Source organism: Pseudoalteromonas sp. DL2-H2.2 (assembly GCF_021532535.1).
Classification (GTDB): domain Bacteria; phylum Pseudomonadota; class Gammaproteobacteria; order Enterobacterales; family Alteromonadaceae; genus Pseudoalteromonas; species Pseudoalteromonas rubra_A.
Genome location: NZ_JAKGBD010000006.1, coordinates 1 through 230,686, shown reverse-complemented (window position 1 = coordinate 230,686; position 230,686 = coordinate 1). Strand labels below are relative to the sequence as shown.

Annotated in this window: 192 protein-coding genes and 2 tRNA genes (1 of these 194 cut by a window edge); 88 read left to right on the top strand and 106 right to left on the bottom strand. The window is 48.3% G+C overall.

Features of this window, described 5'->3' with window-relative positions; all coding sequences use genetic code 11:
- The 10 genes from L1285_RS12640 to nhaR all read right to left on the bottom strand — a co-directional run.
- Window positions 1-1,456: the beginning of a complex I subunit 5 family protein gene (locus L1285_RS12640; protein WP_235412611.1), read on the bottom strand. Its footprint begins 1,769 nt before the window's first position; only the first 1,456 of its 3,225 coding nucleotides appear in the window; it begins with the start codon at window positions 1,454-1,456; its stop codon lies beyond the left edge, outside the window.
- Complete coding sequence (locus L1285_RS12635; protein WP_235412610.1) at window positions 1,453-2,967, bottom strand: complex I subunit 5 family protein; 1,515 nt, start codon at window positions 2,965-2,967, stop codon at window positions 1,453-1,455. The genes L1285_RS12640 and L1285_RS12635 overlap by 4 nt, the downstream gene beginning before the upstream one ends.
- Window positions 2,967-3,254, bottom strand: a complete 288-nt coding sequence (locus tag L1285_RS12630) for an NADH-quinone oxidoreductase subunit K (protein ID WP_235412609.1) — start codon at window positions 3,252-3,254, stop codon at window positions 2,967-2,969. The genes L1285_RS12635 and L1285_RS12630 overlap by 1 nt, the downstream gene beginning before the upstream one ends.
- Complete coding sequence (locus L1285_RS12625; protein WP_235412608.1) at window positions 3,251-4,012, bottom strand: Na(+)/H(+) antiporter subunit B; 762 nt, start codon at window positions 4,010-4,012, stop codon at window positions 3,251-3,253. The genes L1285_RS12630 and L1285_RS12625 overlap by 4 nt, the downstream gene beginning before the upstream one ends.
- Window positions 4,013-4,045: 33 nt before the next feature.
- Complete coding sequence (locus L1285_RS12620) at window positions 4,046-4,288, bottom strand: DUF4040 domain-containing protein (RefSeq protein WP_235412607.1); 243 nt, start codon at window positions 4,286-4,288, stop codon at window positions 4,046-4,048.
- Entirely contained in the window at window positions 4,275-4,616 is a 342-nt protein-coding gene (locus L1285_RS12615) for a cation:proton antiporter (RefSeq protein WP_235412606.1), read from the bottom strand. The genes L1285_RS12620 and L1285_RS12615 overlap by 14 nt, the downstream gene beginning before the upstream one ends.
- Window positions 4,613-4,870 (bottom strand): monovalent cation/H+ antiporter complex subunit F, encoded by a 258-nt coding sequence (locus L1285_RS12610; protein ID WP_235412605.1) that lies wholly within the window; start codon window positions 4,868-4,870, stop codon window positions 4,613-4,615. Before L1285_RS12610 ends, L1285_RS12615 begins: the two co-directional genes overlap by 4 nt.
- Window positions 4,867-5,436 carry a Na+/H+ antiporter subunit E gene (locus L1285_RS12605; RefSeq protein ID WP_235412604.1) on the bottom strand — a complete coding sequence of 190 codons (570 nt, stop codon included), beginning with the start codon at window positions 5,434-5,436 and terminating at the stop codon, window positions 4,867-4,869. The genes L1285_RS12610 and L1285_RS12605 overlap by 4 nt, the downstream gene beginning before the upstream one ends.
- Complete coding sequence (locus L1285_RS12600; RefSeq protein ID WP_235412603.1) at window positions 5,433-8,195, bottom strand: cation-transporting P-type ATPase; 2,763 nt, start codon at window positions 8,193-8,195, stop codon at window positions 5,433-5,435. Before L1285_RS12600 ends, L1285_RS12605 begins: the two co-directional genes overlap by 4 nt.
- Window positions 8,196-8,341: 146 nt before the next feature.
- Complete coding sequence (gene nhaR / locus L1285_RS12595; RefSeq protein ID WP_235412602.1) at window positions 8,342-9,244, bottom strand: transcriptional activator NhaR; 903 nt, start codon at window positions 9,242-9,244, stop codon at window positions 8,342-8,344.
- Window positions 9,245-9,422: 178 nt separating this feature from the next.
- Here nhaR and L1285_RS12590 point away from each other — a divergent pair, with 178 nt between their 5' ends.
- Window positions 9,423-9,728 carry an HPF/RaiA family ribosome-associated protein gene (locus tag L1285_RS12590; protein ID WP_235412601.1) on the top strand — a complete coding sequence of 102 codons (306 nt, stop codon included), beginning with the start codon at window positions 9,423-9,425 and terminating at the stop codon, window positions 9,726-9,728.
- Between the two features lie 58 nt (window positions 9,729-9,786).
- On the opposite strand, the gene L1285_RS12585 is transcribed toward L1285_RS12590, so the two are convergent.
- Window positions 9,787-9,877: transfer RNA gene (locus tag L1285_RS12585), tRNA-Ser, on the bottom strand.
- 59 nt (window positions 9,878-9,936) lie between these two features.
- Window positions 9,937-10,027: transfer RNA gene (locus L1285_RS12580), tRNA-Ser, on the bottom strand.
- Window positions 10,028-10,288: 261 nt separating this feature from the next.
- On the opposite strand from L1285_RS12580, the gene L1285_RS12575 reads away from it, so the two are divergent.
- Genes L1285_RS12575 through L1285_RS12555 form a run of 5 tightly spaced genes read left to right on the top strand, consistent with a single transcriptional unit; the run spans window position 10,289 to window position 12,322 of the window.
- Window positions 10,289-10,954 carry a Bax inhibitor-1/YccA family protein gene (locus L1285_RS12575; protein ID WP_125721418.1) on the top strand — a complete coding sequence of 222 codons (666 nt, stop codon included), beginning with the start codon at window positions 10,289-10,291 and terminating at the stop codon, window positions 10,952-10,954.
- A 54-nt stretch (window positions 10,955-11,008) separates the two neighbouring features.
- Window positions 11,009-11,362, top strand: coding sequence for a DsrE family protein (locus L1285_RS12570; protein ID WP_235412600.1), 354 nt, complete (start codon window positions 11,009-11,011; stop codon window positions 11,360-11,362).
- On the top strand, window positions 11,359-11,718 hold the full coding sequence (gene tusC / locus L1285_RS12565) for a sulfurtransferase complex subunit TusC (protein WP_235412599.1): 360 nt from the start codon (window positions 11,359-11,361) through the stop codon (window positions 11,716-11,718). Before L1285_RS12570 ends, tusC begins: the two co-directional genes overlap by 4 nt.
- Window positions 11,715-11,990, top strand: coding sequence for a hypothetical protein (locus tag L1285_RS12560; RefSeq protein ID WP_235412598.1), 276 nt, complete (start codon window positions 11,715-11,717; stop codon window positions 11,988-11,990). The genes tusC and L1285_RS12560 overlap by 4 nt, the downstream gene beginning before the upstream one ends.
- 2 nt (window positions 11,991-11,992) lie before the next feature.
- Window positions 11,993-12,322, top strand: a complete 330-nt coding sequence (locus L1285_RS12555; protein ID WP_125721426.1) for a TusE/DsrC/DsvC family sulfur relay protein — start codon at window positions 11,993-11,995, stop codon at window positions 12,320-12,322.
- Between the two features lie 6 nt (window positions 12,323-12,328).
- Here the strand turns inward: L1285_RS12555 and L1285_RS12550 are convergent, their stop codons facing one another.
- The 8 genes from L1285_RS12550 to L1285_RS12515 all read right to left on the bottom strand — a co-directional run bounded on the left by L1285_RS12550 (window position 12,329) and on the right by L1285_RS12515 (window position 25,756).
- A complete protein-coding gene (locus L1285_RS12550) occupies window positions 12,329-14,236 on the bottom strand; it encodes a propionyl-CoA synthetase (protein WP_235412597.1) in 1,908 nt (635 codons plus the stop codon).
- Window positions 14,237-14,448: 212 nt separating this feature from the next.
- Window positions 14,449-16,176: a hypothetical protein gene (locus L1285_RS12545; protein ID WP_235412596.1), complete on the bottom strand. Its 1,728-nt coding sequence runs from the start codon at window positions 16,174-16,176 to the stop codon at window positions 14,449-14,451.
- Window positions 16,177-16,489: 313 nt separating this feature from the next.
- Entirely contained in the window at window positions 16,490-16,642 is a 153-nt protein-coding gene (locus tag L1285_RS12540) for a hypothetical protein (protein WP_235412595.1), read from the bottom strand.
- Between the two features lie 21 nt (window positions 16,643-16,663).
- Window positions 16,664-19,345, bottom strand: coding sequence for an ATP-binding protein (locus L1285_RS12535; RefSeq protein WP_235412594.1), 2,682 nt, complete (start codon window positions 19,343-19,345; stop codon window positions 16,664-16,666).
- Between the two features lie 39 nt (window positions 19,346-19,384).
- Complete coding sequence (locus L1285_RS12530; RefSeq protein WP_235412593.1) at window positions 19,385-21,535, bottom strand: TonB-dependent receptor; 2,151 nt, start codon at window positions 21,533-21,535, stop codon at window positions 19,385-19,387.
- 234 nt (window positions 21,536-21,769) lie between these two features.
- Complete coding sequence (locus L1285_RS12525; protein WP_235412592.1) at window positions 21,770-24,007, bottom strand: NAD(P)-binding protein; 2,238 nt, start codon at window positions 24,005-24,007, stop codon at window positions 21,770-21,772.
- Window positions 24,008-24,015: 8 nt separating this feature from the next.
- A complete protein-coding gene (locus L1285_RS12520; protein WP_235412591.1) occupies window positions 24,016-24,978 on the bottom strand; it encodes an acetoacetate decarboxylase family protein in 963 nt (320 codons plus the stop codon).
- A gap of 163 nt (window positions 24,979-25,141) precedes the next feature.
- Window positions 25,142-25,756, bottom strand: a complete 615-nt coding sequence (locus L1285_RS12515) for a hypothetical protein (protein ID WP_235412590.1) — start codon at window positions 25,754-25,756, stop codon at window positions 25,142-25,144.
- A 659-nt stretch (window positions 25,757-26,415) separates the two neighbouring features.
- Between L1285_RS12515 and L1285_RS12510 the strand changes: the two genes are divergently transcribed.
- On the top strand, window positions 26,416-26,940 hold the full coding sequence (locus L1285_RS12510) for a transporter substrate-binding domain-containing protein (protein ID WP_235412589.1): 525 nt from the start codon (window positions 26,416-26,418) through the stop codon (window positions 26,938-26,940).
- Window positions 26,941-26,947: 7 nt separating this feature from the next.
- Here the strand turns inward: L1285_RS12510 and ccoG are convergent, their stop codons facing one another.
- The 5 genes from ccoG to L1285_RS12485 all read right to left on the bottom strand — a co-directional run bounded on the left by ccoG (window position 26,948) and on the right by L1285_RS12485 (window position 34,393).
- On the bottom strand, window positions 26,948-28,333 hold the full coding sequence (ccoG, locus tag L1285_RS12505) for a cytochrome c oxidase accessory protein CcoG (protein ID WP_125780251.1): 1,386 nt from the start codon (window positions 28,331-28,333) through the stop codon (window positions 26,948-26,950).
- A 137-nt stretch (window positions 28,334-28,470) separates the two neighbouring features.
- The gene (locus tag L1285_RS12500) at window positions 28,471-29,907 is read right to left on the bottom strand and encodes a sigma-54 interaction domain-containing protein (RefSeq protein ID WP_235412588.1); all 1,437 of its coding nucleotides are present in this window, start codon (window positions 29,905-29,907) and stop codon (window positions 28,471-28,473) included.
- A gap of 63 nt (window positions 29,908-29,970) precedes the next feature.
- A complete protein-coding gene (locus L1285_RS12495) occupies window positions 29,971-31,314 on the bottom strand; it encodes a DUF1501 domain-containing protein (RefSeq protein ID WP_235412692.1) in 1,344 nt (447 codons plus the stop codon).
- A 12-nt stretch (window positions 31,315-31,326) separates the two neighbouring features.
- A complete protein-coding gene (locus tag L1285_RS12490) occupies window positions 31,327-33,372 on the bottom strand; it encodes a DUF1800 domain-containing protein (protein WP_235412587.1) in 2,046 nt (681 codons plus the stop codon).
- Window positions 33,373-33,445: 73 nt separating this feature from the next.
- A complete protein-coding gene (locus tag L1285_RS12485; protein WP_235412586.1) occupies window positions 33,446-34,393 on the bottom strand; it encodes a GlxA family transcriptional regulator in 948 nt (315 codons plus the stop codon).
- A 97-nt stretch (window positions 34,394-34,490) separates the two neighbouring features.
- On the opposite strand from L1285_RS12485, the gene L1285_RS12480 reads away from it, so the two are divergent.
- Both L1285_RS12480 and L1285_RS12475 read left to right on the top strand, forming a co-directional pair.
- Window positions 34,491-34,898, top strand: coding sequence for an MAPEG family protein (locus L1285_RS12480; protein WP_235412585.1), 408 nt, complete (start codon window positions 34,491-34,493; stop codon window positions 34,896-34,898).
- Window positions 34,899-35,015: 117 nt separating this feature from the next.
- On the top strand, window positions 35,016-35,729 hold the full coding sequence (locus tag L1285_RS12475) for a metal-dependent hydrolase (protein ID WP_235412584.1): 714 nt from the start codon (window positions 35,016-35,018) through the stop codon (window positions 35,727-35,729).
- A gap of 55 nt (window positions 35,730-35,784) precedes the next feature.
- On the opposite strand, the gene L1285_RS12470 is transcribed toward L1285_RS12475, so the two are convergent.
- Entirely contained in the window at window positions 35,785-37,197 is a 1,413-nt protein-coding gene (locus L1285_RS12470) for a glycosyl hydrolase family 18 protein (protein WP_235412583.1), read from the bottom strand.
- Between the two features lie 458 nt (window positions 37,198-37,655).
- Here L1285_RS12470 and sbcB point away from each other — a divergent pair, with 458 nt between their 5' ends.
- The gene (gene sbcB / locus L1285_RS12465; RefSeq protein WP_235412582.1) at window positions 37,656-39,107 is read left to right on the top strand and encodes an exodeoxyribonuclease I; all 1,452 of its coding nucleotides are present in this window, start codon (window positions 37,656-37,658) and stop codon (window positions 39,105-39,107) included.
- A gap of 40 nt (window positions 39,108-39,147) precedes the next feature.
- Here sbcB and L1285_RS12460 read toward each other — a convergent pair whose 3' ends face one another.
- The 8 genes from L1285_RS12460 to L1285_RS12425 all read right to left on the bottom strand — a co-directional run bounded on the left by L1285_RS12460 (window position 39,148) and on the right by L1285_RS12425 (window position 48,212).
- On the bottom strand, window positions 39,148-40,317 hold the full coding sequence (locus tag L1285_RS12460) for a cystathionine beta-lyase (protein ID WP_125719550.1): 1,170 nt from the start codon (window positions 40,315-40,317) through the stop codon (window positions 39,148-39,150).
- A 27-nt stretch (window positions 40,318-40,344) separates the two neighbouring features.
- Window positions 40,345-41,289 carry an NAD(+) diphosphatase gene (gene nudC / locus L1285_RS12455; RefSeq protein WP_235412581.1) on the bottom strand — a complete coding sequence of 315 codons (945 nt, stop codon included), beginning with the start codon at window positions 41,287-41,289 and terminating at the stop codon, window positions 40,345-40,347.
- A 116-nt stretch (window positions 41,290-41,405) separates the two neighbouring features.
- On the bottom strand, window positions 41,406-42,200 hold the full coding sequence (gene nagB, locus L1285_RS12450; RefSeq protein ID WP_046003161.1) for a glucosamine-6-phosphate deaminase: 795 nt from the start codon (window positions 42,198-42,200) through the stop codon (window positions 41,406-41,408).
- A 272-nt stretch (window positions 42,201-42,472) separates the two neighbouring features.
- On the bottom strand, window positions 42,473-43,594 hold the full coding sequence (nagX, locus tag L1285_RS12445) for a transmembrane glucosamine N-acetyltransferase NagX (protein WP_235412580.1): 1,122 nt from the start codon (window positions 43,592-43,594) through the stop codon (window positions 42,473-42,475).
- Between the two features lie 65 nt (window positions 43,595-43,659).
- Entirely contained in the window at window positions 43,660-44,778 is a 1,119-nt protein-coding gene (gene nagA / locus L1285_RS12440) for an N-acetylglucosamine-6-phosphate deacetylase (RefSeq protein WP_235412579.1), read from the bottom strand.
- Window positions 44,779-44,781: 3 nt separating this feature from the next.
- Window positions 44,782-45,693: an N-acetylglucosamine kinase gene (nagK, locus tag L1285_RS12435; protein WP_235412578.1), complete on the bottom strand. Its 912-nt coding sequence runs from the start codon at window positions 45,691-45,693 to the stop codon at window positions 44,782-44,784.
- Window positions 45,694-46,077: 384 nt separating this feature from the next.
- Entirely contained in the window at window positions 46,078-46,920 is an 843-nt protein-coding gene (locus L1285_RS12430; RefSeq protein ID WP_046003165.1) for an isopenicillin N synthase family dioxygenase, read from the bottom strand.
- Between the two features lie 179 nt (window positions 46,921-47,099).
- Window positions 47,100-48,212 carry a response regulator gene (locus L1285_RS12425; RefSeq protein ID WP_235412577.1) on the bottom strand — a complete coding sequence of 371 codons (1,113 nt, stop codon included), beginning with the start codon at window positions 48,210-48,212 and terminating at the stop codon, window positions 47,100-47,102.
- A 108-nt stretch (window positions 48,213-48,320) separates the two neighbouring features.
- Here L1285_RS12425 and L1285_RS12420 point away from each other — a divergent pair, with 108 nt between their 5' ends.
- Entirely contained in the window at window positions 48,321-52,181 is a 3,861-nt protein-coding gene (locus L1285_RS12420) for a response regulator (protein WP_235412576.1), read from the top strand.
- 66 nt (window positions 52,182-52,247) lie between these two features.
- On the opposite strand, the gene L1285_RS12415 is transcribed toward L1285_RS12420, so the two are convergent.
- The gene (locus L1285_RS12415) at window positions 52,248-52,934 is read right to left on the bottom strand and encodes a DUF3334 family protein (protein ID WP_235412575.1); all 687 of its coding nucleotides are present in this window, start codon (window positions 52,932-52,934) and stop codon (window positions 52,248-52,250) included.
- A 125-nt stretch (window positions 52,935-53,059) separates the two neighbouring features.
- Here L1285_RS12415 and cmoA point away from each other — a divergent pair, with 125 nt between their 5' ends.
- Entirely contained in the window at window positions 53,060-53,785 is a 726-nt protein-coding gene (gene cmoA, locus L1285_RS12410) for a carboxy-S-adenosyl-L-methionine synthase CmoA (RefSeq protein ID WP_235412574.1), read from the top strand.
- 10 nt (window positions 53,786-53,795) lie between these two features.
- Entirely contained in the window at window positions 53,796-54,764 is a 969-nt protein-coding gene (gene cmoB, locus L1285_RS12405) for a tRNA 5-methoxyuridine(34)/uridine 5-oxyacetic acid(34) synthase CmoB (RefSeq protein WP_235412573.1), read from the top strand.
- A gap of 60 nt (window positions 54,765-54,824) precedes the next feature.
- On the opposite strand, the gene adk is transcribed toward cmoB, so the two are convergent.
- Window positions 54,825-55,469 (bottom strand): adenylate kinase, encoded by a 645-nt coding sequence (adk, locus tag L1285_RS12400; protein WP_010385354.1) that lies wholly within the window; start codon window positions 55,467-55,469, stop codon window positions 54,825-54,827.
- Between the two features lie 362 nt (window positions 55,470-55,831).
- Window positions 55,832-56,731, bottom strand: a complete 900-nt coding sequence (locus L1285_RS12395) for an EamA family transporter (protein ID WP_235412572.1) — start codon at window positions 56,729-56,731, stop codon at window positions 55,832-55,834.
- 491 nt (window positions 56,732-57,222) lie between these two features.
- Here L1285_RS12395 and L1285_RS12390 point away from each other — a divergent pair, with 491 nt between their 5' ends.
- Window positions 57,223-59,439: a TonB-dependent receptor gene (locus tag L1285_RS12390; protein WP_235412571.1), complete on the top strand. Its 2,217-nt coding sequence runs from the start codon at window positions 57,223-57,225 to the stop codon at window positions 59,437-59,439.
- A 103-nt stretch (window positions 59,440-59,542) separates the two neighbouring features.
- On the opposite strand, the gene L1285_RS12385 is transcribed toward L1285_RS12390, so the two are convergent.
- From L1285_RS12385 to glk, 7 genes are all read right to left on the bottom strand, one after another.
- Window positions 59,543-61,417: a S8 family serine peptidase gene (locus tag L1285_RS12385; RefSeq protein ID WP_235412570.1), complete on the bottom strand. Its 1,875-nt coding sequence runs from the start codon at window positions 61,415-61,417 to the stop codon at window positions 59,543-59,545.
- A gap of 444 nt (window positions 61,418-61,861) precedes the next feature.
- Complete coding sequence (locus L1285_RS12380) at window positions 61,862-63,289, bottom strand: YfcC family protein (RefSeq protein ID WP_235412569.1); 1,428 nt, start codon at window positions 63,287-63,289, stop codon at window positions 61,862-61,864.
- A gap of 196 nt (window positions 63,290-63,485) precedes the next feature.
- Window positions 63,486-64,490 carry a type I glyceraldehyde-3-phosphate dehydrogenase gene (gene gap, locus L1285_RS12375; RefSeq protein WP_046003174.1) on the bottom strand — a complete coding sequence of 335 codons (1,005 nt, stop codon included), beginning with the start codon at window positions 64,488-64,490 and terminating at the stop codon, window positions 63,486-63,488.
- Between the two features lie 17 nt (window positions 64,491-64,507).
- The gene (locus tag L1285_RS12370; protein ID WP_235412568.1) at window positions 64,508-65,128 is read right to left on the bottom strand and encodes a bifunctional 4-hydroxy-2-oxoglutarate aldolase/2-dehydro-3-deoxy-phosphogluconate aldolase; all 621 of its coding nucleotides are present in this window, start codon (window positions 65,126-65,128) and stop codon (window positions 64,508-64,510) included.
- Window positions 65,129-65,151: 23 nt separating this feature from the next.
- Window positions 65,152-67,005 carry a phosphogluconate dehydratase gene (edd, locus tag L1285_RS12365; RefSeq protein ID WP_235412567.1) on the bottom strand — a complete coding sequence of 618 codons (1,854 nt, stop codon included), beginning with the start codon at window positions 67,003-67,005 and terminating at the stop codon, window positions 65,152-65,154.
- A gap of 261 nt (window positions 67,006-67,266) precedes the next feature.
- Window positions 67,267-68,280: a LacI family DNA-binding transcriptional regulator gene (locus tag L1285_RS12360; protein ID WP_235412566.1), complete on the bottom strand. Its 1,014-nt coding sequence runs from the start codon at window positions 68,278-68,280 to the stop codon at window positions 67,267-67,269.
- Window positions 68,281-68,294: 14 nt separating this feature from the next.
- A complete protein-coding gene (glk, locus tag L1285_RS12355) occupies window positions 68,295-69,311 on the bottom strand; it encodes a glucokinase (RefSeq protein ID WP_046003178.1) in 1,017 nt (338 codons plus the stop codon).
- A 388-nt stretch (window positions 69,312-69,699) separates the two neighbouring features.
- Between glk and L1285_RS12350 the strand changes: the two genes are divergently transcribed.
- A complete protein-coding gene (locus L1285_RS12350; protein ID WP_235412565.1) occupies window positions 69,700-70,722 on the top strand; it encodes a LacI family DNA-binding transcriptional regulator in 1,023 nt (340 codons plus the stop codon).
- Between the two features lie 9 nt (window positions 70,723-70,731).
- Here the strand turns inward: L1285_RS12350 and L1285_RS23870 are convergent, their stop codons facing one another.
- The 16 genes from L1285_RS23870 to L1285_RS12270 form a co-directional block, all read right to left on the bottom strand.
- On the bottom strand, window positions 70,732-73,035 hold the full coding sequence (locus L1285_RS23870; protein ID WP_235412564.1) for a methyl-accepting chemotaxis protein: 2,304 nt from the start codon (window positions 73,033-73,035) through the stop codon (window positions 70,732-70,734).
- A 95-nt stretch (window positions 73,036-73,130) separates the two neighbouring features.
- Entirely contained in the window at window positions 73,131-74,057 is a 927-nt protein-coding gene (locus L1285_RS12340; protein ID WP_235412563.1) for an ABC transporter substrate-binding protein, read from the bottom strand.
- Between the two features lie 111 nt (window positions 74,058-74,168).
- Window positions 74,169-75,200: a 2-oxoacid:ferredoxin oxidoreductase subunit beta gene (locus L1285_RS12335; protein ID WP_235412562.1), complete on the bottom strand. Its 1,032-nt coding sequence runs from the start codon at window positions 75,198-75,200 to the stop codon at window positions 74,169-74,171.
- Window positions 75,201-75,210: 10 nt separating this feature from the next.
- Window positions 75,211-77,073 (bottom strand): 2-oxoacid:acceptor oxidoreductase subunit alpha, encoded by a 1,863-nt coding sequence (locus tag L1285_RS12330; RefSeq protein ID WP_235412561.1) that lies wholly within the window; start codon window positions 77,071-77,073, stop codon window positions 75,211-75,213.
- The gene (locus L1285_RS12325) at window positions 77,073-80,147 is read right to left on the bottom strand and encodes an efflux RND transporter permease subunit (RefSeq protein ID WP_235412560.1); all 3,075 of its coding nucleotides are present in this window, start codon (window positions 80,145-80,147) and stop codon (window positions 77,073-77,075) included. Before L1285_RS12325 ends, L1285_RS12330 begins: the two co-directional genes overlap by 1 nt.
- Window positions 80,148-80,158: 11 nt before the next feature.
- Window positions 80,159-81,175 (bottom strand): efflux RND transporter periplasmic adaptor subunit, encoded by a 1,017-nt coding sequence (locus L1285_RS12320; protein ID WP_046003185.1) that lies wholly within the window; start codon window positions 81,173-81,175, stop codon window positions 80,159-80,161.
- Between the two features lie 2 nt (window positions 81,176-81,177).
- The gene (locus tag L1285_RS12315; RefSeq protein ID WP_235412559.1) at window positions 81,178-82,827 is read right to left on the bottom strand and encodes a phytoene desaturase family protein; all 1,650 of its coding nucleotides are present in this window, start codon (window positions 82,825-82,827) and stop codon (window positions 81,178-81,180) included.
- A 38-nt stretch (window positions 82,828-82,865) separates the two neighbouring features.
- On the bottom strand, window positions 82,866-83,189 hold the full coding sequence (fdxA, locus tag L1285_RS12310; protein ID WP_046003187.1) for a ferredoxin FdxA: 324 nt from the start codon (window positions 83,187-83,189) through the stop codon (window positions 82,866-82,868).
- 107 nt (window positions 83,190-83,296) lie between these two features.
- Window positions 83,297-84,835: a phytoene desaturase family protein gene (locus L1285_RS12305; protein WP_235412558.1), complete on the bottom strand. Its 1,539-nt coding sequence runs from the start codon at window positions 84,833-84,835 to the stop codon at window positions 83,297-83,299.
- Between the two features lie 3 nt (window positions 84,836-84,838).
- Window positions 84,839-85,594 carry a 3-oxoacyl-ACP reductase FabG gene (gene fabG, locus L1285_RS12300; protein ID WP_235412557.1) on the bottom strand — a complete coding sequence of 252 codons (756 nt, stop codon included), beginning with the start codon at window positions 85,592-85,594 and terminating at the stop codon, window positions 84,839-84,841.
- Window positions 85,595-85,602: 8 nt separating this feature from the next.
- On the bottom strand, window positions 85,603-86,439 hold the full coding sequence (locus L1285_RS12295; RefSeq protein ID WP_046003190.1) for an alpha/beta hydrolase: 837 nt from the start codon (window positions 86,437-86,439) through the stop codon (window positions 85,603-85,605).
- Window positions 86,429-88,003, bottom strand: a complete 1,575-nt coding sequence (locus L1285_RS12290) for a phytoene desaturase family protein (protein WP_268836047.1) — start codon at window positions 88,001-88,003, stop codon at window positions 86,429-86,431. The genes L1285_RS12295 and L1285_RS12290 overlap by 11 nt, the downstream gene beginning before the upstream one ends.
- Window positions 88,003-88,899: a diiron oxygenase gene (locus L1285_RS12285; protein WP_046003192.1), complete on the bottom strand. Its 897-nt coding sequence runs from the start codon at window positions 88,897-88,899 to the stop codon at window positions 88,003-88,005. Before L1285_RS12285 ends, L1285_RS12290 begins: the two co-directional genes overlap by 1 nt.
- 169 nt (window positions 88,900-89,068) lie before the next feature.
- Window positions 89,069-89,329, bottom strand: a complete 261-nt coding sequence (locus L1285_RS12280; protein WP_046003193.1) for an acyl carrier protein — start codon at window positions 89,327-89,329, stop codon at window positions 89,069-89,071.
- 44 nt (window positions 89,330-89,373) lie between these two features.
- Window positions 89,374-90,165: a MaoC/PaaZ C-terminal domain-containing protein gene (locus tag L1285_RS12275; protein ID WP_235412691.1), complete on the bottom strand. Its 792-nt coding sequence runs from the start codon at window positions 90,163-90,165 to the stop codon at window positions 89,374-89,376.
- Window positions 90,166-90,167: 2 nt separating this feature from the next.
- Window positions 90,168-91,439, bottom strand: a complete 1,272-nt coding sequence (locus L1285_RS12270) for a beta-ketoacyl-[acyl-carrier-protein] synthase family protein (protein WP_235412555.1) — start codon at window positions 91,437-91,439, stop codon at window positions 90,168-90,170.
- Between the two features lie 1,343 nt (window positions 91,440-92,782).
- Between L1285_RS12270 and L1285_RS12265 the strand changes: the two genes are divergently transcribed.
- Window positions 92,783-93,337 carry a TetR/AcrR family transcriptional regulator gene (locus tag L1285_RS12265; protein WP_235412554.1) on the top strand — a complete coding sequence of 185 codons (555 nt, stop codon included), beginning with the start codon at window positions 92,783-92,785 and terminating at the stop codon, window positions 93,335-93,337.
- Window positions 93,338-93,924: 587 nt separating this feature from the next.
- The gene (locus tag L1285_RS12260) at window positions 93,925-94,119 is read left to right on the top strand and encodes a hypothetical protein (RefSeq protein ID WP_235412553.1); all 195 of its coding nucleotides are present in this window, start codon (window positions 93,925-93,927) and stop codon (window positions 94,117-94,119) included.
- A 35-nt stretch (window positions 94,120-94,154) separates the two neighbouring features.
- Here L1285_RS12260 and msrA read toward each other — a convergent pair whose 3' ends face one another.
- Window positions 94,155-95,447 (bottom strand): peptide-methionine (S)-S-oxide reductase MsrA, encoded by a 1,293-nt coding sequence (gene msrA / locus L1285_RS12255; RefSeq protein ID WP_235412552.1) that lies wholly within the window; start codon window positions 95,445-95,447, stop codon window positions 94,155-94,157.
- A 191-nt stretch (window positions 95,448-95,638) separates the two neighbouring features.
- On the opposite strand from msrA, the gene L1285_RS12250 reads away from it, so the two are divergent.
- From L1285_RS12250 to asnB, 7 genes are all read left to right on the top strand, one after another.
- Window positions 95,639-97,153, top strand: coding sequence for a leucyl aminopeptidase (locus L1285_RS12250; RefSeq protein ID WP_046003197.1), 1,515 nt, complete (start codon window positions 95,639-95,641; stop codon window positions 97,151-97,153).
- A 207-nt stretch (window positions 97,154-97,360) separates the two neighbouring features.
- Window positions 97,361-98,017, top strand: a complete 657-nt coding sequence (gene pxpB, locus L1285_RS12245; protein WP_235412551.1) for a 5-oxoprolinase subunit PxpB — start codon at window positions 97,361-97,363, stop codon at window positions 98,015-98,017.
- Window positions 98,011-98,946 carry a biotin-dependent carboxyltransferase family protein gene (locus L1285_RS12240; protein ID WP_235412550.1) on the top strand — a complete coding sequence of 312 codons (936 nt, stop codon included), beginning with the start codon at window positions 98,011-98,013 and terminating at the stop codon, window positions 98,944-98,946. Before pxpB ends, L1285_RS12240 begins: the two co-directional genes overlap by 7 nt.
- Window positions 98,943-99,680: a DUF969 domain-containing protein gene (locus L1285_RS12235; RefSeq protein ID WP_235412549.1), complete on the top strand. Its 738-nt coding sequence runs from the start codon at window positions 98,943-98,945 to the stop codon at window positions 99,678-99,680. The genes L1285_RS12240 and L1285_RS12235 overlap by 4 nt, the downstream gene beginning before the upstream one ends.
- Complete coding sequence (locus L1285_RS12230; protein WP_235412548.1) at window positions 99,677-100,696, top strand: DUF979 domain-containing protein; 1,020 nt, start codon at window positions 99,677-99,679, stop codon at window positions 100,694-100,696. The genes L1285_RS12235 and L1285_RS12230 overlap by 4 nt, the downstream gene beginning before the upstream one ends.
- Window positions 100,689-101,351, top strand: coding sequence for a pyroglutamyl-peptidase I (gene pcp / locus L1285_RS12225; protein ID WP_235412547.1), 663 nt, complete (start codon window positions 100,689-100,691; stop codon window positions 101,349-101,351). The genes L1285_RS12230 and pcp overlap by 8 nt, the downstream gene beginning before the upstream one ends.
- A gap of 168 nt (window positions 101,352-101,519) precedes the next feature.
- Window positions 101,520-103,193 (top strand): asparagine synthase B, encoded by a 1,674-nt coding sequence (gene asnB / locus L1285_RS12220; RefSeq protein WP_235412546.1) that lies wholly within the window; start codon window positions 101,520-101,522, stop codon window positions 103,191-103,193.
- A gap of 51 nt (window positions 103,194-103,244) precedes the next feature.
- On the opposite strand, the gene pssA is transcribed toward asnB, so the two are convergent.
- Window positions 103,245-104,570 (bottom strand): CDP-diacylglycerol--serine O-phosphatidyltransferase, encoded by a 1,326-nt coding sequence (pssA, locus tag L1285_RS12215; RefSeq protein WP_235412545.1) that lies wholly within the window; start codon window positions 104,568-104,570, stop codon window positions 103,245-103,247.
- 258 nt (window positions 104,571-104,828) lie between these two features.
- On the opposite strand from pssA, the gene trxB reads away from it, so the two are divergent.
- The 4 genes from trxB to infA all read left to right on the top strand — a co-directional run bounded on the left by trxB (window position 104,829) and on the right by infA (window position 107,630).
- Complete coding sequence (trxB, locus tag L1285_RS12210; protein ID WP_235412544.1) at window positions 104,829-105,782, top strand: thioredoxin-disulfide reductase; 954 nt, start codon at window positions 104,829-104,831, stop codon at window positions 105,780-105,782.
- Between the two features lie 123 nt (window positions 105,783-105,905).
- A complete protein-coding gene (aat, locus tag L1285_RS12205) occupies window positions 105,906-106,622 on the top strand; it encodes a leucyl/phenylalanyl-tRNA--protein transferase (RefSeq protein WP_235412543.1) in 717 nt (238 codons plus the stop codon).
- Entirely contained in the window at window positions 106,615-107,319 is a 705-nt protein-coding gene (locus L1285_RS12200; RefSeq protein ID WP_235412542.1) for an arginyltransferase, read from the top strand. Before aat ends, L1285_RS12200 begins: the two co-directional genes overlap by 8 nt.
- A 92-nt stretch (window positions 107,320-107,411) precedes the next feature.
- Complete coding sequence (infA, locus tag L1285_RS12195; RefSeq protein WP_002962494.1) at window positions 107,412-107,630, top strand: translation initiation factor IF-1; 219 nt, start codon at window positions 107,412-107,414, stop codon at window positions 107,628-107,630.
- 104 nt (window positions 107,631-107,734) lie between these two features.
- Here the strand turns inward: infA and clpA are convergent, their stop codons facing one another.
- Both clpA and clpS read right to left on the bottom strand, forming a co-directional pair.
- Window positions 107,735-110,002: an ATP-dependent Clp protease ATP-binding subunit ClpA gene (gene clpA, locus L1285_RS12190; RefSeq protein WP_235412541.1), complete on the bottom strand. Its 2,268-nt coding sequence runs from the start codon at window positions 110,000-110,002 to the stop codon at window positions 107,735-107,737.
- Between the two features lie 28 nt (window positions 110,003-110,030).
- Window positions 110,031-110,348 carry an ATP-dependent Clp protease adapter ClpS gene (gene clpS / locus L1285_RS12185; RefSeq protein ID WP_235412540.1) on the bottom strand — a complete coding sequence of 106 codons (318 nt, stop codon included), beginning with the start codon at window positions 110,346-110,348 and terminating at the stop codon, window positions 110,031-110,033.
- Between the two features lie 203 nt (window positions 110,349-110,551).
- Here clpS and cspD point away from each other — a divergent pair, with 203 nt between their 5' ends.
- The 8 genes from cspD (at window position 110,552) to L1285_RS12145 (ending at window position 119,196) form a co-directional block, all read left to right on the top strand.
- Window positions 110,552-110,770: a cold shock domain-containing protein CspD gene (gene cspD / locus L1285_RS12180; protein ID WP_046003210.1), complete on the top strand. Its 219-nt coding sequence runs from the start codon at window positions 110,552-110,554 to the stop codon at window positions 110,768-110,770.
- Between the two features lie 409 nt (window positions 110,771-111,179).
- Window positions 111,180-113,402: an NADP-dependent isocitrate dehydrogenase gene (locus L1285_RS12175; protein ID WP_235412539.1), complete on the top strand. Its 2,223-nt coding sequence runs from the start codon at window positions 111,180-111,182 to the stop codon at window positions 113,400-113,402.
- A gap of 102 nt (window positions 113,403-113,504) precedes the next feature.
- Window positions 113,505-114,164 (top strand): rRNA large subunit pseudouridine synthase E, encoded by a 660-nt coding sequence (locus L1285_RS12170; RefSeq protein ID WP_235412538.1) that lies wholly within the window; start codon window positions 113,505-113,507, stop codon window positions 114,162-114,164.
- Between the two features lie 107 nt (window positions 114,165-114,271).
- A complete protein-coding gene (mnmA, locus tag L1285_RS12165) occupies window positions 114,272-115,372 on the top strand; it encodes a tRNA 2-thiouridine(34) synthase MnmA (protein ID WP_046003213.1) in 1,101 nt (366 codons plus the stop codon).
- The gene (gene hflD, locus L1285_RS12160) at window positions 115,372-115,974 is read left to right on the top strand and encodes a high frequency lysogenization protein HflD (protein WP_235412537.1); all 603 of its coding nucleotides are present in this window, start codon (window positions 115,372-115,374) and stop codon (window positions 115,972-115,974) included. The genes mnmA and hflD overlap by 1 nt, the downstream gene beginning before the upstream one ends.
- Window positions 115,975-116,009: 35 nt before the next feature.
- Window positions 116,010-117,380 (top strand): adenylosuccinate lyase, encoded by a 1,371-nt coding sequence (gene purB, locus L1285_RS12155; RefSeq protein WP_235412536.1) that lies wholly within the window; start codon window positions 116,010-116,012, stop codon window positions 117,378-117,380.
- An 80-nt stretch (window positions 117,381-117,460) separates the two neighbouring features.
- Window positions 117,461-118,615 carry a cupin domain-containing protein gene (locus L1285_RS12150; protein ID WP_235412535.1) on the top strand — a complete coding sequence of 385 codons (1,155 nt, stop codon included), beginning with the start codon at window positions 117,461-117,463 and terminating at the stop codon, window positions 118,613-118,615.
- A 122-nt stretch (window positions 118,616-118,737) separates the two neighbouring features.
- Window positions 118,738-119,196, top strand: a complete 459-nt coding sequence (locus L1285_RS12145; RefSeq protein ID WP_235412534.1) for a GNAT family N-acetyltransferase — start codon at window positions 118,738-118,740, stop codon at window positions 119,194-119,196.
- Here L1285_RS12145 and L1285_RS12140 read toward each other — a convergent pair.
- Window positions 119,180-119,614, bottom strand: coding sequence for a DUF4826 family protein (locus L1285_RS12140; protein ID WP_235412533.1), 435 nt, complete (start codon window positions 119,612-119,614; stop codon window positions 119,180-119,182). The two genes, L1285_RS12145 and L1285_RS12140, sit on opposite strands and share 17 nt — an antisense overlap.
- 180 nt (window positions 119,615-119,794) lie before the next feature.
- Between L1285_RS12140 and L1285_RS12135 the strand changes: the two genes are divergently transcribed.
- Window positions 119,795-120,862, top strand: coding sequence for a methyl-accepting chemotaxis protein (locus L1285_RS12135; protein ID WP_235412532.1), 1,068 nt, complete (start codon window positions 119,795-119,797; stop codon window positions 120,860-120,862).
- Between the two features lie 75 nt (window positions 120,863-120,937).
- Here the strand turns inward: L1285_RS12135 and L1285_RS12130 are convergent, their stop codons facing one another.
- From L1285_RS12130 to L1285_RS12120, 3 genes are read right to left on the bottom strand one after another with little or no spacing between them, the layout of a single operon-like run.
- Window positions 120,938-122,164, bottom strand: coding sequence for a lipoprotein-releasing ABC transporter permease subunit (locus L1285_RS12130; protein WP_235412531.1), 1,227 nt, complete (start codon window positions 122,162-122,164; stop codon window positions 120,938-120,940).
- Between the two features lie 4 nt (window positions 122,165-122,168).
- On the bottom strand, window positions 122,169-122,867 hold the full coding sequence (lolD, locus tag L1285_RS12125) for a lipoprotein-releasing ABC transporter ATP-binding protein LolD (RefSeq protein WP_235412530.1): 699 nt from the start codon (window positions 122,865-122,867) through the stop codon (window positions 122,169-122,171).
- On the bottom strand, window positions 122,860-124,071 hold the full coding sequence (locus tag L1285_RS12120; RefSeq protein ID WP_235412529.1) for a lipoprotein-releasing ABC transporter permease subunit: 1,212 nt from the start codon (window positions 124,069-124,071) through the stop codon (window positions 122,860-122,862). The genes lolD and L1285_RS12120 overlap by 8 nt, the downstream gene beginning before the upstream one ends.
- Window positions 124,072-124,238: 167 nt before the next feature.
- On the opposite strand from L1285_RS12120, the gene L1285_RS12115 reads away from it, so the two are divergent.
- Window positions 124,239-125,906: a SulP family inorganic anion transporter gene (locus L1285_RS12115; RefSeq protein WP_235412528.1), complete on the top strand. Its 1,668-nt coding sequence runs from the start codon at window positions 124,239-124,241 to the stop codon at window positions 125,904-125,906.
- Here L1285_RS12115 and L1285_RS12110 read toward each other — a convergent pair.
- Window positions 125,903-126,769, bottom strand: a complete 867-nt coding sequence (locus tag L1285_RS12110; protein ID WP_235412527.1) for a LysR family transcriptional regulator — start codon at window positions 126,767-126,769, stop codon at window positions 125,903-125,905. The two genes, L1285_RS12115 and L1285_RS12110, sit on opposite strands and share 4 nt — an antisense overlap.
- 94 nt (window positions 126,770-126,863) lie before the next feature.
- Between L1285_RS12110 and L1285_RS12105 the strand changes: the two genes are divergently transcribed.
- Window positions 126,864-127,988, top strand: coding sequence for an S-(hydroxymethyl)glutathione dehydrogenase/class III alcohol dehydrogenase (locus L1285_RS12105; RefSeq protein WP_275041922.1), 1,125 nt, complete (start codon window positions 126,864-126,866; stop codon window positions 127,986-127,988).
- Window positions 127,989-127,997: 9 nt separating this feature from the next.
- A complete protein-coding gene (gene fghA, locus L1285_RS12100) occupies window positions 127,998-128,840 on the top strand; it encodes an S-formylglutathione hydrolase (RefSeq protein ID WP_235412526.1) in 843 nt (280 codons plus the stop codon).
- Between the two features lie 48 nt (window positions 128,841-128,888).
- Here fghA and L1285_RS12095 read toward each other — a convergent pair whose 3' ends face one another.
- A complete protein-coding gene (locus tag L1285_RS12095) occupies window positions 128,889-130,790 on the bottom strand; it encodes a beta-ketoacyl synthase (protein ID WP_235412525.1) in 1,902 nt (633 codons plus the stop codon).
- A 117-nt stretch (window positions 130,791-130,907) separates the two neighbouring features.
- Between L1285_RS12095 and L1285_RS12090 the strand changes: the two genes are divergently transcribed.
- Window positions 130,908-131,903 (top strand): GlxA family transcriptional regulator, encoded by a 996-nt coding sequence (locus tag L1285_RS12090; protein WP_046003235.1) that lies wholly within the window; start codon window positions 130,908-130,910, stop codon window positions 131,901-131,903.
- Here L1285_RS12090 and L1285_RS12085 read toward each other — a convergent pair whose 3' ends face one another.
- The 5 genes from L1285_RS12085 to L1285_RS12065 all read right to left on the bottom strand — a co-directional run bounded on the left by L1285_RS12085 (window position 131,904) and on the right by L1285_RS12065 (window position 140,444).
- Window positions 131,904-132,380, bottom strand: coding sequence for a GreA/GreB family elongation factor (locus L1285_RS12085; RefSeq protein WP_046003236.1), 477 nt, complete (start codon window positions 132,378-132,380; stop codon window positions 131,904-131,906). It lies immediately after the preceding gene.
- Window positions 132,381-132,458: 78 nt separating this feature from the next.
- Window positions 132,459-134,369, bottom strand: a complete 1,911-nt coding sequence (locus L1285_RS12080) for a hypothetical protein (protein ID WP_235412524.1) — start codon at window positions 134,367-134,369, stop codon at window positions 132,459-132,461.
- Window positions 134,370-134,379: 10 nt separating this feature from the next.
- Window positions 134,380-135,474 carry a hypothetical protein gene (locus tag L1285_RS12075; RefSeq protein ID WP_235412523.1) on the bottom strand — a complete coding sequence of 365 codons (1,095 nt, stop codon included), beginning with the start codon at window positions 135,472-135,474 and terminating at the stop codon, window positions 134,380-134,382.
- Window positions 135,475-135,538: 64 nt separating this feature from the next.
- Complete coding sequence (locus tag L1285_RS12070) at window positions 135,539-139,537, bottom strand: hypothetical protein (RefSeq protein ID WP_235412522.1); 3,999 nt, start codon at window positions 139,535-139,537, stop codon at window positions 135,539-135,541.
- Window positions 139,538-139,733: 196 nt separating this feature from the next.
- Window positions 139,734-140,444 (bottom strand): hypothetical protein, encoded by a 711-nt coding sequence (locus L1285_RS12065; protein WP_235412521.1) that lies wholly within the window; start codon window positions 140,442-140,444, stop codon window positions 139,734-139,736.
- Between the two features lie 97 nt (window positions 140,445-140,541).
- Here L1285_RS12065 and ccoN point away from each other — a divergent pair, with 97 nt between their 5' ends.
- From ccoN to L1285_RS12005, 12 genes are all read left to right on the top strand, one after another.
- Window positions 140,542-141,975 (top strand): cytochrome-c oxidase, cbb3-type subunit I, encoded by a 1,434-nt coding sequence (gene ccoN, locus L1285_RS12060; protein WP_235412520.1) that lies wholly within the window; start codon window positions 140,542-140,544, stop codon window positions 141,973-141,975.
- 12 nt (window positions 141,976-141,987) lie between these two features.
- Entirely contained in the window at window positions 141,988-142,608 is a 621-nt protein-coding gene (gene ccoO, locus L1285_RS12055; RefSeq protein WP_046003241.1) for a cytochrome-c oxidase, cbb3-type subunit II, read from the top strand.
- Between the two features lie 6 nt (window positions 142,609-142,614).
- Window positions 142,615-142,800 (top strand): cbb3-type cytochrome oxidase subunit 3, encoded by a 186-nt coding sequence (locus L1285_RS12050; RefSeq protein ID WP_010373992.1) that lies wholly within the window; start codon window positions 142,615-142,617, stop codon window positions 142,798-142,800.
- Complete coding sequence (gene ccoP, locus L1285_RS12045; protein ID WP_046003242.1) at window positions 142,797-143,762, top strand: cytochrome-c oxidase, cbb3-type subunit III; 966 nt, start codon at window positions 142,797-142,799, stop codon at window positions 143,760-143,762. Before L1285_RS12050 ends, ccoP begins: the two co-directional genes overlap by 4 nt.
- A 118-nt stretch (window positions 143,763-143,880) precedes the next feature.
- On the top strand, window positions 143,881-144,372 hold the full coding sequence (locus L1285_RS12040) for a FixH family protein (protein WP_046003243.1): 492 nt from the start codon (window positions 143,881-143,883) through the stop codon (window positions 144,370-144,372).
- Window positions 144,373-144,377: 5 nt separating this feature from the next.
- The gene (locus tag L1285_RS12035) at window positions 144,378-146,753 is read left to right on the top strand and encodes a heavy metal translocating P-type ATPase (protein ID WP_235412519.1); all 2,376 of its coding nucleotides are present in this window, start codon (window positions 144,378-144,380) and stop codon (window positions 146,751-146,753) included.
- Window positions 146,750-146,932 (top strand): cbb3-type cytochrome oxidase assembly protein CcoS, encoded by a 183-nt coding sequence (gene ccoS / locus L1285_RS12030; protein ID WP_054013844.1) that lies wholly within the window; start codon window positions 146,750-146,752, stop codon window positions 146,930-146,932. The genes L1285_RS12035 and ccoS overlap by 4 nt, the downstream gene beginning before the upstream one ends.
- Entirely contained in the window at window positions 146,910-147,581 is a 672-nt protein-coding gene (locus tag L1285_RS12025; protein ID WP_235412518.1) for a sulfite exporter TauE/SafE family protein, read from the top strand. The genes ccoS and L1285_RS12025 overlap by 23 nt, the downstream gene beginning before the upstream one ends.
- Window positions 147,582-147,808: 227 nt before the next feature.
- Window positions 147,809-148,537 (top strand): FNR family transcription factor, encoded by a 729-nt coding sequence (locus L1285_RS12020; protein ID WP_235412517.1) that lies wholly within the window; start codon window positions 147,809-147,811, stop codon window positions 148,535-148,537.
- Between the two features lie 100 nt (window positions 148,538-148,637).
- On the top strand, window positions 148,638-149,561 hold the full coding sequence (gene uspE, locus L1285_RS12015) for a universal stress protein UspE (RefSeq protein WP_235412516.1): 924 nt from the start codon (window positions 148,638-148,640) through the stop codon (window positions 149,559-149,561).
- 148 nt (window positions 149,562-149,709) lie between these two features.
- Window positions 149,710-150,627 carry a tRNA 2-thiocytidine(32) synthetase TtcA gene (gene ttcA, locus L1285_RS12010; protein WP_235412515.1) on the top strand — a complete coding sequence of 306 codons (918 nt, stop codon included), beginning with the start codon at window positions 149,710-149,712 and terminating at the stop codon, window positions 150,625-150,627.
- A 229-nt stretch (window positions 150,628-150,856) separates the two neighbouring features.
- The gene (locus tag L1285_RS12005) at window positions 150,857-152,836 is read left to right on the top strand and encodes a methyl-accepting chemotaxis protein (RefSeq protein ID WP_235412514.1); all 1,980 of its coding nucleotides are present in this window, start codon (window positions 150,857-150,859) and stop codon (window positions 152,834-152,836) included.
- 59 nt (window positions 152,837-152,895) lie between these two features.
- Here the strand turns inward: L1285_RS12005 and arsJ are convergent, their stop codons facing one another.
- Together arsJ and L1285_RS11995 are read right to left on the bottom strand one after the other, a co-directional pair.
- Window positions 152,896-154,095: an organoarsenical effux MFS transporter ArsJ gene (gene arsJ / locus L1285_RS12000; RefSeq protein ID WP_235412513.1), complete on the bottom strand. Its 1,200-nt coding sequence runs from the start codon at window positions 154,093-154,095 to the stop codon at window positions 152,896-152,898.
- 3 nt (window positions 154,096-154,098) lie between these two features.
- A complete protein-coding gene (locus L1285_RS11995) occupies window positions 154,099-155,112 on the bottom strand; it encodes an ArsJ-associated glyceraldehyde-3-phosphate dehydrogenase (RefSeq protein WP_235412512.1) in 1,014 nt (337 codons plus the stop codon).
- Window positions 155,113-155,343: 231 nt separating this feature from the next.
- Between L1285_RS11995 and rsmF the strand changes: the two genes are divergently transcribed.
- The 3 genes from rsmF to map all read left to right on the top strand — a co-directional run bounded on the left by rsmF (window position 155,344) and on the right by map (window position 158,374).
- Complete coding sequence (gene rsmF / locus L1285_RS11990; RefSeq protein WP_235412690.1) at window positions 155,344-156,783, top strand: 16S rRNA (cytosine(1407)-C(5))-methyltransferase RsmF; 1,440 nt, start codon at window positions 155,344-155,346, stop codon at window positions 156,781-156,783.
- 631 nt (window positions 156,784-157,414) lie between these two features.
- Window positions 157,415-157,486 carry a TA system antitoxin ParD family protein gene (locus tag L1285_RS23965; protein WP_442960498.1) on the top strand — a complete coding sequence of 24 codons (72 nt, stop codon included), beginning with the start codon at window positions 157,415-157,417 and terminating at the stop codon, window positions 157,484-157,486.
- A 63-nt stretch (window positions 157,487-157,549) separates the two neighbouring features.
- A complete protein-coding gene (map, locus tag L1285_RS11980) occupies window positions 157,550-158,374 on the top strand; it encodes a type I methionyl aminopeptidase (RefSeq protein ID WP_235412511.1) in 825 nt (274 codons plus the stop codon).
- On the opposite strand, the gene L1285_RS11975 is transcribed toward map, so the two are convergent.
- Complete coding sequence (locus L1285_RS11975; protein WP_442960494.1) at window positions 158,349-158,597, bottom strand: YkgJ family cysteine cluster protein; 249 nt, start codon at window positions 158,595-158,597, stop codon at window positions 158,349-158,351. The two genes, map and L1285_RS11975, sit on opposite strands and share 26 nt — an antisense overlap.
- A gap of 223 nt (window positions 158,598-158,820) precedes the next feature.
- On the opposite strand from L1285_RS11975, the gene L1285_RS11970 reads away from it, so the two are divergent.
- The 4 genes from L1285_RS11970 to L1285_RS11955 all read left to right on the top strand — a co-directional run bounded on the left by L1285_RS11970 (window position 158,821) and on the right by L1285_RS11955 (window position 166,294).
- On the top strand, window positions 158,821-159,996 hold the full coding sequence (locus L1285_RS11970; protein ID WP_235412509.1) for an efflux RND transporter periplasmic adaptor subunit: 1,176 nt from the start codon (window positions 158,821-158,823) through the stop codon (window positions 159,994-159,996).
- Window positions 159,997-159,999: 3 nt separating this feature from the next.
- On the top strand, window positions 160,000-163,143 hold the full coding sequence (locus L1285_RS11965; protein ID WP_235412508.1) for an efflux RND transporter permease subunit: 3,144 nt from the start codon (window positions 160,000-160,002) through the stop codon (window positions 163,141-163,143).
- Window positions 163,144-163,342: 199 nt separating this feature from the next.
- A complete protein-coding gene (locus tag L1285_RS11960) occupies window positions 163,343-165,694 on the top strand; it encodes a hypothetical protein (RefSeq protein WP_235412507.1) in 2,352 nt (783 codons plus the stop codon).
- A gap of 162 nt (window positions 165,695-165,856) precedes the next feature.
- On the top strand, window positions 165,857-166,294 hold the full coding sequence (locus tag L1285_RS11955; protein WP_046003258.1) for a hypothetical protein: 438 nt from the start codon (window positions 165,857-165,859) through the stop codon (window positions 166,292-166,294).
- 121 nt (window positions 166,295-166,415) lie between these two features.
- On the opposite strand, the gene L1285_RS11950 is transcribed toward L1285_RS11955, so the two are convergent.
- On the bottom strand, window positions 166,416-168,680 hold the full coding sequence (locus tag L1285_RS11950; RefSeq protein ID WP_235412506.1) for an acyl-CoA dehydrogenase: 2,265 nt from the start codon (window positions 168,678-168,680) through the stop codon (window positions 166,416-166,418).
- A gap of 148 nt (window positions 168,681-168,828) precedes the next feature.
- Between L1285_RS11950 and L1285_RS11945 the strand changes: the two genes are divergently transcribed.
- The 4 genes from L1285_RS11945 to L1285_RS11930 all read left to right on the top strand — a co-directional run bounded on the left by L1285_RS11945 (window position 168,829) and on the right by L1285_RS11930 (window position 173,015).
- Window positions 168,829-170,640: a M2 family metallopeptidase gene (locus tag L1285_RS11945; protein ID WP_235412505.1), complete on the top strand. Its 1,812-nt coding sequence runs from the start codon at window positions 168,829-168,831 to the stop codon at window positions 170,638-170,640.
- 117 nt (window positions 170,641-170,757) lie between these two features.
- On the top strand, window positions 170,758-171,567 hold the full coding sequence (locus L1285_RS11940) for an ABC transporter permease subunit (RefSeq protein ID WP_235412504.1): 810 nt from the start codon (window positions 170,758-170,760) through the stop codon (window positions 171,565-171,567).
- Window positions 171,564-172,481, top strand: a complete 918-nt coding sequence (locus tag L1285_RS11935; protein WP_235412503.1) for an ABC transporter ATP-binding protein — start codon at window positions 171,564-171,566, stop codon at window positions 172,479-172,481. Before L1285_RS11940 ends, L1285_RS11935 begins: the two co-directional genes overlap by 4 nt.
- 39 nt (window positions 172,482-172,520) lie before the next feature.
- Window positions 172,521-173,015, top strand: a complete 495-nt coding sequence (locus L1285_RS11930; RefSeq protein WP_235412502.1) for a SixA phosphatase family protein — start codon at window positions 172,521-172,523, stop codon at window positions 173,013-173,015.
- 193 nt (window positions 173,016-173,208) lie between these two features.
- On the opposite strand, the gene sohB is transcribed toward L1285_RS11930, so the two are convergent.
- Both sohB and L1285_RS11920 read right to left on the bottom strand, forming a co-directional pair.
- Window positions 173,209-174,222, bottom strand: coding sequence for a protease SohB (gene sohB / locus L1285_RS11925; RefSeq protein ID WP_235412501.1), 1,014 nt, complete (start codon window positions 174,220-174,222; stop codon window positions 173,209-173,211).
- 72 nt (window positions 174,223-174,294) lie between these two features.
- Entirely contained in the window at window positions 174,295-176,712 is a 2,418-nt protein-coding gene (locus tag L1285_RS11920; protein WP_235412500.1) for a VolA/Pla-1 family phospholipase, read from the bottom strand.
- Window positions 176,713-176,981: 269 nt separating this feature from the next.
- Here L1285_RS11920 and L1285_RS11915 point away from each other — a divergent pair, with 269 nt between their 5' ends.
- Window positions 176,982-177,725 carry a YciK family oxidoreductase gene (locus tag L1285_RS11915; RefSeq protein WP_235412499.1) on the top strand — a complete coding sequence of 248 codons (744 nt, stop codon included), beginning with the start codon at window positions 176,982-176,984 and terminating at the stop codon, window positions 177,723-177,725.
- A gap of 42 nt (window positions 177,726-177,767) precedes the next feature.
- On the opposite strand, the gene rluB is transcribed toward L1285_RS11915, so the two are convergent.
- The 5 genes from rluB to rnm are packed head-to-tail and all read right to left on the bottom strand — an operon-like array spanning window position 177,768 to window position 181,551.
- On the bottom strand, window positions 177,768-178,628 hold the full coding sequence (gene rluB / locus L1285_RS11910) for a 23S rRNA pseudouridine(2605) synthase RluB (protein ID WP_235412498.1): 861 nt from the start codon (window positions 178,626-178,628) through the stop codon (window positions 177,768-177,770).
- Entirely contained in the window at window positions 178,625-179,212 is a 588-nt protein-coding gene (gene scpB / locus L1285_RS11905; protein ID WP_235412497.1) for an SMC-Scp complex subunit ScpB, read from the bottom strand. Before scpB ends, rluB begins: the two co-directional genes overlap by 4 nt.
- A gap of 50 nt (window positions 179,213-179,262) precedes the next feature.
- Window positions 179,263-180,078, bottom strand: a complete 816-nt coding sequence (locus tag L1285_RS11900) for a segregation and condensation protein A (protein WP_235412496.1) — start codon at window positions 180,076-180,078, stop codon at window positions 179,263-179,265.
- 2 nt (window positions 180,079-180,080) lie between these two features.
- Window positions 180,081-180,701, bottom strand: coding sequence for an L-threonylcarbamoyladenylate synthase (locus L1285_RS11895; RefSeq protein WP_235412495.1), 621 nt, complete (start codon window positions 180,699-180,701; stop codon window positions 180,081-180,083).
- A gap of 4 nt (window positions 180,702-180,705) precedes the next feature.
- Window positions 180,706-181,551 (bottom strand): RNase RNM, encoded by an 846-nt coding sequence (rnm, locus tag L1285_RS11890; RefSeq protein ID WP_235412494.1) that lies wholly within the window; start codon window positions 181,549-181,551, stop codon window positions 180,706-180,708.
- A 518-nt stretch (window positions 181,552-182,069) separates the two neighbouring features.
- Here rnm and L1285_RS11885 point away from each other — a divergent pair.
- From L1285_RS11885 to trpA, 6 genes are read left to right on the top strand one after another with little or no spacing between them, the layout of a single operon-like run.
- Window positions 182,070-183,644: an anthranilate synthase component 1 gene (locus L1285_RS11885; protein WP_235412493.1), complete on the top strand. Its 1,575-nt coding sequence runs from the start codon at window positions 182,070-182,072 to the stop codon at window positions 183,642-183,644.
- Complete coding sequence (locus L1285_RS11880) at window positions 183,641-184,231, top strand: aminodeoxychorismate/anthranilate synthase component II (protein WP_209051597.1); 591 nt, start codon at window positions 183,641-183,643, stop codon at window positions 184,229-184,231. The genes L1285_RS11885 and L1285_RS11880 overlap by 4 nt, the downstream gene beginning before the upstream one ends.
- A 2-nt stretch (window positions 184,232-184,233) precedes the next feature.
- A complete protein-coding gene (trpD, locus tag L1285_RS11875; protein WP_235412492.1) occupies window positions 184,234-185,238 on the top strand; it encodes an anthranilate phosphoribosyltransferase in 1,005 nt (334 codons plus the stop codon).
- Window positions 185,231-186,595 carry a bifunctional indole-3-glycerol-phosphate synthase TrpC/phosphoribosylanthranilate isomerase TrpF gene (trpCF, locus tag L1285_RS11870; RefSeq protein WP_235412491.1) on the top strand — a complete coding sequence of 455 codons (1,365 nt, stop codon included), beginning with the start codon at window positions 185,231-185,233 and terminating at the stop codon, window positions 186,593-186,595. The genes trpD and trpCF overlap by 8 nt, the downstream gene beginning before the upstream one ends.
- 10 nt (window positions 186,596-186,605) lie before the next feature.
- Window positions 186,606-187,787 carry a tryptophan synthase subunit beta gene (trpB, locus tag L1285_RS11865; protein ID WP_125719354.1) on the top strand — a complete coding sequence of 394 codons (1,182 nt, stop codon included), beginning with the start codon at window positions 186,606-186,608 and terminating at the stop codon, window positions 187,785-187,787.
- Window positions 187,784-188,590 carry a tryptophan synthase subunit alpha gene (trpA, locus tag L1285_RS11860; protein ID WP_235412490.1) on the top strand — a complete coding sequence of 269 codons (807 nt, stop codon included), beginning with the start codon at window positions 187,784-187,786 and terminating at the stop codon, window positions 188,588-188,590. The genes trpB and trpA overlap by 4 nt, the downstream gene beginning before the upstream one ends.
- 16 nt (window positions 188,591-188,606) lie before the next feature.
- Here the strand turns inward: trpA and L1285_RS11855 are convergent, their stop codons facing one another.
- Complete coding sequence (locus tag L1285_RS11855) at window positions 188,607-188,882, bottom strand: HU family DNA-binding protein (RefSeq protein WP_046003342.1); 276 nt, start codon at window positions 188,880-188,882, stop codon at window positions 188,607-188,609.
- A 151-nt stretch (window positions 188,883-189,033) separates the two neighbouring features.
- Here L1285_RS11855 and L1285_RS11850 point away from each other — a divergent pair, with 151 nt between their 5' ends.
- Window positions 189,034-189,675, top strand: coding sequence for a CPBP family intramembrane glutamic endopeptidase (locus L1285_RS11850; protein ID WP_046003278.1), 642 nt, complete (start codon window positions 189,034-189,036; stop codon window positions 189,673-189,675).
- A 50-nt stretch (window positions 189,676-189,725) separates the two neighbouring features.
- Here L1285_RS11850 and L1285_RS11845 read toward each other — a convergent pair whose 3' ends face one another.
- Window positions 189,726-191,150, bottom strand: coding sequence for a sodium-dependent transporter (locus L1285_RS11845; RefSeq protein WP_209051593.1), 1,425 nt, complete (start codon window positions 191,148-191,150; stop codon window positions 189,726-189,728).
- Between the two features lie 260 nt (window positions 191,151-191,410).
- Between L1285_RS11845 and L1285_RS11840 the strand changes: the two genes are divergently transcribed.
- From L1285_RS11840 to L1285_RS11820, 5 genes are all read left to right on the top strand, one after another.
- Window positions 191,411-191,710 (top strand): YciI family protein, encoded by a 300-nt coding sequence (locus tag L1285_RS11840; RefSeq protein ID WP_046003280.1) that lies wholly within the window; start codon window positions 191,411-191,413, stop codon window positions 191,708-191,710.
- 79 nt (window positions 191,711-191,789) lie between these two features.
- Window positions 191,790-192,041, top strand: a complete 252-nt coding sequence (locus L1285_RS11835; RefSeq protein ID WP_235412489.1) for a PepSY domain-containing protein — start codon at window positions 191,790-191,792, stop codon at window positions 192,039-192,041.
- 3 nt (window positions 192,042-192,044) lie between these two features.
- On the top strand, window positions 192,045-192,719 hold the full coding sequence (locus L1285_RS11830; RefSeq protein WP_046003282.1) for a response regulator transcription factor: 675 nt from the start codon (window positions 192,045-192,047) through the stop codon (window positions 192,717-192,719).
- The gene (locus L1285_RS11825; protein WP_235412488.1) at window positions 192,713-194,050 is read left to right on the top strand and encodes an ATP-binding protein; all 1,338 of its coding nucleotides are present in this window, start codon (window positions 192,713-192,715) and stop codon (window positions 194,048-194,050) included. The genes L1285_RS11830 and L1285_RS11825 overlap by 7 nt, the downstream gene beginning before the upstream one ends.
- Entirely contained in the window at window positions 194,034-194,459 is a 426-nt protein-coding gene (locus L1285_RS11820; protein WP_046003284.1) for a hypothetical protein, read from the top strand. Before L1285_RS11825 ends, L1285_RS11820 begins: the two co-directional genes overlap by 17 nt.
- Window positions 194,460-194,499: 40 nt before the next feature.
- On the opposite strand, the gene L1285_RS11815 is transcribed toward L1285_RS11820, so the two are convergent.
- Window positions 194,500-195,534, bottom strand: a complete 1,035-nt coding sequence (locus L1285_RS11815) for an AI-2E family transporter (protein ID WP_046003285.1) — start codon at window positions 195,532-195,534, stop codon at window positions 194,500-194,502.
- A 189-nt stretch (window positions 195,535-195,723) separates the two neighbouring features.
- On the opposite strand from L1285_RS11815, the gene L1285_RS11810 reads away from it, so the two are divergent.
- Complete coding sequence (locus L1285_RS11810; RefSeq protein WP_235412487.1) at window positions 195,724-196,620, top strand: TIGR01777 family oxidoreductase; 897 nt, start codon at window positions 195,724-195,726, stop codon at window positions 196,618-196,620.
- Window positions 196,621-196,668: 48 nt separating this feature from the next.
- Here the strand turns inward: L1285_RS11810 and L1285_RS11805 are convergent, their stop codons facing one another.
- The 6 genes from L1285_RS11805 to L1285_RS11780 form a co-directional block, all read right to left on the bottom strand.
- Complete coding sequence (locus L1285_RS11805) at window positions 196,669-199,353, bottom strand: DUF349 domain-containing protein (RefSeq protein WP_235412486.1); 2,685 nt, start codon at window positions 199,351-199,353, stop codon at window positions 196,669-196,671.
- Window positions 199,343-199,624 carry a YeaC family protein gene (locus L1285_RS11800; protein ID WP_235412485.1) on the bottom strand — a complete coding sequence of 94 codons (282 nt, stop codon included), beginning with the start codon at window positions 199,622-199,624 and terminating at the stop codon, window positions 199,343-199,345. Before L1285_RS11800 ends, L1285_RS11805 begins: the two co-directional genes overlap by 11 nt.
- Before the next feature lie 2 nt (window positions 199,625-199,626).
- Window positions 199,627-199,953 (bottom strand): DUF2116 family Zn-ribbon domain-containing protein, encoded by a 327-nt coding sequence (locus tag L1285_RS11795; RefSeq protein WP_235412484.1) that lies wholly within the window; start codon window positions 199,951-199,953, stop codon window positions 199,627-199,629.
- 202 nt (window positions 199,954-200,155) lie between these two features.
- A complete protein-coding gene (locus tag L1285_RS11790; RefSeq protein ID WP_235412483.1) occupies window positions 200,156-201,886 on the bottom strand; it encodes an alanine/glycine:cation symporter family protein in 1,731 nt (576 codons plus the stop codon).
- A gap of 66 nt (window positions 201,887-201,952) precedes the next feature.
- Window positions 201,953-203,080 (bottom strand): M14 family metallopeptidase, encoded by a 1,128-nt coding sequence (locus L1285_RS11785; protein WP_046003291.1) that lies wholly within the window; start codon window positions 203,078-203,080, stop codon window positions 201,953-201,955.
- A gap of 212 nt (window positions 203,081-203,292) precedes the next feature.
- Window positions 203,293-204,738: a glyceraldehyde-3-phosphate dehydrogenase gene (locus L1285_RS11780; RefSeq protein ID WP_046003292.1), complete on the bottom strand. Its 1,446-nt coding sequence runs from the start codon at window positions 204,736-204,738 to the stop codon at window positions 203,293-203,295.
- A gap of 332 nt (window positions 204,739-205,070) precedes the next feature.
- Here L1285_RS11780 and L1285_RS11775 point away from each other — a divergent pair, with 332 nt between their 5' ends.
- Window positions 205,071-205,877 (top strand): DUF2989 domain-containing protein, encoded by an 807-nt coding sequence (locus L1285_RS11775; RefSeq protein WP_235412482.1) that lies wholly within the window; start codon window positions 205,071-205,073, stop codon window positions 205,875-205,877.
- Between the two features lie 39 nt (window positions 205,878-205,916).
- Here the strand turns inward: L1285_RS11775 and L1285_RS11770 are convergent, their stop codons facing one another.
- Both L1285_RS11770 and L1285_RS11765 read right to left on the bottom strand, forming a co-directional pair.
- Window positions 205,917-206,504 (bottom strand): MlaC/ttg2D family ABC transporter substrate-binding protein, encoded by a 588-nt coding sequence (locus L1285_RS11770; protein WP_235412481.1) that lies wholly within the window; start codon window positions 206,502-206,504, stop codon window positions 205,917-205,919.
- A 376-nt stretch (window positions 206,505-206,880) separates the two neighbouring features.
- Window positions 206,881-208,551, bottom strand: coding sequence for a putative bifunctional diguanylate cyclase/phosphodiesterase (locus L1285_RS11765; protein ID WP_235412480.1), 1,671 nt, complete (start codon window positions 208,549-208,551; stop codon window positions 206,881-206,883).
- Between the two features lie 158 nt (window positions 208,552-208,709).
- On the opposite strand from L1285_RS11765, the gene purM reads away from it, so the two are divergent.
- The 3 genes from purM to L1285_RS11750 are packed head-to-tail and all read left to right on the top strand — an operon-like array spanning window position 208,710 to window position 211,136.
- A complete protein-coding gene (gene purM, locus L1285_RS11760) occupies window positions 208,710-209,762 on the top strand; it encodes a phosphoribosylformylglycinamidine cyclo-ligase (protein ID WP_125780450.1) in 1,053 nt (350 codons plus the stop codon).
- Window positions 209,762-210,424 carry a phosphoribosylglycinamide formyltransferase gene (gene purN, locus L1285_RS11755; protein WP_046003297.1) on the top strand — a complete coding sequence of 221 codons (663 nt, stop codon included), beginning with the start codon at window positions 209,762-209,764 and terminating at the stop codon, window positions 210,422-210,424. The genes purM and purN overlap by 1 nt, the downstream gene beginning before the upstream one ends.
- Window positions 210,375-211,136, top strand: a complete 762-nt coding sequence (locus L1285_RS11750; RefSeq protein WP_442960497.1) for a DUF3108 domain-containing protein — start codon at window positions 210,375-210,377, stop codon at window positions 211,134-211,136. Before purN ends, L1285_RS11750 begins: the two co-directional genes overlap by 50 nt.
- A 64-nt stretch (window positions 211,137-211,200) precedes the next feature.
- Here L1285_RS11750 and L1285_RS11745 read toward each other — a convergent pair whose 3' ends face one another.
- The 3 genes from L1285_RS11745 to L1285_RS11735 all read right to left on the bottom strand — a co-directional run bounded on the left by L1285_RS11745 (window position 211,201) and on the right by L1285_RS11735 (window position 213,495).
- Window positions 211,201-211,965, bottom strand: coding sequence for a class II glutamine amidotransferase (locus tag L1285_RS11745; RefSeq protein ID WP_235412478.1), 765 nt, complete (start codon window positions 211,963-211,965; stop codon window positions 211,201-211,203).
- Between the two features lie 261 nt (window positions 211,966-212,226).
- Complete coding sequence (locus L1285_RS11740; RefSeq protein WP_235412477.1) at window positions 212,227-212,742, bottom strand: hypothetical protein; 516 nt, start codon at window positions 212,740-212,742, stop codon at window positions 212,227-212,229.
- A 246-nt stretch (window positions 212,743-212,988) separates the two neighbouring features.
- Window positions 212,989-213,495, bottom strand: coding sequence for a hypothetical protein (locus L1285_RS11735; RefSeq protein ID WP_235412476.1), 507 nt, complete (start codon window positions 213,493-213,495; stop codon window positions 212,989-212,991).
- A 783-nt stretch (window positions 213,496-214,278) separates the two neighbouring features.
- Here L1285_RS11735 and L1285_RS11730 point away from each other — a divergent pair.
- Together L1285_RS11730 and L1285_RS11725 are read left to right on the top strand one after the other, a co-directional pair.
- Window positions 214,279-216,690 carry a TonB-dependent receptor gene (locus L1285_RS11730; protein ID WP_235412475.1) on the top strand — a complete coding sequence of 804 codons (2,412 nt, stop codon included), beginning with the start codon at window positions 214,279-214,281 and terminating at the stop codon, window positions 216,688-216,690.
- Between the two features lie 234 nt (window positions 216,691-216,924).
- Window positions 216,925-218,493: a tetratricopeptide repeat-containing sulfotransferase family protein gene (locus L1285_RS11725; RefSeq protein ID WP_235412474.1), complete on the top strand. Its 1,569-nt coding sequence runs from the start codon at window positions 216,925-216,927 to the stop codon at window positions 218,491-218,493.
- A 75-nt stretch (window positions 218,494-218,568) separates the two neighbouring features.
- On the opposite strand, the gene L1285_RS11720 is transcribed toward L1285_RS11725, so the two are convergent.
- The 5 genes from L1285_RS11720 to L1285_RS11700 all read right to left on the bottom strand — a co-directional run bounded on the left by L1285_RS11720 (window position 218,569) and on the right by L1285_RS11700 (window position 223,807).
- Complete coding sequence (locus L1285_RS11720) at window positions 218,569-219,246, bottom strand: hypothetical protein (RefSeq protein ID WP_235412473.1); 678 nt, start codon at window positions 219,244-219,246, stop codon at window positions 218,569-218,571.
- A 240-nt stretch (window positions 219,247-219,486) separates the two neighbouring features.
- Window positions 219,487-220,155, bottom strand: coding sequence for a GntR family transcriptional regulator (locus tag L1285_RS11715; protein ID WP_235412472.1), 669 nt, complete (start codon window positions 220,153-220,155; stop codon window positions 219,487-219,489).
- Between the two features lie 186 nt (window positions 220,156-220,341).
- A complete protein-coding gene (locus tag L1285_RS11710) occupies window positions 220,342-221,835 on the bottom strand; it encodes an aldehyde dehydrogenase (NADP(+)) (protein WP_235412471.1) in 1,494 nt (497 codons plus the stop codon).
- Between the two features lie 51 nt (window positions 221,836-221,886).
- A complete protein-coding gene (locus L1285_RS11705) occupies window positions 221,887-222,888 on the bottom strand; it encodes a 4-hydroxyproline epimerase (RefSeq protein WP_235412470.1) in 1,002 nt (333 codons plus the stop codon).
- Between the two features lie 4 nt (window positions 222,889-222,892).
- Entirely contained in the window at window positions 222,893-223,807 is a 915-nt protein-coding gene (locus tag L1285_RS11700) for a dihydrodipicolinate synthase family protein (protein ID WP_235412469.1), read from the bottom strand.
- Window positions 223,808-224,010: 203 nt separating this feature from the next.
- On the opposite strand from L1285_RS11700, the gene L1285_RS11695 reads away from it, so the two are divergent.
- The 3 genes from L1285_RS11695 to L1285_RS11685 all read left to right on the top strand — a co-directional run bounded on the left by L1285_RS11695 (window position 224,011) and on the right by L1285_RS11685 (window position 227,048).
- On the top strand, window positions 224,011-225,276 hold the full coding sequence (locus L1285_RS11695) for an NAD(P)/FAD-dependent oxidoreductase (RefSeq protein ID WP_235412468.1): 1,266 nt from the start codon (window positions 224,011-224,013) through the stop codon (window positions 225,274-225,276).
- 22 nt (window positions 225,277-225,298) lie between these two features.
- Window positions 225,299-226,513 (top strand): M24 family metallopeptidase, encoded by a 1,215-nt coding sequence (locus L1285_RS11690; RefSeq protein ID WP_328285034.1) that lies wholly within the window; start codon window positions 225,299-225,301, stop codon window positions 226,511-226,513.
- 331 nt (window positions 226,514-226,844) lie between these two features.
- Window positions 226,845-227,048, top strand: coding sequence for a hypothetical protein (locus L1285_RS11685; RefSeq protein ID WP_235412467.1), 204 nt, complete (start codon window positions 226,845-226,847; stop codon window positions 227,046-227,048).
- Between the two features lie 60 nt (window positions 227,049-227,108).
- On the opposite strand, the gene L1285_RS11680 is transcribed toward L1285_RS11685, so the two are convergent.
- Complete coding sequence (locus L1285_RS11680) at window positions 227,109-228,350, bottom strand: carbohydrate porin (protein WP_235412466.1); 1,242 nt, start codon at window positions 228,348-228,350, stop codon at window positions 227,109-227,111.
- A 446-nt stretch (window positions 228,351-228,796) separates the two neighbouring features.
- Here L1285_RS11680 and L1285_RS11675 point away from each other — a divergent pair, with 446 nt between their 5' ends.
- On the top strand, window positions 228,797-229,933 hold the full coding sequence (locus L1285_RS11675; protein WP_235412465.1) for a PQQ-dependent sugar dehydrogenase: 1,137 nt from the start codon (window positions 228,797-228,799) through the stop codon (window positions 229,931-229,933).
- Window positions 229,934-230,686 lie beyond the last annotated feature (753 nt).

The window sequence follows — 230,686 nt, the reverse complement described above, 5'->3', positions numbered from 1 at the left end:
TGAGTGGGCTAAACTGAGCGTCTGCAAATAAGCCAGCACTCAATGCCAGTAACGCCGTTACAATTGGCGGCAACATCAGCATCCAGTGTGTTTCAAAGCGCCCGCGCGGTTGCTCTTTGGGCCAGGGTCCCTGCTGTGGCTTAAACCAGGCGGCATACAGGATGGGCAGAAAGTAGATAGCATTAAGCAGGCTACTAATAATCAGCACCCCAAGCACCCAATACAACCCCGCCTCCAATGCACCGGTACCCAAATACCATTTGGAAATAAAGCCCGCAGCGGGCGGGATCCCTATCATCCCCAGCACCGCCAGACTGAACGCCAGCATAGTAAGCGGCATGCGCTTACCAGCACCATTCATTTGACTCACCTTAGTGACGCCAAGTGTTTCTGCAATACTACCGGCACAAAAAAACATAGTGATTTTCATCAACCCCTGGTGGACCAGGTGTGCAATCCCGCCGATTGTCGCAATCGGTCCGGCAATGGCTGTGCCCAGCGCAATATAGGACACCTGGCTGACCGTCGAATAAGCCAGCCTGCGCTTCAAATCATCCTGAAACACCGCTCGGGTCGAGCCATACACAATGGTAATAGAGGCCATAACAGCCAGTATGATGGTCAACCCCAGCTCTTGCGCAAACTCAACACCGTAAACATCATATACTACTCGCACTATGCCAAATGCGCCCGCTTTTACAACAGCAACGGCATGCAACAAGGCACTGACCGGCGCAGGTGCCGCCATGGCAGACGGTAGCCAGCCGTGCAACGGTACCAACGCCGCTTTGACACCCAGGCCTATGATGATCAAAGCAAAAATCACTTTCAGATGAAGCGGGTCCAGGTGCGGCATAGAGGCCAAAATTCCGGTTGCGGTAAAATCCAGTGAGCCCGCCAGGGCTTTAAGCCAGACAACACCGGCCAGTAGGCTGGCTCCCCCCAGCATGGTGTAAATCAGATACTTACGGCCGGCCGCCAGCGATGCTTTGTTCCCTTTATGCACAACCAGCGGATAGGTTGTCAGCGTCAGCAACTCATAGAAAATCAAAAAGGTGATCAGGTTGCCCGCAAGCGCAACACCTATGGTCGCAAATACACACAGGCTAAAGAACCCGAAAAAACGACTGCGGTTGGGGGATTGCTCCAGATAGCCGATGGCATAAATTGTGGTCAGCAACCACAGTAAACCGGATAAGGCGACAAACAGCAATGACAGCGCATCCGCATGCAGCACCAGATCCATATTAGGCAGTAAAGGTAGACGCGTTTCAAACACCTGCCCCTGATACACGCCCGAGATCATCACTAAGATCAGGGCTACACAGCTGCCAGCCCCCAAAAAGTTCAAGGTTTTTCTGAGTATGGGCTTGTCGTCACTGACAAAGAATATCGCAATGCCCGATGCCAGCGCGCTTATTAAAATCAATAAAGGCAGAGTACTTTGCCACATCATTCGCCGCCTCCTATCGTTATGAGATCAATGATCAGATCCGCGTTAAAGCCCAGCGCCATTGTACAGAGCGCAAGTGCCAAACCACTGAGCGGCATGGCAACGGGCACCTTCTGCCAGTTATCGGGGGCAACCTGCTCAGACGCCTGCTCTGGTTTAATAAATGCCAGGTCCAGGACTCTGAATATGGCCAGTGCCGCTAATAGTCCGCCGCTGAGAATGATCACGACCCACCACCACTGCCCAGTATCTATGGCAACATTAAGCAATAACCATTTAGCGATAAACCCGGCACTGGGTGGCAATCCAATTAAACTGCCACCGGCTATCGCAAACGTAAACAAGCTCAGCGGCATATACTTGGCCATGCCCTGCAACTTGGCGATATCGTCGTGCCCCAATGAATGGATGATATTGCCAGCAGCAATAAACATTGCCGCTTTGGCACAGGCATGCGCAACAATAAAGTAGCACACCGCTGCAAGTGCACTTTGATGCTGCGCAGCCAGCTGTGATGCTGATGTCCCTTCCGCGCTCATCAATAGCGGGAACAGTAGAAACAAATACCCAATCTGCGCGACAGTCGAATAGGCTACCATCAGTTTTAAGCGTGTCGCTCTGAGTGCCTGAATGCACCCCCACAGAATCGCCAGGCCCCCAAGAATACCCAGCAGCATCAATGCATCATTGGTAACGGCCGGTGCCAAAATCTCCATCCAAAATCTCACCAGCAGATAAAACGAGGCTTTGACAACCAGTGCAGACAAAATAGCGCTGACCGGTGCCGGAGCACTGCCGTGCGCATGGGGCAACCAAAAATGTAGTGGAACCAGCGCCGTTTTTAACACAAGACCTACAGTAATAAGCGCCAATGCAGCCCAGCTTAACGGGTTCGACTCAGCCTTCGAAGCAAGCTGAGCAAAGTCCAGTGTGCCGTAAAGGTGATACAACAAAGCCACAGCCATTAAATAGCAAAGCGACCCAAGCAAGCCCACCAACAGATACCGCAGCGCCGCTGTCAGGCCAGCCTTGTTACCACTCAGTGCAACCAGCGCAACCGCAGCCAGCCCGATGATCTCGAGTGTTACATACACATTGAAGATATCAGCCGATAAAAATAGCGCGTTAATCCCAGCCACCAGCAACCACCAAAGCGGCCAAAAGCGCACACGAGCAGGCGAAGCCGAAAAATAATAAACTGAATAAAAGGTCAATACAGTGACCAAGAAAGTCGTCAACGTCAGCAGCAATGCTGAAAATCCGTCCAGACTCAGTGCAATACCTAACGGCGCCTGCCAGCCAGCAAGAGGGTATCTGAATGCCGCTGTGCTCTGTAGCCCCTCAGAAGGTAGGCCTAGTAAGATTGCACAGATCACCAGCGCCAAACTCAATGCCGCAAGCAGCCCTGTCAGCACCTGCCCATGTTTGGAATTTATCAATACAGAAAAGATGGCGCCTGTCAGGGGAATAGCGACCAGCAGAGGAAGTAAAGAGGATACGTCAGATATCGGCATTAAGCGTCTTCCTCTTGCTGTTCAAGTGCGTTAATTCTTACCACCAAAGATAAAGCCATCGCAGTACCTGCAACGGCCACCACAATGCCAGTCAGCACCATCGCATGTGGCACAAAATCAGCGGCAACGCCAGATGACGCATTGGCGAGAAACACCATAAATACGCCAACGCCACAAATGTTTATTGCGAGGATCTTTTTCATCACGTGAGCAATCGCCAGCACGCCAAACAGCCCAACGCCAAATAAAACAATGCCAAAAACAGCATATAACATCGCTTGCGTCATGAGTGCTCCTCCTTTGTTAGACCCTCGTACTTTGCACGTGGTGGTTCAACCTGCAACGCACAAAACAGCGACACTAAAATCGCCGCTATGGTTAGTGTTGCCGCGACTTCTATGACCAGAATTAACATTCCAGCCCAAGCTGGCGGGTAAGCTAATGCGATGCCGCTTGACAGGATCACAGCTGCGCCCACCAATAAAAAGACAGCCAAACCTACGACTAACAATAATCGCGCGGCTGGCGCATTAAAATTAAAACTATGATGACCGGCCAGCAGTAGTAGAATACCGGCTCCCGCCAGTAAGGCACCTGCCTGAAACGCCCCGCCAGGCAAGGCCGCACCGGTCCATAAAAGATACCCTGAGGTCACCACAATCGCGGGTAGTAACCAACGCAGAAATGCCTCCAACACAAAGCTGCGCTTGGTCGGTACCGACACACTAATAAACCGCAACTTGCTTTGCTCTGTGCTTGCAGGTACCACCGCCAGTGCCACAATCAAAAGCACTGCAACCTCAAGCAAAGTGTCGTAGCTGCGAAAGTTGAGCAACACCGCTGTAACCGGATTGTCGACGCCACTTTGTGCAAGGTTGGATGCGACGAGCGCCACAAGAGGCTGCTCAGCAGGTCCAAAGTCGATAAGCGCTTTAATCAAAAAAAGACAAGCTACGGCGATTGCCAGGACAAGCATAATCAAGACGCCGACCGGCAAACCTGCCTGTTGTTGCGTATTACGACCCAACGTCAAGTCATTAAACATAGATTACCCCTGTGGTGAATGTTCAGATCAGCGTTATTGATTAAGCTGCCTGCGAGTGGCGATGAGCAGCGCGCCCGTTAAACCGGCACCAATGGCCGCTTCCGCGATGGCAACATCCCAGGCACCGAGCCTGACCCAGGCAAGTGTGACCAGCAAGCCCATACTGATAAACAACAGAATTGCCTGAAATAAATCTTTGGCTGTCAGGCACAATAAGGCCGTCACGACGGCACCGCAGCCCAACAGCAGGTCGATAACTAACTCACCGTTTATCATACGTCTGCTCCTTACATTCGCGCCCCGGCTCATTGCCGCTTTGCTCGCTACTTGCTGGCCCTGTTTGACTGGCCAACAAATAGCAGGAAACTGCACCGGCCAGCATAACTGCAACCCAGATCACCAACAGCTGGATAGCATCTGCCACTTCACCAACTTGGGGGATCACGCCTAAAACAATAAACCCCAATCCCAAGTTATCGGCCTTGGTCAGGGCATGCAGTTTTGATAGTTCATCGGGAAAGCGCCATAAGCCAACGCAGCCTGCAACAAAAAAGAACACACCCAGTGTCACCATCACCAGACTATACCAGTCGAAAAGCGTCATGATTTAGTCTCTCCCATCTTCACCAGAATAACCGTTGCAGTTGGGGCCAGCAGAGCCAACACCAGTGCCACATTAAACAACGCGCTTTGCTGGTACACCACAGCAAGCAGTGCCAGAATGGCCACACCTATGGTGCCAAACAGCTGCAAAGAAAGTATCCGGTTAAGTTTGGAAGGACCCAACCAAAGGCGCCATAATCCACCTAGCAAGACCAGAGTTAAAAGTAAAATCGCTAGATTCAAATAGTCACTCATAATTGCTCCTTCAATGCTGGCACCGATTGTTTATCTATTTTTAAATCAAACAAATAGGCTATCTTTTGTTCACAGTCAATGACATCCCGGTAATTGCTTTCAGTCACCTCAAGCATATGGATCTGTAGTCGCTTTCCTTGCAGATGGGCACTCAAAGTACCCGGCAACAAACTGATCAGGTGTACAAACCACAACTGTGTATGCCCTAATGGTAGTTGTACCGAGTAAAAGACAGTGCCCGGACGCATTTCAATGCGCGGCGAAAACGCCAGGCGTGCGGTTTGTATTCCCCCTTTTAACGAGTTCAGCAGAAAATACGGCAACAGGCGCAACAAGCGACCATAATGCAGCTGGCCTGTTACAGGATTGCCATTATTCTCTGCTTTACTCGGTGTACTGTTAAAAAGACACATGCTCATCCAGACAGACACAGGCACAACGACAATGCCTACCACCCATGAGGACCACGCCCCTTTCGTGAGTAGCAACCAAAGTGCACTGAAGATCAATGCTCGGATAAGCAAGGTCCGTTTGTCTGAAGTGTGAGAATGTGTCTTTGAGTTCATACTGATTCGCTCACTCTGTTAGTGTTTGTATCTGACGTGGCCTGAGACGTTTTATTTCTGCCGCGCAGGTGCTTCTCAACCCCAACAATCAGGGAGATCAACCAACCACAGGCAATAACACGCAGCCAGGCTTCTAGCGAGATAGGCGCACTTTGGAACCAGTCATTCATCAGAGGCTGATAGGTAAACAAGAGCTGCAGCGCCATCATCCATGCGATACCAATCCAGATCCAGCGGTTTGAGAACATCCCGACTGAAAACACGGAGCGGTCCAGCGAGCGACAGTTAAACAGGTAGAATGCTTCGCCGACGACAAACATGGCAACCGCCACGGTTCTGGCTTGTGCTTCTGTTGCACCCCACATCAGCTCCAGCTCATACAGGCCAAAGGCTGTGATACACAATAACGACGACACCAACAAAATACGCCACATTAAGATCCTGTCTATGATGGGGGCGTCCGGGTCGTATGGAGGACGTTCCATAATGCCCTTTTCTCTGGGCTCAAACGCCAGCATCAGGCCGAGTAATATCGCGGTGGTCATGTTAACCCATAGAATATGTACGGGTAACAATGGTAAAGAGACACCCAAGAGTACGGCCAGCAAGATAACCAGGCCTTCCCCGCCGTTAGTCGGCAATGTCCAGACAATGAACTTTTTGAGATTATCGAAGACACCCCGGCCTTCCTCAACCGCGGCGCGCACAGTGGCAAAATTATCATCGGTCAGCATCATATCCGATGCATCTCTGGCCACTTCGGTTCCGTTGAGCGCCATGGCCACACCAATATCAGCTCGTCTGAGCGCTGGTGCATCATTTACCCCATCCCCCGTCATGGCCACTACATGGCCTTCAGCCTGGAGCGATTTTACCAGCTGTAACTTGTTCTCAGGGCTAACCCGTGCAAACACGTCATTGTTACTGGCAATGTCACTGAACTCATGCTCCGACAAATCCCCCAACTGATAGCCAGTGATGGTTTTACCCGCGCTTTGCGGCTGAATAATGCCAAGCTGTTTGGCGATACTGGTAGCGGTCAGGGCGTGGTCGCCGGTGATCATCTTGACCCGGATCCCTGCGCGGTGACAGGCTGCAACGGCCTCAATGGCTTCCGGACGAGGCGGATCTATCATTGCCTGCAAGCCGAGGAACACCAGCTCACCGGCCACATCTTCATGGCTCAGCGTGGTTTGCTCCTGGGAAGTCGCTTTGCAGGCAAAAGCAAGTACCCGCAGGCCTTTAGCGGCAAGGCGCTCCACTTGTTGTTCAACGGTTTCCTGATCAAGCGCAACACAAGCGCCCTGCTCATTGAGCATAAACTGACACTTGGGCAAAATACTCTCGATGGAGCCTTTCATATGGATTATGCGCGCGTCGTCAACGTCATCCAAAGTAGCCATATACTGATATTCAGATTGGAACGGGATGCAATCGACCCGTTTGGCGTTCAGGCTGCCTGAGGCCATATTGGCTTTATGTGCCGACACCAGTAATGCCGCCTCGGTCGGGTCGCCGCTAATGCGCCACTGTGCGTTTTGCGTATCCGGTGCCATAAGCTGAGCGTCATTACACAAAGCACCCGCTCTGAGCGTTGCATAGAGACCCGGCTGAGTGCTGGGGTCAACGGCCGCGCTCTGTAGCTCGGACTGTGGCATCTGAGCCTGGATTTCACCCTCTGGATCATACCCATTGCCAGATACCGCATAGAGCTGTCCGCCACTGTAGATTTGCTCTACCGTCATCTCGTTTTTGGTCAAGGTGCCCGTTTTATCAGAGCAGATAATAGTGGTGCTTCCCAGTGTTTCAACCGCAGGCAAGTTACGGATCACCGCTTTACGTTTCGCCATCCGCGAGACACCGATGGCCAGCATAATTGTAACCGCCGCAGGTAAGCCTTCGGGGATCGCGCCCACCGCTAAGGCAACTGCCGCCATAAAGGAATCAAGCAAAGGCTGACCATGCAAATATCCGATCAATAAGGTGATGGCTGCCAGGCCCACAATCGCGTACAGCAATACATGGCTGAATTGCTTGATGCGCTTGGTTAATGGAGTATCCAGTGTTGGCGTGGTTGCTATTAGCTCGGAGATTTTACCAATTTCGGTATTGTCGCCGGTCTCGGTGACAACCCCAACGCCGGTACCATAAACTACCAGTGTCGACGAAAACGCCATATTCTGGCGATCGCCCAGCAAGGCTTCTTTGGCGAGCACCTCAAGGTTTTTCTCGACAGGGACCGACTCGCCGGTCAATGCCGACTCATCAACCTGTAAGTCTCTGACCTTTACCAGGCGCATGTCCGCCGTCACTTTATCGCCTGCCTGCAGCAACACGATATCGCCGGGCACGAGTTGTTGGGAAGGAATGGTGGATTTTACCCCGTCGCGGATCACGGTTGCGGTTGATTTAATACTGCCCGACAAGGCATTGATGGCATTGATCGCTTTAGACTCTTGTACAAAGCCAATGATGGCGTTGAGTAGCACCACAGCGAAAATGACGATTGAGTCGACCCACTCCTGAAGAGCCAGCGTAACGACGACCGCAGAGAGTAGAATATAGACCAGGGGCTGATGGAACTGCAGGGCAAATCGCTTGAGTGGCCCATCGCCATCGTGTTTGGTAATGGCGTTCGGCCCAAACTGAGCTTGTTGCCTGTCGACCTGTTGCGGTGATAAGCCCCGCTCCGGGTTGGCCTCGAACTGCTTGAGTACTGCTTCTGAGTGTTGACTGTGCCAGTCTTTCAGATCTTGCATAAAACACCTCGGGAACTAGTTGTACTAAAACTATACTAGGGTGCTGCAACAATATGTAAAACTCGAATTATTAAACTTAAAAAGTCGAAAAATACGAACAATAAGTTTGGCATAGAGTTGATCTTTTGCCACTTTGGCGTCGTATTTCACTTAAATAAAGACGCCTTGGCTGCGTTAAAAATAGCCGCAATGGCCGGGTGTCGGATCTTACGCTCTGCCGAAATCGCATAAAACTTTTGTTTGACGTGCGGCAGCTCCCCAACCGGGCGCACGTGGAATGCGTCACACACATCTTTGGCAATCGTGCTGGGCATAAAAAATAGCCCCAGGCCAGACTGGCCAAACGATTTCATCAATGCGCTGTCGTCAAACTGGGCGACAATATTGGGATGAATATTATGATCGCTCAACCAAAAATCAAACTCTTTGCGAATTTCATGCTGCTGTGTCGGCAACAGCAAAGGCGCGTTATTCAATGACATAGGAAAGTTTTTGGCATACTGACGGGCCAGCGCCGGCGCGGCCAAAAAGGTGATACCACTTTCTCCGAGCAGGTGATTATAAGCCTTTACACTGAAAGCCCCCGTCACAGGCACATCACTTAAAACCAGGTCAACTTTATGTATCGCCAGGTCCGCCAGCATACTCTCAACAGGGCCTTCCAGGCTGGTCAACCGAATGTCCTGCTCAATGTGCATGGCCGGCTCAATGATCTTATGGACTATGGTTTTGGGCAAGACACTCGACGCCCCCACGATAAACTCCGCTGGCCCTACCGCACTGTTGCCTTTTAATACATCACTCAGCTCATTGCCCAGTTCAAAGATTTCGTCGGCATAACGCAATACGACTCTGCCGGTATCGGTTAAGCGCAACCCGCGCCCCTCTTTTTGCAGTAACTCGTTACCGACCCGCTCTTCGAGCAAAGACAACTGGCCACTGATGGTTTGCGGGGTAATATTAAGTTTGGCACTGGCTTTGGCGATACTGCCCTCATGGGCCACCGCCCAAAAATATTTTAAGTGTTTGTAGTTAATGACATCCTGCATGAGGCTTCCTCACCGTCAAAGACACTTCGAATAATCCGAACTGTAGTATATAGAACAAACGATTTCACTTAATTCTTTTCGATTGATAGGCTTGATCAGGTAGCACTTCATACTAAAGGCAACGTTTGAGTATGCCTAAAAGACAGGCGAGTGATAAAGCAATCAACGAGAGTAAAATATGTGGGTAGATGTGTTTTCATCCTATAGTGACACAACAGAAGCCGAGGATAATCATGTTGAGGCGCAAATAAGGCTAATGCTTGGCCGCTATGCGGGGCAAATAGACAAAGTCGAAGTTTACCTTTTAACCCATGAGGATATGGTACAAGCCAGTCCCCAATATCATTGCACCATACGGGTTGGACTGAAGGGCTTCCAGGCCATAGAAGTCAAAGAGGTGGCGGGTAAGGCGTCTGATGCGATAGATGCCTGCGCGCATCGTGCCAAGCGCTACGTAAAAAGAGCATTGCGGTTTGCGGGCTAAGCACAGTCAAATGATGGAAAAGAAAAAGGCCGCGAGTCTGAGACTTGCGGCCTTAATGTGGCGGAGAGATAGGGATTTGAACCCTAGATACGCTATTAACGTATGCCGGTTTTCAAGACCGGTGCTTTCAACCACTCAGCCATCTCTCCAAATCTAATTATCACTGCTCGCCGGTGAACTATCATGGGCAAGCCTGCGTAAAATAAAGTGGCGGAGAGATAGGGATTTGAACCCTAGATACGCTATTAACGTATGCCGGTTTTCAAGACCGGTGCTTTCAACCACTCAGCCATCTCTCCGCAGCGGGGCGAATATTAGAGAATCCCGGCCCCCTTGTGAAGCTTTTTTTTCGCTTTTTTGTTTAATTGGTTAAAATTCACTTGATTTGTACAAACATCGGACACATTGAAAGATTTTAGAGGCTAATTTCAGTAGTTAAAGAACTTTTACGGTGGTTTTAAGGTCTACTTACTCAGAAAGGTTTGCCGAGTGATTTAACTCTTGGTAATCTTGGCCTAGAATAATTTTCGGAACATTGTGTTTCTAATAAGGAGCTGAAAATGGCGTTCAATCATTCGTACACTGGCCAAAAAGTGGCTATGTCGACGGTCGAAACTAACAAGGTGCTTAAAAACACCTACTTCCTACTGGCAATGACACTGGCATTTAGTGCGATTACTGCTGCCATCTCTATGACTATGGCACTACCGCGCTTTACCGGTCTTGTCTGTTCATTAATTGCTTTTGGTCTTTTATTTGTTATCCAGAAAAAAGCGAATTCCAGCTCAGCGATTGGCTTGGTTTTCCTGTTCACAGGTTTACTTGGCTTTGGCTTAGGCCCACTGCTTAGTCATTATGCGGCGATGCCAAATGGTAGCCTACTGATTGCACAAGCGCTTGGCTCAACGGCGTTGGTGTTCTTTGGTTTGTCTGCTTACGCTTTAACAACTAAAAAAGACTTCTCTTTCATGGGCGGTTTCCTGGTTGTTGGTATGCTGGTCGTGATTGTATCGAGCCTGGTTAACTTGTTCATCGGCAGCTCAGTTGCTTTTATCGCGATTAACGCGGCGGTTGTATTGCTTATGTCTGGTTTTATCCTGTACGACACAAGCCGTATCGTTAACGGCGGTGAAACAAACTACATCCTGGCAACGGTCAGCCTGTACCTGAGCATCTATAACTTGTTCACAGCCATTCTTTCACTACTTGGCTCAAGTGATGACTAATCTGCTCAGTTTGCTAAAATAAGCCCCATTCGGGGCTTTTTTTATGAGTAACTTTTGAGCCAGTACGTACTTTCCCTGCACAGCGATGTCAGTAACCACGATGCGTTACAGCAGTTGCTGCGCTTTACCCAAGCTTTACAGGCACAAGAGCATCAAGTCGCTTGTATCTTCCTTTATCAGCAAGCCGTTTTGTTTGCCAGTCAGCATTTTAGTTTGGCCAGCGATGAACTTCAGCCAACACAGCTGTGGCAATCCCTGCATGACGCAGGTATTGCGCTAAAACTGTGCGTTACCGCGGCAGAAAAACATGGCCTGGACACCACCCAGTGTGGCCCTTTTGAGGTTGCCGGGTTGGCAGAGTTTGCCATGCTGGCAACGAAAGCGGATAAATGGGTGCAATTCAAATGAGTGAAAACATTCTGGTGATCAACCACACTGCTCCATTCGACGGCGCCCATATCCGTGAAGGATTAGACATGGCATTGATTTTTGCTGCGCTGGATCAGAATGTCTCCTGGCTTTTTAAGGGTCCTGCCGTGCTGGCCCTAAAACAAGGTAACGATGCATCCCAGTTAGGTATCAAGAACTACTTTAAACAGCTTAAAACGCTGGAGATCTATGATGTTGAGCAAGTTTATGTCTGCGCCCAAGCCATGCAGCGTTTCGCGCTCACTCCTGAAGCACTGAATATTGACGCCCAGGTCCTGACTTTGGAGGCGCAACAGGCATTACTCGCACAGCAAAGTAAGGTGGTCAGTTTATGAGCCTTCCTACATTACATATTTTTTCTAAGCCACTGAGCTACTATCATGATGTATTCAGTGCAAGCTTGCTCGCTGAGCAGGATGTGCTGCTGCTCACACGGGACGCCTGTTATGATCAGGCGGCGTGGCGCAAGCTTAGCGCCAACCGTACCTGTATGCTCAGTGTCTGTGCTCAGGCACGCGGGATCAGCGCGCAAGATAATATCGAACCGCTCAGCGACCAGCAGTGGGTCTTGCTGGTTGAGCAATGTCATAAAACTATTACGTGGTAACTATGCTCGTTTTTCAAGATAAACAGATCGAAACAGATAAAGAAGGCTACCTGCTCAATCATCAGGACTGGCATAAAGAGCTGGCGCCATTGCTGGCTCAGCAAGAGAATATAACGCTGACAGACGCCCACTGGGAAGTGGTCAACTTTGTGCGCGACTTTTACGAAGAATACAATACCAGCCCGGCCATTCGCATGCTGGTTAAGGCCATCGGGCAGAAGCTGGGTGAAGATAAAGGTAAAAGCATTTACCTCTATAAACTGTTTCCGAAAGGTCCGGCAAAACAGGCCACTAAAATAGCCGGCCTGCCAAAACCGGCTAAGTGTATCTAGGCTACCTTAGGCTTGTTGCTGTGTGGCATGCCACAGCACACTGATTTCATCAAGCGTGGCAGGGTCGTCAATGGTCGACGGGACTGTCATCGCTTCACCATCCACCAGCTGGCGTAGGTTTTTGCGTAATATCTTTCCCGAGCGTGTTTTTGGCAAACGCTCTACAACCAGAATTTGCTTCAGACAAGCAATTGCGCCTATTTTGCCCCGTACAGACTGAACAAGTGCTGCGCGCAGCTGCTCCTGGGTAAGATCCACACCATCTTTAAGCACCACCATAGCCACGGGCACCTGGCCTTTTAGCTCATCTTTCGCTGCAAATACGGCACACTCAGCCACGGCCTCATGCGCTGCAACCACCTCTTCCATCTCTCCGGTTGATAGGCGATGACCAGCTACGTTTATGACATCATCCGTGCGCCCCATAATGAACACATAGCCTTCTTCATCAAGGTAACCGCCGTCTCCGGACAGGTAATAGCCCGGAAATTCTGATAGGTACCCTTGTTTAAAGCGACGACTATTTTGCCAAATGTTGCTCAGGCATCCGGGCGGCAATGGAGTTTTAAGTGCAATAAGGCCTTGTTCGTTGGCGCAGCAGGGTTCACCGTCCGCATTCAGAACACTCAGCTGATACCCTGGTGTTGGCACAGATGCACTGCCCGCTTTGGTGGGCAATGGCGATAATCCCATTGGGTTTGCCGCTATAGGCCAGCCAGTCTCGGTTTGCCACCAGTGATCAATCACCGGCAGGCGCGTGACAGATTGTAGCCAGTCATAGGTTGCCGGGTCCAGACGCTCACCTGCGAGGAACAAGGTTTGCAATGAGCGAGTGTCATACTGAGCAAACAGTTTTCCGTCTGGGTCTTCTTTTTTAATGGCACGAAATGCAGTCGGTGCGCTGAACAGCGCATTCACCTGATATTCTTCGACCACCCGCCAAAATGCGCCTGCATCTGGCGTTCTGACAGGCTTACCTTCGTATAACAAAGTGGTACAGCCGAACAAGAGTGGCGCATAAACAATATAAGAGTGCCCCACGACCCAGCCTATATCTGACGCGGCCCAAAATACCTGCCCCGGTTTCATGCCGTACACGGTTTCCATACTGTAGTGCAATGCGACAGCATGGCCACCATGTTCACGTACAACACCTTTTGGGGTGCCAGTCGTACCTGAGGTATACAAAATATAAAGGGGGTGCGTTGCACTCAATGGCACAGCATCAACCTGTGGGGCCGCTGCAACCTGTTCGCACCAGTCAAGATCGCGCGGCGCAGACATGTGCGCGCGATATTGAGGGCGTTGCCAGACAATCGCATGCTCTATTTGATGCTCCGCCAGCTCTAACGCTTCGTCCAGCATGGGCTTGTATTCAATCACCCGGCCTATCTCAACGCCACAGGATGCGCTCAGCACCAGTTTAGGTTTCGCATCATCGATGCGTACGGCGAGTTCTTTGGGTGCAAAGCCGCCAAATACCACAGAATGGATCGCCCCGATCCGTGCACAGGCCAGCATGGCGATGACGGCTTGCGGGATCATGGGCATATAAATCACCACCCGATCGCCGGCTACCACGCCAAGATTGCTCATCGCGCCTGCAAATTGACTCACTTCCTGCAATAGTTGTGCATAGGTGTAGCTGTGTTTTTGCTCGGTCACGGGTGAGTCATAGATCAAAGCAATTTGATCCGCTCTGCCCTCATTGACCTGATGGTCAAGCGCCAAATAGCAGGTATTGAGTTTGCCATCTGCAAACCAATGGCTCAGTGATTCTTCATCAATGCTGACGCCTGTTTTAGGTGTGGTATGCCAGTTAAGGCGCCCAGCCTGGTTTAGCCAGAATGCCTCCGGGCTTTGCTCAAATTGTTCGTATGCCTGTTGATAGGCCTGATATGCGGTTGTTGTCATAATGATTTCCTGTTGGGCCGGGCTGCGCAGGTATGAAACCCTGCCAGCTGGTAAATACCCGGTAAACGGCCAGTACCCTATTAAACATAGAATTACTGAAATAAAGACAACACTAGACATTGGTCGATGACGCGAAGGAATTTGATCTGTCGCAAGTTTTCAATATGCGTAAAGTTAAATAGGCCCTCTGATGAGGGCCTATTTAACTTTATTTACTCATCAACTGGCCAGGTATAGGGGACTGTTGGCACAGACAAGCCGCGGTCGGTAATAGATTCTGCTACTGTCTTGCTTGGATCGGTGGGTGCCCACAGGTCCTGACTGAACGCAAGCGTAGCATCTTCAAGTGTAATATCGCCCAGCACGCCACTGGCATCAATGTCGAACACAAAACTGCCCGTGCCATCATAGCTGCACGAAGCGGTGGGCGCATATTCAATGTTTGCTTTACTGCCGCTGCCGTCATAGGTTGCCGTTGCAGCGTCGTACTGGAAGAACTGACGCTGTGAGAATGCCTGCATACTGTGGTCATTGCCCGGTCCTGCCCAGTTACAAATAAAACCCTGGATCAGGCCGTCTGTATCCTCTATTTTTGTACCGTAACCAAAGTGCGCTTCCCCGTTGTCCAGGCTGGGAGAGTTAAATCCGATATTAAAAATTCGGCTGTTACTGTCGTTCACCCCGGCCTGCCAGACATAGGCATATTGCCCTGCCAGCGTCGTCAGATCAAAGTTGGCACCAAATATCGAAAAGTTCTCGCTCCAGCCATCCGGATTATCGACACTGTGGTACTTGTTGTTCACGTCGACCTGATTGTCGCTGTTGAACATGCCGCTGTTGCCGTGACCACACAGCGTCGCAACCCGGGCTTGCAAAGACATGTTGTCACCAGCGCGCTCATAGGCCAATGAGCCCGCCCGGGTACGCTCATTTTGCGCGCAATTCCCGCCGGGAAATTCAATGCCACTTACGCCCTGCTCGCCTTCAACCAGATAGGTCAGATGGCCAGAGTAATTCAACAGATCGGCGCCGGGAGTATGCGCCATAGATAACGAAATATCGTAATCGGAGCCACTCACAGTATACGTGAGCGAAACGGTATATTGCCATTCACTACCCGCACGAGTGATGGCGGCAGTGCTAAATGTTACGCCAGACACGCCTTTGGCATTCATTTCACCAGTGACATCAATACTGCTGCCATCCGCGGGCAGACTCACTCCCGAGTCGAGCGCTGCTGAGACCATACTGGCTAAGGTCATCAGGCTCATGCGCGACTGATCTCTGAGTCCGCTCAATAACGCATTGGTCTGCGCCACTGCACAGGCATTACCATCACTGTCACTTTCCAGCCACAGCCCTAAATCACCACCTGGTAACGTGCCAGACGCCGAGGCAGAATCGGTTGCATCCGGATGTCCTGTATAGGCTACCTGAGGCCCAAAACAACTGGCATTTGTGCTGTTGCGATAGAATGACTGAACTCGAAACACATCCAGCAAAGGCACAGTACCGTTAAGGATCCGGCCAATTCTTTGCGTCGACCACAAATAAGTAGGAACAGCAGGACCATACTCTACGGCAGGCCTTGCTCCAAAGCCGCGTTCAACCTCATTACTGCTGTCACTAAAAGGTGACGAAGCCATGACCTCTCGGGGGAAGTAAGCGCCACGTGAATCATCTGGTTCATTCTGGTCGCCGCTGTCATTCGAGCCATTATCACCAGAATCGGAATTGTCATCGCCAGAATCCGTATTGTCGCTGCTATTGTCTGTGCTATCACCTGACGGTGCGTCACCTGATGGTGTATCACTGGACGAATCGTCATCTGAAGGTGATTGCTGCTGGTCCTGTGTATTAGTGTTGCCGGGCTCATCATTGTCCGATGACGAGCACCCCGCTAGTAATGCCAGTAAAAGATAAGGAATATATGTTTTCATAGTTGCATACCTTGCTGTCTAACCCGCTTTAAAGGTAAGCCAAAAAGACCAGCAGCTCAAAAAACAGCCACCCTGAAGTGTGAAAATATGTTTTACCTTTTGCAGCTAACCCTTTGATGTTTCTGCTTTTACACAAAACTATTAAAAGCATGTATTCTCATTTAGATTTAACAAAATTGACTAGTGTAGTGATTAGATTACAGTTTATTGACTTTTCCAGAATAAAAAACTGTCATCGCCAAAGAACAAATATCGAACAACTTATTACAATTAAGCCCAGCAGACTGTATCCGAACACGCTATCTTTCTCCGTTCAGATAGCCTGATTACACTCAGACTGCTGAATTGCAATGTGTATTAACTCAAATAGCTCAGCCATTGGCTCTTCAACTTTGTTATAGTCTTTTTCTTTCAGCAGCGTATCGATTTTTGTCACCGTCTGATAAATATCATGACAATCAAACATCGCTGATGTGCCTTTCACCGTTCAGATAGCCTGATTACATTCAGACTGCTGAATTGCAATGTGTATTAGCTCAAATAGCTCAGCCATTGGCTCTTCAACTTTGTCATAGTCTTTTTCTTTCAGCAGCGTATCGATTTTTGTGACTGTTTGATAAATATCATGACAATCAAACATCGCTGATGTGCCTTTAAGCGCGTGTATTGAGCGTGCCAGTCCGTCAAAATCGTGGTACTTAAGCTGATTTTGTAATTGCACCAGTTGTTCATGGAGTCCGGCGATATACTGGGATTTCAGCATGGAGAACTCTTCATCCGGTAAAGCCAGGTCGTCCTCAACGGTGATATTCAGATAGTGGCTGACTTTTTTGGCAAACTCAGCTCTGTCAATCGGTTTAGCAAGGTGGTCGGTAAAACCAAGCTTGAGATAGCGCTCAACTTCATGGCTCATGGTATTTGCCGTTAACGCGATGACTGGTGCCGTACAACCTGTTGCCTGGATAAAATTAAACGCCTGCTCTCCATCCATCACCGGCATCTGAATGTCCATCAGGATCAGATCAAATTCATCATCTAGTACCGCTTGTACGGCAAGCTGGCCGTTTTCTACTGCCGTTACACTGAGCCCCATTCGCTCCAGAATACGCGTGATCAGTCGACAGTTATCCACATGATCTTCGGCCAGCAGCACCTCGCCTTTTAATGATTCGGACTCAAAACTCTCAGCCTCTTTACCGGGCTCCTCAGTTTGGTGAATTTCCGAGAAGGTGTTCAGCCATTTAGTGCGTTGCGTGGTGTATAGACCCACAGACAAAGTAAACGCTGTACCTGAACCTACTTCACTTTCTACCGTAATATCGCCATCAAGCTTCTGCGCTAAGCTTTTCGAGATGTTTAGACCTAAACCCGTGCCGCCATATTTTCGGGTAGTGGACGAATCGGCCTGATGAAACGCATTAAACAGCTCTTTTTGCTCCGCAGACGTCATGCCAATCCCGGTATCCTGAACCCGGACCGACAGCGTTTCCTGCGTACAACTAACATCGATGGATATTTTACCCACAGAGGTAAACTTAAGCGCATTTGATGTCAGGTTGAGCAGTATTTGCCGCAGCCGGGTTGGGTCAATCACAATATAATCTGGCAGCGGAAAATGATAATTCAGTTCAAACTCCAGGCCTTTGTCTTTGATCTGCTTGCCCAGCAATGATTCAACATGAGTAATAGATTGAAACAGGTTCGCCTCGATGAGCTCTACTTCCAGGCGATTTGCCTCGATCTTAGACATATCAAGAATGTCATTAATCAAACCAAGGACGTGGCGAGAGTTTTGTAAAATCACTGAAATTGCATGATTGCGTTCGTGAGGTTTGATATCACCCAGCATAATGCCATCTGCATAACCAATGATGGACGTCATTGGGGTGCGGATCTCATGGCTCATATTTGCCAGAAAACGGCTTTTCGCTTCACTGGCGTCGCGTAATTCCGACGCCAATTGCTCTAACTCATAAGTCCGCTTAAGTACCTTAGCTTCGAGGTTTTTATTCAGCTCTATGTTTTCTTCATTCGTAAGCCGGTATTTATCGGCCACCGCGAATGCCAGTAATAGAGCATCCAGAGCCGTACCTATCAGCCCAATTAAGTAAAGGTTGACCGCGATAGGCGGGAGTAAACCAAGATTAGTGAAATTTCCAACCATGTTAGGAATTGCCATACAGACATAGGCCAAAACAAAATAGCGTGCCGGTTTAAAGCCTTCCATCAGGCGCAGCACGCCAACGTAAAGGCCCATACATAACGCAGATCCTGTAGCTAATGTTGCCCATAAAAAGCCAAATCCGGGAAACAAAATACAAAACGGTGTACCAAGTGCGCCGATTGCACCAACCCAAAGCGACGCCGTGGACAATGCAGGATGCGTCTCTTTGAGCTTAAGCAGTTGGTTATAAAACAGCACATTGGTTATCGGCGTCAGCGCAAAGCCCAACCAGTGCAAATGGGCTGAATAAAAGCCAAAGAGTTGATCCGAAATATGGAAGAAGTGGCTCCAGGCGAACACCCAGGTTGCGGCAAACATGGCATAATACAGGTGTGTCATTTCTTTAGAGCCGATATAAATCAGTAAGTTGTACAAACCAAGTACGATACCAACGCTAAAACACAGCGACATAAGCAGGTTATCAAAGGTAACCTGCCGCTCAAACTCTTTGACCGGGACCAGTTCCAGCTTAATGGGCGTATAAAAGTAATCGCTTTCAAACAAAGTTACGATGAAGTAGCGCTGTTTGGGTAACAAATGGATTTTATTGCCATAGTGGAAGGGGTACTCATTTGCATGCATCCCCCCGGTAAAGAATCTTTCTACCCCCGTTTGTGAGTAAATCCGGGTTTCAACATTAGATAGCACCGTATTATACGGGTAGAGCACCAGGTCCTGATACCTGGAGTGGTTTTCAATTTCTGTCACCAGCCAATATCGGCCAGAAAACAGTGCGCGTTTGGTCTGCTCCGGATGGGTATTTGCCCATTGTTCAACCTGGGCAAAATTATCCGGAAAACGCGCATTATTTTGAGCCGACAGCACCAATCCGACGTCATGCAGATTCTGCCCACGCTCTGAGCCATCAAACACGTACACACTGGCGCTCGCAAAAAAAGTACACAGGCACAGCAGCACGGCACTTAATAGTCTTACACTACCCATTTGAGACCTTAATTGTGACAGCCCAGGGCAAGTGCCTGGCTAAAATCGATACGAAACATCCACCCCAAGGCGTCTCCCCTCTCCTTTAAAGTCTTCCAGCATGCCCAGAAAAGCACTCAAATCAAATTTTAAATGACTGTACTCTTTATCAAACAGGTTCTTTCCCCATACGCCAATACGCCAGTCTCCTTGTTCATAGTGCACGCTACCGCGCCACAAGGTATACCCGGACTGCATCGCATAGGCATTTTGGTTTTGGTCGAAGTAATACTCCGACTGATAATCAAATCCGATCGTTGAAACCAGCTCTGCGCGCCCAACAGGTAAAGAGTAAGTGATATCGCTATTGATGTTCCACTTCGGTGTGAAAGGCAAACGATTGTCTGTAAGTACATTGCCCACAGGGTCAATAAACTCGTCGAAGTCGGCTTCTGGTATGTACCCCGCCGCACCTCTGAACTTAACTGACTCACTGAGCTTGTATTGCATCGCCAGCTCTGCGCCGTAGATTGTTGAACTGCCTACATTTTCCAGCAATTGCAGCGGTGGAGCACCAGGAGTAGTTGACGCCTGGTTCATAAATACCTGTTGCTTGCTGTAATCATAGAAGAATACGGCACCATTTAACGACAAGTTATCGGCGTTATTGTACTTCGCGCCAATCTCATGCGCATAGAGCTCTTCGGGGTCGTAGTCGGCCATTCTGGCTTGTTCACCCGTGGCCAAAAGCCCCCCGTTATATCCACCACTTTTGGTACCATTGGCCAGGCTATAATACAGCATCAGAGACTTTGAATGCTGATAATTCCAGGCAACACGACCTGACAGGCCATCATCTTTCACTTCACCCATTACCTGGTAGTAAGGTATGGTGACTCCCTCTAGCTGGTTAATATCTAACACGGTATTCAATCGAGAAATTGAGTCGTATTCAACCGTTTCATCACTGTAACGCAGCCCCACGGTAATGCGATGAGCATCGTTAAGCTGCCACTCGTATTGCGCAAACGCCGCCACAGACTTAACGATAATTTCGTTATCATAGAAAAAAGTGTTGGTCAGTGTGGTGTCCAACAGGCCACGCATGTCGCGTAAAATGTCATTAAAATTATCCTGGTAGATACGCTCTTCAATATGGAACAAGCCCAGCGTTAAATGGTCGCTATTAAGGGCGCTACTATACCTCAATTCGTTGGAGAGTATTTCATTTTTAAGGCCGAGCTCCCCTTCGCATAATCGAGCAGGACTGCCATCACAGTTAAAGGCATGGCGTCTGTCCAGACGGTTAAAACCATTGATGTAAGTTAATTGCTGGCTGTCTGATATTTGCCAGTCTCCCTGCACTGTCCAGCCTTTATAAATTGACAAATGTGGCGAATCATTGTTGACGCTGACGGCCCAATAATCCGAACTACCATCATTGAAACCAAACGCGTCATAACAGCCTGGGCCCCCAGCCTCAGCAGGCGTACAACGCACTCCGTTGACCGGATCTTTAAAAATACCGATACTGCCCACAGGCTGAACAATCCCATCCCAGTGACCGTATTCAAGCTTGGCATACAGTGAAAAAGCGTCCCACTCAGCTAAATAACTGAGTCGAGCGTCTTGCTGCTTAAGGCCGGCTTCCGGTGAGGGTTCAAATACGTTATAGCTGGTGTATTCATAATCGGTATGGTTAAAAGAAAAGCGCAGTGCACTTTGCTCATTCACCCGCGCATTATAGGCTCCCTGTACCCGACGCCACTCATCGGTGCCAACACCCGCTTTAATAAAACCATAATTGCCGTCATCCGGGCGCTTGGTTCTGACAAGTAAAGCACCACCTGTGCTGTTACGGCCAAACAAAGTGCCTTGCGGCCCTTTGAGTACTTCAATTTGTTCGACATCAAACAAATTCGCAATCTGGTTATTTGCCGAACCAACAGGTCTGCCGTCAATATACATCGCAATGGGCGAGGTGTTAGCGGTGTTGTAGTCAATTAAGCCCACACCTCGAATGTTCAACGCAGGCGGTGTACCTTCGGCTGCATTTTGACTAATTTTAAAGTTGGCGACATAGCCACTCACTTCACTGACGTCCTTAATGCCCTGACGGGTAATATTGTCGCCATTGAGTGTGGCAATTGAGATACTCACTTCCTCTAAGGTTTGTTTACGTTTTTGCGCATACACTTCGATGACTTCCATACCTTCATCATTTGCAAAAACACTTACGGGAGAGAAAAAAAATGTAATTAATGAAATTGATATCGCTGAGAGTTTAAACATATCCATGCTCTTATTCTGCTTCACGCTTGTGCTTGTTTGAGTATAGTCGAAATGCAAAGACCTCCAATAAAATTGAAGGTCTTTTATCTATTATATCAATAGTTAGCTGACTGAGTTGGCCGAACGGCGAACGCCCCAATAACGCACTTTGGGTTAATCCGGTTTAAAGCCGTCCTCACCACTGATATTTTCCGGCAATCCACAAATTGCCCGGGAGGTCTGCATACCGGCCATCACTGCCGCTTCAACACACCCGGCGTTAACCCCTGTACTGATCCAGTCGCCGGTCAGATACAGGTTTTTAAACACCGTGCCATCAGTCGGCAACCGATATTGGCTACTGTCAACGACAGACAACACGTACCGTTCACTCGGATCCACATTGACACGCCAGTATTGACTGTCAAATCGCGCTTCTCCCTGCGCAGTGCTGTCGTCATAAAGCGTGTTCCAGTTATACTGATCCGCGGCATTGTAGGCGTTTGGCCATAACGGTTTCATTTCCGTTGCCAGCTTATTGATGGCATTGTCTTTCACCTTGGCTTTTTGCTCTGCCGGAAAACCATGTTCGCTGCTGGGTGGATATTCTGCGCACCCAAATGCACTACAAAAATAGGCGATATTTTTTGGCCCATTTGCAGGCCAATCTTCATGTGGTAGCAAGTTAGACATGGCGGCCCAGGTATCAAAAGGCTGCGAAAACCCACTCAAGATAGGCCGCTCTTCACTCGGTGGCGTGTAATTGAAGCCGAGCTGCTCATCTGTCTGGTTAAGCCATACCTGAAATGCCTGCGTAGCAACGGTTTTAACTTCGCTGCTTTGTAAACGAAGCGCGCTGTCCAATGCTAATAACTGTGGACATAAGTGTTCCAGCCCACCGACAGAGATACCGAAAATCACTTTATCGAAATCTCGCCCTCGTTTAAGCGACAATTTTGGCAATGGTGTGCCAAACTCAGCCTCATAAAGTGCAGGCCAGTTACTCCAGAAAGATTCCAGGTTCACATTATGTTGTTGTAACAGCGCAGCCTGCGCGTCATCAATTTGCTCATAGTTGGGCCTGTCTGGCCAACAGGGTAAGCCTTTGACATCAACAAACGGGTCGTAATTGCCATTTTTCAGCTTCACTTGTTGCGTCATGGCAATTTCATCAACGACGTATTGCCCCGAGACTGACGCTGGTATGAGCTCATCGACCTGATGGAAGTACTCAAACTTTACGCCGCGCTTTGCCAACAGCTCATAGATAGGAGAGAAAATAATATCACCCATACCGGCCTGCATTTTCCACATCACGCCGCCACGGTAACATAACATCAACCGCAACATCGCCAGCGAGGCTACCCCTGCTTCAACGTTGCCGTCGTCAAAATCACCATCCACATAGCCAAAAACCAGATCGTAAAAACCGCGTACCGGGGCCGACTCCACTACATACTTTTCATCCGCACCGTTGCGCTTCAACCAGGCTTTAAAATCATATTGATTGATTGCCTCAAAACCATCGGAGTGGACATGATCGCGCAGCAAACCAATGAGCATCGCAATGGCCAGATCAGCACAAATGTATAAGCGGCGGATGGCTGGGTGTTCATCCAGTAAATCCCGCGCTTCGGCTCTGAGCCAGCGTTTAAGTTTGCGCACGATATACCAGGTCACCAGTCGGTCACGACTGTTAGACAAGTTTTTGTCTGCCGCGCGCAGGTTCAGCAACTCATGCAGTTGGGTTATCAACAGTCTGGGTGTCGACCAAATTTCTCTGGCCTCATCTTGTGCACTGTCAAAAAAGTCCGAGACCTTGTCTTCCAGACTATCAAACGCTGAAGTGATTTCGCTGGCAAGGTGCTGTAGCAGACCACGGTCACGCCGTTTTCGGGTTTGCAGTTTGATTTCCCGGTGTGCCGCCGCCACTTCGTCTTCCAGTCCGTCAATCCACTTATGCAGCCAAGCTATGGTCATTTGGATCAGCTGCCAGAAGTGCAGATCCAGTGTACCGTCAGCCGGATTGCCAGGGATCAAAGGAAAATCCACTGGCCAGGTTTCCCATTCGTTGTCGATAAATTCCTGCAACACCACAAAACTGTGTGGCTTCAATGCCTGTTGCCAGGTCGCAATGGGCACTGAACTGGGCCGGTCAAGATTATTGTAGACGGTCTCAATGGCCCGAAACGAGTTAACATAAGCACCAAACCAAACGTGCAAGCCATGCTCTTCAATACGCTCATGGACATCCGGGTTGCGCCCGCTGGCGCCCTTGCCACCGAGGCGCCAGCCAAGCTGATAAACCGTAATATCGTACTCTTGCTGCCAGTTTTCTTTTTCTGTGAGGTAAACAGCGGCCGTCATGGCAGATACGCCACCACCCAGAATCGCAATTTTTTCTTTACTCATAATGGCCCCTACCCCAAGTCCGCTCTGACGATTTCATGTGCCCCGTCCTGATCAAAGTCCATGCACAAATAGTAAGGCAGTTTTGCAAACTGCTCTCCCACTGCAATCCCAAACATGTCCTCTAGCGGAAATGCAGCAACCTGATTAATGGTGACTTTATATTCGTCTTTCAAAAAGCCCAGTTTGTGCAGTTTCTTCACTTCTGAAGGCGAGTGAACAACCGCACTGTATACACTGTTGGTGGCAAAGCCATCTGGGAATTGCTTAAAGAAAATCTGGTCCAGCATGGGATTGGTAAAGCCGGTCAGTAATTGCTTAATAAACTCACTGCTGATGTCAATTTCACTGGCACTTTCATGGAGTAGCTCAGCCACTTCTTTGCTGATTTCGACCGCCTCCTCAAACCAGGTATCGTCATCAGCCACCCGATCAATTGACAGTAACTCATACCAGGCCATTTTTTTATTGGGGTCATAAGGCTGAAATGTCTCAAGGCTCAGTGAAAAATGATCCGCATGACGGCGATCCGCAGGCATCTCATAACGACACAGGTATTTGTTATAACCCCAGGTTTCACGCCCGTTTATCAAGGCATTGATATTATTAACGGTGATAAATGCAGGATACCAGTAAAGATGAGTCATACGATTGGTGTTCTTGCACACCTCTGCAACCGGCACCCAAATAATGATATCCGTTTCTTGCATGTAACCGTAATTACTAAAGGGAGGCACCTTAGAAGCGATATTCTCGATGTCGGTGAATGTCAGCAGGCAATGGGAAGAAATCGCCTTGTAGCTATTGGTTTCATTGGGAACGGAGTTTAATGTAGCATCAAAAAACGCCTGTATTGTCTCTATTTTCCCTTTTAAAAAGAATCCATACATCATTGCATTGAGCATTCTGCAGGGCGGTTTGGCGATGGGGTTACCCAAAAAATGGCGATAAGGGATGGTCAGATTTTCAGACATAGAAAACTCCTTCTATAAAGCGGTGGTAATATGCGGCGACAGAAACACAGCAGCACCAAGAAAAACTTGTTACCACTGCCCTTGCGCTATCAGCAACCACCACCTCACAACCTAACGTTGTACTTCCATGACCGATAACCGGGGTGTTAAATACCCGCAATGATTAAGATGACACTAAGTTTAGTTCATCTTTGATACGTCGATAGTTAAATTTGATCTTAGCCAGCTGCTCAACTTCTCCCTGGCACCTTGCCAGATAGTGCTCGTGGGCGTCGTTGTCGTAATGCTCGGACAAACGATTCATAAAGCCATGTTCATACCGTGTGCGGAAGCATTCAACATTAGGCTGCTGCTGCAGTATTTCCATCACAGGTACAATGTCAAAGTGGCTTTCCTGATAAGGAAAAAATACATCTACCCGGCAGCCCGGGTTCAGATGCAAGAAGTTGCGGAGCTGGCCGGGGTAAAATGCGATGAGCTTTACGGAACTCTTTAGCGCAATGGCAGACAAAGCACGCCAGGCAGCCACAGCGCCTGCACTGAACGCAATGATCAGCTCCGGCTGATACGCCAGGATGTCATCCAGTACCTTTCGCATATAGGCGTCATGGCCAACTTCATCAACAAAGGCCTGATAGACCTGCGCTTCAGGCAGGTGTGTTTTAGCCTGGAATTCGCCATAAGGCGAGCTGACTTTGCAATCGCTGTCCAGACTTTGTGCAAAGTCTTCCAGGTAGTCGCTATGACCGAATATATCACTGACGATAAGCGTAACCATGATTGTCTTCTCTTATTTCCACAATATTTATTGTATTAATCGTTACGCCAACCTCCTATCTTAACCGAAAAGTGCACCGGTTGCAGCGTAACTCAGTTTGTCTTTCCATGCTTTTTAATGGTGCACACTGAGAAGGGGTTCCCTAAAATGTAGCAAACCATTACCATTTGTAAAAATAATTTAAAAGTAAAAATCGCACTGCATCTTTTCCCTTAAATACTAAGCCAAAGAGCCCATATACTCGGCTTTCTTGCCACCTTTGCTAAACTCACTAGTTAACAGGTGTTGGCGGAGAAGTACGTGAGACTTATTTTGCTGTTGTTAACGTATTTGAGTTCATTGAGTTATGCTCACAACAGTGCGCCTGTCATATCGTGGATCACGTTAGATTTTCCACCCTATTATATCTATGCAGACAGAGATGAAGGCGAAGGTCAGAATGAACAATTAATTTCGTTGCTTCATGCCCAACTGCCCCACCTGGCTTTTCAGCGTCAGGGATTTCCCGCCAGTCGCGCAATCCACGAATTAAGTCACAGCGACACCGCATACTGTATGGTTTCTCTTTATAAAACCGCCCAAAGAAAAAACATATAACCTATACAAAGCGTTATACCACCGTTGGTCTCTCGCCTGGTCTGGCACTTCGTAAAGAGACAGTGCAAAAGCTGGGGCTGGATATTCATCAAGCCGTGTCACTTGTCGAGCTCATGTTAAAACACCAGCTCACACTGGGCGTTGCACAAAGCCGTTCCTACGGCGAAAAACTAGACCAGCTCATCGCGCGCTTACCACCCGATCAGGTGGTTGTGCGCCCCGGATGGGATACACTGCAAAGCCTGACCAACATGCTCATCAAAAAACGCGTTGATTTGGTCCTGGGCTACCCGAGTGAGCACTATTATCTGAGCAAACGTATTGGTTCAGACAATTTGCTCCAAGTCTCTCTGGCCGGTGTGCCACTGGTTGCCAAAGGCTACATTGGCTGCACCAAAAACGCTCAAGGTACACAGGCAGTCACGGTTTTCGATGATGCTTTACCCAGGATGGTGGCAACGGCTGAATACCGGCGTATTATGTTAAAATGGCTGCCAGATCACTTACGGCGAAAGCTTAACAGGCACCTCACTACTGACATCAGGTTACTCAGCAATGAGGTGCCCACCACAACAGAGCAAAAATAGCTCTCTGTTAACGGTTTTTATAGAAATAGCTTTCTTTTTCTATCGTGATACTGGCGTCTTCCTCAGCCGTTACCACAAAGTTGAGCGGCGTTGCCGTGCGACTTAAATCGTAACCGTCTGCAGTAACAGTAACCGGCACCAGCAGCATTTGTCCGCCCTCAATCTTAATTGAATCCGGCGCAGATAAGCTGGCGTGTTCTATGCCACTGATCCCGATGCGATAATGAAGCGTTTGCTGGGTTTTGTTGATAATGCTCAGGGTATACGGGTTTTCTACCAGCCCCTCGTAGTTGACACGATAGAGTGCATTTCTGTCGCGAATAACGGAAGCTTCGATGGGCGTGCGATTCATAGCCCAGACAACCATAGTCACCACAATCATGGCAAATAAGGCGGCATAACCGACCAGCTTTAACCTGAACGGATTGGTCTTTTTACCCGACAGCGTATTTTCACTGGTATATTTAATCAGCCCGGTATCATAGCCAAACTTGTTCATAGTCTCATCACAGGCATCAATACACAGGCCGCAGTTAATGCATTCGTATTGCAGGCCATTTCTGATATCAATTCCCGCCGGACACACCTCAACGCATAAATTACAGTCAACACAATCGCCTAACCCCATGGCTTTATGATCTGCTTTACGTTTTCGTGGGCCACGGTTTTCACCGCGTGCAGCATCGTAAGAAACAACTAAGGTATCTTTATCAAACATCACCGACTGAAAACGTGAATAGGGGCAGGCCACGTTACACATTTTCTCACGTAAAAAGCCGGCATTCCCGTAGGTACAAAATGCAAATAAAAACACCCAAAAGCTCACCAGGCCAGACCATTGCAGTGTAAACATCTCGGTATATAACGTTTTGGCCGGTACAAAATAGGCCATAAAAGACGTCGCGGTAAACACAGAGATCAGCAACCACACTGCGTGCTTAGCCAATTTTTTGGAGACTTTTTTACCATCCCAGTTGCTTTTATCCAGTTTAATCCTTTGGTTTCGAGTCCCTTCGATCCGATGTTCAACCCAAGTGAACATCAGCATCCAAATCGTTTGTGGGCAAGTGTAGCCACACCACACCCTGCCTAACCAGTTAGTCACAAAAAACAAGCCAAATGCGCCAGCCATAAATACCCAGGCCAGGATCATGAAATCATGCGGTAATAAAGTAACACCAAAAATACGAAACTGCTGAGAAGCCACATCCAGCAATACGGCCTGCTGGCCCTTGTAGGGGATCCAGGGAATAGCAATAAAAACCAGCATCAGGAACCAACCCAGATAGCGACGGATCTGCTGGAATGGTCCCTTTTGCTCACGGATATAGATCGGCCCATCCTGCTTATAGGGCTTGATGATCATATCTTCTTCTTTAATATCGAACTTCATAATACTTGCTTATTGTCAGTGAAACACACTCATTAATTTGCAAGTTTCAGACCAAACTGAAAGTTTTTAACTACATGTTTTTATTGGATTTATAAAATCACCCAAAACACCAATTCGTGATAAATCGCGAACACTCGCTAAATATCGCGTTCTCTTTGAATATTTAGCTTCTTCATCTTTGAGCGCAAAGTGCTTTCAGGCATTCCCAGCAATGCCGCTGCACCCTGCTCCCCGGCAACCCGCCACTGACAGATCTCGAGCACTGATATAATGTGTTCCCGTTGGGCATGGGCAAGCGACAGATCCTGAGACACTGCCGCCTCGCCCATATTGGCAGCCAGCGCCTGCGTCAGCCTTAGTGTTCTGCCACTGGCTAAAATGGCTTCACGTTCGAGAATATTTTGCAGCTCCCGGATATTGCCGGGCCAGTCATAGGCCTGGAGTTTCGCCAGCGATGACTTGGCAATACCGCGTAATTGCTTACCCAGCCGGGCATTGAGCCGGGACAGCATGTTGGCACATAACAAGGGGATATCTTCCAGCCGCTCTCTGAGCGCCGGCACTTTGATTGGAAAGACATTAAGCCGATAGTACAGATCCATCCTGAAATCGCCCTTTTCAACCATCTGCCACAGATCCCGGTTGGTTGCAGCAATGACGCGGATATCCACCGATATTGTTTTGCTGCCACCAACACGTTCAAACTCCTGCTCCTGTAACACTCTCAGCAGCTTGCTTTGCGCCTCCAAAGGTAACTCGCCTATTTCATCTAAGAACAAGGTGCCCTGATGGGCCAGCTCAAAGCGCCCTTTGCGCCTTTCATTGGCGCCCGTAAACGCGCCTTTTTCATGGCCGAATAATTCGGATTCTAATAAACTCGGTGAAAAAGCCGCACAGTTAACCCGCACAAACGGCTGGGTACTGCGTAAACTCAGACGATGCAGGTTGCGCGCAACCAGCTCTTTACCCGTACCGTTTTCACCCAGGATCAGCACGGTACTGTCGGTCTGGCTGACCAGCTTAATTTGCTCCAGCATGGTCTGAAAAATATGACTCTGACCAACCAGACCGGAATCTTGCCAGTCTTCGTTAATTTCTGCCAGCAGGTAGCTATTTTCCTCTTTTAACTGCTCGGAGAGCGTCTGAACCTGCTCAAGCGCATCCCGCAGTGCCCGCTCGGCCTCCACTTGCTTTGAGATATCGCGAAATATCGCGACCGCACCGACAATCTGATCCTCTTTGAACACCGGTGTCGAGGTATACTCCACCGCAAAGCAGCTACCATCTTTGCGCCAGAATACTTCATCAGTGACATGACGGGTTTGCCCGTCAAACATAGTACGATAGATCTGGCAATGATCGGCGGGGTAAGGTGTGCCGTCTGCGTAACTATGGTGGTGATACTGGTGGATTTTCTTGCCGAGCAAATCATCAGCAGACCAGCCGGTCATTTTTTCAGCCGCCGGGTTGATAAAAACAGCATTGCCGGACAAATCAAAGCCATAAATGCCCTCGCCAACGGCGTTGAGCAGTAAGCGGGGATCATTTAAAAATTGTGCAATTACAGAAGACATAGATTACCTCGTGACATTTCACGAGGTAATCTAACATGACTGGGACGCAAGACAAACCAAAGGCTAAGCCTTAAATAAAGAAAGCGCCTGTGCATCGAAGTTGCTGAGGTTCGGGAATAAATCCGTTAGCTCACTCTCTCCAAGACCAAACCAGCGTGCAAGCGGGGCAAAGTATTGCTCGTTACTGTAGGCCGGGATCAGTCGTCCACCGCCGACATCATCAGGGCCATCCAGCCGCTGCGCCATCATTGCACCATGCAAATCCCCCCCTTTAACGGCGCCACCCAGCACCAGCTGGTTACCTGCCCAGCCATGGTCGGTGCCATCGCCGTTTGAGGTCAGAGTGCGGCCAAAGTCAGACATAGTAAATGTACTGACCTGATCGGCCACTCCCAGCTCGGTTAGCGCATTTTGGAACTCTCCCAGGCTGTTTGCCAACGCCCCCAGCAACGCAGGGTGCGTCGATTCCTGGTTGTCATGGGTATCAAAACCACCCATAGACACAAAGAAAATTTGCCGCTGTGCGCCAAGCTGCGACTGAATACTGATGGTTTTTGCCACCGCAGCTAACTGGGCTGAGAGGCTTGATTCACCAAACTCCGTGGTTAAGGTTGGCGCCTGCTCAAGCAAGGTGTTCATGTACAAGGTATGCTCAATAGACCCGCTTAAGCGGCTGGCATAAGCCGATGCCAAAGGGTGTGAAGCCTGGCTAAACAAGGTTTGCATAACGCGCCGCACATGTTCCACCCTTGGCTCATAGCCACTCAGCGCGTTAATTTTACTGACTCCACTCTTGCTCAGGGCAAATGCACTGCTGTTCGTGCCGGTTTGCCAGGGGTTTGCCCCATCTATGGTGATGTTACTGCCAAATACGCTGCCCTGCTCCAGGCGCTCCAATAACCTTGCTCCCCAGCCGGTATTCAGCGTTTGCTTTTCCTGACCATGCATCCAGGTTGCCTGCTGATCATTGTGCGAAAACAAGTGCTGCGGTAGCGGGACACTTTTGGCCTGGTACTCCGTTAATGACGTGGGCGCAATGAGAGTACCTACCCCACCCACAAATGCCAGATTTTGCTGATCAAAGTAAGATTGTAAAGGTGCCATAGCCGGATGCAGACCAACCCCGCCTTCAAATTCACTGGCGGTAGAGAGCGAAATTGCCTCTTGCACCGCCAGATTCTGCCGACTCGCTTCGTACCAGCTGCGCTGCTCGCCCGACAGCGGGACCAGCATATTCATGGAGTCGTTTCCGCCGTACAGATACACGCATACCAGGGCTTTATAGTCCGAAAAACTGCGCTGCTCAACACTGCCCGACAGTGCCTGGAGCTGCAAGCTGGTCAACGCTGCCGCCGACATGCCGCCCTTCAGGCATAATGATAAGAACTCTCTTCTGCTTTTATTCATCATGTCTGGCTCCTAATACTGCACGTTAAATTCGGGTGACAATGACACCATAAACAAAAGCTGTCCGACTCTGTCTGCTGCACTTTTATTGGCAAAGTACTCGTCCAGCTCAATGAACGCATCCCTACTTGCCTGTGACATGTTGCCCGCAAAATACAACAGATTGTATCTGTCGAGTAGCGCACTGAGACCACTGGTTTCGAGCAAACTGATGTCACTTTGGCCGTACAGGTAGATTGCCGAAGGATTTAAGGTGTCGTGACGCTCAGCCATACGCCAGATAAGGTCGCCATATTGCTGGTTCAAAGTGCCTATCATCGCAGCATCGTTAGCTATCTGAAGTTCCGGAGCAAACAGGCCCTGTGCGCTGAGCTCCGCCGGTTGGTGATCTGGCCTGAAGAAATTGAATACCGAAGGCGATAGCATCGGGCCCTGACCATATCGGTCATCCAGGTTCCAGGTAAAATAGTTACCCGCTTCGCTGTGTGCATTCAATGTGCGCCATAGCTGCACTCCTTTTAGTAAAGGCTCTTTAATTTTGCCCTGATATGCCAGCACTGAACCATAACGGCGCGCCTCGTCATCAAGGTAGATGGCGCGGATCACAGCACTTAAATCGCCTCGCACACCGCTGCCATTGTCATTGAATACGGTTGCTACCCGCTCTACGTACTGTGGCGTTGGGTTGGAGGTAATTAAACGCTGAATAAGCTGTTTCCCGATAAACGGGCCCACATTGGTGTGGTTAAACAAGTTGTCCAGTGCGAGCTGCATGGAATCTTCTGGCCCCACTCCGGCCGGGATGACTTCACCATTGAGCAACGTCTTTTCAAGTTCAGAGTGGTATTCGGGAAAGGCCTGCATGGGCAAACTATAATTGCGGCTAGGGCGGTCCCAGCGCGCCGAATAAGCAAACGTCCAGCCGGTAAAAACGCGTGCAAACCCGGTTATCTCCTGCTGAGAATAGGTTGCGATTGGCTGACCGTTATCGCCTTGCATAATACTGCCATCCTGATCCAGCATATCCAACCCAATGGTGAACAACTGCATAACCTCTCGTGCATAATTCTCATCGGGCCGTATGTTACGTTCAGGATCCGCTTTTTCATTGCCAAGATGGCTGAGGTAGGTGCCCATCACCGGCGACAAGGTGACAGCCTCTAACAGCGCCCGGTAATTACCAAATGCATGTTCCAGTAAGAGATCATAATATGCCAGCATGCCCTCAGGCTCGCCTTTGAGCGCATTGTTTGCATCCGAGACCACAAGTATCTCACTTAAGGCAAAAGCCACCCGCTGCCTTAATTGGTCATTTGCATTCAGGGTTGCTTTCCACCAGGCATCTATCCGGTTTATCTGATAAGGCGTATCTCTGTCTGGGTAATTCTCCAGTAACGGTAAGTGATAGGTCGCTGGTAGCGCCATTTGCGCATCCAGCCACTGCGTTTCACTGATCCCCGTGGCTGCATTCACCTCTTCAAGTGTTGGCCCCATTGTGCCCTGGTGCAAAAGCATCGCGGCCTGGTTGGGTGACATCGCATTACTGGCTTCTACGTCAATCATTGTGGTTGTGTCAGCGCCCTGAGGATCTGTCACTGTGACTGAAAACTGATAACTATCCGCCGCAGCCTGGTAGGTGTCAGGCAAAGTCACTGTCAGGGTTGGCCCCGTAACATCGCCCAGCGCAACTTCGGGTCCGCTTACTTGCCGCCAGAGGTAGCTAAAAGTCGTATCTTCGGAGTCCGCCACATTAGCAGACAAGGTCAATGGCGCGCCTTTTACCACCTCAGGTTGAGTGATATCGACGACTACCTCAGGCGGGGTGTTTTGCGACTCAGGCGCTTCGCCCTCTCCCCCATCCCCGGCTTGTGGATCTGTGCTACCTCCTTGCTCCGATGAAGGCTCAGCGGCACTGCCGCCAGATTGCGAAGAAGTCTGTGAGTCTGTCGTTGTATTTGATGTGGTGTCACTCGCGGTTGGGCTGCTTTCCGACGAGCCGCCGCCACAGGCAACCAAAGTGGTCAAACAAAAAGCCGCCAGGGTCAGGTGCGTATTCATAATTGCATTACTCACAATAGCATTTAATACTTTTATAACAGAGTAATCACCATAAACATATACTAAATTACTATTATTCTCGAAATGCTTTCATACTTACCTGAAAGTGTTTTTTGAACTGCCTCGCCAGCGCCTGAGGGTCCTGGTAGCCAACCTGATAGGCAATCTGCGCCTGTGACAAGTTAGAGCTGGCAAGCAGGTGTTTGGATTTTTCCAGCCGGACCAGTCGTACGTAATCCATGGGTGTCATGCCCACATGTTGCTTAAAGCGTCGGATCAAGGTGCGCTCAGACATATACGCCGACTCCGCCAGACGCTTTAAGCTCAATGTTTCTGTCAGGCAATCATCTATCAGAGACTGCACAGCTCTGATCTGCTCATCGCTGTGTTCCTGTAAAACACTCAGCCGGATAAACTGGTTTTGATTCGATGATTTCTGTGGAATTGCCAGCCATGAAGCGACGTTCTCTGCGACCTCTTTTCCTACCATATCGCTGATAAACGTCAGGATCAGGTGTAAATAGCTGTGCGCAGCGCCTGCGGTATACACCTCATTGCTGCGAAAAACAATCTCGTCTGCTTTAAAGTCAATATGTGGAAAATACTTAGCAAAAAATGGTGCCAGCCACCAACTTGCAGTGATCCTGTGTTGATCAAGCAAGCCTGTCGCCCCCAAGTAGGCTACACCACAGCAGCCAGCCAGATGATAACGGCATGATTTGGCCGTACTGGTTGTCACTGCTTGACTGACCTCTTTACACTGTTGCCACAAAGCGGCATGGCCATTGTACTGAGCACCGATCCAGACTAATGCGTCATAGTCACTAAGCTCCTCTAATGTGCTATCACATTGAATCGTCAGCCCCTGGCTACTAGCAACCTGTAACTCGCGATTTAACGCTGCAATCTTCCAACTAAAAAATGACTTGCCCATGACCTGATTAGCCACATTGAAGATGTCGATTACGCCAGTCAGTACACTGGCGAACACTTTTGGAGGACAAATAAGTACGACCCGCATGTCAATTTCAACCCCAAATTAGTCATTATTGACACATTAACTTAGCCATGTCCTTAGATAAAGTAAAGCCCGTCTTATTTATAAAAGGAACAATCCAATGTGGATCCATATCCCTATCTTCTTTTTGGTCTTGCTCTATACCTTTTTATGGCTGACCACTGCCGGACTGCGTATTCGCGCGGTTTATCAGCGCAAAATATCTCTGGCAGATATTCGATTTGTAAGTAAAGAGAGCTTTCCTGAACGGATCAGACTGTTAACCAACAGCTATGACAACCAGTTCCAGTTACCTCTATTATTTATTTGCCTGTTGTTGCTATTACATATTCAGGCAGCTGAGAGCCAGCTCTGGTATATGTTCAGTACCGTGTTCGTTACCGCCCGTTACTGGCATTGCTATGAGCACATTCTCGGTAACAACCTCAAAATGCGCACGCTGGCTTTTGCCCTTAGCAGCCTTACCCTGTATGCTGCTTGGTTTACGCTGCTGTGGCAGTCGTTTTAACTAAGCGTTCTTTATGGCTAGGCAAGCGCTTAAAATGCCATTATGATCAGGATGATAGAGCAGCCGCAGATGAAAAATGTGGCTGATGTAGTCTCCATTCATTCAAAAAGGTATGTAGTGGCCAATTTTGCAACTCATTTTAAAGCATCCGTCATAGTCAGTGCCGGCGCATCATCTGTGATATTGGCAACCAATCTTGCCGGTATGGGCGATATGTTAGTGTTATTTATCCTCGGCGCGCTGGCCGGGTTGCTTCCGGATCTCGATGCCGATAAGTCTCGCTCACTCAACAGCTTGTTTTCTATATTTGCATTATGCAGCGCGATCGGCCTGCCTCTGGCGGTTGAGTTTAATTCTCTGACCACTATCTGGCTGTCTGGCCTTGGCGTATATCTGTTATTTATGTATGCCCTGAAACCGCTCTTTGAAAGCTACACCATTCACCGCGGCGCAAGCCACTCGCTGTTGTCTGTGGTCATGTTTGCCGTCATCGCGGTTAATATTGCCTTATACGTGGGCAAAGCGCTGCCTTTTGCCCTACTGTGTGGCGTAATGGTTATTTTCGGCATGCTGACCCACCTCATTCTGGATGAGTGTTACGCGGTAGACATAAACAACAATGAGCTGAAAGCCTCATTTGGCAGCGCACTCAAGCCGGTTGCAACCAGTGCGCCGTTAGCCTCACTGCTGCAGTTAGGCGTGGTGGTACTGGGCGGTTACTTGCTGCTCCCGCATTACGAAGAGATACCTCAGGTTATCCTGCACTGGCAAAACCGGCTGGCTCACTTGCCTTTACTGCCAGATATGGACGTACTGAAGCAATTTTACTAAGTGAAAATCAGTTCAGCAGCCGGTTTAGCTGCTGAACTGTGTGATTATAAAGGCACTACTGGCAGGTATAGCTTGGTGCTAACCCGTTTGCGACTTCCCACTTCGCGGTTAACAATGAAGCCGGGCCTTTAGTGTCATGAGACAGCTCCCAGTTCATTACCCCACCGGCATTGAGTTTCGCATATTCGATTTTAGCACGGATGGTTGGAATACCGTTGTAGTAACTGCTGCCATCACTATCCCGACAAGCATTCGCCGGATTTTCCTGCACCAGGGTCCGATATCTCTTCCAGGTTGGACGTGCATAAAAAGGCACGCCCAGCACCGTTTTCTCTTTGCTCAGTCCACGGCTTTGCCAGTATGCAATAGAGTCTTTGGCATACTGCATAGATGCATGCTCAGCATTGTTGGCGTCGTATGCCATCAGGTTCAGAAAGTCGATATCCTGGAAAACCGACTCCAGTACACCACCGCCTGTATAACCCAGCGCCACCACAGCCGCAGTCAGAAATTTACCACGAGCACGCAGCTCAACGCTTAGCTCCTTCATCAACAGCGCGTAGTTATTGGCTGAGGTGCCGGGATCAGGATATTCCCAGTCCATATCTACCCCGTCCAGGTTGTGCAGCTCTACAAAGGCCATTACTTCACGCACAAATGTCGAGCGACCTTGTGCCGACGCCGCAAAGGTTTCAAATGCGCTGTCATCCCCACCATTCCAGCCACCAATGGCAATGCCAACCTTAACATTGTTGGCGTGGGCAGAATTTACCATCGCTGTCATTTTGCTTAAATTTTCGAGCGGCTGAAGCGTGCCATCCGCGTTGGGCAGTAAGAATGAATAATTAATATGGGTGAGTTTATCAAACTGGATATCACTGACCGCCCCCTGCCAGCTTGGGAAGTAGCCAACAATTTTAAAGTTCGGATCACCCGGCGGGAAGTCATCGGCAGCGACAGTAAAGTTCACTGCGCTGGACTCTCCCCTGCCACCTGCTGCATCGACTGCAAACACCTGTAACTGATGACTGCCTAACCCCTGGGCCTGCCAGGGCACAGAATATGGCGCGGTATTGTCGGTTGCGATCAGCGTACCATCAATAAAAAACTCCGCCCGTTCAATGGCAATATTTTGCGGATGAGAAACGGATGCAGCCAAATCGATGGGCGTTCCGATAATAATGCTCGTGTTGTTGCTCGGAGAGGTCACCGTCACTTGTGGCACCGGCTCACTTGCGTCACAGTTGCCATCCTTATTCCACACAGCATAAGTGGTAGAGTTGTTCGCTGGGTTTTGATTCTGAGTCCACCATTTGGCGGTATAACTTACCGACTGATAAGTAACCGAATCCCCTTTGGTGTACACGCTCTGAGCCTGCCAGTCAGTTAAGTTACTACAGTCCACCGCAAGCGCGACTTCCATTGCACCAAGCAACGGCAGCGCCATTAATAAATTTCTATATTTCATTACCTTTTCCATGTTGTATTGGTCGGCAAACACAGGCCGCGCCGACATTTAACGAGTTGATGACCTGCCCTCTCAGAGTAACAGGGAGAACAAAAATCATACAGGCAACATACTCTACGACCTTAGTCTAATACTGAGATATCAATGTCAGTTATGCCCTCTGTTTTCATAAAACTGTTTATCGGCAGACGCTGATAGCTTTAAACTCGCCTATCTCTTCGTTAAAACAATTATTATCTAAGTATTAAAACCCACTTCCACCCACTTCCGTTTACTCCCAACCCATCACTATGAGACAATAACGTAACGACTTAGATTTCCAGACTTTTGAGTTTGTACAAGCCCTGGCTGAAAACGCATTCGTATACACACTTGGGCTTAAAAACAGCAAACTCTGAACAGCAGCCTGCTGCACTGAATAAGAATAACAGGTTGATTGAAATAGGATTTATAGCCTGATGGCGACACAAGAATTAACTGATAATATCCCGACAATTTACTGGCACGATTATGAGACATGGGGGGCCAGCCCGCAGAAGGACCGGCCGAGTCAGTTTGCCGGGATCCGTACCGACCTGGACCTGAATATCATAGGTGAGCCGCTGATTGAATATTGTCGTCCGGCGGCGGATTATTTGCCTCAGCCGGAGGCTTGCCTGGTGACTGGGATCACGCCGCAGCATGCGCTGAAACATGGATTGCCGGAAAGTGAGTTTATGGCCAAGATCCATCGCGAATTCAGTAAACCCAATACCTGTGTTGCCGGTTATAACAGCATTCGTTTTGATGACGAAGTGACCCGTTACAGCCTGTATCGCAACTTTTATGACCCTTATGAGCGCGAGTGGCAAAATGGCAATAGCCGCTGGGACATTATTGATTTAGTGCGTGCCTGTTATGCGCTGCGCCCTGAAGGTATTGTGTGGCCAGAAAAAGAAGATGGCACGCCAAGCTTTCGCCTGGAAGATTTAACCAAGGCCAATGGCATTGAGCATGCCGATGCTCACGATGCACTGAGCGACGTGACGGCAACCATTGCACTGGCAAAGCTTATCAAAGAAAAACAACCGAAACTGTATCAGTTTTTCTTCTCACTGCGCGGTAAAAAAGCACTGGCTGAGCTGGTTGATGTGTTTAACATGCAGCCGCTGGTGCATACTTCTTCGCGTATTCCGGCCACTCAGGGATGCACCAGCTGGATTGCACCGATGAGTTTCCATCCGGTGAACAAAAATGCCGTGGTGTGTTTTAACCTGACCAACGATCCGCAGGTTTTGCTGGACCTGTCGGTGGAAGAACTGCGCGCGCGCTTATACACTAAACACAGCGATTTGGGTGAAGATGAATTGCCGGTTGGTCTGAAACTGGTTCACCTGAACAAATGTCCGATATTAGCACCGGCGAAAACTCTGCTGCCCGAAAACGCAGCCCGCCTGGGCATTGATCGTGAACAGTGCTTGGCACATCTTAAAATTTTGAAATCGCACCCGGAGCTGCGTGACAAAGTCGCGGAGGTGTTTAACGATCAGGGCGATTTCAGTGACACCACTAACCCGGACTATCAGCTTTATAATGGCTTTATCAGTAAAGCCGACAAAGCCAAGCTAGCCATTGTCCGCGAAGCGCCGCCGCACGAACTGGGCTCGCTAAACCTGGAGTTTGAAGACCCTAAGTTTCACACCCTGCTGTTTCGCTATCGTGCCCGAAACTGGCCCGAGAGCCTCTCTGCCAATGAACTGGAACAGTGGCGTAAATACTGTCAGAACAAACTGATGCATGGCGAAGACAACCCGTCGATTAATGCGCAGGACTTTATGATCACGCTGGAAAATCTGGTGTATGAACATGAAGGGAATGAAAAAAATCTGGCGGTACTCAAAGCGTTATATCATTACGCCCAGAGCCTATAGCGGGTATAAAAAAGGCGGTGACTGCTCACCGCCTTTGCTGTTACAAACTTTCCTGATACACCTTGAGCGCCTGCTCCAGGTCGGCAATCAAATCTTCCACATCTTCCAGACCTATGTGTAAACGGATCACCGGGCCGTACTGCCAGCCGGTGGTGCTGCGCAGCGGCGCCATACTGGCATTCGCCGTTACCAGGCTTTCAAAGCCGCCCCAGGAAAAGCCCATTTTAAAGTGGTGCAGGCTGTCGAGGAAACGGTTAATGGCTTTGCGGTGACCTTCTTTCATTACCACAGAAAACAAACCATTACTGCCGCTAAAGTCGCGCTTAAAGAACTCATGTCCGGGGCAGCTTTTGAGCGCCGGATGGCGCACATGGTCGACCAGTGGGTGGCCCGCCAGCCAGTTGGCCACTTGCAGCGCCGATTTCTCGTGCTGTTGCAGGCGCACCGGCATGGTCCGCAAACCACGCAGTGCCAGATAAGCATCATCCGCCGAGGTGCACTGGCCAAGCAGGTAAGAGTTTTCTCGCAGCGTCGGCCACAAAGTTTCGTTCGCAACGGCCACGCCCATCATCACATCGGAGTGACCCACTATGTATTTAGTGGCAGCCTGAATGCTGATGTCTACCCCATGCTCCAGCGGACGATAATGCCAGCCGTTGCCATAGGTGTTATCCAGCATAGTGATCACCCCTTTGGCTTTGGCCACTTTGACCAGGCTGGGTACGTCCTGCACTTCCATCGTGATAGAGCCCGGTGATTCCAGGAACAACACTTTGGTGTTGTCCTGAATGAGCGATTCGATATCAGCGCCAATTAGTGGATCATAATAGGTTGTGGTGATCCCCAGCCCTGCCAGGATTTTGTCACAGAAATCTCGTGTTGGCTCATACGCAGTATCCACCATGAGCAGGTGGTCGCCGGTTTTCAAAAAAGACAACAACGCCTGCGAAATGGCGGCAGCTCCGCACGGATACAGCGCACAACCGGCGCCATTTTCAAGCTCCATAATGGCGTCTTGCAGTGCAAAATGCGTATTGGTGCCGCGACGGCCATAAAATAAAGTGCGTTTGCCGCGCTCGGAAATGGCTTCCTGCATATCGGCGACAGAATCAAAAACAACGGTCGATGCACGTTGCACCACCGGATTAACAACGCCCTTGGTGTACTGGGTTTTGCGGCCAGCGGCCACCAGTTTAGTATTCTTCTTCATAGTGTGCTCAATTTTGGACTAAGTGCATCATTGCTGACGCCAGTATTCAACCAGGTATCGGGAGATAGAATCTGGACGGGTGAGCTTGTAGCCAGGTACATCGTCTCCCCACTCGGCAAACCCGTCGAGGTCTTCACGGGAAAACCACTGGGCCTGCTCCAGTTCGTCCTGCTCAACAAAAATGTCGGTGCTTTTTGCAGTTGCTATAAAGCCTAGCATAATAGACGATGGAAAGGGCCAGGGTTGCGAGGCCAGGTAGCGTACCTGGTCAACCTCAACACCGGCTTCTTCTTTAACTTCGCGGATCACGGCCCGCTCCAGGGTTTCACCCGGGTCTACAAACCCCGCCAGCGTCGAAAAAACGCCTTCGGGCCACTGCGCCTGACGACCCAGCAGACAGCGCTCAATGCCATCGGGGAAGGTGTGCGTGACCAGCATGATCACGGCAGGATCGGTGCGTGGAAAAGTCATGTGTCGACATGCTTTATCGTTACACAAACGCGCATGCCCGGCTTCCACAGGGCGGTTTGCACTACCACAACGACCACAAAAACGGTGCGTTTTATGCCAGTAACATAGCCCGCGCGCCAGCACGCCTACCGACGCCAGCTCGGCGTCCAGCTTTGGCCCTATGGTACGCATGTCTTCGAAATGGAAAGTCTGATTAAAGGTATGCTCGTCAAAGCTGACATCAATACAACCCTGAAGCAGCTCTTGCTCAACTTCGCTGACGTCGAGTGCAAAGTAGCTATGTGTGTCGTCAATGCCTAAAAACACGGCTTCGGCGCGGTCAAGCGTATCAACCTGTGACTGAGACAACAAAGCCAGCTGACGCTCGTTGCTTGCAATCAAATTTTTGTTATTCCATACCAGTAACCAGCGGCTTTTTTCACCGTACTGGCCAAGCAACCAGTTGGGGTCTTTGCGTTCAGCCGAGGCCCTGTTGAGGTTCATTTGCGTGTAATGCAGCAAGACATTTATCCTTTTCTTGTTCTTTGACGACACGCTAACATAGCTGGCCCGAATGCCAATAGCTTTGCGGCAAAAAAAAAAGCCCTTACGGGCTTGAACTACAGTGTGATAACACACTACAGAGAGGCAAGATATTCCTGAAGCTTTTGGTTCTCAGCTTCAATATGCTTGTAAAATTCAATGTCTTTGAGTTTGCTGGCGGCGCCCTCATCAAGCACAATCACAGCATGACGATGCATTTGCAATGCGGATGCCGGGCAAGCGGCGGTCAGTGGGCCTTCAATCATGGCGTGTACCGCGTCGGCTTTATTTTCACCGGTTGCCAGTAAGACCACTTTGCGGGCGTCTAAAATCGTGCCGATCCCCATAGTGATTGACAAATGTGGCTGGTATTCATCCGCTGCGAAAAACCGCGCGTTATCGTCGATGGTCGCTTTAGTCAGGGTTTTTACCCGAGTACGCGATGTCAGACCGGACGAAGGCTCGTTGAAGCCAATGTGGCCATTACGACCAATGCCCAGCAGCTGAACATCGATACCATCGGCGGCGCTAATCCGGGCTTCATATTCTTTGCAGGCTTCAATTGGGTTCTTAGCATCACCCGGCGGAACATGGGTGTTTTCTTTGTTGATATCTATGTGGTTGAACAGCTGCTCGTTCATGAAATAACGATAACTTTGCGGGTGTTCGCCATTCAGGCCCAGGTATTCATCCAGATTAAACGTTTTGGCTTTGCTGAAGCTCACCGTGCCCGCCTGGTTGCGACGGATCAGCTCCTGATACAAAGCAACTGGCGTTGATCCTGTCGCCAGTCCTAGTACAGAGCCTGGGTTACGTGCTAACTGCTGAGTGAAAATATCGGCACCATATGCTGCAACTTCAGCTGCGTTTTTTAGAATGACTATTTGCATAATGTAAGGCTCAAGGTTGTGAACAAACAGGAAAAATGGGATCTGAGCCTTGCTCTGCGTGCAATCAAAACAAGGTCAGATCAAAACCTAACTGGGATACACTGTTTAGGTTATTACCATTATGACAACGCTGTCATTATTAGAGAAAAAAACGCGCTTGTAAAGTAAAAGTGATAAAAAAATGTACTTTTTTATGGTCAAAATAAAAATGACCTGCTGAGCAGGCCATTTTTAAAAGTCTGACAAGGCGCAAGCCTCTAAATACCTATGCGCTATACACTCACAATAATCTTACGTTTGTACATCCAGTGTAATACCAGCAGCTGGACCGCCAGTAAGGCACAAACACTGATCAAAGCCTGCCAGTGCTCTGGCACCGCATTGATGATGCCACCAAACACACTGCGGCTGATAAAGGCCCAGTCCACCAGGCTTGATGCCAGATAAATGATAATGGAGTTGGCACCGATGATCACAAACGGATAAGCCAGCTTCTGTCCGTTGAGTATATCGACCAGCGTAAAGAAAACGGCAAGGAAAATGGCGCTCCAGCCGACAGTCACCAGTACAAAGGAGCTGGTCCACAATTCTTTGTTTACCGGGAACTGAAGGTCCCACAACCAGCCCAAAGCCAGACTAATGATACCAGCCACGAACAAACGCCCTGCCACCTGCCACTGACCGAGTTTATCTGTCTGAGCAATCAATTGACCGGCAAATACACCAGCAATGGCGTTCACAATCGCCGGGAAGCTAGACAAAATCCCTTCCGGGTCAACCGGGCGGTTTTGATAAGTAATACCGGGCAGCAACGCCTGGTCTACCCAGGCATTCCAGCTGCCTGCCGGCGTAAGCTCCCCTGCACTGCCACCAGGTACAGGGATAAAGCACAGCAACACCCAGTACGCGAGTAATATTCCAACACCCGTGAGCGCCGTCGTTTTCAGGCTGCAATGCCACACCAGCATGGCGCAAAAGAACCAGGCGATGGCGATACGACCAAGTACACTGGCATAGCGGATCTCGCCTAAATCAGCTGGTATACCTGTGCCCCAGCCATGATTATACAAAACCCCAAACAGGCACAGTAAACCCAGACGCTTAATCGCTTTGATGTAAATGGGCTTACGCTCTTCCAGTGACAAGTGATCAATGCGCTTGGGCCTGAGCCCCATTGCCACACCAGATAAAAAGATGAATAAGGGGAAAATTAAGTCATAAAAGGTAAAGCCGTGCCAGGCGCTGTGCAGTGTCTGCGCTTCGAATATTTTCCAACCCTGCCAGCCGGTTAATACAAACATTGCGGCAAATATGGACTGACCACCAAGGATCCAGAACATATCCATGCCACGCAAGGCATCGAGCGATGCCAGCCTTTTCTTATTATTTGACATAGTTACTACCTACACAAACAAAAAATCCCCGCTAAACTGCAGCGGGGTTTTTTACCCAGGGAAAATTATACGCGTTGCCCGTTAATAAAGGTCTGCAACACATCAAGCTTGTCGTCGAGCACAATAAAGTCGGCATCCGCGCCATCAATCAGGCGCCCTTTGTTAGTCAGGCCCAAATACTGAGCCGGATATAAAGAGGCCATACGCAATGCTTCTGATAAGGTTACATCCAGCGTATTGACGCTATTACGCACCGCGCTGGCCATATCCAGTACGCTGCCCGCCAGCTCGCCTGTGGTTGAATTGAGCCTGTCACCGGTGCGGATCACCTTGCGACCATCAAAGAAATCGAACTCCTGATCATCCGTACCAACTGGCGGCATTGCATCGGTTACCAGCATGACTTTGCCACGTTGTTTGCTGCGAATAGCCAGTTTGGCCGACGCCGGGTGAACATGGTGGCCATCGACAATCAAACCGCACCATGCGTTATCGTCCCACAGTGCAGCGCCCACCACACCCGGCTCTCGGGAGGTATACGCCGACATGGCATTAAACAGATGCGTAAAGCCATCGGCCCCCACTTCCAGTGCGGCCATGGTGGTTTCAAAATCGGCATTTGAATGGCCAATGGATACTTTCACGCCCAGCTCGACCAGGCGTTTTATATCGCTCAGCGGTACGGTTTCAGGTGCCAGCGTTACCATTTTTATGCCTAAATCTTCACGGCCGTAAATGGCAAATTCGCGCTCTGAGATTGGGCGAATAAACTGCTCGCTATGTGTGCCTTTTTTAGGATGAGACAGGTGCGGGCCTTCAAAGTGGATCCCCGCCACACCAGGTTCTTTACCTGCAATCGCCTGAGCAACTGCATCTGCCGCCTGCTCCATAACTGCAATCTGATCCGTAATGAGCGTTGGCATCAAGGCGGTTGAGCCAAACTTTGCATGAGCTGCAACAATTGTTGTCAGGCAAGATAGTGATGGATCGGCATTTAAAAAGCCGCCGCCGCCACCATTTACCTGGACATCTATAAAACCAGGTGCGGTTATGCCCTCAAGGCGAGTGATGTCACTACCCGACGGGTGTGATTCAAAACGAAGCAGGCCATTGTCGACAACAAACTCTACGTCGTTTTTAAACTGGGTGCCGTCAAACAAACGGCTGGCTATAAATCTGTTCATGTATTACACCAAATGTTCTGATTGACGTCGAATACTCTGCATGGCGAAGTAGATAGCGCCCATTTCAGGTGGTTGTTTTGGCAGTTCAACTTGTTTTGCCACTTGTGGGTCTAACCACTCGCTTAGCGGCTCCGACAAGCCACCAATCATAGATAGTCTGGGCGGGTTTTGCTGCAGTAACTTGCGCGCGAGCCGGCTGATGTAGTCAGCGCCGGTTTTAACAATCTCCAGTGCAATTACATCACCGGCTCTTGCTGAATCCAGCACATAACGCGCCAGTTTGGCGTAGCTGCTTGAAGGCTGCCCCGCCATTTGTTCGGCAATGCCCATGGCCGTACTCGTATTAAAGTGCTTGAGCAAAACCGCTGACAACGCTGTACTTGGTCCAAGCTCATCTAAGTCTAACAATACCGCTTTCACCGCTTCCAGGCCCATCCAGGAGCCACTGCCAATGTCGCCCTGTGCAAAGCCATGACCACCATAGTTGGCACTTTTACCTTCCACCAGCACAAACCCGCAGGAGCCAGTTCCGGTGATGATCACTGCGCCATCTTCGCCTTCGTGAGCACCAATACATGCCGTGTGCAAATCAGTGGTCAGAAACATCTGTTTAAACGGGTGATCCCAGCGCATGATTTTGTCATATAAGCTTGGCAGGTTAACGCCTGCAAGGCCTAAGCCTGCATTAAGCTCGTGAACCTGCTCAACCCTAAGCCCTGCGTCCTGCAACGCGAGCTGAGTTGAGACCATGATAGACTCTAAGGTTCTTTCAAACCCGTGCAGCGGGTTCGCAGGACCGCCAAGACCAGTGCCTAGTACGCCATGTATTGCAGAGTATATGGTGGCACGACATTTCGTCCCCCCACCATCTATACCTATATATAACTGGTCATGTTCAACCTGTTTAGCCATCATGTAGCGACCCCTAAAAGTTGTGATTGGTGCCTCCTCATTCAAAGGCAACCGGTGTTCAGTCATGTTGATTTGATGTTACACAACAAATGACAGCGTTGTCATTAAGTTTTTTATTATTTTTTCTCAGTGTGAAAAATTTTAATATTGCACACTTTTGCTTAATTGTCAGAAAAATTTTTGCAAGGACCTGAATATTGTCCTTTTTTTATCGCTAACCCTGGAATTGTCCAGTACGAGAAATAAACGAGAAGTAAGCCTCTTTTAGCAACAAAAAACGGCGCTTTCGCACCGTTTCTTTATAACGTCTTCATTGTTGCAAAGGCCATTTCTCGGCCAATTTATACGGCTAATTGGTCATGCCCCAATGCAACAAACAAGCTGTGTTTATTTTACACCCAGCTCTTTGAGACGTTCTTGCAGGTAGCTGTCTGCAGTGTAACGCTCAGACAGAACCACATCCGGGCGTGGGTGCAGGAACAATGGCAATGAGATGCGAGACTTGTCACTGGCCTTACCGGTTGGGTTAATCACGCGGTGGATAGTGGATGGGAAATAACCACCAGACGCTTCTTGCAGCATGTCACCGATGTTGATGATCAGGTTACCGAAATCACAAGGCACGTCTAACCAGCTGCCGTCTTGTCTTTGTACTTGCAGACCTGGCTCATTCGCCGCTGGCAGAACTGTCAGCAGGTTAATGTCGCCATGTGCTGCTGCACGGATAGCACCCGGCTCCTCGTCGCCAGTCATAGGTGGGTAGTGTAAAACGCGTAGTAGTGTTTGTTCAGAGTCTTTGATCATGTCTTTCAGATCAATTGAGAACTTGGCACGCACATCTTCTGGTGCTTCGGCCTGAACCCAGCTTAACAATTGCGCTGCAAACTCATTGGCCAGACGGTAGTACTCACGAATTTCTGCATCCAGTTGTGCAGGCACACGCCCTTTTGGATAAACGTGGAAGTACTCTTTAATGTCTTTAATTGTGAAGCCTTTCGCAACTTCAGATACATCGGGCGGAAAGTAACCGTCTTGCGTTTCTTTGTTAAATAAAAACGCGTGCTTTTCTTCTGAGTTAAAGAATTCTTGCCAGTTTTTATAAATAGACTCAACCAGTTCCTGAGGAATTGGGTGATTTTTTAGTACACCAAAGCCCGTTGAGCGCAGAGATTCTACAAATAGTTTCGCCGCGTCAGGCGCTTGATAGTCAACTGTAGGTAGCTGTTGCATAATGGTTCCACCGATATATTTACGTGACTTAAATTCAAGAAATTAACTGCAACTCGAACATTGAAAATTAACTTTTTGAATTAAGATAAAATCTTGCTCGCGAGCTTAGAGAAATCCACCGCCACAGATAAGGACTTATGTCCGCCCACCTCATCAATTATCCTGTGGTTTGACTCAGATCAAACAGGCTCGACCGGTAAAGTTATCTGCCAAAGGAGGCCATCCTCATTGTTTTGTACACTGTAATTTCCCTCCAGTGCATTAACAATTAAATTGGCTGCCACCGAAGCACTCAGCCCGACATGACCGGTGTTGCCCCTTTTCGTTGTAACAAAGGGCTTCAGCATGTCTTCTTCTGAGATCCCGTCAAGTCCGAGCCCGTTATCCTGATAGCGCACGGAGAGTTTCCCTTCTTTTATATCCAGGGTGATAGTCACCTGCAATGTTTCTTGCTGGCGGCCATGTGCCAGGGAATTTGCTATCAGCGTGTCCAGCACAGATGCTAACAGCCCACCATCAAACACAGCCACCAGATCTTTGGGTACGACGAGGTGCAACTCAACGGGTTTGTCCGACCAGGCACATTGCACTTTTTCAGCAAACTCTAGCAGGCTCACTCGGGTAGGCGACACAGGGCATTCAACCCGAGCAATTTGCTTCACCATAGAGACAAAATTGGCCACTTTGTTTAAATTTCTCTGGCTGAGTGCCAGACTGGTATCGCATTCTCTCAACTTGTCGGTAAACAAAGTGGTGTCTGCCCTGCCCGCTTCAAGTGCTGCAACCAGCTTATTCACCGTATCACCGCAATGACTGACAGCCGTGATGGCAGTGCCCAGCGGCGTGTTTATTTCGTGTGCAACACCAATGACCATTTCGTTCATCACCTGAGAGAGCTGCTGCTTTACCGCACTTTTTTGCGCATCCAGTAGTTTGATCTGAGTATCCACTCTGGCGAGGATCTCGGCTGGAATAAAGGGCTTGGTAATGTAGTCATTGCCGCCGGCATGCAGCGCTTCGACTATCCAGTCGGTGTCGCTATGGGCACTGACAAAAATTACCGGTATATGGCTGGTATGCTTCTCTGCCTTTAGTAACTTGCACAGTTCAATACCAGATGTGCCGGGCATTTTAATGTCGGTGATCACAAGCTCAGGCGGATTACGCTGGATTATGCTCAGCGCAATCTCGGCATTAATGGCGGCAAGCACCGTGTGACCTTGCTGGCGCAGGATCAATTGCAGCATGTGCAGGTTTTCAGCCACATCGTCAACCACCAAAATATCTGCCATTCCTTTGTCCTCTTCGTCGCTTTATTTACTTTCACTAAGCATAGCTTGAGAAATGATGGCACGCGACTATGGTTACTATGTTAGTAAACTCAACAGTGTGGCGTGTATATGGGTCTAAAATTTAGAGTAAATGTAGTCTTTTCAGTGATACTGTCGGGTTTATTTATTGCAGCCTTATTACTCTTTCTCAGTTTCACCAGGCTCGAGCCCATTAATAAAAAGCTCGACAACCTTGAAACCCTGACCACACTCTCTGTCAGCCTTAGGGAACATGCTCAAGACCACACTATTCAACTTGCTTTATACCTTAACGACCCGCAGCCACAGCAACTCGAAAAGTTAGCCAGGTTCAGCCAGTCACCTTTGACGGTAACGGTAAAAGCACACACCTCAGAGCCTGCAGCAATGCGCCCTTTAATCGCCGCGCTGCCCATTGAGCCCTCGGCAACTCAGCTGGCTGTGATACACAGTGAACTGAAGCAGCTTTTTGTCCAGACCTACACCGAGCTGACTCAGTTTCAGTCGGGCATTCCTCTGACATCACGCTTTAACCTGACAGGCTATCACAGCGCGCTGCAACAAATTAGCAGTGAACTTGCGCAACTGGATAGCATGTTCACTGAGCAAAGTCGCCAACTTGTGGCAACTAAAGACACTCATTTTACAGATTTGAGTAAGCAAATTATGTGGGCCCTGCTGCTCCTTGGCATCAACGCCTTAGTGGCTCTTTGGTGGTGCAATTTACGGCTTTTTGAGCCGCTTAAACGCCTGCAAAACGCATTACATGAAGCCAACCAAACGGGCAACTCTCAGTTGCAACTGCCCGACCAGCTGGGCGCCGAGCTCAGCGGACTGGCCAATGTTGTTGGTCAAATATACGACAAACTCCACAACCGGGTCGAAATCGCTAAGTTACGGGAAATGTTTAACCAGGGGATCCGACATAGCCGCGATCCGGACGAGCTGCGGCGCTTCGCTTTGGAGTTTTTCGCCACCTATTATGCCGCTCCCAGTGTGGCCATTTGCTGCACCGATAATGAGGCACTCACGCCAATACAAACAATTGGTTGCCCGCCCTGTCTGGATAAGCTGAGTATTCAATACACACAATTGCGACGAACCCTGACGCGCCAGTGTTTGGCGTCTAAAGACGCAACCTTTGAGTTAAAAGCCGGCGCAGTCACCATTGCCATAAAAAGCGCCGCGCTGTATCCATTGATTGTTAATAACCAGCTCAAAGGCGCACTGTATATCGCCAGTGTCGATCGCTTCGACAGTGAGCAACAAACCAGTATCCAGCAGCTATGTGAAGATCTCGCTATCCAGATCCAGCTGTGTGAAAACGCCCAGCAGCAGCTTGCTGCAGAAGCTGCGCTCTCACAGCATCTGGAGATGACACTACATATACTCAATGCCATTCCTAACCCCACTTATTATCGGGATACTCAGGGCACCTTCTTAGGTGTTAACCGGGCTTTTCTTGATTTTCTGGACTTGTTTGAAGCTGAAGTTACCGGCATGCGCATTCAGGATGTGTTCGATGTCTACACCACCAGCTATCTGGAGCAAAAATCTAATTATACGATTGAACAGCAGGCACAACACCAGTTCGAACTGACCCTGAAAAACGGCCAGCAGGAGTCCCGTGAGTTGATTGTGCATGAGGCCCCGTTCTTTGACGGTTTTAAGGAGGTTGGCGGTGTTGTCGGCACCTTTTTAGACATCACAGAGCGCAATGAGCTGGAACGAGACATGCTGGCGGCCAAAGAGCTTGCCGACAAAAATGCCAAAGTAAAAAGTGAGTTTCTTGCCAATATGAGCCACGAAATACGCTCACCGATGAACGCCATCATTGGCATGGCTCATCTGGCGCTGAATACGCAGTTGACTACCAAACAGCGCAATTACGTTGAAAAAATAGACAACGCCGCCAAGCAGCTGCTCAAACTACTTAACGACATTCTGGATTTTTCAAAAATTGAAGCCGGTAAAGTCGAAATAGAATCCACCCATTTTCGCCTGGATAAGATCCTGGATAATGTCGCCACAATCGTCGGGCTTAAGGCAGAAGAAAAGCAACTGGAGCTTATCTTCGACGTTCACCCGGATGTGGCCAATGACTATATTGGCGACCCCCTGCGTATCAGTCAGGTGTTGATCAACCTCGCGGGCAATGCCGTTAAATTCACTGAGCAGGGCCATGTGACTATCAATATTTGCTACCAAAGTGAGGATGAGCAAAGTGCCCGGTTACTCTTTAGTGTGATTGATTCCGGAATAGGATTAAGCAGCGAGCAACAAACAAAACTGTTTCAGTCTTTTTCTCAGGCGGATACCTCTATTACACGTAAATATGGCGGCACCGGGCTGGGCTTAACCATATCTCAGCATCTCGTGAAGCTTATGGGCGGTGAGATCTTTGTTGAGAGTGAGTTGGGTAAAGGGTCTACATTCTATTTCTCGCTGCCCTTGCCCTTTGCCACAACCACCCGCCTTGTCAGCCAGCCGGCAGAGCATTTTAAAGACAAGCTCGCCCTGATTGTGGATGACAATGCACTGGCCCGTGAAGTCATGGCCGCCATGCTGAAGAAATTTGGTATTGCCTCTAAGCTGTTTTCTTCCGGCGATGCCTGCATAGAATACGTCAGCAATCAGCAACCCCACTTTGATATTGCCTTTGTTGACTGGCACATGCCACAAAAAGACGGCATAGACACCATCATGGAGCTGCATACCCACTCTCCTGCAAGCCAGTATGCATTGGTGACGGCATATGGACGCGAGTTGGGACTTAAAGACGAGCAAAAACATATCATCTCAAGTGTGTTATTAAAGCCCATCAACCCCTCAAGCGTATTCGATTGCCTGCAAGCCTGCCTGGCACCGCACCCACAGCAACTCAACAGTGCTGAAATGGCTCGCGATAGCAGGCTGTCTGGATTGACGATATTGGTGGCCGAAGACCAACCCGTCAATCAGGAAATCGCTGTTGAAATACTGTCTTTTCATGGGGCAGCGGTGGCGGTTGCAAACAATGGCCAGGAAGCGCTTGAAGCCGTGCAGGCCACCGCCTTTGATATTGTCTTAATGGATATGCAAATGCCGGTGATGGATGGAATAAAAGCAACGCGAGCTATTCGTAAACTCACCGAGATAGCACAGCCGCCCATCCTGGCCATGACCGCCAATGCTATGCAAACCGACATCCAAACTTGTCTGAATGCCGGTATGGTTGGCCATATTGCTAAGCCTATTGATGTAGAAAACATGATTGAGACCATTTTGCTCCATACTCAGCAACATGAGGCCGAGAGTGAAAAGACGGCACCGCCAATACCCGAGCATCAAAGCTCAGCTGAGCCCGACGTTGAACATGAGGAATTTGCTTTTGAGGGCATTGATATTGATGCTGGTATTAATCGGGCAGCCGGCAACCGCGACGTATACTTTTCGCTGCTTGAAAAATTCGTAAAACAGCAAATAGAAGAGCTTATTAACCTGAAACAAGCCATTACCATAGGAAACACTGAGCTGGCCGAACACCTGTTACATGCCCTGAAAGGTGCCAGTGCAAACCTGTCTATGACTTATCTGAGCGACCAATGTACTGCACTGGAATCTCAAATAAAAGAAGACCGTATTGACCTGGTGAAGATAGACGAATTACTGGACTACATCAGAGCGTGTCATGAGCAAATTAGCCGCTATCTGAATACCAGTGCTTCACAGCCCCAACAAAAGGCAGATGCCAGGCCCCAGTCGGAGCACTACGGGGAAAGCCTGATAACACTTGCCAGGGCATTGCAAGATTATGATGCCCGCGCTACTGAGCTGGTCGCCTCTCTAAAGGTGGACGCTCCCTTGCCTGAAGCAATATTGAATGAGCTTAACGAGCTGGTTATTCAGTTCGAATTCGAAAAAGCACATACGCTGTTGGCGCGTTACATACCTGAGCACGCAGAACCATAAGCAGAGGTGATAGGAATTGTGCAGCCCTTTGCAACCCGGGCTACACAGATATAGGTGAAGGCTTGATTACAGGCCGAGATCCGCCATAAAGTCGTCGTCTGCGACATCTTCTGCTGATGCCTGTTCTTTTTTAGCCACCTCCGCTTTTTTGGTTCTCTGGCTGGCAATAATGTCGTCCGGATCAACGGCTTCAGTGATGTCGTAATCGTGCAACTTAATGAACTCGGTCTTGTCCATGGCCAGTTCCAGATAGAAAATATTCTGACCCTGAGTGGTGAACGTCACGCGGCGCGCCTGTGGCCTGTCCATTGTGGTATCCACCGAGATCTGAACCTGTTTGTTAATGGCCATCATTTTGGGCTGGTTCTGCGTGATAGACGTGTGAAGCTGCTCACGCACTTTGCTGGTGAAATCACCAACGATTTGGTTCATCAGCTCACCCATCACATTGGATACGTCATCCGACAAGTGGCTTTGTGCAATTTCGTTTTCCGGCATGCCCATAGAACGCATATAGTCCTGATAAACTTCCATTGCAGCCTGTGCGGTGAAGTTGGTGACCACCAGACCGGTAAAACCACCGTCAAACAGAACAAAACAACCAATGTCTGGACGCATACAGGTACGGGTGATCTTCTGTACCATTGCCGAGTAGGCAATCTGATTGCCACTGGCCGAGGATAAAACCTCAGTCACCGAGTGACATAATGTGGATAGGATATCTTCTGTGCTGATCACTTTATTTTTCGCCATGTTGGTTCTCTAACTTACTTCTTATTGTTAATACTAGCCAAGCTACTCAATTTATCACTGACTATCTAGTATAAAATGCTAAAATAGCATGATTATTTTTTTGTAAGACAAATTGGACTAGCAGTGTGACGGGCAAAGACAGTATATATGCCACAGAGCAAGAAGTCAGAGACTTCACCTTCGACGCAAACGTTGTAGAAGTATTTCCGGACATGATCCAGCGCTCGGTGCCGGGTTATGCCACCATCGTCAGTACCATGGGTAAACTGGCCGGGCAATACGCACAGAGCAATTCAAACCTGTATGATCTGGGCTGTTCACTGGGGGCGGTCACTCTCAGTATGCGCCGTAATATCGACAAAGAAAATTGCCGCATTATTGCCGTAGACAACTCCCAGCCTATGGTCGAACGCTGCCAGATGCATCTGAAAGGCTTCAAATCAGACGTACCGGTAGACGTACAACTGGGCGACATTAACGAGTTAGAGATAAGCAACGCTAGCGTTGTTGCCATGAACTTTACTTTGCAGTTTATCCCCCAGACACAAAGAGCCGCTGTGCTTGAAAAAATTTATCAGGGGCTGAAACCCGGCGGCGTATTGCTGCTTTCGGAGAAGATCAAAGGTGAAAACGACATCAAAGATAATTTGTTGATTGACCTGCACCACGACTTCAAACGCCACAATGGCTATTCAGAGCTGGAGATCAGCCAAAAGCGCACTGCCATTGAAAACGTAATGCGCACCGACAGCCTCAGCACCCACAAAAACCGCCTGAAACAGATAGGATTTGCCCATACTCAGGTGTGGTATCAGTGCTTTAACTTCTGCTCCCTGGTAGCGATTAAATAAGAGAAAGACTATGAATTCCTGGTTTACCGATTTTTATGCCGCTATTGCGAAAAGCCCCCTCAGCCATTGGCTGGAAACACTGCCGGCACAACTGTCTCACTGGCAAAAAGAAGCCCAGCACGGTGACTGGTCACAATGGGAAAAGGTGCTCAAAAACCTCCCTGATCTGCCAGCCGATCAAGTCGACATTGAGAACAAAGTATCCTTTACCCGTCAGGAGCCACTCTCTGAGGGACATCAGAAGCAATTGACACATCTGTTCAAACGCATGATGCCCTGGCGCAAAGGCCCGTTTCATATTCATGGTATCGACATTGACACCGAATGGCGCAGCGACTGGAAATGGGATCGTTTGTTACCACATATCAGCGACTTACATGGCCGCAGCGTGCTCGACATCGGCTGTGGCTCTGGTTATCACCTGTGGCGCATGCGCGGTGCGGGGGCTGAGTTTGTCGTGGGAATTGATCCCTCTGACCTATTCTTGAGCCAGTTTCAGGCCATCAAGCACTTTAATCCGGATCCGAATGTCCATCTGTTACCTCTGGGTGTGGAGCAACTTCCGGATTTGAAAGCCTTTGATACCGTTTTCTCTATGGGGGTTCTGTATCATCGTCGCTCCCCCATCGACTTCCTGGCTCAGCTAAAAGCTCAGTTGCGCCCGGGTGGTGAGTTAGTGCTCGAAACCCTGGTCATTGAAGGTAATGTAAACACGGTTCTTGTGCCAACAGATCGCTATGCCAAAATGCGTAACGTCTGGTTTATTCCGAGTTGTGAGGCGCTTGCGCTGTGGCTACAACGCGTGGGCTTTAAAGACATCAAGGTGGTGGATAAAGACATCACTTCTTTGGATGAACAAAGACGCACCGAGTGGATGCAGACCGAATCTCTGGCCGACTTTTTGGATCCGAACGATCCCAGTAAGACGATTGAGGGTTACCCCGCTCCGCTTAGAGCAATTATTGTCGCAAAAGCTTGATAATCAAACACAAAAAAGCCAGCATCTAAGCTGGCTTTTTCTGTTTATGTGGGCAGTAAATTAACCCAACAGCTCAGCTAGTTGCTGGCTTACCGCTTCAACAGCCTGAGTACCATCCAGTTTGTGGTACTGAGTATTGCCTGCATCCGCTTCTGACTGGTAGTAGCTTACCAGAGGTTTAGTCTGGTCGTGGTAGATGCCAAGACGCTTACGTACTGTTTCTTCTGTATCATCGGCACGAATGATCAAGTCTTCACCAGTCTGGTCGTCTTTGCCTTCTACTTTAGGCGGGTTGTACACAACGTGATAAACACGGCCAGAAGCAGGGTGTACGCGACGACCGCTCATACGCTCAACGATGATTTCGTCAGCAACGTCGAACTCAATAACATGATCAACCGCAATGCCGTTTTCTTTCATTGCATCTGCCTGAGGGATAGTACGCGGGAAACCGTCTAACAGGAAACCATTCGCACAGTCTTCTTTTGCAACGCGCTCTTTTACCAGACCAATGATAATGTCATCAGATACAAGCTGTCCTGCATCCATCACTTTTTTGGCTTCCAGACCCAGTGGCGTGCCTTCGCTGATAGCAGCACGTAGCATGTCGCCCGTTGAAATTTGTGGAATACCGTACTTTTCCATTAGAAATTGAGCTTGAGTGCCTTTACCTGCACCCGGCGCGCCTAGCAAAATAATGCGCATAGTGTGTTCCTCGTATGTGAGTTATACCAATTTCACTTAATACCTGTTCAATTTGACGGAGCAAATAGGACGCTAACTGTGTTAAAGATTTCTCATTTAGAACAACTAAATAGCAAAGTCTTTGCCTTGTTATCGACCCTATTTTCTCGCCTAAAAATAAAACACTTAATTAAGCAAATTGGTATTAACTGGATTTTAATTGTGTCGAATTTTTTCACATTGGGCAGGGATACTCAAGGGACTTAGACCAATTGTCTAGCGCAGATTGCTGCAGGACGAACAAAATTCGCTCACCTTGTCAGAATATTCGAATTAGCGCGGCAAATTGCTCAATTTACCCTCACCTTTGCCCGGTCTCATTGTCAGCTGGCTTTTCGCTTGAACCCAGTCCTGCCAGAGAAAAACAAACACAACCGCTCGCCCAGAACGGAAAATGTCAGGCCACTGAGGATCACGGCACCGCCGACCACCTCAAACAGGCTTATCTGTTCACCCAGGATCACGCTGGCCCCTATCATACCCACCAAAGGGATCAACAAAGCAAACGGCGTCACTGCCGCAGCGCGATGTTTGCCAAGTAACCAGCCCCACAAAGCAAACGCCAGCAAGGTGGAAACGGGCCCTACATAGAGTAACGCTAACCAGGTTTGCGCACTGGTATTTTGGATCAGGGCAACCGGTACATTACTTTCAAGATTATAAGACAAAACGAACAAAGGCAGTGGTGCGACAGCGCTGACCCAGACCATAAAATGCAGTAAATTAACTTGCTTTAGCTGTTTCATAATGAGATTGGACACCGCCCAACTCAAAGCCGCACACAGTATCAACGCCATGCCATACAAAGTGACACTGCCTGTCTCGCTCAAAAAGAACATACCAAACCCAGTGCACGCAATGGCCGCACCGGCGACCTGAAACCGACTTGCCTGTTCTTTCAACACCAGTGCACTGAGCACAATCGTAAACACCACCTGAGCCTGAAGTAATAACGATGCAATGCCCGCTGAAGCATCTTTTTCCATTGCCACAAACAGCAGACCAAACTTAATCACACCTAGAAACAAGCCCACACCCAGCACATGCCACACCGGCGTCTTGGGAAAGGGAATAAAAAATATGGCGGGCAGTGCCACAATTAAGAAGCGTAAGCCAGAGAACAAGATAGGCGGCAGCTCCGCAAGGCCCAGTTTGATCACTGAAAAGTTAATCCCCCACACCGCCACGACCAGCAGTGCACACAAAGTGCTTTTTAAATCCATACTCCCTTCCTGGCCTTACGACTTTTTCACCCTAATTCGGGTCCAATGCATAGCACCACGCTAGCATAAATTTCACGACAAGAGCAAAACGGGTTACGCCGTTTATTTTCATTTTTGAAATAATCATTTTAATTACTGCCACTTTTTACTAAAAAGGTACATTCATGTAAATTTACCTAATTAGCAGACAAAGCAATGCAACAATTCGCTAAAATAAAAAAATTAAACCATTTTTCATTGCAAAATTATTTCATTCCATTGTAGAATGCACGCCCAACCGAATAGCAGCTTTTGCTGACCTTTCATTCTTAAAATTCTTGTTAATAAAAGTCGTGCAGTCCCCATATGGTGATTGCTTTTTTGTGCGCGTCAATTTTATAAATGTCAAAAGTCAGCTCAGCGATAGCCATTCAACCAGGTTGGCGACTACCCTCGCAGAAACCACCACACACGAGATTTAAAATTAACCGTTTCTAACTTGAGGAACATACATGAGCACCACAGCACGCAATCTTACTCCGATCGCAACCGCCATGGCACTGGCAATGGCCGGCTTATCTTCAGCCCCAGTTTTGGCTGAAGAAGCACAAGCTGAGAAATCAAAAATCGAAGCTATCACGGTAACCGCGACCAAGCGTTCGCAGGTTATCTATGAAGTACCGATCGCTATGAGTGCATTCTCAGGAGATGATCTGGATGCACAAGGTATCTCAGACATCACTGATGTGGGCAAATTTGTTCCAAACCTGAATATTACTGGCTTCTCAGCAGGTCACAACTCCTCTGCCAACCCGTTTATTCGCGGTATTGGTTTACAGGACCACCTGATCACCACAGATCCTGGCGTAAGCGTTTATGTTGATGGTGTTTACCTGGGCCGCCAGGTTGGCCAAAACTGGAACCTGGCCAACATCGAACGTATTGAAGTACTGCGTGGTCCTCAGGGTACGCTGTATGGCCGTAACTCAATCGGTGGCGCCATTAACATCATCACTAAGCAACCAGATCAGGAAGCTGTGACTAAGGTGAGCGCCGAGACAGGCACACGTGGACGTGTTAAAGCCAGCATGTTTACCAACCAGGCCGTAACCGATACACTTGCGTTTAACTTCAACATGGGCTTTAACCGCCGCGGTGGTTTAGGTGAGTTCACCAACCTGCCAAATGCTGAGTACGATGTAGGTGAGAACCAGGAATTCCACGGCCGTGTCTCTGTTAAATACACCCCTACTGATGACCTGCGCCTGGTACTGACGGCTGACGCCAACGATGGCGAAGGTGGTACTCGTCCGTTTACTGTGTTAATCGACGAGATGCCGGAAGGCCGCCTTTATAAAGCCGGCTTGCGCAATGCGATGGTTGCCGCCGACCCTTACGACAACGCGACCAGCAGCATCAACACTGCAACCGTTTCAAACAAAGCAAACGGACTTTCACTGACTGCTGAATACGACATCAACGCCGATTATGGAACCAAGTTTATCTTCAGTAAGCGCTCATCAGAATATAAAGCCGGTCTGGATGACGACGGCACTGCAGTCGCGCTTGATCACTACCCTGAGCGTGGCGAAGCAGATCAAACCTCTGTTGAACTGCAACTGACAGGCTACCTGGGCCGTGCTGACTTTGTAACCGGTATTTACTGGTTTAACGAAGAAGGCAGCAACCGTCAAAGTCCGGACGAAGCAAGCTTTGATGGTGGTCCAACTAAACTGGAGCTGGATCAGGAAACGACCAGTCGCGCAGTATTCTTTAACCTGGGCTATGACCTGACAGATGACTTGCGCCTCAGTGGTGGTGTGCGTTACACAGAAGATGAAAAAACGGCATCTACTAATGTATTCGACCCTGTTGGCACCATTTACTCAAGCAAAGACTGGGATGAGATTTCATGGGAAGTTGCCGCGAATTATACCTTTGAGAATGGCCTTAACTGGTACGGTACCATTCAGACTGGTTACCAGTCTGGTCAATACCCTGCCCGCCCATACTTCCTGATCGGTCAGTTCTTTGGTGAGGGTGGCTTTGATAACCCAAATGCCGCAGCAGCTGTACGCGCAAATAATGCCTTCATGGCAAGCGAAAACATCAGCGCAATCAATTATGAAACGGGTTTTAAAGGCCAGCTAACTAACGACTTCAGCATGAGCGTGGCATTTTTCAATACTGAATATGAAGACCTGCCATATCAGGTTAACGTAGTAACAGACTCAGGCTTCGACACCAACAACCTGATCGTTGAACAAACGTCACGTGGTATCGAATTTGAAAGCACCTACTACGTCACAGACCAATTTACTCTGCACTCAAGCTTCGGCTTTATGGATGTAGATGTAGAAGAGCAAAATGGCATCAAGCCGGTTGCACCTCTGACGCCAGAGTGGACTGCATCAATCAGCCCGTCTTATGAGTTTGAACTGGACAACAACGCAACGGTAAACACCCGTTTTGATGTTTCATTCCGCGACAGCATGTATGGTGAGCCTAGCTCAGATCCGCGCCGTATGACTCAAATTGATGACCGTACCACAGTAAACTTTGATATTTCATACGCGCCAGCCAACGCGAACTGGGATATCTCGCTGTATGGCCGCAACATCTTTGATGAGCGTTACGACGATGCACGTCTCAACACCGGCGACTACATCCTGGTTATTAAGAGCAATGATGCCAGCGAATTCGGCGTTCGTTACCGCGCAACATTCTAAGCCCGATAAGTCGTTATAAAAGGCATAAAAAAAGCAGCGCTTCAATTCATTGAGCACTGCTTTTTTTTAAGCTAACTAAATAGCCTCATATCCCGCACCAAACCTACAGCACTTTTTTCTTTGTGACTTTGCTCTTATGACCAAGAATACGGATAGACCAGCTTTGTAGCACACCCGCCTCTTGGTTATTGTCTAACTGATGGTATCGGCTACCCGTATTTAAGTCATAAATGCCAAGTACGCGTGTTTCATTACTCATGTCTGTAATATGCAGTTTCCACTGACCGCTTCCGGCGTTGGCTTTTTCATCCCAGAACTTGTAGCTGAGCATCAAGTGGTCCGTGTAGCCATCCTGACTCCCCGGTGATTGCTCAGGCAAACCCAGGTGCTGGCCAACCAGGTTATTGAACGGCGACATCAAAATGCTGCGAGTACCACTGGGTGACTCCAGCTCTACTTTCAAATCAGAAATACGTGCATGCTGTGCATTTAACCGGATCTGAACACCTTCAATGAACAGATCATCCGTGACATTAATAGTGGCGGTTGTCGTCTGGCTGGCGTCATCAGCAATGGTCGTATTAACGGCTTCATTCAAGCCATACCAGGGCGTTTTAACCAGCTCAGAAGGCAATTGCTCAATGGCGTAGCGACGTACCAATTCAGTTGCTTTATCCACATCAATCAGGCCAAAACCGTAGTACGGCGAGAAGGTGTGGCCTGCAGCATTGGTACTCCAGCCTTCTAAGGCGGTAATGCCATTCACGTCAATATCGGCACGTGTTGGGTCCACTTTTGTGGCTGTGCGCGCCAACAGGTGGCGAATGTCACGAGGCGTGAGATCATGGTTTTGTTGCTGCGCAGCAGACAACAACAAGGCAATCGCGCCGGACGTATTCGGTGCTGCAGAAGACGTACCATTCATAAGTACAGTAAAATCATCGTAACTACTGCAGTCAAAGTTTGCATCGATGTTTTCCAGATACCAGGCACAGGAAATACGTGGCGCTGCGTGGCCTGGCGTGCCTCTGTCCAACCCACCCGGCGCCGTCAAAAACACGTTGCTGCCAACCGTAGAGTAGCTGGACAGCACACCGTCCGCACTGAGCGCACTTACTGCCAGGTTCCAGAAATTGGCTGGTGTGTAAAGCGAGTTACCATTTGCCCAGGGTAGCCCATGATTATCCCCAACCGGAAAGCTATAACCATAGAAGGCCAGCCCATTTTCTGAAAAATAATGAACACGCGAGTTCAGATACGAATTTCCCGCCGCTTGAACATATACTGCAGTACGGGGATCTTGTTCAGTCGACAGGGAGACCGCTTCGTAGATCTTCTCCTGCTCAGGCTGGCTGAACATCAGTACATCTTTGCCCTGATCATCTTTGACCGTCTTTGAAAAAGTATAAGGAAGACTGACCGCCGGGCTCATGCCATAACTTTTGTTGAAGATGCGGATCCGATCTGTGGTTGAGTTGTCCGAGACGTCGCCATCATAGCCATGACTGATTTGCCACTGCTCATGACTTTCAAACGTCCCGCCAAAGTTAGCAAACGCCGTTACCTTAGCCATTGGTGCAACACCACGTACACCGACGTTGTTTTGTACCGCAGCGATAATCCCGGCCACCAAAGTACCGTGATCATCATTTGCATCAGGGTCAGGATAGATGTGTGGATCATCTATCGTATTGGCGTCCAGATCTGCATGTTCCATGTCAACGCCCGAGTCCACAACGGCAACCAGCACATCCTGCCCTTTATGACCCCAGATATGAGTTTGCCATAAATTCAAATCTATGCCAGATTGGGTATTATCCAGCGCACCCGAGTTTAGTAAATTCCACTGTAGGGCCAGCATGGGGTCGCCATTTGGGTCAAGCCAGCGATGCTGGTAATCACGGTCTGTTGTTGCTGATGCACTCATGCTGAGCAGTGCGGCGATGAGGCCGGCAAGAGGCTGTTTCTTTATTTTCATTTCAAGTTCCTTTTTTGGGTTCAAATTACTTCTAGCACTTCAACTTCTCTATTGTCAAGAAATGAGTTACTAAAATTTATCCCCGCATTAACATTTTAAGATGAATAATACCAATTTGCTTAATTAAGTGTTCTATTTTGAGGCGAGAAAATATGTTCGATAACCAGGCAAAAATTTTGCTATTTAGTTGTTCTAAATAAGAAATTTTTAACACAGTTAGCGTCATATTTGCTCCGTCAAATTGAACAGGTATTAAGTGAAATTGGTATAACAACCTGATTGATCTGTTTTATGGCTGTAAGTTGCTATAGCTGGATAGGGGTGACAAGCTGCATTTAACCGTATTGATTGGCTGAGCTGGGTATGTAAATAAAGACAGGGTCGCTAAGTTCTTCAGGGGAGAGTCCCCGCAGAGCACAGGCTCTGCGGGATGTGTTGTTATGATTAAGACTGGATTTGCGCAGTGGTTTCTACTTTTGGCTGCACATCTTCACCGTATCCAAACGTGACCGCCAGTACGAGTACGACAGAGGCGGCGAGCATCAGTTTGCCAAACAGGGGCAGACAGAATCGGAACCACAAGTGGTAAGGCACACCTGCCATACCTATGATCCCCATCAGAACCGCATTGGTTGGAATAATCATATTCGAGAAGCCATCGCCAAACTGATAGGCAAGGACTGCGACCTGACGATAGACACCAATAATGTCACCTACGGGCGCCATCAGAGGCATAGTCACATAGGCCTGACCACTGCCCGATGGGATAAACAGATTTAGCAAGGTTTGCATAATGAACATGCCGACGGCTGCCAGTTCAGCGCCTAAATGCGACAAAGGTGATGACATGGCGTAAACCAGCGTATGCAGTATTTGACCATCTTCCATGATCAGAGCAATACCCCGTGCGACACCAATCAGGATAGCGGTACTTGCCAAATCTTTAACACCTTCGATAAATTCGTTTGCAGCGCGATCTGCGCCGATTTGGCCCACTATTGTGGTAAAGATACCCCAGAAAATAAACACCGCGCCCAGTTCATACAGATACCAGCCTTTTTGAGAGATACCCCAAACCGCAGTGACAATGGCCGCAATCAGGCCAAATAAGATCATTTGATGACGTTTATTGAGTGTCGGATAATTTGCCTCAGCGGTACCGGCTAAAGGACAAGGCAGGCCTTTGGTCAGAGATAATTCCGGGTTGGCCTGTACCTTTTTAGCGTAGCTCCATACATGGTGGAAACCAATTAATACGAACGGCAGGAAAATCGCCAGGCGCAGCTCAATACCCGAATAAACCGGAATGTCTGCCACCTTTTGCGCCACCATCACAGTGAACGGGTTAAAGGCAGATACGCCGTAACCAATACCGTAGCCCGTGACCACCATGCCCACGGCGGTCATCGCATCCAGACGCATAGCCTTACACAGGCCCACCAGGATTAGTACAAAAGGAATATACTCGCCCGCTGTACCAATCGCACCTGAAGCCAGCGCAAAACAAAACACCACCATAAAGATCAGAATGTTTGGCTTGTGACCAAAGCGCTCAAGTAAACGACCAATCAAGGCATCAATGGTGCCGGTAGCACGCGCGATGGCCAGTACACCACCGACAATGAAAACAAAGAAAATGACATCCTGTGCAGCGGCAAACGCGCGCGGAATGGCAACCAGGAAGTCCATGGGCGTTAAGCGAGTTTGCGCCTCGGCAAGCGCATAGGTGCCTGGCACAACGGCCTGACGACCATTATCGAGTGTGACAGTATCGAAGAAACCTTGCGGGACCAACCAGGTCGCAAGATAAGCCACCAACATCATAGACAGTAGCAGGATGAGCGTATGGGGAACTTTAAACCCTTCTTTCATGTTATTTCTTTGTCGTTAACTAAAATTGTGCGCAGTGTAATAAAAATTGACCCTATGGTGCAAACACCACGCGGCTAATAGCCCAACTTTGGCGTTAAAAAAGGTAAACAAAATAGTGGTGCTTAACCGGCCACAAAAAAGCCCTGCATTATGCAGGGCTGATATGGCGCAAGAAACATTTGCTTACGAGCTGAGCTTACAAAAAGCCGCCCAGTACTTTTACCTGATCAAGCATACGATTTGAGAAACCCCATTCGTTGTCGTACCAGGCCATTACTTTAACCAGCTTGCCATCTACTTTGGTCTGAGTCGCATCAAAGATTGACGATGCCGGATGATGATTGAAATCGACAGAAACCAGCGGCAAGGTGTTATATTCAAGAATGCCCGCCATTGCGCCTTCAGCTGCGCCTTTTAGGATCTCGTTGACTTCCTCAGCAGAGGTTTCACGCTTGGCAATAAAGGTCAGGTCAACCAAAGATACATTCACGGTAGGTACACGTACAGCCATACCATCCAGTTTACCCGCAAGTTCAGGCAACACCAGGCCTACCGCTTTAGCAGCACCGGTTTTGGTCGGGATCATCGACTGCGTTGCACTGCGCGCGCGGTACAGATCTTTGTGGTACACGTCACACAGGTTTTGGTCATTGGTGTAGGCATGAATGGTGGTCATGCTACCCTGTTCAATACCGATAGTATCGTTAAGCGCTTTGGCCACTGGCGCCAAACAGTTAGTAGTACAAGACGCGTTTGAAATGATATTGCAATCTGCATTAAGCACTTCACTGTTTACGCCATGCACTACGGTGGCATCCATATCTGTACCAGGGGCAGATACGATGACTTTTTTCGCACCCGCGGCGATGTGCTTGCCCGCTGTTTCGCGTGAAGTAAACAAGCCAGTACATTCAAGCACGATGTCTACGTTCAGGTCACGCCAGGGTAATTGGGCAGGGTCGCGCTCCTGAGTCAGTGTGATTTCGTCTTCACCGATGACGAGCGTATTGTCTTTTAGTTCAACCGGGAAGTTAAAACGCCCATGTACAGAATCAAACTGCGTCAGGTGCGCGTTGGTTTGCGCTGGTGCCAAGTCGTTAATAGCAACAATCTTTACCTGATCATTCTGACCTGATTCATACAGTGCTCTGAGTACATTTCGACCGATACGGCCATAGCCATTAATTGCAATATTAATCATAACCCTATTCCCCTAAATTAGTTTACTTCACTTGCTTGTCGAGCAAGCGCTTCAATGGCTTGCCAGTCTTTGTTTGCGATCAGTGTTTTATCCAGCATCCAGGTTCCGCCAACACAGATCACATTTTTAAGTGCCAGATAGTTAGGCGCTGTCTCCAGGCTTATTCCACCAGTTGGACAAAACGTTACCTGAGGAAGCGGACCGCCAATTGATTTCAGCATGGCAGTACCACCGGCAGCCTCTGCCGGGAAAAACTTCAGAAATTGAAAACCCTGTGCAGCCAGCTCCATCGCTTCGCTTGGCGTTGCGGCACCCGGCAGAAACGGAATGTCCGAGTCTTTTGCCAGCGCCAGTAGCTCAGAGCTAACGCCCGGGCTCACCATAAAATCAGCACCGGCCTCGACGGAAGCATCGAATGATGCTTTGTCAACGACGGTTCCTGTCCCGACGTAGGCCTCTGGCACCGCTTCTTTCATGGCTTTAACCGCTTGTGCAGCAACCGGTGTGCGCAACGTTACTTCCAGTGCACGCAAGCCACCACGATATAGCGCCTGTGCCAATGGCACGGCATCTTCCAGGTCATCAATGACGATAACAGGTACTACCGGCGCCGCTGATAAAATCTCTTTAATGCTCATAATGTCCTCATTCCCAGTTGCTGTTATTCTTCTATGCCGAATGCACTTGCACCTAAATCGGCGCTGCTGACAATATTTCTGAAGCCGCTAAATAGTTCACGACCCGTACCAAAAGTTGGCCCTACTTCAGTTAATTCAATTTCTCGCTGTGCCAGCTCTTCATCGCTGACATGCAGAACCAATTCACCTTTAGGTGCATCCAGCGTGATCAAATCGCCCTCGCGCACTTTTGCAATTGGTCCGCCTTCAACGGCTTCTGGTGCCAGGTGAATAGCCGCAGGCACTTTACCCGATGCACCTGACATCCGGCCGTCTGTGACAATAGCGACTTTGAAGCCTTCGTCCTGCAAGCTTGCCATCACTGGCGTCAACTTATGTAGCTCAGGCATCCCTTTTGCCTTCGGACCTTGCTCTTTCAGTACGGCAATGAAGTCCTGGTTTAGCTCGCCACGGGTATACGCTTCTTGCAATGCAGCTTGTGAACTGAATACTTTGGCAGGCGCCGAGACCACCTGATGTTGCTCTGCAACCGCCGATACCTTGATCACTGACTTGCCTAAGTTACCGCTTAGCAGCTGCAAACCACCCTGTTTGTTAAATGGATTCGATACCGGTCTGAGTACCTCTTCATCCAAAGAGTCTGCCGGGCAATCTACCCACTTCACTTTCGCAGGACCCGTGCTGTCAGTCATGATGAGTGTCGGGTCAACATCCAGTACTGGCTCCTGGGTGTAGGCATCTAAACCTTCACCGACGATGGTTTTAACATCATTGTGCAGGTAACCGGCATCACGCAATTCGCGCATCAAGAAGCCCATACCACCGGCAGCCTGGAAGTGATTCACATCGGCTGAACCATTGGGATAGATACGTGTCAGTAATGGCACCACTTCAGACAAGTCGGCCATGTCTTTCCAGGTGACTTGAACACCTGCGGCCTTGGCCATCGCTACCAGGTGGATAGCATGGTTGGTAGACCCACCCGTTGCCAGCAAACCAACCAGGCCGTTAATGACGGTTTTTTCACTAACGACATCCGCCAGACTGTTAACCGGCCCATCGCCCAACAGTTGCTTCAACATGGTCTCAACCGCACTGGCTGTAAGGCCTTCGCGTAATTCGGTGTACGGGTTGATAAATGAACTGCCCGGTAAATGCAGGCCCATGATTTCCATCAGCATCTGGTTTGAGTTGGCGGTGCCATAGAAAGTACAGGTACCCGCACTGTGGTAAGACGCACTTTCTGCTTCCAGCAACTCTTCACGGCTGACCAGCCCTTGCGCAAACTTCTGTCTGACGCGTGCCTTTTCTTTGTTTGGAATACCCGACTGCATTGGACCGGCAGGCAGGAAGTAAATAGGAAGATGACCAAATGACAGCGCGCCAATCAGTAACCCCGGGACGATTTTGTCGCATACGCCAAGACAAAACACGCCGTCAAACACATCGTGTGACAGGGCAACCGCCGTCGACATTGCGATGACGTCACGAGAGAACAGCGACAACTCCATGCCATCACGGCCTTGCGTTACACCGTCACACATCGCAGGGACACCACCGGCAACCTGCGCTGTGGCATCAAACTTTTCGGCAATGGCTTTGATTTGATCTGGGTATTCTTTATAAGGGACATGGGCAGACAACATGTCGTTGTAGGCATTGATGATCGCCAGGTTTGGCTGTTCATCGGCTTTTAATCTGGCTTTGTCACTGCTCGAACAGGCCGCCATCACGTGTGCCAGGTTACCACAGCCTAGTCCGGCTCTGACGCGAGTTTGTTTTTTTGCTTCTTCTATGCGCTCAAGATAGGCCTGACGAGATTGCTGACTGCGGGTGATAACGCGTTGAGTGACTTCATGAATTCGAGGATGCAACATAATTCAACTCTCTATTGTTAGAGGAAAAGGCTCAGTACAGCTCTCCCTGTACTGAGCAGCTTTGATTTACCCGTTCAAAGGTACGCTGTCAGGTTGTCTCTCACCCCAACCTGACACCGGTGTCACTATATTTACTCATGTTTCTGACACCGGTGTCAACCCTTACATTAAATTTAGTCTAAATTTCATCAGTGACCAAATAATGAACAAAAAAAGCCCGACCAATGATGGCCGGGCTTTGGGCAAGTATAAAAATGGGATTTAGTGGTTTGCGGCCGTTGATTCGCGGGTGATCAGGCGCGCCTCCAGGACACACTGATAAACCGTGTCCTGCGGCTCTGAGATCTGCAATATCAGTTGCTCTACCGCCTGACGAGTCATCTCTTCCACTGGTTGTGCAATGGTCGTCAGACCCGGCCAGATATGTCTGGCGATCGGCGCGTTATCGAACCCTGCAATGGACAAATCTTCCGGTACCCGCAACTGGCGTTGTGTCGCCAGCTTCAGTACCGCAGCCGCCATGTAGTCGTTTGATGCGAATACCGCAGAGGGCCTGGGGGTTAAATCTAATATCGCTTTGGCGCTGTCAGCCCCGGAGTGATAACTGAAGTTACCCTCGGCGACAAGTCGCTCTTGCAATGGAATTTGGTGCTGTTCAAGCGCCCGTTTATATCCGTTAAAACGGTTTTCTGTGGCGCTGTGATCCGGATGGCCTTTAATAAACGCAATGTCGGTGTGTCCAAGCGCAATCAGGTGCTCGGTTAGCTCAAAGGCACCCTGCTCGTCATTGCTACAAACAGAAATTGAATCATCGTCCTGAATAGCAGATGCCACCAGCGCGTAATTGATGTTCTTTCGTTTTAGAAACTCGATTAACTCCCGAGAGTCCGAAAACGGCGGTGTCAACACCAGCCCATCAAGACGAGACGTGGTCAGCAATTGATCGATATTGTCAATCAACGCTTCGCCCCTGAGTTCACACGGGTGGATCAGTAAGTTGTAATTGTGCTTATGACACGCTTCTAACGCACCGCTTTGCACCCGGGTGATATAGCTTTTACTCGGGTTGTCGTACAAACAACCAATTATAAAGCTCTTATTACGCGCCAGTCCCCGGGCAATGGGGTTGGGTCGGTAGTCGAGCTCTTTAAACACCTTGAGCACTTTTTCTCGGGTTGCCGGGCTGACATTGGGCTCATTGTTCAGTACGCGGGATACGGTCTTTTTCGACACCCCCGCATACTGTGCGACGCTGTTAATGGTCACTTTCTTCATTACACTTGTCCTGACTATCTGGTACTCGCGCGCTCATGTAAACACGCAGCAGCACCAATCAAAGGAATATTTTCCTGCACCACTAAGGTAACGGGGATCTGGCCTGCATACTGGCTCATCGGTCCTTTGGTAACAAAGCGCTCTGTAAACTGACTTGATTTTAGTCGCTCGGCCATGCGCGGTAAAATACCACCACCAATAAACACCCCACCCAGAGCACCGAAGGTTAAAGACAGATCGCCCGCCACACTGCCAATCCAGTCGCAGAAATGATTTAAGGTAGCATCGCAAATATCGCACTCAGCGGCACGTTCACTGATCTGCGCTGCACTTAATCGCTCAGCAGGCACACCTTTTACTTTTGCCATTGCCTGATATAAATGCGCCAGACCACGACCTGAAAACACTTCTTCAACAGAGACATGGGCAATCTCTTGCTTGAGCGCGGCCAGCAGTTGCTGATCCAGCTCAGTGACTGCGGCCAGACTGATATGGCCAGCTTCACAGCTCATCACCGCGCTGCCGTTAATGTCGCGGGCCAGACACGCTGCGCCAAACCCGGTCCCCGGCCCCATCACCGCAATATTGGCTCCCGCCTGGGCCTGACCTGATTTTATTTCTATGTTTTGTTTTGGATCCAGGTAAGGTGCGGCGTAGGCAAAGGCAGCAAAATCATTGATGACGGCCAATTCATTGAAACCAAATTGCTGTTTAATATCCTGACTATTGAACTGCCAACCCAGATTGGTCAGATAAACCTGCTGTGCTTTTACAGGACCCGCAACAGCCAAACACGCGCGTGTTGGTTTGGCAATTGGCAGTTCATTAAGGTAGCGACTGATGGCAGTTTCAAAAGAGGGGAATTCGGCGCTAGGATACGTAGACTGATGACTAATAATAAACTGATTGGTGCTCGAATCGTAATGGGTTACGACAGCAAAGCGGGCGTTGGTGCCGCCAATATCGGCAACGACAATGGGCTCAAAAGCCTGGTCTTTGTCATTCGAGCTATGAGGTGTTGTCTGGCTCATGTTGTTTTTCTCTTTTATCCGGGTGCACTGAGTGCACAACTTCCAAGGTAACTGGCTTGGGTGATGATGCCAAGATTCAGCAAGATAACTTTGCACGTTCAGCTGAAAAAATGCTGCCCCCGGAGGGACAGCCAATACGTTTTGACAACAAAATGATAAAACAGTGACATTATGACACCGGTGTCAGATGGAGGCAATAAAAATTTTCGCCCAATCGATGCGTCATTCACTAACTGAGCATTTTCACAGCAATTATTTTGCAGCGCGGTACTATTTTTAATGATCAGGTCGGTCAATTAGGCTCGCTGGGCAGCAACATGGAGATTGCGCTTGCAAATTTTATTCATTCGCTGACAATAATCAGGTTATCACTCAGAACAAATACACTATGAAACCAAAAGGCAAAGCCACTTCTTTTGATATCGCCCACTTTGCGGGTGTCTCTCAGTCTACCGTGTCGCGCGCGTTGCGAAACAGCCCGCTGGTAAATGACGAGACCCGGCGCCGCGTCTGGGAAGTCGCAAAGCAGCTCAATTATAAGGTCGACAAAAATGCCAGTAACCTGCGGACTCAGCAAAGCAGCACGCTGGCGCTGTTATTGTTTGAAGATCCGACCGGGGACGAGTCACAGATTAACCCTTTCTTTCTTAACATGCTCGGGAGCATCACCCGTGCCTGTGCAAAACAGGGCTACGACCTGCTGGTTTCATTTCAATCCTCCAGTCAGGACTGGCGAGCAGATTATGAAGACAGTCACCGTGCCGATGGCATTATTTTACTGGGTTATGGTGATTATATGGACTATCAGTCCCGGCTTCAGCAACTGCTTGCTCAGGACACCAAGTTTGTTTGCTGGGGTGCAACGGTCGATGGACGTGAAGATTTAACTGTAAGCTGTGATAATTATGGCGGCGGCAAACTGGCAGCCGAACACCTGTTACAGCAAAACCGCTCACAATATGTATTTATCGGTGATGCATCTGACCACAGTCCGGAGTTTTTTGCTCGCTTCAAAGGCTTTCGGGATACCCTGACAGCCCAGGGCCATAGCTTATCCGAGCGTCAAATCGCCAACGCTATCTCAACCGAAGAGTCTGGTTATCATGCTACTCGCTCCTTGCTGGCAAACAATATCCAGTTTGATGCCCTGTTCGCAGCCAGCGATCTGATAGCCATAGGTGCCCTGAAAGCACTGAAAGAGGCCGGTAAGGATGTGCCTGGCGATGTCGCCGTTGTCGGCTTTGACAATATTGCCGCAGCCAGTTTTATTTCACCAGCACTCACCACGGTACAGCAAAATACCACTCTTGCAGGACAAATGCTGGTTAACAACCTGCTTAATTTAATCAAAGGGGAAGCGGTAACAGATACTCTGCTACCACCCAAACTGATTGTGCGCAGATCCGCCTGAGCGCCTGCGCTATAAATGAAATTTACTGATCTGCTGCTTGAGCAATCGTGCATCCTCATCCGCAGCAGAGGCCATTTCGTTGACCTGTGTGATAATCGCGCAGTTAGCCTGCGCCAGGCTTGTAATGTCTGATAATTGTTGGGTAACGTCTTTGGCCACCGCACTTTGCTCTGTCGCCGCTGTTGCCATTTGCTCATTGAAGGCTTCAATTTTGCAAATTTGGTCGTTAATGTGCTGCAAAGAGTCCCGCGTGGAATCCGTTGAGGATAGGTTGTTTTCTGTTAGTGCATGCGCTTCCTGAATCGCCGACATCGCACTTGCCGAGCCACTTTGCAAACCTTGGATCATGCGGTTGATCTCTTCTGTCGACTGCTGTGTTCTTTGCGCCAAAGATCTGACCTCATCAGCCACCACAGAGAACCCCCTGCCCTGCTCTCCCGCTCGCGCGGCTTCTATCGCGGCATTCAATGCCAGTAAATTGGTTTGTTCGGCGATGGTCTGGATCACCTCCAGCACCTGGCTGATGTTATTGGATTGTTCCTGTAACGCCGTCATTTGTTGCATGGTCAGGTCCATCGCCTGCTCCAGGCTGCGGGATGACTGCATATTCTTGGCCACGTTACTCTTCCCCTGCTCAGACGCACTCACTGCATCGTGACTGGCTTCGCTGGTGAACTGCGCATTTTTTGCCACATCTTCTGAGGTCGCGGCCATTTGCTCCATTGCCGCAGCAATGTGCACCGTTAAATCCGTTTGCGTGTCGCTCTTGTTCGTCAGCTGTGCGAAATTGGCTTGTAGCTGGCCCATCTGGCTGGATAGCGTTTCGGCGCTACTATTCACCTGGTTCAAGGTATCGGCAAAGGTTTCAAACATAGAGTTTAACGCGCGCTCTACCTGCCCCATTTCATCCTGGCTATTTGACTCATCAAACCGCTGAATTAAATCCAGAGACGTCGCAACCCGATTAATGAACCGGCTCATCTTTTGAATGGGCGTTGCTATAATGTTACCTAGCAGCCAGGCGCAGAATAACGCAATGACTATCAGAATGGCTGTAATCATGGTCGCCATGGTGGTGATCTGGTATGTTATTTCCTCCACATCCGCAAAGGCTTCTGACTGATCCAGCTCACTCAACAGCGCCCAGGTTTTACCGTTAATTTCGACATAGGTATAAGCAGATGCCACCGCGACATTGCGATAATCTTTAATGATGGCAAAGCCAGTGCGACCCGACAGTGCCGCTTCTACTGCCTGCGTGCGAACGCTTTGCAAACCAACCGAGGTGTCGAACCTGTCTATTGCGGCAATCGTTTGTGGATCCACATTCGCGTTTTTGAGTACCTGCAAATAACCGGCTTTATCTTCCAGTAAAAAGCGACTCATGCTGCGCATTTTAAAGTCACTGCCCACCAGGTAGGTCTCGCCGGACTCTCCAAGCCCCCGTGCTTGCCAGTTCTGTTGATAAGTCAGAATATCATTGAGTCTGTCAATCGGCATTTGAAAAGCCAGCACAGCCAGAGTATCGCCGTCTTTAACTATTGGCGTCGCGACAAAGGACGCAGCCGCATTATAAGAAGGCAAATAAGGAGCAAAATCGACAAAAGCCACCTCACCGGAAGGGAGTGCTCTGGCGGCCCTGAACACCTCCCCAAGCCCACTTTGCGCATAAGGCCCGCGCAACAGTGAAGTTGCATAGTCCAGCTCTTTAAATACGGAATACACCACATGACCGCTCTGTGCGTCGACAATAAAGATATCGTAATACCCAAAGCGCTCTAAAAAGGCATTAAAAAAGGGATGGTGTAGCCGGTGAGCCGTGTCATAGCTGCTGCCATCTTGCAAACCGCTCAGGGCGTTTTTGCTGCCCAGTGGATGGGTATTTTGCGCAATGTACTTGTCCTGCCAGTATCTGGCAGGTTTATCCAATGCCCCTAACAGGCGTCGCGTATCCGTGGATGTACCGTTTCTTTGTGCAAATACCTGCCCAAACTCGTCACGGTAATAACGGCTCAGCGCCCCTTCATCAGGCTGTGGACCCACTTGCTTAAAGGTGTTGGTAAATTGGATTGCCGCATCACGAGTGGCTTCACTTTTGGCCAAAGTGAGCAACTGACCATTAATGAAGTCAAAGTACGCCGTTAACTGCTCTTTCTTTGCATCTCTGAGGCCCACCAGACGATGTTGGATCTGGCTGGTCAGCGTGTTGACCACATCTTTTTGGGTCACAATACCAATACTCACGGATAGAACAACGAGCGCAATAGTTACCAGAGTTGAGACGCTTACAATAAGTTTTAATTTGATGCTCACAGCACCCCCGGCGTCATCCTGACTTGTAAAATCGACAGGTATTAAAAGCTTAGTTCAAGATCTGCAATCATGTTGTTTTATTTAACTATGTCGGGCTAATTAATACACGCAACAAACCACTTACGCCATGTGGCCTGATTGTTTTCAAGCCAGTGTTTTGCAACCAGCGCTGGCGTAAAATTTTCCAGGTTAACCATGGCAGCCAGCTGCTCAAGCGTAGTGCTGTTCATATCAAACTGGCGTAGGCCCTTTGCCAGGCAAGGGTGCTGGTCAAAAAACTCTGTGCTGACAATTTTTTTTAGCCAGCCAGATTTGGGATTGCCGCAGTCAAACAAAAACTTGGGATTAACGCCCCAACCAGGTTCTGTTTCGCAGCGTACATCAAAGTCAGGGAATTCAACAAATTCGCCCGGATAGACCGCGCCCACCCAGTTTGGCGTCCAGTTAAACATTAATATGGGTTGCTTGATTTTGTGGGCAATGGCGAGCTTTTTCCACAAAGCCTCACCACTTTCGACCTGTTCAACCACAAACGGCAACTGCAATGCCCGGATCCTGGCCCTGTCAGGCTTTTCCCAGGGACCCGCAATGTACACGCCCTTCCCCTGAGAGCCAGGCCTGGCAAACACCTCAGCACACTGAAGCAATGCCTGCCAATGCGGCAGCCCGGGACAATGCTGCTTTACATACAAGGGATACCACCAGTCCTCGCGGGTTTTTAAACTATAGTCACCCAGATCAACAATCACCTGGCTTTGCATCAGCTGTGCGTATTTGTCTGCCATCGTGCCTTCCCAGACTTCAACCTGCACATCAGCCATCCCGGCTTTAAGCAAAAACCACTGGCCTTCTGTTTTTGCCTCAATAAACTCGGTCTGGTAACCCAACTCAGTAAAGATATTTGCAACAATGTGGGAAAGCACTTGCTGACTGGTCCAGTCGTTATAGAGGAGCTGTACTGGTTGCGTGGTGCTGATATTCAGCTGTAGTGACAACACCCAAAGGCCTATGGAAGTAACCATGTGTATGTTTATTTCACAACGAACTATTGCAACCAGTATAGGCCAAATATATGAGTTAGCCTCTTATTTATAGAAGCCTATACAGTTTCGTTCACACATCAGAATCCTGCATTACTCATGAAACCAATAACTACCACCAGTCAATAGCGCCTCAATACTGCCTTCTCCTTGACTTTCAATGCTGCTTTGCTGCTGTTCAATCATCCCCTGCTCGTAGGTTGGCTTTCGCAATTGTCTGAAAACCCCTACCGGCAAAGGTAACCCCTTATGCTGGAAACTACTCAGCAAGGCATCATATGCTTCATTATCACTGCCGGTCGTATGAACCAGTGCGTTGTCAGGTAAAGACTCACTGTTGACAGATACAACCTTTGCTTCCAGCCCGTCCAAAACAATGGCTTTTTTATCCGTACTCCCAAACACCAGAGGCTCACCGTCCACAAGCTGAACCGTTGCATCGTCCTTTGTATCCCGGGCTGTTGCGGCTTCAAAAGCGCCATCATTGAAGACATGGCAATTTTGATAAATTTCAACAAACGAAGCACCTTGGTGTTCTGCAGCTTGCTTTAAGATCTTCTGCAACCCTTTCGCATCTTTATCAATTGCTCTTGCCACAAAGGTCGCACCCGCATTTAACGCAAACGACACTGGGTCAACCGGCCCGGAAATACTGCCCAAAGGGCTGCTCTTTGTGACCTTGCCTTGCTCCGAAGTCGGTGAGTATTGACCTTTGGTTAGTCCATAAATTCGGTTGTTTATCAGCAGAATATTCACATTGATATTGCGTCTTAGTAAATGCAATAAATGATTTGCGCCGATACTAAGTGCATCTCCATCCCCGGTGATAACCCAGACTGACAGTTCCGGGTTTGCCAGCTTGATACCGGTTGCAACAGTGGGCGCTCGGCCATGCAATGTATGAAAGCCATAGGTGCTCAGGTAATAAGGCAGCCGGCTTGAGCAGCCGATACCCGATACAAAAACAAAATTCTCCTTCGGCGTATTTAACTCTGGCAGTACTTTTTGTATTCCAGCCAAAATGGCGTAATCGCCACACCCCGGACACCATCTCACTTCCTGATCAGATGCGAAGTCTGCTTTACTCAACTTAGTTACGACGTCTATTTTCTCTACAATACTCATGGTTATTCCTTTACTGGCTATTGTCTGTCAGAAGCTGTTTGCAGTGCTGGTAAACTTCATCAATTTTGAATGGCATACCACTTACTTTTTGTAAGACTTCAGTTTCAATTGACCAGTGATTTTTTAAAACACTATTGAGCTGCCCCAAATTAAGCTCTGCGACTAACACTTTGCGATAACGGCGCAAGCAATCACCCAACCCTTCCGGCAATGGATTTAAATTACGCAAATGCAGATGGTCTATCGCATATCCTTCACTTTTAAGTTGTTGTACGGCCGTGTGTAATGCGCCATGAGTCGACCCCCACGCCACAACCAACACATCTGCACCACTGTACTCATCTGCACTGATTGGCGAAATGTCTTTACTGATGCGCTTTATTTTTTCTTTGCGCGTCAAAACCATTTTAAAGTGGTTGTCAGGATCATAGCTGATGGCGCCTTTGTCGTAGTCTCGCTCCAGTCCACCTAAACGGTGCTCAAGCCCTTTTTGACCTGGTAACACCCAAGATCGAGCCAGCGTGTTGGGGCATCTTTGAAATAAAGCACCGTCACTCTGTGCAGGTAAATTGGCAACAGAAAAACCATCAATGTCTTCGTCTGTGGGGATCTGCCAAGGCTCGGCACTGTTGGCCAGGTAACCATCGCTTAGCACAATGACAGGTGTCATATAGGTGACTGCAATCCGAAATGCTTCAATCGCCATAGTAAAGCAGTCTGCTGGTGTAGAAGGGGCTAAAACAGGCACTTCACATTCGCCATGACGACCATATAAAGCAGCGAGCAAATCGGTTTGTTCCGTCTTTGTCGGCATACCCGTAGAAGGCCCTGCACGTTGAATATTAAATACAACGGCAGGAAGCTCAGCCATAACCGCCAAACCGAGCATTTCTTGTTTGAGATCTAACCCCGGCCCACTGGTACTCGTTAATGCCAAATTACCGGCAAATGAGGCGCCAACTACGGCGCCCATCGCCGAGATTTCATCCTCTGACTGAAAGGTTTTAACGCCGAAGTTTTTGTATCGCGCCAGACTGTGCAGTACATCTGACGACGGTGTGATTGGGTAACTGGCAAAAAAGAGTTCTCTTTTGCATTTTATAGAAGCCACCACAGCGCCAAGCGCTAAGGCCTCATTACCCGTAATATGGCGATATCTCCCCTTCGGCAGGTTTGCTTTTGGTACACGAAACCCGGCATCAAACAGCTCAATCGTATCGGCATAATTGTAACCGCTGTGCAGCGCCTTTTTATTGGCTTCACTCAACAAGTGCTGCTTGCCAAATTTAGCGTCAAGCCAGTTCTCAAGCTCTTCGATTGGACGCTCATAGAGCCAACAAACGACCCCCAATGACAACATGTTTTTACACAGCAGCGCTTTTTTTCTTGGTAAATTCAAGGAGCTTAGTGCGTCAAGCGTCAATTGTGTCAACGGTATCTCAACCAATCGAAAACGGTCTAACTCCCCAGTCTTTAACGGGTTTTCCTGATAACCGGCTTTAACACAGTCTTTCTCTTTAAAGCTGTCACTATTTATAATCAAGATGCCATTGTCGCTTAGCTCACTGATATTCTGTTTCAATGCCGCCGGATTCATTGCCACCATTGCATCGAGATGATCTCCCGGAGTTAAAATGGGCTCAGAGGAGAAACACAGCTTAAACCCTGATACGCCAGCTGTTGTGCCGGCCGGTGCGCGGATCTCTGCGGGGAAATCCGGAAAGCAACTAATGTCGTTGCCTTTAACAGAAGACGAATAGGCAAATCTGTCGCCAATAAGCTGAATGCCATCCCCAGAATCTCCGGAAAACAGTATTGTTACTTCCTCCAAAACCTCACGGTTTGTAGCTTCTGCCTTGCTTACTTCTATCATTATGCGTCCTTAAGTGAATGGGAAATTGGCACCGATTTATCGGCAAAAAATGAATACAATACAGGTACTAATAACAAACTGATCAAAGTCGATACTGCCAGCCCGCCAATGGTTACCCATGCAAGTGGAGACCAAGTCAGACTCCCTTGCATCGCCACGGGAAACAAACTTACAATCGTTGTCATAGTCGTTAGAATGACGGGCGGTAAACGCCCAATACTCGCCTGCAGGCAAGCCTGGTATTTACTGTGTCCCCCGCCGTGATAACCGTTTGCAGAATCAATCAAGATAATCGCGTTGTTCACAACAATACCTATCAACCCTGCTACTCCCAGAAATGCCATAAAGGAAAACTCATAGCCCGTGACATACAAGGCCAATACCGCACCACTAATTGCAAAAGGGATTGAAATAAAGACAATCACTGGCTGGCTGAATGAACGGAACTGAAACACCAGGACGGTAAAAATACCAAAGAGCGCGATAATGATTGACTTGATGAAGCCTCTGAATGCCTCTCCTTGTGACTTTTGTTCACCCCCAATTTCGTAGTGCACACCATCAGGTAGCGTCAAGAGTTTTAACTGCTCATGCACCTGCTGAGTAACCGATTGTACATTGTGCCCTTTCTCAACATCCGCGGTAATTTTCGATGATCGCTGAGTGTTGTAGTGCTGAATATGCGCCGCAACCGTCACAAGCTCCAGTTTCGCCACTTGCATAAGCGGCACCAATTGCCCGTATACATTCTCAACTTTGATTTTGCTGATGTCGGGAATGGTCGCGCCAGAGGGTTTGGATAATTTAATAACGATAGGGAAATCATCACCATACTTATCCCGGTATTGGCCGATGTAGTTGCCAACCAGACTCATCCTTACAGCCGCATCTATATTAGCAACCGGCAGGTTCAATTGCGCTGCACGCTCGTAATCAATACTGACTTTTAAATCGAGCTTTCGATCGCCAAGCGGGTTTTGCACATTGGTGGTGTGCGGTGTGCGCTCAACCAGACGTTCGATCGTTTGCGATACCTCATTTAACACTTCGAAGTCATCACCAAACAGGCGCACGACAATAGGGGCTTCTATCGGTGTACCTTGCTGAAATTCCTTTATTGTTACTTCTGCCAGAGGGAAGTTTCTAAAGCGCTCAGTTAATACTTGCGTTGCATCCCAAAATTCATGACTGTTTGCCGCTTCAATCTGAACAAAAATTTGCGCCCGGTTCGGCATTTCTGCTGTTGGTGTCTCCGAGTAATATATCCTGGGGTTACCATGTCCAATATTGCTGGCATAATGCTCAATAAAGTCGATGTCCTTCAGTTCATGCTCCACCCTGTCCAGCACCTGCTCGGTTTGTCGCAAAGACGCATTTTCTGGCAATTTAATATTCACCAGTAAACGGTTATTTTCTGCTTTGGGCATAAAGCTAAAGCCGATGCTACTGAACAGCGAAAGGCTGGCAAAAAAGCCCAGCAAACTAACAAAAATAAAGCTCTTCGAATATTTCATGCAGCACTTGAGCACCAACTGATAAGGTCCCTGTGCAAAACGACGCAACAGTACGCTTCCCAAAACGGGTTTGCTGATCCGCTTTTTGCTTTCAAATTTGTAGATCAACGATGCAAACAGGGGCGTGAATAGCAATGCAATGAATAAAGACGCAACCAGAGTAAACACAACGGTAACGGGCAAAGAGCGGATAAAGTCTCCGGCATTGGTTTGCATCCACAAAATAGGCAAAAAAGCCAGCACAGTGGTGATAGTGCCACTGGTTACCGCCCAGCTGACTTCCATCACCCCTGTTTTTGCGGCTTCCTGTCTCTTCATGCCTTTGTCTTTCTTGCTGGTGATGTTTTCTGTCACCACAATGGCGTTGTCGACCAGTAAGCCCAGCGCAACGATCAAGCCTACGATCGACATTTGCTCTATTCCAAAGCCAGACTGATCTAATAATCCAAAGCCGATAAATACTGAAATAGGTATGGTAATGACAATAATGAACATGTTCTTGAGGCCCATGAACAGCAGTACAATGAGCCCTACCATTGATAAACCCCATATCAGGTTATCAAAAAAGCCACCCAGCCGAGTGGCCACGCTGTTAGACTGGTCAAGCGCTATTTCAGCAACGACATCATCAGGTAAAGTTTGCTTAAGCCGCTCTAACGACTTCTTTATTCTGGGCATAACAGTGAACACACTGATCCCTTCATTTTGCATTGCGGTCACAAAAACCGCTCGCTTGCCATTAAAACGCGCGATATACCTGGGCTCTGCATCGACAAACTCTATCGTTGCCACATCCTTTAAATAAATGGGTTGACCATCTTTAGAACGGATAAGTGTGTTGCGAATGGCTTGTAAATCTTCATATCGCCCGCTGGTGCGTACCGTCAGTCTTCGGGCCCCTGTATTCACATGACCGCCTGAAAGATTCCTGGCCTCCCCAACCAATACCTGATAGCTATCAGTTAGCGAAATGCCGTAATGCTGGATTTTGTCAAAGTCCAGTGTGATCTGTACCTGCTGATCGGGCAGGCCCCAAACGTCAGCTCGACGGATCCCACTAATACGTTCCAATCGTTTTTCAAACCGTTCGGCATAAAGTCTCAGTTGCCGGTAGCTTGCTGTTTCTGATACCAAGGCAATTTGCACAATATTGACATCTGTGGGCGAGAGCTTCTTAACATCAAGCTTAGCAATATCACTGGGTAACCTGCTTTTTGCGGCATTGACGGCAGCCAGTAACTCATTGTACTTTTCGTTCGGGTCGGTGCCGTAATCGAACTCAACACGAAACGTTGCCAACCCATCCTTAATATCGGTTCTGATTTCCTTCAAAGCATCAATTTCATTGATAGCCTCTTCCAGCGGGTCCACAACCATTTGCTCCATATCCAGAGGCGCAGTACCAGGATGTAACGCCACTATGTAATTAATAGGAAATGACAACTGTGGATCTTCGGTACGAGGCATCGTGAAAAAAGAGACTACGCCCAAAATGATGACTGTGGTGATAACGACCAAAGTAAAGCGATAGTTATCGAGTGCACTACTGACAAATTTCATCCGAGCATTCCTTACAAGCCTTCCAATACAACGACTTCTTCACCATCTTCCAGCATTTCAGCGCCTTGTGTGACCACTTCTTCATGCTCGCCCATGGCTGCTTTTACAGCAATCGCGTCGTCTGTTAAAAAAGCGACCTCTAACACTCTTTTCGTGACCTTGCTGGAATGTCTGTCAATCGTGAAGAATTTTGCTTTGCGCTGGTTCACCTCAACAACCGAATCAAGACTGATATAGCTATACAACTGTTGATCCTGAGGTAAAATCTCCACGCTGGCCAAATAACCAACCCGGAAAGTCTCTTGATGCTGGTTTAATTTAACATCAACAGAGAACAGACCCTGCGCGTTTGCCTGGCCCGCAATTTCGCTTATATGACCGTCAAAGGTCTGGCTATTGTAGGCACTGAGTGTCACGGTTGCGGGATCGCCGATTTTCATGCGCACAACATCATGATCCGGAACCTCAACGGTTACGATCCAGCCGTTTTCATCAACCGCTATCATGAATGCTGTTTGCTGCGCCTTAATCAGTTCGTTTTCTTCCACGAGCTTCTCTACCACCACGCCCCCCATCGGGGCGCGGATAGTAGATAGGCTTTCGTTGAAGGCCGCTATTTCCAGAGCTGAAGACGCAGCTTCAAGGCGATTTTGGCTCTGCTGAACTTCAGACAGAGGCAACAAGTTTTTGTTGTATAAGTCAGAGATGCGCTGATGATCCTCTAACGCCGTTTTATGTGCCGAAGTCGCAGACTGTACCTTCGCGCGTATTTCTCTGCTGTCCAATGTGGCCAGCAGTTGCCCTTGCGCCAGTACATCCCCTTTTTGCACATTCACTTTGTCAACCAGACCATCAATATTGAACGCAAGTCTGACAATAGTCTTGCGTGCAAGTTTGCCACTGACATTTACAGGCTGGCTACGGTGGCTACGTTTAATCTCTGTGGTGGTGACCGATTTGAGTGTGGCGCACTGGAGCTCAAAACAACCAATGAACAGTACTAAACACATGATCCACTTAGTCAGCATATTTAGGCCTCCGCAGACGCTACCGCGCGTTTACCCAAGTCTAAAACGTCATAACGAACATTCCGTCCAGCGACCGCTGCGGCCGCTTCCACACCGCCTGTCATGGCACCAAAAATACCGTGACCTGTACGTGTCGACGCACCACATAAATACAGTCCTTTTACTTCCGTTTTTTCGCTTGGTCTGCGATGCAAAAACTGCTCCGGTGTAAATGCAATCCCATAGGACGTACCGCCGGATGAACCGATAAACCGGGTGACTGAAAAAGGAGTCGAAACATCTTGGTATACGATATGTTTGGACAAACCCGGGATCACCGATTCTGCCGTTTTTATCAATTGCTCTGCGTACCATTGCTTTTTCTTTAAGTACTCTGGGTTTTTCCTGTATGAACCGTCTTTGACCTCTTCTTCTGTCAATCCCCATGCTTCTGGAGAAGCCGGCGTAACGGACATCAGCTGCAAATTATAAATACCTTCCGGTGCCAGGTTTTTGTTTTGAGGATCCTTTAAGGTTGCATTACCAATGAAGACGTGTGGATTTTCCGGGAACTTTTCTTTGAAAATGGCTGAATACGCAATTTCGTAATCATAATCAGGGTAAATGCGGTAGTTGGTATTCTTATGACCTTCTTTGATCATGTCTAGATCAATACCCAAATACACTATGCCCATTGCAGGGGACATTTCATAATCCCGGGTCTTTTTCAGTGTTTTTGGCTTCAACCATTTGCTATCTACCAGTTCAAGCAAAGTGTGCTTAATATCTGCATTTGCGATGACATTGTCGGCATAGACCGTTTTCGTCCCCAGCTTTTTGTTCTCGAACTCGACTCCTTTAACAGCACCATTCTCAACCAAAATTTTGGTTACTTTTGAACGTAAAAGAATCTTTCCGCCATTGCGCTCTACCGCTTCACCCAGCTTGTCAGAGAACACCTGCCCCCCTCCGGATGGGTAAAAAGAACCCTGCAAGAAATGGTTGGTAACACCGGCATGACCAGCCATTGATGCACGACTCGGTGGCTGATGATAAACACCCAGCTGACCGGTCAAAATGGCACGTAACTTTTTGTCTTGCGTACAGGTATCAAGAAACTCTTTTACCGTGGCGTTGGCATATCGGGCCAGCAATAAACACTGCGGCAGGATCCATAGCGCAGATTTAGGATTAGAGTGGATCCCCATGAATTTCCATACCTGATCCAGGTATTTGAAATAGCGAATAATACCTTTTTTTTCTTGTGGAAACTCAGCCAGTAACTTTTCTTTAAAGCGCTCAAACCCTCTTGGAATACCGAACCGATAGCCCGGAAAACATAAGGTATCAAACGCTTCAGGATCTTGCTCTAAGAACTCAATTTCATTGTAATCAATGCCCGCGCCTCGCAGGATCCGAGGGATAAGCCCCTCCGGCCCGCAGTCGCCGATATAGTGAAGCCCAACATCAAATTCATACGCTTTACCTTTACGATGGAAGACAGTCGCACATCCTCCCATTTCATAGTGCATATCCAGCACCAGTACTTTTTTACCTCTGTGGGCAAGCGTCGCTGCGGCAGTCAGACCGCCAATTCCCGCACCAACAACAATCACGTCAAACCGATCATCATCGAGCGTCTTGATTCTATCTGGAGTTTTTAAATTGCTCATTTTATTCTCGTTCGTATCTTTGTAGATGATTAATTTTATTAGCTAACCAAAAATTCTATTTTTTCTGGTTGTCCGCTCCATTTCTGGTGATCAGAAAGTGGCTCTTTTGACTCTAAGATTTCAGGCCATTTCACGGCCAGGTCGGCATTGAGTTCAACGAAATGAATATCACTGTCATCCAATTCGCTTTCCGCAAAAATTGCTTCTTCAGGACACTCTGGAACACACAAGCCACAATCAACACATTCATTCGGATCAATCACCAGGAAGTTGGACCCCTCACGAAATGCATCTGCTGGGCATATATCAACGCACTCTGTGTGTTTACAGTTAATGCAGTTGTCAGTAACAACGTAAGCCATAGCTTTACTCTCTCCTTAAAAGATAAACTTATAATTTCCTAAAATTTATGAAGTTATTTTATGAGTGACGTTTGTCGGGTAACATCAGTTGTAGGCCTAAGCTGCTGTTAGAAGTACCTATCAACCAAAGTCTTTCCTGACAACATAGTGCCGATGAACCCCGCTCCCGGGAATGTATACGCCCCCACTTGGTACAACCCTTTGATTGGATACTTCTGCGGAAAACGTCTAAATAAGCCAGACTGTTTCAGATTCTGCTCAAAACCATAAATCGACCCACCAGGGTTGTTGGTAAACTTGGTCATTGTTCTGGGTGAGCCTGCTTCACACACAACAATGTGATCTTTCAGATTCGGAATTTGTTCAGCTGCTTTATCAATTAACATCTGTGTTAATTGTTGCTTTTTCTCTCTGTATTCCATTTTGCTGAGACTGTGCCAATCAATAGAGCCAATTAACGTAAATAGCCCAAGACTTGATTTGCCAGGTGCACACAAAGTGTCATCAACATTAGAGAAATAGTTAATAGACCAGCCTGTTTTGCCATCGAACACTTCCCCTTTTTGGAGACATTCGAACTGCTCTCTTTGACTCAACATGGGTGCAAAAAAGCGAATATACTCATCTTCTTTTACCCCTAAATCAGCCAGGCTGCAGTCTAGCCCCAGATATACCTGAAACCCCGAAATAGACATTTTTTGTGCTTCAAGCTTAGTGTGGAAACGCGGTTTAAACTTGTCTTTGCCGACCAGTGAAACGACTGCGTGTGGGCTGATATTACAAACGACCTTGTCGGCGCTAACCACGCCACTGCGTTTAGACTCAATGCCTTCGACACGTCCTTTCTCATTGACAATAATATCCGTCACTGGAGATGAAAGAAGCACAGTTCCCCCATTGCTTTCAATCACTTCAACTAGCGCGTCAGACAGTTTTTGTGAGCCCCCCTTAATCGAATAACCACCATTACGCAGATAATCTATAAAAGGATAAGAGAAATAACCAAATGCCAAGTCTTTGGCAGGCAAACCGTAGTAGCTCCACTGCGCTGACAAGACGGCTTTTAAGCGCTCGTTTTGTGTGAAACGGGAGAAAAACGAATCCACAGTATCATTTTCATACTTAAGTATTCGCTTGAAGAAAAACGGCGTCGCTAAAAACCTTAACCAAAAAGGCAATTTAGCAAACAGAAAACCACACATGTCCTTGTAGTTTTTGTCAGCTTCTTTAAATAAGCGGATAATGTTGTCTTTTTCTTCAGGAAAATAGTGAAACAACTGGTTTTTGTAATCTTCGATGTCACGGTGCTTCGCTTTAATGTCTATATCACCCTGTTGAAAGTGATAAAGCGTCTTGTGACTCAAAAATTCAACCTTATCTGCTACCCCGGTCAGTTCAATTACTTTGTATGAATCACCGCCTTTGACCACACCATCAAAAGAGTGCAATGAAACATCAAAGTCAAAATCCTTTCGTGAGAAGTTTGTCGCATAGCCACCTGGAATATTGTGCTTATCAACAACCAGGACCTTTTTTCCCTTTTGAGCAATCATCGAAGCGGCTGATAAACTCCCAAGCCCAGCGCCGACAAAAATAACATCGTATTGGCTATCTACTTTTTTTGTTTGTTTTATATTGGAAACCATAGCTTAAACCGTCAAACCACCATCAATGACAAAGGTCTGCCCGGTAATATACCCAGCAGTTTCACCCAGTAAAAAATCCACCATGGCCGCAACTTCCTCTACAGTACCTAGCCGTTTAAGCGGTACTTGTTTGGTAATTTGCTTTTTAGCTTTTTCATCAATGTTGTCGACCATTTCTGTTGCAATAAAACCAGGCGCGACGGCATTGACTGTCATATTGAAACGAGCCACTTCAAGCGCCAGCGTTTTAGTCAACCCCAACATGCCCGCTTTAGTAGCAGCATAGGCAAGTTGCCCCTTATTCCCCTTCAAACCGGTCACCGAAGACATGTTGATGATCCTGCCGCAACCCTCTTCTGCCATCGCTGGCACCAGACACTTGCTGAAATAAACCGCAGAGTTTAAGTTGGTATTGATTACTTTGTGATAAAGGTCCATATCCATGGAGAAAACGAGTTGATCTCCCGTGATCCCCATATTGTTGATCAGACCAAACGGGTTACCGTATTCTTCGACAAGCTTTGAACATAACTGCTCAACCTGCTCATACTGACTACCGTCACACTGATAACCAAACGCCTCACCACCGAATTCCGCTATATCAGCAGACAGTACGTCCGCCTGTGCTGAAGATGATTGATAAGTAAATACCGCGCGATAACCTGCCTTTGCCAAAGCCAGTACCAATGCTTTACCAATCCCCCTAGTACCACCAGTAACCAGCACCCAGTCCTTTTTCTTGTGATCTAAATTAGCCATAATCTGTCTTACCTTTTTCCTTCATCTGAAAGCTTGCCATGACAAAAAAATGAGGTCACAGCATCGACATATTCTTGTTTGTTCAGCTTGTAAATTTCTAAGTGCCCACAGTTAGCAAATTTCACAAAGGAAACTTCGGGACATTGCACCTTCAGCTCACGAACATCCTCGTGAGGCATGTACTCATCTGCATCGCCATAAAAAAAGACAATGGGTAATCCTTTGACTTGTTTTAAAGAATGCACAATCGGCCGGGTTCCGGTCGCGGTAGATAATCGACTGTTACTGATCCACCGCATCGCTTTGGCTATCAGGCCGCCTTTAAAAAACACCGTGACCGAGGGAGGGACTGAATCCAGTACCACCGAGCTGAAAGGCGATTTATCCTCCGCCAGGGCGTGCGTTAAATGAAAACCACCAAATGAACAGCCCAGTAAATGAATGGGCAAGCCGCCAAAGCGTTGCTGCGCCATATTTGCCACAGACAGAACATCTTGCCAAAATGCATGCCCTTTAATATTTGAGCGGCCAAAGCCTTTAAAGTTAAAGCACAGGACGTGATAACCGGCGTCGCAAAACGCCTGACTCATTTCATTTTTGTGAAAGTAGTGCAATCCATACTTTAAAAACGGATGGCACAGTAGCAGGACCCCTTTCACTTCACTGCTTGTGCTGTGTTGCAGTGATACTTCCAAATTACTGCCATCAAGGCCTACCATTTGAAACTGCTCTACATCGCCACTGACATTGTTCTTCCAACCCTGAACCGATGCGAACATCACGCGCATAAACGCTCGTGAAAATAAGATACCGGCTTTGCCTAACTGCTCTGTATTACTGGACATACTGCCCCCACTTTTTGGATTTTACTTGTGCATAACCAAATGCAGCTTCATAGCTAGGCCCAGCCACCCAGGCACTAACAAACTCAATACCCTTAATTGGAAACTTGTGGTGAAAAACATGGCCGCTGATGTCCGTGCCGACCATCGCACCGTATCCAGAACCATCAGTATTATTGGTAAAGCGCACATAGGTTCTGGGCGATGCCACTTCTTGATACTCAATATGCCCACGCAGTGTTGGTATTTGCTGTAACAAACGCTCTACTAGCACTTCCCCGGCCCGCGCTTTTTTCTCTCGGTACTCTGGCGTGCGTCGTTGCGGCCAGTGATCAATAGAATCCAGCACGTTCAGGCAAATGACCTTTCCGCCATCGCTATCTAATAAATGATAATTAGTCACTTCCATTGGCGAGTTTTGCCAAAACGCTTGCTCACACAATGCTTCGTCAAATCCAGACTGTTCAGCGGCTTTTCGCAACTTTCCAGCTTCGCCTGGCGCCTCTGAAAACATCATTGATTCAGTATGGTTTAAACCCAACTGCTCAGGGGGTAAGTCCGTGACCAAATAAACCGTGGTGGTTGCTCGTGCGGGTTTCAACGCCTCGAGCTTTTTTAGTACAGTTGAAAAATCGACATTCGTGTTGAATAGGTTTTCAAGTGCATAATGCGGTGACGTATTAATAAAAACGCTATTGGAATAAAATTCCCCTTTTTTACAACGTACGCCATACGCCTGATTGTGCTCATCCGTCAAAATTTCGGTCACCGGATTTGATAAAACAACTTTGCCGCCCGAGTCCGTAATTCTCTTTGCTAATACATCGGATAACTTCTGTGAAGCACCCACAACATAGGCATTGCCTTTATTCAATGTTGCATACACAACATGCAAGTAATACAAGTACCCCAGGTCTTCAGGGTAACCGCCAACATAGATGCCTGGCGCTGCCAATATTTCGATCAAATAAGGATCATCAAACAGGGCGTTCAATCCTTCCTCAACCGTAATATTTTTTAGATGCTTGTGCGCATAACGCAGCTGCTCTATATCAGGCTCAATCGTGCCATCGAGCATCTGGAACTGGTAATAGCCATTTCGACCATAGATAGCGACTTGTTCAAAATACGTATCGATGGCATCAGCCTGTGCTGGAAAAGCTTGCTTTAGCACTTCCTGCGTCTGCGTCGCATCATTCGGTAAGGGGCACCCCGATTTATCCTTGAAACAACAGAAATAATCACTGGGATATTTCATTTCTAGCTCTTCATAAAGACCTAGCTTTTCAAAGATATTATTGAGATTTCCCCCCTCACCCATACCGCTGAGTTTGTGTAAGCTGCAATCAAAAGTGGCACCTGCCTTTGGACGACGAAACACCGTTGAATAGCCACCCGGTACAATGTGCTTGTCAATGACTAATAAACGCAGTGCGGGGTTTTCTTTAAGCAACAAAGCACTACATGCCAGCGTAGTAATCCCTGCCCCAACAAAAATTGCATCCCATTGCACATCGCCTGCTTCACCCGACTGTTGTGCAGTTACTTTCAATTGAGTCTCTGACATTATCTCAGCCCTAACTTATCTAGCCAGGCGTAAAACTCTGCGAAGCGCTCGTTATTTATCCGGATATTATTTTCCGACGCCCAGATTTCATTAATTTTTTCCTGCTCATGGCTCTGAATTGGAAACTCAAAAGAAGTATGTTTACTAATCTCATTGTTATAAGTGAACATATTAATGAACTGAGGAACAACGCTTTTAGCCATTGCCCGAAGTTGTTCCTGCTCCTGTTTCGGCGCAGTTTCAAAGTAGTTTTCTGAGATCCAACGACCAAAAGCAATGTGGCGCGCTTCATCGAAGTGATGTGCTTTAAACAATTGCCGTGTCATCGGCTCGATATCGCTTCCCTGAGAGGTATGCATCGCACCCAATTCAGCAACCCACTCAATCAGTAATGTAAACAATACCCCAGCAGCTGGCTGCATATTCGGTAAAGTTTCAATGAGTAATTCATGTAAGCCATCGGGTGGAGTCCATATTTTAAGGTCCGCAAGCTCCATAAAACGTTTGAACGTCATGGTGTGCACAATTTCTTCTTTCGAAAAAACCATTAAGTATTCAGTTGTGATTTCATCAAGACGGTCATAATACTTGTTGATATAACCCATATAGAGCGGTGGTAACGTCTGTTCCAGCCAAATAAACATAGATATATCACGCGCTGTTTCCAGCCAAGCGACTTCTAAACGCTGTTCTTCGGTGAGTTGATCATAATAAGGTGTGCCATATATCCACAAATGGTCTTTTTCCTTTGGCCACTGGCTTTTGTCTATTCCTTTATCCCAAGGTAATACGGTTTCCAAATCCATTGCATGTGCATGGGAAGTCAAACAAAGCTTGGCTACTTTAGCTTTCCGTGCCTCTGTTAATGTTAATATTTCTTTTTCGGCAACAGTCATAAAATAGTTCCTTTAACTGATTATATTCGAGGCCAGCATAAAAATAACACCAGCCACCTGATTAGCATTAAAAGGCTAACCGCTACTACTTCACCCATACCTTAGTAGCAATTAAATACCTTTCGATATCACACGAATATGTATAAATTCATAAGGGAGTCAGAAAAAATTAAGCAACCGCTTCTTCTTGCAAACTCACCACATAATCACACATTTGGCTAAGTGTCGAAATTTCACCAGATTCAAACACTTCTGGTTTTATTACAACTTGGAACTTCTTTTTCATACTCACCTGCATCTCGATGAAATCCAGGCTGTCTAAACTTAGCTCTTCAAAAGACATTCCCGCAGAAATATCCTCTTCTTCAAAATCTTTAAGCTCCAAAATAAGCTCTACAATTTCTTCATATACTTCTTTAAAATCCGCCATTTTAATCTCCTATCATTAACGGGTTAAACTTTTGCTTTATAATATTAGTTATTGAATTTAATCAGTAAACCTAACTCAATTGTCATTTCGTGTTGGCCATTGAGAAAAACAGCCAGTTCAAGCACACCAAATGCAGACTCTTCCTCTTCGGTAAGGCTCATATTGTCAATCTGATAAGCCACACTAGGCAGGGAATCAACTGTGTATTTACTGCTCTGAAGCGATGGACATATACGCGTTAGATGACTGATTTGTACGACCGTATGCTGCGCCAATTCAGTAAGACAATTTGCCTCATCAGGGCCTTCATTATGATTCAAGGAGGACATAATGTAGCTGATCTGATTAGAGATAAAATGTCCGAAAACCAAAGCATCAACCCAAACCCAGGCGTCAAAACCCGAATCAAATGACTGATAAAATGACCGGAATTTCTCTTCAACGTCAGAAGCGTTCAGATGGTGTACTTTTTCTTGTGATTGCCACGGCGTTTGCTCAACACTGCTTACAGAACCAACCAAATGCAGGTTTGAACTAGCCACACTATTTACTTTAAAACACAGTTTGTTACGCCGCTCCGTCTCGCTCATCGTAACCTTGTCATCACACAAAATAGGCGCTTTGAGCGACGTCTTAAACTGGGTCCAACCTCCATTGTCGGCTACAAACTTACTGACCGCCGTCTGCTTCACCTGCAACAGCGCAAGCATGCCGTGGGTTACCACTTTATCAACACCCAAACGTGCAGCAGCCTCAATATCAAAGTGGATCGGGTTACGATCTCCGGAGAAAACCGCCCACTTCTCAATGTCATCGGCGGTAAATGAAAGCTCCATCACTATGACTCCTCGAAACGTTTCAGCAATACACCAGCATTCGCGCCACCAAAGCCAAAGCTCAAGTTCATAATGATGTCTAGTTTCTGGTCATATCGGTGTTTATTTGGAACGTAATCCAGATCACACTCTGGGTCTGGCTCATCCATATGAATAGTGGCTGGAATAGTATTGTTTTCCATCGCTTTAAGGCAGAATATCGCCTCAAGAGAACCCGCCGCGCCAATCAGATGACCGGTATAGGATTTTGTGCTCGACATAGGTATTGAGTAGGCAGCGTCACCTAGCGCAGACTTGATGGAATTTGTCTCATTGAGATCGTTCAATGGTGTTGAGGTACCATGAAGGTTGATGTAATCAATCTCATCAAATGCGACTCCGGATTGAGTGCATAACTCCCGAATGACATGAATACGCGCTTGCATATCCTCTGCCGGAGCAGTCATATCATATGCATCTGAATAGTTGGTATAGCCGATTACTTCCGCGAGTATATTGGCGCCACGCGCTTTGGCAAACTCGTAGTCTTCGAGGCACAGTACCGCTGCCCCTTCGGACAATACAAAGCCACTTCGACCTTTCGAGAACGGGCAACATGCGAGGCGCTCATTTTCTTGCTCTTTACTCAATGCCTGAATGACATCAATCGACCAAATATTAAACTGCTCACGCAGCGACTCACTGCCTCCTGCAACCACAACTTTTGCTCTTCCACTGCGGATTGCATCAAAGGCTTCACCTATCGCCATGGTACCCGTAGCGCAAGCTGCAACAGGACTATTCTGATAGCCTCGAAAATTCCAATTCATTGATACTGCAGCGGTTGCTGCATTGCACATTGACATGACCGTAGCGAAAGATGTTGTTAGCCCTGATTCACGGTAATCGTTGTTGTTCTCATTTGCTGTGTCTAAACCACCCCAGCCAGTGCCTATTACAACACCTCTTTCAAACGGAGAAACAACCTCATCCAAATCGGTCTCACCAAAAGCCATGTTGAGCGCTTCATCACACGCCAGTAAACTAAATTTAGCGTACTGAGGTAGCATTTTTAAAATGCGCTTTGAGAATGGACGCATCAATTTTCGGTCAAAATCCATGAAACCAAAATATTTGGCGTTAATTGAGTCATCATCCATTTTAGTGTGTCGATAGCCAACCTGGTAATCCATTAGATTTCCCCAGATTTCATTCATGTTATTACCCATTGACGTAACACCACCGTATCCGGTGATAACAACTCGACGACTCTTTTGTTTATCCTTAGTTTCCATAAAAACCTCAATATTTAGGGAATTACCCACAAAATTCACCTAATCACGCTTTGCCAGCGCAACATATCCACTAGTCAGCACCATTCGGCGCGCTAGCCCAAAACACTTTATACTCAAAGAATCAGATATACGTTGGCACATCACAACTCGCCAAAGCACGACGCTGAGCCTTTGTAAAAAGCAAACAAGGCATAAGTAAAACTGACTATCAAACGTTTATAGAACCGAAAGAAATCAACTCCAGCCTATTTAAAACCTAAAACACGGCATTACTTTAAATATTAAAGATCATGAGCACATTTTGCCCCATCCACTCAGGTAACCTCACCGCCCAACGAGGTTAAAATTTCATTACACCATTAACATAAGAAGCCATCGGCAACACAAGGCGCAACCACTGAGATACACTTTTACCTTTAATTGTTACAACTCAATATAACCGACAAAATAAAAACAAACAACCCTGTATGCTTTTATTTTAGGTAAAAATGTAAATTTACTTACCCAATTTATTTAACGATAACACTAACGCGCATGATAATGATTTTTATTTAGCAACAAATTAAAAACAAACAAACGCTAACACCACAGAACATAATTATACCTATAGAACAACAACTTAACATTACTTGTAACGATGTTTTCTATACACGTGAAATATGAAAAAGTAGCTCATGGCACCTTACTACCTCATTGTTCAGGGAATGCCAAAAAAGCACAGCACCTGGAATGCCATTGCATCTTGTACATTAGGAAAATCTCTGGCACCACTAAACACACGCACCAAATCGATCTGAAACAACCTTTAATAGGCCCCTTCAAAGGTCGTAACAAAATTGTAAAAATGTCAATTTTTTCACACAGAGCACCTGGTTAACTGATATCCAGAAACCTGTACGTATAAAGCCAAAAAAACCACGCTCCAAAGCTCGGTTGTCGCGCCACTGTTTGCTTTATGGTTTAGTATAAAAATATGACAAAATTATATATGACTATAAAAAAGGCGTTTACCCACCTAACTCAGGCAGATTTTTTACGACTCAGATGTTATTTATTAACCAACTTGCTTTTCAATAGCTTTTACGCTTAGGGTGCGAGATTAAACGAATGATTTTTTTGACTTTATACTGTTAAAAAAATACCCATAACAGGAACATTGAAATCCACAATGCAACTAAGATATTCAATTTTTTTTTTGGAATTCTTCAGAGCGCATCCACGGAACTAGCTTTACTCTGTACCAATCTGTTAACATCCATTTCCGATTAACACGATGTTTGACTATTTTTGGCAAGTGTTGCCTTTTAAACTCAAGCCTTTAATTTCAAAAGAAGATATAAATAATGACCAGAGCAACCAAACAACAATGGATAGAAGAGGCATTTCGCCTCTTAATTGAACAAGGGCAAAGTGCTTTGTCTGCTGAAAAGATAGGTAAAAGGCTAGGAGTTAGCAGAGGTTCTTTCTATCATCACTTTGCTTCCAAAGACGGTTTCTACCAGGCCATTTTAGAAACATGGTACGAAAACAGCACAATAGGTACTGTGGCAAAGAATAAGTCCCTGGAAGGAGAGACCCGGCTCGAAAAGTTACGCTATTTCGCTTGGGCAATAAACCATGAGCTGGATGTCGCAATAAGAGCCTGGTCTCTCCATAGCCCACAGGCAAGGGCTTTTCAGGAAAGAGTGGATCAGGACCGACTCGCCTATTTAGAAGAAGTCTACAGTGAAAGCTTCCAAACTGAGCAAAATGCAGATCAAGTCTCGATTGCAGCAAAAGTAGCTTATTTGAGCTTTATTGGTGTGCAGTCATTCCAACCTAAGTTCGACGGTGAAAAAGTAGAGCACTTCAGAAACAGTTTACATGAGGTAATAACTCGTTATCTGGGCACAAATTAGTGCATAACAAGGTAAGCATTTCGTTAGAGGAATAACGTTGGCTGACTTGCTTAAGCCGTGCAGCATTGTTCAAATAGGGATGAATAATGCTCACTCTTTAAACTGAAATATCAGTCCGAACAAAGCTAACTCACTTGCAGAGGTTCGTATCAAGCCGGGCAAAGCGGTCTGCGGCTTCACGTTCAACCTGCTTTCGCTGTGCCCGCGCACCTCTTTGCAGTTCACCTTCTTCATCAGCATTCCTTTATCGGGTAATATTGCTGTCGAATTCACCGCTTAGCTCAGCTTGACCAACTTATGGCCTCATCACACCGACTATATGACACGAAGGATACAGTTCGGCGCTATCATGTGCTTGCTGATAGCACCATTTTTACGCGTCGGGTGTCCAGTTTATTCTGATTAAATAAGGGTTGCTTGATATAGTTGCCAACCCGCTTTAGGTCTGCAAAAAAATTCGTGTAAGTTTTATGACATATTTACTTACAAATACATACTATAAGCAACTTAACAACATTGACACACATGTACTAACTTAAAGATCGTTCGATTTGTGAACATAACGACTTTTTAAAAGGAATATCAAAATGAAGCTTAACCTGAACAAAAAGAACATCAAAAAACTCAGTGCAGACAAAGCCACTTTGGCATTGCAAGCTACGCCGCAAGTTGCCGGTGGTGCTCCCAAAAGCTATTTCAATAACTGTGCACCAACAGAAAACCGAATGTGCTGGGAAGAGTCTATTGGCAACTGCCCTTATACCATGGCATTTGGATGCTAGTCCGTTAGCAACCATTTGATGTAAATGCGGGGTTTCTACTGACTTACCTGGTAGTCCTGCCTGGATTTAAACTCCAGTACGGTCGCATTAATGCAGTAGCGATCGCTTCCACCTGGTCCTTCATTCGCAAACACATGTCCCAGATGAATGCCCGTTGAGCTGGAGCGAATTTCAGTGCGTTGCAATCCGTGACTATTGTCTTCATGATAAGTCACACTGCCCGCCACTGGATACTTGAAAGACAACCAGCCTGTGCCTGAGTTAAATCGGTCTTTGGTATCAAACAAGGCCTGTCCGCTGAGCTTATCTATAAATACCCCGTCACCGGTTTGTTTAAATAAATCATATTGTTTGCAAAACGGCCGATCTGTGCCCTGCTCAAACGCTGTGGTATAGGCATCACTGTCACCCAGCTTAAACGCGCCCAGTGCCCGGTAAAACGTTTTACGGTCCATATACCCCTGAAAGCCCGCAACTTCCTTACCATTTTCCATAAATAAAATGGTCGGTGTTGCCCAGGTTGCAGACATGATACTCAGGTCCTGTAGCTGACTGGCCCGACGAAAGTGCAATGCAATACTGCCCTGATAATCATTCACCACTTGCTGCTTAAACTTGTCACAATAAGGGCAGTACGGTGCATCAATCACGACAATGTGCTTGCCCGTTAACAATGCTTTATTATCAACCGACTGCTCTTGCACATCCGCAAAAGTAACGCCTGTACTGTGATCCGGGCAATATCCGTTGGGGTTTTTTACCAGATAATTCTGGTGATATTCTTCTGCCCGCACAAAAGCGCTCAGTGGCTTAAGTGTCGTTTGAATTTGGCCATAACCGGCTTGCGTCAGCAGCGCCTGGTACTGTTCTTTTAATGAAGCTGCCGTGGTTTTTTGCGCCTCATCGGTATACAGGATGGTGGAGCGATATTGTGTACCCACATCATTACCCTGACGATTTTTCTGCGTTGGGTCATGGCTTTCAAAATAGACTTTTAACAATGACTCTGTCGATAGGCGGCTGGCGTTGTAAGTTACCCGTACGACTTCTGCGTAATTATTGGGGTCAAAACGTCGGCTTGACGCTGTGATTGCCTTATAACTTGCCTTAAAACCTCGCCCATCTGCATATCCGGATTCAGCATCTATTACCCCAGGCAGCGCTTCATAGCGTTTTTCTGCGCCCCAAAAACAGCCCGATCCCAGCACCAGTGTTTTGATATGCGAACTGGCTTGTTCTGGTTTGCTATTAGGCACTGCCGCATGGCTGATGCTGGCAAGCCCAAGTAAACTCGAGAGCGTTATCTGTACAATTAATCGTTTATTCACTCCGACTTCCTCTAAATTGACTTCTCTTAACTACCAAGACCGTGGCAGCCACGCCATACTTTCGCCGAGTGTGAAAAAATCAGCCGGTTCGCACTTCAACTAGGATTCTGTGTCATTCAACGACATTTAATTAATTAATCTGCGTGTTTAAGGTAAAACAAAGCCCAAATTAGTTATTGAGGGTTTATTCAATGCCATTATCTACTCGTCTTTGCGCACTCAGTGTCGCACTTTTCGGTTCAGCCTCGGCGCTGGCAGCCGACATCCAGTTCACCAGCAAACTGAACGAAAAAACCGATGCTCTGGTTGTATTTCAGGATAGTGAGCAAAGCAATGCATTTAAATTTCTTGACAGAGATACCCGAAAACAACTGAACAAAGCAATGGAAGCTGACAAGTTTTCTGGTGATTACGGTAAGGTGGTCGAAGTACTGGCACCTGTTGACTCTAAACACCAACGTATTCTTGTGGTTGGTCTGGGTGAGCGCGACGAGCTGGACAGTGCCAAAATGGCTAAGCTCGGCGGTAACCTGCACGCAAAACTGGAACAAAAAGAAGCTGCGACAGTCAGCGTTGCATTCAAAGGCGTAAATGGCCAGCTCAGCAACCATGAACTGGCGGCGCAATATGCGCACGGTGCCAATCTGCGCGACCATACGTTTGAGCTGTATAAGAAAGAGCCGAACACACACAGTATGACCTACAACCTGAGTGTAGACGACCAGGGTCAGACGCAAGCCGAATACACTACGTTAAGTCACATTGAACAGGGTGTATTTCTGGCACGTGATTTAACCTCAGAAGTCCCGACTGAAATGACGCCGGTTGACTTTGCCAATGCTGCCAAACAACTCGAGCAGTATGGTGTTGAAGTGAAGATCTTGGAGCCAGAGCAGCTTAAATCCCTGGGTATGAATGCACTGGAAGGGGTTGGCCGTGGCAGTAAAGAAGGCTCACGCCTGGTTGTTGCACATTATAAGGGCAATAACGACACCCCTATCGCACTGGTAGGTAAAGGGATCACCTTTGATTCTGGTGGTTACAGCATTAAAACCGGCAAGTCCATTGCCCGCATGAAATCAGATATGGCCGGTGCAGCGGCTGTTCTGGGCACGGTAAAAGCCATGGCGCTGGCGAAGGCCGATGTTAACGTTGTTGCAGTAATGGGTATGGCCGCCAATATGGTCTCTGAAAACTCGATTGCACCGGGTGATGTGCTGCGCACAGCAGAAGGCCTGAGCGTTGAAATCCTCAACACCGACGCAGAAGGTCGCTTAGTATTGAGTGACGCCATGTGGTACGCACGCACCTATTATAAGCCTGAGGTGATGGTTGACCTGGCAACACTGACGGGCTCTAAGATCCGTGCTGTAGGCAATCGCTATGCCGCAGTATTCTCAGATGATGAGCACCTGATCTCGGAATTTACCGTTGCCGGTAAAGCGGTTAACGAGCCACTTTGGCGACTACCTCTGGGCTACAAAGACATGCTGAAGTCTGACATCGCAGATATTGCCAACGTAGGTTCAGGTGGTCCGGGCGCGACTACTGCTGCTTCATTCCTACAACACTTTGCTGGTGAAACCCGCTGGTTACATATCGATATTGCAGGCAACGCATTGGCTTCTTCAGGTAAAGGCGAAGTTTCTGCAGGCGGTACCGGGTTTGGCGTACGCCTGCTGAGCGAATGGTTGCTGAGTAACTAACAACATCCCAACCCAACTGAGCCATGCAATAATTGCATGGCTTTTTTTTAACCTCAATCAGCCTGGCCACTAACAGGTTTGGCAAGACAGCCGCAGATAAGCTTGCTATGCTTTGCCCGGGCGTCCCTCTGTGTAATACCGCCCCATCAACGCATAACCAATCAGAGGGATTAAATCTGCCGATAACAAAATGAAAAATAACATACCATGACTCAAGAACAGACTTATCTGCTTGGCGAGCAGGCGGTAGTGCTCGACTTAAACTGCGCGCGACTCGATAACACGCAACAGAATCGCCTATTTGCTTTGCACCGCCACTTGCAAAAACAGGCCCAATATACGGATATTGTGGTCGGAAAAACCTCCCTGACTCTGGTTTTACAAGACCCAACACAATGCGCAAGCTGGCAGGATCGGCTTCTGTTACTCTGGGACGAGCTCAGTGCTGAAGACTTCCATCCCACCACGCACCAAATACCTGTCGTTTATGGGCAAGCAGCAGGCCCGGATCTAGCTCCTTTGGCTGCGCAACTGGGCCTGTCACAAAGCGACATTATAGAACTGCACAGCGCACCGCTCTATCAGGTCAAGTTTCTGGGCTTTTTACCAGGCTTTGCCTATCTGGGCTGCGTGCCTGAGCGGCTCAGGGTTGCGCGGCTTGACTCGCCGAGAACCCATGTTCCGGCGGGATCGGTTGCTATCGCTGAAGATTTAAGTGCGATTTATCCCAGTACCTCCCCCGGTGGCTGGCGATTGCTGGGCCACAGCCCGACACAGTTATTCAACCCCCATAGCCAATCGCCTTGTCTGTTTCAGCCAGGCGATAATGTAAAATTTGTACCGCAAAAGGAGGGCCTGTGTTAGAAGTTATTAAGCCAGGCGTGCAGCTGTGTATCCAGGATCTGGGGCGGCACGGCCATCGTCACCTGGGCGTATCTCAAAGTGGCGCATTAGATCCCCTCGCCGTTAAAATAGCCAATACCCTGTTAGGCAACCCCCTCAATACCGCAGTACTTGAAATCACCGTTGGACTGACTCAGCTACAATTTACCAGCGCCACTAACTTCGCGTTAACCGGAGGCGACCTCAAAGCATGCCTTGACGATACCCCACTGACACCGGGCTGGCGCTATTATGCTAAACCCGGACAGCTACTTAGCTTTGCATCCAGCCCCGATGCACTGCGTGCCTATGTCAGTGTTGAAGGCGGCTTTGACGTGCAAAGCGTGATGGGTTCCTGTGCGACCGATCTCCAGGCGGGGTTTGGCGGCATCAATGGCTTACCACTGGCTGCAGGAGATCAACTGCACTATTCCAGCAATACTGAGCGACACAGTGTGGGTGCATTGCAACCGGGATACCACAAACAGGTGCGTATCCTGAGCGGCCCTCATTGCACGCAACTGGATAGCTCAGCAGCGCAATTATTGTCTGCAAAGTCCTGGCAAGTATTACCTGACAGCAACCGAATGGGAATGCGATTAACAGGCCCAGACCTAATCACCCATCAGCTCTCAATCAACTCTCAGGCCGTCTTACCTGGCACCATTCAGCTGCCACCCAATGGTGCGCCGATTGTTTTGCTGAATGATTGTCAAACTACGGGGGGTTATCCGATGATAGCTCAGGTGATTCAAGCTGATCTGCGCCATTTTGCGCAACTGAGTGCCGGTGACCAGCTCAGCTTTGCACTCACCACTGCAGCTCAGGCATATCAGGAAACACAACAACAAAATTACCTTCTTAATCAATTGCGCATTGCGCTGACACATCACGACAGGAGTATTTCGTGAACGAACTGAATTTTTTGCCCCTCAGTGGCATTCTGGTGGTGATCCTCGGGTTTGCCTTGCGGTTTAATCCCCTGCTGGTCGTGACCTGTGCCGGTATCGTAACCGGCTGGGCCGTCGACCTGGACTACCTGACTTTGCTGGAAACCTTTGGCGAGAAGTTTCTTAACTCGCGCCAGCTGGCCAGCTTTTTATTACTCCTGCCCGTCATCGCTATTTTAGAGCGGTATGGTTTACAACAGCATGCCAAAAGCTGGATAGCCAGTATCAAAGGGGCCACCACAGCCAGGATCCTGAGCGTCTATTTTGTGGTGCGTGAATGCGCCGCCGCATTGGGGCTGATTAACCTGGCAGGCCAGGCGCAAACGGTACGTCCTTTGCTGGCCCCGATGGCGCTTGGTGCGGCAAGCAACCTGCATGGCGACCTGCCCAAACCAATCCGGGATATGATCAGTGCACATGCCGCGGCATGTGACAACATTGCCGTTTTCTTTGGTGAAGATATCTTCATTGCCTTTGGTGCAGTGCTGCTGATGGATGCCTTTTTAAGAGAAAACGGCATCGCCGGGATTGAGCCACTTCATATTGGTCTGTGGGCGATCCCGACAGCCATTGCCGCGTTAATTGTTCACCTATTTCGACTGTCCAGACTGGAAGCTAAAATACAACAACAGATAGCCCAACACACCGAACAACAAGACTCAGACGGCCCAGCTGCCCGGGAGGAGCTGGCATGAGTGCAATGACAACGACCGCCACTGCGCAACCAGCCCTGCTCTCAATTGGCAATATCTACTTGTTGATAGGCTTTGTGGTGTTATTTCTGGTCATGAAAACGTTACAGGACAAAGAGCATCCCAAGCGCCTGACCACTGCGTTGTTCTGGGGCTTATTTGGCAGTGTGTTTCTGCTTGGCGATTTATCTGTTACTTATTTAGGAGAGAGCCTGACCTATCGCTGGGTGGGAGTCTGTGTCATCGCCATTGCATTACTGGCTGGCATGGGCAAGGTCTCTATGGGCAGCTACGATGTGCCCAGTGATGAGGTGCAAACTGCCAGTGCCCGACGCATTGGTAATAGGCTGTTTATTCCCGCTGTGCTAATTCCAGTCGTCACTGTGGTGTGTACTATCTTACTGAAGGATATCCAGCTTGGCAGCCTGTATGTATTCGATCAAAGCCATGTGACCCTGGCTGCACTGACCCTGGCCTGTACCATCGCCTTGTTAGTCAGCTGGAAATTCACCGGCGGCAGCCCACTTCAGGCGCTGGGAGAATCACGCCGGCTAGTCGATTCTATTGGCTGGGCAGCTATCCTGCCGCAAATGCTCGCGATGCTGGGCGGGGTTTTCATTGTCGCGAATACTGGCACGGCGATTCAGGATCTGGTGACCTTATTTGTCTCGCCCGACAATCGCTTTATGCTGGTTGTTATCTATTGCGTCGGCATGGCTTTATTCACTATGGTGATGGGCAATGCTTTTGCCGCCTTCCCTGTGATGACAGCAGGTATTGCAGTGCCTTTTCTCATTCAGGGTCACGGCGCAAGCCCGGCTCCTCTGGTTGCCATCGGCATGTATTCAGGTTACTGCGGGACGCTAATGACGCCGATGGCTGCCAATTTCAATATTGTGCCCGCCGCGTTGTTAAATCTGAAAGACAAGTATCAGGTGATCAAAGTGCAGATCCCGACAGCGCTATCGCTGTTGTTCATTAATATATTGCTTATGTATGGAGTCATCTTCAATGACTAAAGGTACCCATAAAACCGTATTGTTGACGGGCTTTGAGCCCTTCGGCGGCGAATCGATTAATCCCTCCTGGCAAGCGGTACATCAGCTCGACGGATGTCATATTGCCGGGCACACAATCAGGACCAAAGAGCTCCCGTGTGAGTTTGATCACGCCCTGACACAACTTAACCGGGCCATCGACAAATATGCGCCCGCACTGGTTTTGTGTGTCGGTCAGGCCGGTGGCCGCGCAGATATTTCTATCGAGCGTGTGGCTATCAATATTAACGATGCCCGTATCCCGGATAATGCCGGCGCCCAGCCGATAGACACGCCAGTACTTGCCGGTGGGCCTGCGGCCTATTTTGCCGCCCTGCCCGTAAAACACATGCTAAACGATCTTCGCCAGGCACAGATCCCGGCCAGCATTTCGAACACTGCAGGCACTTATGTCTGTAACCATGTGATGTACGGATTACTTCATTATATCAGCGAGCATCAGCTCAATTGCCGGGGCGGTTTTATTCATATCCCCTACTTACCCGAGCAAGCCATGCACCACAGCGGTGCACCGAGCATGAGTGCCCTGCAGGTGATTGACGCGCTCAAAGTGATGATTTCCTCTGCCCTGACCCATGATACTGATCTGCAGATTGCTGCAGGTACCACGCACTGATCTGCTTGCCCTGTTTTGGTTCATTTATGCACCAAAACAGGGCAATATTTCCTCAGTAAAATCACGGTTTTTTATGTGACTTGCCCGTTCATTTCTGATAGTACTAACAGCACGAGCCAGCGCCAATGCGCATGCTCGACAATAATAGTTAACAGGAATGAGGTCATTATGTGTTCAATTTTTGGTGTGCTGGAGATTAAATCCGATCCGGCCATCCTGCGCGAGCAGGCAATAGAAATGTCTAAGCGATTACGCCACCGCGGACCCGACTGGTCCGGTGTTTACGCCAGTGATAAAGCCATCCTGGTACATGAGCGGCTCGCCATTGTTGGCGTATCCAGTGGTGCACAACCTTTGTACAACCCTGAGCGGACGCATATTCTCGCAGTCAACGGAGAAATCTATAACCACAAAGAACTGGCTCAGCAACTAAGCGTTCCCTTTACCTTCCAGACGCAGTCAGACTGTGAAGTATTACTGGCTTTGTACAAACAAAAAGGCCCGGAATTTTTAGACGACCTGAACGGGATTTTTGCCTTTTGTCTGTATGATGAACAAGAGGATGCCTATCTCATCGGTCGCGATCATATCGGCATTATCCCGCTTTACACTGGCCGCGATCAGCATGGTAATTTTTATGTTGCCAGCGAAATGAAAGCACTCACTCCCATCTGCAATCAGATTGAGGAGTTTCCACCTGGGCACTATCTGTATTCAAAAGAAGGAACCCTGCGCCCCTACTATCAGCGCGACTGGCAGCAATTCGACGCGGTGAAGGACAACGACGCCTCTGCGGACACGGTTAAAGCGGCTTTAGAAGCCGCCGTCAAACGCCAGCTGATGTGCGATGTGCCATACGGTGTACTACTCTCCGGAGGCCTGGATTCATCGGTGATTTCCGCCATCACCCAGCAGTTTGCAGCGCGGCGTATTGAAGATGACGACGCCACCGAAGCCTGGTGGCCCAAATTACACTCCTTTTCTATCGGTCTGGAGGGCTCCCCCGATCTGGCTGCGGCGCAGAAAGTCGCCGATCAGATTGGTACCGTGCATCACCCGATTCACTTTACAGTGCAACAAGGGATCGATGCCCTAAAGGAAGTCATTTACCACCTTGAAACCTATGACGTCACCACAGTCCGGGCGTCTACCCCAATGTATCTGATGGCGCGTTACATCAAAGCCATGGGGATAAAAATGGTGCTTTCAGGGGAAGGTGCCGATGAGTTGTTTGGGGGTTATTTGTATTTTCACAAGGCCCCCAACAGCCAGGAATTCCATGAAGAGCTCAATCGTAAAGTGTCTAAGCTGCATATGTTCGACTGCCTACGTGCCAACAAGTCGATGGCGGCCTGGGGCGTCGAAGCCAGGGTCCCCTTTCTGGATAAAGAATTTGTCGATATTGCCATGCGAACCAACCCCGAATACAAGATGTGTAAAGAAGGCCGCATTGAAAAGCATATCATCCGTGAAGCATTTGATGGTTATTTGCCTGACGACGTCTTGTGGCGTCAAAAGGAGCAATTCTCCGATGGGGTGGGATATTCCTGGATTGACTCTCTAAAAGAGTATGTCGACGAAAAGGTCAGCGACCAGGAGCTCGCCAGCGCCGAGTATCGCTTCCCTATCAACACACCCGACAGCAAAGAAGCCTACTACTACCGCTGTATCTTTGAGTCTCACTTTCCCGGTGATGCGGCGGCCAAATGCGTGCCTCATGGTAAATCGGTTGCCTGCTCCACACCCGAGGCGCTGGCCTGGGATGCATCGTTCGAGCAAAATGCCGATCCATCCGGGCGCGCAGCCAATGTGCACAGCCATGCCTATGACAACCAAAACTGACCTTCAATAGAAAAGTAGAAAGGGCCTGAAGGCCCTTTTTATTTAGATGATTTAAATGAATTTTTTGATGATAAAATCCACTTTTACCCGCTTTGCCTGGCCCAGGATTTTCTTGACTGGTGGCGGGTAGTCTTCGACAGTTTCGAGATCCTGCGCACCGGTCAACTTAGTGCAGTTGGCCAGAATCGCTTCGCGCTCGGCATTAATCGCCTGCTCCAGTTTCTGCTCGGGATCTTCTATCAAAATGCCATTTTCGATATCCAGGCCCCAGGCACGCGGATTTAGATTATGCCCGGTCATCAGATGTACCTGATTATCGCGGTTAATGCCCTTGAGATGAAATGAATTATTGCCATCACGCCACAGATACACATTAAGGTGTCCAGAGTTGATGTAGCGCTTTTGCGATTTCAGGAACTTGTACAAAATGGTTTCGTACAAATAAGGTAAAGCACCAATGCGGCTAAAGGGCTGATCTGGCGCGATGTAAAAATCATTCGCCGTTTTATCACCAATGACAATGGTGACTGTTTTACCCTCTTTGAGCAATCGGCGTAATGAGCGTAACAAAGGCGCCGGAAAGTTGAAGTAAGGCGTGTATAACAATAACTCACGCTCTGTGGTATCAAACAGCGCCTTAATCAAACGATTCAGTTTGTTGGTACGACGGCCAAAGCCCAAAAACGCACGCACGTTTAAACCATTCGTTGCCCTCGCAGCGCTCATGTCGTAATTTGCTTTCTTAAGCTGTTTCATCAGCTGCCTTTGCGCCACTTTTAGCTCAGAAAAGGGCTTAAGTGGACGCTGATCCAACCGTGGTACGGCCTCGCTGGACAACAAATAAGTATCCAGGAAATGACAAAAGCTGGCCGCCAGTGCTGGATTCTGGATCACAAAATAGCGGTCAAGGCGGTATTTATCGCCATGCTGCAAATACACATTATTGATACTGGCACCGCTGTACAATACGGTGTCATCGATCACGAACCCTTTAAGGTGCAGCACCCCAAACAGCTCTTTTGCCTTAACCGGCACGCCATATACTTTTACGTTAGAGCCAAACTCAGCTTGCATATCGCAATACAGTTTCGCATTGCCTTCAGACTTGGCCTCGCCTATTAACCCTCGCTGGGCGCGATGAAAATCAACCAGTACGTGAATTTGCAAATGCGGCCGCTGCGATGCCACATCATGTAGCGCAGCCAGAATTTCACGACCTGCCTCATCGTCTTGCAAATACAATGCGGTTAAGTAGATGCGATGTTGCGCACCCCGAATGAGCGATAACAGTTGCGTGCGATATTGCTTCGCATCAGTCAGTATTGCGCAACTTTGTGCTTCCAGTGCAAACCCAGGTTTATCCTGCCAAAATGCCATAACTACCTTTAAAAACAGACTAACGTCAAATAGACAGAGAAAAATTCCCTAGAACATAGCAAAAAAAAACTCTCAGGTCATGAAATACCGTTCATTTACGCGTTTGTGGCACAAATTGTCAGCAAGTACAGTATATTTGACAGCTTATGAATTTATAAAAAATCGATTTTTGTAATTTATTTTACTTCTGGCTTGAATTTCATAGAATCGGCAGCACTAACTAGAGAAGATAGAAGTTTACTTGTAGGAATTATTTAAATGAGTGATGCAAAACACTGCAAACTATTGATCCTGGGCTCCGGCCCTGCTGGCTACACAGCTGCTGTTTACGCCGCGCGTGCAAACCTGAACCCAGTACTTATCACGGGCATGCAGCAAGGTGGTCAGCTGACCACAACAACTGAAGTAGAAAACTGGCCGGGCGATGCCCACGGCCTGACAGGTCCTGCGCTGATGGACCGAATGAAAGAGCACGCTGAGCGCTTCGAGACTGAGATCATTTTTGATCACATCAATAAAGTGGATGTAACTAAGCGTCCTTTCACGCTAACGGGTGATCAGGGGACTTATACCTGTGATGCGTTGATCATTGCGACAGGCGCTTCTGCTAAGTACCTGGGCCTGGAATCTGAAACCAACTTCCAGGGTCGTGGTGTTTCAGCTTGTGCAACCTGTGACGGATTCTTCTATCGCGGGCAAAAAGTGGCGGTTGTTGGCGGTGGTAACACAGCGGTTGAAGAAGCCCTTTACCTGTCAAACATTGCTGAAGAAGTCCACGTGATCCACAGACGAGATACTTTCCGCAGCGAAAAGATCCTGTCTGACCGTCTGATGGAAAAAGCAAACAACGGTAACGTGGTTCTGCACCTGAACAAAACTCTGGACGAAGTACTGGGTGACGAAATGGGCGTAACTGGCACTCGCATCAAAGATACAGACTCAGATGCGACTGAACAGCTTGACCTTGCTGGTGTCTTTATTGCCATTGGCCATAAACCAAATACCGACATGTTTGCCGGCCAGCTGGAAATGAAAGACGGCTACCTGGTTGTACAATCAGGCCTGAACGGCAATGCCACGCAAACCAGCGTTGAAGGTGTGTTCGCCGCAGGTGATGTGTCTGACCATATTTATCGTCAGGCAATTACCTCGGCAGGCACGGGCTGTATGGCTGCCCTGGATGCTGAGCGTTACTTAGATAATCTTAAGTAACAAAGGCTTGAAGACGTGCGCTTACTTGCACGTCTTCAATCATAAAATCCCCACGCCACACCAAAAATAGGTTAAACTAACGTCATCCCTGAGGTTTTTAGTTTGTAATTCAGAACCGCGAATATGACTCAGCAATTGTTTCACCTGTCTTCAACCGACTTTATTTTCCCCCCCTGCCATTTTGCACTAAAAGACCCCGATGGCCTACTCGCTATTGGCGGATGCCTGAGTACCGCAAGACTGCGCCGCGCTTATCAGCAAGGCATTTTTCCCTGGTTTAATGAACGTGAGCCGATCATGTGGTGGACGCCCAGTGAGCGAGGAATTTTGGAGCTAAATGAGTTTCATGTAAGCCGTTCACTGAAAAAAACAGCGCGCAAACTGGCGCCAAAAATTACCGTTAACAGCGCATTTGAGCAAGTCATTAAGGCATGCAGAGAACAGCGGCTGGATAAGGAAGGTACCTGGATAAACAGTGCCATGCTCGGCGCTTATCTTAAAGGACATGAAGAGGGGTTCGTACACAGTGTCGAAGTGTGGCATGAAGAGGCCTTGATTGGTGGCTTGTATGGTGTAATGTTAAATGGCGTTTTTTGCGGTGAATCAATGTTCTATCGCATACCCGACGCCTCTAAGCTGGCGATGTGGGCTTTGGTTAACTGGCTTAAAAGGCATAATGCCCATTTTATAGATTGTCAGCTGGAAAACCCTTATTTGCTGTCTTTAGGTGCAAAAGTCATTTCAAGAAAAGAATTTTTAGCTAAACTTAAAGCAGCAAGCCATTATCAAGTGCCTGAAACGATGTGGCATCCGCAACCACTGAGGGCGATATATGACTGAACATTTCCCTTCAAAAATTGGCCTGAGCCAGCAGTTTGATTGCAGCTACCTGGCTGATAAGAAAGAACAGCTATTGGTGATTCTGGATAGCAACTGCTATACACCGTCACGCTTTGAGACCTTGCTTTCGTTTGGTTTTCGCCGCAGCGGTGACCAAATATATCGTCCTCACTGCCCTGCGTGCCATGCCTGTCAGTCGGTGCGGGTGCTGGCCGACGCCTATGTGCCCTCACGCTCACAAAAACGCAAGTGGAATAAAATAAACTCAGAATTTCGCTTCGAGTACAACACTCAGGAGCAGGCTGATTATTACCAGTTATACGAAAAGTACATCACCATGCGCCATAGTGACGGCTCTATGTATCCGCCTAACCGGTTGCAGTATGAAAGCTTCTTATTTTGTCGTTGGCTGCCCATCACCTTTATTGAACTCTGGCACAAAGAGCAATTGATAGCGGTTGCGGTGACCGATACCATGCCAACCGCTTTGTCCGCCATCTATACTTTTTTTGACCCCGACTACGCTGATTTAAGCCTGGGTACTGTGATGATCATGGCGCAATTGGAGTTTGCACGCCAGCATGCCAAAGCCTATCTCTATCTTGGCTATCAGATAGATGCCTGCCCCAAAATGCGCTACAAGCAGCAATATTTGCCTGCACAACAGTTCAAAAGTGATGTCTGGGTCAACATTTAGATTACAAAAATAAGCGCTCCTGCCTTTACTTATCGCGCGCTTTTCGGCAAAATCTGCACCGTTAAACTTATCAAAGAGGTGATACGCTCCCCATGGCGAAAGAAGACGTTATTGAAATGCAAGGCACGGTCCTTGACACTTTACCAAATACTATGTTCCGTGTTGAATTGGAAAATGGTCACGTAGTTGTGGCACATATCTCTGGCAAAATGCGCAAAAACTACATCCGTATTTTGACCGGTGACAAGGTGACTGTTGAAATGACACCTTATGATCTGAGCAAAGGACGTATCGTCTTCCGCGCGCGTTAATTCGCCCAGCTCAGATACGCTTACCCATCAGGTAACCGTGGACAAGAGACGATTAAAACAAAAAGCCCGGCTAGTGCCGGGCTTTTTGTTGTTTGGCCGTTATATTAAGCAGGCTCAGCCACATTGGACTCAAACTTAAATGACAGCTTCTTATCTTTAACCGAGATAGTAACCGTTCCCCCGTCTACCAGCTCACCAAACAAGATCTCGTTGGCCAGTGGCTTCTTAAGGTTATCCTGTATGACCCTCGCCATAGGACGCGCCCCCATCGACTTATCGTAGCCGATATCTGCTAACCAGTCTCTGGCTTCATTGGTCAAATCAAGGCAAACTGACTTCTTATCCAGTTGCGCCTGAAGCTCAACAATAAATTTATCAACAACCTGCAAAATAACGTCTTTTTCAAGGTGGTTGAACCAAATAATGTTATCCAGACGGTTTCTGAATTCAGGTGTAAATACCTTGTTGATCTCAACCATGGCATCGTGCGAATGGTCCTGCTCCTGGAAGCCAATAGACTGACGCACCGTTTCCTGCACACCCGCATTGGTTGTCATTACCACAATCACATTACGAAAATCGGCTTTACGACCATTGTTATCGGTCAGCGTGCCATGATCCATCACCTGCAACAGAATGTTGTAAATGTCTGGGTGGGCTTTTTCGATTTCGTCCAGCAGTACCACAGAGTGTGGGTGTTTGATCACTGAATCTGTCAGCAAACCGCCCTGTTCAAAACCAACATAGCCCGGAGGCGCACCAATTAATCGACTCACCGCGTGGCGCTCTGAATACTCAGACATATCAAAACGCACGAACTCTATGCCCATACACTTCGCCAGCTGCTTGGTCACCTCAGTTTTACCCACACCAGTAGGTCCGGCAAACAGGAATGAGCCTATAGGCTTGTCCTCACTGCCAAGGCCTGAGCGTGACAAACGGATCGCCGAAGTCAGCGCGTCGATTGACTCATCCTGACCGAACACCAGCATCTTCAGGTTACGGTCCAGGTTCTTAAGCACCTCTTTATCGCTGGAAGACACATTCTGCTGCGGAATACGCGCAATCTTAGAGACAATTTGTTCTATGTCTGCAACACCAATGGTTTTCTTGCGCCGCGAGGCAGGCAACAGACGCTGGTTGGCACCGGCTTCATCAATCACATCAATAGCTTTATCAGGCAAGTGCCGTTCATTAATGTATTTTGCACTCAGCTCAGCAGCTGCCTTCAAGGCTTTCTGTGTATAACGAATGCCGTGATGTTCCTCGTAACGCTCTTTCAGGCCGCTAAGGATCTTGGCAGTATCGGCAACACTCGGCTCTACAATATCAATTTTCTGGAAACGACGTACCAGAGCACGGTCTTTTTCAAAAATATTTTTGAATTCGGAGTAAGTGGTTGACCCCAGGCAACGTAGTTGGCCACTCGACAATAATGGTTTGATCAGGTTTGAGGCGTCCATCACGCCACCCGATGCCGCCCCCGCACCTATGATGGTGTGGATCTCATCGATGAATAAAATCGCATTGGGCTTTGCTTGTAATTCTTTGAGCAAAGCTTTAAAACGTTTTTCAAAGTCACCACGATACTTAGTACCGGCCAGTAAAGCCCCCATATCAAGTGAATACACCACCGCATCAGCAATCACATCAGGCACCAGCTCATTGACAATACGATAAGCCAGCCCTTCGGCGATAGCCGTTTTACCAACCCCGGCCTCGCCGACCAATAATGGGTTGTTTTTCTTTCTGCGGCATAAGACCTGAATGGTCCTTTCCACTTCCTGATCGCGCCCGACCAGCGGATCAATTTGTCCGGCTTTGGCCAGCACATTCAAATTGGCTGTAAAGTTCTCCAGTTTGGTTTTTTCTTCTGACGCTGTTTCATGACTTTCTTCATGCGCTTCTTCATTGTCTTCTGGCTCAGCTTCATCGTCAGATTTAGAAATGCCATGGCTGATATAGTTAACAATATCCAGGCGGCTCACATCTGCTTTTTTCAGCAGATAAACAGCCTGACTTTCTTGCTCAGAGAAAATCGCCACCAGCACGTTTACACCGGTCACTTCGTTGCGACCAGATGATTGCACATGGAAAACCGCACGTTGTAAAACACGCTGAAAACCCAATGTAGGCTGCGTTTCGCGGTCTTCTTCCAAGTCTGGAATTACCGGAGTCGTCTCATCAATGAACTCCGACAGTTCCCGTTTTAGCCCTTCTGTGTCAACGCCACAAGCGTTCAATGCTTCACTGGCGGACGGGTTATCAATCAATGCGAGCAGTAAATGTTCTACCGTCATAAATTCGTGACGACGATTTCTTGCCTCACGAAATGCGGTATTCAGAGTAATTTCTAAGTCTTTATTTAGCATTGGCAACCCCCAACGAGAATATATAAGGTCATTCCTGCTCACAACTACAGAGCAGCGGGTGCTCGTTATCCCGAGCATATCGATTTACCTGCTCAGCCTTTGTATGGGCGATGTCGGCAGGGTACAGTCCACATACCGCTTTTCCCTCGTGATGTACTTTCAACATCACATCAGTTGCTCTTTCGCTATCCATATTGAAAAATGTCATTAAAACTTCAATGACAAAATCCATAGGTGTGTAATCGTCATTGTTTAAAATCACTTTGTACTTGCGCGGCGGTTGCAACTTTTGTTTCTGTTCCTCGCGGACCGCGTCAACCACACCAGATTCGTTTGTCCCACTCATAAAATATAGTCTTGTCTTATCAACTCAAGCAACTTGAATTGAAAAATAAATAAATTGTTAAAAAATCGCTTTAAAAACTTGACTGTCTGGCCAAATAAACTACAGTCTTTACCTAGCTGGACATATTAATCATATGGGCAGCTTAGCAAATTTCAAAGGTTAGATTAACTTAATTTAGTCAACTTATAGAAGGATGTAGAAGTATGGCTTGCGGAAAAGTCAAATGGTTCAACAATGCCAAAGGGTTTGGTTTCATCGTAGAAGACGGCAGCGAAGAAGATATCTTTGCCCATTACTCCACGATTGTAATGGATGGATACAAAACGCTTAAAGCTGGTCAGGATGTAACATTCGATCTGCAAGAAGGTCCCAAAGGCCTGCACGCTACCAACATCGCACCGCTTGCGGACGAAGTTGTGTAGGATTGCAATATCTTGGCACACTCAAAGCGGGTTACATTTGTTGCTCGCTTAATCCCTTTCATCAATTAGTCTCATTTCTTCCATCTTAGTTCATAAAATTTTATATCTTTATTAAATTGCATTAGCGACTTAGTCATTTGGTTGATACAATCCCCGCCGGTGTCAAACGAGCCAACTGATCTGGTATGCCAAAAGGTACGTCAGGTGTGTTAGATATTTTTATTGTGCCTGTGAGTAACAATACCTAACAAACTTGCTATATGCCGAACTCAATCATCAGTTTGATGACCTCTTATTGTGGTCAACAAACTGATGGTTGAATAAAGATCGTGTATGCGGATACGTCCTTGAATAGCAAGCTTTTGCTTTGTTGAACGGCTATTTAGCCCTAAACTATCTAGGAATGATGATGACATCAAAAATTATTTACACTAAAACAGATGAAGCGCCGGCTCTGGCAACTTATTCTTTATTGCCAGTTATCCAGGCTTACACCAAAGCGGCTGGTGTTGAAGTTGAAACCCGTGATATTTCACTGGCGGGCCGTGTCATTGCTAACTTCCCAGAATTTCTGAGCGAAGAGCAACGAATTGGTGACGCCCTGGCAGAGCTGGGCGAGCTGGCTAAAACGCCAGAAGCCAATATCATCAAACTCCCTAATATCAGTGCGTCTATCCCTCAGTTAAAAGCTACTATCAAAGAGCTTCAGGAAAAAGGCTATGCCCTGCCTGACTACCCGGAAGAGCCAAAAGACGACAAAGAAGCGCAGATCAAAGCAACGTACGACAAGATCAAAGGTAGTGCGGTAAACCCGGTACTGCGTGAAGGTAACTCTGACCGTCGTGCACCTGCCTCTGTTAAAGCGTATGCGCGCAAAAACCCACACTCAATGGGTGCCTGGTCGAAAGACTCACAATCTTATGTTGCCAGCATGAGCGAAGGTGATTTCTTTGGCTCTGAGCAGTCAACCACCATCGCCGAAGCGACCGATGTTCGCATCGAGCACGTTGCTGCTGACGGCACAGTGTCTGTCCTTAAGCAAAGCACACCTTTGCTTGCTGGTGAAATCATTGATGCGTCACGCATGAGCGTTAAAGCACTACGCAGCTTCCTGGAAGCTGAAGTAGAAGCTGCCAAAGAAAAAGGCGTATTGTTCTCACTGCACATGAAAGCCACTATGATGAAGGTCTCTGATCCAATCATCTTCGGCCACGCTGTAAAAGTCTTCTATAAAGAAGTATTTGCCAAGCACAGCGAAACTTTCGAAAAGTTGGGTGTAGATGTTAACAATGGTATCGGCGACGTTTATAACAAGCTGGCCAACCTGGACGACGCAAAACGCGCAGAAATCGAAGCCGATCTGGCTGCGGTTTATGATGTACGTCCAAGCATCGCTATGGTTGATTCTGATCGTGGCATCACTAACCTGCATGTACCAAGCGATGTGATCATCGATGCGTCAATGCCTGCAGCTATCCGTACCAGCGGTCAAATGTGGAATGCTGAAGGTAAGCAACAAGACACCAGCTTTGTGATCCCGGACCGTTGCTACTCTGGCGTTTACCAGGCAACAATCGAGTTCTGTAAAGAGCACGGTGCATTTGACCCGCGTACTATGGGCACTATCCCTAACGTTGGTCTGATGGCACAAAAGGCCGAAGAATACGGTTCACACGACAAAACATTCGAAGCACCTGCAGCAGGTCAAATCCGCGTGGTTGACCAGGCTGGTAACGTATTGCTGCAACACGACGTTGAGCAAGGCGATATCTGGCGTATGTGTCAGGTAAAAGATGCGCCTATCAAAGACTGGGTTAAGCTGGCGGTTAACCGTTCACGCGCTTCTAATACTCCTGCGGTATTCTGGTTGAACGAAAACCGTGCACACGATGCAGAACTAATAAAGAAAGTAAATGCCTACCTGCCAGAGCATGACACTGACGGCCTGGAAATTCACATCCTGGCACCAGTTGAAGCCACTCAGTTCTCACTGGCACGTATGAAAGACGGCAAAGACACTATCTCTGTAACGGGTAACGTTTTACGTGACTACCTGACAGACTTGTTCCCAATCCTTGAGCTGGGCACCAGTGCGAAAATGTTGTCTATCGTACCACTGATGAATGGCGGCGGCCTGTTCGAAACAGGTGCGGGCGGCTCAGCACCTAAGCACGTTCAGCAGTTCGAAAAAGAAAACCACCTGCGCTGGGATTCACTGGGTGAGTTCCTGGCACTGGCAGCGTCTCTTGAACACCTGAGCCAGGCAACTGGTAACAGCAAGGCACAAGTACTGGCTGATACTCTGGATGCAGCAACCGGTAAATTCCTGGACGAGAACAAGTCTCCTTCACGTAAAGTGAAAGAACTGGATAACCGCGGCAGCCACTTCTATCTGGCTATGTACTGGGCACAAGCACTGGCTGAGCAAACGCAAGATGCAGAGCTACAAGCCAAGTTTACCAACGTTGCGAAAGGTCTGACAGACAACGAAACGGCCATCGTCAGCGAGCTGAACGATGTGCAGGGTCAGGCCATGAATATCGGCGGCTACTTCCAGCCAAACGAAGCGCTGGCAGCTGAAGCGATGCGCCCGAGTAAAACATTTAACGACGTACTAGCCAGCATAGCTTAATTCGTTACGTGTTCAAAAAAGGTGGCCCAACGGCCACCTTTTTTATTTAGCGCTAATTTTTGCTACACTCCCGCCATTGCACTATTAGCTAACTTCATCATTATGCCCGCTCCGCGTCCGAAAACCCGAACACATACAGCAAAACCAGGTCATGCTAAGCGCCCTACCAATAAGCGCTCCGGCTCTAAACGAACTATCAAACCAAAGCTTTCGCCAGATCAGGTCAAGGTCGTACTATTTAACAAGCCGTTTGATGTTTTATGTCAGTTTACCGACGACCAAAACCGTCAAACCCTCGCCGATTTTATTGACATCAAAGAAGTCTATGCCGCAGGGCGGCTTGACCGTGATAGCGAGGGCCTGTTGTTACTGACTAACTGCGGCCGCTTGCAGCACAAACTCACTGAACCGGGCAAAAAAACCGATAAAACCTACTGGGTTCAGGTCGAGGGCGAACCGGATGAAACGGCATTGCAGGCACTGCGTGACGGCGTCACACTTAAAGACGGCCCTACCCGCCCCGCTAAAGTCAGCCTGATCTGTGCACCAACTGTTTGGCCACGCAATCCGCCGATCCGCGAGCGGAAAAATATTCCAACCAGCTGGCTCGAGATCACCATCTCCGAAGGTCGCAATCGTCAGGTTAGACGGATGACCGCTCATGTTGGTCATCCGACGCTGCGACTTATTCGCTACCGGATCGGACCCTACACACTGGATGGAATTGAAAATGGCCACTATAAGGTGGTGAAAGCCTCGTGATCCGGCCACGAAAAACTCGTGATTAATCGGCCCGCGACTTCCGGGCACCTTGATTTACATGCTATAATGCAGCTCACTTTTTTGTAATTAAAATACACAGCGAGTTTATGAGCGATAACAGTCAAATTAAAGTCATCGTCGGTATGTCCGGCGGCGTAGATTCCTCCGTTTCAGCCTACCTGCTTAAACAGCAAGGTTATCAGGTTGAAGGCCTGTTCATGAAGAACTGGGAAGAAGACGATAATGACGAATACTGTGCCGCTGCTGAAGATTTAAAAGATGCTCAGGCTGTGTGCGACAAACTAGGTATTGAGCTACATACCGTCAACTTTGCCGCAGAATACTGGGACAATGTATTCGAGTACTTTCTTGCCGAATACAAAGCCGGCCGTACGCCAAACCCGGATATCATGTGCAACAAAGAAATCAAATTTAAGGCATTTCTTGAGTTTGCAGCCGAGGCACTGGGCGCCGATTATATTGCGACGGGTCACTATGTGCGTCGTGAAGAGCGCGATGGCAAGTTTGCCATGTTGCGCGGACTGGACAACAACAAAGACCAGAGCTACTTCCTGTACACGCTCAGCCACGAGCACGTAGCGCAAACCTTGTTCCCGGTTGGCAATATTGAAAAACCAGAAGTACGCCGTATTGCAGAAGAACAAGATCTGATCACCCACGACAAGAAAGACAGTACCGGCATTTGCTTTATTGGTGAACGCAAGTTCAAAGACTTCCTGCAAAAATTCTTGCCAGCACAGCCTGGCAAAATTGAAGACAGCGAAGGCAACCATGTCGGTGAACATGAAGGCCTGATGTATCACACTTTGGGCCAGCGCAAAGGCCTGCTGATCGGAGGCATGAAAGAAGGTTCAGGTGAGCCCTGGTATGTCGTCGACAAAGACGTGGAGCGCAATGTGCTGGTCGTTGGACAAGGCAAAAACCACCCTCGCCTGTTCAGCAATGGACTCAACGCCAACCAGTTGCACTGGGTTGATCGAGTAGGCCCGCAAGGCACCACACGTTGTACGGTTAAAACCCGTTACCGCCAGGAAGATATTCCATGTACCCTGCTGGTAGGTCAAGATGGTATGGCTCGGGTACTGTTCGATGAGCCGCAAAAAGCGGTAACACCAGGTCAGTCTGCCGTGTTTTATTTAGATGACGTCTGCCTGGGTGGCGGTATTATTGAGTCGGTGATCAAGTAATGCAACGTGAAGTCGTGATCCCGCTGGCAGCCATGTGTCAGATAGCCAAGCTTGTGCAAAAATGTGCCCGCTATGGCACTTTTAATCGTTATGAAGCGGACAGCTTGCTAAAAAGTATTACCATTACATCGCCAAAAAACCCACAAGATGTCTATGAAGATCCCAATGCTGTGAAGCAAGGCTGTCGCGCGCTGATTGATCAGCTGAGCGCACAAGGCGAAAAAGACGTCGAAATGGTTAAATACGTTGGCAGCCTGATGCAGCTAGAGCGTGCCCTGTCCGCCAACGACAAGGCTATGTCGGAACTTGGCAAACGTATCGAACAGCTCGACAGACAGTTACAACATTTCGACATTGTTGATGAGCAAATCATTGGGGCACTGGCGGATATTTACAGCCAGGTCGTGAGTCCGGTTGGGCCGAAAATTCAAATTTTTGGTAAACCCGAGTTGCTCAAACAATCCAATGTACAACATCAGATCCGGGCCCTGCTGTTGGCCGGGATCCGCAGTGCAGTGCTGTGGCGTCAGCTCGGTGGTAAGCGTCGTCAGTTCTTCTTTGCGAAGAAGAAAATTATTGCTGCTGCACAAAGTTATATTTAAATATCGTTCAAAAAACCAATTAGTTAGGAGAAGTTATGGAGCTTTCGGCGTTAACCGCTATCTCTCCAGTGGATGGCCGCTATGGTAGCAAAACCAGTGAGCTGAGAAGTATTTTCAGTGAGTTCGGCCTGATCAAGTACCGCGTAACCGTTGAAGTGCGTTGGCTACAAGCCCTGGCCCAGGCCGCTGCAATCAACGAAGTTCCGGCTTTCAGTGAGCAGGCAAATGCCCTGCTCGACAGCATTGTTGATAACTTCAGCGAAGCCGATGCACAGCGAGTCAAAGAGATTGAGCGCACCACCAACCATGACGTTAAAGCCGTTGAGTATCTGCTAAAAGAGAAAGTGGCCGACAACGCTGAGCTTCAGGCTGTTAACGAGTTCATTCACTTTGCCTGTACCTCAGAAGACATTAACAACCTATCGCATGGTCTGATGCTCAGTGAAGCACGCGACCAGGTGCTACTGCCCTACTGCGATAAGTTACTTGCTGCCATTAAAGAAAAAGCAATTGAATATAAATCGGTCGCTATGATGACCCGTACCCACGGTCAGCCTGCTTCTCCTTCTACTATGGGTAAGGAATTCGCCAACGTCTATGTACGCCTGCAACGTCAGCGCGAGCAAATCGCCAACGTTCAGATCCTGGGCAAAATCAATGGCGCCGTTGGTAACTACAATGCTCACCTGAGCGCATACCCAGACTATGACTGGCACGCGCATGCAGAGCAGTTTGTCACTAGCCTGGGCCTGAGCTGGAATGCGTTTACTACACAAATTGAGCCGCACGATTATATCGCTGAGCTGTTCGATGCAGTGGCACGTTTCAACACCATTTTGCTCGACTTTGACCGTGACGTTTGGGGCTACATTGCACTGAGCCACTTCAAGCAAAAAACCATTGCAGGTGAAATCGGCTCATCAACCATGCCGCATAAAGTAAACCCAATTGACTTCGAAAACTCAGAAGGCAACCTGGGCATTGCGAATGCTATCTTCACTCACCTTGCACAAAAGCTACCAGTATCTCGCTGGCAGCGTGACCTGACTGACTCAACAGTACTGCGTAACCTGGGTGTTGGTATGGGTTATACCCTGATCGCCTACCAGGCAACGCTTAAAGGGATCAGCAAACTGGAAGTCAATGCCGATCGCCTGCTGGCTGAGCTGGATGACAACTGGGAGCTACTTGCAGAGCCAATCCAGACAGTAATGCGTAAATATGGTATCGAAAAACCATATGAGAAGCTAAAAGAGCTGACACGTGGCAAGCGCGTTAACCAGGAAATCATGGCTGAGTTTATAGATGGTTTAGACCTGCCAGAGCAAGTAAAAGCTGACATGAAGCTAATGACGCCAGCCAACTATATTGGCCGCGCCGAAGCCTTCATCGATGAGCTAAACTAAACTGAGTTAATCTCACCTAAGTCTGAGAAGCGAAAGTTGCGGCGCAGTGCCGAACTTTCGCTTTTTTATTGGAGCCCTTTATGTATCAGCTATCTCTCAATGCCCTCACCGAGGCAGCTTTCCTTACTCAGTATTGGCAAAAAAAACCGCTACTTATCAAACAAGGCTTTCAGGACTTTAGCGATCCGCTGTCGCCAGAAGAGCTGGCCGGTCTGGCAATGGAAGAAAACATAGAGTCGCGTATCGTCACTAATCATGACAATCACTGGGACGCACATCACGGACCGTTTGAAGATTTCTCTTTGCTTACAGAGCAACATAGTACGTTACTGGTACAAGCGGTTGACCATTGGCATCCACAGGCGGCGACTTTACTTGAGCCCTTTCGGTTTATTCCAAACTGGCGAATTGATGACTTAATGATCAGCTTTTCAACGCCCGGAGGCGGTGTTGGTCCGCACCTCGACCAGTACGATGTGTTTATTATTCAGGGCCAGGGCAAACGACGCTGGCGTGTCGGCATGCCCGATGCAAGCCTGAAGCAATTTGCTCAAAACAAGAGTTTATTGCAGGTAGAACAGTTTGAAGCCATCATAGATGCCGAACTGGAACCCGGAGACATCTTATATATTCCGCCCGGTTGCCCCCACGAAGGGTATGCGGTTGAAAATGCCCTGAACTATTCCGTCGGGTTCAGAGCGCCGGATCAGAAAGACCTGCTCTCCAGTCTCGCCGATCATTTGATTGACTCAGAGTTGGGTACGCAACGTTACAACGACCCGGACCTTACAATACGTGATTCCTTAGGTGAAATCAGCAGCCAGGATAAAGGGAAGATCCGTACCATGCTAGAGTCCGTATTACACAACAGTGAGATATTCGACGAGTGGCTCGGGCGCACCCTGAGTGAGCCGAAGCACGAGATGGACTTAGCGCCATTAGACCCACCACTGTCAGTGGAATCCTTGCTGGAAGATATTACACCTGAAGATATTTTGGTACGCTCTGGTGGTGTCAGAGCTTTGTACCAGGTAACGACACAAGCCGTACTCCTGAGCGTGAACGGGCAAAATTTTGCTTTGCCTTTAGAGGTCTTACCAGCGGTTAAAAAGCTGACAGATCAAAACAATACCCCCATATCTGCATTATTAGACTGCATTGACTGTTTGGAATTTAAACAAACTTTAACTACGCTTATAAACGATGGGTCCTTTTACATTGAGGACTGGGTGTAATTACCTGAATCTAAGGGTTAGTCACACAATAATAGGCATCGGCAAAGTCGGTGCCTTAATAATAAAGAGCACAGGCTGGTCCCTTGATCAGGCGTGATTATGATGTTTGATGCGAGGCAATCATGATTTACCACGTCGATAGAGTGAGTTGGCAAAAAACTCAGGGACAACTGCGCCAAATCCGTGAACGAGTCTTCGTTTACGAGCTTCACCTTCCAAAAGAAGTAGAGTTTGATCAACACGATAAGACCGCAGAGCATGTGCTGGTTCGGGACGAAAATCAATGCCCGATTGGAACTGGCAGGTTATGTTGTGATGGTTTGATCAGCAGGATTGCTATCATCCGCTCACACAGAAACCGCGAAGCGTACCAATCTTTAATAGGCTTTCTCAGTATTTTGGCAGAGCAAAAGGGGTATGAGAATGTCTTTGTGCAATGTATTTTGGACGAAGTGCCTACCTTCTTAAAATCTGGCTTTTCGAAACAGGGCAGCGTGTTTATGGAGGCAGGCATTCCAAGACAAAGGATGAAATGCCCGGTAAAAGAAATAAACTCTGAGCCTTTTACGATGCTTCATTAGCCCATAGTTGCTCATTGTCGGCAAGCTCATACAAACCTTGAGCATGGTGGATCAGAATATTGGCATATTCTACCTGCATAGGGTCGGTACGCTCTGCATTTAAGATTTTATCCGCTTTCATGTGCCACTGGTAAGAAAAATGCTTGAGCGCATCGCGCGCAGTAGCAGCGCCACTAACCGGCATGGAATCGGTGGGCATTTTCCCAGATATCACCCAGTAGCCCTTGCCTTTATTATCTTTTATTTTCCACACGCCACAGACAGGCGGCAAAGTGCGGGATTCTGTGGCCTGGATACTTAAACCCAGTATTCCCTTTTCTGCCAGGTATTTTTGAGCTGTCTGCAGAGCAGTGTGTTGCCATTGCGCAATTTGTTGTTGCAATTCTTCTTCATTAATTTGAGTATCTTGATTCGTCATTCTGGGTACTTCATTGTTATTTTTCCCTTACTGTAGGGATTATGTCAGCCAGATGCAAGCCGGATCCCGATACAAATCTGCGTGTAGAGCGTGATTGGGCTGAGCAACTATTTACATTTGCACAATAAACAGACTCGACTAGGATTAAAAGACGATTTCTGTGGCCACTATGGCGCCGATATGCTTCCACTATCCATTGTCATTCAGCTCTCGGTTTTTGCTGTAACCTGGTATGCGGCAGGCTGGGTATTCGCAATGGTCGTAACCGGCTTATCTTGCATCGGGTCATTTTTCGCCCATCGCGGGGCTCAAACAGCGCAGCCCGAAGACATCGAGGTCGTGCGGGATAATGCTGACGGCCAGCACAGCGACCTGACCTGCCTTGAGCAACTTGGCCACACCATTACCCCTCAGCTAAGGGATCAGATTGACAGCGCCCGGCAGCAAACTAAGCAAGCCGCAGATAATATGTCTGCTGAATTTTCGCAGCTTGTCAGCAATATTACCGCAACCCTCAGCAGTCTGGACGATAGCAGCGCCAGCAGCCTGCAGCAAACAGCACAACACAGCCGTGAACAACTTACTCAGATCCTCACGTATCTCGAGCAGTCTAATATCAGCCAGCAACGAAGAACAGACACCTTTAAAACTATGGTGGAGCAAAGTAAAGAGCTACAGGCAATGGCCATCGACGTCGCGAAAATTGCAGAACAAACCAATTTACTTGCGCTCAATGCTTCTATTGAAGCTGCGCGTGCCGGTGATAATGGCCGAGGGTTTGCCGTGGTGGCCGATGAGGTAAGGGCACTGGCCAATTCGAGTGGTGAAACCGGCGTCAAGATCAACAAAATGGTCGAAACCATTGCCCAGGCAATGCAGAGCTCAATGAGTATGATGGAAAGCGAACTGTCGGAGCGCCAGGCCCTGACCGACAAGTATCAGCGACAGATTAATGAAGTAATCGACACCTGGCTCAGCCTGTCACAAAACGTAGAACAGCAAGCACAGGTGCTGCAAACCTCAAATGAGGACAATCGGCAGAAAATCTCGGAAATACTGGTCGACTTACAGTTTCAGGATCGTGTCGATCAGATCCAGGCTAGCGTTACGATTGCCCTGGACATTATGACCCAAGAGCTGGATGAATTTATTGCGCAGCGTCGCAGCAGCGCCAACGCCCGGTTCAATCACGAACGGATCAGCGAGGCGTTATCGCGTACCGCTGCAACACGAAGTCAAAAGCGTTGAGTATGTGGTGGCAGATAAGTCCAGCTATCTGCATTTTGAAGAGTAACGCCTGCCCTGAGGAGGCGTTACTTATGCTTAGCCTCCGAGGACTCTGGCAGGGTCGACTTTAACAGCCTGCCAGGCAGGATACAGGCAAGACAGTACGGCAATCACCAAGGTAATTGACAGTACCGCCGCTACGTCGACCCAATGCAGCTGACTGGGCAAAAACTCGATAAAGTAAACGCCCTGCAGCGGGTTATCTCCATCCAGCTCAACCCAGGCGCGAAACAAATCAGAGATATTCAGCGCCAGCAAAATGCCAATAAATAAACCCACCAGAGCACCAATGAGCGCATAGCTCACGCCCTGGATAGCAAAAGTGGCAAAAATGGTACTGTCTTTTGCCCCCATGGTTTTTAAAATCGCAATATCGGCCTGCTTTTCTTTTACTTCCATTACCATGGACGACACGATATTAAAGCTGGCCACGGCAATGATCAAAAAGACCACCAGATAGACGATGGTTCTGACCATCTGAATATCCTGATAGAGGCTGCCCTGGGTGCGAAACCAGCTGTTGACATAAACCAGATCAGGCAATGCCCTGCCCGCTGCCATGGCAATCTGATGCGCAGCAAACACATCATCAACTTTGGCGCGCAGTCCGGTTACCTGATCTTGTGCAAGCCCCATCGCCTGCTGTAAACTGTTCACCGAGACCAAAGCCAAAGTACGGTCGATTGGCCCGCCCATATCGATAACGCCCGCCAATACAAAATTCAATCGTTTAGGCGCCGCCAGTGGAGAGTCAGCCTGCGGATTTGCCACCAACAGAGTGAGTTTATCACCACGCTCTAACCCCAGCTCAGCTGCAATATGACGGCCCAGCACGATATCATAGTCAGACAAAGAGGCCAATGCAGCACCGTTTATGAACTGCCCCACATCCGACACTTTGTGATGGGAGAGGAAATCAACGCCTTTTACCTGCGCCGCCTTGAGCTCACCGCGGAACTGAACCATGGCTGTCACCGATATTTCAGGTGCCGCCGCCACTATGCCAGGTTGCGCCTCTAGCAGCGATACTTTGTCGGGCCAGCTGGAGATAGGATCATAAGGCGCCTGATAAGCAACATGCGGGACCACAGACAATAAACGGGTTTTCAGCTGCTGTTCAAACCCGTTTATCACAGACAAAGCCACGATCAATACCGCAACCCCCAGCATCACGCCCAGCGTTGACGACTTACTCAAAAACCCGATCAACCCCGCCTGATGCTTGGATGCGCGTAACCGGTTACTGATAAACACACTCAGCATTGCATTAAGCCTCGCTATGTAGCGCTTGCTCGACCAACACACCGTCGTCCAATGCAACGGCTCGGCCCAGTTTTGCAGCTAATTCTAAGTCGTGTGTCACCACCACAAAACTGGTTTTTAAATCCCGATTCAGCTCCTTAAGCAGCGCATAAATTTTCAAGGCATTTTGCTTATCCAGGTTACCAGTTGGTTCATCTGCGAGAACCAGTGACGGGCGCGTGACCAGTGCGCGTGCTATCGCCACTCGCTGGCGCTCTCCCCCTGACAACTCTGACGGACGATGGCCACCGCGATGGGCCAGACCAACTTTGCCCAGCATTTCCTCAGCCTGTGCATGCGCCGCTTTGGGTGACTGACCCGATATCAACAGCGGCATTGCGACATTTTCAAGCGCCGTAAAATCCATCAGCAGGTGATGAAACTGATAGATAAAGCCCAGATTTTGATTACGAAAGTCGGCTTGTTTGCGACGCGACAAGCTGGCCACATCGGTGCCTTTAATGCGCACCGAACCACTACTTGCGGTATCCAGCGTACCAAGAATATGGAGCAAGGTACTTTTACCCGAGCCAGAGCTCCCCACAATTGCCAACATGTCTCCCTGAGCAAGTGACAGGTTTACTCCTTTTAGCACTTCAACCTGCTGGCCCGCTTCATCATAAGCCTTATTCAGACCCTGACATTCAATTACTAAATCACTCATACCTTAACACCTCAGCAGGTAGCACTTTTGCGGCCTTAAACGCCGGATACAATGTTGCCAGAAAACTCAACACCAGACTGGTTACAACAATCAGACTCAAACTCAGCCAGTCGAATCTGACTGGCAGCTCTGCTCCACCGAGCAGAGATAGCCCACTCAACGCCAGCACCTGGTTGATATTACTCGCAAGCAGGTAACCACATACTGTGCCGATAAACGTACCCACTACGCCGTTGTACAAGCCCTGAACCATAAAAACGCGTGCAATGGCTCCCGGAGCAAGCCCAAGAGTTTGCAAAATAGCCACCTCACCTTGCTTCTCGCTGACCATCATCGACAACGCCGAAACAATGTTAAAAACGGCCACAATCACAATCAACCCCAGCAGCAAAGACATAATGCGCTTTTCCATTGCCACCGCAGCAAATAACGCGCCCTGCTGCACATGCCAGTCTGAATACGTCAGGCCCGATAAAAGCGGCGCATGGGTGGTTTTGAATGCATTCACCGCAAAAGCATCTTCAAGCGTAATGCTGATATCAAAGTCGCCGGGTTTGCGTTTTAACAGGCGTTGCAGACTTTTACCATCGGCAAATGCCAGGTTGACATCGGCTTCGCTGTGGGTGTTGTAGATTAACGCAACGGTAAACAGGCGCTGCTTAGGCACCCGCCCCATCGGCGTGTAACTGCTGATGTCCGGCATGATCACCCGAACCTTTTGTCCCAGTCGCACATCCAGCTGATTAGCCAGGTAACGACTCAGGGCCAGTTGATATTTCTGTTCGCGAAACTGCGTTATGCTGCCAGCTTCGATATGAGGCTCCAGTGCTGACGGATAGCCAGAAAAAGCGCCTTGCAGACGCACGCCCACCAGATCCTTATTGGTTTGCAGGATCACGTCGCTGGTCACATAAGGGGTCACACGTTTGACTTCTGGCAAGCCGCTCAGCTGAGTTAACAACTTGGGGGCATCACCCGCTTTGTCGTCCGACGACTTGTGTAACTGCACATGGGGGATCAAATCGAGCATGGCATTTTTGAGGCTCTGTTCAAACCCATTCATCACAGAACTAACCGTAATGAGTGCCATTAATCCGAGCGCTATCCCGGCGATGGAAAAAAACGAAATAAAAGACACAAACCCATTGCCTTTCGTAGCACGGCTGTATCTGAGCCCTATATAAAGGCTAACAGGCTGAAACATAATAGTTTATTTTTCTACACATAAGTTCAGTGCACGATACTAGCACAATCCCGAAAGCCGGGTCATACCTTTGACCCCAAAAAAAAGTGTAAAATTTTTTTAATGCGGCCCTAAATTACCTTAGGTTTTAGTGTAGAATGCGGCAAATCTCGCGGTATGGACCTTCAATGTTTTCGTTATCAAGATTTAAACATATGAATTTAAAGGGAGATTTGTTCGGTGGTGTGACCACTGCAATCATTTCCCTACCACTCGCCCTCGCCTTTGGCGTGGCATCCGGCGCCGGAGCTGAAGCCGGCATGTGGGGCGCAATTCTCGTTGGCCTCTTCGCTGCCTTGTTTGGCGGTTCAACTTCCCTGATCTCCGAGCCAACTGGCCCGATGACGGTCATTATGACAGCAGTGTTGACCACTATGGTGTCAAAATACCCCGAAGCCGGACCGGCAATGGCGTTCACTGTGGTGATGATGGCCGGGGCATTCCAGATATTACTCGGCACCCTCAAACTCGGTAAATATGTCACCCTGATGCCCTATAGTGTGGTTTCCGGGTTTATGTCGGGCATTGGCGTCATACTGATCATCCTGCAGCTGGCACCTTTGCTTGGCCACCAAGCGCCGCCAGGCGGCGTTCCCGGTACCTTATCCGCTTTCCCCGAGTTATTTCTTAATCTACATTTTTCCGAACTCTTTTTAGGTATTCTGACCCTGGCGGTGTTGTTCTATATGCCTAAGAAGTATCGCCAGTACGTGCCCGCTCAGCTGGTTGCTCTGGTAGTGGTAACCCTGATCTCTATTGTACTTTTCGATACCGATAGCATTCGTCGTATTGGCGAGATCCCAAGCGGTTTGCCCGAAATAGTCTGGCCGACTTTTACACCCGAACTGTTTACTGAAATGGTGATCGACGCGCTGGTACTGGGTACATTGGGCTGTATCGATACCTTGCTTACCGCGGTTATCGGAGACAGTTTGACCCGCACCGAACATGACTCCGACAAAGAACTGCGTGGTCAGGGTGTGGCCAATATGATCGCCGGTTTCTTTGGTGCCCTGCCGGGCGCAGGAGCCACCATGGGCACAGTGGTAAATATCCAGGTCGGCGCGCGCTCTCCGCTTGCAGGGATTTTCCGGGCACTGATCCTGATGGCTGTGGTCTTTGTGGCTGGGAGCCTGACAGAACCGATTCCCATGGCAGTGCTTGCTGGTATCGCTGTTTATGTCGGGATCAATATCCTCGACTGGAGCTTTATTCAGCGTGCGCACAAACTCAGCATCAGCCAGATGGCCATTATGTATGGTGTGATGTTGCTGACCGTATTTGTTGATCTCATGGTTGCGGTGGGTCTGGGTGTCTTTATTTCCAATATTATGGTGATAGAGCGCCTGAGCCGAGTTCAGGAACAGCATGTAAAAGCCATCAGCGATGGTGATGCCGATGAAGACGTGCCTTTATCAACACACGAGCGCGCCCTGCTGGAACAGGCAAAAGGTCAGCTTTTGTTCTTTTACCTGTCGGGCCCGATGATCTTCAGCGTGTCAAAGGCCATAACCCGCCAGCACCGCCATATCGGTGAGTACAAGAGTATGGTACTGGATTTAAGCGATGTGGCCATGCTCGATGTGACCGTCAGCCTGGCCATTGAAAATGCCATCAGCGACGCACTGGATGCCAACTGTCAGGTGTTTATTTACTCACCAAACAAGGACACCAGTGAACAGCTACAGAAGTTTGATATTCGCAGCAAGCTGGGGGATCATGCATTCTGTAAAAGCCGCGAGCAGGCATTGACCAGAGCGCTGGAAGCCATGGAGGAAAATAGCATTCAGGCTTAAAGCGACTGCGCCAAAAAGTCTATCAGCGCACGGATGGCGGTCGACAGGTATTTTCTGGGTGGGTAAACCGCCCAGATCCCTTCCTCTTTGGGTGTGAAATCATCCAGCACGGTCACTAACTCTTTGCACTCAATGGCATCTTGCACGTAATAGTGTGGCAACTGCACTACCCCCAGTCCCTGCTTTGCCGCATCAAGCAGCGCCCAGCCGCTATTACAGCGCAGCGTACCTGTCACCTTGACATGTCGCTCAACACCGTGGTCCATAAAACGCCAATATTGCGTATTACCGAGCAGACAATTCTGCCTGGCCAGATCTCTGATGGAAGTGATAGGACCCTGTTGCTGGAGGTACTCAGGTGACACGCAAACCAGAGTGCGCCGCTGAGACAGGCGCTTTGCGTGCAGCGAAGAATCTTTGAGCTGGCCAATGCGGATAGCCAGATCAACCCCCTGCTCCACAAGATCCAGCTGTGCGTTAGTCAGTTCCATTTCAACAGTAACGGAGGGAAAACGACACATAAACTGATGTACCAGCGGCATAATGTATTGCTCGCCGTACATCACAGGTGCCGTCAGCCTGATTTTGCCCGTAGGTTCACTGTCTCTTTGTCGCAATGCTGCGGTGGCCTCCTCGTAGGCATGTTGCAGTAATCGGGCATGACCCAGGAATATCTGGCCTTCGGGTGTCAGTGCCAGATTGCGCGTGGTCCGGGTCAGTAGCTGATAGCCAAGCTCCGATTCTAAGGTTTTAACCCGGCGGCTCACCTGCGCCACCGACGTATCTAACTGCTGCGCTGCACCGGTAAAAGAACCACACGTCGCCACCGCGACAAACTCATCTAAACCTGACCATCTGTCCATTATTACAAATACGTAAAAGTCTTTCTTATTTTTTAAGATTATCAAACTCTCACAGCAAGTTATACTTTTGTTTTCACACTACAAAACTGGAGTAATAATGGCTGAATTTATTAAATCACGGGCGGCAATTGCCTGGGGACCGGGACAACCACTCAGTATTGAAGAAGTGGATGTAATGATGCCTAAAGCAGGCGAAGTACTGGTCAAAATTGTTGCCACCGGCGTGTGTCACACAGACGCATTTACCTTGTCGGGCGATGATCCAGAAGGCGTTTTTCCGGCCATTTTAGGCCACGAAGGCGGCGGTATTGTTGAAGCAGTGGGCGAAGGTGTCACCAGTGTTGCCGTCGGTGATCATGTGATCCCACTTTATACGCCTGAATGTGGTGAGTGTAAATTTTGTACTTCTGGCAAAACAAACTTATGCCAGAAGATCCGTACCACTCAGGGCAAAGGGGTGATGCCGGACGGCACTACCCGCTTTTATAAAGACGGCGAACCCATTTATCACTACATGGGCACCTCCACTTTCTCTGAATATACCGTGTTGCCTGAAATTTCTCTGGCGAAAGTCAACAAAGAGGCGCCGCTTGAAGAGATCTGCCTGCTGGGTTGTGGTGTTACCACCGGCATGGGCGCGGTAATGAATACTGCCAAAGTGCAACCCGGTGATACCGTTGCTATCTTTGGTTTAGGCGGTATTGGCTTGTCGGCGGTGATCGGTGCGGTTATGGCGGGTGCCAGCCGGATCATCGGCGTAGATATCAACACAGACAAATACCCACTGGCACAAAAGCTTGGCGCAACCGATGTCATCAACCCAAATGACTACGACAAACCCATTCAGGAGGTCATTGTCGAGATGACCGACGGTGGCGTTGACTTTTCATTTGAATGTATTGGTAACGTTAATGTGATGCGCAGTGCCCTGGAATGTTGTCACAAAGGCTGGGGTGAGTCTGTGATCATCGGGGTTGCCGGTGCCGGTCAGGAAATTTCTACCCGTCCTTTCCAACTGGTAACAGGACGCGTCTGGCGTGGCACTGCCTTTGGCGGAGTGAAAGGTCGCTCTGAACTGCCAGAAATCGTTGAGCGCTATCTGGCGGGTGAGTTTAAGCTGGATGATTTCATTACCCACACTATGTCGCTGGATGATATCAACGAAGCGTTTGAGCTGATGCATCAGGGCAAGAGCATTCGTTCAGTGATCCATTTCTGAGGAAGCCATATGGAATTAGTGAGCGAAAATAAAGTTGCCGGGGGCTGGCATCGACGTTACCGTCATCGAAGCCTGCATACTCACTGTGACATGACCTTTGCTATCTTCTTGCCTGAGCAGGCCAATAGCGACCAGCCAGTACCTGTGCTGTACTGGCTGTCGGGATTGACCTGTACTGATGAGAACTTTATGCAAAAGGCGGGCGCGTTTAAACGGGCTAACGAGTTGGGCATCGCCATTGTGGCACCGGATACGTCGCCGCGTGGTGAAGATGTGGCCGATGACCCGGACAAAAGCTATGACTTTGGTTTGGGTGCAGGCTTCTATGTCAATGCCACGCAGCCGCCGTATGATAAACATTATCAGATGTACAGCTATGTCAGCGAAGAGCTGCCGGCCTTAATCGAGCAGCACTTCCCGGTATCCACGAAGCGTGCCATTACCGGGCATTCTATGGGTGGCCATGGTGCGCTGGTGGTAGGGCTGAAAAACCCAACCCGTTACCTCAGTATCTCGGCATTCAGTCCCATTGCTAACCCTATTGATTGCCCCTGGGGTAAAAAGGCCTTTACGGGCTATCTTGGGGAAGATCAAACACCCTGGTATGCTTACGACGCCTGCCATCTGCTGAGACAAAGTCAGGAAGGTCTGAGAGTACCCATTCGGGTTGATCAGGGCGAAACCGATCAGTTCCTAGTCGAGCAGCTCAAGCCAGAGACCTTAGTTCAGGCAGCTCAGGCTGTGGACTATCCGCTTGTACTGACTATGCACCCTGGATATGACCATAGTTACTTCTTTATTTCCTCGTTTATCGACGCGCACTTAGATTTCCACGCGCAACATATAAAGTAACCACAAAAAAAGGCGCTAACGCGCCTTTTGCTTGCTTAACATAGTATTCTAATCAGCCAGATCGCCATAAAGGTTATTGACGCTTAGCTTAACGGCCTTGTCGAAGCCAGGGATGCTCAATGATTCCTTGCTCAACTGCAACTGCGCCTCATCAATCATGCCATCACCAAATCGGTAGATAAGCTCATACTGACCCAAGTCAGCTGCCTGCTGGTAGCGCGCTTGCTGTTGCTTGGTTTCTGCCAGCTTGGCGCTGTGCTGCGCAAACTCGGCTTCATCGTAGCGTTTAGATAACATCTTCAAAGTCATCGCTGGTGACAATATGGTTGCGGTTGCATTGTTACCACCAAACCCTTTGGAGTTAATAAAAGCAATGTCCATTTGTCCACAGTGATAATGATGCGTGCGAATGTCCAGGTGTTGATCATAAACATCCTCAGCAACCGCATCTATGGTCGTCACGCCTGGCATGATCTGATGGCTAAAAATACCCAGCGCCATTGCTAACTGATCACCGGACGCCGGGCCAATCGTATGGCCAACAAACGCTTTAGGTGCAGCCACTTTCCACCCCTCGATCGCAAAGGTCTCTGCAATGCGATGGTAGATAAACGACTCTGTCACGCGGTTTTGTGGCGTACTTGAACCATGTGCCAAAATAAAGCTGCGCTGCTGTAAAGCTTCTGTGCCTGCAATTTGTTCGGCGAGTGCCACAGACTTAGCCATGGTAATATAATTCCCCGGGCCAGGCGCGGTAATAGATTTTTTAACTCCATCAGCATTGACGTACACATCTGCCACTGAGCCCATAATATCAGCCCCCAGCTCCAGCGCTAACTTATCATCCATCAGGATGGCAACCTGAGCGCCCTCGCCAATGGTAAAACCACAGTTTTCGCCAAATGGACGGCTGGTGCGACGATAGTCAACCTCATCAGTGTTGTCCAGTTTACGCAGGCCTTCTTCATTAGCCAACGCACCCATATTGCCAAAGCCCTCTATCACTTCCGGGGTTAACGCACATTCGACGCTGGCCACCACGGCAACCCGGGTACGGCCCGCCTGAATATCATTGACTGCTGCACGCAGATTGTACAAAAAGGTCGCACAAGCACCCGAAGTTGAGAAAGTCGTCCCCACGCTGCCAGTTACATAGGCATTAATGAAGTCCGTCGACATGGTATTGAGGCCCAGTGCCAATTGCTTAGTGCTAACCCGCTCCCCTTTCATGCGGCTGCGGAAAAGGCCTCCCAAGCCTTCATCATTAACCTGACCAACCACGGAAGCCGAATAGGTGCCGATTTGATCCGGCTCAACACTGTTCATTACAGTTTGCCAGTCAAGGCCGGTTGAGCGAACCGCATCAGTCGCTGCAAAGATTGTTGCCTGCAGACCTCGTGGCTGATAACGACTATTGTACATAACTGAAGGGTCGAACCCTGTAGGCAACTGACCTGCTGCTTTAATTGGGTTGTCTCTGTAACTATCGACCTTCACTTCGAGTTGCTCAGGGATCAGCACCTGCGCCGTTTTCTCATCCAGCATTTCAATCTGCCAGCTTGACGGAACCGGTGTTGGCAAGTCGCGCTTACGACAGGTAAATGTTAAACCTGTGCCGTCATTTGCCTGCATAGTCAGCTTTTGCTGCCAATGCGTTGCATCAACGTCAAAATGTGTTTTTTCGATTTTACGGATCAAGGTGCCTGCGATGATCTGCTGACCAAAACGTGCCTCAATTTGCTCAGGCTGAATGACTTCTCCCTGCGCAGTGACCAGGTCTGAGCCCTGTAATGAAACCAAATTCATCAAGGTTGCCAGACCGAGAAAGGTTTCCTGTCTTGCAGCATCATCCAGGCTGTCTAATACAATGCGACGGTAGCCTTGGTGGAACGAGGTTCTGCCGGCTGCATTCACGCCGCCCATACCTACGATAATTGGTAATGCTGTCATATCAATCTCTTATCAACAAATACTAATGATACGATTCTAGAACGAAGATAATTATGATACTTTACATTTTTCGCCACACAACGAGCAAAATACGCCACCAAAAAGAGGTCGGATGAGATGAGCACTTACACGCACCGTATTGCCTTTACACTTTATGAGCAAATGCTGATCACCAGCGTGACATTACCTGTAGAAATGCTGCGTGCTGGCGAAGCCTTTGCAAGACGTCACCTTGGTCATGAGTTTATACCCCTTGAAATTGCCTGGCTCAGTGAGTCGGGAGAGACTGTTCATTCGTCAATGGGCGTGCCATTTTCTGCACATGCCAGCTTCAGCGCGCTAAGCGACTTCGACTACATCATCATCCCAAGTATCTGGCGTAACCCGCGTCCGGTGCTGAGAAAAAATGCTTCTTTGGTTGCAAATCTGGCGGATGCTCGGCGAGAAGGTGCTACCCTCATAGGAGTTGGAACAGGTGTCTGCTTTTTAGCGCAATCCGGGATCCTGGATGGCCACTCAGCAACAACCCACTGGCATTACGCAGAGCAGTTCAAACGCAGCTATCCGCTGGTTGCATTGCGCCCGGACTACTTTATTACTCAGTCAGATCGCTTATATACGGTAGCAAGCCTGAACGCACTGGCTGATGTGATTGTGCATTTCATCGCCCAGTTTTATGGCCAGGAAGCTGCCAATCACGTACAACAAAATTTTTCTCACGAAGTGCGTAAACCCTATGAAGAACAAAGATATCTTGAAGGTGCTGTCGACCGGCACAGTGATGAACAGATAGCCTCTATCCAATTTTGGCTACGCAACAATTGCGCTGATGAAATCACCTTTCCTGATGTCGCTAAGCAGTTTGGCATGAGTTACCGCACCTTTAACCGCCGTTTTAAGGCTGCTACCGGCCAGACTGCCGCAAACTATTTACAAACTGTCCGGGTCCGCCAGGTTACCGAGCTGTTGGCCTCAACCAACCTCAGTATTCAGGAAATAGCGCTCGCTTGTGGGTTCAACTCCCAGGGACAGCTGAGCAGAGTATTCAAAAGTACAATGAATCAGACTCCGAGTCAGTACCGACAGGTAGTCAGGAAAAAACTGTTCTCCTGATCACAACAAGTTCAGTACCTCTAACCACTGAGTCGTGCCATTAAAATGAAATTCGACCTCTTCACCAATACGACGGTCGCGCAATGCCTGCCCGATGGGGGCAGCCTGGGTAATGACTCTGACGTCTTTGTTATCCAATGTCACTTTCAGACCCCCCTCACACGGACCCATAAAAAACCAATGGCGATCGTCTTGCTCGTCAGCCAACTCAACCAAAGCACCTACCTGAACAGCAGCAGGCCGACTGACCGAATAAATCTGCTCAAATGCCAAGATTGCATGGTGTGCCTGGTCGACCCGCTCACTCTGTCCTTCGGCTAGGTAACCGGACTCAATGCTCAGCGAGTCGTACTGAGTTTCTGCTGCGCTTTGCTCGTGTATCGCATCTGCGCGGGCACTATCCGCAGCCTCTTGTGCCTCATGAAGTTTACGCTCCAAAGCAAATCTTAAATGTTCAATAACGTGCTGTTTGTTCAAACCTGGCCCCTGTCAAACGTCAAAAGGGCCCGCGGGCCCTTTTACTAGAAGTCAGTGATTCTAACAGCAAGCATACATTCAGAACAGAGATTCAAAGCTTCCGTCCGGAAACAGTACTCCAGGGATCCCACGTACTGTTTTCACGTCACCAATCAGCTGATCACCATAATAGTATCCACCGGTGAAGTTACGTCCTTTTTGTTTTACATCCAGCCAGTAGCCGTCTTTGCCTTGCGCAACAATGCTATTGTTATCACCCGAGCGACGAACATCCAACTGCATCACCTTGCCACCAAGCAGGTAGGAGATCTCAGCTGAGTTTAAATTTGTGAAATTTGCCGGGTCCGCTGCCAATTGCAGTTGAAAATCTGGCGCCCCCTTGAGGTCAAAGTCAACATGCAACCCGAATACTAAGTCCAACATTGTGTCAAACTCGAAAGGCGATTGCTCAGCGGCATATACTGTAACCGGTGTTACCTGATTTACGGTTTCAAAGTCACCACGCAAACGTAAATTGGCAATGATACTTTCAACCGTATTGCGAGGAGATAACACCCGGTTTAAACGCAGCCTCATATCCGCTTTGGTGGTCGAGGCCGCCGTTTGTAAGCTGACCTTCCCGGCAAAGCGAGAAGTACCTGTCGCCATTTGCAGGTTGTCTGCATCAAACGAGCCATCAAACAATAAAAAGATATCACTCAAATCAGCCTCTAAAGACACGTTACCTTTACGAACAGATACCACACCGCTCGCCGAAATACGGTCTCCTAAAGTTGGGCTTTTACGCCATTCGGACGAAGTCACGTCCATGCTGACCTCAAACTCTCTGTTTGTACCTGTTACCCGCCAAGCAAACGATGGTTCTGTGGTAAACACTATGTCGAGATCACCAACCTGATAGCTACCTGGTTCAGAGTTACGGGCTGGAGAGACATTGTTTACAACGTCATATACCGCTTCAGAGAGGACCAAAAATGACTCTTGAGCCACTTCGTTTGAAACCAGTCTTTCTATCTCGCTCAACTTAACATCCAGCTCTGCGCTATACTTTTCTTCCTGAAGGCGAACTACGCCCAGAGAATCCCGAAAGTGGTTGAGCAAGTTATTATTGAACACAGTTTCAGAGTCTTTTAACGTTTCAATATCCTGTAGCTGCATCGCTTCATTGGTCATGAGCAATACCTGATCGACAACACCAGCAAACAACTTACTGCCTTTTTCGTCTAACAGCTCTTCCATAAAATACTGGTTAACTTCATTAATGTAGGTTTGCCAAAGCGTGTAGTCATTGCTCGTATAAGCAAGGTCAAATGCATCACTCAAGGGAGGAATAACGTCACCTTCGCTGCCCTGGGTATTAAGCTGCCTCATGATATCAGCATAGGTAAAGGCTTGGGCTGCATACTCCGCCTGTAAAGACTTATTTAAACGACTGTGGCTCAAGTGATAAATCGGCGTATTGGTCAAAGACAAGACCGTGCTGTCTAAAGTCGACTCACTCAGTAATGTTGCATAAGAAGAAAAATATAACTGATTCTGACCAGCTACCGGTTTTGCCGCAAGAGAATAGGACACATCTGCTGAGACTGGCTCTGCGAAGTCGATTTCATCATTACCATTGAGATCATTAGGATCGTCACGCAGCGCACGACCGCACCCTAACTTCCTGGGACAAAGCACTCGCCCAGCGCCTGGACTAAATTCAAATTGATATAAGCGACCTGCGTCCAGAGTGACCGTCTGTTGATTTAGATCACTGACAGTAAACTCTTGTGTTTCCCTTGAGCTTACTTCGGTAACCGTCAATGTACCCGATGCATCAGCAAACTCGGGCAAATAGAAAGTCACTGCCGCTGAGGGAACTTGCGTGACATCGTGGCCAAGCCCAGCTTCAGTATCGCTCACGGTCGGGGCCGGGTCACTACTTCCACCGCATGCTGTTAAAATGCCAGCCAACAACAAAGGTAAGATTTTATTGATATTTTGCACCTTTTATCCCCTAAAATGCCAGGTTAAGAAACCAATTCAAATTTACATAATGTGCATCTTCAATATCAGGATTATCCATTTTCACAGAGATACCTGCATAGCGAGTTTTAACACCTAACTCAAAGGCCTCGCTATGTGTTTCATACCCACCAAATAGTTCCCAGCTTTCACCGAAATGATAGGAAACGTTAGCCTGAACGAACGCATCATCAATATACTTGCGTGCTTTTACAGTGGTGGAGAAACGGCTGTTGATGCGATAATTCACACCCAGATAGTATCTGGCATCCCGCTCAAAGGTGTATTCTATTTCTTGGTCATACGCAGAGGTGCGCAATCTGACAGAAGGTGTCGTGTCTATCCCATCTTCTCGCTCAGTAAATGGAATATCGGTGGTGAATCCGTTAACAAACCCTGCGCCTTCGTACTTTGTCTCATACATCAGGTCTTTACCAGCTGCCCACACCTTAAGGTCGGGTGTTATTTGCCAGCTAAAGGCCAAATCAAAACTGTAACCATCGCCCTCTGGGTTGTCCGTTGGTGTGAATGATTTAAACAGAATGTCCTTGGAAAAGTAATATTCTGCGTCTAATTTCCCTTCGACCTCGTCACCAAAAATTGTGCCATCTACCCGCGCATCCTGAAAGTGTGTACTTTTGAAGTAAGTAAATTTTGGCGTAATAACCAGGGCTTTATCCAGTAGTTCAAAATCATAGCTTAAAAACACACCATTGGTCGTTGCCTGTCTGCCCCACAGGTAGTAACGGTAATTACGTTTCTCAAATGGCAAGTCATTTTTCTCTGTGTGTGTATACAGTGCAGTATCCGGATCAAAGGCCAGCAAATAGTCAAAACGACTTTGTGCGCCAAGACCAATGCCTTTGTACTTCACACCCAGTTCAAACACATTGTAGGTAAAGGCGCTATCCCCATCAGTCAATGGTTTGTCAAAATCTTCCACAAATGCCTTAACAGGTTGAGCCTCTGTGTATATCTCACTGTGGAAATGGTGGATCAATTGAATGTCATCGGATGATGAGTGAACTACCGGGCTTACTTGCAAACCTAAGAGTGCGAGTACAGGAGAGATTTTTTTTAATTTCATAAACTTCACTTTTAACAAAAAAAAGGGAAAGGTTAACCTTTCCCCTCTTTAATCTAGACCGGCTTTAGTTATTGGACTGGCCTAAGAAATCAATATCTGTGTATTCAATTGACTCTCCGTTGATGTAGTCGATGCGGAAGCCATTGTTAACCTCTTCTACATCACCCACTTTTATGGGCTGGTTTGTGTCATTGTTGATTGACACATCACCCAGTAACGGACCAGACTCATCGATTAGGCTCACCTTAAATACATAACCATTAAAGTTATCCAACATGATATTAGCTAACCCTAAATCATTGCTGTCGCTTTCGTTACGCAAGTCGAAGTGAGCTGTGAAGTCAATATCTTCACTTCTGCCCGACAAAGTCACATCGGCAAGCTCAATAGCACCATCGGTGAATAGCGCAACAGGATTGCCCTGAGCATCGACAGCCGTCGCTTCAGATGAGAAGGTACCGTCAAACCCGTATTGACCATCAACAAACTCAACCAAATTGAAGGTCTTGGCGCGAGGTATATCGAAATCACGGGCGTCTTCTACTTTTTGGATACTGCCATCCACATAAAGTATGGTACAGGAAGCATTTGGCGTAACGACAGCGTCGATTGACCAGCGCTCACACTCTGCCAAATCTGCACTTTGGATCTCAATTTTCTGACCTGAATCGGCTTTCAATAAACCAGACCAGGTGAACAGTATCTTGCTTTGAGCACCGGAGTTTACTTGTCCGATACCCTCTATCTGCTCATCACCCTGGGTGTTTGTCAAGCTAAGCTTATACTCATCCGTGTCATAACTGTAAGTCCAGTCAGGGAAGTTTGGCGCTGTGCCAGAGTGGTTACCAGAGTCAAGCCCTGAGTCCCAGATATCCCTCACGACATCGTAAATAACCTCACCGGCATTAAAGACAGCATCAGCTCCCTCTTTAGTAACAAAGCTGATATTAACGAGTTTATCTGTGCCTTGTTTACCAAGTTCGGTGTGATCATTGTCAGCTACATAGTCATCTCGCTTCTCTTCTGAAAGCGTTTTAAGCTCAGCGGCCTCTGTTGGGCGAGCGTCCTGTTCAAACGCAGCATTTGCTGCAACCGCTTTGACTTGTAATTCATTCGCTAATGCCAACAGTTCTGTTGGATCCTCGCTATTAGTCTGAATAATTGCCGACTGCCCTGCTTCACGACTATCAACCAAATTCTTATAACTCTGCGCAGCGGTAACAGCAGCATTAGATAATGCAACATAATTGGCTACAGCTTGCTTGTACGCATCGCCGGCTGCAATAGCAGCATTTGCAGCATCAAGCGCCTGCTGAGCGGTTCCCAGGTTTTCAATAGCATTGAATGCAGACTGAGCAGCAATGAAAGCGGCTTCAAACTCAGCTTGTTTAGTCGTCACTTCTGCTGCTGCATCTTGCGTTTCAAGAATGACATCTTGAGTGAGCTTCAGTGCTGCAGCGATTTGTTGCTCCAGAGTGAGTTTAGATGCCGCATTGATAACCTCAGCGTCAATGTCAGACACCAAAGTGGACACTTTACTTTGCGTTTGTGCCGTTGAAGCTAACAATGCATCAGCATTGTCTTTTGTGGATGTATAGTCACTGTTTCTGTTCGCCAACGCGGTCGCAGAACTGACAATTTCCTGAGCTTTAGTAGAGACACCTGACAGTGTCGTGTTCCAGCTATTTTGTTTTTCAACTGACACAGTGGTCTGAAGGGTTAAAGCGGCAGTGTAATACTCTGTCGCACCATCCAAGGTATTGGCATTGGCGCCTTTTTCTTTCACCTGAACCAACTCGCTTTCATAACCTGTGATCTCACCCTGAGGGACGCTTAAGATCTGAAGCTGCTCACTGATCTGGCCGATAAGCGCTTCATTAAGCTCTTTGTCGTCTTCAAGTTGTTGCTCAAAAGCACGCTTGCGCTCAAGAGCCGTTTCCTCAGCCGTATTTATCTCACTGGTATAAGAAGTTACGCTTGACGCAGCAGTATCAGCATCAGCTTTAATTTGTTGCGCGTTCTGTAGTGCTTCAGTTGCTTGCTCTACCTGTTCGCCCTGAGCATCTGCTTCGGCTTTGTAGTCCGTTGCAGTGGACACAGCAACCGTTGCTTTAGTTGAAAAATCTTGTGATAAATCAGTCAAACCACTCAACGATGTTTTAGCTGACGTCACTAAGTTCAACGCAGCAATTGCAGTGTCTAAGTCAACAATTTGCTCAACCGCGCTCTTAACAGCAGCGACCTGGGCTTGCAGAGGTGTTTCCTGCTCAGTGTAACTCGCCTTTGCTGTCGTCGCGGACTCAAGTGCAGACGCAGCCGCTTGTGCTGATGCATCAAGCTTGACGTCAAATTCATCCACTACCTTAGTGGCATTACTAAACTGTTCCGCAATTTGTGTCGCTAAACTGGTGTTGAACTCAACAAGACTTGTCAGCTTTTCTTTAAGAGTGACAGCTAGGTCCAAAGTGGGCTGATATTTAGCATCTATTTCAACAAGCGCTTGAGCCGCTGCGATATGTGCATCAATATTAGTGGTCTCGGTGCTGAGAATAGTCGCGATTGCGTCTTTTTGCGCTTCGAAGCTTGCATTTAGCTCACTGGCAGCGGCAAAGTATGCGATTGCCTGCGCTTTTGTGTCCAGCGTTTCAGCCAACGCTTTGACGTCTGTCAAAGTAGCGTTAAGCTGAGACAGGTCCGTATCTGTTGTATCAAGCTGTGAAGAGCTCGCATTAATCTCTATCAACAATGCGGCGTTTGCAACATCGTTTTCGTCATTTTCATCAGGTACGACAACATCTTCGTTTCCTAAATCTTCAAGCTGTTCTTTAACTTGCTCGACATCCTTATTTAGGTCTTCATCTGTCGTAGCGCCATTGTCCACGGCCTTTTTCTTCGCTTCGTTAACTTTATCAGCAACTGAAGCGGCATCTTCCGCAGAAACACCAGCATCAACCAAAGCTTGTTCAAGCGCAGCGGCATCGTTACTCACCATTGCAACTAAGATTTTGGCAGCTTTGGATGTTTCATCTCTGACTTTTTTAAAGGTATCACTTTGAGTCAGATCGCCACCACCAACGTCATTTGCCAGGTCAGTAAGCACGTCGTTGGTACTCTTACCTTCTTTACCCGCTATCGTCTGAAGGGATGCAGCGACCTGAATAAGTGCAAGCACGCCTTCGTCAATAGACTCTCCCTGACCTACATCTGTAAAATCAACTGCGCCGCCAAGAGATAAATCTCCTGTTAGTGAAGCAACGAGCTTGGTATTGCCTATCAGAGCCTTAAGTACCTTGGTACTGGCCTCGCCTACTTTTGCTGAATCTATTCCCTGTTCTGCTGCTGCATCCAACAACATTTTAACTGCTGTAGAGGTGAAAATAGTTGCATTGGCCGTATATTGGTTATTGTCCCCATCAGCAAAACTTGGTTGATTTCTAGCTGACGCAGGGCGCGCCGCTGTATTTGGTGAAATGACTTTAACGACGGATAACTCGATGTCGTCTTTATACCATTCGCCAAAGTCGATTTTGCCATTGTCTTTTACGATGCCATCACCATTATCTATGGCAACCCCTTCACCACAACCAACGAACGCATCACATTTGACTAATGCGTCACCATCTTTGGTTGTCTTGACCGTAATATAAAGTGGCCCACTGAAATTTTCGTCAACGAACAGCTGGAAGAAACCTCGGGGGTCAGTTTTGAAGTCTGCCGGGTTGGAAGCAACTAGTTTTTCTTCAGCTTTCTTTTTCGCGTCTTCGGTATTGAGTGATTTTTCCGTAGCCGACTCTTCGCCTGCCTGAGTACGATATGCAAGGTCAACTATATTACCCTGAGCATCAAGCGTTTTCACACTCACTTGCGCTCCACTCAGTGTGCCCTTAACCGCCTTACCTGATACAGATACAGAAAAGTTTGCCGTCACTGTACTTTCAACTTCCTGGGGAGTAGTCACAGGAACATTTTTGTCATCATCTTCGAAAAGGCTACAGCCCGAGAGTCCAAGACTTAAAGCAATGGTGGATGCCACTGGAGTAAATTTATTTATGCGCTTTGCCACTAGAGGTCTCCTTAAATAGCTTGCGTGTTTTTCTTTATTTATCTGCCTATGCGAATGTTTTTGTCAAACAAGACTCTAAGCTAATTTGGGTACTTTGAACTTACAATATACCCAATACTAGTAACAAAGTCATTGCAAACAGCGCCCCTTTGTAAACAAATATAAAACACAAAAACGATGATTTACAACATAGATTTCATTCCTGAGTAGTATAAAGGGCAAATGTGACATTTTTGACATATTCGTTCCCATTAATCCGGTTAACGGTTTCTACTGTCATTCGCCATTCCATTACGGGTTCACTACATGCCCCAACCATCACTTGTGCAGACCAAAGTGAACTGCCTTGTTGCTCAAAGAAAACGGGAATTTTCCCCATGTACATTGTTACGCCTTCTAACCAGGCAGCTTTTAACTTCACACCAGGAGCCTGAGTGTTGAAATAAAGCTCAAATGGCGATTCTGGCCGCAATTTCTCGGTTGCACTCCAAAGTAACATTTCGCCATCGACACAAGGCGAAGCTGCAACACAATTTAAGGAAGTTTGCGAACTTTCACTTTTTTCTGAACTTTCATGTATAATAGTACTCGGGTCTGAACAGGCCGTCAGGAAAGTGACTAAAAAAACACCAGGTAGTGTGCGAATTTTCTGCATAATGCTTAGTGTGTGACATCTTGAAAAGACGTTCAGTGTATGTGGAATTGCTCTTTTCAACCAGCCTTTGGCGTTAAGTTTTGCAATTTGTTTTGATATTGCGCAATTCGCGTACTCATTAAACAAATGACTCGTACAAAGTTTGATTGATGTCATTATTTTAGGTGTTTGTAGTATCTTTTCGTTTGCAAAAAAATTATTATTTCCTTGCAAAAATAAGGGTTTCTCAAGCTGGTGAGAGTTTTGTTCCACGGGATGTGACTCGAGCGGGTTTGTTGAAATAAAAAAACAGGGCCTGTATTACAGGTTAATCATTTCTAATCGCATTAATTGCAGCGGAATCCAGAAAATGAGCCAAACAGTAGCATCACAAACTGAGTACAATTATAAGGTTGTACGCCAATTCGCTATAATGACAGTGATTTGGGGCATCGTTGGCATGGGTGTAGGTGTATTTATCGCGGCGCAACTTGCGTGGCCTGCGTTAAACTTCGACATTCCATGGTTAACTTACTCTCGACTTCGTCCGTTACACACGAACGCAGTAATCTTCGCATTTGGTACAAGTGCACTATTTGCAACATCTTACTATGTTGTACAGCGCACGTGTCAGACGCGTTTATTCTCTGACAAGCTAGCCGCTTTCACTTTCTGGGGCTGGCAGGCAATCATTCTTTCAGCAGCCATCACTTTGCCATTAGGTATCACATCTTCTAAAGAATATGCTGAACTTGAGTGGCCAATCGACATCGCAATTGCTGTTGTTTGGGTCACCTATGCGGTCGTGTTCTTCGGCACACTGATCAAGCGTAAAGTGTCTCATATCTATGTTGCTAACTGGTTCTATGCAGGCTTCATCATTACCGTTGCAGTGCTGCACATTGTTAACAGCATGGCGGTACCTGTATCTCTGACTAAGTCATACTCTATTTATGCGGGTGCAGTAGATGCTATGGTTCAGTGGTGGTACGGTCACAACGCGGTAGGCTTCCTTCTGACTGCTGGTTTCCTGGGTATGATGTACTACTTCGTACCTAAGCAAGCAGGTCGCCCTGTTTACTCTTACCGTTTATCGGTTGTTCACTTCTGGGCGCTGGTTTCTCTGTATATTTGGGCAGGTCCTCACCACCTTCACTACACTGCACTACCTGACTGGACTCAGTCTCTGGGCATGGTGATGTCAGTGATCCTGTTCGTGCCTTCTTGGGGTGGTATGATCAACGGTATCATGACGCTGTCTGGCGCTTGGCACAAACTACGCACCGACCCTGTACTGCGTTTCCTGGTTGTTTCTCTGTCTTTCTATGGTATGTCTACCTTCGAAGGTCCAATGATGGCAATCAAATCTGTAAACGCATTGTCACACTACACTGACTGGACTGTTGGCCACGTACACTCAGGCGCTCTGGGTTGGGTTGCAATGATCTCTATCGGTGCTATCTACCACCTGATCCCTGCACTATTTGGTCACGCTAACATGTACAGCGTTAAACTGGTTAACACTCACTTCTGGTTACACACTGTTGGTGTTGTTCTGTACATCGTAGCAATGTGGATCTCAGGTGTAATGCAAGGTCTGATGTGGCGTGCAGTTAACTCTGACGGTACTTTGATGTACAGCTTCGTACAGTCGCTTGAAGCGTCTAAGCCTTTCTATATCATGCGATTCCTGGGCGGTGTATTCATCGTGATTGGTATGCTGGTAATGGCTTACAACGTCTACCGTACAGTGGCAGCTAAGAGTGGCTCTTTGACCACTGAAGCTAACACGCAAATGGCTTAAGGGGTGTCGAGTATGAGCAATAATAACTCTACAAATAAACATGAAATCGTCGAGAAGAACGTTGGCCTGATGGCTATCCTGACGGTTTTTGCCATCAGCTTCGGTGCGCTCGTTGAGATCACACCGCTGATGTTCCAAAAAGACACTACCCAGCCTGTTGATGGCCTGCGCCCGCTCACAGCACTGGAAATGGAAGGTCGTGACATCTATGTACGTGAAGGTTGTTACAACTGTCACTCACAGATGGTCCGCCCATTCCGTGACGAAGTTGAGCGTTATGGTCACTACTCTGTAGCTGGTGAATCTGTTTGGGATCACCCGTTCCAGTGGGGCTCTAAGCGTACAGGTCCAGACCTGGCGCGTGTTGGTCAACGTTATTCTGATGACTGGCACTTTGCCCACTTAATGGATCCACGCTCTGTGGTACCTGAGTCAAATATGCCTGGCTACCCTTGGCTCAATGAGAATGTATTGGACGGTCAATTAACCGCTAAGAAACTTGAAGTGTTCCGTAACTTCGGTGTGCCTTACACCGATGAGGACATTCAAGGTGCTGAAGCCGCAGTAAAGGGCAAAACCGAAATGGAAGCCCTGATTGCCTACCTTCAGCAACTTGGCACACATTTGAAGTAATTTGTTATGGATTACGGCACATACAGAGGCATTTTGACTCTGGTAATTTTAGTACTGTTCATAGTGATTGTTGTGTGGGCATACAGCAAACGTAGCAAACGTCGTTTTGATGACGCTGCCAATGCCATCTTTGAAGATGAAAAGAAACACAACAACACAATCTCAAACGAGGAAAAGGAGTCTGAAAAATGACTAGCTTTTGGAGTATTTGGGTCATCGTATTGACCTTGGCGTGTCTGGCTCTGATCTTTGGCCTGCTGCTTTGGAACCTGAAAAACTACACAGGTGTTGAAGAAGGCGAAAGTTGTGGTCACGAGTTTGACGGAATCGAAGAACTTAATAACCCACTACCTAAGTGGTGGACTTACATGTTCTTCGCAACATTTATCTGGTCTGTTTACTATCTTGCTGCTTACCCAGGTCTGGGTAACTTTGCAGGCTTTTTGAACTGGACGAGCTCTAACCAGGGCGTAACGTCTCTTGAAGAGTCGAAAAAGGCAATTGAAGAAGCCAAAGCAAACGGTCACTGGGTTCAACTTGATAAAGAGTTTGAAGCCGCTGACGAGCGTTTCGGTCCTATCTTCAAAGCATTTGCTGAGCAAGACATTGAAACACTGGTAAAAGACCAAAAAGCACTTGAAATTGGTCAGCGCCTGTTTGCACAAAACTGTGCTCAGTGTCACGGCTCGGATGCACGTGGTGCAATGGGCTTCCCTAACCTGACAGACAATGACTGGTTGTACGGCGGTACGCCTGACAAGATCAAAGAAACACTACTGCAAGGTCGTGTTGCTGCGATGCCAGGTTGGCAAGATGCACTGGGTGACCAGGGTATCAAAGAAATGACCGCTTACGTACTGAGCCTATCAGGTCGTAAAGTGAATCAAAAAGATGCAGCTGCAGGTCAAGCTAAGTTCGCAATGTGTGCGGCCTGTCACGGTATGGACGGTAAAGGCTCTGTTGCCCATAACCTGCCATTTGGTGCACCTGACTTGACTGACAACATTTGGTTATACGGTGGTTCTCAACGCGCTGTTGAAGAAACACTGCGTCACGGCCGTGCCGGTGTGATGCCAGCGTGGAAAGACATTCTGGGCGAAGACAAAGTACACCTGCTAACGGCTTACGTGTACAGCCTCTCTCAGGAGAAATAATCGAATAGATTATAAGTTTATTTAAGATCAAAAAAGCCTCCAATCGGAGGCTTTTTTTTAGGTATTTACCCCCAAATAAGATAGAATATTGCCACTGAAATTAAGCTGTTGAGTCGTTATGAACCCTACTCCCTGGTATAAGAATTTTTGGCCTTGGTTTTTAATGTTTTTTCCGCTGGTTACCATCATTGCCTGCGTATTTTTAGTGATCTTTGCTGTCGGTAATGGTCCGGACATGGTGGTCGACGACTACTACAAAAAAGGCAAAGCCATAAACCTTGAACTCAGCAAGTTCGATAAAGCCAAAGCTTTGTACTTACATGGTGACATAGATGTCAGTGATGACAGGGTGAGCTTCACCTTCACCAAGGGTGACCACAGCAAAGTCAACGCGCTCAAAGCGTCGTTTTATCACCGTACCGTGAAAAAATACGATTTTGAAGTCACCCTGCTGGCCAATGCATCCGGTGAATTTACCGCGATTCTGGATGAGCCACATTATGGTGCGTTTACCGTGTTTCTTGAACCTATGGACCAAAGCTGGAAGCTTAAAGAGAAACTTCAGTTACCCACTACACAGAAAGTCGCCATTTCTCCAGAATATAAGTAGACACTATGACAACCAGTTGTTTTCATTGTCTGGAGCCCGTACCGCCGGGGTTTTCTGCTCATGTACAATTCGAAGGCCAGCCGCAGCCGGTGTGCTGCACTGGCTGTCAGGCGGTCGCCGAGACCATTCTCGCTCAGGGCATGAGCGACTATTATAAATTTCGTACCGACAGTGCGGGCAAAGTCGAAGAGCTGGTACCTGAGCAGTTAAAAGAGCTGTTGAGCTATGACAATGCCGACATTCAACAGGATTTTGTTAGCCAGCAAGGCGAATTGCAGGAAGTTTTACTCAGTGTTGAAGGCATAAGCTGTGCAGCCTGCGCCTGGTTAATTGAGAAGCAACTGCTCGGGCTTAAAGGCGTTGCCCGGGTTGATGTAAACACGTCAACTCACAGAGCCATGATCCTGTGGCACCCTCAGCAATGTAAGCTCAGTGATATTATCAAGTCACTGCATCAGATTGGCTATAAGGCCTACCCTTTTCAGGCCGATGATGAAGCCGCGCAAAAACAAACCGTAGCCAAAGCCTATTTACGCCGACTTGGCGTAGCAGGTCTGATGACCATGCAGGTTATGATGTTTGCGTTTGCCATGTACTTTGGCATGTTTTCCGGCATGGAAGACAATTTCGAACAATACTTCCGCTGGATCAGTTTGTTTTTGGCCTCTCCGGTGATCCTGTACTCGGCCATGCCGTTTTTGACCAATGCCATCAAAGGTCTCAGAGCTAAGCAGCTCAATATGGACTTGCCCGTGTCGCTGGCCATATTTGGTGCCTATGCGGCAAGCTGTTACGCCACTGTGATGTCGGTGGGCGAAGTCTACTTTGAATCGATTTGTATGTTCACCTTCTTGCTCTTGCTCGGTAAATATCTGGAGTTTCGGGCCCGACTAAAAGCCAGTGAATTTACAGCCAACCTGCAAAAACTGCTGCCACTGACCGCGCGTCAGTTATTGCCCAACGGCGAGCAAAAAATCGTCGCAGCAAAGAGCCTGCAACTGAGCGACCAAATCATGATCAAGCCCGGCGAAACCATTCCGGCCGATGGCGTATTGATCTCAGGCTCTACCACAGTTGACGAATCTATGATGACGGGCGAGCACCTTCCTGTTAAGAAGTATCAAACCCATCAAGTCTATGCTGGCACCATCAACCACGATGGGGTGATCACCATTGAAATCAACAAAGTGGGTCAAAACACCCTGCTTAATCAAATCATTAAGCTGCAACACAATGCCCTGACCAAACGCCCTAAAATCGTTGAAGTCACCGACAAAGTCGCTCAGTGGTTTGTCGCTTGCCTGTTGATATTTGCCTCTATCACCGCAGTTGCCTGGTACCAGATAGATCCCCCCCACGCATTTTGGGTCACCATCTCGGTATTAGTTGCAACTTGCCCGTGTGCACTGAGCCTGGCCATCCCGACTGCGCTAACATGCGCCGTGGCCACACTGACCCGAAAAGGAATACTGATCAAAGAAAGCCATGTGCTGGAAACGGTGCCTAAGCTGACCAGAATGGCCTTTGACAAAACCGGTACTCTGACCGAGGGGCGCTTCTCTATTGAGTCGGTCAGTGTCCTTAATAAAAACTGGCAGGAATCCGATGTAATGGCACTGGCTGTCGCGCTGGAACGCTACTCAGAGCACCCTATCGCCAAGGCCTTTACTGAACTGGTGGTATCCCCCAGACAGCTGAGTGACGTTGAAGTCATCACAGGCAGTGGTGTTAAAGCCCGTTTTGGCGAGCATAGTGTTGCCATTGGTAAGTCCGCCTGGTTTGGTAATCATAGTTCATTTGCTCAGGCAACGCTGTTCGTCGATGATCAGCCCATTGCAGATTTCTATCTGGCAGACAAAGTCAGAAACAGTGCCCCTGAGATCATCAATTATGCCCAGGGTCAGGGCCTGAGCTGCCACTTACTCAGCGGTGACAGCTCCAATGCGGTCAAAGACTTAGCATTAGAGCTAGGACTGGATACATACAAAAATGCCTGCTCCCCACAGGATAAGCAAAAGCAGGTCGAATCCTGGTCAGCACATCAGCATATTGTGGGCATGGTCGGTGATGGCGTGAATGACAGCCCGGTGTTTAACAGTGCCCATTTATCCATTGCAATGGAAACCGGTGCTGATATTTCCAAAAATACCGCCGATGTCGTGCTGCTTAACAGCGACCTCAAATCACTGCAAACCTTGCATCAGGTCGCGAAGAAAACCAAAACGGTGATAAAACAGAACCTCACTTTGTCACTCTGTTACAATGGCTCTATATTACCGCTCGCCGCGATGGGATTGGTGCCACCCTGGGTGGCCGTCATTGGCATGTCTGCGAGCTCAATTCTGGTGATCACTAACTCTTTGAGGTTACTGAAGCTATGAGTATTATTTATATCCTTATTCCCATTGCAATCTTGTTTGTCATCATTGCGATCGGGGTGTTTTTTTGGGCTGTTAAAAGCGAGCAGTTTTCTGATCTGAATAAGCAGGGCCACAGCATTCTGTTCGAAGACGATAAAGAGCAACACAATAAAAGTAATGACCGAGATAAGCCTGTTTAGCGCCTTTGTAATGGGTCTGGTTGGCAGTGGCCATTGTCTGGTGATGTGTGGTGGTATCGCATCTAGCCTGCAACTTGCCCAAACCAAACAGTCGCCTTTTGTCACTGCACTGCTATATAACCTCGGCAGATTAGGTAGTTACATGGTGGCTGGCGCACTGGTTGCCGGGCTCGGCGCGGCATTTGCCAAGCAAAGCACCTTGTTTGCCAGCATCTTGAATGTGCTGAGTGGCGTATTTATGCTGCTGGTTGGTATCTATGTCATGCGCCTAGCCGCGACGCTCAACTGGCTGGAAAAAGCGGGAAAATGGCTGCTCTGGCAGCGTCTGGTGCAGCTTAACAAATACTTGCTCCCCATCGACAGCAAAGTCAAAGCCCTGGCATACGGAGCCTTGTGGGGCTGGCTGCCATGCGGGCTGGTCTATTCAGCACTGACCTGGAGCCTGCAGGCGAGCAGCAGCCTGAGCGGTGCACTCACTATGGCCGCGTTTGCATTGGGCACTTTTCCGGCCATGTTAGCGGTAGGCCAAACCGCCCAGTTGCTCAATACATTCTTAAATCACAAGGCAACACGCATTGCGCTTGGCAATATTTTTATTTGGTATGGCTTTTATCTACTAATCATTGCAACGGACAAACTAGTACATTAATCTAGACGCAGTAATACTATTAGGTGAGAGTCATTTGCTTAGGTTAAAGAATGGGAGTTTTTTGACTTGAGTTGATCAACATGTGGCTTAGTGCTTCTGTTTACAGTCTCTAAAACACAGCTAGTAGATGGTATACCCGAATATCAAGTATCGCAAAGTTCAAGTATTAAAATATGGCCGCATCTAATAGAATGTCATTAACGTGCGTCATAGATAACGGATTTGTTATGGATTTAAATAATCGTTCAAAAAGTCAATGTACTATCAGCTGCAACAACTGCAGTATCAGCCAATTATGCCTGCCCTTCTCTTTAAACGGCAGTGAAATGGATAAGCTGGATGAAATCATCGAGCGTAAAAAACCTCTGCACAAGGGGGACTTTTTGTTCGAGTCCGGTAGCGAGCTCAACGCAATCTTTGCGGTGCGCTCTGGGTCCTTTAAATCCTACACGATTTCAGAGCAAGGTGATGAACAGATCACTGGGTTTCACCTGGCCGGTGACTTAGTCGGCTTTGATGCCATAAATAAAATGCAGCACCAAAGTTTTGCTCAGGCACTGGAAACCTCTATGGTCTGCGAAATCCCATTTGATACCTTAGACGAGCTGGCTGGTAAGCTACCAAAGCTCAGACAGCAGATCATGCGCCTGATGAGCAGCGAGATTAACTACGATCAGGAAATGTTATTGTTGCTGAACAAGAAAACAGCTGAAGAGCGTCTGGCCACTTTTATCTACAACCTGTCGAACCGCTTTGGCGAGCGGGGCTTCTCGCGTAAAGAGTTCCGCTTTACCATGACCCGAGGCGAAATTGGCAATTATCTGGGGCTGACCGTTGAAACCATCAGCCGCCTGTTGAGTCGCTTTCAAAAAGCACAGATCATTAAAGTAGAAGGCAAATTCATCACCATTTTGGATATTGATGAACTGGCCAAAGCCGCCGCAATTTCTCTTTGATCTAAGGCAATTAACGGCTCACTTTTGCTTTATCCCACGGCGATTTCGATTACACTGTAAACAGAGTTGAAATCGTCCGTGCAAGATTAAGGAGCCCATTATGGAACAAATCAAACGCATTCTCACCGTCATAGATCCGACCAAACAACAACAGAACAGTCTGGATCGTTCTATCAGTCTGGCGCAAAAAACAGGCGCAAAAATCACCGCCTTTTTATCCATTTATGATTTTTCTTACGAGATGACGACGATGTTATCGCGGGAAGAACGTGAAGCGATGAGAGAAGCGGTGATTAAGGACCGTGAAGCCTGGATTTCAGAACTCACCAGTGGCTATCAAGACATTGAAATCGAAACCAAAGTGGTGTGGCATAACCGGCCTTATGAAGCCATCATCAAAACGGTACTCGAACAAGAATTTGATCTCGTCATTAAGGCAACTCATCAACATGACACCCTTAAGTCTGTGATTTTTACACCGACAGACTGGCACCTGATCAGAAAGTGCCCGGCCCCGGTCTTATTGGTCAAAGATCATGCCTGGCCGGAAAAAGGCGAAATACTCGCGGCAGTCAATGCGGTCAGTGATGACGAACAGCATCAGGCGCTGAACAATCGTATTATCAAAGACGCACAGTTTTTATGTGAGCTTGCCAACGCCTCTTTGAGCCTGGTTAACACTTACCCGGCAACACCAGTGAACATCGCCATTGAGATCCCTGAGTTTAACCCGTCTCAATACAATGAAGCGGTGAAGAAGCATCACGAAGACGAAACCTGGGCACTGGCGCAGCGATTTGGCCTGAGCGACAGCCAGTGTGTGATTAAGGAAGGCTTACCAGAGGATGTGATCCCGCATATTGCGAAACAAAAAAATGCCGAGCTGGTTGTGATTGGTACCGTTGGACGGACAGGTCTCAGTGCAGCACTGGTTGGTAACACGGCAGAGCACGTCATCGACAGCCTGGACTGCGACGTACTGGCCCTTAAACCTGACGGTTACAAAAGCCCGCTAGCAGAATAAGTCCAATACCATTATCGGCACCGAACAGGTGCCGATCCTTTCCTCTTTTTGCCTGTTCATAATCACACCGCTAATATTGCAGTTTACTGGTCTGGCGGTATAATGCGCCCTTATTTATTTTTGCCGTCATTTTTATATAGGGGGGCGAGTGTCTCACTCACAAGAAGCAAAGCAAGCATATAGCCTGAACAAGTTGCAAAAACGCTTAAGAAGGCTGGCCGGTCAGGCTGTAGGCGATTTTAATATGATCGAGGAAGGCGACCGCGTAATGGTTTGCCTGTCTGGCGGTAAAGACAGTTATACTTTGCTGGACGTGCTGCAACACTTACAGCGCGTTGCTCCCATTAAGTTCGACGTGTTCGCCATCAACCTGGATCAGAAGCAACCGGGTTTTCCAGAGCATATTCTGCCTGAGTATCTTGATACCCTCGGCATAGAATACAAAATCGTCGAAGAAGATACCTATTCAATCGTCAAAGATAAGATCCCGGAAGGTAAAACCACCTGCTCTCTTTGCTCTCGTTTGCGTCGCGGTATTTTGTACCGTACGGCCAAAGAAATGGGCGCAACCAAAATTGCGCTGGGGCACCACCGAGACGACATGATTGAAACCATGTTTTTGAACATGTTTTACGGCGGCAAATTAAAAGGTATGCCACCTAAGCTGATGAGCGATGATGGTCAGCATATGGTGATCCGCCCGCTGGCTTACTGTAAAGAAGCCGACATTGCACATTATGCGCAAAGTCAGGCATTCCCAATCATTCCCTGTAACTTGTGTGGCTCACAAGAAAATTTGCAGCGTAAGCATGTTAAAGCCATGCTCAATGAGTGGAATACCACTCACCCGGGCAGAGTTGAGAGCATTTTTACTGCCATGCAAAACGTCGTGCCCTCGCACCTGGCAGATCATGCTTTATTCGATTTCCGTGCTTTGCAAAAAGACGATGTTATTGATGGGGGCGATATTGCGCTCGATAAGCCAGAGTTTCCAAGCGCTCCTGCAAACGCTGAGCAAGATGAAGACGAGCAAACAGTTCAGATCCAGGCAATAGAACTCAGTTAAATTATCTGCCGGGTGCGCCTGCACCCGGTTTCTGCCACCGCAGATCCAACCATACGCAATCACATTACGTACTGTCAGCAAATTTGTCGCAAGCGAAAAATAAGAACTTTGTTTCTTTTTTTTAACTTTTAGGGTGCGATAGTTCCCACTAAAGGGATTTTTGTTTACAATGCGTGATAATAATCATTTTTAATTGCATTTAGCAAAACAACCTTAAGTCAGGTAACCCATGTCCACCAAACTCCGTTTGCTGATTTCATTCATGCTCGTTGGCTTGCTGCCCGCTGCGTTTATGGCAATCACATCCTTAATTACCGCATCAGATGCTTTAGAGCGTCAGGCTTATAACCAGCTGACCTCCATCAAACACATCAAACACCGTCAAATCGACGATTATTTCAAGGCTCGTAAGGCAGATCTGAGCCTGATCGCTGCACAATGGCAGCAAATAGCCAGCGCAAAGACTCGCTCAGGCACAGCTGAGCTTGCCCAAGATAATCACGCTCTGTTCAAGCATTTTATCGAGCAAAAAGGGTTTTATGACCTGTTTATCATCGAGACTAACGGTTTTATTAGCTATACCGTCGCTAAAGAGAGTGACTATCAGACCAACCTAAGAACCGGGCCTTATCGCGATTCAGGACTTGCTCAGCTATTTCGCAACGCATTCAATGGTCGTCAGTTTTCTATCACAGATTATCAACAATACGCTCCGAGTAATAACGAGCCCGCTGCATTTATCGGCGTGCCTGTTCAGGTTGACGGGCAAATTCACTCCATTGTTGCGTTACAAATCGCCATAGATACGATTAACGACATTATGCAACAACGTGATGGTATGGGCGAAACGGGCGAATCCTATCTGGTGGGCTCAGATTTAAGAATGCGTTCCGACTCCTACCTGGACCCTACAGCGCATAGTGTAACAGCCAGTTTTGCCGGCTCAGTCGCGCGTAATGGTGTAGATACCTATGCAGTCAGGCGTGGCCTGCAGGGCTTTTCTGAGACAGAACTGATCATTGATTACAATGGTAACCCCGTTTTGTCGGCCTATATGCCATTTCAATTTGCTGGCCTAAACTGGGTGCTACTGAGTGAGATTGACAAAGCAGAGGCATTTGCGCCAATTTATCAATTGTATTGGTTTATTGCCCTGATAGGTGCTATTGCAATTATCGCAATCAGTGTGGCAACCTGGTTGATCGCCAGCTCGGTCCTTCGCCCACTCGGTGGAGAGCCCAGCACGATGCGCGATATCAGTGAGCGTATTGCTTCAGGTGATTTACGCCAGGATTTTAGCCAGGACACCAATGTGACCGGCGTATATGGCGCTATGAGGCAAATGACCAGCTATCTCACCGGCGTGATTGGGACAATCAGTGAAACGACTTCTCAGCTTGCCGTTACGGCCAGCCAGACCAGTGCAGCCAGTGAGCAGGCCAACACCAGCTTGCAGGAGCAACATGCCAACATTGAGCAAGTCGCCCTGGCCATTGCCGCCACTGCTCAGTCTGTCGAAAGTGTTGCGAATAGCGCCAATCAGGTTGCAGCGCTCAGTGTCGACACACAAGAAAGCACTCAGGCCGCGAGCCAGACATTGGCGGAATGTGTTTCTAAAATGACGACTCTCGATCAGGTGATCAACGACTCTGAGCGAGCAATCAAAGACGTAGAATCAGGGGCTCAGAACATAGGTAAAGTGATTGAGGTGATCCAGGCTATTACCGAGCAGACCAACCTGCTGGCGCTCAATGCCGCCATAGAGGCAGCCAGAGCTGGCGAGCATGGCCGTGGTTTTGCCGTCGTTGCAGACGAAGTTCGCCAGCTTGCTTACAAAACTCAGCAGTCTACCGGTGACATAGAGACCATGATCCAGGAGCTACAAAGTGCCACCGCACAAGCGGTTGATAAAATGCATCAGTCTGCCGAAGTTGCTCAGGCATCCATCTCAGCAACCAACGATAGTGCTGCCAGCCTGCAAACCAGCGTCGAGCAAATTCAGGAAATTTCGGCAAGTGCAAAACGTATCGCTCAGGAAGCACATCAGCAGACCTCAACCACGGAAGAGATCAGTTACAATATTGACGCTATTAAACAAGCTGCACTGGATAACGCCGCAGGCGCAGATCAGGTGGCCAGTGCCAGCCTGGATTTGGATAAACAGTCAAGAAAGCTCAAGCAAATCACCGCGAGCTTTAAGTTGCCATAAGCAGCTCAATGCGCTCATAAAGTAAGACAAACCTCTTGGTTTGTCTTACTTTTACAAGCCTACCGAGTGTGGCGTTGCAGCCCATACGTAAGTGCAGTCGCAAGCATGAGTAAAACACTGGATATCAGCAAGCAGCTAACTAGCCCGCCATATTGATAAGCCAGGCCCGATAATATGGTTCCCGCAAGGCGACCCATCGCATTGGCCATGTAATAGAAACCAACATCCATCGACACCCCATCTTCATCAGCAAAATGCACAATCAAAAAACTGTGCAGAGAAGAGTTCACGGCGAACACGGCGCCAAATATCAGTAAACCCGCCACAATCGACACTTGTACATACCACTGCGACCACAATGCCAGGGCAATTAGCGCAGGTAACAGAGTCAGCACGGCAACCCATACTAAGGCTTGCTGACTACTCGAGCGCTGCTTGCCTAAAAGCTTGGGCGCGTTGGCCTGCACCAGCCCATAAGCAATCACCCAGCTGGCCATAAATCCGCCAACCCACCAGTGATCCCAGCCAAACACACTGGCCAGGTAGACAGGCAATGCCACCACAAACCACACATCCCGGGAGGCAAACAAGAATAACCTTGCAGCCGACAGCCAGTTAACCTGCTTGCTAGTCGAAAACATCTCTGAGAACTTGGGCTTGTGTTTTTTCTTGCCCAGATCCTGCTTGAGTAATATTAAACTGAGTACCCAGGTTACCAGCAGCATCAAACTCATAAACCACAATGCACCCTGAAAACCCAGCTGTGTCAGCAATAATCCGCCCAGGAAAAACCCGACCCCTTTAAGTGCGTTTTTAGAGCCCGTCAGTATCGCAACCCACTTAAAAAGTACGCCATCTTGCTCTTTTGGCACCAACAACTTAATGGCGCTTTTGGCACTCATTTTATTGAGATCTTTGGCGATGCCGGATAAGGCCTGAGCGACCATAACATAAGCAACACTGAGCCATTGTGGATCCACGGCTAACATAAGCAGTGCGACAATTTGCAAAAACAACCCCACATTCATGGTCTTGTTCAAGCCCATTCTGGCACCCAACCAGCCGCCAACCAAGTTAGTCACCACACCAAATACTTCATAAAGTAAAAACAACGACGCGATGGCTATGGGACTGTAACCCAGCTGATGGAAATACAGCACCACCAGCATTCTCAGTGCGCCATCAGTCAGTGTAAACGACCAATAGTTGCCTGTGATAACCAGATACTGCTTAATGGGCGCGGATAACTGCTGCAACACGCCTTACCCCCAGCGCTGTGCAATCACATAGCGCACCAGGTCAGCGGTACGATTCGCGTAGCCCCACTCGTTGTCATACCAGACGTACAACTTCACCTGAGTACCGTTTACCACCATAGTCGATAACGCATCCACAATGGCGCTGCGAGGGTCGGTTTTATAGTCAACAGACACCAGAGGGCGGGTTTCATAGCCCAGAATACCGGCAAGCTCTCCCTGAGCCGCCTGCTCCATCCAGCTGTTGATTTCTTCCACTGTGGTTTCGCGATTGACTTCAAACACACAGTCTGTGATCGACGCATTGGTCAGTGGCACGCGCACGGCATGGCCATTGAGCTTGCCTTTGAGTTCCGGGAAAATATGTGTAATGGCGGTTGCTGAGCCGGTCGTCGTCGGGATTAAACTGGTGCCACAGGAGCGCGCTCTGCGCAGATCCTTATGGGGCGCATCAATGATGGTCTGCGTGTTGGTGATATCATGAATTGTGGTCATCGACCCATGCTTGATGCCAATGTTGTCCTGCAATACTTTAACAACCGGCGCCAGACAGTTCGTCGTACACGATGCCGCTGTCACAATTGAGTGTGCCTGTGCCTCGAACAGCTGCTGGTTTACGCCCATAACCACATTCAGCACGCCCTCTTCTTTCACCGGTGCAGTGACCACAACCTGTTTGACACCTTGCTCAAAGTAACCTGCCAGCTTTTCTTTACTTTTCAGCTTGCCACTGGCTTCCACGATTAAATCGCAGCCAGACCAGTCTATTGCTTCTGTGCGTGTTTGCTGTGTCACAGCAATACGTTTGTCCGCAATCACCATAGTGTTTTCATCACTGGCTTCAGCTTCCCATTCCCACTTGCCGTGCACTGAGTCAAAGTTCATAAGATGCGCCAGTGTATGGGCATCACCACCCGGATCATTGATGTGTACGATTTCGATATCTGCCGTTTGCCAAAGTGCGCGCATGGTTAATCTGCCCATACGCCCGAACCCATTAATACCTACTTTGATAGTCATATAAATAGCCTTTTTGTTAATTACACTGGATCTGCTCGGACAGCGCTCAGGGTGTTGCTGGCACCACAGAATAAAACATACGAAATATGTTATATATGTTTTTTCGTATATTCAAGATAAATAGGCCAGTCTTCGGTTGCTACATGGAATATAGCCTGTTGGGGAGAGTCTATCCCCGTGTGATGTCAATTAGTGGTAAACTAGTCAGATAAAGTGCAAGAGATAATGACTTTGGACAACAAAACCTATATTCCCGATGAATTTATTGCTGATGTCGCCAGCTACATTCCGGCGCATCTGACGATGGACGACTTTATTGCCAGCTGTCGCAGCGGCCTGAGACGCGCAGTCCGTGTCAATACTCTGAAGATGTCGCAACAGGCATTTGAACACGAGGCCGCAAAACTGAACTGGCACATTGAGCCTATCCCCTGGTGCGCACAAGGCTACTGGCTTACCCGCCCGGCTGACGAAGAAGCCAACCTGCCTATTGGAAACACGGCGCTGCACCTTAGCGGTTGTATCTATGTGCAAGAAGCCAGCTCCATGCTGCCTCCCATGGCGTTGGCCACTTCGCTAACTTCGGGAGATCAGGTGCTGGACATGGCCGCCGCGCCAGGCTCAAAAACGTCTCAGCTGGCCGCTTTAATGGAGAATCAGGGGGTTCTGGTTGCCAACGAGTTATCCTCCTCCCGATTAAAAACACTGGCCGCTAACCTCAAACGCATGGGCGTTGCCAATTGTGCCCTGTCTCATTTTGATGGTCAGGTGTTTGGCGATTATATGTATGAGAGCTTTGACCATATCTTACTGGATGCCCCTTGCTCTGGCGAAGGGACGGTCCGTAAAGACCCAGACGCGCTCAAAAACTGGTCGCTGGCATCCAATCAGGACATTGCAGAAGTACAAAAAACGCTGATCCACAGTGCTTTTATGGCCCTTAAACCCGGCGGTACTTTGGTGTATTCGACTTGTACCCTGACCCCACTGGAAAACCAACAGATCTGCGATCATCTGCTCGACGCCTTCCCGGGAGATGTCGAGATCATTTCACTCCATGATCTGTTCCCAGAGGCCGATAGAGCCGCAACGGAGCAAGGCTACCTGCATGTCTGGCCACAAATCTACGACAGCGAAGGCTTTTTCATCGCCAAGTTCAAAAAAACCGGCAGTGTCGAAAACCCACAACAAAAAACTAAGAAAGGACAATTCCCCTTTTCACCTTGTGCTAAGAAAGACCTGCAAGCATTTGAAGTGAGTGTCAGGCAACAGTTTGGGATAGCATCGCTGCCAGGACAACTGATGAGCAGAGATAAAGAGTTATGGCTCTTTCCGCAAAACATGGACGCGCTGGCGGAAAAAATTAAATACTCTCGCATTGGTATCAAAGTCGCTACAACGCACAAAAATGGTGTCAAACTTGAGCACGAATTTGCAACCTGCCTGGGCCATATGGCCACAAGCAATGTTTTTGCGTTGGATCCCACTCAGGCAAAAGCTTACTTTCAGGGACAGGACATTCGTCTCGATGCTACTGGTCCTGCACAAGGTGAGGTAATACTTACGCTATGTGACGCACCAGTTGGGCTTGGCAAGTGGCAGAAGGGCAAAATCAAGAACAAGCTGCCCCGCGACTTAGTGCTAAATGGCCAGTTAATAACTTGGGTATAACCTGAACAAAAGGTTTTGATAATTTTAAGACGATTCATTTATATGAAGACAATCTATTGTTTTTAATAGGATAATTAATATTTCAAATGTTTGTAAATTTTATGAAGCCTTAGCTACACTTAAATGACTTTCTACTTCTCCCTTGTAATTAGAAGGTGTTTTTAAGTTAGCGCATGGCTCCAGAATTGAGCCTTTCCCTAAGCCCGACTCACTCAGAGTCGGGCGTTTTTTTATCCACATCAGATAATACCCATTTCACTTAATACCTGTTCAATGTGACGGAGCAAATATGGCGCCAACGGCGTTAAAAATTTCTTATTTAGAACAACTAAATAGCGACATTTTTGCCTTGCCTACATGGATGTAGGTACCTCAGCGATAGCAGGACGCGTGAGCGGTGTTATCGACCCTATTTTCTCGCCTCAAAATAGAACACTTAATTAAGCAAATTGGTATAACCTGATCCACTTTTGTCGGCTTGCCAGGGCACCCTCACTTTTCTGATTTTTTTGCAAAGCGAGCACCAGTGTACGCCTGTTATCACAAACAATGCTTTGCGCAAGCCAGATCTTGATCATAACAACATACCACCATATGATTTATATATGGTTTGCATATTAAATATATATTGATGGGCATAGTTAAAATTTCAGAGGAATTACACGAGGAGCTTCGGCAGGCAAGTCAGGTCATGTCGCGCTGAATCCAGATATGACCTTTGCGCAATTGATCAGACAACAACTTAATCACACAAGGAGTGACACCATTGACTCAGGTCACGATAAAAAATAATGCCGCGATTGCATGCATGCGGGATTCTGGTGCGCTGCTGGCTCAGGTGTTTAAGGCGCTGGATGAGCAGGTTAAGCCTGGCGTCACAACCCTACAGCTCGACCAGTTTGTGGAGCACTATATTGTCGATGTACTGGGTGCAACGCCCGCCAGTAAAGGGCAATATGGATACCCCTACGCTATCAATACTTCCGTTAATGAAGTGGTCTGCCATGGTATGCCCAGCGCAAGATGTGTCATTGCGGACCAAGACATTCTGAATATTGATATCACCCTGAAACATCAGGGCTATATTGCCGATTCCAGTAAAATGTACGTAATGCCTAAGGTCTGCGAGAATGCTCGCGCACTGGTTGATGACACTAATACCGCATTATGGCGCGGCATAGCTCAAGTCAAGCCTGGCGCGACGCTGGGAGATATTGGCCAGGCAATTGGGGACTATGCCCGGCTAAAGGAGTTGAGCGTTGTGCGGGAATATTGTGGCCATGGCATTGGCACCCAAATGCACGAACCGCCCGAGGTTTTACATTTTGGTCGTGCGGGTACCGGGCTGACACTTTTACCCGGCATGACCTTTACTATTGAGCCTATGCTCAACCGGGGCAGTCACAGAGTTAAAACACTTAACGATGGCTGGACCGTGGTTACCCGGGACCGCACATTGTCCGCTCAGGCGGAACATACTATTTTGGTTACACCAAGCGGGTTCGAAGTCTTAACTTTACGAGAAGAAGAAAAAGCGGCAGGGTTCACCGTTTGTGGGTTACCGGCTAGGTGCAATGTTCAAGCTCAGTGATCAGCCACATGGCTTGTTCATTGTCTGAACCACACACATCCTCACAGGGCACAAAGTCACCACACACTTTCGGCCGACTCGGGTCGCCAAACAACTTACACAGATTGTCATCATTCAGTTGTATACAGCGCTCACCCGCAGGCTTGCCCTGCGGCATGCCCGGAATTGGCGAACTGATACTTGGTGCTATGCAGCATGCGCCGCAGCCTAATCGACACTCCATCTGACCCTTCATAATTTGGTTTTAGTGAATAAAGCAGGCAATTATACGCCAATACACGTCTGAAAACACCCATGCTAAAACACTATGAAGTATGTATTCAGACATCATTGCAATGCCTTGTTACATTATTTGAAACGATTAAAACACCTAGACACATCTGTTCGCGTATCCTTAACCAGGTTAGAGAAATCGATTCAACCGTTATTGATGGAAGGAATAACTCGTGGCTAGTAAAAAACAAATCCTATTACCCGTTGCGGTGCTACTCGGTGGCCTGGCCACCGCTTTTGCATTTTCGGCAATGAAGCAACCGCCCGAAGAAAAACCTGAGAAAGTCATTCATCCTTTGGTTGAAGTACAGCCAGTAGATATGGCGCCAATGCAACTTATGGTGGACTCTTACGGGCTCGTCACCCCTAAGTACAGCACTGAGTTAGTCGCTCAGGTCAGCGGCCAGCTCATTGCGCTGTCAGACAAGTTTGTGAAAGGCGGATTTGTCAGCCAGGGGGAAACGCTGGCTCGCATTGACCCCAATGATTATGAAGCGGCGTTAATTGAAGCCGAAGCCAGTCTGGCTCAGGCGCATTCAGCGCTGGAAATTGAACAAGCACAGGCGCATGTAGCCAAAACAGAATGGCAGCGCATCAAAGACAATGCTCAGTCGACCATTCCTTCAGAGCTGTATCTGCGCAAGCCTCAGCTGGCCGAGAAACTGGCGCGTTTTAAAGCCGCACAGGCCAGCGTAAAACGAGCAAAACGCAATCTGGAGCGCACCTATATCAAGGCGCCTTATGATGCCATCATTACCAGCCGCTCATTGAGTCTGGGCAGCGTTGTAAACCCGGGCAGTACTTTGGGTGTACTCAACGCAACCTCTGTTGCCGAGATCCGGCTGCCCGTTGCGGACCACGAGCTAAGATATTTACGTAACAACGGCCTGCAAGCCAATGTCTCTTTGTCAGCCAAGATTGCGGGACAAGCGGTTACCTGGCAAGGCAAGATTGTGCGCAGCGAAGGGGTTGTCGACAACAAAAGTCGGATGACCTACCTGGTTGCTCAGGTCGACACGCCCTATGCGGATCACGCTCAGCCGTTGCGCTTTGGTACCTATCTGACGGCACAAATCGAGGGGATATCCGTGAGTAATGCAATGCGTATCCCCCGCCACCTGATCCGCGACGGTCAGGTTGCACTGCTTGACCAAAATCAAAAACTCACCTTTAAACCTGTCACCGTGATCCGCGAAGTAGACGGATATGCCGTGGCCACGGAGGGGTTAATTGACGGAGAGCAGCTTATTACTTCTGCCCTTGAATATCCAACACAAGGCATGCAGTTACGCCTGGATACTGCGCCAGCACTGGCTCCAGACACCCAACTGGCTTTAAAGGAGGAGTAATCTATGGATGGCACACGTGAAAAAGGCTTAATCGCCTGGTTTGCCCGCAACCCGGTTGCGGCCAATCTGCTGATGATTTTTATTCTGGTGGGCGGTTTGCTTAGCGCCTTTACCATTCGCAAACAAATGTTTCCGCAGTTCGAGAATAACTGGCTGAGTGTTCAGGCGGTATATCCTGGTGCCGCGCCCCAGGAGGTCGAAGAAGGGATCACCATTAAAGTGGAAGAGTCGATGGAAGGGCTGGAAGGGATCAAACGTCTGATCACCTACTCCAACCGCGGCTTCTCACAAACCTGGATTGAAGTAGAAGAAAAATATGACCCACAGGAAGTGCTCGACGAAGTCAAAATGCAGGTCGACTCCATTTCAACCTTTCCGGCTGGCATGGAGCGCCCAATAGTCCGTCGCGATAAGTTTGAACAAGAGGTGATGATTTTGTCACTCAACGGCGACATGAACTTCCACCAGCTGAAACAACTGGGAAATGAAATACACGACGAGATGCTCGCCCTGCCCGGCGTCAACCTGGTGGACTTTAACGGCGGCCTGAATTACGAAATCAGTATAGAAATAAGCCCTGACAGGCTGCGCGAATATGGCCTGACATTCAGAGATATTTCAGAAGCGGTTAAAAATTTCTCTGCCAATATGTCGGCCGGGCAGATCCGCTCGGACAACGGTTACATTTCCATGCGGGTCGAGAATCAAGCCTACCGAGGCCATGAGTTCGAACAGCTGCCTCTGTTGACCCTGGCCGACGGCGCACAGATCAAACTGGGCGATGTTGCGACTGTCACAGATGGCTTTGAAGAAGGCCTGTTGTATTCTCGCTACAACGGCCGTAACTCACTGGTATTCGAGGTGCGCGCGTCCAAAGATCAGGACATCACTAAAGTCGCTCAGGTGATGAAAACTTACTTAGCTGAGAAAGCCACTCAGCTGCCTCAGGGCGTCGAACTCGAACCCTTTATTGACTTGACCTACTACCTGGAAGGTCGCCTGAACATGATGATAGAAAACATGGCCTGGGGCGGCGTACTGGTGATGCTGATGCTGGCGTTGTTTTTACGAGTGCGTTTGGCGTTTTGGGTCATGATGGGCCTGCCAGTCTCATTCCTTGGCGCCTTCTTGTTTATGCCAATGGGCATGCTGGATGTTACGATTAACCTGGCCTCTTTATTTGCTTTCATTCTGGTGCTGGGCATCGTGGTCGACGATGCCATTGTGGTTGGCGAATCCGCTCACGCGGAGATAGAAAAACATGGCCACAGTTTGGATAATGTAGTGCGAGGGGTGAAGCGTGTCGCCATTCCCGCAACCTTTGGGGTATTAACCACAGTGGCCGCATTTTTACCTCAAACGTTTGCAACCGGTCCTGCCGCCGCATTCTCCAAAGCCATTGGTGGGGTCATTATCCTGTGCCTGCTATTCTCTTTGGTCGAATCTAAACTGATCCTGCCTGCCCACCTGGCAGCAATGAAAGACCGCCCGGATAACCCTAAAAATCCGCTACACCGTGCCAGAGCGTTGATTGATGGTGCGCTGAAGAACTTTATTGAGAATCTATATCGCCCCTTTATTGAGCGCTGTATTCACTACCGTTACACGGTAATCGTTGGCTTCCTGTCTATCATCATCATCAGTGGCGGTATGTTTGCCGGTGGCCTGGTGAAGTTTGTGGCAAACCCGAAAATCCCCCACGACTTCCCGCGCATCACCATAGATATGAATTTGTCATCTTCCGAGTCTGCAACACTGGCTACAGCTAAAAAAGTTGAGCAGGTTATTTTGGATGTTGAAAAGCAAATTGAAGCACAATATGGCACAAAGATGATCAAAGACTTGTCTGTTAATTTACGTGGCAGAACCACCGCATCGATCATGGCCATTCTGGTTGAACCCCATCAGCGTCCGATAGACACTTTTGCACTGAGCGCACTATGGCGGGAAAACATGCCGCCCCTGCCCGGCGTAAAATCCCTGAATATTCAGGACAGCATCATGAATGGTGGCCGGGATGATGGTGATATTAGCTTCCGTCTTGAGGGCAAAGATAAAAAAGCACTGCAAGAGGTGGCAGGTAAACTTAAAGAAAAGCTGCGTACCATTGCCGGTGTGGGTGATGTTAATGATTCTATGCAGTCGAGCACCGAAGAAGTGCAGCTAGAGCTTAAGCCGCTGGCTTACAGCATGGGCCTGACTCTGGCCGATGTCGCCTCGCAGGTCAACTTTAGTTACTACGGCCTCGAAGCACAGCGGATCCTGCGCCGCGGCGAAGAGATCAAAGTGATGATCCGCTATCCACAAGAGCAGCGCAATACCATCAGTGACATTCAGGCAGTTCGGATCATCACACCCAGTGGTGCAGAAGTGCCGCTCGGAGAAATCGCCGATATCAACCTGGTCGAAGGAGTCAACCGCATACGTCGCGAAAATGCCAAGCGAACTATTAATGTGTGGGCGTCTGTAGACACAGATCAGGCCGAGCCGTTTAAGATTGCTGAAGAGATCCGCGATGAATACTTACCTTCTTTACTGCAAAGCTACCCTGGCGTAAGCAGCAGTGTGGCAGGTCGTATTCAGGAAGAAATGGACAGTGTGGCTGAGCAAATTCGCGACTTTGCCTTGTCTTTGATGATCATTTTTGCGCTGCTGGCAATCCCATTGCGCTCATACTCTCAACCGATTCTGATTATGTCAGTCATTCCATTTGGCGTGGTTGGTGCTGTTTTTGGCCACATGGTACTGGGTATGACCATGAGTAGCCTGTCGTTCTTTGGCATCATCGCAGTAGCAGGCGTGGTTGTAAACGATTCGCTGGTGATGGTGGATTTTGTCAACAAAGCGCGAGAGCAAGGTATGAGTATTAAAGAAGCCGTTGTTGAAGCTGGCTGTAAGCGTTTCAGAGCAATCTTGTTGACTTCACTAACGACCTTTATCGGCCTGGTACCTATCCTGCTGGAAACCAGCCTGCAGGCACAAATTGTCATTCCAATGGCCGTTTCACTGGCTTTTGGTGTGTTGTTTGCGACCGTGATCACCCTGATTTTAATCCCTTGTCAATATGTGGCATTGGAAGATCTAAAGCGCATCATCAAACGCATTAAAAAGCCTGATACAAGCTCAGAAACATTGCAGCAGAGCTAACAATTTTTAATCATAGTACTACCCAACCCACCAAGCCCGATACCACATCGGGCTTTTATTTTGGCCTCTTACTCATCTTAAATCGTTTAATTTTGTTGATTAGAGTATCAACACAAACTCACAAATTAAAGTTTCCAAAATTGCGCCTTTATGGGGTAATCTGAGTGTCGAAATGAAAACGCAATAAAAGGAATGGAAAATGCGAAATTATTTACTACTTTCTACTTTTGGGATCCTCGCAGCCTGCGGCGGTTCCTCATCTGGCGATGAAAAGGCATCACCCGTAAACAATGATACGCAACAAACCGTCAATAAGGCCCCTACCGTCAACCTGCAAGGCAAAACTCTTGTAACCTCAGGAGATCTATTATCTCTGACAACTAAGGTCACAGATCCAGAAAACGATGCTGTAACAGGTAAATGGAGCAGCTCCCTGAGCGGTGTAAAGTTCATCGAGGCTGAAGGCGATACACATCACATTTCCTTTCCTGACGTTGAAGAGCAGACTCAGGTCACGTTGACATACACAGTAACAGACAGCCAAAACAACCAGGCAAGCAAAGCCTGGCAGGTGACGGTCATGCCCAAATCTTCAGCCGGACATATTGAGCTCGCAGACACAGTGACACTGTCTGGCGGCGGTTATGCGGCCATTACCGCGACCTTTGCGATGACGTCAGATATTGAAAAAATCGATTGGCGTACGGAGGGCTTTGAGCTGACCCATACTCAAACCGAGTCGAGTCGTGACTCACGCGCAGGCCAAAGTACTCTGAACATTGATTTACCCGCGGTTACGCAAACCCACCTTTTTGATATCATTTTTGAAATTACCACCCGTGAAGGCATCGTCACTAAAACCATCAAAGCGACCTTAGCACCAGAATCAGAACCTTCGCTCAGTGTTATCCTGCCTGAGCAAGTTGTTATTAATGAAAAAAGTACTCAGACCATTTTAGCTGCCATTACCCGTACCGATGACATCATCAGTTATGATTGGCAGTGGCAAGGTACACCAGTTCCTGCTCAGCAGACTCAGGGAAAATCTTTTTATACCTTTAAAGCCCCTGAGCTCAGTCAGACCCAAACCTTTAAACTTCTGCTCACCGTGACGATGAAAGGCAATATACAAGCAACAGCCGAGACATCCGTGGTGGTACAGCACGTCACCGATCTCAATGCCATTGAGCTTTCTTTAGACAGACTGTATGCGGTGCCTGGACAGACGGTCACCGTGACGTCTAATCTGACAAATTTCGAAGATGTCGAAAGCGCTTCATGGCTGGTTCACGACTTTAATGAAGATTTACTTCAGAAGTCGAACGAGAAACTGGTGATCACTATCCCTGATGAAGACACATACCAGACTTCTCCATTGGTGGAGTACAAAGTAAAGCTCAAAAATGGTGCTGAGAAATCGGCTTTTGTTAATTTCAACTATGTAAGCAAGTCAGTAGCCAAAGATCTGTTGGAGGTAAAAGATCCAGGGGAATTTTCAGTTTATCCAGATTACCCCACCACTTTAGAGCTGGAATTTCGTGGTGACCTTGATATCGAAGAAGTGACAGTTTCAAGCACTGATTATGAGCCTTATGATAGTCTTGAATGGACCCTCGAAGGCCATCATTTAACGCTGAACCTACACAAGAAAACAATTTCTCGTAAAGGTCTCACTGCAATCAAGATCACTGCTAAAGCCGGTGATGTTGTGAGCGAAAGTTTGATTATGGGAACAGCTCATCAAGCCCTGGTCGTCCCCTACGCTGGCGTAACCGAGACCTATATAATGGGCAGTGAAGCGCAAGTCTTTGGCCAAGTTTTCCATCTGAATGACAAGAAAAATTTGCCGAGTCACTGGCAGGCCGAAAGCACCAGCGACGACGTAACCATTAAACAGGTATCGGATACCAGTGCATCTATCAAGTATAATGGTGACTTTGAGCGCTACGTGACACTTGAGTTTCACGCCACAGATGAGTTTGACCAGGCCGATCAAAGCGATGTCAAACTCAGATATGAAAGCAGCCACACCTTCCGGGGTGATGACTATGTTTGTAAGGTGACGGATGGTCAATTTGAATCTTGTCGTGAAGGCGGCTATGGTCAGCCACTTTCTTTGACGGCACCAGCTGAACTCAAGCAAGTGATAACTAAAGGTGATTATGCCTGCTTACTGGGCAATTATGGTTCTGTTGTTTGTAATGCTAAGGGTGACAACCCTGTGAAAAACGTACCAGCACAATTGCTTGCGACTAAGCTTAACGCCGTCGATGCAAACAATGTATGTGCTCAGTTGAGCGATGCCAGCTGGCAGTGCTGGGGTACTCGAGGCGTTGAACTAACTGACTTGTTAGCAGCAAATGCAACCGTACATAAAGTGCTGGCAAACGGGGCACTCACCTGCTTGGTCAGTAACAAAGACATAAAATGTTTTGAAGGTGGCACACAAACCAAGTTAATCGAAGACGTATTTCCACAAGACCTATTTATCTATATCAGAGAAATTTGCTACCGAACTAGTCGCGGTATTCAAAAATGTGATATAGAATAATTTAACTTTCAAACAGTTGCGGCAGATGCCGCAACTGTTTGCTACCGGCCTTTCCACCTATACTACTCCCTCATTGTACATCCCATATTTTCCCAGCCTATACTTTACAAAAGCCCGTTTAGAAGACAAACTAAAGTTATAACCAGCTGATTTACGACTAATATGAAATTCCTACTTACTTTTTCAACTGTAATCCTATTGATGCTATCTGGCTGTGGTGGCGACGATGCGACCAGTGGAGACAGAAATACCCCAGGATACGCGGCAACCGTTTTTTTCGATGCGCTTTATAATAAGAAAGACATGGAGCTGGCGCTTAGTCGCTCAACACCCAGAATGGGCAGGATCATGCGCTCTTATGGCACGCCATCTCAATTCGCCAGAAATCTGGTAAACATGCAATACGATCAAGTGACCATTGAAGTGGATATGACCAATCAGAGTTTACGGGAACAATACGGCAACGAAGCCCGCATCAACTTAATTTTTACCGGCATGCTGCACGGCGAGCAAGTCGACGATATGCGAAGCGTTCAGCTGGTCAAGCGCAAAGGCGAATGGTACGTAGATAAAATTAACGCCGATCCGTTTGCTCGCTAGGTTTGCGCTTAGCTTCAATGCACTAAAGAACAACTAGTAACTCTATATTTGTGAGCCAGAGAAGTCTGGCTCACCCTATTTGGCTTTAGCAATACCATTCACCGACAAAACCCCCTTAGTTTTAACCCTGCTCATCAACACTCAGCGCCTGACGGCTAGATTCAAACCAGCTGACCAGTAACTCCCGCTCTTCTTCATCCAGAATGCATTCTTCTACCGCCAGCGCTAATTGCTCTTCGGTATTGAGTGCCAGTAGTCTTGCCTGATGTGCTTTTTGCCAGCGTTCAAACTTCTGCAACCCTTGCTCGCACTTGGGAAACAATTTAAAAGCTTGCTCTAGTGCCTCCAGTCCTGCATGACCTGAGGTATCACATAAGTTGCTGACCCGTGCCAGTGTCAGTTTATTGTGATAAAGGCTGTGGCAAAGCTCAGTGATTAGTTGATCCGAAGGCCCGCCAATGCCAGGGCCAAAAGGCATAAACCAACGCTTTACTATGGTTTTTAAGCCATTGGGAGCAAAATTATCAATAAACCCGCTGTAGGCCTGTTCAAATGCATTCAGGTGAAAGTGCATCGCATAATGTAGCAAAGGCAAATCACTGCGCTGACGGCCATCATCCTCAAACTTCTTCAACACACATGATCCCAGATAGAGCTGACTCAGCATGTCACCAAGGCGAGCTGAGCGCATTTCCTGAAGCTTAAGTTTGCCCCCAAGTACCAACATTGCCAGGTCGCTTAAGACTGCCAATATCTGGCTGTACCAGGTGAGGGTTCTGTAATAATACGCCACCTCGCCGGCAACGGGCGCGGAAGAAAACACCCCGCACGTAAGTCCGTTAAAGGTGGCTTTAAGAAAGGTTTTACTACTGTGGGCCAGATGCTGCACAAATACTTTGTCAAACTGCTGTAAAGCGATGTCTGCATCTTGCTCCTGCGCTGCCGCCATTTCTTTTAGCACATAAGGATGGCAACGCGTTGCGCCCTGACCAAAGATCATCAGGTTGCGTGTCAGGATATTGGCTCCCTCGACCGTGATGCTGATAGGCATACCCTGATAGTGGAGCGCAAGATAGTTCAACGGACCACGCTGGATGGCTTTGCCACCGTGTAAGTCCATGGCATCATTTATTGCGATCCGTGCCATTTCAGTCAGGTGGTATTTAGCAATCGCAGTTATTACCGCCGGACTCTTATTGAGATCAATGGCCATAGCGGTGTTTTGCCGCGTCGCCTCTATGCTGTAACTTAGTCCCGCCACTCGCCCCAGCGCGGCCTGCACACCTTCGAATCGCCACAAAGGCTGTTTAAACTGTCGCCTGACACTGCAATATGCCGTGCTTGATCTGGCGCTTAACTGCGCGGTCCCGGCACTTAACGCCGGAAGCGAGATCCCGCGCCCGGCACTCAGACAAGACACCAGCATGCGCCAGCCCTTGCCTATCCCGTCCAACTCCCCGATGACCCAATGCATCGGGATAAACACTCCCTGTCCTTGTGTTGTGCCATTCATAAACGCCAGTCCCATAGGATCATGTCTTGCTCCGACCTCAACACCCGGGTGATCGGTAGGGATGAGTGCACAGGTAATGCCTAATTCAGTTGCTTCTGATATTAGCTGATCAGGATCATACACTTTAAAGGCAAGCCCCAGCACGGATGCCACAGGTGCCAGAGTAATATAACGCTTATGCCAGGTGACTTTTAGGCCTAAAGTCATTTCCCCGTCAAACTCTTGCTTACACACCACTGCAAAATCGGTAATACCACCGGCGTCTGAGCCAGCTTCCAGGGAGGTCAATGCAAAACAAGGCAACGCCGAACCATCTGCCAATTTAGGTAACCAGGTTTGTTGCTGCTCGGGAGTACCAAAATGCAGTAATAGTTCAGCCGGGCCCAGGCTATTTGGCACCATCACTGTCACTGCCGCAGACAAACTGCGTGTGGCAATTTGCGCTACAATGGCCGAGTTGGCCTGCGCACTAAAGGCCCTGCCGCCAAATTTTTCAGGAATAATAAAGGCGAAAAACCCCTTTTCTTTCAAGTACTGCCATACCTCAGGTGGTAAGTCGCCGTTTGCACAGATCTGACTTTCATCCAGCATCGCCATCAGCTCAGCCAGTTCATGTTCAATAAAATCAAGCTCCCGTTCGCTCAGTGCAGGCTTGCCCGTTTGCAACCACTGCGACCAGTCGGGTTTACCGCCAAATAAGCTTGCATCCCACCAGGTATCTCCGGCTTCCATCGCTTCACGCTCAGTCTGCGATAACTGGGGCAATGCCCGTTTAAAATAAGCCAGAGTGGGACTTGAAACTAACTTAAGCCTGACTTCTTTGACATAAAAAATAAAACACACAGCAATGATGAGCAGTATCAGTAACCACATAATATCGGCACCTCCCGGTTGATGGCGTTTTAAGTATGGAACAAATGTCACTTATCTCAATATTTTCGCCCTGCTCATGCGACGCGAATTGTCGCAGCCAGTCGACGCTGGTATCATCGAGTTTCTAATAACGATAATTGGAACAATGATGGCACTACAATTCAAACTCAGCCTGGGCGCCCTCGTGGTTGCCGGGGCACTCTCACTGAGTGGATGTAACTCAACAAGCACGTCAACCCTGACTGAAAAAGACGCGGAAGCATTTCTAACCAAAGCAGAAAAAGAACTGCAAGACCTCAGCTATCGCAGTGCGCGCTCAGCCTGGATCTATGCCAACTTCATCACAGAAGACACCGCCTCTCTAGCCGCAGACGTTAATCAGGAATACACCGAAAAACTGGTAGCCCTTGCCAATGAAGCGGCCAAGTTTGACGAGCTGGAGCTCAGTTACGACAACCGTCGTAAGCTAGACAAGCTTAAACTCAACCTGACCTTACCGGCACCAAAAGATGCTGAAAAAACAGCAGAGCTGGCGAAGCTGTCTGCCGAATTGGATGGCATGTACGGTAAAGGCAAATACTGTAAAGACGGCAACTGTATGAGCCTGGGCGAAATGACAGCCAAAATGGCCAACAGCCGTGACTATGCAGAATTACTGGATGTATGGCAGGGCTGGCGCCAGGTTTCTCCACAGATGCGTCCTTTATATCAAGATCTGGTTTCTCTGGCGAATGAAGGCGCACAGGAGCTGGGATATCGTGACACCGGCGCGATGTGGCGCAGCAAATACGACATGCCGGCCGATGACTTTGCTAAAGAACTTGACCGCATCTGGGGCCAGGTAAAGCCTTTATATGACTCACTGCACTGTCACGTTCGTGCCAAGCTTGGCGAAAAGTATGGCGAAGACAAAGTACCTCAGGACCAGCCAATTCCGGCACACCTGTTAGGTAACATGTGGGCCCAGCAATGGGGCAATATCTACGACCTGGTTGCACCTGAAAATGCCGATCCGGGCTATAACGTGACTGAGTTGCTTGAAAAGCATAACTACGACGAAATCAAAATGGTGAAAGGCGCCGAGAAGTTCTTCACTTCAATGGGCTTTGAACCGCTGCCAGAAACATTCTGGACTCGCTCACTCTTCACTAAGCCGCAGGATCGTGACGTACAGTGTCATGCATCCGCATGGAACCTGGATAACAAAGACGATCTGCGTATCAAGATGTGTATCCAGCGCACTGGCGAAGAATTCTCGGTTATTCACCACGAGTTAGGTCACAACTTCTATCAGCGCGCCTACAACAAGCTGCCGCTGTATTACCAGGAAAGTGCCAACGATGGTTTCCACGAAGCAATCGGTGACACCATAGCGCTGTCAGTAACACCGGGTTACCTTAAAGAGATTGGCCTGCTGGATCAGGTGCCTGACGAGTCAAAAGACATTGGCCTGCTGATGAAAATGGCACTGGATAAAATTGCCTTCATTCCTTTTGGCCTGTTAGTTGACCAATGGCGCTGGAAAGTATACTCCGGCGAAATCAGCCCGGCTGAGTACAACCAAGCCTGGTGGGAATTACGCGAGAAGTATCAGGGCCTTCAGGCACCTGTTGCACGTACTGAAAACGACTTTGACCCAGGTGCAAAATACCACGTACCAGGCAATGTACCTTATACGCGCTACTTCCTGGCACACATTCTACAGTTTGAATTCCACAAAGCTTTGTGTGAAATTTCAGGTAATAAAGAAGCCATTCACCGCTGCTCTGTGTACAACTCAAAAGAAGCCGGTGAGCGCTTAAATGCCATGCTAGAGATGGGCAGCAGCCGCCCATGGCAAGAAGCATTAGAAAGCGTTACAGGCAGTAAGCAAATGGATGCCACTGCTATTTTGGATTACTTTGCACCACTTCAGAGCTATCTGGACGAGCAAAACAAAAACCGCCAGTGCGGTTGGTAATCAACACCAACTAAAAGGAGCCTCCGGGCTCCTTTCTTATTCGCCACACTCTGAAACAATTCTCCGCTTTTCCATCCTCTGGCTTTTGCGTTAAGGTAGGCGCAAAAGGAGTGCACTATGTCACTAAAAAGAATCATATTACTCAGTCAGTTTGAGCTGACACGTTTGTTTGCCACAAAACGTGGCTGGCTTGCTCTCGCGGCCTTTACTATGGTGTGGCTGATCATATTACGCTACCCCATCTATCACGCAGTTTCCGTGCTCAGAAGCCCTGAATTCTCTGATATTGCCATTCAAGTCGCGGGTTCTATTGGTCTCTATCAGCTGGTGCGCTGGCCTGAGGCCGAGTTATCGGTCTACTGGATCATCGCCCTATTCACGTTTCCATTGTTCACCTTGTTCGTCAGTGCTGATCAGACCGTCGAGGATGCAAAGCGAGGTACGCTCCGGTTTCTGACCTTACGTGCCAGCCGCGCAGAACTCTTATTAGGGCGCTTTACCGGTCAGGTACTCGTGCTATTGGCTCTCATAACAGTCTCCGTTTTGGCTGCCTGGCTGTTAATGCTGACTCGAGATACCGCTTTGCTGTTTAGCGGGTTGCTCAAATTGGTCATGATCATTGCGCTACTGGCTCTGACCACCTTGCCCTTTATTGCCCTGATGGCGCTGCTTAACCTGCTCGCCAGCTCAGCCCGGCTGAGCATTATTTATGCAACCTTGTTGTTCACTGTGGGCAATCTGCTGATAGGTTATCTGGCCAGCCATGTTGAAGCTGCACAATGGTTGTATTATGCCCTGCCGGGTGTGCACATCAGTCGCATAGCGCCCTGGTACGACATTAACTTGCTGTCCATCGCCACCCCAGTGCTGCAATCAGTGGCGCTTTTGAGCGTCGCCTACTGGCTAATCAAGAGGAAAGATCTATGAACTCTGCTACTTCCATCGCGATTGAGGTCTGCGGTCTGACAAAGCGATTTGCCCAGAAGCGTGCACTGGATGACGTCAGTTTCTCTATAAACGCTGGCAGTACCATTGCTCTTGTAGGCCCAAATGGCGCAGGCAAGACCACGTTATTCAGTATCTTGTGTGGTTTTTTACAAGCAGATTCGGGCAATGTTCGAGTCTTTGGCCACACACCGGGAGACAGCGCCCTGTTCGGTGTACTCAGTGCTTTGCCACAAGATGCGCAACTGGATCCGCGCTTTTCGGTCGGTAAACAACTGACCTTTTACGGCCAGCTACAAGGATTAAATCGCCGTGAGGCGCAGCATGAAACGGCACGCGTTCTTGAGTTAGTCGACCTCAGTAAGCAACTGAATGCCAAAGCGTCAGAGTTATCGCATGGGATGAGAAAACGCATCTGCATCGCACAAGCGCTGATTGGACAACCCAAAATCGTGTTGCTGGACGAAGCAACAGCCGGGCTGGATCCCCTTAATGCAAAAGCTATCCGTTCATTGATTGCCGATTTGAGTAAAGACATCACCTTTATGCTCAGCTCCCATGACTTGAGTGAACTGGAGCGCTTATGTGACACTGTGCTTTATCTGGAGCAAGGCAAGCTCACCAGCCATCAAAGATATGCGCAAAACGAGTCTGACACGGCCTTCCTGACCCTTCAGGTTCAACAGTTAACTGAGCACATGAAAGAGCAGATTGCACACCTCAGCGGGGTTAAAAACGTCAGACAATCTCAGTCCGATGAATTTGTCATTGAGTATGATGTCAGCCACAAGGCACTGGATATTGCCTTGCTGGAGTTATGTCATCATCATGGCTGGCGATACAAGCAGCTCATTAACGGCAACACGCTCGAAAACCAGCTGTTCGCTACGCCTTAAGCTACAATAACAGGGTACTTACACGCAGCCGGGTAGACAATGAATAAAACTCTCAGACTTATTCGCCATGCGAAATCAAGCTGGCAAGACACTCAGCTGCACGATATCGACCGGCCACTTAAACCTAAAGGTGTGCGTCGCACACAGGCACTGGCCGCGCAACTAGGGTTGCTTCCACAAACACATATATTTACCAGCCCGGCACGTCGGGCGCACGATACCGCACATATTCTTCATGCAGAGTGTCAGGTGAGTAAGGCTGTTGAGGTGATCCCGGCACTTTATACCTTTGATGCAACGGACCTGATGGATTGTTTGCACCTGCTACCAGATGAGTGCTCTGATGTTACTGTAGTGGGCCATAATCCGGCAATGACAATACTGGTCAATCATCTGATCAGTCATCAGTTGGATAACCTGGTCACTGCTGGTTACGTGGAGCTGAGCCTGCAAAGTGCGCACTGGCACAAAGTAGCGGCAGAAAACGTTACATTAGAGCGCTTTATCCTCAGGCCAGAGCTGGGCACTACATAATACCAATTTCACTTAATACTTGTTCAATTTGACGGAGCAAATATGACGCTAACTGTGTTAAAAATTTCTCATTTAGAGCCTTTACCTAAGGTATGAGTTCACAAATTTTTGCCTGGTTATCGAACATATTTTCTCGCCTCAAAATAGAACACTTAATTAAGCAAACTGGTATAAACCGCACTGCCCGGATGGTTTAGTAGCTTGATTTTTGCCACTTGGAGAACAGACGCATCGCTCCTTTTTCAAGGCTCAGGCTCACGCCAATCCCAAGCTTTTCTGCCATGGATTTTTTCAGTTTATAGCGCACCTGATAAAGCTGATGGGCCTGATTTAAATCTAACAACAGGTCGTCGCTGGTGCGAATTTCATCCACCAGTGCAAACTCATGAGCGTGGGTTGCCAGCCAGTGCTCTCCGGTTGCCACTTTGTCTATATCCATATTGGGTCGGTTGTCGCTGACAAAACGCTTGAACAAACCATGGGTATGTTCGATTTCTTCACGAAACTTTTCGCGTCCTTTATCGGTATTTTCTCCAAACAGAGTTAGAGTGCGCTTGTACTCGCCGGCCGTAATTTGCTCATAATCAATGTCATTCTTTTTAAGCAACTTGTTGAAGTTAGGCAACTGAGCAATAACGCCAATAGAGCCAACTATCGCAAACGGCGCCGCGATGATTTTGTCTGCCACACAGGCCATCATATAACCCCCGCTGGCTGCGACTTTATCTACGCACACTGTCAGTGGCAGCCCGGCATCTTTGATACGTTGCAATTGAGAGGCGGCCAGGCCGTAACCATGCACAACCCCGCCACCACTTTCCAGGTTAACCACAACCTGATCCTGCTTGGCATCAGCGATTGTTAAGATAGCCGTTACTTCTTCTCTGAGGTTTTCCACTTCATGAGCATCCATGCTGCCGCTAAACTCAACAACAAACACGCGCTTTTTATCTTCATCAGCCTGGTCTGATTGCGCCTTTTTCTGCTGCTTTTGATGCGCTTTGAGCGCTTTTTTGTCCAGCGTTTGCGCCAGGAATTGCGCTTTTGCCTCGTCCAGACGTTTAGATATATCGGTCAGCTCGATTTCTCCGGACTGAGAACTCGGCTTGTGACTTGCTGCAACAATCATGGCTATGACTGCACCAAGTGCTGCGACCAGAGTCACCGCTTTGGCCAAAAATAATCCGTACTCATATAAAAATGCCAACTTTCTACTCCTGAAATTTAAGTAAAAAAAAGCCGCTAAAACAGCGGCTTTTTCATAATCTCTCAAATGCGATTATTTTGCAATAACAGCATCATTAGTGATTGGCAGTGCTCTACCTTGCTCCTGAAGGAAAGCGGCTACCTGAGCCTGAATTTCCATTGTCGCTGCTGCATGGCCTTCAGCTGTGCCACCAGAGCGCTCGTCAAAGCCAGGCGTCAACAGTGAGCTGTGGTGGCCCTGACTGAACTTAACCAAATAGCTGCCTGCTGTACCATCGACCTCTGGAGACTCTGAAACCGCCGTCAGTCCCATCATAGCAGCCATTGGCAAGCTGCCTGATAGCGGATTGCTTAGAGTTGAAGGTGGAATAACCTGATCTTCTTTGTTGCCGTTCTCACCGCCTACAACCACGCCCATATACATAGGTGTACCCAGCGCGTTAACAGTGCCAGCGTAGTTAATTGGGTCGGCGCTGCCAAGTACGCTTTGCGCGGCATAAGCGAACTGCGTGACTGTTGCATCAATTGCACCCAGTGCAACTGTGTCACCGTTGGCAGCTAACTGAGCTGTAAAGGTTGAGTAAGCGCAGTTTGCAAACGCGCCGGCATCCGCTGCGTACTGACCACAGTCTGCAATCGCCCCTTCTGCAAGGTAAGCATTAAACTGTTTTGATACCGCCAGATCTGTTGCAGCAGACAGTACAGCGCTTTTCACTACAGGGCCGAACGAAGCCGACTCCACCAGGAAGTTAGCAATGCCTGAACCGCCGCTTGATAGCGCACCCGCTTTCACGTTAAACAAGGCATCAACCTGCACATCCAGCGGCGTGTTGGCCAAAGCGATAAAGCCAGGTCCAACAACTGAGCCCAGTGAGTGCCCAATGAAGCTGACATCCTGAGTATTGAACAGTAATGGAACCGCGGTTGCCTGGTTAATAAAGTTCAGACCCAAACGCAGACCGAGTAAGTCGGCCGTTGACTGACGCAGGTTATCACGGGCAACCAACAGTGATTGCAGGTTCATATAGTGCAGCACACTCTTAGTCGACGCATTGAAGTCGTCTTCACCGTCACCATCTACATCAATACCGCGTTCACCATGCAGCGGGTGGTCAATTGCAACGGTCGCAAAACCTTTCTGGGTTAGTGCCAGTGTAAGACCTAACATGTCTTCTTTTTTACTGGTAATACCGTGTTGCATAATTACGACTGGCCAACCCGTTTCAGGGCGGTTTGTCTCATCTGCTGGCATAGTGATCTGCACCGGGATGTTATTTGCGCCCAGGGCTTTTGGAATTGGATTATATTTACTAACAAACTTGTGCTGATCCAGGCCTAAGTCTCTTAAACGGCCGCCAGAGAGCGCATTACACAGGGTATCGTTACCTTCTTTGAGCTCAGGTGTGCCACCAGTTGCCTGAATATAACCGGCAACCGCTGCCGCGTTATCACACTGTGCCTGCCAGTAGGTATCTGCCAGTGCCGCGTCTTCTTTCGCTTGCGGCTCCCCAAGATAACGAGGCAAAACAATGTTGCCTTGCAAGTATCTTACTGAGCGGAACAAAGGACGAATTTCGTCAGATAAAGGGATACCCGGCAAGTCAGCAACCGTCAAACCATCAGCTGGCTGTTGGCCAACACTCAATACCGGTTTTTGATCTGTCGTTAAAGACGCTGCCAGTAGCTGTTTAACCGCGCCCATCACCTCAAAGGTTGAATGCGTTGTCATCGCCGCAGAGAAAATGATTTCTTCACTGGTCACAGTACCGAGCGAGGTCACCGCGTTCTCATAACTTTTCACAACCGCTTGCAGGCCCTTTTGCGCAGGCGTCACCAAAGGCGCGTCTTGCTTAAGCAAAGTATAGGTTGAAGACGGTGCAACACTGCCCGAGCTGTCTTTCAGGCCCGTTGTTAGTACTGTGATGTAGGTAGTCGACGACTTAAGCGGTTTCATCGTGATCACATTGATGCTTTTCCCGTCCGCGCCCAACTTAGCGATAAAATCACCCTGCAGGCCGTTGGTCAGCTCGGCAACCCCTTTACAGGCGATCCCGGCCGGCACTGTTGCACAGTCCTGATCTGTCAGGCTGGCACCCATAACCACTTCAAAAATTCTCACCGCGCCGGGCGTTGATACGCTGGCGGCATCAATTTCAACACCGGCAGGTACTGTCAAATCGATAGCAAACGGCATTTGGGTGGACCAACCATCCAGTGCGCCTATTGCCAATGAAGGGTCGGCATAATGTGCACGCTGAACTTTGACCGAACCGTCATCATTCAGCTCACCAGGGATATTGATCGTGCCATCCTTCGTGCCGTTAAACAGCAGATCATTAGGCACAGAAATCACCCCATTTGATGGGTCGAACTTAATCGAGGCGCTGGGTTTTACAGCTGTGCTTTCTTGTTTTACATCTTCAAGGGTTTCACCGCCGCCACAACCTGCTAAGGCTGCAGAAACCGCGAGTGAGAGTAGCATTTTTTTCATTTATTTGGCTCCGACATAATCTTATTATTATTCTTAGCCCTGAACTCAACCTAACTGCTTAATTTAGCTGATAAATTGACCAATCAGAGAACATTTAGTTAAAACCTTTGCAAAAAGGTACTTAAAGGTAAATCTGCTTTTAATAAGACATTAGACCAGTTTAAGTTAACGCAAAGTGTAGCGTTTCGCCAGCCATATTTACAATAAATTCGATAACTTGGCTGTGGTATGTGTTAAAATATGCCGAAAATTTAGCTCAGAGGTTCAAAATGCATACTTATCAAGCAGCTGAGAATGCTTTAGAAAACAAAGTGATTTTGATCACGGGTGCAGGCGATGGCATTGGCCGGATTGCCGCATTGACCTACGCCAAACATGGTGCAACGGTGATTCTGCTGGGTAAAACCACCCAAAAGCTGGAATGTGTTTATGACGAAATCGTTGCGGCAGGATGTCCAAAACCGGCCATTGTGCCTTTAGACCTGAAAGGCGCGACAAAACAACACTATCGCGACCTTGCCGCAACGATCGAACAACAATTTGGCAAGCTTGACGGGCTGCTAAATAACGCCTCCATTTTAGGTGCCCTAGGTCCGCTGGAACATTTTTGCGTGTCCACGTTTGAGAACATCATGAAAGTGAACGTTACCGCACAGGCAATGATCACCAAATACCTGTTCCCTGTGATGCGTAAATCACCCAGCGCTTCTATTGTCTTTACGTCATCTGGCGTAGGTCGTCAGGGCCGCGAATTTTGGGGCGCTTATGCCATTTCGAAATTTGCCACCGAAGGTATGATGCAAACGTGGGCCGCAGAAGTGGGTAAAACCAACATTCGCATTAACTGTATTAACCCAGGTGCGACTCGCACTGGCATGCGCGCTACAGCTTACCCGGGCGAAGATAAAGACAAACTAAAAACCCCCGAAGAACTGATGCCGACTTACCTCTACCTGATGTCCGATGACTCGGCCGAGGTAAATGGTCAGTCGCTGGATGCCCAACCTAAGTAAGCCATAAAAAAAGCCGCGAAAAGCGGCTTTTTTGTGTCTGTTTTAACGACGTTTGCTTTGCTTGAGGCGCTGGTTGTGCTTATTTACCGCCTTGCGAATACGGTTGATCTTCGCACGCTTATCTTTACGCTTTTCAGGCATCACAGACAGTTTAGTCTGCGTTTCAGGGCGCATACCTACCGACTTGCGCAGATAATTCACATCTTCCAGTTTGAGCTCTTCCCAGCCGCCCTGGGGCAGACGTTTACCTAATTCCAGCTTACCATAGCGAACTCGGATCAGACGCGATACTTCAAGCTCCTGAGATTGCCACAAGCGACGCACTTCGCGGTTACGACCTTCGGTTAAAGTGACGTTAAACCACTTGTTCAGGCCTTCACCACCGCGTGGTGCCAGCTTCAGGAATTTCGCCGGACCGTCTTCCAGTTCCACCCCTTTTTTCAGGTTACGCAGATGCTCGTTGGTTACATCACCAAATACCCGCACCGAATATTCACGCTCTACCTCATATTTAGGGTGCATCAGGCGATTGGCCAGTTCACCATCATTGGTGAACAGCAACAAGCCTGATGTATTGACATCCAATCGACCAATGGCAATCCAGCGATCGCCTTCAATACGCGGGAGACGGTCGAACACGGTACGGCGGCCTTCCGGATCTTTACGCGTACACAGCTCACCTTCAGGTTTATGGTACATCAGGACACGACAGATCCGCTCTTCCTGTTGCTCTACTTTAACGATATGACCATCGACGCGAATGACGGCGTTTTCTTCTACGCGATCACCCAGCTTAGCTACCTTGCCGTCCACACTGACACGGTTGCTTTCGATGTATTTTTCCATTTCACGACGCGAGCCAACGCCAGCGCGTGCTAAAACTTTTTGTAACTTCTCACTCATTCTGATGGTTCTCTCACAGAAGGATCATCTAACATCTGATCTAGCTTCTCGCCCTGCTGGGGTGGCAGCTCAGGGAGCATATCCAACCCGTTGAGCGAAAAGTAGTCCAAAAATTGTTTGGTTGTTGCATACAGCGCCGGTTTGCCCGGCACTTCTTTATAGCCCACCACCTTTATCCATTGCCGCTCCAGCAAGCTTTTGATGATGTTGGAGCTCACCGTCACGCCCCGCACCTGCTCAATCTCGCCTCTGGTTATAGGCTGGCGATAAGCGATCAGTGCCAGGGTTTCGAGCGTCGCCCGAGAGTATTTGGGTGCTTTTTCCTGCCACAGGTTGCTAAGCCAGGGGCTTAAACTGGCACAAGCCTGAAAACGATAGCCCGTGCCAACTTCAACCAGTTTGACGCCCCGAGTCTGATAGTGCTCACTCAAAGTTGCCAGTGCCTGCCTGAGGCGGGCATCCGATACAGTAATGTCCTGTAAAACGGTTTCTTTCAGCTGCTTTCGGGATAAAGGCTTATCGGCAACGAATATGGCTGCTTCAACCAGTTCAACCAATTGTTCATCACTGATACGGCGTTTCATGCAAGTAGGATAAGGCTAGTCTAAAGCCGCGTATTATGACAGAGCCGGCGTCACTCTTGTAGCTTTAATGACAAATAAATTGTGCTGGCCGGTGCGGCAGCGGGGGCAACCTGCACACAGTCGATCAACTGCTCTTTCAATAACTCAAGCATTGCGATAAATGTAACGACCACCCCACTGCGCCCCTCTGACAAGGTAAACAAGCGGGAAAACTCAACCGGCTCCGGATGCGCAGACAAAAACTGTAAAATGGCCGCCATACGCTCGCGCGTCGATAAGGCTTCGGCGCTGATCTGGTGGTGTTCAAACGTTTTTGCCCGTGCCATTACATCACTCAATGCCAGCAGCAGCTCAGCCATATCTATATCCGGAAGTTGTGCCTGTGGCGCGTCTGTTTCTTCCATCAGCGCACGGGCGACAAAAATCTCCCGATCAACACGAGGCAGCTGATCCAGATTCTCCGCTGCTTTTTTGAATTGCTCATATTCCTGAAGCCGTCTGACCAATTCTGCACGGGGATCTTCTTCATCCTCCAGCTCTTCATGCACGGGTAAAAGTAAACGAGACTTTATTTGTGCCAGTAAGGCAGCCATCACCAGGTATTCACCAGCCAGCTCAAGCTGCATGTCCTGCATCATCTCCACATACTTTACGTATTGCTGCGTAATGCTCAGTATCGGTAGCTCCAGGATATCCAGCTTATGGCGCTTGATGAGATACAATAGCAGGTCGAGCGGGCCTTCAAACGTCTCGAGTATGACTTCCAGCGCATCCGGAGGGATATAGAGGTCTTCCGGTTTTTCGAGCACCGCCTCTCCGTGTAAAAACGCCAGTGGCAGCTTTTGCTGTGCGCCTTGATCAACCATGCTTATTCAAACGGGGTCGTATCGCCACAACCACGGCGCAGGATCACCACTTCATCATCAGACATGTCAATCACAGTCGTCGCCTGCTCTATCAAAAATCCGCCGTGAATGATGAGATCAACATGCTTCTCCAGGCGCAGCCGAATATCATCCGGATCCGACTCGGTAAATTGCTCATCCGGCAATATCAATGAACAAGACATCAAAGGCTCGCCCAGCTCCGTCAGTAACGCGGCCGTGATCGGATGCTCAGTGACCCGGATCCCGATGGTTTTTTTCTTCTCATTGAGCAAACGTCTGGGTACTTCTTTTGTTCCTTTGAGAATAAAGGTGTAAGGACCCGGCGTATTATTTTTGATCATACGAAACATCTGGTTATCGACACGGGCATAAGTCGATAACTCGGACAAATCACGGCACATCAGGGTAAAATTATGATGTTTTTCAATACCCCGAATACGTTCAATACGCTCCTTCGCCTGTTTATTACCCAGGCTGCACCCAATCGCGTAACCGGAATCGGTTGGGTATACAATCACCCCACCCTGCTGAATAATATCAACGGCCTGACGGATCAGACGGCCCTGTGGGTTATCGGGATGAATATGAAAAAATTGGCTCACGCTGTCACTCCTCTGTCGCGCCCCAGAACTGCCAAACACCTTGGCAATCTTTTGGTAAGTATAGATTTTTTCCAAGATCCAACCAGTTTGTCGGATAATGAAAATCAGATCCCTGACTGGCCAGCAGGTTATATTCGCGGCTCAGCTGCCCCAGAAACTGGCGCTCCGATGGCGCCTGCTGTGGTTGTGCAACTTCCATTGCCTTGCCCCCGGCGGCACTGAACTCACCGAGTAACTTTCTGAGCCACTTGTTCGACATCTGATAACGTCCGGGATGGGCCAGCACGCTCACGCCACCCGCACTGTGTATGGCCTCAATGGCCTCTCCCATAGTGCACCAGCTACTCGGCACATAGCCGATTTTGTTGCGGCCCAGATATTTTTTAAACACGCCCTGAATGTTTTTGGCAACGCCTCTGTCTACCAGTGCTTTAGCAAAATGGGCGCGGGTAATTTCAGCGTTTTCAGCAAGCACTTGTGCTTCCTCATAGATACCTTCAAACCCGCGTTTGGCCAGCCGTGCCCCAATTTCTTTGGCACGCTCACGGCGTTTTTGCTGCTGACTGGCAAGCAAGGTTGCGAGCGCATCATTCGACTCATCTATATTCAGACCGACTATGTGTATTTCAAAGCTCTCCCATTTGGTTGAGATTTCAACCCCGGAGATCAGCGACAAGGGCAATTGCTTATCAGTGATGTAGTCACGCGCAGGTGCCAGGCCCGCAGTGGTATCGTGATCCGTAATCGCAAGGACATCCACGCCTCTTTCGGTTGCTCGTTCCAGCAAGGCACTGACCGCCAAACGACCATCCGAAAAAGTACTGTGACTGTGTAAGTCGTATTTAATCAAACTCTCATAACCTTATAAAAAAATGCAGATTTTAGTATACCATGTTGTTTACTTTTACGGGCGCTTATCTGACACACTAAACAGTGATAATTGTGCGAGTGGCTAGGTCAAAATAACCATTTTTGGGAACTAACTGGTTTTTTTCCGATTTGACCTTGACACTTTGTCCCATAGTGCGGTTTACTGTTGGCAATCAATTTACATAACGATGACTTAACAAATGAACATACAAACAACTTTCAACATTTGGTGGTGGCACTCGTAACTAGCGGGTGAATCGTTGTGCATGCAAGATTTTCGAAACCCGCGCTAAACACGCGGGTTTTTTTGTAACTTAATTTTCTCAAAGATATTGTATAGTGATCAATAATATAACAACTCTTTTACTAGATATGTCTTGGTGGTGGTGCCTGAATTAGCGGGACGGCATCTTTGTACCTAATACACAGACCCCCGCAAGCAACTCGCTTACGGGGGTTTTTTTTAGCTTAAATTATGAAAATTACGAGGAATGAGGTGTGATTTTTAGTCATATAACGACACAGCCCGGGGAAGTAACCAGTATTCGGTTACGGCGAGAGTATATCGCCAGCCCCTTGTCTTTGTTCGCAGCGCTGGACAAGCCCAACTCATTGTTGCTGGAATCGGCAGAAATCGACTCCAAAGACAATGTGAAAAGCATTATTCTGGTTGATACCGCACTGCGCTTTGAGTGTCAGGGCAAGCAAGTCATCGTCAGAGCACTGTCCAACAATGGTGAGCAACTGCTGCCCTACCTGGCTCAGGAAGTGGAAAACTGCGACGTAACCCAAGATAACTCAGTGCTAACCATTACTTATCGCGACACATCGGCTGATCTCGACGAGTATGCAAAGCTCAAAGCCGATAATGCGTTTAGCGCACTCAGAACCTGTATCAACCGCATCAAATGTAACTCAGACACACCGTTTTCGTTGTTTCTGGGAGGGGTGTTTGCGTACGATATGGTGGCCAATTTTGAACAACTGCCTGAGGTGCCAGACGGTGCCAACAGCTGCCCTGACTACGTATTCTATCTGGCCGAGACCCTGCTTATCATAGATCATCAGGCGCAAACCACTGAGTTAATCGGCAATGTGTTCAACGGCCCCGACGTTCATGCAAACTGTTTTGAGGTCGGCCGCCAGCTTGAAGTGCTCAATCATCAGTGTGATGCTTTAGAGTCATTCTCACCAAGTCCGCTTACCGGTCGCTGTGAGGTCAGTGTCGATATCAGTGATGAGACTTATATAGAGCAAGTGGTAAAACTGAAGCAGCACATTGTCGATGGCGACATTTTTCAGGTGGTGCCCTCGCGTACCTTCTCTTTGCCTTGTGCCGACCCAATGTCAGCCTACAAAGCGCTTAAGCAGCAAAACCCAAGTCCGTACATGTTCTATATGCGCGACGAAGACTTTGTCTTGTTTGGTGCTTCTCCCGAATCGGCATTGAAATATTGTGAGCAGAGTAATCAGGTTGAAGTGTATCCTATTGCAGGCACCCGGCCTCGTGGTAAGTTTGCCGATGGCAGTATCAACCCGGATCTGGACAGCCGCATCGAACTGGAACTCAGAGACGATCAAAAAGAACGTGCCGAGCATTTAATGCTAGTCGATCTGGCCCGTAATGATGTGGCCAGGATCAGCATACCCGGCACCCGTCATGCCAAAGAGCTACTCAAAGTAGACCGTTATTCTCAGGTCATGCACCTGGTTTCACGCGTGGTCGGTCAGCTGAAACCGGACCTCGATGCCCTGCATGCCTATCAGGCCAGTATGAACATGGGTACACTTGTCGGCGCACCGAAAGTCAGAGCGGCAGAATTGGTCAGACACACGGAAAAGCAACGACGTGGCAGCTACGGTGGCGCCGTTGGTTATCTGACCGGGGATGGTGCGATGGATTCTTGCATCGTGATCCGCTCAGCCTTCGTTAAAAATGGCCAGGCGCTGGTACAGGCCGGTGCAGGTGTTGTTTATGATTCCGATCCGCAAGCCGAAGCCGACGAAACTCGTGCCAAAGCCAGCGCCGTGATCAAAGCCATTCAATCGACTTATGCAGGAGCGCAGTCATGATCCCCAAGATATACTTTCTCGATAACTTTGACTCCTTCTCCTATAACCTGGTTGATGAACTGTCGCTGCTCGGTGCCGAGCTGGTCGTTTACCGAAACCACCTTGATGCCAGAACGATTTTTGCCAAAATGCAGCAAGAAAGCGGCCCGGTGATCCTAGTTTTATCACCCGGCCCCGGCGCCCCAAAAGATGCGGGCTGCCTGCTGGAGCTGATTGACCTGTGTAAAGGCAAGTACCCCATGCTGGGGATCTGCCTGGGGCAGCAGGCACTGACACAAAGCTACGGCGGCACCATAGGCCATGCCGGCGAAACCGTGCACGGTAAATCGTCTCACATTAGCGTAAAGCCCCATCCGGTTTTTGCCGGGCTGGGCAAATCTTTTCCGGTTGCGCGTTATCATTCTTTAATGGCAACTCAGGTGCCAGAGAGCCTTGAAGTCATTGCAAACTATGAAGATATTCCAATGGCGATTTACCACCCGAACGATAAGGTGATCGGGTATCAGTTTCACCCGGAATCTATTTTAACCCCATGCGGTGCTCAGCTTCTTAAGCAAAGCATCGCCTATCTCACTGGTGAGGAGTAGACATGGACAGTTTGAATCTATTACTTGAACAAAAATCGCTGGATTTCGCCACAGCCACCGATCTTTTTAGCGCCGTTATGCAAGGCCAGCTGGATGAGGTACAACTCACCGCCGCGCTGGTCGCCCTGAAAATCAAGGGCGAAACCGCCGAAGAAATCGCAGGCGCCGCAAAAGCTATGCGTGACCATGCTACGGCATTCGACACCCAGGGCTTGCTGTGTGCAGACAGTTGTGGCACGGGCGGTGATGGCACCAACACCATCAATGTCAGTACCACAGCCGCTATTGTTGCAGCCGCCTGCGGTATTCCTATGGTTAAACATGGCAACCGCAGCGTATCGAGCAAATCCGGCTCTGCCGACTTGTTAAAAACACTGGGGATCAACCTGGATATGGACCCATTACAGGGTGCACGCTGCTTGCAACAAACCAACTTTACCTTTTTGTTTGCCCCGCACTATCACGCCGGTGTCAAACATGCGATGCCAGTGCGCACTAAGCTTAAAACCCGCACCCTGTTTAATATTCTCGGCCCGCTTGCCAACCCAGCTCAGCCTCAGGTGCAATTGCTGGGTGTTTACGACCCTAAGCTTTGTCGCCCAATGGCAGAGACGTTACAAAAGCTCGGCACCCAACGCGCCATGGTCGTTCATGGCTCAGGCTGTGATGAAATTGCACTGCATGGCGAAACCCTGGTAACAGAGCTTAATCAGGGCGAATTGAAAGACTACACACTGACGCCTGAAGACTTTGGGCTGGCGCGCTACCCGCTTGAAGCCATCTTTGGCGATACGCCAGAGTTTAATGCCCAGGCAACCAGGGATATTCTCAGTGGCACAGGCAAAGAAGCACACAATGCCGCTATCATCGCCAACGTCGCAGCGCTGCTGGTCATGACAGACAAAGCAACGGACCTGAAATCAGCCAGTGCTCAGGTTGCCGAAATGCTGGCGTCCGGACGCTGCGCCGATAAACTTGCCGAAATTGTGGAGGTGAGCAATGGCTAATGTATTAGAGAGAATCGTTGCTGATAAAGAAGTTGAAGTGGCACAACGCAAGCAAGCGCGCCCGCTGGACAGTTTTATAGAGCAGATAACCCCCAGCGACCGCGATTTTTACGCAGCATTGAGCCGTCCGGGTACTCAGTTTATTCTGGAGTGTAAAAAAGCTTCGCCGTCGAAAGGGCTGATCCGTCAACACTTCGACCTGGACGAAATTACCGCGGTTTATGGCCGTTATGCCAGCTGCATCAGTGTGCTGACTGACGAAAAGTATTTTCAGGGTAATTTTGATTATCTTAGCTATGTCAGAACTCAGGTGTCACAGCCGCTTATCTGTAAAGACTTTTTTATTGATGAATACCAGGTGTATCTGGCCCGTGTAAGCGGTGGCGATGCCATTTTGCTGATGCTATCAGTACTTGATGACGCACGTTACCAGGTTTTGGCTGATTTGGCCCACAGCCTGAATATGGCGGTACTGACGGAAGTCAGTAATGAGGAAGAGGTTCATCGCGCCCTTAAGCTGGATGCCAAACTTATTGGGATCAACAACCGTAATCTTAGAGATTTAAGTACAGACTTGGCAACCAGCGAACGTTTGCGCAAATTGATCCCGGAAGATAAAACCGTGATCTCTGAGTCTGGCATTTATACCCATGCAGACGTAAAACGCTTAGCGCCCATTTGCAATGGTTTTCTGGTTGGCAGCTCATTAATGGCAGAACAAGACCTTGAAACCGCATGTCGCAAGCTGATCCTGGGCGAAAACAAGGTCTGTGGCCTAACGCGCAGCCAGGACGCCATTGCTGCTTATGAGGCAGGCGCAGTGTACGGCGGTCTGATTTTTTATCCCAAGTCACCCCGTTATGTCGATATTGACTGCGCCAAAGCGGTCGTAGACAGCGCGCCGCTCAATTATGTGGGTGTGTTTGTCGATGCCCCGCTTGAGCAGGTGATTGAAAATGTGCGGGTTCTGAAACTCAGCGCAGTCCAGTTGCATGGCAATGAATCACAAGATTATGTCGATGCGCTGCGCCAGCAGTTACCTGTCAACTGCCAGATCTGGAAAGCACAGGGGATCAGCGACCATTTACCTGAACCTTTACAGGGCGTCGACAAACATTTGTACGACACCAAAGTCAAAGGTCAACTTGGTGGCACAGGTCAGGCATTTGATTGGCAGTTACTGAACCAGACGCCGGGCAGCTTTATGCTGGCAGGTGGCCTTAACGCAGACAATCTAACACAGGCCTCGTACCTGGGCGCAGCCGGGTTCGACCTGAACTCAGGCGTCGAGACCAGCCCGGGCAAAAAGTGCGCCGACAAACTCAATACAGCTTTTAATACAATTCGTAAATACTGAGGTGGAAACAATGAATACAGGCTATTACGGTGATTTTGGTGGCATGTTTGTCCCTGAATTACTAGTTCCTGCACTTAAGCAGCTTGAGCAGGAGTTTAACAAAGCGCAAAAAGATCCGGCTTTCCAGCAGGAGTTCTATCAGTTATTGAATGAGTTTGCAGGACGCCCAACGCCGCTAACGCTTACCAGAAACCTGGTTAAAAACCCCAAAGTGAAGCTGTATCTTAAACGTGAAGATCTGCTTCACGGTGGCGCGCACAAAACCAATCAGGTGCTTGGTCAGGCGCTGCTCACTAAACGTATGGGTAAATCAGAAGTCATCGCGGAGACCGGCGCCGGACAACACGGTGTTGCAACGGCACTGGCCTGTGCCCTGCTCGGCCTAAAATGTCGTGTTTACATGGGTGCCAAAGACGTTGAGCGTCAGCAACCAAATGTTTTCCGTATGCGCCTGATGGGTGCCGAGGTGATCCCGGTCACCGCGGGCTCGGGCACATTAAAAGACGCCGTTAACGAAGCAATGCGTGATTGGTCAGCCAATTACAAAACCGCCCACTATTTGCTCGGTACAGCCGCAGGCCCTCACCCCTTCCCGACGCTGGTACGTGAGTTCCAGAAAATGATCGGCGAAGAAGCCAAGCAACAAGTGCTTGAAGCCGAGGGTAAACTGCCGGATGTGGTCATGGCTTGTGTCGGTGGCGGTTCTAATGCGATTGGTATGTTCGCAGATTTTATTGACGAAAAAGACGTGAAACTCATTGGTGTCGAGCCTGCGGGCAAAGGTTTAGATACAGAAGAACACGGTGCGGCATTGTGTAAAGGCACTAAGGGCATTTTGCACGGTGCCTATACCTATATTATGCAGAACCAGGACGGCCAGATTGAAGAATCTTACTCAGTGTCAGCCGGCCTCGATTACCCCGCTGTTGGGCCACAACACGCCTATCTGCATGAAACGGGCCGTGCACAATATGTAGCAGTGACCGACGATGAAGCGCTGGCCGCATTTCAGGCGCTGGCAAAGCACGAAGGGATCATACCCGCGCTGGAATCAAGCCACGCACTGGCCTATGCCCTGAAATATGCAGAAGCACAGGAGCAGGACACAGTAATAGTGATCAATTTAAGTGGCCGTGGCGACAAAGACTTAGCCCATGTCCATCAGGTATTAGAAGCGCGAGGTGAGCTATGAGCCGTTACAATGAGATGTTTAAGCAGCTTAAGGACAAGCAGCAAGGTGCGTTTGTGCCATTTGTTACAATTGGCGATCCGGACAAAGAAACTAGTCTGGCCATCATCAAAAGCCTGATTGAAGGCGGTGCGGATGCACTGGAGCTGGGGATCCCTTTCTCTGATCCGATTGCAGACGGCCCGGTGATCCAGGCTGCGAACATTCGTGCACTGGAGCAAAACATAGACACAGAAGATTGCTTTGACGTGATCAGTACCATCAGAGCGCAATACCCTGACTTGCCGATCGGACTGCTGCTTTACTCAAACCTGATCTTTGCACGTGGTCTGGAAGCTTTTTATCAGCAAGCCAAAGCGGCCGGCATCGATTCAGTCTTAGTTGCCGACGTGCCTTTGCATGAGTCAAAAATGTTCCGCAGAGCCGCGGTAGATGCGGGTATTGAGCCGATTTTTATCGCAACACCGAACGCCAGCGATGATACTTTGCGCGAATGTGCCAGCTATGGCAGAGGCTATACCTACTTGCTTTCTCGCGCTGGGGTAACCGGCACAGAAAGCCAGGTGCAAATGCCAACCGATGAAATCATCACTAAGCTTACCGAGTACCATGCGGCCCCAGCCTTACTGGGTTTTGGTATCTCAACGCCAGAGCAGGTCAAAGCAGCGCTGGACTCTGGCGCTGCGGGTGCCATCTCAGGCTCTGCCGTGGTTAAAATCATTGAGCAGCACCTGGATGACAAACCGGCTATGTATCAGGCCCTGAACGCCTTTGTCCGCGATATGAAAGCGGCAACGGCACGCTAAGTCGTTTTAGCCTTACTTAGTCAGCCAGAGCATCCTTAAAGGCTTTGGCTGGCTTAAACAACACCTTATTTTGCCCTTCAATCATGATCTCTTCCCCGGTTCTGGGGTTTCTGCCCGGCTTGGCCGGATGATAACTCAGCGTAAAGGTGCCCATGCCATTGAGCTGGACCTGATCTCCTTCAGAGAGACGTTTGGTGATAAGTTTTAAAAGACTACCCAGCGCAGCCTGCGTGTCTTTTTTAGTCAATTCGCTGTGGGCCGCCATGGCCGAAACCAGTTCACTTTTATTCATCATGCATCCGTCTTTATACAACAAAGCCCGGCAGGCTAAGGAGTTCTGTCGCAAAAGTCAATCAAACAAAGTTTTCCGCGGCCTGCCATACCCGAGTTGAACAGCCTTGACTATAGTTAGGCTAACGTTGTCAGACATACCAGAGGCTACATTGAACGCAAACCAATATCGCTGGTGCGAACTATTCCTGGTGTTTTTTCTGTTACCCATTATTGCCTATGCTTTTCGCCATCAACTCGCCAATTGGTTATTCCCGGCCCTGATTATACTCACAGCTGTGTGTACATATTTGTTACTGACCGATCCACACTTCAAACGTTTTCGCCTCACCAGCCTGGGGACCTTCTCAACTGTGAAGCGGCGGCTATTTTCAACCTTTTTTATTGGTGCGCTGTTTTCTGCGATGTTTTATGGCCTGGTCAATCAGGAAAGCTGGTTTGATATGCCGCTCAACTCCACCCGTGACTGGTTGATCCTTTTGATAGCCTATCCAATTTTATCGGTACTGCCGCAAGAGCTGGTGTTTCGCAGTTATTTTTTCCACCGTTACAAACGGATCTTGCCGAAAAAAACCAGCCGGGTTGTACTGAGCGCCGCCGTGTTCGCGCTGGCGCACTGTGTATACGACAACTGGGTGGCGATTGCACTGTCCTTTGTCGGCGGATTGCTGTTTGCCTATACCTATGCTCACAGCCGCTCTTTGGCGGTCTGTGTGCTTGAGCACAGTCTGTGGGGGCTTTGGGTGTTTACCCTGGGTTTGGGGCAGTATCTGGATTCGGGGGTGACTTTTTAGCACTCGGGCGTCACAGCAGGTGACGCCCGAGTCAGGTATTTCAGGGGCTGTTAAAAACCAAACAGACTGAAAGAGAAGAACTTAGTGGTCACTGTATTGATGAAGATCACAGCAAGGATCACGGGGATAAAGGTCGACAGTGAAAAGTTCACATACTTTTCCATCAAGCTGCCTTTATAATTTGGCGACCCCTGAGCCAGTTCCTCAGACAAGTTGTGCTTCTTCCAGCGATACATCACAAACAAGCACACCAGCAAACCATTGAATGGCAATATGGTCTCGTAGAATACATCCGAGATCAGCGCAAACATACTCTGACTGGCACCGCCGTAGTCAATAAAGTCCGTCAGCCATCCAACCATACCAAACGACATGGTACACAGTACCGTCAACCCGCCTGTTGTCAGTGCCAGCACACCCAGCGCCTTTTTACGGCTAATGCATTTTTCTTCCATCAGCGCAGCGGTAGGTACTTCAATAATCGACACCAAAGAGGTAATTGCAGCAAAAAACACTAGCAAGAAAAACAGCGCAGCAACCGCAGAAGCGCCAAAATAGCCAATGTCAGATTGCAGTGCCAGTAACAGCTTTGGCAGATACACAAATATCATAGACACGGACGAATCACTCAGCTTGGCAGGATCTGTGTCCGGGTTAAAGCTAAAGATAGCAGGTAACACCATCAGACCAGCAATGAAGGCAACCAGAGAGTCTGTGATCGCGACCATTTTTGAACTGCCTACGATGTCATCTTTTTTGGAGATGTAAGACGCATAGGTGATCAAAATACCCATACCCAGTGACAACGAGAAGAACGACTGTGACAGTGCACCATTGAGCACGCTGGCATTCATCTTAGAAAAATCAGGCACCAGGTAGTAGCGCACCCCGGCCATCGCATTGTCCAGCGTCAGTACGTAGGCAACCAGGCCAAGCAGCAGCACAAACAGCGCCGGCATCATGAATTTAGCGGCCTTCTCAATGCCCTCTTTAACACCACCGACCAAAATCAGATTGACGATAAGGCCCACGAACACCATGTAGATAAACATAGAGTACTGGTTTACAAAGGCATCAAAGTGGCCAGGATTGGCCAGCATGTCGAGATTCCCCAGCACCGTTTGTACCAGATAACCAAAGATCCATACCGTTATAACCATGTAGAAAACGGCGATCATAAACGGCGTTAATACTGCAATCGCGCCAGCCAGGGACCACTTTTTGTCACCCTGGGTTAACGATTTATAGGAACCATAAGGGTCTTTTTGTGCCTTACGGCCCATTGCCATCTCAGCCATCATGACAGGCAAACAGATAAAGATAACAAACAGGGCATAAGTCAGCAGAAAAGCACCGCCCCCATTTTTTGTTGCAGACACGGGAAACCCAACCAGGTTACCAATCCCGACTGCGGAACCCGCTGCGGCGAGGATGAATCCCAGCCGCGAGCTGAAGTGCTCACGATTTGCGCTCACAAGAACAACCTTATTATTATTTTGTAAGAATAGTCGATGGACTCTACCAGCCATCAGCACGGCATTTCAAGTATAAACGTCTAATCCGCTCGGCCATTGACGTAAACCTCACACCTTTACACGCTTACACAACGCACTTATAACAAGTTAAACATACACGCTGCGGAATTTGTCTTTATCCATCAGTGGTGGCAGCATTTACACACAGGGCCGGTTCAGTCTATGATAGGCGCAAATAACACAATAATTTTTTGCACCCTATGCTTTATATGATCTATTCAACGGACGTTGAGAACTCTTTGCAGAAGCGCTTGGCAGCGCGCCCGGCGCACCTGGCCAGACTCGATGAACTTGCACAACAGCAACGCTTATTCGCAGCGGGTCCACTGCCGGCTATCGACAGCCCGGATCCAGGTGAAGCTGGCTTTACAGGTTCGCTGGTGATCGCCGAGTTTGATTCTCTGGCGCAAGCCGAAGAGTGGGCGGCACAAGACCCTTATATCGCCGCTGGCGTGTATGCCAATAGTGTCGTCAAGCCATACAAGAAAGTACTGCCTTAACAAGTTCAGCATGGGTTAAGTCGTTTTCCAATAGCCTGTGCCACAAGATGTTAAGCAACCCTAACCGTGGAGCTTATAAATGCAGTTGCCAAGATGTCTTGCTGCTACGTTGATTTGCTGTGTGCTGGCGTTCCAAGGCGCACAAGCCACCGAGAAGCAAGATACCATAAGCAAAAAGCAAGCAGTTAAACTTGCAACCGACAAGTATTCGGGCAAAACCCTCAAGATCTCCAAACAAGGAGAATACTATATCGTGAGGATTTTACTCGATGACGGTCGGATCATAGATTTAAAAGTTCACCAGGTTACGGGCGAAGTGAAGAAGGACTAAACAATGCGAATTCTTGTAATAGAAGATGATATTCAGCTGGCTGAAAACCTGCGCACCGCGCTGGAAAAAGAGAAGTACAGTGTTGATCTGTGCCACGATGGAGAAAATGGTCTTTTTCACTTAACCGAGTACCCATTAGATTTAGCCGTCGTTGACTTAGGTTTACCAAAACTCGACGGTATCGAGCTCATCCGTCAAGCGCGAGCAAAAGGGATCAAATTGCCTATCTTGATCCTGACCGCCCGAGACCGCTGGCAGGAAAAAGTAGAAGGATTGGATGCTGGTGCCGATGACTACCTGACCAAACCGTTCCACACCGAAGAGTTAATTGCACGCTGTAACGCGCTGATCCGCAGAAGTGCCGGACAAGCTAACCCGGAGATCTCGATTGGTCCGGTTAAAATTCATACGCGCTCTCAGCAGGTATGGGTAGAAGACAGAGAACTGACACTGACCGCCTACGAGTACAAAGTACTGGAATACCTGATGGTCAACCCACACAAAGTGATTTCTAAATCAGAACTGACCGAGCATATTTATGATCAGGACTTTGATTTGGACTCCAATGTGATTGAAGTATTTGTCCTTCGACTGAGGAAAAAACTCGACCCGGATGGCACACTAAACCCTGTTGAAACGCTCAGAGGCAGAGGCTATAGGTTTAAGAACCAGTGGTAAATCGCGCTCAAATTTCGCTCAAAATAAGACAAGGGTTTATCCTTGTCTTTGTTTTAATTATTGCCCTCCCAGCCCTGTTTTTCTCAATTGGTCGTGCCTATTACGCTACTTTGGTAGACGCCACGGAAAAAACACTGGAAGCCCACCTCTACTCGCTGATCTCTGAAGTTGATTTTGTCACCATGGAGATGCCCAACAGCATTTTAGCACCTGAATTAAATCGACTTAATTCAGACACTTACGCACTAATCTACCAGCAAAATGCCTTGGTCTGGCATTCAGAGTCGGCAATGAACCTGACCGTCACACCAGATATTTCGCAAAGCAAAGCAGGGGCTGCCGAGTTCGAGCGGGTTGAATACAATCAGGAACTATACTGGCAGCTCAGCATGACGGTCATTCTGGGTAATGCCAGTCACTCGCAACAAGCCAAGTTTATTTTGCTCAAGAAAAACTCAGCGCTGGTTGCGCAGATGGCGCAGTTTCGCAACACCTTAGTCAACTGGATGCTGGTAATGGGTGTGATGATAGCCGCGCTCATGGCGTTTGGTTTTATCTGGAGCGCCCGTCCATTGCAAAGGCTGGATAAAGAAATCAAAGCGGTCGAAGCAGGCGAAAGCGATAAGATAAGTGGCCTCTACCCGGTTGAACTCAATACCATCAAAGCCGACCTAAACTTATTGCTGGACTCGCAAAGACGGCAAAAAGAGCGCTATCGCGCTTCACTAAGCGACCTTGCCCATGCACTGAAAACCCCGCTGGCGGTATTGAAATCCAGTCCTCTGGCAGAGAATGCCGATGCTCAGGAGCAACTAGACCGCATTAACGCCATGATTGAGCACCAACTAAAACGCGCAGCATCTGGCGCTTCTGATACCTGGAAAAAGCAAACTCAAGTGCAACCTGTCGTTAATTCCATTCTCAATGCCATGACTAAGGTCTATCACGACAAGCAGATCAGCTTTAGTACCAAATGCCCGGAAGAAGCCGCCTTTTTAGGGGATAAAACCGACTTAATGGAAATTTTGGGTAATTTGATCGACAATGCCTGTAAAGCATGTAGTTCACAAGTCGATATTGAAGTGAAGTATAATCAGAACAAGGGGGTCAGATTTATCATCAGCGACGATGGCCCGGGGATCCCGGAGCAAAACAGAAGTACCCTTTTGCAACGTGGAACACGCCTGGATACCTATGAAAGCGGTCATGGTGTTGGTATGGCAATTGTATCCGACCTTGTTTCTTCCTATCACGGAAGCATAAACATAGATTATAGCCAGCTGGGCGGCGCCCAGTTCACAATAGAATTTAGTTATGAACAAAACCAATAGAGTACTGTGTTTAGTATCACTTTTAGCGTTCAGTATGTCTGCACAAGCTGCAAGGCTGGCGCTGCAAGAGTGTGCTCACCTCAACTCAGATCATCCCGAAAAAGCCAAGCGCTACCTGATGTGTCTTGATGGCAATATTGAGCTGCTGGAGCGCGAACGAAAGACCTGGATAACCAAGTTGGTAATGGACACCGAAAACCTGCAAAAAGAAACAGGCAACTCCCAGCTACTGCCTATTATTCAACGCAGTTTTATCAATCAGGAAAGATACATGGAAGATGCCTGTCGCTGGCGCTATCTAAAGCAAATGCCAAATGCCACCCTGGCCGCTAAGGTATACAAGCGCTGTAAAATTGACTTTATCAAGCAGCACACTTTGGAGCTTCAGGCCGACTTTCTGGTTCAATAAGACCACAAAGCGGCCCACTTAAAGCAAGCCAGAATAGCTATCATCTGGCTTGTTGCTGCTCTTCTCCACCGAGCATTGTGGCCAACCAGCGCCCGTCCTCACTATTCTCCAAAGCAATTTTAACCACCATAGTCAGCGGCACAGATAGCAACATGCCCACAGTGCCCAACAGCCAGCCCCAGAAAATCAAAGACAGAAACACCACTAAGGTGCTCAGACCTAAGCCTCTGCCCATAAAGCGTGGTTCAATGATATTACCCATAACGGTGTTAATGCAGACATAGCCCGCGGCGACAATAGCACTGACCACAGGGCTATGTGTCACCAACGCCAGCAGCACGGGGGGCACAGCGGCGATAATAGATCCTATATTGGGAATATAATTGAGTAAAAAGGCAAACACGCCCCACAGCACGAAGTAATCAACATCCAGTATCCACAAAAAGAGCGCTGCAACCAGGCCGGTTGCCAGCGAGACAAGGGTTTTTATCGCCAGATAACTGTTGATCGAATCCAAAAAACGATCAATCTGCTTCATTTTCATATCCGGGTCATCCAGTGCAAGATGCACTTTAGTGCTGATCATAGGCGCTTCAAAAAGCATAAATACCACGGTCAGCAATATCAAAAAGATGTTCGCCATTACGCCACCAAATCCTGCCAGCATATTGGTTGCAACATCAATCATTTTGCCCGGATCAAACAAAGCGATCAGCTGTTGTTTATCAATCAAAATATTGTACTGGGCCGCCATGTCGACAAACCAGATAAACTTGCTGCGCAGCGCTTCTCTGTATTGCGGCAGCTGGCTGGAAAAGTCGTTCAATGACTGGCCAACCAGACCTGTGAGGCTCATACCCATTAGCATCACCAGCATAATGATCAGCACAATCGCCAGTCCTTTAGGAATGCGGTAATTTGCAAAAAACTTTAACAGTGGATTGCAAATAATGGCAATAAAGGCCGCTAAAACAAAAGGGACAACTATTTCGTTGGCCAGTTTTATTCCGGCTAAAACAATGAACAATGACGCGATAACGACTAAACTTTTAGTGATCCCAGACAATGAAGACACGACTTTTCCTTACATTAACTTTGCAAAACCGGGTATGGCACCGGACAGCGGCGATCAGCGCATCAATAAAACGCTAGCCCGACGGCTTCATTGTAACGGAAATTTCTATCAAAGCACGCAGAACTAACAAATTGATCGACAATGCAATACGCTGAGTATAAACACTAAATTATTAAAAATGGATTATACATGAAGGTATTAATTACAGGTGCCACCGGGCTCATTGGCTCAGAGTTGTGCAAGTTTCTTGTCAACAAACACAAGATTGTGGCATTAACGCGCAATATCTCTAAAGCCGGCCGCGTGCTGGACAGTAAAATTGAAGCCGTAGATGATTTAGACCAGGTCAACTTTAACGACCTGGATGTGATCATAAACCTGGCTGGTGAGCCCATTGCAGACAAACGCTGGAGCGAGAAACAAAAAGCCCGGATCATGGATAGCCGCATTGCACTGACAGAGGAGATAAGTAACCGGATCCATGCATGTGACTCCCCCCCTCACACCTTCATTTCAGGCAGTGCCATTGGTTACTATGGCAGGCAACCTGCCACCGTTAAAGTCGATGAAGACTTCAACGACCCCTACCCGGAATTTAGCCATCAGCTGTGTAAAGACTGGGAAGCGAAAGCCAATTTAGCCCACAGTGAACAAACCCGGGTGTGTATTGTCAGAACTGGCGTGGTGTTGTCCAGACAAGGAGGCGCACTGAAAAAGATGCTGCCTGCCTTTCAGTTCGGCATGGGTGGCCCTATGGCCAGTGGTAAACAAATGATGTCCTGGATCCACATCGACGATATGGTGCAGCTGCTGCTGTTTCTGGTCAAGCACCAGGACTTATCCGGCGTGTTTAACGCCACCGCACCGGCCCCTGTGTCTAACAAAGAATTTTCCGAGCGACTGGCACTAACGTTGAGGCGTCCCGCCATGCTAACCATGCCAGAGTTTGTCCTCAAAGCGCTGTTCGGCGAGATGTCAGAGTTACTTATCTATGGTCAGCGCGTACTCCCCCGACGTGCACTCAAAGCGAACTATCGTTTTCGTTACCCCAATCTCGACGAGGCGCTGCAGCAGCTATTTCATTAGTGAAAGCATAAAAAAAGCGCCTTGCGGCGCTTTTTCTGAGTTATACCGTTAAGCGGTTAACACCTTAATCAGGCGCTCCTGCTCAAGCTGCTCGCTGTCATTAACCACTTGCGACAGGTAACAATTCAGGTAGTACTCCAGCGTTTGTGCACCGCCCTGAAGTTTCGCTTCAAGTAGCGCTACCTGCTGTGCCATTCTGTCTTGCTGTAAGGCTTGCGGTGAGTCATTGTTCGTCATTACTTCAAGACGCAATAGCAGCTGCTCAGCAGAGAGCCCTGAGTCATTGCCTGTTAGCCAGCAACCCGGTGGTGTATCACCTGCACGCACCGCCTCTACCAGCTCATTGAACTTCTCACGGCTCTGGGCTGAATAAAGCTCATTAAGTTTTACTTCAACTTGCTCCAGCAATTGCTGTTTGGTCTTTTTCAGAGAACCTAGCACGTCTGTTGCCAGCACTGCGTCCTTAACTGATAACAGCTCTGACTGTGTTTTTGCATCAATCATTTGGCTGTCAAGCTCGGCTAACAACTGACGCTGCTGCGTCTCTTGTGTCTGGGCCTGCTCACGCTCGGCGTTTTGTTGTGCCTGACGCTTACCAAACACCGCATCATTGTGCTTTCTAAACTCCTGCCACAGCGTGTGTTCCTGCTTAGTACCGGCAAAGCCAATTTCCTGCCAACGCTTTTGCAAGTTTTTCAGCGTGTCACACGCCTGTACAACGTCTTCAAGTTCAAGCTGAGCCTGTGCTTCATTCACCAGCTGCTGCTTTAGTTGTGCATTGGCCTGGTGACGAGATTTCAGCTGCTCATTGACCTGAGTGTAGGCTGCACGATAACGCGCGTTCAGTGCCTGATAAGTCGCTGCATCCAGGCTACCGGCGCCGCGCCATTGCTTGTTAACTCGATTAAACGTACTTTCTACCTGACGCCAGTCCGGCTCAGCAGATTGTGCCTGGCCCAGCAGCTCAGTCATTTGCTCAACCAGAGCCTCACGCTGCTCAATGATTTTCTTACGTTGTGCATCTTGCTCAGCGAAGTACGCACGGCAGGGCGCAAATAATAGCTCGATTTTCTCATCAAACTGCGCTGCTTGTGCTTTTTCTTCTTCGCTTTCAACACGGCCCAGCTCGTTCCAGCGCACGCGTAATAACTTTACCTGCGCGGCACGGGCTTTAGGGTCAACCTCTTGCTCTGTGAGCATTTCATCCAGCTGTTGCAACAATTCAGCGCGTTTTGGCTGAGAGGCATATTTTTGCCAGTCTTTTAGCTCCTTGAGCGCTTCACTCAAAGCGCTGTGCTGTTTTGCCAGATGCTGTTTGTAGCCTTCGCTCAGCAGCTCATAGCTTTCCATAAAGCCATTGAATACACCGAATGCCACATTGAAACGACCCTGATCCAGTAGTCGCTGCACATCTCTTGCTTTTTTACGCGCTTCTTTAAGGTACTTTTCCTGAGCGTCGACCAGCGGCTTCATGGTTTGATTAAACTCGTTGCTGGCTTCTTTCAGCTGCTCCGAAGCCTGCTTTTTCAGCGCAACCGGTAATCGACGCAGTTGCGAGTGGGCATGCTGATAGGCTTGTTTTTGCGCTGCCATAACGGTATCAAACTGCTCCAGCTCTTCGCTCGGTGCAACGCCTGCAAGTGCTTTTAAGGCCGAATCAAACTGCTCTTTAGCACTGACCAGTTCGGGCAGGCTCTCAAGCGCGCTGGCACTGTCACGCAATTTGCCTGATAAGGCCTTCAGCGCAGGTTCTGCCTGATACTGCGAGGCTTGAATACGGCTCTGAAGCTCAGATAGCTGAGCATGTAATGCCTCCTGAGCGGACAGATTTAAGGCCTCAACAGCACTCGACAATGCCTGCTCCAGGGCTTCATATCCGGCTTCAAACTCACTGATCGCAGCCGCTTTAGCGGCAGCCTGCTCAGCCTGCTGTTGTGCCTGCTCAAATGCCTGTTGCAAAGTATCACGATGCTTGTTTAGTTTCTGGGTAATGGTCGCAAATTTTTCTTGATTGAGTTGCTGTGCTTCTTCACTCAGCCACTGCACTTCAAGTGCCTGCCATTGAGCACTCAATGCGTCGGCCTGACTGGCAACCACCTGATAATCCTGCTTGTCACGTAGAGCATTGAGTTTAGCCAAAATCAGTTTGGCTTCCTGAGCAATCTGTGCCGGCATAACCTGGCTAAGACGCTGTTGCTCCAGCGTTTGCTCAAGCGTTGTAAGTGCTTCACCAGAGGCGGCTTTAAGTACTGCCTTTTCAAGCTGATACTGCGCTACCAGGGGCAGTAACGCTACTTGTAATGGCTCGTCACCCTCTTTAAACGCCTTTTCGATCAGTTTAGCATTGGCGAGACGCTTTAATAGCTTGGCCTTTTGCTCATTGCCAATATCACTAAAAGCGACTTTCTCAAGTGTTTTGGCAGGCGCGTAACGGTCAATATACTCGTTGCGGATCTCCTGGCTTAACGACCCGGAGCCCGATAAAACCGCCTGAGAGATGTGCTGCTCGGCCAGTTCTTTAAGCTCCTGATCCTGCTTGTATACCTTCCACCACAAGCTCAGATCGTTAATTTTATCCAGTACCTTCTTTCTGATCTGGCTTGAATCATCTTCCAATGCCAGAGTGTGTAACACCTCTGCATCTTTGCTGGTGTCCAGTTTGTCCACAGCGGCTAATCGCACCTGTGTTTTCGGGTGCTTCCATTTAGGGGTAAAAAGGTTTTTAAAGATCATTTTCGCTAAACCTGGCTATTTCATTTTCTGCTTTAAATTCTTGTTGTAACTCGCGCTTTGATTTTTGCACCATTTCGCCTTGCGCGTTAATGGTGAACTGCTCTGTACTTTTGGCGACTTTTGCCTGATATAACATGACCAGCTGCACGGTTTGCTCTTTTTGTGCAACGCTCAACTCGGTGCCATCGGGCCAGCGTCCGGTAGCAGCGCCATACTGCAATCGCTCATAAATTTCCGGCGTTATATTCTTAACTAAACTGTCTATATTCATGTTCACTTTTTCTTTTTCAGTACCACTAAAATCACTCGATTGACCAGATACCAAATCAGGCCGACACCAATTGCACATTGCGTTGCCAACATTTCCCACGTCCCTTCAACTGGCTGCTGCCAGTACATATATAAGAACCCGCCAAGAAACAAGATCAGCGCCAGGAATGAATAATTCATAATCTTTTGCTGTTTCCTGACTCGTTTACGAACGGCTTCTCTTTGCAGCGATTCCTCATCCATATTCGCGACATCAAAATCACAATGTGGGCAGGTTTTGTGCTTAGAAGAAATGGGCTTGTTACAACTAGGGCATTGGGCGATTGCCATACTCGAGTGACTCCTAACGAAAAACTAGCATTTACACGCCGGTCCTCTTTAGAGTTTTGATACCTGAGCACTTATTATCACTTTGATTACGCATACGCCAACTGACAATGCAAGTAAAAATAAGCCCCTGTGGTACGACTGCTTCATAAAGAATAAGACCAAAAAATAAGGCGCCATGTGGCGCCCTATTCTACTTGGTTTATTAAGGTTTGTCTTTTTGGAAATGCATTGAATTGTCTTTTTGTACCTCAGAATTTCCTTCCGACTGTTTCTGCTCTTTATCGAACTTGTCCCAATACTCGTCAACAGAGTCTTTCATCTCCTTACGCAGTAACATGATCCCGAACAGGTTGGGTAATGTCATCACGACGATACCTACCGCTGCCAGTTTCCAGATCAAGGTTGTGTCCGCAAACGATGCCCAGAAGAACCCTGCCACATAAAACACCCGATAAGGCATAACAGAGCGAGAGCCGAGTAAATAGGTCATTGCGCGGTCACCATAATACGACCAGGCAATCGCGGTAGAGAATGCAAACAACAGCAGACCAATCGATACGATATACTGACCATTTTCCCCAAAGAAACCGCGGGTAAATGCCTTGGTTGTCAGCTCGGCAGAATGCACCAGAGATTTACCCTTGATACTGATACTGTTGTCGACCAGCATGCCCTTATCAACTTCGACAGTGCCGGTGTAACGATGTTTTGCTGTGATACCAAAACGGATATCTTCACCAATTGAGCGCGAGTGGATCACCGTAAAGTCTTTATTCACCGCAACACCTTCGACAACGCGGATGTTACCACTGTATGCCTCGACGCTATGCCCGTCGATACCATTGAGGTATTTGTATAGTTCTTCGCGATCGCTGTCATTCGATTCAACATAGTTGCCATGTACTATGGTCATTGACGAACGCTCAAAGGTTGTTTCGAATTTCTCAGTCCAGACACCCGACGACAAGATAACCAAACCGGTCAGAGTACAGATCACTATGGTATCAATGAAAGGCTCAAGGATAGAGACCATGCCTTCTGATACCGGCTCGTCCGCTTTAGCTGACGCGTGTGCAATAGGTGCTGAACCCTGACCCGCTTCGTTTGAGAATAAGCCTCGGTTTACACCCCGATTAAAAGCATAAGCAAAGGAGGCGCCCAAAAAGCCACCAACCGCAGCCGAGCCACTAAATGCATTGGTAAACACAGCAGCAAAAGAAGGAATAATGTTTTCAGCGTTATACAGAATAACGGCCAGGGCCCCGATAATGTATACAGCCGCCATCAGAGGCACAATCCGAGAGGTAATTGCAGCAATACGCTTGATACCACCGAGAATAACCAAGGCAAGTAAAATAGACAGCACCGCACCGGTGACCATAGGTTCAATGTTGAAAGTGGCTTCCATACCCTGAGCGATGTTGTTGATCTGCGGCAAACTACCTGTGCCGAAGGAGCTGATCACGGTGGCAATGGCAAACAATACCGCCAGCCACTTCATGTTAAGACGGCGGTCCATATAATACATGGGACCACCTGCCATGGTGCCGTCTTCCGCTTTAGTACGATATTTGTGAGATAAGGTCACCTCAACAAACTTGGTAGTCATACCAAAGAAGGCGGTCATCCACATCCAAAATAAGGCAGCCGGACCACCAATTGAAATGGCCAGTGCCACACCACCGATATTACCGGTGCCAACCGTCCCCGACAGAGCAGTCGACAGCGCCTGGAAATGCGTGGTATCACCCTCGTGGCTTTTTTTGTCGTATTTACCGGTGACAATTTTGCACGCATGCTTGAAATATCGGATCTGTGGGAATTTTAAATACAGTGTAAAAAACAGACCCACCCCAAGTAATACATAAGGGAACCACCAGGAGCCCCCTAACAAGGCATCCAGACTATCCAGAAAACTTCCTAACGCGTCCACGACTCTTCCTCTTTTTCGTTGTTATTATATGCAACAGGCAACCGATAAGGTTGCCTGTGACGATGATTATCTTAGATTGTCCACCACGTTGACGATGGCGGCTAAGGTATCCTGACCAAACTGATATGAACGGCGGTCAGACCAGCCATAGTGTGGATCAGGTAAATTAGCATTGTCTTTAAATGGCATCTCTATAGTATATGCCAGCGCTTTAAACGCTTCACCCACAGCACAAGATGCAACCGTCAGGTTTGCCTGACCTGGCTCATCTTTAGGGTAACCAAACTCATCCTGAAACTCTGGCGTGATGGTCAACAAGGCCTGTTTAAATTGCGCTTCCAGTGTAGCAAGGCGTTCATCATAACTTGGAATACCTTCGCTGCCCGCCACAAAGTTGTATGGCAATGCTTCATCACCATGAATATCAAGGTACAGATCCAGGCCAGTTTCATGCATTTTATTCAGCACATGATAAACCTCAGGTGAGTTTTCCAGTGATGGCGTTTGCCACTCACGGTTGAGGTTCACACCTTTGGCATTGGTACGCAAATGACCACGAACACTGCCATCCGGGTTCATGTTCGGCACAATGTAAAACACGGCTTTTGACAATAGTGCAGCAGCATGCGGATCTTCGTCGTCCAGCAGTTTGTGCAGCAGGCCTTCAACAAACCATTCTGCCATGGTTTCGCCCGGATGTTGGCGTGCAGTGATCCAGATTTTTTTCTTTTCGTCGCCAGGCTCGCCGACACATAACAGGCTGATATCACGGCCATCCAAAGTTTCACCCAGGGTTTCAACCCGACATGCATCATGGCTTTGTGCCCAGTAAACCAGATCCAGGTGACGCTCGTAGCTGTAAGGGGCGAAATAAGCAAAATAGGTGTGGTGACACTCAGGTTCAAAGTCGATCACCAACTGGCCATCCTGATAGCTGCTCGGCACGCGGAACCAGGTTTGTCGGTCATAAGACGCAACGGCCTGGTAGTCATCCCAGCCTTCTGGATAGGCGGAGTTTTGCAGATTATTAATATGAAGTTTGTGCTCTACAAATGGCGTCGATTCAAGACGAAAGTGGAACCATTGAAAAAATTCGGATTCGTTATCGCGGTTAATTTCCAGCTGAATGTCTAGTGGAGCCTCAGCAGAAATTACGTTGATATTTCCGCTGTCAAAATTACTGGTGATCTTCATCATATACCCTAAATAAAAAAACCATCTCACTGAGCCAGATGTTTTGTGTAAAGCACTTAACAGCGCAGTACACAGTCAAGGAACTTTGTTTTAACCTTGATGATTTTTGTTAGTGATTTGTAGCAATAAATCAGCTGCAAGCCTAACACACCTGGTGCGAGACAAAAACAAAAAAAGCCAGCAATCGCTGGCTTTTTTAGACAAACCGAGAATTAACGCGGCAGGCTTGGGAATTGTACCTCAGCCATGTCACGCATTACACGTACAACCTGGCAGCTGTAGCCAAACTCATTATCGTACCATACATAAAGTACAACACGGTCACCGTCAACGATGGTTGCTTGTGAATCAACCACGCCAGCGTAGCGGCTACCAACCAGGTCGGTTGATACAATTTCAGTCGACGCTGTGTAGTCGATCTGATCGCGAAGCTCTGAATGCAGTGACGTCTCACGCAGGAATTCGTTCAATTCTTCTGCGGTTGTTTCTGCTTTCAGGTTCAGGTTCAAAATAGCCATTGATACGTTTGGCGTAGGAACACGGATAGCATTACCTGTTAATTTACCAGCCAGCTCTGGCAGTGCTTTTGCAACTGCTTTTGCCGCACCCGTAGAGGTAATAACCATGTTCAGTGCCGCACTGCGACCACGACGCTCTGCTTTGTGGTAGTTGTCGATCAGGTTTTGGTCATTGGTGTATGAGTGAACCGTTTCAACGTGACCATTTTTGATGCCAAACTTGTCGTTCAGCGCTTTTAGTACAGGCGTGATGGCGTTAGTCGTACAGCTTGCTGCAGACACAATTTTGTCTTCAGACAGAATGTCAGCGTTGTTAACACCGTAAACCACATTCTTGATGTCGCCTTTTGCAGGGGCAGTCAGAAGTACTTTAGACGCACCTTTTGATTGTAGGTGTTTGCCCAGACCATCTTCGTCTTTCCATACACCTGTGTTGTCTACAACCAGTGCATTTTCAATACCGTACTGAGTGTAATCCACTTCTTCCGGAGAGTTCGCGTAGATAACCTGAATGTAGTTACCGTTTGCTTTAATAGCGCCTTTTTCATGATCAACAGTGATTGAACCATTGAATGGACCATGAATTGAATCGCGGCGCAGCAAGCTTGCGCGTTTTTCAAGGTCACCATCGCGACCACCACGTACCACAATTGCACGTAAGCGAAGGTCAGCGTGAGAGCCACCACGTTCGATCAACAAACGCGCTAGCAAACGACCGATACGGCCAAAACCATACAGAACAACGTCGCGAGGGGCCGGACGTTTGCCTGTGTTTAACAGCTCAGCAAGCTCAGCATTGAGGTATTCCTCAATTGAACGGCCTTCACCTGCGTTTTTATAAATGTAGGCATACGCCAGTTTACCTAAGTCAACACGGCCAGGCGCCAGTTCCATTTTGCTGATCACTTCCAAAAATGGGAAGCTTTCGCGCAGACGCAGTTTAGTCTCTTCAAAACGTGCGACTGTTTTGTGGGCTTTAATAACATCGATAGTGCTGGTGTTTACAAGAGGACGGCCATAAACCGCAATTTCTACACCCAGGTTACGATACAAGCGACCAATGATCGGTTGCATGCTTTCTGCGTAGTCTTGACGTTCTTGCCAGCTGTTTTGATATTCTTGCTCGTGAGATGAGGTCATTTTTTCTGCCTAATAAACAATTTTTGAACGGATAGCCTAACTGAGCCTGATGTATTGCATAATTTGAGAGTCAACAGGCCCCAAGGCAGCGACATTTTAATTTAAATGGCGCTGATTCTCCACCATTTACTGACAATTGTTGCTGTAAAATTAACTGCACAGTTAATTTCAGGCCTGATCCGTCCATTTTATGTTCTCTCCTCTATTATATTCGCCATGAAGCTGTCAGGCACGCTATCCCTTGCTACACTTGAGGTAAATAAAGGGTGGCCAGAATTGTCGAAATTGGTACTATACGAGCGCAACAACAAAGACTTGGAGTAAGTATAACAATGAGGTGGTGGCTAATATCAGGCCTGTGTGTTACATCAGCGTTGCTCAGTGGCTGCGACGACACAATTACGCTGAATAAAATCTGCACAGAGACGCCCGGGTTTTGTGAAGATCTCAATAAAGATAGCCATTGTAAAGAGCAACGCGCTGAGGTGATATTTGCGCGTTACCATGAATACAAATCGCCCACTGATGATAACCGATACACCTTGCTGAAAAATTTTGAACAATACAACGAGTGTGTGTCGCTGGCTTCAAAAATTGAACATATCAAACTAAAAGAAAAAACCACATCAAGGGTTGAAGGCCATCTTACCAGCCTAAAAGAAATGACCCGGATCTACCAGGATACGATTAATACCGACCACCCAGGCTTACTTTATTACCACTGGTCGAGACGCAATAACCGCATGGCGCTAAACAAATTACTCAACATGCAGGATCAGGAAAACGTTAAAAGTGACAGCGAGATACAGCTATTTTTGGCAACTTTTTACGCAAAAATTGATGACGACAAAACCATAGACATTCTGTATCGCGTTTTGGAGCTCAATAAAGCAGGTGAAACGCCGGACCCCGAAGTGTTCGCCAGCCTCGTCAGCATTTTTTACAAGCAGCAAAAGTACAAGCACGCATATACCTTTGCCCGGGTGGCACAGTTATCTGGCTTTGAGAATATCGATATCTTGCCGGTTGAGCATAAGCTTTCTGCCAGTGGCAAAGATCTGGACTCACTGGATACCCTCGCGGTAAAAACCTGGGAAGAGATTAACAACGGTGAATTTCTCTCCCCAAGGAATTTCTAAAAGCAGATTCCTATGACGGTGGTCTTTACGGGCCACCAGCTAGCTTTTAGCGTTTAGTTCTGCTGTCACCTGCGCCAAACCCACTTGTGAGATTCGAACCGCAATTTCTTTTTGTTTTGCACTTAGTAACGAAATGCCCTCGGCGACCAGGTCGTATACGCGCCACTCACCCTCTTTGCTTCTGCGAAATTTAAAGTGAATGTCGATATCCGGACCGGAAGGCTGTCTGACAACGGCCTTTACCGTGGCGTATTTACTTTCTTTACCCGTTGGCAAAGCCTCAAAAATGACTTGCTGCCCTTTGTATTGCATCAAAGCACTGGCATAACTGACTTCCAGATAATGCTCAACCGCCGAGATAAATGCCAGTGCCTGTGGCTTTGTCAGCCCCTTGATATGTTTACCCAGCAGCTTGTAAGACACGAATCGGATATCAATGTGCGACATCAGATGCGCCCTGACCAACTTGCGCATCTCCACAGGGCTGGCATTGCCGTCCTGATTGATTTGTTTTATGTCCGAAAACAGTGTTTCGCCCACTTCATTGATAAGCGCCAGTGGCGCCTTAGAGGCCAAAGTAAGTGATGAAAACAGCAATAGAAAAAGTCCGGCAAGTAATTTGTTCACGTTCGCTCCTTGATAATTTACTTAATTAATACCAATTTGCTTAATTAAGTGTTCTATTTTGAGGCGAGAAAATATAGTCGATAACAAGGCAAAAATTTGCGAACTCATACCTTAGGTAAAGGTTCTAAATAAGAAATTTTTAACACAGTTAGCGTCATATTTGCTCCGTCAAATTGAACAGGTATTAAGTGAAATTGGTATAACGTCCAGGTCCTGCTCTGGCAAAGCGCTCAGAGTTGCAGGTGTATACCCCCTAATGTAGCGCCAAAATCGACGCAAATGTGTGAAAAAATGTATGAAAATAATACAGGTTCAGCAACAGGTCAGCTTTGTACTACGGCGTTTGAGCGATTTGTAATTAACGAAGTCGTCTGCACTAACGTTTAAGTACTTTTTTGACCATACGGTGAGAGTGCAACCAATGTTTGGCACTGTCTCGCTCCAATGCTTCACTGATGTAATAGCCCTGTAAATAATGACATCCCTTCGCATTGAGGTAAGCGGCCGTTTTACTGTCCTCTACTCCTTCTGCTACCACAGAGCAACCCAGCCGGTTAGCCAGGTATATCGTCGTCTCGACGATTGCCTGATCTTTGTCGCTGTCCAGGCAGGCGCTGATGAAAGAGCGGTCAATTTTAATCTGCGAAATGGGCAGCTCCCTGAGCATTGAAAAAGACGAAAATCCGGTGCCAAAGTCATCAATGCTAACTGCAAACCCCATATCAATTAATACGCCTATCATATATTTGGCCTGCTCAACATCAAGCATCACCATGCTCTCAGTTAGTTCAAACACAATCCGGTTAGGCTGAATATCATATTTAGTTTGTAACTCAACCAGTTGATTGATCAGATAGCGACCCTGAAAGTCCTGGCTAGACAAGTTAATGTGTACCGTCACACCAGGCTCTATTGCCAAAAAATCGTCCAGCTGTGCAAATACCTGCTCAATTACAAAGGCACTGATCTGTTTGATATAGTTGTTTTTTTCTGCGATGGGAATAAAGGTCATCGGGCTGATAAAAGTGCCTGATGCATCGCGCCAGCGCAACAAAGCCTCCATACCATGTACTTCGTTGTTATGACCACATACCAGCGGTTGATAAAACACACTGAGCTGATTGGCATTGAGCGCCTTTTTTAGCGCAGAAAACAGCTCGAATTCTGCTTCTACGCCATCATGCAAGGTCTGATCAAAAATCACCAGGCTCTGTCGGCTGTGCTTCGCTGCATACATGGCTATGTCAGCGTGTTTGAGTAATTCAGCCACAGAGGGTTTTTGCTCGGAACAAAAGACACGTGCGCCTGCACTGTAATATACGTCAACATGGACATCTTCAATCACCAATCCACCATTAAACGCTTTAAGAAACCCATTGTTGAGCGCAAACAAGGCGGTTTCACTGGCTGCATCGGTCACAATCACAAACTCATCACCGCCCATCCTAAACACCCGGCTGTCGCTTGCAATAATCGAACGCATACGCTCTGCAAAGGCAATCAGTACCTTGTCACCAAAGAAATGGCCAAGCGCATCATTGATCTGTTTAAAGTTATTGATATCCATGAGCAAAACGCTAAAGGCTCTATCCTGTGAAATGCGCTGTTCAATATGATAGATGCACTGCTGGCGATTCTCGAGCTGAGTGAGTGAGTCGTGACGCGCCTGATGACGCTCGCTTTGCGCCACATCTTTAAGTAATTGCAAACTGGAGCGGCTTAGCGTCACAACCACAATCACAAATACAGCCCCCAGCATGAGTATTACCGAAAGCCCCAATACCAAAGGCGAGCTATTTGCAGTGCGGTAAACCTGGTATGCAAAAGCCAGATAACCACAGATAAAGAATACTATCAGCGCCATTAACACCTGCCAGCCGCGGTTTTGTGCTATCCGGCAGATCTGCAACGCAGGTCTTAATGCCAGTAACAGCAACAATAAACCAATCACAATCAAGCTCAGACTCAGGCTTTCCACAGAGATCACATTCAGACGCACCAGAATGTGCTCAGTATAGTGAAGAAATCTCCATCTTGCGTTGCTCATAGCAGGTACAGCTAAGCGCTGAGACCCGCTTTAGTGCCCTTATGCTGCGTTCGATATCTATTTGTATGCGAGCCAAATCGACTAGCCGCACTGGCGCATTTGATGTAAAATACGCGCGTTTCTAAGCAAATCCATTCTGTTATTTTTGAGGAAAACCTGTGAGCGAACAAAAACAGTCTCTGAGCTATAAAGACGCAGGCGTTGATATCGATGCGGGCAATGCATTGGTTGAGCGCATTAAAGGGGTAGTTAAAAAGACGCGTCGCCCTGAAGTGATGGGCGGTATTGGCGGCTTTGGCGCATTATGCGAGCTACCAACCGGATATAAAGAGCCTGTCTTAGTTGCTGGCACAGATGGCGTAGGCACTAAGCTGCGTCTGGCCATCGATTTGAAAAAACATGATACCGTTGGTATCGACCTGGTTGCCATGTGTGTAAACGACTTAATAGTTCAAGGTGCTGAACCCCTATTTTTCCTTGACTATTACGCAACAGGTAAACTGGATGTAGATACCGCTGCTGACGTAGTCACTGGTATTGGCACTGGTTGTGAGCTGGCAGGCTGTGCCCTGATCGGCGGTGAAACCGCTGAAATGCCAGGCATGTACGAAGGCGAAGACTACGACATGGCTGGTTTCTGTACCGGTGTTGTTGAAAAGTCTAAAATCATTGATGGCACTAAAGTTGCCGAAGGTGACCAACTTATCGCCCTGGCTTCAAGCGGTCCACACTCAAACGGCTACTCGCTGATCCGCAAAGTACTGGAAGTATCTGGCGCTGACACCAGCGAAGAGTTCGCAGGTAAACCGCTGGCCGAGCACCTGCTTGAACCAACCCGCATTTACGTAAAACCAATTCTGGAACTACTGAAAGAAGTAGACGTACATGCCCTGTCGCACATCACAGGTGGTGGTTTCTGGGAAAACATCCCGCGCGTATTGCCAGAATCAGCCAAAGCCGTTGTTAAAGGCGACAGCTGGGAATGGCCAGCTGTATTTAACTGGCTACAGGAAAACGGCAACATCAGCACTCATGAAATGTACCGCACCTTTAACTGTGGTGTTGGTATGATCCTGGTTGTCCCTGCCGACAAGCTGGCGCAAAGCCTGGATATCCTGAAAGCACAGGGCGAAAACGCCTGGCATATTGGTGAAATTCAAGCTGCAAATGCAGGCGAAGAACAGGTAGAAATTCTGGGTGGTGCCGAGTAATGGCACCCGAGCGATCTCCAATTCGTATTGTTGTGCTGATCTCAGGCAGTGGCTCTAATTTACAGGCCATTATGGACAGTTGTCAGCGCAACGAAATCAATGGCGAGATCTGTGCCGTCATCAGTAATAAAGCGAACGCATACGGGCTGCAACGCGCCCAGCAAGCGGACATCGATACGCAAGTGTTAAGTCATAAAGACTTTGACAGCCGCGAAGCCTATGACCAACGTTTAGCACAATTAATTGACTCATATAATCCAGATTTAGTTGTATTAGCTGGATTTATGCGTATTCTAACTGCTGACTTAGTGCAAAAATTTAAAGGAAAAATGTTGAACATTCATCCTTCTTTGTTGCCTAAGTACCAAGGGCTGAATACCCATCAAAGAGCGATTGATGCAAAAGAAACGTTTCATGGCGCCAGTGTTCACTTTGTGACAGAAGAACTAGATGGTGGACCGGTCATCGTACAAGCCAGGGTACCTATTCTGGCTGATGATACTGCGCACACGCTGTCACAGCGGGTTCATGAACAAGAACATATAATCTATCCTTTGGTGGTCAAGTGGTTCAGCGAACACAGACTAACGATGGAAGCAGACTATGCCGTTTTTGACAATCAACCCCTTCCAGCTCAAGGCGCAAACTACCCAGAAGAATAAAAAATACAGCGCTTTACTATTAGGTTTAAGCGCTGTTTTCTCCTCTTCCTTATTTGCCAGTGATCTGGTTCCCTACCGTGCGGAATACGACGTACTTCGCAAAGGCGAAGTGCATGGCAATGCCATTCGGGAACTCTCTAAGGTGTCAAACGATACCTATTCACTGAATTACGAAAGTAACATTGAATGGATGATTTTTTCCGATGAGCGCATGGAAAACTCACTGTTTACTTACCATGATAAATCGCCAAAACCGCTGCTTTATACCCTGAAGCGAGAAGGCACCGGGCCAGACAAAAGCTATAAAATTCGCTTTGACCGCGAAAATAAACAACTCTTTAAAGACGACGAAAAATACCCCATCAATGCCGACTGGAACGAAAAACGCCACGATGTGTTGTCTTACCAGATAGCCCTGCGCAACGATGTAAAAGCCGGCAAAACCAAAATGAGCTACCCCATTGTGGATAAAAATGGCAATGTGCGCAGCTATGATTTTGAAGTCGTGGGACCGGAGACCATCACCTTACCCGTCGGCAATGTCGAAACCATCAAAGTAAAGCGCCTGTACGACAACGACAAGCGCCAGGCAACGGCCTGGCTGGCGCCCGCCTACCACTACTCTGTAGTACAGATGTTTAAAGGCAAAGACGGCGTAGAGCAATTTATGATCCAGCTAAAAAGCTTTGATGCCGAAAAGCCAAAACAATAAAAAGCATTAAAAAGCCCTGATGTTCAGGGCTTTTTAATTTCGTTATCTCGATGAACCGGCTTCGCTAGATTTTTTCTCCAAGCTTAAACAGCACATACTCGCCCGGCTCCATCTTGGTCCACTGCTCGTCATTGGTCAACGGCCGGGTGGCAATCACAGTCACTACATCGTCCGGGGTGGTTTCTTTTTGAAAGTCCACCACCATATCCGCATCAATTAAGGTTGCCTTACCAAACGGCGCACGGCGGGTGATCCAGTGCAAATTGTTAGAGCAGTACGCCAGCACAAATACGCCATCGGTCAGCAGCATATTAAAAACCCCTTTACCCATCAGGGTTTTCGCCAGCTTAGCAACATAGCGAAACACGGTCGCCATGTTTTTTGGCCGTTTCGGGTATTTTTCACGGATCTTGTCCAAAATCCAGCAAAATGCCAGCTCGCTGTCGGTATTACCCACCGGCTTGTAAAACTCAGTAGTCAGATCTTTATAGTTAGACAACTGGCCGTTGTGAGCATAGGTGATCTCCCTGCCCCACAGCTCACGGGTAAACGGATGGGTATTCTCAAGACAGGTTCTGCCCCGGTTACCCTGGCGAATATGGCTTATCACCGACACGCTTTTAATCGGATAAGCTTTTACCAGCTTGGCAATTTCTGACTGGCAGCTCGGCTCAGGGTCTTTAAACGTCCGACATCCCTTGCCCTCATAAAAAGTGATCCCCCAGCCATCTTTATGCGGCCCGGTATTCCCTCCACGCTCCAGCAACCCGGAAAAACTAAAACAAATATCCGTGGGTACATTGGCAGACATGCCCAAAAGTTCACACATAGAATAAAAAGCCTTTAAATTTCAAATAGTTTTTTCTGAGACATTCTCTTTTTACTTTCTGGTCTCAGTTTTGGTCACAGTTTGGATTAAGCGTGACCACAATGGTTATAAGCCAAATTTTATCACCAAGTGGCAGAGGGTACCAATGCGTAATCTGGGGTTTTGATTTCATACTGGTCCTGCTAAAAGTGACCGTCGGAAAGAGGCACCTTGATACAACCGAGGGTTTTCATTGCATGTCTTTCGAACCTTTTCCAATGCTCAAGATTTTGACTCAATGATATCAACCCATTGATTTAGGCCTGGTAATAAATATGCAACTCTTACCCCTTGTCTTTCACAAAGCGCATAGAGTAAATTGGACAAGTGATAATGATCGCTGTCTGAAACCAAACTTACCTTCTCCAAAGTTTGCTCGCTACGCTTGCTCAGCTTATCCAACTCTTGCCACCATTCGGCTTCGTGCTTCCAATAATTTGCAGCTGCATTAATTGCTGATACATCTGTTACATCAGGGTGATGCCGTGGCCCAATACTAAATGCACTTCCCTTTTCTAACCCAGAAAAGCTGACGACCTCAACAATTAACCTCTGAGCTGCGACAAACCCCAACCCAACATAATATTCAGCTTGGTCAAGCAATCCTTCAGAGTCTGGATCATTGGTTTGCGCAATTGCGTGTTCTATTTCAGAAATTTTTTGATCAAGCAATGCAAAAAGTTCTTCCGTATAGCTAAATGAGCAAACTGTTCTCAGAATACTTTGTTTTCCTGTCATTCTGCTCCTTTATTCCAATGTTACGTGAGATCAGGCTTAAAAGCATCTATCGTCGATTCAATGGCTTTCTGAATGTGGGCTGATCTAGGGTCTTCTTGCTGCTTAGCAAGCGCTGCATATTCGAATTGTATAGTTCAAGAACCGATAGTTGACAGGTTAATCCGCGTCATACTAACCTGCTATGTTTCAGTCACACATACTACGCCAACCATATTACACGCCCGAGTTCTTCATCATCAATTTCGCTCACTCCCCCCGCTCTGCCGTAATCCGCATATCAACATACCACTTCTCGCTACCTTCAAGTTGCTTGCTGCTTTTCCAGACAAATCCCTTGTCGCTGATCTGGCTAAAGCGAAAGCGCGCAGGTTGTAGCTTGCCGCCTGGCAAACGCTGTTCAACTTCAAGATGAACGCCTTCTTTATCTCTATGCGCAGTAAACGGGTTCAAAGTAGCACTCATTTGTACGGGTAAGAACACCTGATGCCAGCGCTTGTCCTGGAGTGAAAAGGTTCTTAGTGTTCTGCCGGCGTAGGTTACCTTGCCCTGCGCATCGAGCAGGCTGAAGTCGTCGACCACCATTTTATTGTCAAAAGCATACTGGGCTTGCCAGCGACATGGGGCTGAAAAAAGTGTTTTGCCTTTCGGGTCCAGCTGCTCATATCGGCACTGCCAGTTTCCAATCAAAAACGCGTAGTCGCTGGCCGCTGCTGGCGCTCCCGGGTAAAGCTCAGTGTTGTCAGTCGCCGACACATAGCAACTTAAGCTAAGCAAGCATATAAAGAAAAAGCGCATATTGGATATCACAAATATTTAACTGTGACTCAGTATGGCCTAAAAGAGCTGCACAGCAAAGTGCCGTCAATTAACGCCAGCTCTTTGCTGCAACAACACACAGTGACGCTCAATCGTACATTTGCATACTACAAATCAGTTACTGCTCGATTTAAAACACTCCCTTCGCTCGCCTGTTGCGATATTACTGATGTACCAAACACCGGCTTATGAGTAATCAAGCGTTGGAGCGCTTACCACCACCTCCGCTTACCCGAAATTTTGCAAACCTATTCATTGATGACGACTCATCCGGGTAAGCCGCTAGCATATTTATTCATCTTTTAGCCAGTACTAGCCACTTTTTGCCTTACCGTGACTTGCAGCGCTTAAATAAACGCCGTAATGCCCTAAAGGCCCCCAAGATATTGAGCAACTTGCGACCACTTTGCATACTATTTCGCTTACAAAACAGCCCTAAGCAAAATCAGAAACAATAAAGCCGCATACTTAATTCAAAATGGCGCATAAAAACCCCACAATGAAAATAAAAAAACCAACTAAAACGCAAATAACCGTGAAAATTTTTTTACTGCAATTTCATGCACAAATTCGGCTAAAAACCCATTGATAGTGAATATTTTTGCAAATATAATAAATAATTATTTCCGTACCTTTTTTGCTAATCTTGTTACGAGATTCACTTTATGCTTTCTTAGTTTGCATAAAAACAACAACCAGAACACTCCGGGATGTAATACAATGCTAAAACCAAAACTCCTATCTCTGGCCATTGCTACGGCTTTGCCAGGGTCGATTATGCTCAGTGCAACGGCGCAGGCCGATGAAGCTGGGGTCAAAGAAAAATCACTTGAAGTTATCCAGATCACGGCTACTCGCCGCAGCGGCTCGGTACAGGAAGCGCCCTTAAACATCACCGCACTTGATGCCGATGTAATGAAAGACCAAAACATTGGTGAGCTGGCTGATGTGGCACGTTGGGTGCCAGGTCTGACCGTGACCGATCAGGGGGGACGTTCCGGGTCTCCTATCATAGTACGGGGACTTAACACCAACTCGTCAGGCCCCAGCTCTGATGGCGGCACAGTCGCAACCTATATCAATGAAATTCCGGTTTCGCTGGATATGCGCCTGACCGATGTGGAGCGCGTTGAAGTCTTGATTGGCCCGCAAGGTACACTTTACGGTGCCGGCACACTGGGCGGTGCTATCCGCTATATGCTTAAAGCTCCCGAGCTAGACATCACCACAGTACAGCTGTATGGCGACTTATTTCAAAACTCAGAGAGTGATTCAGTTGGTGGTGAAGGCGGTTTTGTGTTCAACACCCCCATCATTGAAGATGAACTGGCGCTGCGTGCCAGCCTGAATCAGTATGAAGATCCCGGGTTTATTGATTACAACTATGTGGTCCGAGAGGGCGGAGCGTCTTTGGCAGATCCGGACTGGAGCAATCAAAGTGCCGTCGATAACAACCTTAAACGCGTAGCCGATGCCAATGGCGAAACCACTACCACGGGCCGCATTTCTGTGCGCTGGAAGCCGAACGACTGGTTTGATGGCACGCTAAATTACTTTTACCAGAAACAGGAAAGTGAAGGCCGCTCTATTGTGCACTATCAGGCACTTAACCCGGCAAATGGTTTGAACGATCGTATTGGTAAGTATGAATCTGCCTATCGTTACGAGGAGCCCAGAGACAAAGAAGATGATCTGCTGAGCCTGGAATTAAAAGCCGACCTGGGCTTTGCTGAACTGGTTTCTGCATCCGGCTGGTCCAGCTTTGAGGCCGACGGCCAGCGCGACCAAACCGACTTGCTGATCCGTCTCGACTACGGCTACGAGGAATTCCCGTCCTTCTCAGCGTTTACCCGTGAAGAGGAAGAAGAAGACACCTTCACTCAGGAGATCCGTTTGGTCTCTCAGAGTGACTCTGCGTGGAACTGGATTGTTGGCGGCTTTTACAACAAGTTTGAAAGTGATGCCAGCAGTAAAGAGTTTACGCCAGGCTTTGGTGAATTTGCCGTGGCCAATTTTGGTGGCGAGCAAACCCGCCCGGACAATTTAGAATATTTCTCGGTCGACCGCAGTGAAATCACAGAGCAGGCCCTGTTCGGTGAAGTGGGTTATCAGGTCAATGACAAGCTAACCATCACCGTCGGTGCACGTTTTTATGAGTACGAAGTAAAAGCCGAATCAGCCGTTGACTTCCCGCTGGCCAATACCCTCTTCAGCGGCGCAGGCCCGAGCGATATTACCCTGGACTTTGAGCAAAACAATGCTGAGGACGATGGCAACCTGTTTAAGTTCAACGCCAACTATCAGTTTACCGACTCAGTTATGGCGTATATCACGGCCAGTGAAGGGTTCCGTATTGGTGGCTCCAACGGTCTGGCGCCCTGCCCGGATCCCCTGCCCGACAAACAAATTGGTTGTGGTATGCCCGACGAAATGCTGTATACCGCAGACACCACCACCAACTATGAGCTGGGCCTGAAAAGCACCTGGCTGAAAAACCGTCTGCACTTCAATGCGGCTATTTTCAACGTAGACTGGGAAGATGCGCAAATTGCCGGTGCAACGGTCGTGGGTCAAATTCCTTATACGTCTAACGCCGGGACAGCCAACGCCAAAGGGGTTGAGATCTCAACCCGTGCTATTCTCAGCGACTCTATCAGCGCCTATGCAACCTATGCCTATACAAAGGCCGAGTTAACTTCAGATGCGCCTTACCTGTTTAATGCAGATGGCACCGATGGCGGTAAGGATGGCGACCGACTGCCAGGTTCACCGGAACATCAGTTCTCTTTGGGCGTGAATTACGAAATGGAAGTGCTGGGCGATAAAACGCTGGACATCAACTACGGCCTGACGGCACAGAGCGATATCATTTCCAAAGTAGGCTTGCGCGATAGCGGCGAAACCCTGTCCGGCTATGGGATCAGTAACCTGTCAGCCAAGCTGACCGGCGATATGTGGTCTGCCACCTTGTACGTCAATAACCTGTTCAATAAGTACGCCTTTACCTCAGTACGGCGCGATGTACGGGATATCACCACCGCCAACGGCGCTGAGATCCAGCGTAATTATGGCCACTATCTAAACAAACCACTGACAGTGGGTATTAAGTTCGACTATCAGTTCGAACTTTAGTAAATTGAACTCTCCCGCTCAGGCCCATCCATAGTGATGGGCCTTTATATAATACCAATTTCACTTAATACATATTCAATTTGAAGGAGCAAATATGACGCTAACGGTGTTAAAAATTTCTCATTTAGAACAACTAAATAGCAAAATTTTTGCCTTGTTATCGCCCATATTTTCTCGCCTCAAAGTAGAACACTTAATTAAGCAAATTGGTATAATGTGAAACGATAATCCACTATGACGTCTATCCAGCAATTACACAGAAGCGCCATTAGCGCACTCAATCAGGGCCAGCTCGAAACCGCCCATCAGTACCTGGTCAAACTCCTCAATGTTTCGCCTGATTATGCCGACGGCTATTTTCTGCTTGGTGTAATTAATCTTCAGGTTGGCCAGTTGAAAAAAGCAGTCAGGTTGCTCGAAAAGGCCCTGGGGCTGCACAGCAGCGACGAATATCGCGCTCAGCTGACGAAATGCTATGCCTTACAGGGCGAGCTGGCAAAGGCCAGACAAACTGCGGAAAAAACTGACCCGCAAACGCTGACACGCGCGCTGGACGCCGACACCTTCGGCGTGGCACTCAGTCACGTTGGACTGCACCAGGATGCGCTGGCATTTTTCCGCCAGGCGCTCACACTCACGCAAAATAATGCGCAGTATTACTACAACTTTGGGGTCAGTGCTAAATTCGTTGGCTTATTTGATGAGGCCGAGCAGGCCTTTGAGCAGGCGCTGGCACTGGATAAAGATCACCACAGAGCACACTTTGCGTTGTCTGATCTGAAAAAAGCCCACGCAGAGAATAACCACCTCACACGTTTACAAAGTGCCTTTGAGCGCGCACGCTCCGCTGAGTCTCAGCTGCACTTAGGTCATGCCCTGGCAAAAGAATATCAGGACCTTGGCGAATTTGATTCGGCTTATCATGCACTCACACAGGGTAAAGCAGCCATGCATGCAGCCCGCCCATTTGATCATGCCGGCAGTGAAGCCTTGTTTGAGCGGATCCGGGCACTCAGTGGCGCACATGTATTTGACCCAGCTGCAGGCCACAGTAGCCGGGAGCCCATTTTTGTACTTGGGATGCCACGCTCCGGCACTACCCTGGTAGAGCGGATCTTATCCAGCCACAGTGATGTGATGTCGGCCGGGGAGTTACAGGATTTTGGAGTAAGCGTAAAACGTCTGGCACAAACCACCAGCCAGACCGTGCTCGACCCGAGTACGCTTGAACAGGCTTATCAATGCGATCTGCAACAACTTGGACAAACGTACCTGGATGCAACCCGGGTAGTCACCGGCAGCCATGCGCATTTTGTCGACAAGCTGCCATTTAACTTTTTTTACGTTGACCTGATCCGCCGGGCCCTGCCGAATGCCAAAATCATCTGTCTGATGCGCGACCCTATGGATACCTGCATTGGTAACTTCCGCCAGCTGTTTACCATTAACAACCCCTATTACGCTTATTCATTAGACTTGATGGATACCGCACGTTTTTACAACCGCTTTTACACACTGATGCACCACTGGAAACAGCTGCACGGTGAGCAGTTTTATATGATGCAGTACGAATCCCTGGTCGACAACCCGGAGCGGGAAATAGCCAATCTGCTGGATTATTGTGAATTGCCCTGGCAGGACAGCTGCATGCGTTTTCATCTTAACGACGCGCCAGTGTCAACGGCCAGTAAAGTGCAGGTACGTAAGCCACTTAACCGCCGCTCTATTGGGCGCTGGAAGCGCTTTGCACCACATACCGACGCTGCGCAGCAGTATTTGCTTCAACACGGTGTAATACAATAAACGTGAAGCCAGAGTCAGTGCATTTCACACTGCCCTGGATTAAAAATCAGTCCCCTGCGACATTTCTGAATTAAATCAATAGCGGTATTTGCGCTGCAGATCAGAGGTATTCACAGCAAAATGAATATGCTCGCCTTTGGCATACAGCGCAAAACCTATCAAATCATATTTCATCATTAACTGAAACACATTGACCTGGCTACCATAGGGTGATGGCAACATCGCATTGTTTAGCTGAACCCGGCAAATGGTCGCGTTACATTCAGAGAACGTCATAACATAACTGTGCCGGCTACTGCATTTAGACGTCTTGCGCTGCGACTGAACCTGAGTATTACAAAACGTCATGTAAAGGCCATGGACCCTGTCTACAGAGCTCGCAACAACGAAAGTCAGCAAGTTTGGCTGGTGCTTACCTTGCATCTGCCCAACACTGACAGACAGATACTCATCTTTGCTGCCACCGTAGTGTATGTCGTTAAAGTACATATTAACACCAGGCGACATACTGTTATCCAAAGTCCAGGGTTGCTTTTTTAATACTGTATCCAGATACGCTTGCCGCTCCTGTGCCGAGGCGTCTTTTATAAACATATCGGCATTACGCATTCTGTTTTTCATCGCTCGCTCTGACTTTGCTTTAAATGCCTGAACCGCAGTGCTGTGATTTTGTTGCGAGCCCGCTGCTGCCCATGCAGTTGTAAAAAACACGTTGAGGGCCAGAAATATAGCCCCAATAAGTTTTGCTCTCATCCTTTTGACTCCTTGAGCTGAGGTTTCCCGAGTTGGGTAAAGAGCGCTTTTATACCATAAGAATATACACTGATGTAAGCACCTGGCTTTGTGGACTGTACTGATTGATATGAAAACAGTATTTAAAAGATGAAAAGTGATCTTACGGGGAAGCAATCACTAGCACACCAGAGCCAAAAAGCATCTGATGCACACAGTAACACTACGGGTTGACTATTTAACGTAATGACAGATATGACGTTACTTTGCTTCCTGCTCAAGACGCAGCAGTAAGTCTTTGATATCGTCTTTGGCACCTGTGATGTGCTTTTTCAAAAACTCGCAGGCACCTGCAGTGTCTTTTTCAGAACACAGTTTAAGCAAGGTGCGATGCTCTTCAGGCGCTGTTTTCAAACCACCAGCCAGCAGAATATGCATACGCACGTATCGCTCTGAGTTTTTGCTGTAGACTTCTACCAGTTCACGCGTCTGAGGACGCTCGGCACGACTGTACAACTTGTTATGGAACTCGGCGTTTAATTTACCGGTTGCCAGCTGCGCATCCCCCGCTTCGGTGGCTTCTTCCAGATCCGATAATATGGCTTCGGCTTCAAGCAAGTCGCGTTTGGTCAGGTTATCTATCGAATGGCTCAGCAACTCAGCTTCTAAGATGGCACGCAAGTCGAAGATCTCATCAATCTGCTCTGCACTGAGGCGGGTAACCGTAGCCCCTTTGTGCGCCTCAAAGTTGACCAGGCCTTCGGCTTCGAGCTGTAACAGGGCTTCTCTGACAGGGATCCGGCTGACATTCAGTTCATCCGCGAGCGCTGCCTGACGCAAAGGCTCTCCGGCTTTAATTTCACCATTTAGAATTTTTTCACGGATCGCTTCCGCAACCAGCTGAGTTCGGGTTTTATGTACAATCGCCATAGGATTAATTAATTATTATCATTGGGATACATTATACGTGCATTGCCATAAATTGCACGTTGTGCAGGACATAGTTAGCACGCTATGAGTACACTTCATGATCAAATAGGCGGTTGCACAGGCTAAGGAACCAGCCCATACAACCGCACTCCACGGGGTTACAGAGGGTCTACCTACTGTGATTGCTTAACACTGTACACATAGCGGGCGCAAAAAGCGTGTCATGGCTTGCAGCCCGACCGATGTTGAGCGCACATCAGTTGATGAGGGATACGGACCACCATGATTCATCGAGCCACACACCTCAACACCTGTCGGCATCTGACCAAAAATAAGGCGGCCCACCTTATAACTCAGCTCATCTATGAGCGTTTCCTGCGAGGCAATTTCTGCTTTGCTGCCATGCACACTGGCCGTCAGCTGACCCTCTAACTGGGATACCACACGCAGCAATTGCGCCATATCGCGATAGCGCACTATCAGGGCGCTGGGACCAAACACTTCTTCGTGCAAGCTGGCGTCATTAATAAAGTCTTCCGCTTCACAGGCGTATAAATGTGCATTGGCATGAAATGGCTGACTTTGCGCGCCTCGCGCCAGTAGTGTGACATTTGCATTGTCGCTTAGCGCATCCATGGCACGTTCAAAACTGCTCAAAATTCTGGGTGTTAACAAGGTATCCGAGGGCGCCGCTTCAATCGCCCTGATTGCTGCGGTTTCAAACTCATCCTCGCCAGCCGGTACCAACCATAAGCCGGGACTGGTACAAAACTGTCCGTTACCCATTAAGAGCGACTGGACCAGCGCAGGGGCCAGAATATTGCCCTGCTCCTTAGCAAAGCCTGGCAGCACCACCTGCGGGTTCACACTGCCCAGTTCCCCATACAATGGGATCACTTCTTCGCGCTGATGAATGGTCTCTAGCAGAGCTTTGGCCACAGTGAGCGAACCTGTGAACCCCACCGCTTTAATATCGGCAGCACCAACCAGCTGATGCGACAAGGCATAATCGGCGCCCTGGATCATAGAAAATACACCGTCCGGCACGTCGCTGCGTTGAATGGCCCGCGCCATGGCACGCGTCATTAACTCACTGGTGCCCGGATGTGCGGTATGGCTTTTTACTATCACCGGGCAACCTGCCGCCAGTGCTGCTGCGGTATCTCCCCCTAACGTTGAAAACGCATAAGGGAAGTTAGATGCACCAAATACGGCCACCACGCCAACGGGCAGATAGCGTAACTGCGTCGCGGGCTTGGGCATAGGGACACGAGCCGGCTCAGCAGCATCCTGACGCGCCAGCGCCAGTGGTGCCAAATCCTGCTCAAGCGCCTCGGCAAAGGCATTCAACTGGTTTACTGTGCGCATCCGCTCACCTTCCAGGCGTGCTCTGGGCAGACCGGTTTCCAGCATAGTGGTTTCTATCAGGCCATCGCCCAGGGCAAGTATCTCCTCGCCAACATTGCGCAAAAACACCGCACGCTGCGAATATGGAAGTCGTCGATAGGTTTTAAAAGCGGTTTGCGCCTGTGCAATCGCCTCACTCAACTGTGCCTGTGTGGCGTTGAAAAAGGGCTGGTGCTGTCGTTCATTCGTTTGCGGACAAAACGCATAAAACTGCCCATTGTCTGCATTGCCGCGCCACTGCCCGGCAATAAAACTCTGTCCTGTCAAAGTCATGGCTGTCTCCTTAAGACAAATCGGGTGATGAAGCGGTCCGCCTCATCTTAGTTAAAGTACCTGGAAGCCGAATGCATAGGGGTCATCGTCATCCACAGTGATACAGTTGTGGCCTGTTACTCTGGCCCAGCCCTGAATACTGGGCAGGATGGCGCTGTGACCGGCAATTTCTGTGGTGCCTTCGATTCGGCCAATAAACTGGCTGCCGATGTAGCTTTCATGGATAAAGTCCTCGCCACTTTGCAGCGCACCTTTGGCAAACAGCTGCGCCATTCGTGCACTGGTGCCTGTGCCACAGGGCGAACGATCAATCGCTTTATCACCATAAAACACCGCATTGGCTGCACTGGAATCACTGTGCTTAGGGTCGCCCGTCCACAGCACATGCGAAGCACCGCTTACGGTCGGATCGTTCGGGTGTACACAGGCAATCTGTGCGTTTACGGCGTCACGCACTTTTGGGCTCATCGCCAAAAGCTCTGCTGCGCAGGTCGCATGAGTGCCTTTGAAATTGCCCTGAGGTTCAACAATAATGTAAAAGTTCCCGCCATAGGCAATATCGACCTCTAGCTCACCAATACCGGGCACGGAGATAACCTCATTCCGGTGTGCCAAAAATGCGGGAACATTAAATAGCTTGACCCACTCTACCCGGCCATCGCGCATTGAATAATAAGCATCAACGCGCCCGGCGGGTGTGTCTAACTTGAGTCGCCCCGGCTCTCTTGGCGTAACCAGGCCCTGTTGCAAGGCAAAGGTCACTGTGCCTATCGTGCCATGGCCACACATGGGCAAACAGCCCGACGTCTCAATAAACAGAATGGCCACATCGCCGTCTTCTGTGGTGGGCGGGTACAAAAAAGAGCCTGACATCATGTCATGACCGCGCGGTTCAAACATCAGCGCGCGGCGAACCCAATCAAATTCGGCCAAAAAGTGCTGTCGCTTTTCACTCATGGTCGCGCCTTCAAGCGGGGGATGACCGCTTGTTACCAGCCTGACTGGATTGCCACAGGTATGCCCGTCAATGCAAAAAAATGTTCCCTTATTCATAGGCTTAATCCAGATTAAATTTGCTTAGGTCAATCCGGTTGGTAATAGCCTCATCATACAAACGGCGTACGTAAGCTTTTTCGTCCTCTGTTAATGGCAAGCGTGGTGAACGCGTTACTTCACTGCCACGGCCCGCCAGTTGTTCGGCGTATTTGATGCACTGTACTAAAGTGGGGATAGTATCCAGACGAAGCAAAGGCAGAAACCAGCGCCACAGCTCACGGGCTTCTTCATAGCGGCCCTGCTGTGCCAGCTTATAAATAGCCACGGACTCACGTGGGAAGACATTGGTCAGGCCAGAGATCCAGCCTGTTGCGCCCAGCATTAAGCTCTCGAGCGCGATGTCATCCACGCCACCGAATACCACGTAACGATCACCAAAGGCTGAGAAGAGTTCGCTTATTCTGCGCGTATCTTCCGTTGCTTCTTTGACCGATACGATATTAGCTTCTTCTACCAGCACTTTCATGCCTTCAATAGACACATCTACGCCATAGGTCACCGGGTTGTTATAGATCATGATTGGCAAACAGGTATTACGGGCAACCTGCTGATAATGGTGGATGGCTTCGCGCTCCGTCGAGCGATACACCATGCCTGGCAGTACCATATAGCCATCTACCCCAATTTCTTGTGCATCGCGGACAAACTCAACAGCCAATGCGGTGGTGGTTTCTGCCACACCGGAGATCAGCGGCACACGCCCGGCAACCACGTCTTTTGCTGCGCGTAACACTTCGCGTTTTTCCTCAGCACGGAGTGAGCAGTTTTCACCCACTGTGCCTAATACAATGATACCGTGGACACCCTCTTCAATCAGGGTGTTGATCATGCTTTTAGTGGTCTCAAAGTTAATGCTTTCGTCATCATTAAACTGAGTCGTTACTGCGGGATAAACACCCTGCCAATTTACTTTCATGGTAAGTCCTCTACTTAGTTTGTGCTTGCCATCATAGGTATATTGTATACAATAATCAATATCCAAATTTAATAAAATTGCCAGAATGCCTCAAACTGGGTTAATCGAGTTAATAACCCTCTGTAAGTTATAGGGTTTATTTTTTGACTGGCTTTACCGTGGCATCTGGTTGGTAAAATGCAATCTGACAAACGAGAATAAAAATGACACATGCACTTCAAATTGCAGTTGTGGGCGCCGGTGTGGTGGGCCTGTGCAATGCCTTGCAACTCACACGTCAGGGATATCAGGTTACCCTGTACGACCCGGCGGGTATTGGCGAGCAATGTTCACGCGGTAATGCCGGCCACTTTGCTACAGAACAGGTGTTCCCGCTTGCCGATAAAGCCTTACTGCCCCGCATCCCGGCTATGCTGCTGGATAAACTCAGCCCGCTCAGGGTTGATCACCAGTACTTTTTCAGGGCACTGCCCTGGCTCAGTCGCTTTTGTCTGAATATGCTACCGAGGCGTTTTAAACATCATACCCGGGCACTGCGAGCGCTCAATGAAGCCGCCCTGCCTGCATTCAGGCGACTGTTGCAAGATGAGTTTGAACACAATATTCACTTGCACGGCAGCTTGCTGACTTTTGAGCATGACAGAATCGATGAGATCCGAGGCGTACAATCTAAGTATCAGCACCAAGGTGTGGCCGTTGAGCTACTGGACAGCGCACAGTTACGCGCTCTTGAACCTGAATTAAGCTCGCGTATTCAATATGCGCTTTACTTTAGTGAGGTCGGCCATACCCCCGATCCGTATCAGCTGAGCCAGACTTTATATCAGGCGTTTATCGCCCTGGGTGGCCAGTTTGTCAAAGCTGCAGTGACCAAAATAACCCCGTGTGATGATGCAACAGGGCAAACTTGTCTGCCCCAAATACAAGTCACTACTCAAACACACGGCAGCCACGGCTTCGACAAATTGGTTTTGGCAACCGGTGCCTGGAGCAAAACACTGTGTAAGCAGCTGGGTTACAAACTGCCCATTGAAGCAGAGCGTGGCTATCACAATATGTTGCCTGCCTTAAACAATCTCAGCCGCCCCGTGGCCTCGGCAGATCGCCAATTTATTATGACCCCCATGCAACATGGCCTGCGCCTGGCTGGTACGGTGGAATTTGCAGGGCTGGACAGCCCACCTAACTATGAGCGAGCCGAAATCTTGCTGACACATGCAAAGGCGCTATTACAGAACAGTGAGCGGCTAAATCAGGGCGATCACTGGATGGGACCGCGCCCTTCACTGCCCGATTCTTTACCTGTGATTGGACCGGCACCAAATCATTCAAATATTTACTTTGCATTGGGACATCAGCATCTGGGCCTGACCCAGGCCGCAATCACCAGTGAGCTCATCGCACAATGCATTGCAAATCAAACCACAACGCTGGATATTGGCCCCTACAATATTGCGCGTTTTCAATAACGAATCATGAACAGGAATCTCTATGAAAGGCATAGGTTATCAAAATCGGGAAGCGGCACTGGCTGCACTCACAGACATGACACAAGACGTAGTCGCCATTAAACCCGAGGAGTATCAACAGCGTATAGAAACAGCGCAAACGTATATGCAGCAACATAATATCGCTGCCATTTATCTTAATGCCGGTACCAACCTGAAGTATTTTACCGGCTTACAATGGTATCCAAGTGAGCGCATGGTGGGGGCTATTTTGCCAGCGCAAGGAGACGTGCAGTTTATCGTGCCCTTTTTTGAAGTCGGCTCAATCAAGGACTATCAGGTCATTGAGGGGCCAATGCATACCTGGCAGGAGGAGCAATCGCCTTACAGCTTGCTCGTCAATGTGCTCAACGAGTTGAACATTGCACCCGATGCCACTTTGGGCATTGATGAAAGCGCCGCCTTTTTCATTGCTGATGGCATCCGCCAGGCAGGGCCAGCTCTTACGCTTATCAACGCCAAGTGCGTTACGGCCCATTGCCGGATGCATAAGTCTGCCTCTGAACTCAAGCTTATCCAACGGGCAATGGACATGACCCTTGAAGTGCATAAAGCGGCGGCCTCAATACTCCATGAAGGGATCACCACCACTGAAGTAGAAGCCTTTATCAATGAAGCACATCGCAAAGTCGGCGCCACAGGTAACTACTTTTGTATCGTACTGTTTGGCACCGCTACCTCCTTCCCTCATGGCGTAAAAGATCCGCAAACGCTAAAACAGGGAGACGTTGTACTGATAGACACCGGCTGTAAACTACACGGTTATCTGAGTGATATCACCCGCACTTATGTATTCGGCGAGCCAACAGCGCGTCAGCGCACCATGTGGCAACACGAAAAAAATGCCCAGCTGGCAGCATTTGAAGCGGCCCAAATAGGCACCCCCTGTGGAGATGTAGACTTTGCCGCACGCAGCTATCTGGCCGGTCAGGGGCTGGGTCCTGATTATCAGTTACCTGGCTGCCCGCACCGCACCGGACACGGTATCGGTCTGGACATTCATGAGTGGCCCTATTTAGTAAAGGACAACCCGCAGCCACTGGCAGCTGGCATGTGTTTTTCCAATGAACCTATGCTGGTATTACCCGGCGAATTTGGGATAAGACTGGAAGATCATTTCTATATGACATCAGACGGACCAAAGTGGTTTACCGAGCCTGCACACGCGATTGACGACCCATTTGGTCTGGAAAAGTAATTTATACCTGACGCCATGTTATTCATGGCGTCAGCTGGCTTCCTCGCTTTGGGTACATCAACTTCAACTACTTTGCACCCAGGTCAAAACAGCGATCACCTGAAACCTGAGTAATGATTTACCCAATCTAGTTCAACGCCTCCATACAAGATCAAATTACCCGATTAAAAATCCATCTAATTCTTTGTAGTTATTCGATATATTTTTATTTAGTAAAAACATTTGACCAAATAAAAGTGATGCGATTAAATGAATTGGGCTGCACATTACAGCAATCAAAAAGCTGCAGCCCGAAGCAACTAAATACCCAAATCAACAAGGAAAAAAAACAATGAAATTAACCGTTAAAAAATCACAACTAAAACGACTGTCGGATAAGCACAATGCACTAGCACAGCGCGACACGCCTCAGGTTGCTGGCGGCCAGCAAACGGCGTCTATCTCCGCTGGCGACTTATGTGTGATTGCGTCGCTGGTAAACTGTACGCAAGAGTGTTCAAGACTGGCCTGCTCACAGGCATATTGTAAGCTGTAGGGCCATCGCTCAAGCAACACCTCTGGGCCAAAGGCACAGAGGTGTCTGCGATATCAGAGATTAAAAGTAGTAACCGATATTAACGTTAAAGCGGCGCTCAAAATCCTCGCTGTCACCGACCAGTGTGCCGCCCACAAAGGGCTGGTTCTTGGCGTGTACCAGGTCAATATAAGCAAATACAGGACCGGCTGCCACAGACATACCCGTGATATTCATCCAGGTATTCGCACTGTCATCTGATTTATCGTGCATCACACCAAAGTCGTTATACAGCGTTAGCTGTGATACTGGACCTAAGGTCACCTGCATGTCGTATGAGACACCCAGCGTCGTTGATGCAGCTTTTGTTGCTATAGTGTCGTACATGGCGTTCGCAGCAACCACTATCTGGGTCGACTCGTCTACCTGATAGTCGTACTCTGTATGCTGAAGGTGGAAATACCATTGTTCATAACGGTTAGAAGCATGCACCGCCCAGGCCTGATAATCACCGGCACGGTTAATACCATTATCCAGGCCACCATGCAGCGCTGACAGACCGAATTGAGTTTCACCCAGTGCATGTTCAATCTGATAAGCAAAACGCCCGACCAGGGTATTGTACTCAGCCAGCTTTTGGCCTGGTGCGTCATAGACGCCTTCACCGGCGCCACGCAGCCCGACAATATCCACGGAGTAACGATCTTTGCGATCTTCTGCCGAGCCATCTATGCCACCATGGTCATCGTTTTTAAAAAATGCCAGATCAAGCTGCCAGTTATCTTTCATTGCACGCTTTAACACCAAACCTAAATCGTAGTCTTCTTCTAGACCCACAAAATAGTTTGGCGTCATAAAATAGCTGTGCGATGCCACCGGCGTATTGCCAAATGGGACTGGTGCCAGACCCAGCTGAGCCTGCCACTGAGGAGCAATATCATAGTCCAGATAGGCAAACTTCACGACGCGCATATAATCGTGAAAACGTACTTCTGCATTGATCCCAATATCGGCCACTTCGCCAGATAAATTGATACGCACAAGATCGAAGTCAATATCGCCACCGCGGCGCTCACTGTCCTGGTCGTAAGAGTTCATGCCATAGTTAAAACGGACCGCTCCGCCGACCTGAACACCCTTTCCCGGTGTCTCTGTAGATGTATCTGCACTGTTTGTCGCTGACTCGAGCTGAGCCACTTTGTCTTCCAGGCTGGCCAATTCACGCTTAAGTGTGTCCAGCTCTGTGGTATTGGCGTAAACATGCGAAGAGCCAATCAGTAAGGCGCTTGAGAGCAAAGCAGTATGTCGGGCACTAAATGACATAGGTATAAATTCCGGGGTAAAGCTAAAAAATTCGCGCAAGCCTATATGACAACGCTGACACGTTCAAATTAAAGAAATTCGAACGAATGTAAGGGGTGTAAAGCACATTGAAATGGGCGTTTCTGTTTGTAAAATATGTAGTGAAAATGCAGTCAGCCTGTTTTGCTGACGGCGCTAACACAGTTCTGTCAATCTATTAAATCGCAATAAATTTCATAAGCTTAACCTTATGTGTTTGATGCAACTTGAAGGTAAAGTTAAAGATTCGTTAGTCTCATTGAGTTATTTTCTCAGCCCGGCGATATTGCGCCCTCAGCAACGCGTTTGCACAAAAAGCGTGCACACAACTCGTTTTTACCTGCCCGTTACTTACCGCAGCTGCTGACATTTATCAGAAAAACGCGCTAACCTGTGACTATCTAATTGTCGACTAAAGTTGAGCAAGTATGAAAAAAACACTAAACAAGATTGCGTTAAGCTTAATTTTTATTTCTTCCCAGGCGGCTGCGGCAGTGGAGCCGCAAACCATCCCGGTTGCAAAAAGTGCCAATGACTATCAACTGGAACTGGTCGCCAAAGGCATTCAGATCCCCTGGGGCATGGTGTGGCTAAATGACACAGAATTACTGGTGACCGATAGATCGGGTCAGCTACGCATGATCAAAGAAGGAAAATTGCTCGATAAGCCAATTGAGGGCGTTCCTGAGGTGCATGCTGAGCGCCAGGGTGGCCTGCTGGATATAGAGATTGACCCGAACTACGCAAAGAATGGCTGGATCTACTTTTCTTATTCCGGCTTTGAAGGCGAAGAGAAAGGCAGCAACACCTCTATTATGCGTGCCCGCCTGAAAGACATGAAGCTGGTTGATAAACAGCTGATATTTGACGGTTTCCCGAATACCAAGCCCTCATTTCACTTCGGCTCACGTATTGAATTTGATAAAGACGGCTACCTGTATTTTTCAATCGGCGACCGGGGAAACCGCGACGTACACCCTCAGCGCCTGGACCACGATGCAGGTAAAATTCATCGTATCAATGCCGATGGCACTATCCCCGAGTCAAACCCCTTTGCAAAACAAAAAGATGCACGTAAGAGTATCTATTCCTATGGGCATAGAAACCCACAGGGCATGGCCATGCACCCGCAAACCGGCGAGATCTGGACCCATGAACATGGGCCTCGTGGCGGTGATGAAATCAATATCATTAAACCCGGGCTCAATTATGGCTGGCCTGTGATCACGTATGGGATCAACTACAATGGCACCAAGATCACCGATGAGACCACCCGTGCTGGTATGCAACAACCTGACTGGGTGTGGGTTCCTTCAATCGCGCCATCCGGCATGGAATTCATAACCAGCGACAAATACCCCCAATGGCAAGGTCATCTGGTTGTGGGCGCAATGAAATTCGCCCATCTGGTCTTGGTCGAACTTGATGGCAATAAAGTGGTTGGCCACAGTAAACTATTCGAAGGTGCCGGGCGCGTGCGCAGCATAGCCACTCACCCCAGCGGCGACTTATATCTTGGTATCGATGGCAGTGGTATATATAAAGTAGTGCCCAAAGCAAAGTAGCGACTTTATCATTGCAAAGTCGAGCTTTAGCTCAGCCTTTACACAAGGGTGAATAGCGACCGAAGCACCGCTTCGCAGCGCAATGAACGCGAGGGTGACGAGAAACCGAAGCAACGCTTCGCAGTTCGAGGAAGTGAGCGCAAGGACCCACATGGATGTGGGGAAGTAGAATAATGCAGGAGCAATTATCGAGATGCGCGATGGGACCCAGCTTCATGGATGAACAGACAACGCCGCTCTTTCTACAACTTTTTTAAATCGCACATAGCAAAAAATCCGCTGCATTGCTGCAACGGGTTTGACGTACATGGAAGTACTAATGTCGATGATATTCATGGATGAATGTACTTCATCGACCTACTTATAAGGCCCGGGGGCGCCGAGCCTGGCGATGTCCTACTTTCACATGGACGAAATGAGACCGAAGCAACGCTTCGCAGCTCATTGAGATGAGCGCAAGGATGCGCGATGGGACCAAGCTTCATGGATGAATAGACAACGCCATTCTATCTACAGCTTCATCGACGCCTTTTTAAATTGCGCATAGCAAAAAAGCCCGACTCTCTCGAATCGGGCTTTGATGTACAAGAAGGTACGAATGTCGATGATATTCATGGATGAATGAAGTGCAAAGTACAATGACAGCGAGCAACGCGAGTACATTTACTTTGCGCAAGGTGAAATGAGCTGGTTTAGCTGTTGCTGAGGGACTTAAACGCAAAAAGCCTAACTCGTTCGATTCGAGCTTTCTCG

Coding starts and splice junctions, on each gene's coding strand:
- aat (WP_235412543.1), top strand. CDS start 105,906: ATGACTCAGCAATTGTTTCACCTGTCTTCAACCGACTTTATTTTCCCC.
- L1285_RS11900 (WP_235412496.1), bottom strand. CDS start 180,078: ATGGTTGATCAAGGCGCACAGCAAAAGCTGCCACTGGCGTTTTTACAC.
- L1285_RS12460 (WP_125719550.1), bottom strand. CDS start 40,317: ATGAAGAAGAATACTAAACTGGTGGCCGCTGGCCGCAAAACCCAGTAC.
- L1285_RS12305 (WP_235412558.1), bottom strand. CDS start 84,835: ATGGTTTCCAATATAAAACAAACAAAAAAAGTAGATAGCCAATACGAT.
- L1285_RS12380 (WP_235412569.1), bottom strand. CDS start 63,289: ATGAAAGAAGGGTTTAAAGTTCCCCATACGCTCATCCTGCTACTGTCT.
- tusC (WP_235412599.1), top strand. CDS start 11,359: ATGAGTGAAAACATTCTGGTGATCAACCACACTGCTCCATTCGACGGC.
- scpB (WP_235412497.1), bottom strand. CDS start 179,212: ATGAAACGCCGTATCAGTGATGAACAATTGGTTGAACTGGTTGAAGCA.
- L1285_RS12075 (WP_235412523.1), bottom strand. CDS start 135,474: ATGAAATTAAAAAAAATCTCTCCTGTACTCGCACTCTTAGGTTTGCAA.
- L1285_RS12490 (WP_235412587.1), bottom strand. CDS start 33,372: ATGAATACGCACCTGACCCTGGCGGCTTTTTGTTTGACCACTTTGGTT.
- L1285_RS12610 (WP_235412605.1), bottom strand. CDS start 4,870: ATGAGTGACTATTTGAATCTAGCGATTTTACTTTTAACTCTGGTCTTG.
- L1285_RS12420 (WP_235412576.1), top strand. CDS start 48,321: ATGGGTCTAAAATTTAGAGTAAATGTAGTCTTTTCAGTGATACTGTCG.
- cspD (WP_046003210.1), top strand. CDS start 110,552: ATGGCTTGCGGAAAAGTCAAATGGTTCAACAATGCCAAAGGGTTTGGT.
- L1285_RS11710 (WP_235412471.1), bottom strand. CDS start 221,835: ATGACTTTGACAGGACAGAGTTTTATTGCCGGGCAGTGGCGCGGCAAT.
- rluB (WP_235412498.1), bottom strand. CDS start 178,628: ATGAGTGAGAAGTTACAAAAAGTTTTAGCACGCGCTGGCGTTGGCTCG.
- L1285_RS12090 (WP_046003235.1), top strand. CDS start 130,908: ATGAGCACTTACACGCACCGTATTGCCTTTACACTTTATGAGCAAATG.
- L1285_RS11700 (WP_235412469.1), bottom strand. CDS start 223,807: ATGAAAGTAAATTGGCAGGGTGTTTATCCCGCAGTAACGACTCAGTTT.
- trpA (WP_235412490.1), top strand. CDS start 187,784: ATGAGCCGTTACAATGAGATGTTTAAGCAGCTTAAGGACAAGCAGCAA.
- L1285_RS12415 (WP_235412575.1), bottom strand. CDS start 52,934: ATGGCGAAAAATAAAGTGATCAGCACAGAAGATATCCTATCCACATTA.
- L1285_RS12395 (WP_235412572.1), bottom strand. CDS start 56,731: ATGGATTTAAAAAGCACTTTGTGTGCACTGCTGGTCGTGGCGGTGTGG.
- ccoO (WP_046003241.1), top strand. CDS start 141,988: ATGAGCAATAATAACTCTACAAATAAACATGAAATCGTCGAGAAGAAC.
- L1285_RS12265 (WP_235412554.1), top strand. CDS start 92,783: ATGACCAGAGCAACCAAACAACAATGGATAGAAGAGGCATTTCGCCTC.
- L1285_RS12600 (WP_235412603.1), bottom strand. CDS start 8,195: ATGCAAGATCTGAAAGACTGGCACAGTCAACACTCAGAAGCAGTACTC.
- L1285_RS12615 (WP_235412606.1), bottom strand. CDS start 4,616: ATGACGCTTTTCGACTGGTATAGTCTGGTGATGGTGACACTGGGTGTG.
- L1285_RS12050 (WP_010373992.1), top strand. CDS start 142,615: ATGGATTACGGCACATACAGAGGCATTTTGACTCTGGTAATTTTAGTA.
- L1285_RS11800 (WP_235412485.1), bottom strand. CDS start 199,624: ATGAATATAGACAGTTTAGTTAAGAATATAACGCCGGAAATTTATGAG.
- adk (WP_010385354.1), bottom strand. CDS start 55,469: ATGCGCATTATTTTGCTAGGCGCGCCGGGTGCAGGTAAAGGCACTCAA.
- trxB (WP_235412544.1), top strand. CDS start 104,829: ATGAGTGATGCAAAACACTGCAAACTATTGATCCTGGGCTCCGGCCCT.
- L1285_RS11830 (WP_046003282.1), top strand. CDS start 192,045: ATGCGAATTCTTGTAATAGAAGATGATATTCAGCTGGCTGAAAACCTG.
- L1285_RS12040 (WP_046003243.1), top strand. CDS start 143,881: ATGAACCCTACTCCCTGGTATAAGAATTTTTGGCCTTGGTTTTTAATG.
- L1285_RS12605 (WP_235412604.1), bottom strand. CDS start 5,436: ATGAACTCAAAGACACATTCTCACACTTCAGACAAACGGACCTTGCTT.
- L1285_RS11840 (WP_046003280.1), top strand. CDS start 191,411: ATGCTTTATATGATCTATTCAACGGACGTTGAGAACTCTTTGCAGAAG.
- pxpB (WP_235412551.1), top strand. CDS start 97,361: ATGACTCAAGAACAGACTTATCTGCTTGGCGAGCAGGCGGTAGTGCTC.
- L1285_RS12285 (WP_046003192.1), bottom strand. CDS start 88,899: ATGACTGTTGCCGAAAAAGAAATATTAACATTAACAGAGGCACGGAAA.
- L1285_RS12250 (WP_046003197.1), top strand. CDS start 95,639: ATGCCATTATCTACTCGTCTTTGCGCACTCAGTGTCGCACTTTTCGGT.
- L1285_RS11940 (WP_235412504.1), top strand. CDS start 170,758: ATGTCACTAAAAAGAATCATATTACTCAGTCAGTTTGAGCTGACACGT.
- L1285_RS11740 (WP_235412477.1), bottom strand. CDS start 212,742: ATGACAGGAAAACAAAGTATTCTGAGAACAGTTTGCTCATTTAGCTAT.
- L1285_RS12140 (WP_235412533.1), bottom strand. CDS start 119,614: ATGACGAATCAAGATACTCAAATTAATGAAGAAGAATTGCAACAACAA.
- L1285_RS12340 (WP_235412563.1), bottom strand. CDS start 74,057: ATGGTTACTTCCATAGGCCTTTGGGTGTTGTCACTACAGCTGAATATC.
- L1285_RS12330 (WP_235412561.1), bottom strand. CDS start 77,073: ATGATAGAAGTAAGCAAGGCAGAAGCTACAAACCGTGAGGTTTTGGAG.
- L1285_RS12480 (WP_235412585.1), top strand. CDS start 34,491: ATGTGGATCCATATCCCTATCTTCTTTTTGGTCTTGCTCTATACCTTT.
- L1285_RS12110 (WP_235412527.1), bottom strand. CDS start 126,769: ATGGACAGATGGTCAGGTTTAGATGAGTTTGTCGCGGTGGCGACGTGT.
- L1285_RS11880 (WP_209051597.1), top strand. CDS start 183,641: ATGATCCCCAAGATATACTTTCTCGATAACTTTGACTCCTTCTCCTAT.
- L1285_RS12320 (WP_046003185.1), bottom strand. CDS start 81,175: ATGCTGACTAAGTGGATCATGTGTTTAGTACTGTTCATTGGTTGTTTT.
- ccoP (WP_046003242.1), top strand. CDS start 142,797: ATGACTAGCTTTTGGAGTATTTGGGTCATCGTATTGACCTTGGCGTGT.
- L1285_RS12635 (WP_235412610.1), bottom strand. CDS start 2,967: ATGCCGATATCTGACGTATCCTCTTTACTTCCTCTGCTGGTCGCTATT.
- nagK (WP_235412578.1), bottom strand. CDS start 45,693: ATGATGGCTAAACAGGTTGAACATGACCAGTTATATATAGGTATAGAT.
- L1285_RS12295 (WP_046003190.1), bottom strand. CDS start 86,439: ATGTCCAGTAATACAGAGCAGTTAGGCAAAGCCGGTATCTTATTTTCA.
- nagA (WP_235412579.1), bottom strand. CDS start 44,778: ATGAACAGATTTATAGCCAGCCGTTTGTTTGACGGCACCCAGTTTAAA.
- L1285_RS11695 (WP_235412468.1), top strand. CDS start 224,011: ATGACACATGCACTTCAAATTGCAGTTGTGGGCGCCGGTGTGGTGGGC.
- L1285_RS12390 (WP_235412571.1), top strand. CDS start 57,223: ATGAGCACCACAGCACGCAATCTTACTCCGATCGCAACCGCCATGGCA.
- L1285_RS12360 (WP_235412566.1), bottom strand. CDS start 68,280: ATGAAGAAAGTGACCATTAACAGCGTCGCACAGTATGCGGGGGTGTCG.
- L1285_RS12280 (WP_046003193.1), bottom strand. CDS start 89,329: ATGGCGGATTTTAAAGAAGTATATGAAGAAATTGTAGAGCTTATTTTG.
- mnmA (WP_046003213.1), top strand. CDS start 114,272: ATGAGCGATAACAGTCAAATTAAAGTCATCGTCGGTATGTCCGGCGGC.
- trpB (WP_125719354.1), top strand. CDS start 186,606: ATGAATACAGGCTATTACGGTGATTTTGGTGGCATGTTTGTCCCTGAA.
- L1285_RS12500 (WP_235412588.1), bottom strand. CDS start 29,907: ATGTCTTCTGTAATTGCACAATTTTTAAATGATCCCCGCTTACTGCTC.
- L1285_RS12035 (WP_235412519.1), top strand. CDS start 144,378: ATGACAACCAGTTGTTTTCATTGTCTGGAGCCCGTACCGCCGGGGTTT.
- fdxA (WP_046003187.1), bottom strand. CDS start 83,189: ATGGCTTACGTTGTTACTGACAACTGCATTAACTGTAAACACACAGAG.
- L1285_RS12150 (WP_235412535.1), top strand. CDS start 117,461: ATGTATCAGCTATCTCTCAATGCCCTCACCGAGGCAGCTTTCCTTACT.
- L1285_RS12625 (WP_235412608.1), bottom strand. CDS start 4,012: ATGTTTAATGACTTGACGTTGGGTCGTAATACGCAACAACAGGCAGGT.
- L1285_RS12630 (WP_235412609.1), bottom strand. CDS start 3,254: ATGACGCAAGCGATGTTATATGCTGTTTTTGGCATTGTTTTATTTGGC.
- purB (WP_235412536.1), top strand. CDS start 116,010: ATGGAGCTTTCGGCGTTAACCGCTATCTCTCCAGTGGATGGCCGCTAT.
- L1285_RS12385 (WP_235412570.1), bottom strand. CDS start 61,417: ATGAAAATAAAGAAACAGCCTCTTGCCGGCCTCATCGCCGCACTGCTC.
- nhaR (WP_235412602.1), bottom strand. CDS start 9,244: ATGCAGGATGTCATTAACTACAAACACTTAAAATATTTTTGGGCGGTG.
- trpCF (WP_235412491.1), top strand. CDS start 185,231: ATGGCTAATGTATTAGAGAGAATCGTTGCTGATAAAGAAGTTGAAGTG.
- L1285_RS11775 (WP_235412482.1), top strand. CDS start 205,071: ATGAGGTGGTGGCTAATATCAGGCCTGTGTGTTACATCAGCGTTGCTC.
- L1285_RS11685 (WP_235412467.1), top strand. CDS start 226,845: ATGAAATTAACCGTTAAAAAATCACAACTAAAACGACTGTCGGATAAG.
- L1285_RS12325 (WP_235412560.1), bottom strand. CDS start 80,147: ATGAAATTTGTCAGTAGTGCACTCGATAACTATCGCTTTACTTTGGTC.
- L1285_RS12145 (WP_235412534.1), top strand. CDS start 118,738: ATGATTTACCACGTCGATAGAGTGAGTTGGCAAAAAACTCAGGGACAA.
- glk (WP_046003178.1), bottom strand. CDS start 69,311: ATGAGCCAGACAACACCTCATAGCTCGAATGACAAAGACCAGGCTTTT.
- L1285_RS12530 (WP_235412593.1), bottom strand. CDS start 21,535: ATGGAAGTCATCGAAGTGTATGCGCAAAAACGTAAACAAACCTTAGAG.
- L1285_RS12350 (WP_235412565.1), top strand. CDS start 69,700: ATGAAACCAAAAGGCAAAGCCACTTCTTTTGATATCGCCCACTTTGCG.
- L1285_RS11835 (WP_235412489.1), top strand. CDS start 191,790: ATGCAGTTGCCAAGATGTCTTGCTGCTACGTTGATTTGCTGTGTGCTG.
- L1285_RS11765 (WP_235412480.1), bottom strand. CDS start 208,551: ATGAGCAACGCAAGATGGAGATTTCTTCACTATACTGAGCACATTCTG.
- L1285_RS11725 (WP_235412474.1), top strand. CDS start 216,925: ATGACGTCTATCCAGCAATTACACAGAAGCGCCATTAGCGCACTCAAT.
- L1285_RS11950 (WP_235412506.1), bottom strand. CDS start 168,680: ATGTGGTTACTGATACTGCTCATCATTGCTGTGTGTTTTATTTTTTAT.
- L1285_RS12120 (WP_235412529.1), bottom strand. CDS start 124,071: ATGTTTCAGCCTGTTAGCCTTTATATAGGGCTCAGATACAGCCGTGCT.
- L1285_RS12370 (WP_235412568.1), bottom strand. CDS start 65,128: ATGAGCATTAAAGAGATTTTATCAGCGGCGCCGGTAGTACCTGTTATC.
- gap (WP_046003174.1), bottom strand. CDS start 64,490: ATGATTAATATTGCAATTAATGGCTATGGCCGTATCGGTCGAAATGTA.
- ccoN (WP_235412520.1), top strand. CDS start 140,542: ATGAGCCAAACAGTAGCATCACAAACTGAGTACAATTATAAGGTTGTA.
- L1285_RS12130 (WP_235412531.1), bottom strand. CDS start 122,164: ATGCTGAGTGTGTTTATCAGTAACCGGTTACGCGCATCCAAGCATCAG.
- L1285_RS12545 (WP_235412596.1), bottom strand. CDS start 16,176: ATGAAAACATATATTCCTTATCTTTTACTGGCATTACTAGCGGGGTGC.
- L1285_RS12115 (WP_235412528.1), top strand. CDS start 124,239: ATGTTTTCGTTATCAAGATTTAAACATATGAATTTAAAGGGAGATTTG.
- L1285_RS12175 (WP_235412539.1), top strand. CDS start 111,180: ATGACATCAAAAATTATTTACACTAAAACAGATGAAGCGCCGGCTCTG.
- L1285_RS12020 (WP_235412517.1), top strand. CDS start 147,809: ATGGATTTAAATAATCGTTCAAAAAGTCAATGTACTATCAGCTGCAAC.
- pssA (WP_235412545.1), bottom strand. CDS start 104,570: ATGGCATTTTGGCAGGATAAACCTGGGTTTGCACTGGAAGCACAAAGT.
- L1285_RS12620 (WP_235412607.1), bottom strand. CDS start 4,288: ATGATAAACGGTGAGTTAGTTATCGACCTGCTGTTGGGCTGCGGTGCC.
- L1285_RS12550 (WP_235412597.1), bottom strand. CDS start 14,236: ATGACAACAACCGCATATCAGGCCTATCAACAGGCATACGAACAATTT.
- purN (WP_046003297.1), top strand. CDS start 209,762: ATGGCACCCGAGCGATCTCCAATTCGTATTGTTGTGCTGATCTCAGGC.
- L1285_RS11820 (WP_046003284.1), top strand. CDS start 194,034: ATGAACAAAACCAATAGAGTACTGTGTTTAGTATCACTTTTAGCGTTC.
- L1285_RS11920 (WP_235412500.1), bottom strand. CDS start 176,712: ATGAAAAAAATGCTACTCTCACTCGCGGTTTCTGCAGCCTTAGCAGGT.
- L1285_RS12520 (WP_235412591.1), bottom strand. CDS start 24,978: ATGTCTGAAAATCTGACCATCCCTTATCGCCATTTTTTGGGTAACCCC.
- lolD (WP_235412530.1), bottom strand. CDS start 122,867: ATGAGTGATTTAGTAATTGAATGTCAGGGTCTGAATAAGGCTTATGAT.
- L1285_RS11780 (WP_046003292.1), bottom strand. CDS start 204,738: ATGACCTCATCTCACGAGCAAGAATATCAAAACAGCTGGCAAGAACGT.
- L1285_RS11810 (WP_235412487.1), top strand. CDS start 195,724: ATGAAGGTATTAATTACAGGTGCCACCGGGCTCATTGGCTCAGAGTTG.
- L1285_RS11960 (WP_235412507.1), top strand. CDS start 163,343: ATGCGAAATTATTTACTACTTTCTACTTTTGGGATCCTCGCAGCCTGC.
- L1285_RS11680 (WP_235412466.1), bottom strand. CDS start 228,350: ATGTCATTTAGTGCCCGACATACTGCTTTGCTCTCAAGCGCCTTACTG.
- L1285_RS12575 (WP_125721418.1), top strand. CDS start 10,289: ATGGCGTTCAATCATTCGTACACTGGCCAAAAAGTGGCTATGTCGACG.
- L1285_RS11965 (WP_235412508.1), top strand. CDS start 160,000: ATGGATGGCACACGTGAAAAAGGCTTAATCGCCTGGTTTGCCCGCAAC.
- L1285_RS12260 (WP_235412553.1), top strand. CDS start 93,925: ATGAAGCTTAACCTGAACAAAAAGAACATCAAAAAACTCAGTGCAGAC.
- sbcB (WP_235412582.1), top strand. CDS start 37,656: ATGGCGACACAAGAATTAACTGATAATATCCCGACAATTTACTGGCAC.
- L1285_RS11720 (WP_235412473.1), bottom strand. CDS start 219,246: ATGAGAGCAAAACTTATTGGGGCTATATTTCTGGCCCTCAACGTGTTT.
- L1285_RS11715 (WP_235412472.1), bottom strand. CDS start 220,155: ATGGCGATTGTACATAAAACCCGAACTCAGCTGGTTGCGGAAGCGATC.
- hflD (WP_235412537.1), top strand. CDS start 115,372: ATGCAACGTGAAGTCGTGATCCCGCTGGCAGCCATGTGTCAGATAGCC.
- L1285_RS12095 (WP_235412525.1), bottom strand. CDS start 130,790: ATGACAGCATTACCAATTATCGTAGGTATGGGCGGCGTGAATGCAGCC.
- L1285_RS11855 (WP_046003342.1), bottom strand. CDS start 188,882: ATGAATAAAAGTGAACTGGTTTCGGCCATGGCGGCCCACAGCGAATTG.
- L1285_RS11930 (WP_235412502.1), top strand. CDS start 172,521: ATGAATAAAACTCTCAGACTTATTCGCCATGCGAAATCAAGCTGGCAA.
- L1285_RS12470 (WP_235412583.1), bottom strand. CDS start 37,197: ATGAAATATAGAAATTTATTAATGGCGCTGCCGTTGCTTGGTGCAATG.
- L1285_RS12230 (WP_235412548.1), top strand. CDS start 99,677: ATGAGTGCAATGACAACGACCGCCACTGCGCAACCAGCCCTGCTCTCA.
- ccoG (WP_125780251.1), bottom strand. CDS start 28,333: ATGAAGTTCGATATTAAAGAAGAAGATATGATCATCAAGCCCTATAAG.
- L1285_RS12535 (WP_235412594.1), bottom strand. CDS start 19,345: ATGGGTAGTGTAAGACTATTAAGTGCCGTGCTGCTGTGCCTGTGTACT.
- L1285_RS12005 (WP_235412514.1), top strand. CDS start 150,857: ATGTCCACCAAACTCCGTTTGCTGATTTCATTCATGCTCGTTGGCTTG.
- L1285_RS11730 (WP_235412475.1), top strand. CDS start 214,279: ATGCTAAAACCAAAACTCCTATCTCTGGCCATTGCTACGGCTTTGCCA.
- L1285_RS11795 (WP_235412484.1), bottom strand. CDS start 199,953: ATGGCAATCGCCCAATGCCCTAGTTGTAACAAGCCCATTTCTTCTAAG.
- L1285_RS12485 (WP_235412586.1), bottom strand. CDS start 34,393: ATGCGGGTCGTACTTATTTGTCCTCCAAAAGTGTTCGCCAGTGTACTG.
- clpA (WP_235412541.1), bottom strand. CDS start 110,002: ATGCTAAATAAAGACTTAGAAATTACTCTGAATACCGCATTTCGTGAG.
- trpD (WP_235412492.1), top strand. CDS start 184,234: ATGGACAGTTTGAATCTATTACTTGAACAAAAATCGCTGGATTTCGCC.
- L1285_RS11675 (WP_235412465.1), top strand. CDS start 228,797: ATGAAAAAAACACTAAACAAGATTGCGTTAAGCTTAATTTTTATTTCT.
- edd (WP_235412567.1), bottom strand. CDS start 67,005: ATGTTGCATCCTCGAATTCATGAAGTCACTCAACGCGTTATCACCCGC.
- infA (WP_002962494.1), top strand. CDS start 107,412: ATGGCGAAAGAAGACGTTATTGAAATGCAAGGCACGGTCCTTGACACT.
- L1285_RS12560 (WP_235412598.1), top strand. CDS start 11,715: ATGAGCCTTCCTACATTACATATTTTTTCTAAGCCACTGAGCTACTAT.
- clpS (WP_235412540.1), bottom strand. CDS start 110,348: ATGAGTGGGACAAACGAATCTGGTGTGGTTGACGCGGTCCGCGAGGAA.
- L1285_RS11805 (WP_235412486.1), bottom strand. CDS start 199,353: ATGATCTTTAAAAACCTTTTTACCCCTAAATGGAAGCACCCGAAAACA.
- L1285_RS11690 (WP_328285034.1), top strand. CDS start 225,299: ATGAAAGGCATAGGTTATCAAAATCGGGAAGCGGCACTGGCTGCACTC.
- L1285_RS12290 (WP_268836047.1), bottom strand. CDS start 88,003: ATGTCAGAGACTCAATTGAAAGTAACTGCACAACAGTCGGGTGAAGCA.
- L1285_RS11915 (WP_235412499.1), top strand. CDS start 176,982: ATGCATACTTATCAAGCAGCTGAGAATGCTTTAGAAAACAAAGTGATT.
- L1285_RS12495 (WP_235412692.1), bottom strand. CDS start 31,314: ATGAATAAAAGCAGAAGAGAGTTCTTATCATTATGCCTGAAGGGCGGC.
- L1285_RS12135 (WP_235412532.1), top strand. CDS start 119,795: ATGCTTCCACTATCCATTGTCATTCAGCTCTCGGTTTTTGCTGTAACC.
- L1285_RS12315 (WP_235412559.1), bottom strand. CDS start 82,827: ATGAGCAATTTAAAAACTCCAGATAGAATCAAGACGCTCGATGATGAT.
- L1285_RS11785 (WP_046003291.1), bottom strand. CDS start 203,080: ATGAAGATCACCAGTAATTTTGACAGCGGAAATATCAACGTAATTTCT.
- L1285_RS12515 (WP_235412590.1), bottom strand. CDS start 25,756: ATGGTTACGCTTATCGTCAGTGATATATTCGGTCATAGCGACTACCTG.
- L1285_RS12275 (WP_235412691.1), bottom strand. CDS start 90,165: ATGGAGCTTTCATTTACCGCCGATGACATTGAGAAGTGGGCGGTTTTC.
- pcp (WP_235412547.1), top strand. CDS start 100,689: ATGACTAAAGGTACCCATAAAACCGTATTGTTGACGGGCTTTGAGCCC.
- L1285_RS12525 (WP_235412592.1), bottom strand. CDS start 24,007: ATGAGTAAAGAAAAAATTGCGATTCTGGGTGGTGGCGTATCTGCCATG.
- L1285_RS12335 (WP_235412562.1), bottom strand. CDS start 75,200: ATGAGTATTGTAGAGAAAATAGACGTCGTAACTAAGTTGAGTAAAGCA.
- L1285_RS12590 (WP_235412601.1), top strand. CDS start 9,423: ATGTGGGTAGATGTGTTTTCATCCTATAGTGACACAACAGAAGCCGAG.
- L1285_RS12025 (WP_235412518.1), top strand. CDS start 146,910: ATGACCGAGATAAGCCTGTTTAGCGCCTTTGTAATGGGTCTGGTTGGC.
- L1285_RS12425 (WP_235412577.1), bottom strand. CDS start 48,212: ATGGCAGATATTTTGGTGGTTGACGATGTGGCTGAAAACCTGCACATG.
- L1285_RS12270 (WP_235412555.1), bottom strand. CDS start 91,439: ATGGAAACTAAGGATAAACAAAAGAGTCGTCGAGTTGTTATCACCGGA.
- L1285_RS11705 (WP_235412470.1), bottom strand. CDS start 222,888: ATGAATAAGGGAACATTTTTTTGCATTGACGGGCATACCTGTGGCAAT.
- L1285_RS11745 (WP_235412478.1), bottom strand. CDS start 211,965: ATGTGTGAACTTTTGGGCATGTCTGCCAATGTACCCACGGATATTTGT.
- uspE (WP_235412516.1), top strand. CDS start 148,638: ATGGAACAAATCAAACGCATTCTCACCGTCATAGATCCGACCAAACAA.
- L1285_RS11975 (WP_442960494.1), bottom strand. CDS start 158,597: ATGGAGTGTCGATTAGGCTGCGGCGCATGCTGCATAGCACCAAGTATC.
- fabG (WP_235412557.1), bottom strand. CDS start 85,594: ATGGCTAATTTAGATCACAAGAAAAAGGACTGGGTGCTGGTTACTGGT.
- nagB (WP_046003161.1), bottom strand. CDS start 42,200: ATGCAAATAGTCATTCTAAAAAACGCAGCTGAAGTTGCAGCATATGGT.
- L1285_RS11935 (WP_235412503.1), top strand. CDS start 171,564: ATGAACTCTGCTACTTCCATCGCGATTGAGGTCTGCGGTCTGACAAAG.
- L1285_RS11995 (WP_235412512.1), bottom strand. CDS start 155,112: ATGACTATCAAAGTAGGTATTAATGGGTTCGGGCGTATGGGCAGATTA.
- ccoS (WP_054013844.1), top strand. CDS start 146,750: ATGAGTATTATTTATATCCTTATTCCCATTGCAATCTTGTTTGTCATC.
- L1285_RS12170 (WP_235412538.1), top strand. CDS start 113,505: ATGCCCGCTCCGCGTCCGAAAACCCGAACACATACAGCAAAACCAGGT.
- fghA (WP_235412526.1), top strand. CDS start 127,998: ATGGAATTAGTGAGCGAAAATAAAGTTGCCGGGGGCTGGCATCGACGT.
- L1285_RS12200 (WP_235412542.1), top strand. CDS start 106,615: ATGACTGAACATTTCCCTTCAAAAATTGGCCTGAGCCAGCAGTTTGAT.
- asnB (WP_235412546.1), top strand. CDS start 101,520: ATGTGTTCAATTTTTGGTGTGCTGGAGATTAAATCCGATCCGGCCATC.
- cmoB (WP_235412573.1), top strand. CDS start 53,796: ATGAATTCCTGGTTTACCGATTTTTATGCCGCTATTGCGAAAAGCCCC.
- L1285_RS12555 (WP_125721426.1), top strand. CDS start 11,993: ATGCTCGTTTTTCAAGATAAACAGATCGAAACAGATAAAGAAGGCTAC.
- L1285_RS11955 (WP_046003258.1), top strand. CDS start 165,857: ATGAAATTCCTACTTACTTTTTCAACTGTAATCCTATTGATGCTATCT.
- L1285_RS11945 (WP_235412505.1), top strand. CDS start 168,829: ATGGCACTACAATTCAAACTCAGCCTGGGCGCCCTCGTGGTTGCCGGG.
- L1285_RS12430 (WP_046003165.1), bottom strand. CDS start 46,920: ATGCAACAGCTACCTACAGTTGACTATCAAGCGCCTGACGCGGCGAAA.
- nagX (WP_235412580.1), bottom strand. CDS start 43,594: ATGTCAAATAATAAGAAAAGGCTGGCATCGCTCGATGCCTTGCGTGGC.
- L1285_RS12540 (WP_235412595.1), bottom strand. CDS start 16,642: ATGTTTGATTGTCATGATATTTATCAGACGGTGACAAAAATCGATACG.